This window comes from Enterococcus sp. AMC1251, from assembly GCF_058216535.1.
In genome coordinates this window covers 692,058-922,743 of sequence record NZ_CM177098.1, presented here as the reverse complement: position 1 = coordinate 922,743, position 230,686 = coordinate 692,058, and the positions used below count along the sequence as shown (strand labels likewise).

General features: G+C 34.6%; 219 protein-coding genes, 2 tRNA genes, 4 pseudogenes and 3 other annotated features (2 of these 228 only partly in view). Of the genes and pseudogenes, 37 read left to right on the top strand and 188 right to left on the bottom strand.

Annotated features, from left to right (window positions below):
• Positions 1–848: the 5' portion of an AI-2E family transporter gene (locus AC4BBR_RS04345; RefSeq protein WP_490461336.1), read on the bottom strand. 289 nt of this gene lie to the left of the window's left edge; 848 of the gene's 1,137 nt are visible here — the first part of the coding sequence; its start codon is at positions 846–848; its stop codon lies off the left edge, out of view.
• 238 nt (positions 849–1,086) lie between these two features.
• Here AC4BBR_RS04345 and AC4BBR_RS04340 point away from each other — a divergent pair, with 238 nt between their 5' ends.
• Complete coding sequence (locus AC4BBR_RS04340; protein WP_490461335.1) at positions 1,087–1,521, top strand: GNAT family N-acetyltransferase; 435 nt, start codon at positions 1,087–1,089, stop codon at positions 1,519–1,521.
• A gap of 165 nt (positions 1,522–1,686) precedes the next feature.
• On the opposite strand, the gene AC4BBR_RS04335 is transcribed toward AC4BBR_RS04340, so the two are convergent.
• The 5 genes from AC4BBR_RS04335 to recX all read right to left on the bottom strand — a co-directional run bounded on the left by AC4BBR_RS04335 (position 1,687) and on the right by recX (position 5,931).
• A complete protein-coding gene (locus tag AC4BBR_RS04335) occupies positions 1,687–2,316 on the bottom strand; it encodes a hypothetical protein (RefSeq protein WP_490461334.1) in 630 nt (209 codons plus the stop codon).
• A 336-nt stretch (positions 2,317–2,652) separates the two neighbouring features.
• A complete protein-coding gene (gene bph / locus AC4BBR_RS04330) occupies positions 2,653–3,186 on the bottom strand; it encodes a biofilm phosphatase Bph (protein ID WP_025872814.1) in 534 nt (177 codons plus the stop codon).
• Positions 3,187–3,327: 141 nt separating this feature from the next.
• Entirely contained in the window at positions 3,328–3,861 is a 534-nt protein-coding gene (locus tag AC4BBR_RS04325) for a helix-turn-helix domain-containing protein (protein WP_490461333.1), read from the bottom strand.
• Positions 3,862–3,974: 113 nt separating this feature from the next.
• Positions 3,975–5,141 (bottom strand): A/G-specific adenine glycosylase, encoded by a 1,167-nt coding sequence (mutY, locus tag AC4BBR_RS04320; RefSeq protein WP_490461332.1) that lies wholly within the window; start codon positions 5,139–5,141, stop codon positions 3,975–3,977.
• Positions 5,131–5,931 carry a recombination regulator RecX gene (gene recX / locus AC4BBR_RS04315; RefSeq protein WP_490461331.1) on the bottom strand — a complete coding sequence of 267 codons (801 nt, stop codon included), beginning with the start codon at positions 5,929–5,931 and terminating at the stop codon, positions 5,131–5,133. Before recX ends, mutY begins: the two co-directional genes overlap by 11 nt.
• A 137-nt stretch (positions 5,932–6,068) precedes the next feature.
• Here recX and rlmD point away from each other — a divergent pair, with 137 nt between their 5' ends.
• Complete coding sequence (gene rlmD / locus AC4BBR_RS04310; RefSeq protein ID WP_490461330.1) at positions 6,069–7,439, top strand: 23S rRNA (uracil(1939)-C(5))-methyltransferase RlmD; 1,371 nt, start codon at positions 6,069–6,071, stop codon at positions 7,437–7,439.
• A 147-nt stretch (positions 7,440–7,586) separates the two neighbouring features.
• Here the strand turns inward: rlmD and AC4BBR_RS04305 are convergent, their stop codons facing one another.
• The 6 genes from AC4BBR_RS04305 to rplK all read right to left on the bottom strand — a co-directional run bounded on the left by AC4BBR_RS04305 (position 7,587) and on the right by rplK (position 12,072).
• Positions 7,587–8,891, bottom strand: a complete 1,305-nt coding sequence (locus AC4BBR_RS04305; RefSeq protein ID WP_490461329.1) for an ISL3 family transposase — start codon at positions 8,889–8,891, stop codon at positions 7,587–7,589.
• 178 nt (positions 8,892–9,069) lie between these two features.
• A complete protein-coding gene (locus AC4BBR_RS04300) occupies positions 9,070–9,312 on the bottom strand; it encodes a GlsB/YeaQ/YmgE family stress response membrane protein (RefSeq protein ID WP_176271410.1) in 243 nt (80 codons plus the stop codon).
• Positions 9,313–9,608: 296 nt separating this feature from the next.
• Entirely contained in the window at positions 9,609–9,974 is a 366-nt protein-coding gene (gene rplL / locus AC4BBR_RS04295) for a 50S ribosomal protein L7/L12 (RefSeq protein WP_025872833.1), read from the bottom strand.
• A 57-nt stretch (positions 9,975–10,031) separates the two neighbouring features.
• Complete coding sequence (gene rplJ / locus AC4BBR_RS04290; protein WP_490461328.1) at positions 10,032–10,532, bottom strand: 50S ribosomal protein L10; 501 nt, start codon at positions 10,530–10,532, stop codon at positions 10,032–10,034.
• 139 nt (positions 10,533–10,671) lie between these two features.
• Positions 10,672–10,798 (bottom strand) — a sequence feature (ribosomal protein L10 leader region).
• 49 nt (positions 10,799–10,847) lie between these two features.
• Positions 10,848–11,537: a 50S ribosomal protein L1 gene (gene rplA / locus AC4BBR_RS04285; protein WP_490461327.1), complete on the bottom strand. Its 690-nt coding sequence runs from the start codon at positions 11,535–11,537 to the stop codon at positions 10,848–10,850.
• A gap of 112 nt (positions 11,538–11,649) precedes the next feature.
• The gene (gene rplK, locus AC4BBR_RS04280; RefSeq protein WP_069645399.1) at positions 11,650–12,072 is read right to left on the bottom strand and encodes a 50S ribosomal protein L11; all 423 of its coding nucleotides are present in this window, start codon (positions 12,070–12,072) and stop codon (positions 11,650–11,652) included.
• 299 nt (positions 12,073–12,371) lie between these two features.
• Here rplK and sdaAB point away from each other — a divergent pair, with 299 nt between their 5' ends.
• Positions 12,372–13,040 carry an L-serine ammonia-lyase, iron-sulfur-dependent subunit beta gene (gene sdaAB / locus AC4BBR_RS04275; RefSeq protein WP_490461326.1) on the top strand — a complete coding sequence of 223 codons (669 nt, stop codon included), beginning with the start codon at positions 12,372–12,374 and terminating at the stop codon, positions 13,038–13,040.
• A gap of 24 nt (positions 13,041–13,064) precedes the next feature.
• Positions 13,065–13,937, top strand: a complete 873-nt coding sequence (gene sdaAA / locus AC4BBR_RS04270; RefSeq protein WP_490461325.1) for an L-serine ammonia-lyase, iron-sulfur-dependent, subunit alpha — start codon at positions 13,065–13,067, stop codon at positions 13,935–13,937.
• A 171-nt stretch (positions 13,938–14,108) separates the two neighbouring features.
• Here the strand turns inward: sdaAA and AC4BBR_RS04265 are convergent, their stop codons facing one another.
• Genes AC4BBR_RS04265 through AC4BBR_RS04255 form a run of 3 tightly spaced genes read right to left on the bottom strand, consistent with a single transcriptional unit; the run spans position 14,109 to position 17,689 of the window.
• Positions 14,109–14,951, bottom strand: coding sequence for a M55 family metallopeptidase (locus tag AC4BBR_RS04265; protein ID WP_490461324.1), 843 nt, complete (start codon positions 14,949–14,951; stop codon positions 14,109–14,111).
• A gap of 14 nt (positions 14,952–14,965) precedes the next feature.
• Positions 14,966–16,051, bottom strand: a complete 1,086-nt coding sequence (locus AC4BBR_RS04260) for a M42 family metallopeptidase (RefSeq protein WP_490461323.1) — start codon at positions 16,049–16,051, stop codon at positions 14,966–14,968.
• A 12-nt stretch (positions 16,052–16,063) separates the two neighbouring features.
• The gene (locus AC4BBR_RS04255) at positions 16,064–17,689 is read right to left on the bottom strand and encodes a peptide ABC transporter substrate-binding protein (protein ID WP_490461322.1); all 1,626 of its coding nucleotides are present in this window, start codon (positions 17,687–17,689) and stop codon (positions 16,064–16,066) included.
• A gap of 88 nt (positions 17,690–17,777) precedes the next feature.
• Between AC4BBR_RS04255 and AC4BBR_RS04250 the strand changes: the two genes are divergently transcribed.
• Entirely contained in the window at positions 17,778–18,476 is a 699-nt protein-coding gene (locus tag AC4BBR_RS04250; protein WP_490461321.1) for a MurR/RpiR family transcriptional regulator, read from the top strand.
• Positions 18,477–18,731: 255 nt separating this feature from the next.
• Here AC4BBR_RS04250 and AC4BBR_RS04245 read toward each other — a convergent pair whose 3' ends face one another.
• The 4 genes from AC4BBR_RS04245 to rpmG form a co-directional block, all read right to left on the bottom strand.
• Positions 18,732–19,598, bottom strand: a complete 867-nt coding sequence (locus AC4BBR_RS04245; protein ID WP_490461320.1) for an alpha/beta fold hydrolase — start codon at positions 19,596–19,598, stop codon at positions 18,732–18,734.
• A gap of 88 nt (positions 19,599–19,686) precedes the next feature.
• Positions 19,687–20,232 (bottom strand): transcription termination/antitermination protein NusG, encoded by a 546-nt coding sequence (gene nusG / locus AC4BBR_RS04240; protein ID WP_490461319.1) that lies wholly within the window; start codon positions 20,230–20,232, stop codon positions 19,687–19,689.
• A gap of 173 nt (positions 20,233–20,405) precedes the next feature.
• Complete coding sequence (gene secE / locus AC4BBR_RS04235; RefSeq protein ID WP_086331853.1) at positions 20,406–20,576, bottom strand: preprotein translocase subunit SecE; 171 nt, start codon at positions 20,574–20,576, stop codon at positions 20,406–20,408.
• Positions 20,577–20,595: 19 nt separating this feature from the next.
• On the bottom strand, positions 20,596–20,748 hold the full coding sequence (gene rpmG, locus AC4BBR_RS04230; protein ID WP_010760564.1) for a 50S ribosomal protein L33: 153 nt from the start codon (positions 20,746–20,748) through the stop codon (positions 20,596–20,598).
• A gap of 1,110 nt (positions 20,749–21,858) precedes the next feature.
• Here rpmG and cbpA point away from each other — a divergent pair.
• A complete protein-coding gene (cbpA, locus tag AC4BBR_RS04225) occupies positions 21,859–22,503 on the top strand; it encodes a cyclic di-AMP binding protein CbpA (protein WP_490461318.1) in 645 nt (214 codons plus the stop codon).
• Positions 22,504–23,125: 622 nt separating this feature from the next.
• Here cbpA and murB read toward each other — a convergent pair.
• The 12 genes and pseudogenes from murB to AC4BBR_RS04165 all read right to left on the bottom strand — a co-directional run bounded on the left by murB (position 23,126) and on the right by AC4BBR_RS04165 (position 30,842).
• Entirely contained in the window at positions 23,126–24,028 is a 903-nt protein-coding gene (murB, locus tag AC4BBR_RS04220; RefSeq protein ID WP_490461317.1) for a UDP-N-acetylmuramate dehydrogenase, read from the bottom strand.
• 71 nt (positions 24,029–24,099) lie between these two features.
• Positions 24,100–25,014, bottom strand: coding sequence for a Gfo/Idh/MocA family protein (locus AC4BBR_RS04215; protein WP_490461316.1), 915 nt, complete (start codon positions 25,012–25,014; stop codon positions 24,100–24,102).
• Positions 25,015–25,250: 236 nt separating this feature from the next.
• Entirely contained in the window at positions 25,251–25,940 is a 690-nt protein-coding gene (locus AC4BBR_RS04210; protein WP_490461315.1) for a TipC family immunity protein, read from the bottom strand.
• A pseudogene (locus tag AC4BBR_RS04205) lies at positions 25,941–26,566 on the bottom strand (TipC family immunity protein).
• A 375-nt stretch (positions 26,567–26,941) separates the two neighbouring features.
• Positions 26,942–27,109, bottom strand: a complete 168-nt coding sequence (locus AC4BBR_RS04200) for a TipC family immunity protein (protein WP_490462070.1) — start codon at positions 27,107–27,109, stop codon at positions 26,942–26,944.
• Positions 27,110–27,117: 8 nt separating this feature from the next.
• Positions 27,118–27,519, bottom strand: a complete 402-nt coding sequence (locus AC4BBR_RS04195) for a TipC family immunity protein (protein ID WP_490461314.1) — start codon at positions 27,517–27,519, stop codon at positions 27,118–27,120.
• Between the two features lie 195 nt (positions 27,520–27,714).
• Complete coding sequence (locus AC4BBR_RS04190) at positions 27,715–28,194, bottom strand: PM0498 family protein (protein ID WP_490461313.1); 480 nt, start codon at positions 28,192–28,194, stop codon at positions 27,715–27,717.
• A 66-nt stretch (positions 28,195–28,260) separates the two neighbouring features.
• Positions 28,261–28,782, bottom strand: a complete 522-nt coding sequence (locus AC4BBR_RS04185; RefSeq protein ID WP_490461312.1) for a PM0498 family protein — start codon at positions 28,780–28,782, stop codon at positions 28,261–28,263.
• A 2-nt stretch (positions 28,783–28,784) separates the two neighbouring features.
• Positions 28,785–29,933, bottom strand: coding sequence for a hypothetical protein (locus tag AC4BBR_RS04180; protein WP_490461311.1), 1,149 nt, complete (start codon positions 29,931–29,933; stop codon positions 28,785–28,787).
• Between the two features lie 49 nt (positions 29,934–29,982).
• Positions 29,983–30,174, bottom strand: coding sequence for a hypothetical protein (locus tag AC4BBR_RS04175; protein WP_490461310.1), 192 nt, complete (start codon positions 30,172–30,174; stop codon positions 29,983–29,985).
• The gene (locus tag AC4BBR_RS04170; protein WP_490461309.1) at positions 30,152–30,517 is read right to left on the bottom strand and encodes a hypothetical protein; all 366 of its coding nucleotides are present in this window, start codon (positions 30,515–30,517) and stop codon (positions 30,152–30,154) included. The genes AC4BBR_RS04175 and AC4BBR_RS04170 overlap by 23 nt, the downstream gene beginning before the upstream one ends.
• A gap of 37 nt (positions 30,518–30,554) precedes the next feature.
• The gene (locus AC4BBR_RS04165) at positions 30,555–30,842 is read right to left on the bottom strand and encodes a TIGR04197 family type VII secretion effector (protein WP_071877479.1); all 288 of its coding nucleotides are present in this window, start codon (positions 30,840–30,842) and stop codon (positions 30,555–30,557) included.
• Positions 30,843–32,075: 1,233 nt separating this feature from the next.
• Here AC4BBR_RS04165 and AC4BBR_RS04160 point away from each other — a divergent pair.
• From AC4BBR_RS04160 to AC4BBR_RS04150, 3 genes are all read left to right on the top strand, one after another.
• The gene (locus tag AC4BBR_RS04160) at positions 32,076–32,369 is read left to right on the top strand and encodes a hypothetical protein (protein ID WP_490461308.1); all 294 of its coding nucleotides are present in this window, start codon (positions 32,076–32,078) and stop codon (positions 32,367–32,369) included.
• Between the two features lie 92 nt (positions 32,370–32,461).
• A complete protein-coding gene (locus AC4BBR_RS04155) occupies positions 32,462–33,220 on the top strand; it encodes an exodeoxyribonuclease III (protein WP_490461307.1) in 759 nt (252 codons plus the stop codon).
• Positions 33,221–33,334: 114 nt separating this feature from the next.
• Positions 33,335–33,868 carry a 3'-5' exonuclease gene (locus tag AC4BBR_RS04150; protein ID WP_490461306.1) on the top strand — a complete coding sequence of 178 codons (534 nt, stop codon included), beginning with the start codon at positions 33,335–33,337 and terminating at the stop codon, positions 33,866–33,868.
• A gap of 63 nt (positions 33,869–33,931) precedes the next feature.
• Here AC4BBR_RS04150 and AC4BBR_RS04145 read toward each other — a convergent pair whose 3' ends face one another.
• A complete protein-coding gene (locus AC4BBR_RS04145) occupies positions 33,932–35,620 on the bottom strand; it encodes an FAD-dependent oxidoreductase (protein ID WP_490461305.1) in 1,689 nt (562 codons plus the stop codon).
• 95 nt (positions 35,621–35,715) lie between these two features.
• On the bottom strand, positions 35,716–36,279 hold the full coding sequence (gene ahpC, locus AC4BBR_RS04140; RefSeq protein WP_490461304.1) for an alkyl hydroperoxide reductase subunit C: 564 nt from the start codon (positions 36,277–36,279) through the stop codon (positions 35,716–35,718).
• Positions 36,280–36,558: 279 nt separating this feature from the next.
• On the opposite strand from ahpC, the pseudogene AC4BBR_RS04135 reads away from it, so the two are divergent.
• Positions 36,559–37,246, top strand: a pseudogene (locus AC4BBR_RS04135) (aspartate/glutamate racemase family protein).
• Positions 37,247–37,337: 91 nt separating this feature from the next.
• On the opposite strand, the gene AC4BBR_RS04130 reads toward AC4BBR_RS04135, so the two are convergent.
• The 16 genes from AC4BBR_RS04130 to AC4BBR_RS04055 form a co-directional block, all read right to left on the bottom strand.
• The gene (locus tag AC4BBR_RS04130; RefSeq protein ID WP_490461303.1) at positions 37,338–37,481 is read right to left on the bottom strand and encodes a hypothetical protein; all 144 of its coding nucleotides are present in this window, start codon (positions 37,479–37,481) and stop codon (positions 37,338–37,340) included.
• Positions 37,471–37,731 carry a hypothetical protein gene (locus AC4BBR_RS04125; protein ID WP_490461302.1) on the bottom strand — a complete coding sequence of 87 codons (261 nt, stop codon included), beginning with the start codon at positions 37,729–37,731 and terminating at the stop codon, positions 37,471–37,473. The genes AC4BBR_RS04130 and AC4BBR_RS04125 overlap by 11 nt, the downstream gene beginning before the upstream one ends.
• A 180-nt stretch (positions 37,732–37,911) precedes the next feature.
• Complete coding sequence (locus tag AC4BBR_RS04120) at positions 37,912–38,592, bottom strand: O-methyltransferase (RefSeq protein WP_490461301.1); 681 nt, start codon at positions 38,590–38,592, stop codon at positions 37,912–37,914.
• A gap of 157 nt (positions 38,593–38,749) precedes the next feature.
• Positions 38,750–39,637, bottom strand: coding sequence for a phytoene/squalene synthase family protein (locus AC4BBR_RS04115; protein ID WP_490461300.1), 888 nt, complete (start codon positions 39,635–39,637; stop codon positions 38,750–38,752).
• The gene (locus tag AC4BBR_RS04110) at positions 39,618–41,114 is read right to left on the bottom strand and encodes a phytoene desaturase family protein (protein WP_490461299.1); all 1,497 of its coding nucleotides are present in this window, start codon (positions 41,112–41,114) and stop codon (positions 39,618–39,620) included. Before AC4BBR_RS04110 ends, AC4BBR_RS04115 begins: the two co-directional genes overlap by 20 nt.
• A 476-nt stretch (positions 41,115–41,590) precedes the next feature.
• On the bottom strand, positions 41,591–42,595 hold the full coding sequence (lplA, locus tag AC4BBR_RS04105) for a lipoate--protein ligase (protein ID WP_490461298.1): 1,005 nt from the start codon (positions 42,593–42,595) through the stop codon (positions 41,591–41,593).
• Positions 42,596–42,608: 13 nt separating this feature from the next.
• The gene (locus AC4BBR_RS04100; protein ID WP_490461297.1) at positions 42,609–43,349 is read right to left on the bottom strand and encodes an MBL fold metallo-hydrolase; all 741 of its coding nucleotides are present in this window, start codon (positions 43,347–43,349) and stop codon (positions 42,609–42,611) included.
• A gap of 172 nt (positions 43,350–43,521) precedes the next feature.
• Complete coding sequence (locus AC4BBR_RS04095) at positions 43,522–44,319, bottom strand: DUF975 family protein (RefSeq protein WP_490461296.1); 798 nt, start codon at positions 44,317–44,319, stop codon at positions 43,522–43,524.
• A 20-nt stretch (positions 44,320–44,339) separates the two neighbouring features.
• The gene (locus AC4BBR_RS04090) at positions 44,340–45,422 is read right to left on the bottom strand and encodes a M42 family metallopeptidase (protein WP_490461295.1); all 1,083 of its coding nucleotides are present in this window, start codon (positions 45,420–45,422) and stop codon (positions 44,340–44,342) included.
• A gap of 178 nt (positions 45,423–45,600) precedes the next feature.
• On the bottom strand, positions 45,601–46,872 hold the full coding sequence (gene dltD, locus AC4BBR_RS04085) for a D-alanyl-lipoteichoic acid biosynthesis protein DltD (RefSeq protein WP_490461294.1): 1,272 nt from the start codon (positions 46,870–46,872) through the stop codon (positions 45,601–45,603).
• Positions 46,872–47,108, bottom strand: coding sequence for a D-alanine--poly(phosphoribitol) ligase subunit DltC (dltC, locus tag AC4BBR_RS04080; RefSeq protein WP_490461293.1), 237 nt, complete (start codon positions 47,106–47,108; stop codon positions 46,872–46,874). The genes dltD and dltC overlap by 1 nt, the downstream gene beginning before the upstream one ends.
• 46 nt (positions 47,109–47,154) lie before the next feature.
• The gene (dltB, locus tag AC4BBR_RS04075; protein ID WP_490461292.1) at positions 47,155–48,360 is read right to left on the bottom strand and encodes a D-alanyl-lipoteichoic acid biosynthesis protein DltB; all 1,206 of its coding nucleotides are present in this window, start codon (positions 48,358–48,360) and stop codon (positions 47,155–47,157) included.
• Positions 48,357–49,874 carry a D-alanine--poly(phosphoribitol) ligase subunit DltA gene (gene dltA / locus AC4BBR_RS04070; protein WP_490461291.1) on the bottom strand — a complete coding sequence of 506 codons (1,518 nt, stop codon included), beginning with the start codon at positions 49,872–49,874 and terminating at the stop codon, positions 48,357–48,359. Before dltA ends, dltB begins: the two co-directional genes overlap by 4 nt.
• Before the next feature lie 14 nt (positions 49,875–49,888).
• On the bottom strand, positions 49,889–50,038 hold the full coding sequence (locus AC4BBR_RS04065) for a teichoic acid D-Ala incorporation-associated protein DltX (RefSeq protein WP_490461290.1): 150 nt from the start codon (positions 50,036–50,038) through the stop codon (positions 49,889–49,891).
• A gap of 252 nt (positions 50,039–50,290) precedes the next feature.
• Complete coding sequence (locus AC4BBR_RS04060) at positions 50,291–52,375, bottom strand: ABC transporter permease (RefSeq protein WP_490461289.1); 2,085 nt, start codon at positions 52,373–52,375, stop codon at positions 50,291–50,293.
• Positions 52,365–53,132, bottom strand: coding sequence for an ABC transporter ATP-binding protein (locus AC4BBR_RS04055; RefSeq protein ID WP_490461288.1), 768 nt, complete (start codon positions 53,130–53,132; stop codon positions 52,365–52,367). Before AC4BBR_RS04055 ends, AC4BBR_RS04060 begins: the two co-directional genes overlap by 11 nt.
• A 308-nt stretch (positions 53,133–53,440) precedes the next feature.
• Between AC4BBR_RS04055 and nrdD the strand changes: the two genes are divergently transcribed.
• From nrdD to AC4BBR_RS04040, 3 genes are all read left to right on the top strand, one after another.
• On the top strand, positions 53,441–55,633 hold the full coding sequence (gene nrdD / locus AC4BBR_RS04050; RefSeq protein ID WP_490461287.1) for an anaerobic ribonucleoside-triphosphate reductase: 2,193 nt from the start codon (positions 53,441–53,443) through the stop codon (positions 55,631–55,633).
• Positions 55,634–55,822: 189 nt separating this feature from the next.
• A complete protein-coding gene (nrdG, locus tag AC4BBR_RS04045; RefSeq protein ID WP_490461286.1) occupies positions 55,823–56,425 on the top strand; it encodes an anaerobic ribonucleoside-triphosphate reductase activating protein in 603 nt (200 codons plus the stop codon).
• A 162-nt stretch (positions 56,426–56,587) separates the two neighbouring features.
• Positions 56,588–57,376: an SDR family oxidoreductase gene (locus AC4BBR_RS04040; protein WP_490461285.1), complete on the top strand. Its 789-nt coding sequence runs from the start codon at positions 56,588–56,590 to the stop codon at positions 57,374–57,376.
• Positions 57,377–57,658: 282 nt separating this feature from the next.
• Here AC4BBR_RS04040 and AC4BBR_RS04035 read toward each other — a convergent pair whose 3' ends face one another.
• Complete coding sequence (locus AC4BBR_RS04035; protein WP_490461284.1) at positions 57,659–64,711, bottom strand: BspA family leucine-rich repeat surface protein; 7,053 nt, start codon at positions 64,709–64,711, stop codon at positions 57,659–57,661.
• 334 nt (positions 64,712–65,045) lie between these two features.
• Here AC4BBR_RS04035 and AC4BBR_RS04030 point away from each other — a divergent pair.
• Positions 65,046–66,307 (top strand): annotated as a pseudogene (locus AC4BBR_RS04030) (ISL3 family transposase).
• A 135-nt stretch (positions 66,308–66,442) separates the two neighbouring features.
• On the opposite strand, the gene glmS reads toward AC4BBR_RS04030, so the two are convergent.
• From glmS to map, 50 genes are all read right to left on the bottom strand, one after another.
• Entirely contained in the window at positions 66,443–68,254 is a 1,812-nt protein-coding gene (glmS, locus tag AC4BBR_RS04025) for a glutamine--fructose-6-phosphate transaminase (isomerizing) (RefSeq protein ID WP_490462069.1), read from the bottom strand.
• Between the two features lie 447 nt (positions 68,255–68,701).
• Positions 68,702–69,535 carry an energy-coupling factor transporter transmembrane component T family protein gene (locus AC4BBR_RS04020; protein WP_490461283.1) on the bottom strand — a complete coding sequence of 278 codons (834 nt, stop codon included), beginning with the start codon at positions 69,533–69,535 and terminating at the stop codon, positions 68,702–68,704.
• Entirely contained in the window at positions 69,532–71,241 is a 1,710-nt protein-coding gene (locus tag AC4BBR_RS04015) for an ABC transporter ATP-binding protein (protein WP_490461282.1), read from the bottom strand. The genes AC4BBR_RS04020 and AC4BBR_RS04015 overlap by 4 nt, the downstream gene beginning before the upstream one ends.
• Before the next feature lie 133 nt (positions 71,242–71,374).
• Entirely contained in the window at positions 71,375–71,926 is a 552-nt protein-coding gene (locus AC4BBR_RS04010; protein ID WP_490461281.1) for an ECF-type riboflavin transporter substrate-binding protein, read from the bottom strand.
• A gap of 11 nt (positions 71,927–71,937) precedes the next feature.
• Positions 71,938–72,795: an SAM hydrolase/SAM-dependent halogenase family protein gene (locus tag AC4BBR_RS04005; RefSeq protein ID WP_490461280.1), complete on the bottom strand. Its 858-nt coding sequence runs from the start codon at positions 72,793–72,795 to the stop codon at positions 71,938–71,940.
• A 227-nt stretch (positions 72,796–73,022) separates the two neighbouring features.
• Positions 73,023–74,378, bottom strand: coding sequence for a phosphoglucosamine mutase (glmM, locus tag AC4BBR_RS04000; protein ID WP_490461279.1), 1,356 nt, complete (start codon positions 74,376–74,378; stop codon positions 73,023–73,025).
• A 90-nt stretch (positions 74,379–74,468) separates the two neighbouring features.
• Positions 74,469–75,617 (bottom strand): CdaR family protein, encoded by a 1,149-nt coding sequence (locus AC4BBR_RS03995; RefSeq protein ID WP_490461278.1) that lies wholly within the window; start codon positions 75,615–75,617, stop codon positions 74,469–74,471.
• Complete coding sequence (gene cdaA / locus AC4BBR_RS03990) at positions 75,614–76,501, bottom strand: diadenylate cyclase CdaA (RefSeq protein WP_490461277.1); 888 nt, start codon at positions 76,499–76,501, stop codon at positions 75,614–75,616. The genes AC4BBR_RS03995 and cdaA overlap by 4 nt, the downstream gene beginning before the upstream one ends.
• 158 nt (positions 76,502–76,659) lie before the next feature.
• Positions 76,660–80,337, bottom strand: a complete 3,678-nt coding sequence (gene nifJ / locus AC4BBR_RS03985; protein WP_490461276.1) for a pyruvate:ferredoxin (flavodoxin) oxidoreductase — start codon at positions 80,335–80,337, stop codon at positions 76,660–76,662.
• A 212-nt stretch (positions 80,338–80,549) separates the two neighbouring features.
• Positions 80,550–81,557 carry a DUF3114 domain-containing protein gene (locus AC4BBR_RS03980; RefSeq protein WP_490461275.1) on the bottom strand — a complete coding sequence of 336 codons (1,008 nt, stop codon included), beginning with the start codon at positions 81,555–81,557 and terminating at the stop codon, positions 80,550–80,552.
• Positions 81,558–81,648: 91 nt separating this feature from the next.
• Positions 81,649–81,957: an antibiotic biosynthesis monooxygenase family protein gene (locus AC4BBR_RS03975; protein WP_490461274.1), complete on the bottom strand. Its 309-nt coding sequence runs from the start codon at positions 81,955–81,957 to the stop codon at positions 81,649–81,651.
• A 128-nt stretch (positions 81,958–82,085) separates the two neighbouring features.
• Positions 82,086–83,426, bottom strand: coding sequence for a type I glutamate--ammonia ligase (gene glnA / locus AC4BBR_RS03970; protein WP_490461273.1), 1,341 nt, complete (start codon positions 83,424–83,426; stop codon positions 82,086–82,088).
• Between the two features lie 42 nt (positions 83,427–83,468).
• Positions 83,469–83,852, bottom strand: a complete 384-nt coding sequence (locus tag AC4BBR_RS03965; protein ID WP_438756992.1) for a MerR family transcriptional regulator — start codon at positions 83,850–83,852, stop codon at positions 83,469–83,471.
• 991 nt (positions 83,853–84,843) lie between these two features.
• Positions 84,844–86,166 (bottom strand): DUF6056 family protein, encoded by a 1,323-nt coding sequence (locus AC4BBR_RS03960; protein ID WP_490461272.1) that lies wholly within the window; start codon positions 86,164–86,166, stop codon positions 84,844–84,846.
• Between the two features lie 152 nt (positions 86,167–86,318).
• Positions 86,319–87,551 carry a GTPase HflX gene (gene hflX / locus AC4BBR_RS03955; protein WP_490461271.1) on the bottom strand — a complete coding sequence of 411 codons (1,233 nt, stop codon included), beginning with the start codon at positions 87,549–87,551 and terminating at the stop codon, positions 86,319–86,321.
• Between the two features lie 12 nt (positions 87,552–87,563).
• The gene (gene miaA / locus AC4BBR_RS03950; RefSeq protein ID WP_490461270.1) at positions 87,564–88,475 is read right to left on the bottom strand and encodes a tRNA (adenosine(37)-N6)-dimethylallyltransferase MiaA; all 912 of its coding nucleotides are present in this window, start codon (positions 88,473–88,475) and stop codon (positions 87,564–87,566) included.
• Positions 88,476–88,480: 5 nt separating this feature from the next.
• Entirely contained in the window at positions 88,481–89,221 is a 741-nt protein-coding gene (locus AC4BBR_RS03945; RefSeq protein WP_490461269.1) for a glycerophosphodiester phosphodiesterase, read from the bottom strand.
• Between the two features lie 138 nt (positions 89,222–89,359).
• Entirely contained in the window at positions 89,360–90,334 is a 975-nt protein-coding gene (locus AC4BBR_RS03940; protein WP_490461268.1) for an NAD-dependent epimerase/dehydratase family protein, read from the bottom strand.
• Between the two features lie 139 nt (positions 90,335–90,473).
• Positions 90,474–91,010, bottom strand: a complete 537-nt coding sequence (locus AC4BBR_RS03935) for a hypothetical protein (protein ID WP_490461267.1) — start codon at positions 91,008–91,010, stop codon at positions 90,474–90,476.
• Positions 91,011–91,025: 15 nt separating this feature from the next.
• Positions 91,026–93,380: a C39 family peptidase gene (locus AC4BBR_RS03930; protein WP_490461266.1), complete on the bottom strand. Its 2,355-nt coding sequence runs from the start codon at positions 93,378–93,380 to the stop codon at positions 91,026–91,028.
• Positions 93,381–93,566: 186 nt separating this feature from the next.
• Positions 93,567–94,991 carry a lipopolysaccharide biosynthesis protein gene (locus tag AC4BBR_RS03925; protein ID WP_490461265.1) on the bottom strand — a complete coding sequence of 475 codons (1,425 nt, stop codon included), beginning with the start codon at positions 94,989–94,991 and terminating at the stop codon, positions 93,567–93,569.
• Between the two features lie 78 nt (positions 94,992–95,069).
• Positions 95,070–95,990 carry a WaaS/CpsH family glycosyltransferase gene (locus AC4BBR_RS03920; RefSeq protein ID WP_490461264.1) on the bottom strand — a complete coding sequence of 307 codons (921 nt, stop codon included), beginning with the start codon at positions 95,988–95,990 and terminating at the stop codon, positions 95,070–95,072.
• A gap of 23 nt (positions 95,991–96,013) precedes the next feature.
• Positions 96,014–96,838, bottom strand: coding sequence for a LicD family protein (locus AC4BBR_RS03915; RefSeq protein WP_490461263.1), 825 nt, complete (start codon positions 96,836–96,838; stop codon positions 96,014–96,016).
• Positions 96,835–98,208: an O-antigen ligase family protein gene (locus AC4BBR_RS03910; protein WP_490461262.1), complete on the bottom strand. Its 1,374-nt coding sequence runs from the start codon at positions 98,206–98,208 to the stop codon at positions 96,835–96,837. The genes AC4BBR_RS03915 and AC4BBR_RS03910 overlap by 4 nt, the downstream gene beginning before the upstream one ends.
• 28 nt (positions 98,209–98,236) lie before the next feature.
• Positions 98,237–99,220 carry a glycosyltransferase family 2 protein gene (locus tag AC4BBR_RS03905; RefSeq protein ID WP_490461261.1) on the bottom strand — a complete coding sequence of 328 codons (984 nt, stop codon included), beginning with the start codon at positions 99,218–99,220 and terminating at the stop codon, positions 98,237–98,239.
• A 7-nt stretch (positions 99,221–99,227) separates the two neighbouring features.
• A complete protein-coding gene (locus AC4BBR_RS03900) occupies positions 99,228–100,280 on the bottom strand; it encodes an NAD-dependent epimerase/dehydratase family protein (protein WP_490461260.1) in 1,053 nt (350 codons plus the stop codon).
• Between the two features lie 9 nt (positions 100,281–100,289).
• Entirely contained in the window at positions 100,290–100,994 is a 705-nt protein-coding gene (locus AC4BBR_RS03895; RefSeq protein ID WP_490461259.1) for an IspD/TarI family cytidylyltransferase, read from the bottom strand.
• A complete protein-coding gene (locus AC4BBR_RS03890) occupies positions 100,995–101,879 on the bottom strand; it encodes a LicD family protein (protein ID WP_490461258.1) in 885 nt (294 codons plus the stop codon). It lies immediately after the preceding gene.
• Positions 101,880–102,142: 263 nt separating this feature from the next.
• Positions 102,143–105,181: a GW dipeptide domain-containing protein gene (locus AC4BBR_RS03885; protein ID WP_490461257.1), complete on the bottom strand. Its 3,039-nt coding sequence runs from the start codon at positions 105,179–105,181 to the stop codon at positions 102,143–102,145.
• Positions 105,182–105,288: 107 nt separating this feature from the next.
• Positions 105,289–106,113 carry a glycosyltransferase gene (locus AC4BBR_RS03880; RefSeq protein ID WP_490461256.1) on the bottom strand — a complete coding sequence of 275 codons (825 nt, stop codon included), beginning with the start codon at positions 106,111–106,113 and terminating at the stop codon, positions 105,289–105,291.
• Positions 106,114–106,127: 14 nt separating this feature from the next.
• Entirely contained in the window at positions 106,128–107,522 is a 1,395-nt protein-coding gene (locus tag AC4BBR_RS03875; protein WP_490461255.1) for a sugar transferase, read from the bottom strand.
• Positions 107,523–107,689: 167 nt separating this feature from the next.
• Complete coding sequence (locus AC4BBR_RS03870) at positions 107,690–108,844, bottom strand: EpaQ family protein (RefSeq protein ID WP_490461254.1); 1,155 nt, start codon at positions 108,842–108,844, stop codon at positions 107,690–107,692.
• Positions 108,845–108,872: 28 nt separating this feature from the next.
• Entirely contained in the window at positions 108,873–110,846 is a 1,974-nt protein-coding gene (locus AC4BBR_RS03865; RefSeq protein ID WP_490461253.1) for a DUF7657 domain-containing protein, read from the bottom strand.
• A gap of 31 nt (positions 110,847–110,877) precedes the next feature.
• Positions 110,878–113,022, bottom strand: a complete 2,145-nt coding sequence (locus tag AC4BBR_RS03860; protein ID WP_490461252.1) for a glycosyltransferase family 2 protein — start codon at positions 113,020–113,022, stop codon at positions 110,878–110,880.
• 32 nt (positions 113,023–113,054) lie between these two features.
• Complete coding sequence (locus AC4BBR_RS03855) at positions 113,055–116,192, bottom strand: glycosyltransferase (RefSeq protein WP_490461251.1); 3,138 nt, start codon at positions 116,190–116,192, stop codon at positions 113,055–113,057.
• Positions 116,182–117,399: an ABC transporter ATP-binding protein gene (locus AC4BBR_RS03850; protein ID WP_490461250.1), complete on the bottom strand. Its 1,218-nt coding sequence runs from the start codon at positions 117,397–117,399 to the stop codon at positions 116,182–116,184. Before AC4BBR_RS03850 ends, AC4BBR_RS03855 begins: the two co-directional genes overlap by 11 nt.
• Before the next feature lie 18 nt (positions 117,400–117,417).
• Positions 117,418–118,212: an ABC transporter permease gene (locus tag AC4BBR_RS03845; RefSeq protein ID WP_490461249.1), complete on the bottom strand. Its 795-nt coding sequence runs from the start codon at positions 118,210–118,212 to the stop codon at positions 117,418–117,420.
• A gap of 151 nt (positions 118,213–118,363) precedes the next feature.
• Positions 118,364–118,708, bottom strand: a complete 345-nt coding sequence (locus tag AC4BBR_RS03840) for a hypothetical protein (protein ID WP_490461248.1) — start codon at positions 118,706–118,708, stop codon at positions 118,364–118,366.
• On the bottom strand, positions 118,708–119,049 hold the full coding sequence (locus AC4BBR_RS03835; RefSeq protein ID WP_490461247.1) for a DUF2304 domain-containing protein: 342 nt from the start codon (positions 119,047–119,049) through the stop codon (positions 118,708–118,710). The genes AC4BBR_RS03840 and AC4BBR_RS03835 overlap by 1 nt, the downstream gene beginning before the upstream one ends.
• Positions 119,049–119,777, bottom strand: a complete 729-nt coding sequence (locus AC4BBR_RS03830; protein ID WP_490461246.1) for a glycosyltransferase family 2 protein — start codon at positions 119,775–119,777, stop codon at positions 119,049–119,051. Before AC4BBR_RS03830 ends, AC4BBR_RS03835 begins: the two co-directional genes overlap by 1 nt.
• Positions 119,778–120,261: 484 nt before the next feature.
• Positions 120,262–121,104, bottom strand: coding sequence for a dTDP-4-dehydrorhamnose reductase (gene rfbD, locus AC4BBR_RS03825; protein WP_490461245.1), 843 nt, complete (start codon positions 121,102–121,104; stop codon positions 120,262–120,264).
• Positions 121,105–121,376: 272 nt separating this feature from the next.
• Positions 121,377–122,405, bottom strand: a complete 1,029-nt coding sequence (gene rfbB, locus AC4BBR_RS03820; RefSeq protein ID WP_490461244.1) for a dTDP-glucose 4,6-dehydratase — start codon at positions 122,403–122,405, stop codon at positions 121,377–121,379.
• 24 nt (positions 122,406–122,429) lie between these two features.
• Positions 122,430–123,002, bottom strand: coding sequence for a dTDP-4-dehydrorhamnose 3,5-epimerase (gene rfbC, locus AC4BBR_RS03815; RefSeq protein WP_490461243.1), 573 nt, complete (start codon positions 123,000–123,002; stop codon positions 122,430–122,432).
• Between the two features lie 13 nt (positions 123,003–123,015).
• Entirely contained in the window at positions 123,016–123,885 is an 870-nt protein-coding gene (rfbA, locus tag AC4BBR_RS03810; RefSeq protein ID WP_490461242.1) for a glucose-1-phosphate thymidylyltransferase RfbA, read from the bottom strand.
• 129 nt (positions 123,886–124,014) lie between these two features.
• Entirely contained in the window at positions 124,015–124,728 is a 714-nt protein-coding gene (locus AC4BBR_RS03805; protein ID WP_490461241.1) for a glycosyltransferase family 2 protein, read from the bottom strand.
• Positions 124,729–125,562 (bottom strand): glycosyltransferase, encoded by an 834-nt coding sequence (locus tag AC4BBR_RS03800; RefSeq protein ID WP_490461240.1) that lies wholly within the window; start codon positions 125,560–125,562, stop codon positions 124,729–124,731. It abuts the gene before it with no gap.
• On the bottom strand, positions 125,562–126,344 hold the full coding sequence (locus AC4BBR_RS03795; protein WP_490461239.1) for a glycosyltransferase family 2 protein: 783 nt from the start codon (positions 126,342–126,344) through the stop codon (positions 125,562–125,564). The genes AC4BBR_RS03800 and AC4BBR_RS03795 overlap by 1 nt, the downstream gene beginning before the upstream one ends.
• 207 nt (positions 126,345–126,551) lie before the next feature.
• On the bottom strand, positions 126,552–127,688 hold the full coding sequence (locus AC4BBR_RS03790; RefSeq protein WP_490461238.1) for a glycosyltransferase family 4 protein: 1,137 nt from the start codon (positions 127,686–127,688) through the stop codon (positions 126,552–126,554).
• Positions 127,689–127,819: 131 nt separating this feature from the next.
• Complete coding sequence (locus AC4BBR_RS03785; RefSeq protein WP_490461237.1) at positions 127,820–128,734, bottom strand: YihY/virulence factor BrkB family protein; 915 nt, start codon at positions 128,732–128,734, stop codon at positions 127,820–127,822.
• 20 nt (positions 128,735–128,754) lie between these two features.
• The gene (gene map, locus AC4BBR_RS03780; RefSeq protein WP_490461236.1) at positions 128,755–129,519 is read right to left on the bottom strand and encodes a type I methionyl aminopeptidase; all 765 of its coding nucleotides are present in this window, start codon (positions 129,517–129,519) and stop codon (positions 128,755–128,757) included.
• Between the two features lie 395 nt (positions 129,520–129,914).
• Between map and AC4BBR_RS03775 the strand changes: the two genes are divergently transcribed.
• Positions 129,915–130,358 (top strand): flavodoxin, encoded by a 444-nt coding sequence (locus tag AC4BBR_RS03775; protein ID WP_490461235.1) that lies wholly within the window; start codon positions 129,915–129,917, stop codon positions 130,356–130,358.
• A gap of 74 nt (positions 130,359–130,432) precedes the next feature.
• Here AC4BBR_RS03775 and AC4BBR_RS03770 read toward each other — a convergent pair whose 3' ends face one another.
• Entirely contained in the window at positions 130,433–131,005 is a 573-nt protein-coding gene (locus AC4BBR_RS03770; RefSeq protein ID WP_490461234.1) for a TetR/AcrR family transcriptional regulator, read from the bottom strand.
• Positions 131,006–131,259: 254 nt separating this feature from the next.
• On the opposite strand from AC4BBR_RS03770, the gene AC4BBR_RS03765 reads away from it, so the two are divergent.
• On the top strand, positions 131,260–132,498 hold the full coding sequence (locus AC4BBR_RS03765; protein ID WP_490461233.1) for an aminopeptidase: 1,239 nt from the start codon (positions 131,260–131,262) through the stop codon (positions 132,496–132,498).
• Positions 132,499–132,836: 338 nt separating this feature from the next.
• Here the strand turns inward: AC4BBR_RS03765 and AC4BBR_RS03760 are convergent.
• Both AC4BBR_RS03760 and AC4BBR_RS03755 read right to left on the bottom strand, forming a co-directional pair.
• Positions 132,837–134,025 (bottom strand): annotated as a pseudogene (locus AC4BBR_RS03760) (IS110 family RNA-guided transposase).
• Between the two features lie 267 nt (positions 134,026–134,292).
• A complete protein-coding gene (locus tag AC4BBR_RS03755) occupies positions 134,293–135,153 on the bottom strand; it encodes a hypothetical protein (RefSeq protein WP_490461232.1) in 861 nt (286 codons plus the stop codon).
• Positions 135,154–135,327: 174 nt separating this feature from the next.
• Here AC4BBR_RS03755 and AC4BBR_RS03750 point away from each other — a divergent pair, with 174 nt between their 5' ends.
• The gene (locus AC4BBR_RS03750; protein ID WP_490461231.1) at positions 135,328–135,498 is read left to right on the top strand and encodes a tyrosine-type recombinase/integrase; all 171 of its coding nucleotides are present in this window, start codon (positions 135,328–135,330) and stop codon (positions 135,496–135,498) included.
• Positions 135,499–135,601: 103 nt separating this feature from the next.
• Here the strand turns inward: AC4BBR_RS03750 and AC4BBR_RS03745 are convergent.
• Positions 135,602–135,675 (bottom strand) — tRNA-Arg (locus AC4BBR_RS03745).
• A gap of 98 nt (positions 135,676–135,773) precedes the next feature.
• The gene (locus AC4BBR_RS03740; protein WP_490461230.1) at positions 135,774–135,896 is read right to left on the bottom strand and encodes a hypothetical protein; all 123 of its coding nucleotides are present in this window, start codon (positions 135,894–135,896) and stop codon (positions 135,774–135,776) included.
• A gap of 179 nt (positions 135,897–136,075) precedes the next feature.
• Between AC4BBR_RS03740 and AC4BBR_RS03735 the strand changes: the two genes are divergently transcribed.
• A complete protein-coding gene (locus AC4BBR_RS03735; RefSeq protein ID WP_490461229.1) occupies positions 136,076–136,219 on the top strand; it encodes a hypothetical protein in 144 nt (47 codons plus the stop codon).
• Positions 136,220–136,311: 92 nt separating this feature from the next.
• Here AC4BBR_RS03735 and AC4BBR_RS03730 read toward each other — a convergent pair whose 3' ends face one another.
• The 14 genes from AC4BBR_RS03730 to sfsA form a co-directional block, all read right to left on the bottom strand.
• Positions 136,312–137,505 carry a GNAT family N-acetyltransferase gene (locus AC4BBR_RS03730; protein WP_490461228.1) on the bottom strand — a complete coding sequence of 398 codons (1,194 nt, stop codon included), beginning with the start codon at positions 137,503–137,505 and terminating at the stop codon, positions 136,312–136,314.
• A gap of 146 nt (positions 137,506–137,651) precedes the next feature.
• On the bottom strand, positions 137,652–138,065 hold the full coding sequence (locus AC4BBR_RS03725; protein ID WP_490462068.1) for a DUF3284 domain-containing protein: 414 nt from the start codon (positions 138,063–138,065) through the stop codon (positions 137,652–137,654).
• Positions 138,065–138,265 (bottom strand): DUF3188 domain-containing protein, encoded by a 201-nt coding sequence (locus AC4BBR_RS03720; RefSeq protein ID WP_490461227.1) that lies wholly within the window; start codon positions 138,263–138,265, stop codon positions 138,065–138,067. Before AC4BBR_RS03720 ends, AC4BBR_RS03725 begins: the two co-directional genes overlap by 1 nt.
• 21 nt (positions 138,266–138,286) lie before the next feature.
• Positions 138,287–138,505 (bottom strand): hypothetical protein, encoded by a 219-nt coding sequence (locus tag AC4BBR_RS03715; protein ID WP_490461226.1) that lies wholly within the window; start codon positions 138,503–138,505, stop codon positions 138,287–138,289.
• A gap of 76 nt (positions 138,506–138,581) precedes the next feature.
• Positions 138,582–140,036, bottom strand: a complete 1,455-nt coding sequence (locus AC4BBR_RS03710; protein ID WP_490461225.1) for a PTS sugar transporter subunit IIC — start codon at positions 140,034–140,036, stop codon at positions 138,582–138,584.
• Between the two features lie 313 nt (positions 140,037–140,349).
• Complete coding sequence (locus AC4BBR_RS03705) at positions 140,350–140,670, bottom strand: PTS sugar transporter subunit IIB (protein WP_490461224.1); 321 nt, start codon at positions 140,668–140,670, stop codon at positions 140,350–140,352.
• A 210-nt stretch (positions 140,671–140,880) separates the two neighbouring features.
• A complete protein-coding gene (locus AC4BBR_RS03700) occupies positions 140,881–142,278 on the bottom strand; it encodes a glycoside hydrolase family 1 protein (RefSeq protein WP_490461223.1) in 1,398 nt (465 codons plus the stop codon).
• Between the two features lie 124 nt (positions 142,279–142,402).
• A complete protein-coding gene (locus tag AC4BBR_RS03695) occupies positions 142,403–143,689 on the bottom strand; it encodes a PTS sugar transporter subunit IIC (RefSeq protein ID WP_490461222.1) in 1,287 nt (428 codons plus the stop codon).
• 116 nt (positions 143,690–143,805) lie between these two features.
• Positions 143,806–144,126 (bottom strand): PTS lactose/cellobiose transporter subunit IIA, encoded by a 321-nt coding sequence (locus AC4BBR_RS03690; protein WP_490461221.1) that lies wholly within the window; start codon positions 144,124–144,126, stop codon positions 143,806–143,808.
• Between the two features lie 30 nt (positions 144,127–144,156).
• Complete coding sequence (locus AC4BBR_RS03685; RefSeq protein ID WP_490461220.1) at positions 144,157–144,477, bottom strand: PTS sugar transporter subunit IIB; 321 nt, start codon at positions 144,475–144,477, stop codon at positions 144,157–144,159.
• Positions 144,478–144,625: 148 nt separating this feature from the next.
• Positions 144,626–147,340, bottom strand: coding sequence for a sigma-54-dependent transcriptional regulator (locus tag AC4BBR_RS03680; protein ID WP_490461219.1), 2,715 nt, complete (start codon positions 147,338–147,340; stop codon positions 144,626–144,628).
• 41 nt (positions 147,341–147,381) lie between these two features.
• Positions 147,382–148,662, bottom strand: a complete 1,281-nt coding sequence (locus tag AC4BBR_RS03675) for a DEAD/DEAH box helicase (RefSeq protein WP_490461218.1) — start codon at positions 148,660–148,662, stop codon at positions 147,382–147,384.
• 26 nt (positions 148,663–148,688) lie between these two features.
• Positions 148,689–149,690: a Gfo/Idh/MocA family protein gene (locus tag AC4BBR_RS03670; RefSeq protein ID WP_490461217.1), complete on the bottom strand. Its 1,002-nt coding sequence runs from the start codon at positions 149,688–149,690 to the stop codon at positions 148,689–148,691.
• Positions 149,691–149,698: 8 nt separating this feature from the next.
• Positions 149,699–150,436 carry a DNA/RNA nuclease SfsA gene (sfsA, locus tag AC4BBR_RS03665; protein ID WP_490462067.1) on the bottom strand — a complete coding sequence of 246 codons (738 nt, stop codon included), beginning with the start codon at positions 150,434–150,436 and terminating at the stop codon, positions 149,699–149,701.
• Between the two features lie 220 nt (positions 150,437–150,656).
• Here sfsA and AC4BBR_RS03660 point away from each other — a divergent pair, with 220 nt between their 5' ends.
• Positions 150,657–151,055 carry a DUF4828 domain-containing protein gene (locus tag AC4BBR_RS03660; protein WP_490461216.1) on the top strand — a complete coding sequence of 133 codons (399 nt, stop codon included), beginning with the start codon at positions 150,657–150,659 and terminating at the stop codon, positions 151,053–151,055.
• Between the two features lie 54 nt (positions 151,056–151,109).
• On the opposite strand, the gene hisE is transcribed toward AC4BBR_RS03660, so the two are convergent.
• From hisE to hisZ, 9 genes are read right to left on the bottom strand one after another with little or no spacing between them, the layout of a single operon-like run.
• Complete coding sequence (gene hisE / locus AC4BBR_RS03655; protein ID WP_490461215.1) at positions 151,110–151,421, bottom strand: phosphoribosyl-ATP diphosphatase; 312 nt, start codon at positions 151,419–151,421, stop codon at positions 151,110–151,112.
• 18 nt (positions 151,422–151,439) lie between these two features.
• Entirely contained in the window at positions 151,440–151,745 is a 306-nt protein-coding gene (gene hisI, locus AC4BBR_RS03650; RefSeq protein ID WP_490461214.1) for a phosphoribosyl-AMP cyclohydrolase, read from the bottom strand.
• Positions 151,742–152,497 (bottom strand): imidazole glycerol phosphate synthase subunit HisF, encoded by a 756-nt coding sequence (hisF, locus tag AC4BBR_RS03645; RefSeq protein WP_490461213.1) that lies wholly within the window; start codon positions 152,495–152,497, stop codon positions 151,742–151,744. The genes hisI and hisF overlap by 4 nt, the downstream gene beginning before the upstream one ends.
• Positions 152,487–153,212 (bottom strand): 1-(5-phosphoribosyl)-5-[(5-phosphoribosylamino)methylideneamino]imidazole-4-carboxamide isomerase, encoded by a 726-nt coding sequence (gene hisA / locus AC4BBR_RS03640; RefSeq protein ID WP_490461212.1) that lies wholly within the window; start codon positions 153,210–153,212, stop codon positions 152,487–152,489. The genes hisF and hisA overlap by 11 nt, the downstream gene beginning before the upstream one ends.
• Positions 153,190–153,816, bottom strand: a complete 627-nt coding sequence (hisH, locus tag AC4BBR_RS03635; RefSeq protein WP_490461211.1) for an imidazole glycerol phosphate synthase subunit HisH — start codon at positions 153,814–153,816, stop codon at positions 153,190–153,192. The genes hisA and hisH overlap by 23 nt, the downstream gene beginning before the upstream one ends.
• A complete protein-coding gene (hisB, locus tag AC4BBR_RS03630) occupies positions 153,817–154,401 on the bottom strand; it encodes an imidazoleglycerol-phosphate dehydratase HisB (protein ID WP_490461210.1) in 585 nt (194 codons plus the stop codon).
• Between the two features lie 33 nt (positions 154,402–154,434).
• Complete coding sequence (gene hisD, locus AC4BBR_RS03625; protein WP_490461209.1) at positions 154,435–155,715, bottom strand: histidinol dehydrogenase; 1,281 nt, start codon at positions 155,713–155,715, stop codon at positions 154,435–154,437.
• Positions 155,712–156,350, bottom strand: a complete 639-nt coding sequence (gene hisG, locus AC4BBR_RS03620) for an ATP phosphoribosyltransferase (protein ID WP_490461208.1) — start codon at positions 156,348–156,350, stop codon at positions 155,712–155,714. Before hisG ends, hisD begins: the two co-directional genes overlap by 4 nt.
• On the bottom strand, positions 156,347–157,537 hold the full coding sequence (gene hisZ, locus AC4BBR_RS03615; RefSeq protein WP_490461207.1) for an ATP phosphoribosyltransferase regulatory subunit: 1,191 nt from the start codon (positions 157,535–157,537) through the stop codon (positions 156,347–156,349). The genes hisG and hisZ overlap by 4 nt, the downstream gene beginning before the upstream one ends.
• A gap of 106 nt (positions 157,538–157,643) precedes the next feature.
• Positions 157,644–157,917 (bottom strand) — a binding site (T-box leader).
• A gap of 196 nt (positions 157,918–158,113) precedes the next feature.
• Between hisZ and AC4BBR_RS03610 the strand changes: the two genes are divergently transcribed.
• The 3 genes from AC4BBR_RS03610 to AC4BBR_RS03600 all read left to right on the top strand — a co-directional run bounded on the left by AC4BBR_RS03610 (position 158,114) and on the right by AC4BBR_RS03600 (position 159,395).
• Positions 158,114–158,287, top strand: coding sequence for an AraC family transcriptional regulator (locus AC4BBR_RS03610; RefSeq protein WP_490462066.1), 174 nt, complete (start codon positions 158,114–158,116; stop codon positions 158,285–158,287).
• A gap of 179 nt (positions 158,288–158,466) precedes the next feature.
• Entirely contained in the window at positions 158,467–158,811 is a 345-nt protein-coding gene (locus tag AC4BBR_RS03605) for a hypothetical protein (RefSeq protein ID WP_490461206.1), read from the top strand.
• Positions 158,766–159,395 (top strand): phosphotransferase, encoded by a 630-nt coding sequence (locus AC4BBR_RS03600; RefSeq protein WP_490461205.1) that lies wholly within the window; start codon positions 158,766–158,768, stop codon positions 159,393–159,395. The genes AC4BBR_RS03605 and AC4BBR_RS03600 overlap by 46 nt, the downstream gene beginning before the upstream one ends.
• A gap of 148 nt (positions 159,396–159,543) precedes the next feature.
• Here AC4BBR_RS03600 and AC4BBR_RS03595 read toward each other — a convergent pair whose 3' ends face one another.
• Positions 159,544–159,789 carry a GyrI-like domain-containing protein gene (locus AC4BBR_RS03595; protein ID WP_490461204.1) on the bottom strand — a complete coding sequence of 82 codons (246 nt, stop codon included), beginning with the start codon at positions 159,787–159,789 and terminating at the stop codon, positions 159,544–159,546.
• 253 nt (positions 159,790–160,042) lie between these two features.
• Positions 160,043–160,723, bottom strand: coding sequence for a DUF4947 domain-containing protein (locus tag AC4BBR_RS03590; RefSeq protein WP_490461203.1), 681 nt, complete (start codon positions 160,721–160,723; stop codon positions 160,043–160,045).
• A 294-nt stretch (positions 160,724–161,017) separates the two neighbouring features.
• On the opposite strand from AC4BBR_RS03590, the gene AC4BBR_RS03585 reads away from it, so the two are divergent.
• Positions 161,018–161,284 carry an NUDIX domain-containing protein gene (locus AC4BBR_RS03585; protein ID WP_490462065.1) on the top strand — a complete coding sequence of 89 codons (267 nt, stop codon included), beginning with the start codon at positions 161,018–161,020 and terminating at the stop codon, positions 161,282–161,284.
• Between the two features lie 72 nt (positions 161,285–161,356).
• Positions 161,357–162,103 carry a TraX family protein gene (locus tag AC4BBR_RS03580; protein WP_490461202.1) on the top strand — a complete coding sequence of 249 codons (747 nt, stop codon included), beginning with the start codon at positions 161,357–161,359 and terminating at the stop codon, positions 162,101–162,103.
• Between the two features lie 164 nt (positions 162,104–162,267).
• On the opposite strand, the gene AC4BBR_RS03575 is transcribed toward AC4BBR_RS03580, so the two are convergent.
• The 4 genes from AC4BBR_RS03575 to AC4BBR_RS03560 all read right to left on the bottom strand — a co-directional run bounded on the left by AC4BBR_RS03575 (position 162,268) and on the right by AC4BBR_RS03560 (position 165,357).
• On the bottom strand, positions 162,268–162,630 hold the full coding sequence (locus AC4BBR_RS03575; protein ID WP_490461201.1) for an MmcQ/YjbR family DNA-binding protein: 363 nt from the start codon (positions 162,628–162,630) through the stop codon (positions 162,268–162,270).
• Positions 162,627–163,019, bottom strand: a complete 393-nt coding sequence (locus AC4BBR_RS03570) for a VOC family protein (protein WP_490462064.1) — start codon at positions 163,017–163,019, stop codon at positions 162,627–162,629. The genes AC4BBR_RS03575 and AC4BBR_RS03570 overlap by 4 nt, the downstream gene beginning before the upstream one ends.
• A 316-nt stretch (positions 163,020–163,335) precedes the next feature.
• On the bottom strand, positions 163,336–164,841 hold the full coding sequence (gene glpK, locus AC4BBR_RS03565; RefSeq protein ID WP_490461200.1) for a glycerol kinase GlpK: 1,506 nt from the start codon (positions 164,839–164,841) through the stop codon (positions 163,336–163,338).
• A gap of 129 nt (positions 164,842–164,970) precedes the next feature.
• Entirely contained in the window at positions 164,971–165,357 is a 387-nt protein-coding gene (locus AC4BBR_RS03560; protein WP_490461199.1) for a hypothetical protein, read from the bottom strand.
• Between the two features lie 319 nt (positions 165,358–165,676).
• On the opposite strand from AC4BBR_RS03560, the gene efaR reads away from it, so the two are divergent.
• The 3 genes from efaR to AC4BBR_RS03545 all read left to right on the top strand — a co-directional run bounded on the left by efaR (position 165,677) and on the right by AC4BBR_RS03545 (position 170,100).
• Positions 165,677–166,324 (top strand): transcriptional regulator EfaR, encoded by a 648-nt coding sequence (gene efaR, locus AC4BBR_RS03555; RefSeq protein WP_490461198.1) that lies wholly within the window; start codon positions 165,677–165,679, stop codon positions 166,322–166,324.
• 66 nt (positions 166,325–166,390) lie between these two features.
• Entirely contained in the window at positions 166,391–167,908 is a 1,518-nt protein-coding gene (zwf, locus tag AC4BBR_RS03550; protein WP_490461197.1) for a glucose-6-phosphate dehydrogenase, read from the top strand.
• Between the two features lie 17 nt (positions 167,909–167,925).
• Complete coding sequence (locus AC4BBR_RS03545) at positions 167,926–170,100, top strand: GH25 family lysozyme (RefSeq protein WP_490461196.1); 2,175 nt, start codon at positions 167,926–167,928, stop codon at positions 170,098–170,100.
• Positions 170,101–170,274: 174 nt separating this feature from the next.
• On the opposite strand, the gene ileS is transcribed toward AC4BBR_RS03545, so the two are convergent.
• The 17 genes from ileS to AC4BBR_RS03460 form a co-directional block, all read right to left on the bottom strand.
• Complete coding sequence (gene ileS, locus AC4BBR_RS03540; protein WP_490461195.1) at positions 170,275–173,064, bottom strand: isoleucine--tRNA ligase; 2,790 nt, start codon at positions 173,062–173,064, stop codon at positions 170,275–170,277.
• Positions 173,065–173,321: 257 nt separating this feature from the next.
• Positions 173,322–173,546 (bottom strand) — a binding site (T-box leader).
• Positions 173,545–174,249, bottom strand: a complete 705-nt coding sequence (locus AC4BBR_RS03535; protein ID WP_490461194.1) for a DivIVA domain-containing protein — start codon at positions 174,247–174,249, stop codon at positions 173,545–173,547. (Overlaps the previous feature by 2 nt.)
• 19 nt (positions 174,250–174,268) lie before the next feature.
• Positions 174,269–175,051, bottom strand: coding sequence for a YlmH family RNA-binding protein (locus tag AC4BBR_RS03530; RefSeq protein WP_490461193.1), 783 nt, complete (start codon positions 175,049–175,051; stop codon positions 174,269–174,271).
• Positions 175,052–175,079: 28 nt separating this feature from the next.
• A complete protein-coding gene (locus AC4BBR_RS03525; protein ID WP_490461192.1) occupies positions 175,080–175,349 on the bottom strand; it encodes a YggT family protein in 270 nt (89 codons plus the stop codon).
• Positions 175,350–175,359: 10 nt separating this feature from the next.
• A complete protein-coding gene (locus tag AC4BBR_RS03520) occupies positions 175,360–175,959 on the bottom strand; it encodes a cell division protein SepF (RefSeq protein WP_490461191.1) in 600 nt (199 codons plus the stop codon).
• Between the two features lie 13 nt (positions 175,960–175,972).
• Complete coding sequence (locus AC4BBR_RS03515; protein ID WP_490461190.1) at positions 175,973–176,653, bottom strand: YggS family pyridoxal phosphate-dependent enzyme; 681 nt, start codon at positions 176,651–176,653, stop codon at positions 175,973–175,975.
• 12 nt (positions 176,654–176,665) lie between these two features.
• Positions 176,666–177,916 (bottom strand): cell division protein FtsZ, encoded by a 1,251-nt coding sequence (ftsZ, locus tag AC4BBR_RS03510; RefSeq protein ID WP_490461189.1) that lies wholly within the window; start codon positions 177,914–177,916, stop codon positions 176,666–176,668.
• 26 nt (positions 177,917–177,942) lie between these two features.
• Positions 177,943–179,265, bottom strand: coding sequence for a cell division protein FtsA (ftsA, locus tag AC4BBR_RS03505; protein WP_490461188.1), 1,323 nt, complete (start codon positions 179,263–179,265; stop codon positions 177,943–177,945).
• A 162-nt stretch (positions 179,266–179,427) separates the two neighbouring features.
• Positions 179,428–180,426 carry a cell division protein FtsQ/DivIB gene (locus AC4BBR_RS03500; RefSeq protein ID WP_490461187.1) on the bottom strand — a complete coding sequence of 333 codons (999 nt, stop codon included), beginning with the start codon at positions 180,424–180,426 and terminating at the stop codon, positions 179,428–179,430.
• A gap of 60 nt (positions 180,427–180,486) precedes the next feature.
• Positions 180,487–181,578 carry an undecaprenyldiphospho-muramoylpentapeptide beta-N-acetylglucosaminyltransferase gene (gene murG, locus AC4BBR_RS03495; RefSeq protein WP_490461186.1) on the bottom strand — a complete coding sequence of 364 codons (1,092 nt, stop codon included), beginning with the start codon at positions 181,576–181,578 and terminating at the stop codon, positions 180,487–180,489.
• 7 nt (positions 181,579–181,585) lie between these two features.
• Positions 181,586–182,956, bottom strand: coding sequence for a UDP-N-acetylmuramoyl-L-alanine--D-glutamate ligase (gene murD / locus AC4BBR_RS03490; RefSeq protein WP_490461185.1), 1,371 nt, complete (start codon positions 182,954–182,956; stop codon positions 181,586–181,588).
• Between the two features lie 149 nt (positions 182,957–183,105).
• Positions 183,106–184,071 carry a phospho-N-acetylmuramoyl-pentapeptide-transferase gene (mraY, locus tag AC4BBR_RS03485; protein ID WP_490461184.1) on the bottom strand — a complete coding sequence of 322 codons (966 nt, stop codon included), beginning with the start codon at positions 184,069–184,071 and terminating at the stop codon, positions 183,106–183,108.
• 58 nt (positions 184,072–184,129) lie between these two features.
• Positions 184,130–186,010, bottom strand: coding sequence for a peptidoglycan D,D-transpeptidase FtsI family protein (locus tag AC4BBR_RS03480; RefSeq protein WP_490461183.1), 1,881 nt, complete (start codon positions 186,008–186,010; stop codon positions 184,130–184,132).
• Between the two features lie 24 nt (positions 186,011–186,034).
• Positions 186,035–186,436: a cell division protein FtsL gene (gene ftsL / locus AC4BBR_RS03475; RefSeq protein WP_490461182.1), complete on the bottom strand. Its 402-nt coding sequence runs from the start codon at positions 186,434–186,436 to the stop codon at positions 186,035–186,037.
• 16 nt (positions 186,437–186,452) lie between these two features.
• A complete protein-coding gene (gene rsmH / locus AC4BBR_RS03470) occupies positions 186,453–187,412 on the bottom strand; it encodes a 16S rRNA (cytosine(1402)-N(4))-methyltransferase RsmH (RefSeq protein WP_490461181.1) in 960 nt (319 codons plus the stop codon).
• A 13-nt stretch (positions 187,413–187,425) separates the two neighbouring features.
• Positions 187,426–187,857, bottom strand: coding sequence for a division/cell wall cluster transcriptional repressor MraZ (gene mraZ, locus AC4BBR_RS03465; protein ID WP_490462063.1), 432 nt, complete (start codon positions 187,855–187,857; stop codon positions 187,426–187,428).
• Positions 187,858–188,133: 276 nt separating this feature from the next.
• Positions 188,134–188,505, bottom strand: a complete 372-nt coding sequence (locus tag AC4BBR_RS03460; protein ID WP_490461180.1) for a DUF3397 domain-containing protein — start codon at positions 188,503–188,505, stop codon at positions 188,134–188,136.
• A gap of 182 nt (positions 188,506–188,687) precedes the next feature.
• Here AC4BBR_RS03460 and AC4BBR_RS03455 point away from each other — a divergent pair, with 182 nt between their 5' ends.
• Positions 188,688–189,644 (top strand): magnesium transporter CorA family protein, encoded by a 957-nt coding sequence (locus AC4BBR_RS03455; protein ID WP_490461179.1) that lies wholly within the window; start codon positions 188,688–188,690, stop codon positions 189,642–189,644.
• Between the two features lie 71 nt (positions 189,645–189,715).
• Positions 189,716–189,829: a DUF4044 domain-containing protein gene (locus tag AC4BBR_RS03450; protein ID WP_071868151.1), complete on the top strand. Its 114-nt coding sequence runs from the start codon at positions 189,716–189,718 to the stop codon at positions 189,827–189,829.
• A gap of 132 nt (positions 189,830–189,961) precedes the next feature.
• On the opposite strand, the gene recN is transcribed toward AC4BBR_RS03450, so the two are convergent.
• Both recN and AC4BBR_RS03440 read right to left on the bottom strand, forming a co-directional pair.
• Positions 189,962–191,653: a DNA repair protein RecN gene (gene recN, locus AC4BBR_RS03445; protein ID WP_490461178.1), complete on the bottom strand. Its 1,692-nt coding sequence runs from the start codon at positions 191,651–191,653 to the stop codon at positions 189,962–189,964.
• Positions 191,654–191,670: 17 nt separating this feature from the next.
• Positions 191,671–192,120, bottom strand: coding sequence for an arginine repressor (locus AC4BBR_RS03440; protein WP_490461177.1), 450 nt, complete (start codon positions 192,118–192,120; stop codon positions 191,671–191,673).
• Between the two features lie 274 nt (positions 192,121–192,394).
• Between AC4BBR_RS03440 and AC4BBR_RS03435 the strand changes: the two genes are divergently transcribed.
• The 3 genes from AC4BBR_RS03435 (at position 192,395) to AC4BBR_RS03425 (ending at position 196,657) form a co-directional block, all read left to right on the top strand.
• Complete coding sequence (locus AC4BBR_RS03435) at positions 192,395–193,921, top strand: NAD-dependent epimerase/dehydratase family protein (RefSeq protein ID WP_490461176.1); 1,527 nt, start codon at positions 192,395–192,397, stop codon at positions 193,919–193,921.
• 765 nt (positions 193,922–194,686) lie between these two features.
• Entirely contained in the window at positions 194,687–195,196 is a 510-nt protein-coding gene (locus AC4BBR_RS03430) for a DUF6933 domain-containing protein (RefSeq protein WP_490461175.1), read from the top strand.
• 305 nt (positions 195,197–195,501) lie between these two features.
• Positions 195,502–196,657 (top strand): IS3 family transposase gene (locus AC4BBR_RS03425; RefSeq protein ID WP_490461174.1). Its coding sequence is split into 2 segments (ribosomal slippage): positions 195,502–195,758 and positions 195,757–196,657, totalling 1,158 coding nucleotides; the frame shifts between segments, so codons are not numbered across the junction.
• Positions 196,658–196,706: 49 nt separating this feature from the next.
• On the opposite strand, the gene AC4BBR_RS03420 is transcribed toward AC4BBR_RS03425, so the two are convergent.
• The 33 genes from AC4BBR_RS03420 to AC4BBR_RS03260 form a co-directional block, all read right to left on the bottom strand.
• Positions 196,707–197,342 (bottom strand): class I SAM-dependent methyltransferase, encoded by a 636-nt coding sequence (locus AC4BBR_RS03420; protein WP_490461173.1) that lies wholly within the window; start codon positions 197,340–197,342, stop codon positions 196,707–196,709.
• An 88-nt stretch (positions 197,343–197,430) separates the two neighbouring features.
• A complete protein-coding gene (locus AC4BBR_RS03415) occupies positions 197,431–197,724 on the bottom strand; it encodes a UDP binding domain-containing protein (protein ID WP_490461172.1) in 294 nt (97 codons plus the stop codon).
• A 47-nt stretch (positions 197,725–197,771) separates the two neighbouring features.
• Positions 197,772–198,149 (bottom strand): hypothetical protein, encoded by a 378-nt coding sequence (locus AC4BBR_RS03410; RefSeq protein WP_490461171.1) that lies wholly within the window; start codon positions 198,147–198,149, stop codon positions 197,772–197,774.
• 26 nt (positions 198,150–198,175) lie between these two features.
• Positions 198,176–198,682, bottom strand: coding sequence for an NAD(P)-binding domain-containing protein (locus AC4BBR_RS03405; protein WP_490461170.1), 507 nt, complete (start codon positions 198,680–198,682; stop codon positions 198,176–198,178).
• A 1-nt stretch (position 198,683) separates the two neighbouring features.
• A complete protein-coding gene (locus AC4BBR_RS03400; protein ID WP_490461169.1) occupies positions 198,684–198,938 on the bottom strand; it encodes a hypothetical protein in 255 nt (84 codons plus the stop codon).
• Between the two features lie 29 nt (positions 198,939–198,967).
• Positions 198,968–199,582: an NAD-dependent epimerase/dehydratase family protein gene (locus tag AC4BBR_RS03395; RefSeq protein WP_490462062.1), complete on the bottom strand. Its 615-nt coding sequence runs from the start codon at positions 199,580–199,582 to the stop codon at positions 198,968–198,970.
• 16 nt (positions 199,583–199,598) lie between these two features.
• A complete protein-coding gene (locus tag AC4BBR_RS03390; protein WP_490461168.1) occupies positions 199,599–200,870 on the bottom strand; it encodes an NAD-dependent epimerase/dehydratase family protein in 1,272 nt (423 codons plus the stop codon).
• The gene (locus AC4BBR_RS03385; RefSeq protein WP_490461167.1) at positions 200,840–201,175 is read right to left on the bottom strand and encodes a hypothetical protein; all 336 of its coding nucleotides are present in this window, start codon (positions 201,173–201,175) and stop codon (positions 200,840–200,842) included. The genes AC4BBR_RS03390 and AC4BBR_RS03385 overlap by 31 nt, the downstream gene beginning before the upstream one ends.
• 734 nt (positions 201,176–201,909) lie before the next feature.
• Positions 201,910–202,668 (bottom strand): hypothetical protein, encoded by a 759-nt coding sequence (locus tag AC4BBR_RS03380; RefSeq protein ID WP_490461166.1) that lies wholly within the window; start codon positions 202,666–202,668, stop codon positions 201,910–201,912.
• Positions 202,669–202,705: 37 nt separating this feature from the next.
• Positions 202,706–204,058, bottom strand: a complete 1,353-nt coding sequence (locus AC4BBR_RS03375) for a hypothetical protein (RefSeq protein WP_490461165.1) — start codon at positions 204,056–204,058, stop codon at positions 202,706–202,708.
• Positions 204,059–204,061: 3 nt separating this feature from the next.
• Positions 204,062–204,802, bottom strand: coding sequence for a DNA-methyltransferase (locus AC4BBR_RS03370; protein ID WP_207121153.1), 741 nt, complete (start codon positions 204,800–204,802; stop codon positions 204,062–204,064).
• A gap of 71 nt (positions 204,803–204,873) precedes the next feature.
• Positions 204,874–205,506: a hypothetical protein gene (locus AC4BBR_RS03365; protein WP_207121154.1), complete on the bottom strand. Its 633-nt coding sequence runs from the start codon at positions 205,504–205,506 to the stop codon at positions 204,874–204,876.
• A gap of 99 nt (positions 205,507–205,605) precedes the next feature.
• Positions 205,606–206,274 (bottom strand): DUF6998 domain-containing protein, encoded by a 669-nt coding sequence (locus tag AC4BBR_RS03360; RefSeq protein ID WP_490461164.1) that lies wholly within the window; start codon positions 206,272–206,274, stop codon positions 205,606–205,608.
• 21 nt (positions 206,275–206,295) lie between these two features.
• On the bottom strand, positions 206,296–206,913 hold the full coding sequence (locus AC4BBR_RS03355; protein ID WP_490461163.1) for a recombinase family protein: 618 nt from the start codon (positions 206,911–206,913) through the stop codon (positions 206,296–206,298).
• Positions 206,914–207,089: 176 nt separating this feature from the next.
• Positions 207,090–209,492 (bottom strand): AAA family ATPase, encoded by a 2,403-nt coding sequence (locus AC4BBR_RS03350; RefSeq protein ID WP_490461162.1) that lies wholly within the window; start codon positions 209,490–209,492, stop codon positions 207,090–207,092.
• Between the two features lie 169 nt (positions 209,493–209,661).
• Positions 209,662–209,958 (bottom strand): helix-turn-helix domain-containing protein, encoded by a 297-nt coding sequence (locus AC4BBR_RS03345; RefSeq protein WP_206849468.1) that lies wholly within the window; start codon positions 209,956–209,958, stop codon positions 209,662–209,664.
• Between the two features lie 307 nt (positions 209,959–210,265).
• Positions 210,266–210,412, bottom strand: coding sequence for a hypothetical protein (locus AC4BBR_RS03340; RefSeq protein ID WP_206849470.1), 147 nt, complete (start codon positions 210,410–210,412; stop codon positions 210,266–210,268).
• 16 nt (positions 210,413–210,428) lie between these two features.
• Positions 210,429–210,626 carry a hypothetical protein gene (locus AC4BBR_RS03335; RefSeq protein WP_206849472.1) on the bottom strand — a complete coding sequence of 66 codons (198 nt, stop codon included), beginning with the start codon at positions 210,624–210,626 and terminating at the stop codon, positions 210,429–210,431.
• A 167-nt stretch (positions 210,627–210,793) separates the two neighbouring features.
• Positions 210,794–210,928 (bottom strand): hypothetical protein, encoded by a 135-nt coding sequence (locus AC4BBR_RS03330; RefSeq protein WP_277989340.1) that lies wholly within the window; start codon positions 210,926–210,928, stop codon positions 210,794–210,796.
• 842 nt (positions 210,929–211,770) lie between these two features.
• Positions 211,771–212,148 carry a hypothetical protein gene (locus tag AC4BBR_RS03325; RefSeq protein WP_206849500.1) on the bottom strand — a complete coding sequence of 126 codons (378 nt, stop codon included), beginning with the start codon at positions 212,146–212,148 and terminating at the stop codon, positions 211,771–211,773.
• A gap of 2 nt (positions 212,149–212,150) precedes the next feature.
• Positions 212,151–213,449 carry a T7SS effector LXG polymorphic toxin gene (locus AC4BBR_RS03320; RefSeq protein ID WP_206849503.1) on the bottom strand — a complete coding sequence of 433 codons (1,299 nt, stop codon included), beginning with the start codon at positions 213,447–213,449 and terminating at the stop codon, positions 212,151–212,153.
• 1 nt (position 213,450) lies between these two features.
• The gene (locus AC4BBR_RS03315) at positions 213,451–213,786 is read right to left on the bottom strand and encodes a DUF3958 family protein (protein WP_206849504.1); all 336 of its coding nucleotides are present in this window, start codon (positions 213,784–213,786) and stop codon (positions 213,451–213,453) included.
• Complete coding sequence (locus AC4BBR_RS03310) at positions 213,786–214,082, bottom strand: TIGR04197 family type VII secretion effector (protein WP_206849505.1); 297 nt, start codon at positions 214,080–214,082, stop codon at positions 213,786–213,788. The genes AC4BBR_RS03315 and AC4BBR_RS03310 overlap by 1 nt, the downstream gene beginning before the upstream one ends.
• 304 nt (positions 214,083–214,386) lie before the next feature.
• The gene (locus AC4BBR_RS03305; RefSeq protein ID WP_490461161.1) at positions 214,387–217,332 is read right to left on the bottom strand and encodes a MucBP domain-containing protein; all 2,946 of its coding nucleotides are present in this window, start codon (positions 217,330–217,332) and stop codon (positions 214,387–214,389) included.
• A gap of 23 nt (positions 217,333–217,355) precedes the next feature.
• Entirely contained in the window at positions 217,356–217,682 is a 327-nt protein-coding gene (locus tag AC4BBR_RS03300; RefSeq protein ID WP_111247081.1) for a hypothetical protein, read from the bottom strand.
• Positions 217,683–217,692: 10 nt separating this feature from the next.
• Complete coding sequence (locus AC4BBR_RS03295) at positions 217,693–217,932, bottom strand: hypothetical protein (protein WP_111247080.1); 240 nt, start codon at positions 217,930–217,932, stop codon at positions 217,693–217,695.
• 240 nt (positions 217,933–218,172) lie between these two features.
• A complete protein-coding gene (locus AC4BBR_RS03290; protein WP_490461160.1) occupies positions 218,173–218,751 on the bottom strand; it encodes a recombinase family protein in 579 nt (192 codons plus the stop codon).
• A gap of 443 nt (positions 218,752–219,194) precedes the next feature.
• Positions 219,195–219,689, bottom strand: coding sequence for a hypothetical protein (locus AC4BBR_RS03285; RefSeq protein ID WP_490461159.1), 495 nt, complete (start codon positions 219,687–219,689; stop codon positions 219,195–219,197).
• A gap of 99 nt (positions 219,690–219,788) precedes the next feature.
• Positions 219,789–221,015, bottom strand: a complete 1,227-nt coding sequence (locus AC4BBR_RS03280; protein ID WP_490461158.1) for a tyrosine-type recombinase/integrase — start codon at positions 221,013–221,015, stop codon at positions 219,789–219,791.
• A 187-nt stretch (positions 221,016–221,202) separates the two neighbouring features.
• Positions 221,203–221,275: transfer RNA gene (locus AC4BBR_RS03275), tRNA-Lys, on the bottom strand.
• 110 nt (positions 221,276–221,385) lie between these two features.
• On the bottom strand, positions 221,386–221,517 hold the full coding sequence (locus AC4BBR_RS03270; protein WP_490461157.1) for a FeoB-associated Cys-rich membrane protein: 132 nt from the start codon (positions 221,515–221,517) through the stop codon (positions 221,386–221,388).
• A 3-nt stretch (positions 221,518–221,520) separates the two neighbouring features.
• Positions 221,521–223,674, bottom strand: a complete 2,154-nt coding sequence (gene feoB / locus AC4BBR_RS03265; protein WP_490461156.1) for a ferrous iron transport protein B — start codon at positions 223,672–223,674, stop codon at positions 221,521–221,523.
• Between the two features lie 3 nt (positions 223,675–223,677).
• Positions 223,678–224,145, bottom strand: a complete 468-nt coding sequence (locus AC4BBR_RS03260; RefSeq protein WP_490461155.1) for a FeoA family protein — start codon at positions 224,143–224,145, stop codon at positions 223,678–223,680.
• Between the two features lie 562 nt (positions 224,146–224,707).
• Between AC4BBR_RS03260 and nrdH the strand changes: the two genes are divergently transcribed.
• The 5 genes from nrdH (at position 224,708) to AC4BBR_RS03235 (ending at position 229,494) form a co-directional block, all read left to right on the top strand.
• Positions 224,708–224,932 (top strand): glutaredoxin-like protein NrdH, encoded by a 225-nt coding sequence (nrdH, locus tag AC4BBR_RS03255; protein ID WP_207121171.1) that lies wholly within the window; start codon positions 224,708–224,710, stop codon positions 224,930–224,932.
• On the top strand, positions 224,933–225,310 hold the full coding sequence (gene nrdI / locus AC4BBR_RS03250; RefSeq protein WP_490461154.1) for a class Ib ribonucleoside-diphosphate reductase assembly flavoprotein NrdI: 378 nt from the start codon (positions 224,933–224,935) through the stop codon (positions 225,308–225,310).
• A complete protein-coding gene (gene nrdE / locus AC4BBR_RS03245; protein WP_490461153.1) occupies positions 225,291–227,450 on the top strand; it encodes a class 1b ribonucleoside-diphosphate reductase subunit alpha in 2,160 nt (719 codons plus the stop codon). Before nrdI ends, nrdE begins: the two co-directional genes overlap by 20 nt.
• An 89-nt stretch (positions 227,451–227,539) precedes the next feature.
• Complete coding sequence (gene nrdF, locus AC4BBR_RS03240; RefSeq protein ID WP_490461152.1) at positions 227,540–228,502, top strand: class 1b ribonucleoside-diphosphate reductase subunit beta; 963 nt, start codon at positions 227,540–227,542, stop codon at positions 228,500–228,502.
• A 167-nt stretch (positions 228,503–228,669) separates the two neighbouring features.
• A complete protein-coding gene (locus tag AC4BBR_RS03235; RefSeq protein WP_490461151.1) occupies positions 228,670–229,494 on the top strand; it encodes a DUF92 domain-containing protein in 825 nt (274 codons plus the stop codon).
• Positions 229,495–229,560: 66 nt separating this feature from the next.
• Here the strand turns inward: AC4BBR_RS03235 and AC4BBR_RS03230 are convergent, their stop codons facing one another.
• Positions 229,561–230,268 (bottom strand): MgtC/SapB family protein, encoded by a 708-nt coding sequence (locus tag AC4BBR_RS03230; protein WP_490461150.1) that lies wholly within the window; start codon positions 230,266–230,268, stop codon positions 229,561–229,563.
• 178 nt (positions 230,269–230,446) lie between these two features.
• Positions 230,447–230,686 carry the 3' portion of a glucosamine-6-phosphate deaminase gene (nagB, locus tag AC4BBR_RS03225; protein ID WP_490461149.1) on the bottom strand. 462 nt of this gene lie beyond the right edge of the window, so 240 of the gene's 702 nt are visible here — the last part of the coding sequence; its start codon lies off the right edge, out of view; the stop codon is at positions 230,447–230,449.

The window sequence follows — 230,686 nt, the reverse complement described above, 5'->3', positions numbered from 1 at the left end:
ATTGGTTCATCAAAAACAGTTACAAAAACAGCAGGAGCAAGCCCTAGATAGGGTCCAAGATAAGGAATTAGATTAGCAAAACCGGCAATCACACCAAATAAAAAAGCATAGCGAACACCAATTAACGAGTAACCGATTGCCGTAAAGGTTCCAACAAATAAACACTCAATTGCTTGACCGCTTATATAGTTAGCCAACGTTTTATTGATTTTACTCAATAATTCAGAAATACTTTCTCTACGTTTTTCAGGCAAAAAGCGTTCGATTCCTGGAACTAAACGATCTCCATCTTTTAACATATAAAATAAAATAAATGGTGCTGTAAAAATAACAATTGTCGTCGAAGCAACAGTTGATACAACCGAGCCTAAGCTATTGGATAAGCCACTCAGAAACTGCTGAATAATCGTTCCATAAGAAATATCCAGTTTCTCTATATAACTTGTCAAATCAACGTCTTTAAACAAAGGCAATTCAGCCATTTTATAAACCCAATCTTCCACGCTACTAAAAACTGTCGGCATATTCGAAGCCAAACTAGCTAACTGAGAAGCTAACTTAGGAATAACACTGACTAGAATCAAAACAAGCGCTATTACTAGTATCAATAGAACAAGCAGAACTGCTAATGTTCGTTTCATTTTGGTTTTCATTAACAAATTTACGATTGGATTTAAAATATAGTACAAAAATCCTGCCACCAAAACTGGTGCAAACAAGGTCGAGAAGAATGTTCCGATTGGTGCAAATAGAAAATTGATCTTACTAGAGACAAAAATCAGTGTTGCAATAACCAGTAATTCCGCTGACCAAAAAAATAACTTTGACTGTCTTAATTTTTCAAACAAAGATGATCCCCCTTATCATTAAAAATTTCAATTTTTATTCTCTTCTTGAAAAAATAATTGCTTGTTAATAGATTTTAGCATATCCTCTCTTAAATAAGATAGCAATATTTCTTTGTGCTTATTTTAACTAAATTATTTTTTTTAAATTGAACGAAAAAACACTCTAGAAATTGAATCAAAGTTCAAATGATTTATTTTTTGATGTATAATAACAAAAAAAGGATTATAGAGGTGCTAAATGAAAATCGTCCACACAAAAGATACTATGAGTGATATTTACTTAGATGCGGTTAAAATTCGCCATCAAGTTTTCATGCTAGAACAAGGTGTTCCTAATGAGATTGAAATTGATAAATACGAGGCTGATTGTATTCATTTTGTTTTATATGGTGATAAGAACGATGCAATTGCGACTTGCCGTTTATTGCCACTTAAAGAAGGTTTAATAAAGTTACAGCGTATGGCCGTAAAAAAAGACTACAGAGGGAAAGATTATGGTCGATTGATCGTAGAGAGAGCTGAAAGAGTTGCAAAAGAACTAGGCTACGAAATAATCACTTTAGGTGCCCAAATTACGGCTCTTGGTTTTTATGAAAAAATGGGGTATATAAAAGAAGGCGAAATGTTCCTAGATGCAAATATTGAGCATTATCAAATGAATAAAAAATTCTAAGACTTCACCCAATCGAAAAAATTAAGTGAGACCGAGACAAAAGCTTATTTCCGATCATTTCAACTCTTAGAAATTGAAATGATCGGAACGGAAACAACTCCGTCCCAATCTCTTAATTATACAATTTGATAAAATGTTATTTCTCACTCGCTAAAATAAACTGTTTTAGTCTACTTCAACAACAGTTACTTTTACATCCAAATTCTTTAGTTTATTCTCTCTAGTTCTTACAGAAAGATTTTTAAAAGTAAATGATTTTAACTGTTTATCTTCAGCTTCACGTACTTTAATAAAGTCCTCTAAATAATAACCTTCAATATCATATGGTAAACTTGCAGCTAATTGATTATATAATCCTTCTACTTTCCATTTTTCACCTTTTTTAATCTTTAGCTCAAATTTTTCTTGGATAAATTCAGCATCTATTTTGACAGCTAAATTGATCGTTTGCTTTTTGCTACTATCCCTATCACTGAAAACGACAATATTTTCTAAAACAAATTCAGTTGTTTGTTCACTTAAAAGTTTTCTTCTTACAGCATAATCTTCCATAGTGATTACAGGATCAGAAAGTAAATTGTGGTCTTTAGTCATTTGATTGAAAACATCCTTGAAGTTCCATTGAGTGCGAGCTCCTGTTACTTTCACAACGACACTTTTAGTTGGGATTGCATTCTCCTGGTTTACTGCCGTTGTACTTAATACTCCGTACTCTTGTGCTGATCCATCTTGCGGAAATGCCAATACTAGTAAGCCTAAACTTAGTAACGCAACTCCAATGCTCTTTTTTTTCATCATTTCTCCTCCAATTTTTATATTTAGTTAAAAATAAGTATCTATATAAAATAAATACATTTTATATTATAAACTATGTAAAAATAGGAATCAACAACATTCATTACATTATGACCGTTCCTTATTATACCCACTCAACTTTTTAACATTTATATGCTTACCTATTGGTCTACAAATCAAGTCATTGATAATACAACAATTGAAGCAGATACCAACAAATTCTGTTTCATTGGGCGAAAAACTACGAAGATTACTTGAAGAAAAAACACGTCCGATTTTGACTTTTCATATCAAAATCGGACGTGTCTTCTTTTTTCACTTAACATCTTACATTGGCTATTTCTTTGACAGCTCTTGATAGCGCTTATACCAGATATCCACATAAGCTTCAGAGAAAGGACCTTTTTCATTATTAATCCAGTCTACTAGCGTTTTAACATTTTCTTTTAGAATGAAATCAATATCTTCCGGATAGTCCATAATCTTACTGTGAAATTCATATTCATCCACATCCAATAAACGTTTTTCACCATCAGGAAAAACTTTGATATCCAGATCGTAATCAATATACTTTAATGCTTCATCATCTAAAAGATACGGTGACGCCAAATTGCAGTAATATGAAACTCCCTTTTCTCTAATCATCGCTATTATGTTGAACCAGTATTTTTTATGAAAATAAACAATAGCTGGTTCTCGAGTAACCCAGCGACGACCGTCAGACTCTGTCACCAAAGTGTGATCGTTTACGCCGATTAAAGAATACTCGCTTGTTTTTAATACCATAGTATCACGCCATGTTCGATGCAAATGTCCATCGTGTTTGTAACTTTGAATTGTTACAAATTCACCTTCTTTTGGAATTGCCATAGTACCCCAACTTTCCCTAGTACGAAAAATCGTTGCTATTTAAACAGATTGTTTTTCGTTTGGGTGTTCATTACACCGATATCGTTATAATTATATCATAATTTTCAACTTTGCATACTAGAGAGTTTGGTTTTTAAAGAATCATTTCAGAAAAAACATGTAAAAAGTAACTGGTACAGCTATTGCAACTAGCAAGAGAATTCCTATTATTATAAGAAATACTTTATTTTCCAATAATTCAACCTTTCTAATTGGATCCAACTTATTTATTTCTTTATTAAAATATAATATACTAATAAAATTACTAAAAATAATTAACATTATCAAAAGATACGTAATCTCTGAATAAGTCTCATTTAAAAGTCTTGGCACAAACAACAATAATATCAATAGCCAATTTGTTAGCTGAGGACCCCAAAAAGACCATTTTTTTAAATATTCTAACTCAGATTTTTTTTTGATATCCTTAACAATTTCAGAGTCCTCCAACAATAAATCATCTAAAGATAAATCATATAACAGAGCCAATCGAACTAAACTTTCAATATCAGGAAAATTTTTCCCTGTTTCCCAATTAGAGATTGATTTAACTGAAACAAAAATTTTTTCTGCTACCTGTTCTTGAGTATATTTTTTTTCTAAACGCTTTTGCTTGATAATTACCTTAATTTCCATAAACATCCCTCCAAATAATTATTCTACTTATTTGAGCGTTTTAAACAAGTCAAACTTTTTCTTGTTAACTCTTTTTGGAGGTAGAAATATGTTTCTAGTTTAGATAAAAACCACTAACAACGCTCTTTTTCAAATAGCTCTACCATTTTTTGCTGTGGTTTTGGAAACACAAATTTAGAGAAATCTATTTGGTTAACCCAACGTTGATTATCATCCATTTCCATTACCCCTGCTTGGCGCCCATAAAAAACTAAAATATGCCATTTTAAATGACTAAAAACGTGAGTTACCTCTCCTAAAGAACGTTTTTGCCAAACAACTTGAGCATAATCTTCAAAAATTACTAGGTTTTCTTCTGCAACTATTAATGATTCTTCAAAATTAAGTGATACTTGTCGATCTTCGTTCGCCCAATTTTTTTGTAAATAGTCAAACCGTTCTTTTGTGACTTCAATTATTGGAAATAACCACATATTTGCTAATAACCCTTTTTCGCCACGCTGTTCTATTAGAAATTCTTGTTGTGTATTTTCAATAATTCCGCCAATGTAGTACACATCTTTTGGTTTTATTTTTTTTGACTTCACTGGATAATTAGTCATTGTATTATTTTTATAACTTAAGCAGTAGCTTTGGATTGGGCACTCTTCACACTTTGGCGATGTTGGAGTACAAATTGCCGAGCCCAGATCCATCATTGCTTGATTGAAATCTCCCGGGCGCTCTTGATCAATAATTTTATACATTGCTTCTTCAAAAACTTTGCGACTACTGGATTTTGCGATATCATCACTAATTTCAAAAAGACGACTTACAACACGCATAACATTGCCATCAATTGCAGGTTCTGGGATTTGAAACGCAATACTTCCGATCGCCCCTGCCGTATAAGGTCCGATTCCCTTTAACTGACGAATTTCTTCGATTGTTTCAGGCATCTGACCATTAAATTCTGTCATGATCTGTTGAGCAGCTACTTTTAAATTTCTTGCTCTGGAATAATAACCCAAGCCTTCCCAAGCTTTTAATAATCGATCATCTGGCGCTTCAGCTAAATCCTTGATCGTCGGAAACCATTCCATAAAACGATAATAATAATCGATCACTGTATCAACTCTGGTTTGCTGCAGCATAATTTCTGAGATCCAAATACGGTATGGATCTAGATTGACTCGCCAAGGTAAGTTTCGTTTTTCTTTTTCATACCAAGCAATAAATTCTTCTTGAAATGAGTAAACTTTTTCCGCACTCCAAGTCTCCCAATATTTTTCATTCTTCATTCTCTAATTCCTTTTCATCAAAATATTGCTGAATTAAATCTGAGTCAAAACGCTTCTGAAATAACCCTTGTTTGACTTTCATTAGGCGTTTGTAAGGATCTAATTTACGGTGTTTCTCCCATAATTTGTCGCCTTCCTTTCTGATCACATCTAATTCTTGCTCTTCATCTTTTTCAAACGATAACTCTTCTAAGGCCAAATCGATCACTTCACGATTAAACCCTTTTTGCATCAAATGCATTTGAACTTTTTGCAGTGCATCTTTAAAACTCTTTGTCCGGTAACGTCTCATGGCCTTTTCAGCCGTTGCTTTTGCTACTTCTACTTGTTCATCCATAGTATAAAAAGTTAACCCATGTTGAATGTCTTCCTCATTCAAGCCTTTTCGTTTTAGTTGTTGTCCGATCATTTTGGGTCCTTTATCACTTGTTCGCATCAAAGTACGGACATAACTTTCACTAAATAGTTTATCGTTCAAAAGGGTCATTTCTTCTAAGCGTATCACAATGCTTTTTCGATCTTCGGGTAAAATTTCCTTTTCTTTCAAGTAATCTAAAATTTCTTTTTTTGAACGTAACTGGTAGCTTAAATAATTTAAAGACATTTGCAATCCCACATCATAAGAACCAGCTTTTTTAATTTTTTCTATCATTTCATCTGATAATTCTTGTCCTTTTAACAAACGTTGTCGGACTAAAGTATCTTCAGATACCCGTAATTTTTCTCCTGAAGACAGCCAGATAAGATAAAACTGACCTTTGTCTTTTGTAATTTTCGTGATTGTTTCCATCTTTCTCCGCCTTTCTAGTGAGAACATATATTCTACTATAACATATATTTGGCAGAAGCTAAACTAAGCAAATTATGCTAAAATAGGAACTATCGATATATTTGATTAATCGATCTACGGATCAAAAGGATGGAATTATGACCACACAACTATTAAAAGAAGGACAAACGATTCCTTTAAAAATAAAACGTTTGGGTATCAACGGTGAAGGTATCGGCTATTATAAAAAGACAATCGTTTTCGTACCTGGTGCTTTGCCAAAAGAAGATGTCTCTGTAGAAATTACAAAAATAGCCCCTCGTTTTGTTGAAGGGCAATTGAAGAAAATCGTAAAATCAGCCCCTGAACGTGTTGTACCGCCTTGTCCCGTTTACGAAGCCTGCGGCGGCTGTCAGTTACAACATTTGGCTTATCCAGCGCAACTACTCTTTAAAAAAGATTTATTAAAACAGTCGCTTAATAAGTTCAGACCAAGAAATTATGAAAATTATCAGCTACCTAAAACAATCGGAATGAAAAATCCCTGGAATTATCGTAATAAAGCACAATTTCAATTACGGAAAATCGAGGGTGAAGTTGAAGCTGGACTTTATCAAGCGGATTCGCATCGTTTAGTTCCTATTGATGATTGCCTCGTTCAACAACCAGCTACAACGAAAGTAATGAATGCTTTGGTTGAGTTATTGAACAAATATCAATTACCCATTTATAATGAACGAAAAAACAGTGGCATCTTCCGAACATTAATGGTTCGTGTGGGAGTCAAAACTAATGAAGTTCAAGTTGTTTTTATTACGCAATCCGTAAAATTTCCACAGAAAAAAGCCTTGATCGAAGAAATCACCCAACAGCTTCCAGAAGTTGTTTCCATTATGCAAAATGTTCAAAGTAAAAGAACTTCGATTGTTATGGGTGAAGAGACGATTCACGTCTGGGGCAAAGAAAGTATCGAAGAGCAGATCAACGAAGTAACCTTTGATTTATCTCCTAGAGCCTTTTTCCAGCTAAACCCAGAACAAACAGAAGTTCTATACAATGAAGCATTGAAAGCTTTAGACCTACAGCAAAATGAAACAGTCGTTGATGCCTATTGTGGTGTTGGAACAATTGGTTTAAGTATCGCTAAACAAGCCAAAGAAGTTCGTGGAATGGATATTATTCCAGCAGCAATCGAAGATGCTAAGATGAATGCTAAGCGCTTAGGTGTGACGAATACCCATTATGAAATAGGAACAGCTGAAGAATTGCTTCCTAAATGGCTTCAGAGCGGTTTTAAACCCGACGCGATTATTGTTGACCCACCTAGAACCGGATTGGATCAAAAACTGCTGAAAGCTATTTTAAAGCAGCCACCGAAAAAAATGGTTTATATTTCTTGTAATGTATCGACACTTGCAAAAGATTTAGTTGATTTGGCAAAAGTCTTTGATGTGAACTATATGCAGTCGGTCGATATGTTTCCACAAACAGCACGTTGCGAGATTGTCGTCAAATTAACCAAAAGATAAATTGATAATTCTCGCTATAGAAAAAAAACGATACGGGTATTAAACTGACCCCCAAAAGCTAGACAAAAAGGCTCTTTGTCAACGAATGTTGGTGAAGAAAATCCAAAGAATTAACTCATTTATTATGAGTCTTAGAGGTCTTTTCCTCTAGGACTTTTTATTTGGTTGAAAAAGAACAGTGCCAAAGCATAAAGTAATTCTCAATTTTAAATTATAGAAGTTACGGAAGCCGTAGGCATTTCTCTTTAATACTTTGATATGGTTATTCAAGCATTCTAACGGTCCGTTGGAATAAGGCAAATCCAACGCATTTTTAATGCCCGTTTGAACTTTTTTAAAGGTAGTAATTGTTGTTTGATAATAAGCTGGAAGCTTAGAATAATCTTGTTCTAAAAGCACGTGAAATCTTGTGTAGTCTCTGGTCTGTATGGCGTAGAGAAAATCCTGATAACAGGTATAGCCAGCTTTCAATTCTTTATCATAGGCAAGTAACCGATCTACGAGTTCTGTTTCTGTTAAATAAGCACGAAAAGAAGGACGCCATTGGCATTTTTCAAAATTGAGTGTTGATTGATTCTTTTGGAGAAGTTTCCAATAGTTCTTCAAGTGACGATATTTTTTTGCCTCTTCCGTTCCCTGGTGAAGAAATGTATTCATTCGTTGAATGCGGTGTTTTAAGAATGTTCGCCCAATGTGTTGAACAATATGAAAGCGGTCAAGAACAATCTGAGCCAAAGGAAATAGTTTCTTAACTAAAGAAAAATAAGGCGCATACATATCGCAAACAATGTATTTTACACCTTTACGAACAGCCAAAGGAAATCGTGAGAAATAGCGTTCTAAAAAAGGGAGTTGCCGATTTTCAACGACATCAATTAACTGTTTTGTTTGCCCGTCCATTAGGATAAAGCTCATAGAAGCAGCGACTTGTTTCACAGAGTTGAATTCATCAAAACAAAGGACTTCCGGCAAGGTGAGCCGATTGATTTTTTTGGGTTCATAAAACTGTTTCAATACGCGATAAACAGAAGAAACAGAGACTTTCTTTTGACGGGCAATTTCACTCATAGACGTGGTTTTTCTTAAACGATCGGCAATAGAAAGCTTCACTTTCCTTGAGATCGAACAACACTTTTCAATCAGACTTGTTTCAGCGACAAAGGTTTTAGTACAAGAATGGCAGAAAAAACGGCGTTTCTTCAAGCGTAAATATGTTTGATACTCAGAGACATCATTCAGTAAAATCAGACAGGTTGTAAAGCTCCAGCGAATAATCGATCCGTCTTCATTGCCACCACAATGAGGACAAGAGTGGGCTAAATAATCCAATGTACCAGAAAATACTTGGCAGATCTGTCCTTTGATGCGTTCTTTGTTTAAAGAGTTTTCATTAAAAGTAATGTTTACGTCTAGAATATCTAAGGTATTTTTGATAAGATTTGTATAGGACATCTTGATTTCCTCCTTTTTGAATGGTTTTAGACGACTTAATTCTAAAGGATATCAGGGTGTCTTTTCTATTATTTTGCATTAAAAAAGATGCCGGTGATTTCTCACCAACATCAGAAAGTATAGAGCCGACAAAAAAGTCTAACTTTTGGGGGTCACTACATTTTCCTTATTAATTATTTTACTTTTTCCCTACAAAAAATGAAACAACTGCAACTAAAATCACAGCACCAATAATTGAAGGAAATAATGCCATACCTGCAACTTGCGGTCCCCAACTTCCTAGAAGTGATTGACCGATCGATGAACCTACAAGACCTGCAATAATGTTAAAGATCCAGCCCATTGATTTCCCTTTACTTGTGATTGCCCCAGCAATTGCTCCGATAACACCACCTACAATTAAAACCCATAACCAATGCATGATATAACCTCCTCCTAAAATATAATAGGTAAAAACGTTTTGCTTTGCAATATCTTTTACTTTTCAACATCAATTTGCCTTCTTTATTATGTTTTAATATCGCAACATAGAAAGCTAGCCTACAAAGCAAGATAAAATAAAAGTAATAATGATTACTCAATTATGCTAACAGATTATTTATTTTCTTGCGAAAGAAATGCATTCAAAAAATTCGATTAATATACTTTGTTGCCAATTTGAAAAACAAAAAAGCTAGAATCCAAATGGATTCTAGCTTAAAATTCAATCTTAAAAAATTATTTTACTGTTACTGAAGCGCCAACTTCTTCTAAAGCAGCTTTTAATGCTTCTGCTTCATCTTTAGAAACGCCTTCTTTAACTGGTGCAGGTGCGCCATCTACTACTGCTTTAGCTTCTTTCAAGCCAAGACCAGTTGCTTCACGTACTGCTTTGATAACTTTAACTTTTTGGTCTCCAGCTGCAGTTAATTCTACAGTGAATTCAGTTTGTTCTTCGCCAGCTGCTGCTGGTCCTGCTGCTGCTGCTACTGGAGCTGCTGCAGATACGTCAAATTTTTCTTCAATAGCTTTTACTAAATCGTTTAATTCTAAAATAGTTGCGCCTTCTAATTCTGCAACAATGTTTTCAATGTTCAATGCCATTATGGTTTCCTCCGTTTTAATAATTCATTATTTTTTTAGTTTATTACTAAGCTGCAATTATGCAACTTCTTCTTCTTTTTCTGCCACTGCTTTGACAGCGTAAGCCACTTGTCTGACTGGCGCTTGTAATACAGATAATAGCATAGAAAGTAGTCCATCGCGACTTGGAAGTTTTGCTAAAGATGTCATTTCTTCTACTGAAGATACTTTACCTTCAATAACGCCACCTTTAATTTCCAATGCTTTGGCAGTACTTGCAAATTCGTCGATGATTTTAGCAGGTGCTACTACATCGTCGTTACTGAAAGCAACTGCTGTAGGTCCTGTAAATACCTCGTCCAAACCTTCTAATCCAGCTTTTTTAGCTGCACGTGAAAGGATAGAATTTTTGATAACTTTCATTTCAATGTTTGCATCACGCAATTGTTTACGTAAGCTAGTCACTTCTTCTACAGTCAAACCACGGTAGTCAACAATGACTACAGAAGCTGCTGCTTCGAATTTTGCTGTTGCTTCTTCAACTAGGGTTTCTTTTTTAGCGATTGCTGCTTCACTCATTTATTTTCACCTCCTGATTATTGATGGAGAAGTTTGTATTGTTGTGATTAAAGTACAGGCTCGCTCCGCTCGTAATGATTCTACAGTCGCTTTGCTCCTCTAGTACTGTTCAACATCAATTTTTTTATAAAAAATTGTGTTTCACAGCAAAAAACTCCATGCCACCGTTGACATAGAGGGACGTAATTGTATGTATCAACAATTGTCCTCGGTAGGAAATTAAGACTTACGTCACCTACTGTCTTCGGTACAGTTAACTATTAACCTCAACTACCTTACCATGAGAAAGGTAGTTGAGTCAAGTATAAATTCTAATTAAAATGAAGCTTGGTCAACATGAATTCCAGGTCCAAATGTAGTTGTTACTGAAATGTTTTTAATATAATGACCTTTTGCAGCTGAAGGTTTAGCTTTCAACAATACATCGTTAATTGTATTAAAGTTTTCTAGTAATTTTTCATTATCAAATGAAACTTTACCGATTGGCACGTGGATGTTTCCAGCTTTGTCAACACGGTAAGTTACTTTACCAGCTTTTACTTCGTTAACAGCTTTTGTTACGTCCATTGTTACAGTACCAGTTTTAGGGTTAGGCATAAGACCTTTAGGACCTAAGACACGACCTAATTTACCAACTTCAGCCATCATATCTGGTGTTGCAACTACTACATCGAACCCAAACCAGCCTTGTTGAATTTTATTAACCATATCTGCATCGCCTACAAAGTCTGCTCCAGCAGCTTCAGCTTCTTTCGCTTTTTCGCCTTTAGCGAAAACTAAAACAGTTTGTGTTTTACCAGTTCCGTTTGGTAATACTACTGCACCACGGATTTGTTGGTCTGCTTTTTTAGGGTCTACATTTAAGCGGTAAGCAACTTCAACAGTTGCGTCGAATTTTGCAATATTTGTGTCTTTAGCCAAAGCGATTGCTTCTGCTACAGGGTAAACTTTTGTTGCTTCAACTTTTTTTAATGCATCTTGCATTTTTTTGCTTTTTTTAGCCATTTTGTTTCCTCCTTGATTGTGGTTATAACGGTCGAACCTCCCACGTAATTCATATCTTTGAATATGAAATAAACTGAGAAGCTACTTCTTTGGGGTTCTCTAGAATAATAACTTATCCTACAGTGATTCCCATGCTTCTTGCAGTTCCTTCAACCATGCGCATAGCCGCTTCAACGTCTGCTGCGTTTAGGTCTGCCATTTTAAGTTCAGCGATTTCTTTCACTTGATCTTTAGAAACATTCGCTACTTTATTTTTGTTAGGCTCACCAGAACCTTTTTCGATTTTTGCAGCTTTTTTAAGTAATACTGCAGCTGGTGGTGTTTTAGTAATAAATGTAAATGAACGATCTTCATATACAGAAATTACTACTGGAATGATTAAACCAGCTTGATCAGCTGTACGAGCGTTGAATTCTTTTGTGAATCCCATAATGTTGATACCCGCTTGACCTAGTGCTGGACCTACTGGCGGAGCTGGTGTTGCTTTACCTGCAGGAATTTGCAATTTAACTAATTTTTCTACTTTTTTTGCCACGAGACATACCTCCTTGGGTCCGTGATGTGGTTAATTGGAGATGAAGATTTCTCCTCCCACGTCATTCTTTGACGAATCAAAGAAATTTATGTGCAAAAAATGCACACTAAAATAGTATACTCTGTTTCTTATTAATTTTCAATAGTTTTCTATTTTTTCTTTATAGCTCTTAATGTAGAAATGAGAAAAAGATAAGTTTTTCTCGCATTTTTATTACAGTTCTAGTTTCTCCCCTTTAATTGTGATAAACTTTCGTTAGAAAAATCCTAATTATAAATACGAGAATAGGTGAATAGAGCATGGAAAATCTACGTTATAAAAGTGTTTTTGATATTATTGGCCCAGTTATGATCGGTCCAAGTAGTTCTCATACAGCTGGTGCAGCCCGTATTGGAAAAATCGTTCGGAGTATTTTTGGCGAACAACCAGATACAGTTGATATTTACTTATATGAGTCTTTCGCAAAAACATATCGTGGTCATGGAACTGATATTGCCTTAGTTGGCGGTTTATTAGATATGGAACCTGATGACGAACGTCTTGCTGATTCTTTAAAGATTGCACATGAACGAGAAATGGAAGTTTTGTTTGTTCCATTAAAAGAAAAAGCTGAACATCCAAATTCAGTCAAATTACTGGTTTCTAAAGGAGATCGAAAACTTTCTGTCACGGGAATATCGATCGGTGGCGGTAATATTCAAATTTCAGAATTAAACGGATTTAAGATCTCTCTAACAATGGGTACGCCAACATTTATCATCGTGCATCAAGACGTGCCAGGAATGATCGCTAAAGTTACTAATCTATTATCTGACTCAAATATCAATATTGGTACAATGACCGTCACTCGTGAATCAAAGGGTGAAAAAGCAATCATGATTATTGAAATTGACCATACTGATATTGGTGGCATCACAAAGAATTTGGTACAAATCCCTCATATTTACAGTGTAAATTATTTTGATTAATCTAAATTAAAGGAGCAAACTAGTATGTTTCTATCTATAGAAGAGTTAGTGAAAGAAGCGGTTGATTTCCCTTCAGTTGCTGAATTAATGATCGCAACTGAAGTAGAAAGTCACGGTCACAGCCGCGAACGAATCATCGAAACAATGGAACGTAATCTTGCCTTCATGAAGCGATCGATCGAAGAAGGAGTCGATGGTGTAACCTCTGTGACAGGAATTACTGGTGGTGATGCTACTCGGCTCGATGAATATATCCAAAATGGAAACTTTTTAAGTGGAGAAACGATTTTAACAGCAGTTAGAAATGCTGTCGCAGTCAATGAAGTCAATGCAAATATGGGCTTGATCTGTGCAACGCCGACTGCTGGAAGTGCAGGTGTTGTACCAGGTGTTTTAATGGCAGCTATTGAAAAATTACAGCTCACACATGAACAGCAATTAGATTTTCTTTTTACTGCCGGTGCTTTTGGACTAGTGATTGCCAACAACTCATCAATCAGTGGTGCTGAAGGTGGTTGTCAGGCAGAAGTCGGTTCCGCTAGCGCGATGGCTAGTGCGGCTTTAGTGTGTGCTGCTGGAGGCTCAGCTGATCAAGCCGCACAAGCGATTGCGATTACTTTAAAAAATATGATGGGCTTGATTTGTGATCCTGTAGCTGGTCTAGTGGAGGTTCCTTGCGTGAAACGTAATGCTTTAGGTTCTTCACAAGCGTTTATTTCAGCTGATATGGCTTTAGCCGGCATTCGTAGCGTAATTCCACCAGATGAGGTCGTAGCTGCGATGTATCAAGTAGGTCGTCAAATGCCTCAAATTTTTAAAGAAACGGCGGAGGGTGGTTTGGCAGTTACACCGACAGCTCAACGACTAACTCAAGAATTAGCCGACAACCAAAATTGAAAATTAGATCGAGACAAAAGCTTATTTCTGAAGCTTTCAAATCTCAGTGCTTTACCATTTAGAATTTGATGTGATCGAAACGAAGCATAATAGCTGCTTTTTTCTCGCCGTTTATTCAGGTTTAGAGCGTGAAATGAAACTGATTTTTAGTTTTTGATGTGCGCTCATTTTTTAATAAGTTGTTCCTCCAAGACCAACGATCCCAACAATCCCATTCATTATGTCTTTCATCGATTCTCCCAAAAATTCAATGGTTCTACCATCGACCCGTTTCATAGCTGGAAGCATTTCGATTCTATCAGCTTGAGCTGTAGTAACACATTGCATGCGAACAATAGCAGGTGTAACAATTGTATATTTTTTTATTTGATCAAAATCACTATTCAGCAAATTTTGCGTTTGCTGAATGATTTCTGTTCTAACTTTTTTTACAGGACAATTTTTGATTGCATAGCGTCCTAGAGACTGTTTGGTAGTGACAAAAGAAACCCATGGCATCATTCCTTCATCATGAAGTTGTTCTTTTAAGCCAGACTCTCCAATGACTAATCCCACAGGAACGCCGCATTCACTTGCATAAGCGGCATTGATCGTCGTTTCATTCATATAGTTGCCGTTTATTTTCAAATCATAAGCTACACGAGCACTATATCCATGATCCATATTCCCACGTAATTTTCCGATTCCAGCATGATAACCTAAAAGTAAAACCAAATCGTAACTCTCATCTAAACCACTCATCATATAGTCTTCTCTAGGAAAACCACTAACTAATGAAATTCGTTCATCCATTTCAGCGAGACGACTGAAGGATAAGTTTAATCCTCGGCTATGTGAGTCAGAAATGGTGATTTCTTCGATTTCTGACTCACAATCGCTTTTTTGAATACCTTCAATCAGCCAAGCAACATGTTGATGATATAATTCTCTAAAAAGCTGAGTATCTTCTTTTTCCATATCAAAAGTGGCGATTCCAGCCAAGCCTTCAATATCACAAGAAATATAAATTTTCATCTTACTCCTCCTTTTTATAACGGATACATCAATTTCTTTATTTTTTGATAGTCCAATGATTTTACAATTTTTACTACTAAATCTTTAGCATTTTGGTAATCTTGATAATCAACATAACCATGATGCGTGTGCGCATATCGGACTGGGATTCCTACGACAATAGTAGGTGCTCCTTTAACTTGATTAATAGCTTTCCCATTTGTTCCACCGCCGCTTCTGACAGAAACTTGAACTGGAATATTGTAATTTTTAGCAATTTCTAACGCATATTGTTGAAATTCAGGATTGGTGATCATCGATATGTCGAAATACCTGAGCATTGGTCCTTTTCCTAAAGCAGATTGAATCAAGTAATCTTGTACTGAAGTATCGTCTGCTGGGCAACCTTCAAACACAATAGCTAAGTCTGGATCCACTTGTTTAGCTGCAACAATTGCCCCTCTCATCCCAATCTCTTCTTGTACAGTCAATGTAGCAACGAGATCACAGTCAAGTTCTTCTTTATTCAGCTCATTCATCACATCGATCATGCAAGCACATCCGATGCGACAATCGAATGCTTTTCCCAAAAACTTGTTTGTCGTTTCATCATATTCACATTCTACTGCTGGAACAACCGGTGCCCCTATGTCAATTTGATAAATATCATCAATTTCATCTTCAGAAACCGCTCCTACATCAATCGATAAATCATCTATTGTTAACGCCGTATTACGTTCAGTATCTGTCATAAAATGAGGCGGTTTGCTTGTAACAGTCCCTGTGATATATTTGCCTTGACGATTTTTTACCCTAACTTTTTGTGCGGCAATATTACTTGGTATCCAGCCACCTACTGGCAAAAATTTCAGCAAACCATTTTTTTTTATTGCTTGAATAATAAATCCTACTTCATCGCTATGTGCATCAAATTGAATCAGAGGTCGTTTACCTGTATTTTCCTTCCTTTCCATATAAAGATTTTTCATACCATCTGCTCTTTGGTTTCCAAATTCTTTGGTGTATGTTTGAACAATCTTGACAACTTCATTTTCAAATCCCGATACGCCATTTGCATTGGAAAGTTGGCATATCAAATTTACGGCTTGATCTTTTTCCATTTTGCTTCTCACCTATTCTTTAATATAAACATTTTTATAATAGACAGAACCTAAAGGTCCCATCGTTAATTCCTTGACCTGATTATTGATCAGGTCAGCTTCTGACAATTGATAAAGAGAGACTAGTGGTACTTCTTCTGCAATCAATCGATCTGCTTGCTTCATTGCATCCCATCGTTTTTCGTAATCATTCGCATATTTTTTATTGGCATCTTTGAGCAATTGATCATATTCCTTATTTGACCATTTCCCAAAATTATTAGAAGTGTCTGTTTGTAGTAAATTCAAAAAGTCAATCGGATCAGCATAAACAGGTGTCCAGCCACCAAGAACAATATCAAAATCACCGCTGCGGCTTTTTTCTAAACGATTATTAAAAGGAACCGCTGAAACATTAACAGTTAGACCTTCAAGTGTCTTAGCAATCGTTCCTTGGATATACTCGCTGATTTTTTTTGCATTTTCTGAGTCTGAGCATAAAATCGTCACTTCAGCTTTGTTAATTCCTAAATCTTTTTTTGCTGCTCCCCAAAGTTCTTTGGCTTTTGCTTCGTCTGTTGGATTGATATCTCCCACTTCTTCCGCAAAATCTTTCTCAGTTTTTTGATTGACAAAACCTGTTGGAACAAAACCAAGAGCTTTTTTTGATCCATCATTTAATACATTTTTGGCTAGTTTTTCTGAGTCTAACGCTAAAGCAATAGCCTTTCTAGCGTCTAAATTAGCAAAAAGAGCTTTTTTTGTGTTTAGCTGAATATAATACGTGCCCGGTACTTCTCGAATTTTAAGAGCTTCGTTATCTTTTTCTTGAGCCACTATCTCACCTGTGATTTTTACTTCATCTAGTTGACTGTCATCAAAAAGATTTTTAGCAGTCGTAATTTCTTTGATTACTTGCACTTCAACCTTATCTAATTTAACTGCGTCTTTGTCCCAATACTCTTTATTTTTAACGTAGGACCAAGTATTGTTAGTGCCATCCCAACCTACCATTGTGAAAGGACCGTTATATAAGGTATTCGTTGCATTCGTCCCATAAGCTTTACCTGTTTTTTCTACAAATTTTTCATTTAGTGGAAAAAAAGCTGGCACTGCAAGTAATTGTTGGAAATAACTCATCGGATACTCTAGATTTACTTCTAAAGTCTGATCATCGGTAGCTTTGATTCCTAATTCATTTTTATCTTTTGTACCGTCTGCAATAGCTTTATAATTTTTGATTCCTTCAAAGTAATACGCTTGTGGAGAAGCTGTTGCTGGATCTACCGTTCGCTTCCATGAGTACTCGAAATCTTTGGCAATGATTGGTTCACCATTACTCCATTTTGCATCGTTTCGAAGAGCAAAGGTATATGTTAACCCGTCTGCTGATGGTTCTACTTTCTCCGTTGCTAGTGCTGGAACAGCCTCACCTTTTTCATCAAAAGAAAATAGACCTTCACCAATTTGACTCATTACACTACAAGCTGTATTATCCATTGCCAAAGAAACATCGGCTGTCGATAATTCTGAATCGATCCCCACACGAAACACTTGCTCTTTCTCTTTTGTTGCTGCGTTTTTTCCTCCTGAACATCCCGATAAAGTCAGAAATGCAGCTACTGTTAGCAATAACGTCTTATTTTTTCTGATTTTCATTTAAAAACACCTCATTTTTTTGATTTAACTCCACAAAAATTGTTTTTCTGCTAAAATTATTTATATTCATATCAAGGGAGGTTACACAATGAATCTAGATCACTTAAAAGAGATGTACCATTTAACCAAAACAGAGTTACAGATTCTTACTTATTTGGATGAACAATGCGGGAAAACTTGTGACTTAAATATTAGAAAAGCTGCTAAAGATTGTTTTACGTCTCCTACGTCAGTCGTCCGTTTAGCTAAAAAATTAAATTTATCTGGATACAGTGAATTAGTTTATAAGATCAAAGAATCACATTTACCAGCTCCTATTTTGAATGAAATTCTACCTTCCATCGCTGAAATCAATCAATTTTGTCAATTAATCGAAAAAAACAAAAAAAACTTAGTCATTGTTCTTGGAGAAGGATTTTCTTCACATATTTCTAATTACATTAGTGAAGTCTTGAATTTTCATTATATTCCAAACGTGACTACTGCGCATACGCAATTAATAAGAAATCGGAATAATCAGAATATTCTTTTTTTAATTGTTTCTCATTCCGGTGAAGAAGATTCATTGAAAAAAACAGTGGAACTTGCTAGAAAAGGAAATAATACAATTATTGCTTTTTTAGGTAATAAAAATACCTCGCTTGCTACCGCTGCTCACTTGGTATTTTCGACTGATTCATATAGTCCATTTTCAACAAATATTGCTCAACCACAGTTATTTTTTGGACGAACCCTTGTAACGTTTGAATCATTGATATCCGCATATATCAACGTCAAAAGAATTTAAATAATTTAAGTTATTATATCTGATAATCAAAGATTGTCTAGTCTAATAAAGCCAAATGGTACCTGTTCCAATTTTTTAGGAACAGGTACCATTTGATTTTTTCATTTAAAAAAACTCAAAGACAGATATTTTTAACCACCTATCTTAGGTTTCAAGGTGAGAAAACACCACTTCGGATTCTTTAGTCGTTTTTGCACTGTTTTTCATTTTAATGTTCTTAGTATTCTTCACTATCAATTGATTTGTTTTAATTGTTTATTTCCATAAAAAATCTGCAACAAGTTGGTCTACCTCTTCATTTTCGTGAAGCTGGCTATGTTGCGCAGTTTTTCCATAAAAGATTTTTTCTTGTACGTCATTGCCGTGTGTTTTAAACAATGAAACAACGCTTAGTGCATCTGCAACAGGAACGGCTTCATCACTTAAACTGCCATCTTCTACATCTCCTGCAATGATCATAACTTTCATATCTTTCGATACTTTTTCGATTCCGTTGACATAGTCAGCATACCGTTCACTTTGAACTGTAGGACCGTTATTGATAACATCATCAATCGTCTCTCCGTTAGATAACTCTACAAAATTATTAAATGGTGCTGCGATACCGACAAATTTATTGATCTTTGGAAGGTCTATATCATCACTAAATGTAGTTAAATAACGTAACGAGCTCGCTCCGCCCATTGAATGACCTACTAAATTGACTTGCATTATGCCATAATTATCTCGAATGTATGTCAAACAATTCTTGATCCACTCCGCTTGATTCCATTCATTGTTTTTATTATCTTCAAAAAGAACTTGAATGCTTGGATTAGTTTCTTTACCCATCAGTTTTCCTTTTGCTTGGATCGCGCCTTCAACGCTAACGGTCAAAACTAGTTCTTTTTTAGTATGATCTTCACCTTCCATTCGATTGATCATGCGGCCAAAAGAGTTATTACCACCACCATATCCATGAATAAACATCGTAGGGATAGATGATCTTTGGTTCATTTCATTGGTCGCAGAATTCCTATTGACTGGCTGATTTTCATTATCAAAGGTTTCCTTACTAGTACAACCCGCCAAAAATAATAAGACACAAATAGTTGCTAGCAAATACCACTTCTTTGTTTTCATTTTCTCACCTTTTCACGCATCATTATAGTAAGAAAAGAGCAGGACAAAACTATGGTTAGTTTTGCTCCACTCTCTCATATTCTATCTTCTATTGAATTGAATCTACTTGTTCAAAATCTAATTCTGTACTTGTTTCACGACCAAACATGTCGATATTTACTTTTAATTTTTGACGTTCTTCATCGACTTCTGTTACTTCACCTTCAAGACCAGAAAAAGCACCTTCAATAATACGAACTGTATCACCTAATGCAACATCCAAATCAGATTGACGTGCACTCATACCGATTGAACGCAAGATGTGATTAATTTCTTCTTGTAATAATGGCGCTGGTTTGCTTCCGGCACCATGTGAGCCGACAAACCCTGTAACACCTGGTGTATTACGAACTACATACCAAGAATCATCTGTCATCGTCATTTCCACTAACACATAGCCTGGGAATGTTTTATGAACGATTTCTTTTGATTTACCATTTTTTACTTCTGTCTCTGTTTCTTCTGGAACAACTACACGGAAAATGAAATCTCCCATACCCATACTTTGCGCACGTGATTCAATATTTGCTTTTACTTTATTTTCGTAACCTGAGTATGTATGCAATACATACCAATTCTTTTCAAATGATTCCATTTCTGTTTCGGCTCCTTTAGATTTATTAGTGGGTAGAACGATAAATTAAGAGTAGCAAGCAGATCCTTGATACTCATCTTCTTTTTTCATGTGAAAATAAAAAAACCTCAGTTCCCCGAAGTCTTTCCTCATCTGCTATTATAGCACTATTTTTAACGAAATACTAGTTTGAATTACTTAAGGATCCAACCAAAAACAGTTTGAATCGCTGTATCCATTACAAAGAATAACGCTGCAAAAATAATTGATGTTTCAATAACAACCAACGTGTCTTTGCGTAATTGTTTTTTTGATGGCCAGGTAACTTGCTTCATCTCATCTTTAACACTACGTAAAAATTTCATTTGAACTCCTCCTCTTATTCTATTTCGTCTCTTTATGTAACGTGTATTTTTGACAGTATTTACAGAATTTTTTAATTTCTAACCGTTCTCCACGTTTTCCTTCACTGACAGCTTTAGAATAGTTTCTGGAGCCACAATCTGAACAAGCAAGTGCTGATTTTTTTGTTGCCATTGTTCAACCTCCTCTATTCACAAATTTACTCAATAACATTATCATTTTTTTGGTAAAATGTCAATAACAACTCGATAAACGTATGTGTCGAGTTGTTGACGGTAAACACTACTTCATTAAATTTAGATTGAAAACAGAATAAAATAAAAGGCATTTCAAGCCGTTATTTTTTCAAAAATCACCTAGAAAACTTACGGTGTACTACTTATAGTATACTACAATTTTTCCATCAACCAAGGTACGGCTGTTTTGAATAGTATCAGTGATTATTCCAGTGATTTTTTCTTTATCCATGGGTTTCTCAGAATGGTAAGTTTATATTCTATGAAACCTTAAATCAAAAGGGAGTTGCTCAACTTTCTCATAGTTCAAATTGAAAATACAGATTATTCTTTCCCAACCCAATTTTGCAATCGCGTAGCCCAACGCCCATAGAACGTTTGAATTAGGAGACTCATTTCCTATGATGGAAACATCAGCAACAAAATACATGGAATTATCATTTTTTTTAAATTGTATTTGGGATATCAGAGCTTCCAAACTCATTGAGGGGATCTTTATCTAGTGAATAGTCAATAGATATACTATTTGTAGGATTATTTTGATTGCCCTTTTTAAGCATGATTCGATAAAGTTTCTATTATCTTTATTCGGCAAGTTGGATTGTCACGAGCAGAGTTTTTTACCCATAAAATTAAATATATACTCCTTTTAGATTTAATTATATCACTAACATTTCCGTAGTTAGCCCTCCCCATTTGCCAATAGATTCTATAGCATTATCCACCGTTTTTTAGATTACCAATCAGACGATTTTTTAGCTCCAGAAGTATATCAAGTAAAGCCGCATTTTTTTAATTAAATTTCTTTATTGCTTCTGCAAAAATATGTTTCTATATTTTGATCGATCATTCAAACAAAATAATCAGCAAAAAACATAGGATATATCTCTTATGGCTTCGTTTTAATTCATGTTATTTAATCATTACTTTTAATTTCTTAATATACAAATAAATTAAAACCTTCCACTATATCAAGAAACTATGGTTTTCTTTCAAATTATGTTATCATTAGTTTGCTATAAGAATTTAACCTACGGGGGGTCAAGACATGTTATTAAAATCCGTTGTTATTAAAAAGAAAAATCTTACAACAGTCAGTGAATCTTGCACTTTAGAAGAAGCTTTGAAAATTCTTGAAGATTCAGGTTATCGTTGTGTACCGATCTTAGATGAATCGGAAAAGATTTTTAGAGGAAACATCTATAAAATGCACATCTATCGTCACAAAGCAAACGGTGGTGACATGAGTTTACCAGTCACATATTTATTGAAGAACGCTACAAAATTTATTTTTGTGAACACTTCATTTTTCAAGGTTTTTTTTACAATCAAAGAATTACCTTATATCGCCGTATTAGATGAAAATAATTATTTTTACGGCATCTTAACACATAGTACGTTATTGAATATACTAGCACAATCTTGGAACATTCAACGTGGTAGTTATGTTTTGACAATTGCTACGACAGGTAAACAAGGGGATTTGGCTGCTATGACAAAAATCATTGCAAAACACAGTAGTATCGCCAGCTGTATTACATTGGATATTGGTGAGGATGAATTTATCCGCCGTACATTGATTACTTTACCTGCAGAAACAACAGAAGAAATTTGTGCTGTGATTGTTGAGAATTTAGAGCGCAAGAACCTTAAAGTTGTTGAGATTGAAGATTTACAAGCGAATACTGAATAAAAGTTAAAGATGAGCGTGGGACAAAACGAAAGATCAGTTTTGTTTCGCGCTCTAAATCCGAATAAACGGCGAGAAAAAAGCAGCGACTACGCTTCGCTCCGATCACATCAAATTCTAAGTGCTAAAGCACTAAGTTTTGAAGGCTTTGGAAATAAGCTGAAATTGCTGTGAAACACAGCGAGGTACGAGCTGATGTAGAATAGTACCTACTTGGTCACAAAAATTTGACAAGCACTTTTCGTGCATTCCCTCTTATTTCTCGGAGCTAAACGCTTTTGCCTTTTGCTTTATAGTAAATTTATCCAATATCGGTTCTTTCGCAATATTCAGGGAACAAAACAAACCCATATTCTATGACATTATATCTCCAGACAAGATCATAGACTGTTTTGATACTAAAACTCTAGACAACAAATCCCCAATCCAAATTGGCCCTACGAACTTAAAAGATATTTTAATTCTATAAAAAGTGAAACACACTTATATGCTCTGTAGCCTAATTTTGAAAAAACAAAAATCAGCAAGTACATATAACTAAAAAAATACCGAATAAACGGCTAGGACAGACGCAACTCATCCTATTTCTCAAGGTTGTTTCCGTCCCAATATCTTAATTTCTTTTTTAACGCTCTTCACCAATAATACGTACTTCTGTTTCCAAGACAACATCAAACTTTTCTTTAATCACTTGCTGAATATATGTAATCAATTCTACATAATCTGTCGCTGTCGCCTGATTAATATTTACGATAAAACCAGCATGTTTTTCAGAAATTTGAGCGCCTCCCCATTTCATTCCTTGTAATCCAGCATCTTGGATTAACTTTCCAGTAAAATATCCTTCTGGTCGTTTAAAGACACTGCCACAAGATGGATATTCTAACGGTTGCTTGGATTCCCTAAGTTCTGTTAATTCATCCATTTGACTTTTGATTATAGCATGTTCCCCTTTTTCTAGAGAAAATGTTGCTTCCAAAACAATACAATGCATGTCTTGAATCACACTATGACGATAAGAAAATGCCATCTCTTCATTTGTGAAGGTTCGGATTGTACCATCTTCCAGCAACACATCGACACTTGCAAAAACATCTTTGATTTCTCCACCGTAAGCTCCTGCATTCATGTAAACCGCTCCGCCGATACTTCCAGGAATACCACAAGCAAATTCAAACCCTGTCAGATCATGCTTTAAAGCAACATATGTTGTATCAATCAATTTCGCTCCTGCTTCAACGATAATCTGATCTTCTAAAACAGACATTTTTTTCATATGTTCCAACATAATCACCATTCCACGAATCCCGCCGTCTCGTACAATCAAGTTACTAGCATTGCCCAAAACAAGCCAAGGAATTTCATGACTTTTGCAGTATTTGACCAGAGCGGTTACTTCATCTTTTGATTTTGGAAAAGCTAAAACATCTACAGGACCACCTGTTTTAGTGAAGGTGAAATTCATCAATGGTTCATCAAAAAGTAACGTTATATCTTTTAGTTCATCTATCATTTCAATTTTATTCATCGAAAGTCGTTCCTCTCTTTCAAACATCCTACTTATTCTAGCATGCCAACGAGAAACTTTCTAGTCTGAGTCTATAAAATATGTTCTTGATGTTTTCGTAACATTTTTGCACACAGTTCATGACTCGTGAAGACTTTTTCTTGTTTTAAATGAGAAGCGTCATTTGTTTGAACGGCTTTGATAAATTCCTCTACCATTTGCTGAAAACCTCTCTTTTCTAGCGTCGTTACCCAATCATCGAAGTTTTTTTGTTGCGTTCCTAGCTGATTTTTGATTGTTAAGTCTGTTAGATTTTCTAAAATTAACGTTCCGTCTGAGCTTGTAAGTTGATAGGTTTCAGTGTTTGCACCAGCATAAAGATTCATTGAGGCGATTGCTGTTACAGTTTCTGTTTCTACATGAAGTATAGCTCTTTTTAATTGATTGTTCTCTTCGATAATTTTGGTTTGGACATGTCGAATCTCATCATCTAGTAGATAAACAAGCGTGTCAGCTACATGTAAAAATAAATCGTAAATCACAAAATTAGCTGTAGATTCTGAGGCGATTCGATTTTTTTGGATCAATAGCATATTTTTATTGTCAACTGTTTTTAGTTTTTCTACAAATGGTGCAAAACGGCGATTAAATCCGACCATCAAAAGGAGATTTCTTTCTGTTGCTAAAGTTTGGATTTCTTTGACTTCTGATAAGTTCTCGCTTAAAGGTTTATCCACGAAAACGTGAATGCCAGCTTTTAATAGTTGTTTTACTAATTGACCATGAACTTTAGTTGCTGCATGGACGAAACAAGCCGATATTCCAGCGTCAATCAACGCTTCTGTAGAAGCAACCATTTCGTTGAAGCCATATTTTTCACTGATTTCTTTTCGAGTTTGTTCATTTCTAGTAGATAAAATAAACGTTGCTTGGTCTCTTAGTTGAGAGTACACAGGTAGATATGCTTTTTGCGCGATATTTCCTAAGCCGATGATTCCAATTTTCATATGATTCCCTCACGATCAATAGTTGATATGAGTATTATACTATTGATTGTGAGGATTTGTCTGAAATTAAAGGACTTTCTAACAAAACCAAATTGAGATAGTGATTCTATTTCTGCACTCCCTTAGTTCCGATTAATAATTAAGTTTTTTATTCTCAATTCAGAAAATCCAGTTGCTTTTTGTTTTTGAATATTTTTAATTTTGGTGTAATACATCTCATCAAATACATTTTTGACTTACAAATACTCCAAACCCTGGTACCCGGTCCAAATGGTTATCAAGAGTATAAAACCACGATTATTTTTTCTTCGTCTATTTAATAACTGATCTTTTTCAATAGTAACTTCACCTATGTCTTTTACAGAAAAGCGGCTAGGATAGGTATTCGTCCAATCTTTGATTACTCTATCATATAAAATATCATAAGCTTTTTTCTTTAGTACACTCTTAGATATATTATATTCACTTAAATATTTCTTTATTTCACTATAATTTGTTATCGTATGATTTTCTTTTGTATTATCTAAAAAAGAAACTTTTTCTTTGATTACCTTATCATTAAAAAAATAAGTATACGTAAAATAAATAGAAACTTCGGGAGAAATTTTTTCGGTATATTCAATGTAGTATTTCTTTTTAGAAAACATAAAACTAATTGATAACGACTCGCCATTTCCCAGAAATTCTTCTTTATAACTCTCAATTATTGGACCTGCAACATTATTAGTATCTGCTGTTTTTCTGTCCCACCGTTCAATCTGTTTCATCTTTGGAAACCCTTTGGGATTTAAAACATAACCAAGATCATCATATTCTCCACTATAAATTTCATCAAATACATTTTTAATTTTCAAATACTCCAAACTCTTGTACCCGACCCAAATAGTTATCAGGAGTATGAAAACAATGATTAATCTTTTCTTCATCTACTTCAAAAACTCATCTTTTTCAATGTCAACTTCGCCTATATCTTTTACAGAAAAATGATTAGGATAAGTATTTATCCAATCTTTGATTACAGTGTGATATAAAACTTCATTAGATTTATCCTTTAAAAAATCTTTTGATATCTGGTATTTATCAAGGTATTTTTCTATTTCCCGAGGATTAGTTATTGTGTATGTATCTTTTGTCTCATCAAATATAACAACATTTTGTTTTAATAGTTTCTCTGAAATAGAGTAAGAGAAATCGATTCTGTATAAAAGCTCCGATGTTATGGTCTTCGCAAAACTAATTAATAATTTTTTTCAGAGAAATCAAACCCAAATATAAGCGACTCATTTTTTCCTAAAAAATTACTTTTATACCTTTCAATAACAGGTCCTACACTATTTTTTAAATCAGCATTTTTTCTATCCCGATGTTCGATTTGCTCCACATTGGGTAACCCCTTGCTCTCTGAAAAATTTAGTTCTTTCCATTCTGAATAATACATCTCATCAAAAACATTTTTAACTTGCATTGATTCTTTCAATTTTATTCCTCCTAAAATACAAACCATAATAATTACAGAACTTATAACAATTGTTGCTATCGTTTTCTTTTTCATTAAAATGCCCCTAATTCATTGGTCTTATTTTCAAGATTTTTAATAAATTGATATGCATCTGGTTGCTTTTGCTTTAATTCTTCCATTGTGTTTATATTCAAATCAGCTAGTATTTGTTGTTTTACATCTGCTAAATTTTCGTATTTCGAGAAGAATTCTGATTGAGAACTCTTTTTTCTTACTTCTGATTACTATTTATTACGCACCTGATCATAAGGTAATTTTCTTCTCATTACATAACCGATATCGCCATCACTATCTTTTTTTACATTCATAAGAAGCCACAGATTCATTAAAATTGAAGATATAGCTATCCTAACCATCATTATAAATCTGAAAAAAGTTCATCCTTAATAATTAATTCTCCTAAATTTTTTAAAAAAAACGCCTTTTATGAACTGAAAACCAATCTTTAAGAAGAATATCATCCATACCTTTCTTATAAAATTGTTCAAGTATGTCTTTATCGATATTATATTTATCTAAGTATTCTTTTACCTTATTTTTTTCACTAATCTTATTTTGTCCGTCTACAAAATATATACTTCTAACTAATTCACTTTCCCCACATAATATTGATTGTAGAATCTAATAGAAACAGACTCGGATAAGACATAACCAAAACTAATATTCAGTCTTTTTTCAGAAAAGAAAAAACTAAGAGACATATTTGTCATGTTAGTTGGCAATGACTTTTTATCATATTTTTCGCTAACAGGAAATTTCTCGTCAAAAACGACTGCTCTATTCCAACTCGCTATACCATCAACTTTACCTAACGAAACATTTCCTCTACCCAAAAAAGACGTATTAATTGCTCTACGTTCATCATAATAAATTTCATCATAAACATTTTTGATTGTTAAATATTGACTGATTCTAAAATACATAGGGACAATTATAAGAATACATAAAATTACAGTAAACACTAACCTGATTCTTCTTTGTTTCATCCTTCAATTTCCTTTACTTTACATAATTTTGATAATTATTTTGGCTTTCTTCAAGACTTCTAATGAAGTTATATGATGCTGGATAGTGTTCCTTTAAATAACTCATCGAAATAGAATTAAAAAAACAGCTAAAAAAATACGATAACTATAAAATTGTTTTTTGTACTCAATTCAAAGAATAGTCTCTCAACCGAACTAAGTTTCATTACTAATAAAGTACCCCACTGGTTCTTCATATGAATTGGGATCAGCTAGCCAAAATTCACCGTCTCTTTTTTGATGGAAGCGAACTGTTAAAATTTGATTATCATAGCTAAAAATGAATACGATACTTTTATCAGACAGGTTTTTAATCCTTTCTAATATGTTCTGCATCCATGATTTAGCGATATAAAACTGCTCAGCAGTAGTTAAATGTTGGTCAGGAAAAAAATCAATGATACGAATTTCAGTATTTGAAGCTTCATATCCAGTTTTATCTCCATAAATAGTTAATAAATTAGCAAAATTTTTCTCAGTCACATTTAAATCTTCTTCTTCGAGAATAAGACAGTCATATATATTCTGAATTCTAATATTGAAAAAATTCTGAATTCTAATATAATCTGTATGAATTGGTAACTTTTCTATTTTTTCTGATTCCTGTTGAATTTTTTTTAATTTACTATTTTGCATATCAGAAAACACTCCTTTATCTTTCAAACAAACTGCTAAAATAAATAAGCTCTCTCTGTTGCGATTCTAATTCACTTCTTTATTCTCAATTATATTAGGAGATAGTTCGTCACTCATTAAGACTCCTACAGGTTCTATAAACTGGTGAAGATCATCTCCAAAGAAAATCCCTTCATCTTTTCTTAATTGGTGAAAACGAACAGTTAAAATGTCATCGTTAAAATCAAATAAATAAACTAGTTCATTATTTGTCATTAGAGATAGTCTATTATTTAAACATTTTACATATAGTCGTCCAATTTTATACTGTTCACTTACAGTTAGCGGACTATCAAAAAAATCAATTATTCTCCGCTCATTGATACTTGCTTCATATCCTGTCTTATCTCCATATGAAAGTACTGCTTGGCTAAATTGTTCTTTAGATATAGCCGTTTCTCTATTTGAGAGTAACAAACAATCATACATTTTTTTAACTGTTATGTTAAAGAGTTCCTGCATTTCTTTAACAGATACACTAATTCTATCATCCTCACTAATACTATTCGTATGTTCAATTATTTTTTTCATTGCATCATTTTTTATCATTCTTATTCTCCTAAAATTTTTAATGCTTTCTCAATTGCTTTTTGTACTTTTGGATCTTTTAAAACTTTTTGTATCCTTTTGGGAGCAATTTCTTTAGTTTCAGGATCAATAAATTTTTTCAATTCCACATCATATCTCCATTTAGTGTTATTTGGTTCATGATAATGTACATTTCCGGGGCGTTTACCAGGAGCTTGATTTTCAACATCCACACGTTCAGTCGTTCCATTTTGCCACATCGTTTTACTAGTTACTTGAGTCCCATTGGCACCAAGTAGTGAGTCACCACCGCCAATAGCGCTAATTCCTATCCCTGTAATCGCCTGTGCTACACCCGCCGACACAGATTGAATCACCTCAGAAATGACCAATCCATCACTTCTGACAAGCACAGGAATCATTTGCCCTGTTGCCGCATCCATTCCATATGCCATGGCTAGACCATTCCCTAAATCTACAATCCCCTTAACAATAAATTTGGCTCCACCATAGAAGAATACCATTCCTACAACAGCTGTATAAACTTTTCCAATCGGACTGTTCAAGAAATTGTCTAACTCTCTTAACCGAAGCTCTGCCATCAATGCAATATACTCTAAGGTTGCCTCAGAATCAAGTTTACCATTTTTATACACTTCGTAAATAGGATTTCCAAATTCGTCCATCCGCATTTTCACTTCATACTTTGTATTCTTGAATTCTCGCTCTGTCCATCTTAGATTCACGTCTTTCATCCAAGATGTATCCTTCAAAGAAAATCCTTTGCCGTTCCAACTCCCAGGACCAATACTACCGTCACCGTTAACACCTAAAGCTTGCATCCCTTTTGAAAGCAAATTTCCTGTATCACTCAACCCATCAAAATAACTGGTAGACTCGTCACAAAATGCAAGGAATTTTTGAAGTTTTTCCTCTATTTTGGCTTTCTTCGCTTGATTACGTGTGATGCCTGCATCCATTATAGTGATTGCGGCTTGGAAAATCATGCCCATTAATTTATCTTTGTCGTCTGATAAATTTTGTTTGGCTTGAGTATAGCTGTCTTTTGACGATTGAAACCCTTGGATCAGTTTGTCAGCTTCATCGATTTGCTCTTGTAATTCTTCGGAATCTAAATCTTCACTACCACACTGAGAGATGTAGGCTTCCACATATTGTTCATTCGCTTGTACAACCGCCTCACTATGAAGAATCGCTGCTTTACATAGGGCTGGATAAACGCTTGAGAGATACGGATTTTATGGCATCCATTCCTTCTCCGCTCATTCCTACCGCTAACTGAATCCCTTGCGTTGCGGTTGAAACAGATTCCAATGCCTGACTATACATTTTAGCATATGATTTTATTTGTTCTGTTTGAGTTTGGACTTCACCAACCACCATTTTGACCACGGTCATCATCCTCCTCTCTGAGCACTTGTAATTCTGCTTCATACAAGGTTTCGGAATACTCTTCTAATTGTCGTTTTTCCTTGTTTACTCTTTCCTGACCTTCGTTCATTTCATCAAAAAATCGGCGTTCTTCTATACGAGCTTCTTCAACAATATCTTCAAAAAATGAAAATTCTTCTTGTCCATGAAAATAAGCTAATATCCGTTCATTTTGTATCCGTTCCCTCGTAGCTAGCTGTCCATATTCTTCCATTTTGCGTTCTAGTAATAGGCTAATCTGAACAGTTTCTTCTTGCTTTTCTTCGTTTTCAATTCGCTTCTTTCTAATGTCGTCCTCTTTCATATCATCCACTCCTTAAGTTAAACGCTTCAATCCCTCGCTATTTCATCAAACCTGTAAAGGGTCTATCAAATAACTGTTTCGTTTGGGAATCTGCTCGTTCAAACGCTGCCACAGCGCTGTGAATATTCGCTACATCACGATTTAACAGTTGTTGGATTGTTGTGGAAGAGGTTTTAAATTCTTCAAAAGTAGTAGTTGCTGTGGCATTTCCTGGCACCGTTGTCCCAGAAGAAAAGGTTACGGTTTGGGAGATCGTTAATTTATCGTTAGCTTGACCAATCTTGGTCGCCTGATTCTGTGCTTCTGCACCGTTAACATCAATCATTTTTTCATACTCCTTTGTATTTTTTAACCTAATATCCATTATATCTTAATAAAATATTGAAGTAAATGACATATTTATATCTATCTCTAACATTAATTTCTTTATCAAACAAAAAATTGCAAGTCTATAACTTCCAATTTGGAAAATAAAAATATTTTTCTGTTATTTTATATTATATATAAGGAAACGATTTTTCGTGTTATTTAATGGCGTTTAAGAGGAAAATTAGGTTGCGTGTTCGCATTCTTTTCGTATATACTTAGGAGGTAGAATAGAACAAAGAGAACAGCCCATCTGTAAACGAGCTGTTCAAATCAGAATATAAAATAAATTGGCACTTCATTAATTGGCGACAACCAAATAATCGAAGCCTTGTAAAGACAGAGCAAACTGCCCAAACAAGTTGCCAATAGTGCTAGCAACATGTACTAGCTTCTTTCTTGTACCTAAAGTTTACCTATTTTGCCATAGGTTTGTTAACTTTTGGGCTATTTTAGAAGAAGTGGTAGATGATTTTTAGAGACTATTGTTGACGATATTGGGAAATTTCCTGATATCGTTTTTTCTATTCTACAAATTCAAGTAAAGGAGGTTCACTTCAAATTAAAACAAATGATCAATTATAGATATAAGACAAGGAGACAACGTTCACTTCGTTCACCTTGTACTTTGCATCATCCACTCTGCCCTTTGGTCAGTCGTGGTGGTGCAAAGCAAAAAGGCACTTCATCACTTGGCGACAACCAACTGATGAAGGCTTGCATAGACAGAGCAAACTATCTATACAAGTTGCCAATTGCTAGCACAAAGTCCTAGCATTCTTTATTGTACCTAATTTTACTGGAATTTTCTAGTCTGTCTGGAAACTTTTTGTTAAAATCATGTACTTAATAAAGTCTGCATACTTTTTCTAGATCATTGATGGCGGTATTGGTAGTTTTAGGATGATAAAAAGTCGTTACGTTTTGAGCAACTGGACTAAAAAGGAATCAATGCACTTTTCGGATTGAGGCATTTTTAGGAAGTTGTTGCAAAAGTGCCTTTTTCTCACTGACTGCTCCAATAGCGTTTTTTGTTTTATCCCAAAAAGAAGGCGCTAGAAATTCTACCAGACTGACAATGAGCATCCACAAGTCATTTCTACCGCTAATTTAATAAGTTGCCTAAGTCAATGCGTACATTAAGAAGCGCTGAAGCACGAAATTCAGCGCTTTAAAAAAGGAGAGAACCCTTATGAAAAACGAGTTACATACCCTAAAAGCAATCCCCTATCAAGATATTACTGATTTACAAGAGTTACTAGATCATTTTGACTCTTGGCAAGAACCGCTTGCCGTATTAGATCATTTCTTTCAATTCCGAACGGGTCCGATCAACAAGAAAAAAGTCATCAAAGAATATTATGCTTGTGGTCATTTGTTCCACGCTTTTTTTACAGAATTTATCCGTTTGGTGGAAGCTGAACAAATCAAAACCGAAAAGTTAGCTCGTGAAAGAAAAGTAATGTCTCATCTTACCAAAAAGTAAATGAACAACTTTCCATACATTCAATACGCCTTATGTTAAACTAAGATAGAGTAAAACAATAAGTAGATTATGTTTAGATAGGAGTTATGAAAATGAAATGTATATCCTGGAATGTTAACGGCTTGCGTGCTGTTGTTAAAAAAAATTTTATGGACGTCTTCAACGAATTAGATGCAGATTTTTTCTGTCTGCAAGAAACCAAATTACAAGAAGGACAAATTGATTTAGACTTACCTGGTTATCACCAATACTGGAATTATGCTGAAAAAAAAGGTTATTCAGGTACAGCAATTTTTGCAAAAGAAGAAGCGACAAGCGTTCGATACGGCATGGGACTTGAAGAACACGATCAAGAAGGTCGCTTGATTACATTAGAGTACCCTAACTTCTTTATGATCACTTGTTATACACCAAATTCGCAAAATGAATTGAAACGTTTAGATTACCGGATGACTTGGGAAGATGCTTTTCGTAACTATTTAAATGAATTGAACAAAGAGAAACCAGTAATTCTTTGTGGTGATTTAAATGTTGCCCATCAAAATATTGATTTGAAAAACTGGAAAACAAATCAAAAGAATGCTGGATTTACACCGGAGGAACGTGAAAAGTTCACTGAATTATTGAACAGTGGTTTTATCGATACGTACCGCTACTTCTATCCTGACCAAGAAGGCGTTTATTCTTGGTGGAGCTATCGTTTTAATGCTCGGAAAAATAATGCTGGATGGAGAATTGATTATTTTGTTGTTTCTGCAGAATTAAAAAATGCGTTGAAAGATGCCAAAATCCATACAGATATTACCGGGAGCGATCATTGCCCAGTTGAGATTGATTTAACGATCGCTTAACGTAGAAAGCTTTCTTAATTTCTATATAATATTTTTAAATTAGACTTACTATTCATTTCGTATTTTGTTATACTACACGTATGAATTAATTTTGAACTGAAAGGAATAATCACTATGAATTTTTATTCCATAGACTTTGAAACGGCTAGCTATGCAAAACATAGCGCCTGTTCTGTTGCTTTAATAAAGGTAGAAAATAGTAAAATTGTTGATGAGTATTATTCCTTGATTAAACCAGATACTGATTTTTTCTGGAAAAACATCCAGATCCATGGTATCAAACCAGAAGATGTGGCAGATGCACCTACTTTTCCTGATGTTTGGCATCAAATCCAGTCTTGCTTTAAACCAAATAGTTTAGTCGTCGCTCATAATGCCCCATTTGACTGTGGTGTTTTAGCTGGTTGCTTGGATTATTATGGTATTGATCAGCCAAATTATCTTTCACTTTGTACAGTGAAAACAAGTCGCAAGCTATTTCCAGAGATGCCAAACCATAAATTAAATACAGTTTGTGAGAATCTGGATATCCAATTGAATAATCACCATGATGCTCTAGAAGATAGCCGAGCCTGTGCTGAAATTCTGTTGTATCAAGAAAAACATTTTGGCGTTGAGCCATTGAAAAAACTCGTTACGATTAAATAAGCAAAAAAATGAAAATAAAAGAGCCGAATCAAGAACAAAATCGTTCTGTTGATTCGGCTTTTTTTATTTTTCTAAAATCTCAATAATCTCGTCCATATTCTTCGAACCAAAAACAATCTCTTTATCATCAATGATCATCGCAGGGACACTCATAATTTTCTTTTCTGTTTTCAATTCTGGGAAAACACCGATGTCGATCATTTCGGCTTCAATATTGTGATTGATCGAAGCGATTCGTTGACACGCCGCTACAACATCTGGGCAATAATGACAAGTCAATGATACGAAAATTTGTACTTTTTTCTTCGGTAATTCTTTGATTTTATTAACAACTGGCTTCTCTATTGGCTGTCCAGTGCTTCCTACATTATAAACGGCTAACACGATTGAGTTGACTTCATGTCCACTTGGAATACCGCTAAATTTGATCCCTGTGTACTCCCCTTGGTCATTTAAGACAACAACACTTGGTAATTTATCAATCCCATATTTCGTTTCTACATCAGAATCAGTCCCTTTTTGAACGGTTTCCAACAAGATTTTATCACTTAATGAGGCAAATTCTGTTAAGAAAGAATTCAATTCAAGTGATTTTTCTTCACTGCTATCCATCACTTGTAATAAGGTTACATTTTTCGTTAATTTATCGAAAATACCACCTAATTGTTCTCTCATTGCATCTGGGAACCAGGCGTTATTTCCACTAGTTGTTTTAGTCGGTTTCTTCTCTGCTTTTGGTTGTGTTTCTTTATTTTCGGCATGTTGCTTCGCTAAGCGTTTTTCCATGCGTTCATTAACGATTGGCAAACCGGCTTTTGTTTTTTCTTCTGTGATATATTTTTGGGCATTGGTTGCAGCGATTGCGCCATCTGCAACAGCCGTCACGATTTGACGTAACTCTTTGATACGTAAGTCCCCCGCCGCATAAACCCCAGGTACGTTGGTTTCCATATTTTCATTTGTCGGTACATAGCCGCGATCTAATTCGACTTTTCCTTCAAAGATCTCAGTACTTGGTTTATTTCCAGCGAAGACAAACATGCCAAACGTACTGTCAGCTGGTGCCTCGTATGTTGTTTCTTCGCCTGTTTCATTATTAACAAAAACGGCTTTGCGAACAAAGTCATCTCCAGTGATTTCTTTGACTTCTGTATTGTAAACAATCTTGATGTCTGGATGTTGTTTAGCTGCTTCAGCAGTTAGTTTGGCACAGGTAAAATCAGGTTCACGAATAATCATTGTGACTGATTTTCCGTAACGAGTTAAATAAACTGCTTCTTCCGCCGCTGCATAACCGCCGCCAAGTACAAAAATATCTAATCCTTGGAAAAATTCACCATCGCAAGTCGAGCAATAGGCAATTCCACGTCCTGTAAATTCAACTTCACCTGGAAAACCTATTTTACGTGCTGAAGCACCAGTTGCAATGATTACCGCATAGGCTTGGTAGGTTTTAGTAGCTGATTTCACTGTTTTGATAGTTTGGCTTAAATCTACATCAATAATTTCATCTGTTGTAAATTCAACACCAAAATCCAACGCTTGTAAACGCATGTCTTCCATCAATTCTGGACCTGTTGTTGCTCGAATCGCTGGATAGTTCACGATTTCAGAAGTCGTCGTTACTTGTCCGCCAATCTTATCTTTTTCAATAATCAATGTGTCTAACATCGCACGACCTGCGTAAATTCCTGCTGATAATGCAGCAGAACCACCGCCGATTACGATCAAATCATAAATTTCTTGGCTCATCTGTGTTCTCCTTTTATAAAATTCATTATTTTAATCTTGAAATTTTAAGAAAGACTTCCTAAAAAAGGAAGTCTTACAGTTATCTATTTAATCGTTTAGATTTTACCAACTAAGTCTAAACTTGGCGCGATTGTTTCTTCACCTGGTTTCCAGTTTGCGGGACAAACTTTATCGCCATGTTCTGCTACAAATTGAGAAGCCTCTAATTTACGAACTAGCTCATCAGCATTACGGCCAATACCCATATCATTGATTTCGTATGATTTGATTTCGCCTTCTGGGCTAACGATAAATGTGCCACGGTATGCTTGACCTAAATCTTCATTTAAAACACCGAAGAAACGAGCAATTTTTCCATTTGGGTCAGCTAACATTGGGTATTTAATTTTACCAATTGTATCCGTCGCATCCGCCCATGCTTTATGCACAAAGTGGCTATCTTCAGATACAGAATAAACTTCACAATTCAGCTCTTTTAAGTGATCGTAGTGATCTTGCATGTCGCCAAGTTCTGTTGGACAAACAAATGAAAAATCAGCTGGGTAGAAGAAGAAAATACTCCATTTACCTAATATGTCTGCCGTTGATACTTTGATAAACTCTCCATCTTGGTAAGCGTCACATTCAAAGTCTAATAGTTTTGTGTTGATTAAATTCATTATTTATTCCTCCAATTTTTTAAATTCAAGATAATTTCCTACTTTACAATCGTATCAATTTAAAATTATTATGTCAATAGAATTATTATAGTTAAACCATTTTATTTTTGCCATTTTCGTCTTTTCTTTGAGAAAATAGCTCTTTCATTCTCAATACCATCAAATAGTTTCATTTAAACTACTTTTGACCATAACTACATAGTATAATAAATAAACTCTAAAGCACGCACCTTAATTATTTGGTATACTTAACAAAAAATGATCTTTGGGGGAAACAAAATGAAAACAATTGGGTTATTAGGCGGAATGAGTTGGGAAAGTTCTGCTGACTATTATAAACTGATCAACGAGACTATCAAATCTGAATTGGGTGGACTGCACTCTGCAAAATGTATTTTATTTAGTGTTGATTTTCAGGAAATTGAAACCTATCAATTTTCAAATCAATGGGTTAAAAGTGCAGAACTTTTAGCAGAAGCTTGTCTTTCTTTGGAAAAAGCAGGTGCAGATTATATCGTTATTTGTACAAATACCATGCATAAAGTTGCGGAAATAATCCAGCAAAAAATCACGATTCCGATTATTCATATTGCGAAAGTGACCGCAACTGAATTAAAACGAAACAATATAAAGCAGGTTGGTTTACTTGGTACAAAATTTACAATGGAAGAAGATTTTTATAAGAAAGTTATTGAAGATAATGGTATCGATGTGATTATTCCAGAACAAGTAGATCGCGAACGGATTAGTAAAATTATTTATGAAGAGCTATGTTTAGGAAAAACAACGACAATATCCAAACAGTTCTATTTAGATATTGTCGCTAAGTTAAGTCAACAAGGTGCTGAAGGAGTTATCTTAGGCTGTACAGAAATCGGTATGCTGATTAATCAAGAGGATACCCCCACTTTTTGATACTACTACAATCCACGCTACTCAATCGGCTTTACTGTCTTTAGAAAAATAAATTAGAAAATAAAACTTCACTCAGGAGATCAAAAATGATTCATCCTTGGTTTTGTCTTTATTGAAATTCTTTACATAAATCATGAGAGACTTTAAGCTGAGTGAATGGAACCCTTACACATTTCTTCATACGTCTTATATGGATCAAATCCTAAACGATTAGAAAGGCGAATGGCCTTTTGACCAGCAATAAAAACATTACGTTCAAAGATATAAAGCAGCATCTCATCTGCCAATGCCTTTAATTGTCCTTAACTGATCCGTTGAATACACAGAGAATTGATCAAAATCTCTGTTATGAGAATCAAACCAATGGATCAGTGCCTTGACATAGTCCCTTTTTTGTTTGAAAAATCCTGCGGGACAAATCAATTCTTGGCATTCTTCTACCTCAATGTCTCGGAGTTTTTCAATCGTTAAATAAGGTTTTAAATTTTTAAATGTTTCATTGGCATTTTTTTCAGTTGTTTGCTGAATCAAAATCATCGATACCCAATCAGATATACGATTTTCATCTTCCCACCAATACTAGAAACCAAAGTGCTCTACTATCTTGTTTAGTACTTGACGCTTTTCTCCATCTGACTTCATTTTTACTCACGCCTCTATCCTCACACAAAAAACTTAGATCAAAATAAGTACATCTTGACCCAAGTCGTATAGTTTTTATTCAGTTATTTCTTTGTCTTTTGTAATCATGATCACGCCATCACCAAGTGGCAATAACGTAGAAGTCAAATCTGGATGAGTCATGACTGTGTCTAAAAATTGGTTTAATTTTCTATGGATCGTACGTTGACTACGTGGAATTTCTTCGATAGGGTCTAAAATTGTACCTGCCTGAAAAACATCATCCACCATCAATACACCGCCAACACGTAATAAACGTAAACATTCAGGTAAAAATTCAATGTATTTTGATTTGGCGCTATCCATAAAAATAAAATCATACGGACCTGTTAATGTTGGCAAAACCTCTGCAGCTTGTCCTTCTAATAGCGTAACTTTATCAGTCAGACCTAAACGTTCATAGGTTGTTTTTGCTTTTCTAATCATCACATCAAAACGATCAATCGTAGTGACGTGACCATCTTCTCCAACGAATTGGGCCATCAGACTAGAAGAAAAACCAATTGCTGTCCCTATTTCTAAAATACTTTTGGGTTTGATTTGATCTAAGAAAAATTGTAGAAAGACAACTGTTTCATGAGGAATAATTGGCACTCCTGCCTCGTGCGCTTCTTCTTCAATCACACCTAATTCACCATGAATTTTTTTCTGTTTATTTCGCATAAAATCGACAAGTTCTTGTTTGATAACTGGTCGATGCATCATTTCGTTTCGCACGTTATTCATCCTTCCACATATCTATCATTTCTATTGTTCACTAAATAGTAATATAACAGAAATTCTTTTCAGATAATAGGCTTTCTTTACTGTTTTTCAATAAAAACAAGTATTTTCAACAGTTGTACACATGAGATAATCGCTAATTAGAACTGTCTTATTCACTTAAATTACTTCTCAATCGACTTTTCACCATTTGATAAAGTTCAAATTGTTGCGTTTTTTTCACAAAATTTCTTTTGTTGTAGCATTGATAATTATTTTGTCTGACCGCATCTAAAATTCCTTTGTAAAAATAAATGGATAACAGTAGCGCTTCTTGACAATCTTCATCTATACTAGGAAGCATCGTTAAGGATTTTGTATATAATTGTTCTGCTCTATTTGCCTCATATTCCCATAAATCGATAAAAGAATTATTAATTATCTCTTTTTCTAGCATCTCTAATGAAACGCTACATGTATCCATTACATTTTTAGGAAGATACACACGTTGATTTTTTAAGTCTTCTCCAATATCCCTTAATATGTTCGTGATCTGCATTGCTTTCCCTAATTGGATCGCTTGTTCCTTTATATTCTGCGCTTTATCTGACAGTATCGGAAGTAACATCAATCCAACAGAACCCGCAACATAATACGAATAATCTTCTAATTGAGCTTGTGTTTCAGGTTGCTGGAATCGCCAATCCATCTCTTGACCTAGCAACATATCGTAAAAAGACTGCTGATCCATTTGATAGGTCTCAAACACTGGAACTAACGCACGCCAAAAATAGCGATCTGGAATTTCACCAATCAAAAAATTATCTAACTCTTGCTTTAATCTGTTTAGACGATTGATATCATTGTGCACATCAATACTGTCATCCGCCTCACGACAAAAAGAGTAAATTGCAAAAATACTTAATGCTTTTTGCTTTGGAAGTTTAGAGAATGCTTTATAAAAACTTTTTGAATGCTTACGAATCGTTTGTTCACATAAAACAAAATCAGATGCGTACATCGAAAATAGTTCATTTAACTCATTTTTTCTTTGCATCATCTTTCAACAACTCCTCCGCTGCTAACTTGGCGCTTGTTAAAACAATAGGAACTCCCGCACCTGGATGTGTGCTACTACCACAAAAATATAGCTTATCCGCATAGTCAAATTTATTATGAGGACGATAGTAATTACTTTGTTTTAAAGTTGGTTTTAATCCAAAAGTTGCTCCATTATACGCATTAAAATTTTGTTTAAAATCTTCAGGTGTATAAATTGTTTCATAAACGATATGTTCTTCTATATCAGAAAAAATCGTTTCTTTTTTGACTAATTTGATAACGTTCTCGCGAAATTCTTTCGTTGTTGATGTGTCCCAAAGAACCCCTTGAGAAAGTTCTGGAACAGGAACTAAAATGTAGACTCCTTCATGCCCTTCAGGTGCAAGACTTTCATCGATTGACGACGGAACATACACATAAAAGGACGGATCTTCAGGTAAATTCCCTTCTTCAAAAATATCATTAATGTTTTTTTCAAAATCTTTCGCAAATCGAATTGTATGAAGTGATTCAACAGGATATTTTTTATCTAATCCTAAATAAAGGATAAAGCATGAACATGAATAGTCCATCTTATCAATTTTTTTATCTGTATATTTACCTCGCGTTTTCTCATCTGGCAGCAAAGATTTCATTGCATAAGGAAAATCAGCATTACAAACCACGTAATCGCTTGAAATAATTCCTTCTTCTAATCTGATTCCTTTTGCTTGTTTATTTTCTATGATAATTTCCTTCACATCAGTATTCAAATGGATAGTTCCACCAAGCTCTTCAAATGCTTTTGCCATTCCCGTAGCCAATGTGTACATGCCACCTTCAATAAACCAAATACCATAAATTAATTCAATCATAGGAATAATCGTATAAAGTGAAGGACCATTGTAAGGAGAAACCCCTATATACAGAGTTTGAAAAGCTAAAGCTTTACGTAGCCTTTCGTCTTTTACAAATTTTGAAATAGAGCTATATGCATCATTAAATGTATGTAATCTAAAACCATCAATTAACGATTTTGGATTATAAAAATCCCAAAAAGACCGAAAAGATTTCATAATAAACGCTTTTTTAGCAATTTGATAACGCTTATAAATACTGGCTAAATATTCTAGATATCCTTGCATATCATCTTCTGAAATCCCTTCTAAAAGAGTCGTCAAAGAAACTAGATCAGATGACATATTCAACGTTTCTTCATTCGGAAAGTTTAAAGATAACATCGGATCAACTTTTTTCATGGGTATATATTGTTCAGGATCTTTTCCACATTGTTCAAATACCTCACGATAGATATCAGGCATCATAACAATCGTTGGACCTACATCAAAAGTAAATCCTTTTTCTTTGATCTGATACATTTTACCGCCGACTTGCTTATTTTTCTCGTATAGATGAACGTCATAGCCTTCATGTTGCAAACGAATAGCAGCTGCTAAACCAGCCGTTCCAGCACCAATTACTATAATTTTTTTCACTATATTGCACCACCAACTTGTTTTTTTTAGTATATCCTTATCAAGCGATAAAGTAAATTATTTAGTTTTTTAAGAAAAAAACAAATGAGGCCGAGACAACAGCGTTTAGCTCCGAGAAATAAGAGAGAATGCACGAAAAGTGCTTTTCAAATTTTTGTGACCAAGTAGGTACTATTCTGCATCAGCTCGTACCTCGCTGTGTTTCACAGTAATTTCAGCTTATTTCCGAAGTCTTCAAAACTTTGTGCTTTAGCACTTAGAATTTGATGTGATCGAAGCGAAGCGTAGTCGCTGCTTTTTTCTCGTCGTTTATTCGGATTTAGAGTGTGGGACAAAACTGATCTTTCGTTTTGTCCCACACTCATAAAACCCGAATAATTAATGAGTAGAGTTGGCTCCTTTGTCCTTCAAACAAACTAAGTTCTGCTTGTTATGTTTATCTGCTAATAATTCTCATAGCAAGGACTTTTAACACTTTAATATAACAAGTTAACTAAGTCTTCTTTTTCAATATTGCCAAAGTATTTTTTTATGTCGATCATATCTACAGCTATTTCGATTGCAGTTTTTTCATATTTTGTACCTGTTAAAATTTCTTCAACATCTTTGATTTCACCTAATCCAAAAAAATCACCAAAGAGTTTGATTCCCTTGATTTCGCCCTCTTCCACATTCATTTGTGCATCAATAGAACCAATAGGGAAGCGCTGATGGCGTTCTAAGTTAAAGGCTGGTGATTTTCCATAGTTCCATTCCCAACTACGGTAATATTCGTCTGAGATTTTGTTGATTTTTTCCCAGTCTTTCTCTGTTAGTTCATACATCTTTACCTGATCTACTGCGTCTACACCGAAAATTTTCAATAAGATATCTTCACGAAATGCTTCTGTCGTCATCTCTTGTTTATCTGCGGGTAGAAATGGCTTGATATTCGTCACTCGAGAACGAACAGATTTGATACCTTTTGATTCAATTTTATCTTTGCGGACTTTCAATGTATTCACTACTTCATCAATATTACTATCAAACATCAACGTACCATGTGCGAACATTCTGCCTGCTGTCGCATACATCGCATTCCCAGAAAATTTCATTCCATCAATGACTAAATCATTTCGTCCTTTTAATTCCGCACCAGAAACACCTAATTCGTGTAGCGCTTGAATAATTGGTTGCGTTACTTTCGTAAAATCACGGAAAGAATTCCCATCATCTGGCATAATAAAACTAAAATTCAAATTTCCGTGATCATGGTACACAGCGCCGCCACCGCTCAATCGACGAACTACATGAATTCCCTGTTTATCTACATATTCTTTATTGATTTCTTCGATTGTATTTTGGTTGCGGCCAATTATAATTGAAGGATCGTTGATATAGAATAATAAAATTGGTTCATCTAATGGTTTTTCTTTTAATAAATATGTCTCAATCGCTAAATTGACTCTTGGGTCATTGTTTTCATTCGGTACAAAAATCATAATTCAACACTCCTTAAATTTCGATAACTAAATTTTTTTCTGCTAATTGGACTGACACCTGATTGCCCGAAGCTTTTTCAGCTTGCTGTTTCAATTCTTCTAAAGCACCATGTTGAGGTAAATGAGTCAGAATCAGTTGTTTGACACCGGCTGCTTTAGCAATCTCCCCTGATTCTTTTGAAGTAAAATGAGCATGATGCTTTTCATTACCTTCAAATAAATAGGTATCCGCCAAAAAGACATCGGCATCCTTTGCAAACTCAATAAAACTTTCTAAATAACCCGAATCTCCAGTATATACAAATAGTTTCCCTGTTTTTTCCTCAACAAAACGCATTGCATAACAAGGGACGGGATGTATTGTTTTCATAAATGTCACTAAGAAAGGTCCTAATTTTAATTCTTCTGCTTCAAAATAAGGAACTGCTTTTGAAACATGTGGCATATTCAATGATTCAAAATGACGAATGTCATCTGTATGTCCATAAATTGGTAAAATAGGTGTTGGATCCATCACTGGATACAGCTGACGATAGTACTGTAAAACACCGAGGTCTGCGATATGATCATAATGGTAATGAGATAAGATCACAGCATCCAACGCTAACGGATCAAGATGCTCTTGTAAATTGATTAATGTAGTGCTTCCAGCATCTAATAATAGCTTAAATCCATCTGATTCTAGTAGATAAGAGCTAGTCCCTTCTCCTTTATATGGGTAAGCACCTAAACAGCCTAAAACGGTTATTTTCAACTTCATTCCTCCTTGATTTTTCTTCACTTAATGGTAACATAAAACAGGAAAATAACGACAATTATTTGTACTTAAACGTTCTATTTTATCTCGCCAGTATTCATCGTCTGACCATCTAAATCAAAAAAACAGAACCTGTCTAATAAAAGACTGTTCTGCTTTTTCATTTAATTTATTCAATTATTTTGGGTGCTCCTTTTTCTTCGCGAGCCGTATCATAAAAGCTTGCCACTGCAACATTATGATACGGAATCACCCATAACAAACCGATTCCGAAAACTAAAGCACCGATAATAAACCAACCGATAAATGAGATTTGTAGAAGTAAGTATTGACCAAAACGACCTTTCATCAAGAACATTGCATATTTTAGAGCATCTCCTACTGATAATTCTGGATCATCCAGTTTTACCCAAATGGCAAACTGGAATACTCCACTAACAAAAACACCTACTAAAATCATTAAAAATCCAAAAATAAGTAATGATAACGCTAAAAAGATATCTCCGCCCATTTGAGTTTGAAATTTATCAACCGATACAGTATTAAACATCAATCCAAAGTACATCGTAACTCCGTATGATAAAAGTATTGGAAGTAGCACAATTAAATTCAGCACTAATTCAACAAAGTATTGAATGAGATTGATCAACAACATTGGAAGGTAAAACTTACCTTGAAAAATAGTTGTTAACATTCCTGATTGAACTTTTTTTCCTCTTAATACTTGTAGCGCACAATAATAAGTTCCATAGGTAATCGCAAAAAAGAGGAAGTTATTTAGTAAGAATGACATAAAATTGTTGCTAGCACTATCTTTCGGTAAATTAGCAATACCACCAATCACTGAGCCTATAATAAAGCGGATAAATACCGCTAAAAATGTAATCCAAGCCATTGTTCCCCATTGGTTTTTTAATGATATCCGTGCTTGTTCTCGATGCATTGCATTTGTAATTTGACTGTTCATTTGTCTAATCTCCTCTTTGTTTAATAGCTGCGAAGCTTCTCTACAGTTTCTTTGTCTAGTCGTTTAATAACTTCAGTAACTAATTTGACAGTATTTAAATAATCATCTTCATGGATCATTGATGTGTGCGAATGTAGATAACGAACTGGAACAGTGATCGCAAGTGAAGGTACCCCATTTCTCGTTAAATGCATTCTGCCAGCATCCGTTCCTCCACCCGTAATTACAGTATATTGGAAAGGAATATTATTTTCTTCTGCTACTTGGATTACAAAATCACGTAATTTTTTATGCGGAATCATTGAAGCGTCAAAAATTAGGATTTGCGGTCCTTTCCCTAATTCAGAATCAGCTTCTTTTGGGGTCATTCCTGGCGTATCACCAGCGGTTCCAGTATCTAATGCAAAGGCAATATCTGGATCAACTAAATGTGTACTTGTTTGAGCTCCGCGTAATCCAACTTCTTCTTGTACGTCACTACCGGCAAATAAAATATTGGGATGTCCTGCTGTCGCTAAATTTTCCAATACTTTTAAGGACACAGCCGTACCAATGCGATTGTCCCAAGCTTTAGCCAACATAAATTTAGTATTATTCATCCGCCGGTATTCAATATAGGGTGTGATCATATCTCCTGGTTTAATGCCCCATTCTGCGACTTCTTTATCATTAGATGCACCAATATCAACAAACATATCCGCTACATCATAAGGTTGTTTTCTAGCTTCTGCTGTTAAAACATGAGGAGGCTTTGAACCGATCACTCCATGAACCAAATCACCTTTCCCAGTTTTAATTTGCACTTGCTGAGCCAGCATGACTTGTCCCCACCAGCCGCCAAGTGTTTGGAATTTAATAAAACCTTTTTCTGTGATTTGCGTCACCATAAAACCGACTTCATCTAAGTGTCCAGAAAAGAAAACTTTTGGTCCTTCTTTATCTCCAACACGTTTGGCGATAATACTACCTAACCCATCATACATGATTTTATCTGCAAAAGGGGTTGCATATTTCTTAAATAGCTCTCTAACCTCCCCTTCATTTCCAGGTACTCCTCTAGCATTGGTTAACTCAATCAGCATTTCTTCTTCTCTTTTATCCAAAATATAAAACTCCCTTCTCTTTTTAGATGCTAGTTTATTATACTTTTTATATTCTTTTTTAACAAAAAAAAATATTATTTTCCGTGGCTACTATATTTTATTCTTTGAACGTAGTTTTTCTTCAAAAATGCAGGTAATTTTGAAATGAATTTTTATCTTGCCAGTGAAGTATAATTAGCTATTCTTTTATATCTTTCGGCTGTTTTTGCTGCCATTCTTTTAAATAAAAGGACGAATCCAACTTGTAGTTTGGTTCTGTAGTAGACTCTTTTTTTAGAAATGGTTGAATTCGCTGATCAGCGGCAAGCCAGCCTCGCCAACCAAGGTGAATGGTATCTGCCATAAAATATTGAGTATCACATTCTTTTGTAAAATCAGCAATATTATTGAATCCTTGGCTCGTTAATTGATAGTTGACTTTTCTCGAAAATTCTTGCAACATTTCTTGAGAAAGTCCCGTAAAATCCGACCAATACTTATTTACCGGTGGAATAATAAACAATACTTCAGCATTATCTTGAGCTAACTGACTCAGTACTAGCTGTAAATCAGAAAATTCGGGAGAGAAGCGATAATCCAATTTTGTCTGAGAATTTTCTAAACGATTTAATTTCTTTTTTAGACGTTTATCATAAAATGAATTTGAAATTTCAAAAGAATTATTATTAGTCGCCTTCTGACCGATTTCAGTGGCCAATTGATCTAGTTCATTAACGTTATAGTCATTAGGCAATCGTTGTTCAGCTTCTTTGATTGCTTTTTCTTTACTTACCATACCTATTTTGCCAAATAATTCATCTTCACGGGAAATCATATTGATTACCAAATCAATGTATTGTTTATCTGACGTACTCGGTAATTTTTCGGAAACGATACTTTTTAACACGCGAGTTAAACGCTTATCTTCTTTTACTTTTGAAAAATCCATTAAACGTTTAGCCAGATACCTATCTCCATCCGTTACTTTTTCTAAATCACTGATCCATTGATAAGTTTGCAACTCAGAATAATGGGCATTAAAATAATCCTTGGTTACACCCTCTTTCACAAACCACTGTGGCGAAATAATAAAGATAACTTTTTTATGAGATAGATTTTTCTCCATCGATTGCATCATCAAAGACTGAGTTAAAGACTGGGTACCTGGTGCTCCTAATAAAAAGGGACGGTAATCTCGATTATATTTATCTGCTAGAACAGAAGGATGAAACGAACTGATTCGGCTCAGCTCCGAAGAGCCAAAAAATGGAATGTATTTCTTTGAACCAATCGCTTTATTTTTGATTGCATTTCCCCTAAGCACATTGGTCGCCATAGATGTGGACGCCTTCTCTAATACATGTTTACTGTCCCAATCTACTTTAAAAGGTGCTAAGAAAAAAACAACTAGTAGAACCGCGGAAATCAAGATTGGTCCAAAGATTCCAAAGAGTTTTTTTTTCATACTCATTATTGTAAAACTTTCACTTGTTCGATAATTTTATTAGGAGTGTTCCATAAATTGCGGTCAAATTCTGAAACTGGTACTTGTACACCTAATTGTCCATCAATCTCAACTAACAACTGAACTGTTGCTAAAGAATCCATCAAGCCTTCTTCAAATAAATCAACATCTCTGTTTTCTTTTACTTCGCCTGTACCAGTAATTTCTTCTAACAAGTTTAAAACTGTTTCTTCTATATTCATGTGTAGTTCTCCTTTGTTCTACAGCTTTAAGCTGTAGGTCATTTTTTTATTTAAAGAATAATTTATCCAAAAATCCTGAGAAAATCAAGAAACTAACGCAAACAGCATTGAACGTTAAGAAAATCGCAAAAGCGTGTGTGAATTTATTCGAAGGAATATGCTCTTTATGTTTTTTCTTAAAACGCAGCCAAGCATCGGTCAAACATATCAACGTAGCATGATAAAATCCATATGCTAGATAATACCACGTCAGTCCGTGCCATGCCCCCATCAGTGAGAACAAAGCAAAATACCCAACATTTGAAGCTACGATTCTACTCTTAAATACTTTTTTCTTGATCAAGGTAAACATCAAACGCATATAAACATAATCACGGAACCAAAAGGATAGCGTCATATGCCAACGATTCCAAAATTCTTTGATATTCCAACTCAGAAAAGGCTTGTTAAAGTTACCTGGTGTATCATATCCCATCAAATAACTAGTTCCAACAGCAAACAAGCTATAGCCAGCAAAATCAAAAAATAGATACATACTATAAATATACATATAAGCGACTAACTCCCAAGATAAACCACCTGTTTTTAAAGCCATCTTAGTCGCAACTGGTAGCAGTACTTGTCCAAAATAATAGCCAATAATAAATTTATATAAAAAACCTAAGAAAAAATTATGAATTCCTTTCCCTAATAAATCAACATACTTTTCAGGTGATGGAGGGTTTTCCACATCTTTTTCAAAACGACGATAACGATCAATTGGTCCTGATGAAATCGTTGGAAAGAATAATAGAAATTCGATGTAACGGAAGATAGTATATTCTTTGATCATACCATCACGCGTTTCCATGATGATTTGCACAGCTTTGAAGGTCAAATAGGAAATACCTAAAAAGTATAGTAATGAAGTATGCCCTGAAACAAAAGGAGCTATTTTAACTAAAGTTAACGGTAAGATTGCTAAAAACACAGCTAGATAAAAGATTCTACTTGCATTTTTCTTTTGGCGATAATGAAAATAAAACCAAACCAAGATCGTCTGCCAGATGACATAGATGATTAGCGCTATACCTTGTTTCCAATATTCGCCGCTAAAACTTATCCATAAAAAAAACAGCGTAATTAGAACTTGATACCATGCCCAGCGTTTCCTTTTAATTAATAAGGTAAAAATCATTGGTAAAAGTGCGATCAGCAAGTAAACAAAATAAATCGGTTTCGCGTACGGAATCATGTTAGGAAAATCGATCACGTTGCATTCACCTCATTCATCAGTCCTTTACGGTCGATCTTTCCATTAGCTGTCAACGGCAGCTGTTCCAAATAAATGAATTTCTGAGGAATCATGTAATCCATTACCGACAAACTTAATTCTTCTTTGATGGCTTTTGTTAATTTAAATTCTTTTTCAAAATCATGAGAATTAGCAACCACAAAAGCAACTAATTGCTGAACCTTATGATTTTGGTATTTCGGTACGACTGCCGCTTGCTTCACATAAGAAACATCTGCTAAATGATGATCGATATCTTCGAGTTCAATGCGATAGCCATGAAGCTTAATCTGAAAATCGATCCGTCCATCATAGATCAACATGTCGTCTTTTAGCTTTCCCGCATCACCTGTATGATATGCCAGCTGACCTTTATATTCAAAAAAAGCAGTATTAGTTTTTTCTGGATTGTTTAGATAGCCTTTAGAAACACTGGGACCTGCGATCACGATTTCTCCAACTTCTTCTACCGGGACTTCTTGCCCATCATTCATGATGTAAACATTGGTATCATTTTTCACATGACCGATTGGTACGCGACTATGTTTGTTTAGTAGTTCTTGTGTAATCTCCACACCAGAAATAGCTACTGTTGTTTCTGTTGGTCCGTACGTATTAAATATGCGGGCTTTAGGAAAACGTTCCAATAACTTCTGCGCTGTTATTTTAGGTAACTCTTCCCCACAAAATAGAAAAATCTTCAAATGCTCAACATGTTCTCCGTCAAAGGTCGGTTCCATCAAACAAATATCCACAAATGACGGTGTCGATACCCAAACTTCTATTTCTAAGGACGGCAATACAGTAAACAATTGTTTAAAGTCATTGATGATTTCTTTTCGCATCGGCGTTAAAGAACCACCAGAAGTCAAGGCTGGATAGATATCCATCACTGATAAATCAAATGAATAGGGTGCTTGAGATAAAAAGCGCATGCCTTCAATGATCCCAAAATCTGCCAATGTCCAATTAACAAAGCTCAAAAGATTTGTATGACTGATTTGAACACCTTTAGGCACACCCGTTGTACCGGAGGTAAAAATAATATAATAGTTTTCTGATTCTACAACTGGTTCAAGTGGTCTGTCTAATATCCACGGTTTTGAACAAATATATTGCATTTTTTCTAGGGAAACGATCTCAGCAGTTGTTTCTAGCCCGGGCCATTCCTTGACAGAAAAAATCAATGCCGGATCCGCTACTTCTAAAATCATTTCAACTCTTTCTTTTGGTGTATGTGCATCGATCGGTATATAAGCATGCCCGGCTTTTGATGCACCTAAAAAACACACCAGCATTTCAAATTCTAATTCTCCATATATAACGATTGGACGAGTGCGCCCTATGTTTTTTTGCAAATATGCAGCCACTGCTTCTGAGTCTTTCTTCAACTCTCCATAGGTATATATTCGATTAGTTTCAATATAAACAGGTCGGTTTGGCTCCTTCATTGCCCAACGATCAATCGCTTCAATAATATTTAAAATCGCCATGAAGTCTCTCCTCCTTAAAACTCATTATAAATAAACGAGCCGCCATCAATATTTTTATAATGATATAAATAAATCAACATCAACAATATTCCAAAATAAAAAACGGTTTTACCAATGAATTTGCCCCAGTACTTTATACTAGGTGTATCAAAATATCGTTTCATCCTATTTTATGCCTCCAAATTTATACATACTCACTTTTTTCGTACTGCTATTGTAATCAAAAGAAATAAGAAAAGAAACTGAATTCACGAACAAAAACTTCTTTTTCGCTAACAGTTTTGTCACTTACACACAAAAAAAGGCGGAACAAAAAATAAACATCCTTGTTCCCCCTATTTATAGTAAAGAAAATACAATATAAAATTTTTTTCTGTTAAATATTATATATAATTCATTTTAAAAAAATTTAATTATTACCGATCTCTCCCATGGATAATTCGTGAATAAATCGCTGAAGTTAAGAAGTAATATGCTAAATAAATCAAAATCAACAGCCCGCAAGAAAGGTAGGCCAACCAATAACCAGAACTTGTGATATATTTGCTAAAAACATAAATCGCAAAGGTTGCGTGTAAAACACCGATAATCATCGGTGGGAAGAAAATAATGCTGTTTTGTTGATAGACAAGTTTAGTGATTTCTCTCTTAGGAATACCAATTTTCTTTAATAAATCATAGCTTTCTTTTTCTCGCTCAGCTTCAGAAAATTGCTGTAACATCAAAATACTGCCTGTGATGATCAAGGCTAAGATGCCCAAAAACATTGCTACATAAATAAATAATCCCATTACTCTTCTTTGGTATCTTAATTCCGTGAAACGACTAGTGTAGTTTAATTGGGAATATTCCTGTTCACCTTCTTCTGAAAACTCTTGTGAATTCTCTTTATCAGGTAATTGACTAGTTTTCGACGTATAGCCTTCCAGCTGATTATTAATCCATTGATACTTGTAATAAATAGATGAACCCCAATTTGGTTCTACAGATTCAGATAACTTATTAGCTAGAGATTCTTCCTGTGTTGTTTTAATATTAAACGCTCTAAGCGTATATGTGATGCCAGAATTGATTTCATTAAATTGTTCATCGGATACAACGATTGTAGGAAAACTGTATCTTAATAAAACTTGCCCTAAATAATCTGGTCGTACATCGGAAACATGAAGTTCTATTCCCTCTGGTAGATGAATAGTAGAATCATAATGAATAAAACCACCTAGAATATTTTGAACACTGTCTATAATGAAAATAGCCTGTTTATTTTTTAGATGGATATCTTTTAAATACGGGTTTATTTTTTGAAATTCTTGATAATTTGAAAGTGATAATATATTTATAGGATCTAGTGCATTTTCTTTTTCATCCTGTCCAATACTAAGACGAAATTGGCTACCCGTCAACTTATAATTCAATTTGACTAAAGAATCTATTGTTGTTTCAGGTGCTTTTTCAATTATTTGTTCTATTTCTTTAAAATTATCTTCAGCAACTATAAAATCAGTGGGGGCCATTGTATTCACTGAATTCATTCCTATCGTATAAATAGATGCAGCGCCACCGATCATCCCAAGTGCAATCGCAATAAAAATAGTCACGGAAGATAATGTATTTCCGCTTCTTTTTATATGTAGTTTTGCATTTCCTAAAGCTAACATATTCAAATTTCGATAATAATTAAATTTATTTTTCCCAAACAAAAATGCAATCAAGTACATTGTATATTTAAAAAATAGATACGTCCCCACCATACAAGTAACCATAATCACCACAGGGGCAATAAAAAAACCAGCCAAACCTAGTGAAGTGTGCTTCAAAACTAGCCCAAAGCGAATGACATTATAAGACAAAAAATAACCCGAAATAATAAGTACTACACCAAGAATACCTAAGCATCCCTTTAATAGAGGCAGTTTATTTGGAGTGTCTGTATTTTTTTGACTTGGTTTAAACAAGTTTGTTATCTGGTAACGATAAATCAGCCAACTACTTCGAAGAGAAACAACTAACAACATGAATCCAAATACTCCGCTTGTTTGAATCATCGATGGAATTGAAACAAAAAACAAACTCTCTACTTGCAAAAACATCGCTTTTGCAAGAATCATCGAAAATAACTTAGACAAAATAATACCTAGAAGAATCCCAGTAACTAAAGATACTAAACCTAAAAGAATAGTTTCCACAAAAAACAAATAGGATATCTGCCCTTTTCGCATTCCGATTAAATGATACAGACCAATTTCTTTACCTCGTTTTGATAGGAAGAAATGATTCGCCGAAAGCATAAATCCTAAAATCATGACTACAACAAGAAAACCGCCTAAATTCATAGTACCGTTGATATGAACCTCTTGTCCGACTCTATTAGCAAATGTCCTATTATAGGTAATCGCACTAAAACAATAGTAAACAACTACTGCAAAGGTCATACTGACAAAATAAACCAGATAATTGAGAAATTGACCTTTAAAATTTTTCCAAGACAAATTAAAAATCATTGGCACGACCACCTCCACCAATCGTTGCTTGCATATCGATCACTCGATTGAAAAATTCCTTTCGGGAACCTTGTCTGACGACTTCTGAAAAAATCACACCATCTTTAATAAATAAAATACGATTGCAGTAACTTGCAGTATAAGGATCATGAGTGACCATAATGATCGTCGCATCATCTTGTAAGTTCATATTTGTCATATATTGTAGTAACTCAGCTGCTGATTTAGAATCCAAAGATCCTGTCGGCTCATCTGCAAAAATTATTTTAGGTTTGGTAATCAATGCACGTGCTGCTGCTACTCGCTGTTTTTGTCCAACAGAAATAGCGTTTGGATAAGCGTTCAATAGTTGCTCTATCCCTAAAACGCTGACAACATGTGTCAAGCGCTCCTCCATTTCAACTAAAGATATTCGATCTACAGTCAAAGGTAGCAAAATATTATCTTTTACAGTCAACGTGTCCATTAAATTGAAATTTTGAAAGATGAAACCTAGCTTTTTGCGACGAAAATCACTGAGTTGATTATCCCGCATTTTTAAAATGTCTTGACCATCAATTCGAACGGTTCCTATAGTCGGTAAAGCAATTGTTGAGATAGTACTCAATAAAGTAGATTTTCCTGCACCACTTGGTCCCATAATTCCTACAAATTCACCTTGATCAACAGAAAAGGAAAGATTGTTCAATACTTGTACTTTATTATTTCGATAGCCATATGATTTACTTAAATGATTGACTTCTAAAATTTTTTTCATCGTTTTCGCTCCAGTTTATTCGTTATTCCTATTCTATCAATATTTAGCGCAACTGAACATCGTTTCCTCTTACAATTAAGTAAGAATGAAGTTTTTTTAGGAATCATTTATTTTTTTAACGAAAATGTTGTGACAATTTCCACAACCCTTTTAGGGAGTTGTTTTCACTATATTTTCATTCTCTATAAACACTATATGTAGTTACACAAACGTAAAAAAATTTAAATTTCACACTATATATAGTTGAAAGATTCATTGAATTGTTTTATGATAAGGAAGGAATAAATCTATGAGGAGATGGGTAGCAAATGATGGAGATTAAGCAAACTAATAATGAAGTAAGTTCTACTGATTCAGCCTTACGCACGATGAAAATCGTTAAAAGAGATGGACGATTGGTTGATTTTGATGATCGAAAAATTTATGATGCTTTGATCAAAGCTGAACAAAAAATTCGCGGTTCTTTGGATCCGCTTGCCCATGAACGTATTCAAGAAATTGTAGAAAGAATTGATCAGGAAATTTCAGATCGTTTTGCTGAAGATGTAAAAATTTATGAAATCCAAAATATCGTTGAACATATTTTACTAGCAAAAAACGAATACGAGCTAGCAGAAGAATATATTAATTATCGCACTCGCCGTGATTTTGAGCGTAGTAAAGCGACTGATATTAACTTTACAATCAGTAAGTTGATCAACAAAGATCAGTCTGTCGTGAATGAAAATGCCAATAAAGATAGCGACGTCTTCAATACACAACGAGATTTAACTGCTGGAATCGTTGGTAAATCGATTGGTCTTAAAATGCTGCCTCCTCATGTTGCAAATGCACATCAAAAAGGTGATATCCATTATCACGACTTAGATTATCACCCATATACACCAATGACAAACTGCTGTTTGATTGATTTTAAAGGTATGCTGAATAATGGATTTAAAATCGGAAATGCAGAAGTTGAAGCACCAAAATCGATTCAAACTGCGACTGCCCAAATTTCACAAATCATTGCAAACGTAGCTTCTAGTCAATACGGCGGATGTTCGGCAGACCGTGTAGATGAATTATTAGCGCCATTCGCTGAATTAAATTATCAAAAACATTTAGCTGATGCAACAGAATGGATCGAAGGCTCTGATCGTCAAGAAGCCTTCGCCAAAAGTAAAACAAAAAAAGACATTTACGATGCGATGCAAAGTTTAGAATATGAAATCAACACATTATTCACTTCAAATGGGCAGACGCCTTTCACTTCTTTGGGATTCGGTTTAGGTCTAAGCTGGTTTGAACGTGAAATTCAACGGGCAATTTTACAAATTCGGATCAATGGTTTAGGCAGCGAACACAGAACAGCTATTTTTCCTAAATTGATTTTCACTTTAAAACGTGGGGTAAATTTAAATGAAACAGATCCCAACTATGATGTAAAACAGCTGGCATTAGAATGTGCAACGAAACGGATGTATCCGGATGTTTTAAATTATGATAAGTTAGTTGATTTAACAGGTAGCTTTAAGGTACCTATGGGGTGCCGTTCTTTCCTACAAGGCTGGAAAGACGAACAGGGCGAAGAAATCAATGTAGGCCGTATGAATTTAGGCGTTGTTACCTTAAATCTTCCTAGAATCGCGATGGAAGCTCATGGTGATGTGGATAAATTCTGGACACTTTTAGGTGAACGTCTTGAAATAATGAAAGATGCATTGGTCTATCGTGTTGAACGCTGCAAAGAAGCAACACCCGCAAATGCTCCGATCCTCTACATGTATGGTGCGTTTGGAAAACGTTTATCTAGAAAAGAATCTGTGAATGAATTATTCAAAAATAAACGTGCGACTGTTTCACTAGGTTATATTGGCTTGTACGAAGTAGCTTCTGCTTTTTACGGTGGTGACTGGGAAATAAAACCTGAAGCGAAAGACTTTACGATTGAAATCTTAAAAGATTTAAAAGCGTATGCCGATGACTGGGGTAATGACTATGGTTATCACTTCAGTGTCTATTCAACACCTAGCGAAAGCTTGACCGATCGTTTTTGCCGTTTAGATACTGAAAAATTCGGTGTAGTCGAAAATATAACGGATAAAGACTATTATACAAATAGTTTCCACTATGATGTTCGTAAAAACCCCACTCCTTTTGAAAAATTAGATTTTGAAAAAGATTATCCACAATATTGCTCTGGCGGTTTTATCCACTATTGTGAATATCCTGTCTTACAACAAAATCCTAAAGCGTTAGAATCTGTTTGGGATTATGCTTATGATCGTGTAGGTTACCTAGGAACAAACACACCTATCGATCACTGTTATGAATGTGATTTTGAAGGTGATTTCACTCCAACAGAACGTGGCTTTGAATGCCCGCAGTGCGGCAATCACGATCCAAAATCCTGTGATGTTGTGAAACGAACTTGTGGTTACCTTGGTAATCCACAAGCTAGACCGATGGTTCATGGAAGACACAAAGAAATCTCTTCGCGAGTGAAACATATGAAATAAAAAGTGAAACGAAACGATTAACTCTCGAATGATAAGAGAAAAGAATTATAGTGACGCTTCTCGTCACGAATTGTTAGCTCTTATCATTGAGAGCTGGATTAGATAAAAATAGAACAAACCAATCACCATAAAACGATGTCCCCTGCATTCTTTTGCAGGCATCGTTTTTATTTGAAAGGATGACTAAAAATGAGAAATCCTAAGCCAAAAGAATGGTTAACAGAGGAACTTAGTCAAAATTATATCGCTGATTACAAAGCCTTTAACTTTGTAGATGGTGAAGGGGTCCGAAACAGTCTATACGTTAGTGGCTGTTTGTTTGCTTGTGAAGGGTGTTTTAATCAAGCAGTTCAAAATTTCCGCTATGGTAAACCATTTACAAAAGAATTGGAAGATCGAATCATTAAAGATTTATCTCATGATTATGTACAAGGATTAACCCTATTAGGCGGGGAACCTTTTTTAAATACAGATGTTTGTTTGACTGTTGTTGATCGAGTTCACAAAGAATTTGAACAAAAAAAAGATATCTGGTCTTGGTCTGGTTACACCTTTGAAGAATTGCTGCTGGAGTCTGACGACAAACTAGAATTATTAAATAAAGTAGATATTTTAGTTGATGGACGTTTTGAATTATCTAAAAAAAATTTGAGTCTTCAGTTCAGAGGTAGCAATAACCAAAGAATTATCGATGTAAAGAAATCTTTAGTTAGTGGACAAGCCGTTATTTGGGAAAAATGTCATGATGCCGAGCTAACTTATGAGCAAATAGACAAAGGAAAACTAATATAATTTATACACCAATGCAGCTGTGAGTTCTTTCCCATCGCTGTATTGTTTTTTTGAATGTTATTGCATATCGAATCGTTGGCTCATCTTTTCTAGGTATATTACAATAAAAAAGGAGGATTCGTTCTCAAATACACTAACTTAAGAAATAGGAGGAAAACTATTATGACAACTAATCAGTTATCATCTCAAAAAAAAGCAATCATCACGGGAGCTGCTTCAGGAATTGGTTATGCTACAGCCAAATTATTTATTGAAAAGGGCTTTATTGTTGGGTTGATTGATGCTGATAAAGATCGTTTAGAAACTATTTCTAAGGATTTTAAACAAAATGGCCATAAATGTTATTATAGAAGTGCGGATGTATCAGATGAAAGCAGACTAAAAAAAGCAATTGACGCACTCGTTGAAAATTTAGACGGTCTGGATGTCTTTTTCAATAATGCTGGCATTAATGGGACTTGGGCACCAATTGAATCCCTGTCAATTGATGAATGGGATCATACACTGAACACAAATCTACGCAGTACATTTTTATGTACGAAATTCGTGATTCCACACATGAAAAAAAATGGTGGTTCGATTGTCATAACAAGTTCCATCAACGGTACTAGAATATTTAATAATTTTGGTGCGTCTGCGTACAGCGCTTCAAAAGCAGGACAAGTAGCATTCACAAAAATGGCTGCGTTAGAATTAGCTCGTTACAATATTCGAGTAAATGCCATCTGTCCAGGAGCCATAGACACAGCCATTAATGAAAAAACAACCTACTCTGATGAGTTAAAAGAAGTTGAAATCAAAGTGAACTTTCCAGAAGGGGATCGTCCATTAAAACGTGAAACAGGAACCAGTGACCAAGTCGCTCAGTCTGTTTTATTTTTAGCGACGGATGTGTCTGCCAACATCTCTGGAACCGAACTTTATGTGGATGGAGCTGAGTCTTTGCTTTGATTTATATGTAACAGAGAGTCCGAGACAAAAGCGTTTATTTCCGAAGCCTTCAAAACTTAGTGCTTTAGCACTTAGAATTTGATGTGCTCGGAGCGAAGCGTAGTCGCTGTTTTTTTCTCGCCGTTTATTCGGATTTAGAGCGCGAAACAAAACTGATCTTTCGCTTTGTCCCACGCTCCTGTTTTGAACTAAAAATACTTGTTAAAAAAATCCGAAGATCTCTAACTTGAGTTTTCTATTTTTAGATTAGTAGTTATTTTACTTTCTTGTCAAAAATTAAGTTCAGTTTTTTGCACGTATATATTCTCCTGGGTAGCTTCCGTCATAATCATTTAAATCATAAAGTTCAGTTGGTTTTCCTTCATCACTTGGGCCATGCCAGTAACCTGTGTACGGTTCTTCTTGTTTTTTTGGAAGACCTAGATCCTGGGTATAACCAGAGTTAAACCTGAATACACTATCTGGTCCTAAGATTATTGTCTCTAACGCATTCATATTCCCAAACATATGATATGAGTAGTAAATATTTCTCATATTCCAACTTGATAAATCTAAGGTCTCTACTTTGGATAATCCGTTAAACATAAATTTGAAATTAGAAACTCTACTTGTATTCCAGTTCTTAAGATTGAATTTAGTCAACTGAGAACTATTGCTAAAAGTTCCTTCCATACTAGTTGTGTCGCTCACATCTACTTTCTCTAATCCTTCAATTTCTTCTAATTCTGATAAACCGGAGAATAAATAGTCTAAACTTCCAGAAGCTATGATAGGTTGAGTAAATTCAATTTTTTTGATTTTTTTCCCTTCCAATTTTGGTTCGATATTTGCCCTAATATTTAGCTTATTTGTAGAATTTAATTTTTTTCCATCTTTGAAAATCAGTGTTTGTGTGTCTTCTTTCCATTCCCACTGAATATTAGAAAACTTTGTGAATGTTTTTTCACGTTTATATTTTCCTGGAATAGTACCTTTATAATCATTTAAATCATAAAGTTCAGTTGGTTTTCCTTCATTACTTGGGCCATGCCAGTAACCTGTGTACGGTTCTTCTTGTTTTTTTGGAAGACCTAGATCCTGGGTATGACCAGAATTAAACCTGAATACACTATCTGGTCCTAAGATTACCTCTTCTAAAGCTTTCATATTCCCAAACATATGATATGAGTAGTAAATATTTCTCATATTCCAACTTGATAAATCTAAGGTCTCTACTTTGGATAATCCGTTAAACATAAATTTGAAATTAGAAACTCTACTTGTATTCCAGTTCTTAAGATTGAATTTAGTCAACTGAGAACTATTGCTAAAAGTTCCTTCCATACTAGTTGTGTCGCTCACATCTACTTTCTCTAATCCTTCAATTTCTTCTAGTTCAGATAAATCAGAAAATAAATAGTCTAAACTTCCAGAAGCTATGATAGGTTGAGTAAATTCAATTTTTTTGATTTTTTTCCCTTCCAATTTTGGTTCGATATTTGCCCTAATATTTAGCTTATTTGTAGAATTTAATTTTTTTCCATCTTTGAAAATCAGTGTTTGTGTGTCTTCTTTCCATTCCCACTGAATATTAGAAAACTTTGTGAATGTTTTTTCACGTTTATATTTTCCTGGAATAGTACCTTTATAATCATTTAAATCATAAAGTTCAGTTGGTTTTCCTTCATCACTTGGGCCATGCCAGTAACCTGTGTACGGTTCTTCTTGTTTTTTTGGAAGACCTAGATCCTGGGTATGACCAGAATTAAACCTGAATACACTATCTGGTCCTAAGATTACCTCTTCTAAAGCTTTCATATTCCCAAACATATGATATGAGTAGTAAATATTTCTCATATTCCAACTTGATAAATCTAAGGTCTCTACTTTGGATAATCCGTCAAAAATAAATTTGAAATTAGAAACTCTACTTGTATTCCAGTTCTTAAGATTGAATTTAGTCAACTGATGAGTATTGCTAAAAGTTCCTTCCATACTAGTTGTGTCGCTCACATCTACTTTCTCTAATCCTTCAATTTCTTCTAGTTCAGATAAATCAGAAAATAAATAGTCTAAACTTCCAGAAGCTATGATAGGTTGAGTAAATTCAATTTTTTTGATTTTTTTCCCTTCCAATTTTGGTTCGATATTTGCCCTAATATTTAGCTTATTTGTAGAATTTAATTTTTTTCCATCTTTGAAAATCAGTGTTTGTGTGTCTTCTTTCCATTCCCACTGAATATTAGAAAACTTTGTGAATGTTTTTTCACGTTTATATTTTCCTGGAATAGTACCTTTATAATCATTTAAATCATAAAGTTCAGTTGGTTTTCCTTCATCACTTGGGCCATGCCAGTAACCTGTGTACGGTTCTTCTTGTTTTTTTGGAAGACCTAGATCCTGGGTATGACCAGAATTAAACCTGAATACACTATCTGGTCCTAAGATTACCTCTTCTAAAGCTTTCATATTCCCAAACATATGATATGAGTAGTAAATATTTCTCATATTCCAACTTGATAAATCTAAGGTCTCTACTTTGGATAATCCATTAAACATAAATTTGAAATTAGAAACTCTACTTGTATTCCAGTTCTTGACATTAAATTTAGTCAGCTGAGAACTATTGCTAAAAGTTCCTTCCATACTAGTTGTGTCGCTCACATCTACTTTCTCTAATCCTTCAATTTCTTCTAATTCTGATAAACCGGAGAATAAATAGTCTAAACTTCCAGAAGCTATGATAGGTTGAGTAAATTCAATTTTTTTGATTTTTTTCCCTTCCAATTTTGGTTCGATATTTGCCCTAATGTTTAGCTTATTTGTAGAATTTAATTTTTTTCCATCTTTGAAAATCAGTGTTTGTGTGTCTTCTTTCCATTCCCACTGAATATTAGAAAACTTTGTGAATGTTTTTTCACGTTTATATTTTCCTGGAATAGTACCTTTATAATCATTTAAATCATAAAGTTCAGTTGGTTTTCCTTCATTACTTGGGCCATGCCAGTAACCTGTGTACGGTTCTTCTTGTTTTTTTGGAAGACCTAGATCCTGGGTATGACCAGAATTAAACCTGAATACACTATCTGGTCCTAAGATTACCTCTTCTAAAGCTTTCATATTCCCAAACATATGATATGAGTAGTAAATATTTCTCATATTCCAACTTGATAAATCTAAGGTCTCTACTTTGGATAATCCATTAAACATAAATTTGAAATTAGAAACTCTACTTGTATTCCAGTTCTTGACATTAAATTTAGTCAGCTGAGAACTATTGCTAAAAGTTCCTTCCATACTAGTTGTGTCGCTCACATCTACTTTCTCTAATCCTTCAATTTCTTCTAATTCTGATAAACCGGAGAATAAATAGTCTAAACTTCCAGAAGCTATGATAGGTTGAGTAAATTCAATTTTTTTGATTTTTTTCCCTTCCAATTTTGGTTCGATATTTGCCCTAATGTTTAGCTTATTTGTAGAATTTAATTTTTTTCCATCTTTGAAAATCAGTGTTTGTGTGTCTTCTTTCCATTCCCACTGAATATTAGAAAACTTTGTGAATGTTTTTTCACGTTTATATTTTCCTGGAATAGTACCTTTATAATCATTTAAATCATAAAGTTCAGTTGGTTTTCCTTCATTACTTGGGCCATGCCAGTAACCTGTGTACGGTTCTTCTTGTTTTTTTGGAAGACCTAGATCCTGGGTATGACCAGAATTAAACCTGAATACACTATCTGGTCCTAAGATTACCTCTTCTAAAGCTTTCATATTCCCAAACATATGATATGAGTAGTAAATATTTCTCATATTCCAACTTGATAAATCTAAGGTCTCTACTTTGGATAATCCATTAAACATAAATTTGAAATTAGAAACTCTACTTGTATTCCAGTTCTTGACATTAAATTTAGTCAGCTGAGAACTATTGCTAAAAGTTCCTTCCATACTAGTTGTGTCGCTCACATCTACTTTCTCTAATCCTTCAATTTCTTCTAGTTCAGATAAATCAGAAAATAAATAGTCTAAACTTCCAGAAGCTATGACAGGTTGAGTAAATACAATCTTTTTAATCTTCTTTCCCGATAAAGTACTCTCTATCTCTGTCTGTATTTTTTTGCTTGAACTAGTGGAAGGGAGAAAATTATTAGTTGAACTTGTTCCGCCTCGAAAAGTAATTGTTTGAGTTGCTCCATTCCATACCCAGAATACATTACCAAATTTTTTAGTCTCTTGTTCTCTTGTATAAGTTCCTGGTTTAGTTCCATCATAGTTATTGACAAACTCTGAACTTGATTCATAGACTACAGTTGGATTTTTTTCTCCATCTGGTCCTACCCAACGTCCTGTATAAGGATGTTCTTTTTTGTCTACAAGATCTATCCCTTTTCTATACTTCAATTTTGTTTTTGGCCCTAAAATTAGTTTATCTAACGATTTAGATTTAGAAAACATTCTCTCCATATTTGTATCTATTGGAGTCTCCCAGTTAGATAAATTCAACGTTTCAATCCCACTATATGAAAAAATACCCGTCAGATTTTTTACTTTTCTTATATTCCACTTGGATACATTTAAAGATTTAAGTTTGTCTGTTCCAGAAAACATGCTAACCATAACTTCTACAGAGGAAACATCTATTTTATTTAACCCTTCAATTTCTTTTAACTCAGATAAACTTGAAAACATTAGATTCATAGATTTTGAGGCTTTAATAGGTTGAGTAAACACAATTTTTTTGATTTTTTTCCCAGATAGATTTTTTTCTATTTTCCCTTCTATAGCGTCACTCCAAGAAGTTGTGTCAGGAAGTTTATTGTAAGTATCACTAGCTCCACCTTTAAAAATAACTGTTTGTGTTGCTTCTTCCCATTCCCAAGCAATATCACCAAATCTTTTAGTATTTTTTTCTCTCGTATATGTTCCTAGTTGTGTACCATCATAATCAGGTAAAAAATCCGAAGTAGATTTTATACTAGTAGGGTTGTTTTCACCATTTGGTCCTACCCAAAATCCTGTATATGGAAACTTTTTATTATCCGAAAGACCTGCTTCATCATTCTCACTTACTATTGTTTTCGCACCTAAAACAAGTGTGTCTAAAGATATCGAAGCTTCAAACGTTCCCTTCATCTGGATACCTTTTGTAGTATCCCAGTTAGATAAATCCAATGTCTGAACACCACTATGTGCAAAAGTTCCGTTTAGATTTGTTAGCTTTTTTATATTCCACTTGGCTACATCTATTTGAGTAACTTTTGGGGTATGTGCAAACATATTACTCATTGATGTAACATTTACTGTATTCCAGTTTGAAACGTCCATTTGATTAAGTTTAGGTGTTTTATAAAATACATACCCCATATCCGTAACCTCTGATACATCTAACTTGTCTAATCCTTCAATTTCCGTTAACTCTGATAGATTTGAAAAGAGATAACTCATATTGTTTGGTGCCTTAACGGATTGACTAAACTCAATTTTTTTGATTTCCATCCCAGAAAACTTACTTTCTATCTCTGTCTTTATTGTACTCTCTACATTCGTACTTGGAAAAGTTCCTTCAGTAAATGTCAATTTACGGGTTTTCTCATCAAAAGTCCACTGGCTCGTTCCAAATACTCCTTTTAGAACAGAAGGTTTACCAAATTTTACCTTTATCGTATCACCAGGTGCATCATTTACTTGTACAGCAAATTTAGGCTGTTCCCCTTTAACTATGATATTTGACGGACACGTGTCAAAATCAAAGAGTTCATTTAATCCCTTTTTGAAATAGCTATCTTTACCACTTCCTGGTTCTTTACTTAATGGTGGATAGCCTTTTATTCCTTCATTTGCCTCTTTTAACGTAACAATTTGTTTTCCATACTCTAAAATATTAAGGTTGTCTCTGTATTCTTCATTAACAGCATAAATAGAAATTCCTTCACTACTGTTCTCGTCTTTACGCCCTTCATCAAATCCGTATATTTTTCTATTTTCGATTAAATAATAGTGTTTTTCTGATGGTGTATTTTCTCCCTCTTTATATACAGGTAGTTTATATATCTTGGAATCTGCCTGATCGCCTGATTTCATAAGAATCTCTTTTTCTTCTGTAATCGTTTCTGTTGCCAATCCCAATTTCATTTTAGAATAAGCATCAAAATGGGCTGGTGTCGCACCAGGAAAATCTCTAGGATTCTTACTGCCATGCTCTCCTACTTTCCCCCAACAACCAGAAGACATCGTACTATGGTAACCAATTCCATGACCTTGAATAGAATTATTTGGCCCATACAAATCAGGCAAACCTAGTGAATGACCAAATTCGTGTGCAAATATACCAATTGTAGTAGGTGTCGCTTTTAGATACGTACTCCCAACAGTTCCACTTTCACCAGTTGTGTCAGCCTTTCGTTCTACATGTATGAGTTCTCCTGTAGCCATATACCCCTCTGAAAAAACTAACCCTTTTTTAGATGCTATAACTTCAGGACTTTTGTGCGCCCAAATAGATTTGTCCTTTGCTTTTGCATGCGTTATTTCAAATCCAGCAAAAACAAAGAGCACGTGAAGCTCATTACTTGTTATTTGACCATTATGATCTTTGTCATATACTGATAAATCAATATAGTCTTCCGCTTTTTGGAGTGCTTTCTCCATGTAAGAAGGATCAGGAAATTTAATTTGATAGTTTGTACTCGGATGTTCTTCCTCTAAAGATACTTTTACGATCCCTGTTTCCTCTTTAAACTGACTTGTTTGAGCAGGCAAAATATTGATTCTATCTTGTGTGGCCTCTTTATAATAGGTTTTTAGTGTTTTATCGTCTGGATTTTCTCCAAAAAATTTGTTCCGCCATTCAGGAATACTTACTGGTTCAGTATCCGATGCAAGTAACTTTCGATTGCTAAATTCAACCATAACAACTAAAATATTTTGATCTCTCTCAAGAGAACCTTGCTCTGATTTCATTCTGCTTTGGTGATCGTGTTCATTCGGTTGAATAGTTAAGGAATGGACATCCTTTTCTTTCAACGTTCCTTTCGGTTTTTGATCAATTTGATATTTTTTTCCAGTAGATTCTAAAGCTGTATCAGTTTCATTCTTTTTTGCGTAGTACCAATAGCTATCACTTTCTTGAATCAAAACTTCAGATGTTTGACTCGCAATAACATAGTGCAAAAACTCATTTCCTCTTAGCTCCCCTTTAAATGTTACACCATTTGGCTGTTCAAAGGATATCTCTCCAAGATTTGGATCAACCACACCAGCATGTACAGTCTTTGGAGTCCATCCTAATAATAATAAACAGACTGCGCCAATAAAATAGAAATACTGTAACTTCCAACTTCCTTTTCTTTTTTTCACCTTTTTTACCTCCCTTTATTAAGTAATAAAAATTATCAGAATTATATTACTTAGTATAATTATACCAAATTTTTTAATAGCTTTAAATAAACACCATAAGATTGATTAATATTTTTAAAAAGTAATTATTATTATATTTTATATATAATAATAATTACTTTTTAAATCCAAAAAATATTAATCAATAATATATATATTTTTTTTAAAACGGCTCTATACTTTCTGATGTTGGTGAGAAATCACCGGCATCTTTTTTAATGCAAAATAGTAGAAAAGACACCCTGATATCCTTTAGAATTAAGTCGTCTAAAACCATTCAAAAGGGGAAATCAAGATGTCCTATACAAATCTTATCAAAAATACATTAGATATTCTAGACGTAAACATTACTTTTAATGAAAACTCTTTAAACAAAGAACGCATCAAAAGACAGATCTGCCACGTATTTTCTGGTACATTGGATTATTTAGCCCACTCTTGTCCTCATTGTGGTGGCAATGAAGACGGATCGATTATTCGTTGGAGCTTTACAACCTGTCTGATTTTACTAAATGATGTCTCTGAGTATCAAACATATTTACGCTTGAAGAAACGCCGTTTTTTCTGCCATTCTTGTACTAAAACCTTTGTCGCTGAAACAAGTCTGATTGAAAAGTGTTGTTCGATCTCAAGGAAAGTGAAGCTTTCTATTGCCGATCGTTTAAGAAAAACCACGTCTATGAGTGAAATTGCCCGTCAAAAGAAAGTCTCTGTTTCTTCTGTCGGCTCACCTTGCCGGAAGTCCTTTGTTTTGATGAATTCAAATCAGTGAAACAAGTCGCTGCTTCTATGAGCTTTATCCTAATGGACGGGCAAACAAAACAGTTAATTGATGTCGTTGAAAATCGGCAACTCCCTTTTTTAGAACGCTATTTCTCACGATTTCCTTTGGCTGTTCGTAAAGGTGTAAAATACATTGTTTGCGATAGGTATGCGCCTTATTTTTCTTTAGTAAAGAAACTATTTCCCGAGGCTCAGATTGTTCTTGACCGCTTTCATATTGTTCAACACATTGGGCGAACATTCTTAAAACACCGTATTCAACGAATGAATACATTTCGTCACCAGGGAACGGAAGAGGCAAAAAAATATCGTCACTTGAAGAACTATTGGAAACTTCTCCAAAAGAATCAATCAACACTCAATTTTGAAAAATGCCAATGGCGTCCTTCTTTTCGTGCTTATTTAATAGAAACAGAACTCGTAGATCGGTTACTTGCCTATGATAAAGAATTAAAAGCTGGCTATACCTGTTATCAGGATTTTCTCTACGCCATACAAACCAGAGACTACACAAGATTTCACGTGCTTTTAGAACAAGATTATTCTAAGCTTCCAGCCTATTATCAAACGACAATTAATACCTTTAAAAAAGTTCAAACGAGCATTAAAAATGCGTTGGATTTACCTTATTCCAACGGACCGTTAGAGTGCTTGAATAATCATATAAAAGTATTGAAAAGAAATGCCTATGGCTTCCGTAACTTCTATAATTTTAAATTGAGAATTACTTTATGCTTTGGCACTGTTCTTTTTCAACCAAATAAAAAGTCCTAGAGGAAAAGACCTCTAAGACTTATAATAAATGAGTTAATTCTTTGGATTTTCTTCACCAACATTCGTTGACAAAGAGCCTAGAAAAAGAAGCCGAGATACTAACATTTAGTGTTAGATCTCGGCTTCTTTTTATTCTTATTCCACGGTAACACTTTTGGCTAAATTACGTGGTTTATCTACATCATATCCTCTTTGCAGTGTGGCAAAGTAAGCAATCAATTGAGTTGGGATAATGCTAACTAAAGGGGTTAGTAATGGATGCACATCCGGTATGATCAATTGATCCGTCTCTTTTGCTAATGACGCTAAGGCGATGACAAAATTATGAGCACCACGGCTTTCAACTTCTTTTAAATTCCCACGAGTATGTGCTGCTGTTTTTCGATCTGTAATTACACCAAAAACCGGTGTTCCTTCTTCGATCAATGCAATCGTGCCATGTTTTAACTCTCCAGCTGCAAAACCTTCCGCTTGAATATATGAAATTTCCTTTAACTTCAATGAAGCTTCCATCGATACATAGTAGTCCACACCACGTCCGATATAAAAAGCATTTCTCGTCGTTGATAAATAATCTTCCACTAACTGACTAATAACCATTTTTTCATCGATGATTGTTTCCATGACAGCTGCAATCACACTTAATTCATGAGCAATGTCGAAGTCTAAAGAGGACTGATTTTCTTTATTATCTCCCACAGCTTTGGCAAGAACCGCTAAGACAGCAATTTGCGCAGTATACGCTTTTGTTGAAGCCACAGCAATTTCTGGTCCAGCGTGAAGAAGTAATGTAAAGTCGGCTTCTCTAGATAAAGTAGATCCAGCTACATTTGTTAGTGTCAGTGATGGCAAACCAAGTTCATTAGTTTGTACCAATACCTGACGGCTATCAGCTGTTTCCCCACTTTGACTTAAGAAAATAAAAAACGGTTTTTCTGACAATAACGGCATATTATAGCCAAATTCGCTTGAAAGATGAACTTCAACTGGGATATTGGTCATTTTTTCGAGAAGCGCTTTGCCCACCCAGCCAGCATTATAACTAGTCCCACAAGCAATAATATAGATACGATCACTTGCAGTTATTTTTTCAATGATGTTTTTATCAATGACAGTGTCACCAATTGTGTTCGTATACTCCTGAATAATTCGGCGCATAACCGTTGGCTGGTCATCAATTTCTTTTAGCATATAATACGGATATGTCCCTTTTTCGATATCACTTAAATCTAATTGGGCTTCATAAGACTCTCGATAAACTTGATTGCCTTGTTCATCTTCGATTTCTATCTCATCCGCTTTAACAATCACCAATTCACCGTCAGCAATTTCAACGAAACGATTCGTTTCAGCAAGCATCGCCATCGCATCACTGCAAATCACATTAAAACGATCTCCCAATCCAATTAGTAATGGACTTTTATTTTTAGCAACATAAATGGTATCAGGATCGTTTTTGTCAATCAATGCAAATGCATACGAACCGTTGATTACCGTTAAAGCTTTTTTGAACGCTTCTTTTGTTGTCAATCCAGCTTCTGCAAAATACTCGATCAAATGAACTACGATTTCTGTATCAGTCTCACCTTCCAGTTGCTCATTTTGAAGAAATTCCTGTTTTATTTCTTCAAAATTTTCGATCACACCATTGTGTACCAAAATAAACTGGTGATTACTTGAGGTATGAGGATGAGCATTTCTTTCACTTGGTTTTCCATGTGTTGCCCAACGTGTATGCCCAATTCCCACTGTACCTTGAACTTCTGAGCTTAGTTTACGTTGTAGATCAGCGATTCTTCCTAACGATTTTACTAAATAATCTTCCTTGTTTTTCCCAGTTACAAAAATTCCCGCTGAATCATATCCTCTATATTCTAATTTTTCTAATCCTTGAATTAAAATATCCGTTGCATTCTCTTTGCCAATAATTCCTACGATTCCACACATACTAATCATTTCCTACTTTCTCGATTGTCTTAGGTCATCGTTCAAGAAAAAAGAAGTGGATCAATAAAAAATGAACCTTTAACCATTCTTAGTATCCGCACATTTCATTTTCTTGAATCTTCATCATAGGTTTCTATTCTGCATAGTTGGATTTTTGTTATAATTTCGCAATTATTTTTTCTTTCCAGCTTGTAGAGTACAGACCCTAGAGCTATCCGCCGAATCTTTCGATAAGCTCTTTCCTCGTCACCTGAATACTCAGGTCTGGCGCTATTCCTTTATTGGTCTAACTATCCTCCTTTTAAAAAAACTAAATAGAAACTGCATTAATAATACAATATACTAAATATAGATGTCAATATTTTTATGAAAAAATAAAATTGGTATAGTCAAAAAAGCGGTTAGGTCATCACTCTACGAGTCAGGTCCCAACCACTTCAAAAAGGATTAATTAAACGGATTATAAAATCTACCGCGATTGACTTTAAATAAGGCAAAACTTAAAACGGTCAATAAAATAGCAAAGCCAATAACAAGAAAATCAGAGGAATGAAAAGGTCGCTCAGCGTACCATGTTCTTTTCTTTTTTTCTCCAAAACGACGTAGCTCCATCGCTGTGCTGATCGTCTCAATTCGATCTAAGCTGGACAGAATCAAGGGAAAAACAATTTGAGCCGTTCCTTTCAACCGTTGTGTTAGTTTCCCTTTTTTAGACATTTCAAAACCACGTGCTTGCTGCGCTAAAGAAATATTGACAAAATCTTCTTGAATATCTGGAATATACCGAATAGCCAACGCTACAGCATAACTGATTTTATAGCTAATTCCGATTCGATTCAAACTAGATGCAAATTCACTTGGATTTGTCGTCAATAGAAAAATCAGCACCAACGGTATCGTACAAAAATATTTTAAAACTAAATTAAATTCATAAAATAATTGCTCTTGTGTTACTGTAAAACGGCCTACGCCTTCCCAAATAACAGTTCTAGATTGATATAAATCCACTCCATATTCTGGGGCAAATAAGTAAACTGCAATAATATTCAGTAACGAAAACACAAAAATAAATTTCACAACAAATGAAATCTGGTGCCATTTAATATTTGATAGCTTAAATAAAACCAATGAAAATACCGTCATACTAATCAAAAAACGGGTATCATACGTTGTCATACACGCAACAGATAACAGAATCAAAAAAATTAATTTAGCCGTTCCATTCAATTTATGAATCATTGTATTATCAGGAATATAGCCTAACATTTGATGTTCATTCATTTCAAACGCACCTCCTGATCATAAGTCATAAAGTTTTCTGTAAATAAAAATGGCTCTTCCATTCCTAAATGTTGTGCAAAAGTAAATAAGCTTGTTTCTTTCAATGAAGCACGTTCCACTAATTGAGAATCGGTTAATACTTTAACAGGTGATGTATCTGCGATAATTTTGCCATCATACAAAACAATTGCACGATCTGTATATTCCAACATAAGATGCATGTCATGAGTAATCATGGCAATCGTGACACCCAGTTCATTTAGCTTTTCTAAAAAGGTCATCATTTCAGTATAATGCTTGAAATCTTGACCTGCAGTTGGTTCATCTAATATGATCATTTCAGGTTCCAGTACTAAAATCGCTGCAATCGTGACTCTTTTCTTTTGTCCAAAACTAAGTGCTGAAATCGGCCAATGACGAAATGAGTGCAGACCACAGATTTTTAAAACAGCTTCAACACGCTCTTTGATTTCAGCTTCTGGCATCCCTTTTAAGGTCAAACCTAAAGCAACTTCTTCAAATATCATTTTCTTTGAAATCATTTGATTCGGATTTTGCATGACAAAACCAATCTTATCTGCTCGTTCTTTAATAGAAAACTGAGTAAAATCCTGTTCTAACCAACTCATTTTTCCTGATTGAGGCGTCACAAATCCACAGACAGCTTTACTTAAAGTGGATTTACCAGCGCCATTTTTTCCAACAATACTCAGCATTTCTCCACGATTAAATGTAACGGAAACATCGTTTAAAACAGGTCGTTCATTTCGATTATATTGGTACGTAATATTTTCCAGTTCCAATAATGGTTGTACTATTTTTTGTTCAACCGTTTGAGATTGTTTTTTCATCCATTTTTCCATTTGTTCTTTTAAGTTTGGCGCTTGGATCTTTTCAATATCAGCTAAATATTCAACAGTTTCCAAATCCACGCCAGCATACTTCATCGCTGTGATATACAGAGGTTCTCGAATGCCGTGTTCTGTTAATATATTTGTTTTTAGTAGTTCATCTGCAGGTAAATCAGCGACAATCCGCCCATCATTAAACACAATCACACGATCAACTGAACGATATAAAACATCTTCTAAGCGATGCTCAATAATCAAAATCGTTGTTTTCGTCTTTTGATGAATTTCTTCAATCAACCCGATTGTTTCCTTACCCGTTTTTGGGTCAAGATTAGCGAGTGGCTCATCAAATAACAAAATCGGTGCCTCATCGATCAAAACACCTGCCATCGATACTCGTTGTTTTTGCCCACCAGACAAGTCTTGTGGTCGATGCTGTAAGAAGTCATTTAACCCAACGATTTTAGTCCAATGAGCAACTTCCTCTTTCATCTTTTTTTGCGGTACTTCATCGTTTTCTAAAGCGAATGCCACATCTTCTCCCACTGTTAACCCAATAAACTGACCGTCTGTATCCTGTAACACTGTTCCAACGTCAAAAGATAAATCAAATAGACTTGTCTTTGTTAATTTTTTGTCGCCGATTGTGACATTTCCAGTTATTTCCCCTTCATAACTATACGGAATCAATCCATTGATACATTGGGCAAAAGTCGATTTACCGCTACCGCTTGGCCCTACGATCAAGACTTTTTCCCCTTCATAGATTGTTAAATCGATAGTATGTAATGTAGGTTCAGCCTGACTATGATATTGGAAAGTAAAATTGTCAAAAGTTATCCGTGGTTTTTTCATCAATGACGCTCCCTCATTCTATGTAAAAAAGGACAAGAAAAGGCTAATAAGCTTAAAAAATCAAGCTTGCTTTTTCTCGCCCTTAATTTTATTTCAGAAATTATATTTATGCTAATTTCATTTTACTACATAATCAGTCTTTTGTTAAACTACCTTTTTTAGTCCGCGTTGCAGCATAAGCTGCCATCAACAATGTGCCGATGATTCCTACTGCAATAATGTTTAATACAACAGCGATCACGCCTTGCGTATAAACTTTACTAGCTGGTTCGCTATAAATCAATACATCTAATGTTGGTGCAATCAACCCCCAAACTACGGCGTTTCCAATCACTTGATAACTATTAAAATAAATAATGTCTTTTTTATTGAATTCGCCGTGTATAAGATCGATCTTTCTCCCTGCTAAACCATAGACCATTCCTATAATACCAGAACAAATGATCCAACTCCACCAAGCACTGCCATATGTTGTAAAATCTTTTAGCGTATGACCAATCAGGCCGATCAAGCCACCTGCAACAGGTCCAAAAATAACAGAAATTAATGCTAAAAATGGATACGCTGTTTCTAAGTTTGTGTTAGGAAATCCTGTTGGAATCACCACAAAACGGCCTAAAATTACAAATACCGCTGATCCAATACCAATGGCTACAATTGTTTTTACTGAAAAATCTTTTTTCATATTCTCCACCCCTATTCAAAAATGATCTTTGGTGCTTTTCTTAGCTGGATCGTCCAATCTGTTCCTGTCCCAATATGGTACAGTTTAGAAAACGAGTCTTGATTGACTGCGACACCAATATTTACCAAAGAATTGACATATACTAATGGTTCACCAATATTCACATCTGCAAAAGATTTCGCAAATTTCATAATATTTTGGTACACTTTTTTCCCTTGATGATAGATTGTTACCTGTAACTGATCATCATGCGCAATATTCTCTTCTTTCATAAATGCTAATGGGATATTTGTCCACAACGAACCAAAACGAATATCTAAAACATCGATACTGCCTTCTAAAATATGTTCATCATGTTTGGCTTCAATCAACGGCAAAGCTTCAATAGAATCTATTGTAACGGCCTTCCCTAACTTCTCAAAAGAAATTTCTTCACTAGCTAAGCGTGCTCCATTATAGGCATAAATATCTCTGCCATGAAAGGTATGACTTTCTTCTGAGTGCGGTAATCGACTCGTTACTTCATCGATAGTACGAATCTCTTCAATTCCTTGATAATGAGAAATATGAGTTAACGATCCATTATCTGGCGTAATAATATAATGTCCGGAATTAGTTTTCGCTACGATACTGCGTCTTGTACTGCCTACACCTGGATCGACAACTGAAACAAAAACAGTTCCTTTGGGCCAGTATTTGACTGTTTGATACAGACGATACGACGCCGCCCAGATATCATAAGGAGGAATTTCATGGGTCAAATCGCCAATGACGATCTTATCACTTACCATATGAGCGACACCATACATCGCACTTACTGCCCCATCGCCAAGCCCAAAATCTGTTTGTAAAACTAAATAATTCCCCATCTGATTACTCCTCTCTGACTATTTCTATCCATTATTTTTTGCGAAAAAATAGGCAGAATACCGATTATATCCCTATCAATTCTCAAACATAGTACCTTTTTCTGTTTATTCTGTCAATAATAACCTCGAACAATTATCAAATCCTAGTAATGATTATTCGTTTTTTAAACTAGAAAAAATAACCTGTCACATGTTCCCATGCATACAGGTCATTCTAAATTTTTATGCTAGCCTATACCAATCTCAGCTTTCACGACATCTGCGATTTTATCTACATAGTAGTCCACTTTTTCTTGTGTCGGCGCTTCAGCCATCACACGTAACAAAGGCTCTGTCCCAGATGGACGAACTAAAATACGGCCATCGCCATTCATTTCTGCTTCCATTAATTCAACAACTTCTTTAATTGCAGGAATATCCATTGCACCATGTTTGTCCGTTACCCGAATATTCACTAATTTTTGTGGATAAACAGTCAATTCTGAAGCTAACTCAGATAATTTTTTCCCAGTTTGCTTCATGACATTTAACAATTGAATACCTGAAAGCATTCCATCACCAGTTGTATTATAATCCAAGAAAATCATATGTCCTGATTGTTCTCCACCGAAATTATAATCATTTTTACGCATTTCTTCAACAACATAACGGTCACCAACTTGCGTGATTACATCTTTCATGCCAGCCGCTTCCACTGCTTTTCTGAAACCTAAATTACTCATGACTGTTGTCACGATCGTATCTTTTTTCAAACGGTTCTTTTCAGCAAGGTATTTTGCGCAGATAAACATAATCTTATCTCCATCCACAATATTTCCCAGCTCATCGACCGCAATGATTCGATCTCCATCACCATCAAAAGCAAGACCCGCATCAGCGCCTTTTTCAACAACCATTTCAGCTAATTTCTCAGGATGAGTAGAGCCTACACCATCATTGATATTCAATCCATTAGGGCTTGTACCCATTGTATAGAAATCTGTTTCTAGATCTGCAAACAAACGGTTGACAGAAGTTGATGTTGCGCCATTTGCAGCATCGATACAAACAGTTAAACCAGATAAATCACCTGGAATTGTCTGCACTAAAAATTGAGAATATTTTAATAACCCTTCTGGAAATTCATCTAGCGTACCTAAGCCTTCCGCTGAAGGACGAGGTAAATTATCTTCTTCTGCATCTAATAAGGCTTCGATTTCAAGTTCTTGATCATCTACTAATTTAAACCCATCTGAACCAAAAAATTTAATGCCATTATCTTCAGCCGGATTGTGGGATGCTGAAATCATAACACCAGCTGATGCTTTTTGTAATCTTGTTAAGTAAGCAACTCCAGGCGTTGAAATAACCCCTAATTGAAATACTTCAATCCCAACAGATAACAGTCCTGAAATCAAGGCTTGTTCTAGTAATTGACCTGAAATACGCGTATCACGCCCGACTAATACTCTTGGACGGCGTGTGGAATCTTCATGCTGACTTAATACATATCCGCCAAAGCGACCTAATTTAAATGCTAATTCTGGCGTTAATTCCTTATTTGCAATTCCTCTAACACCGTCTGTTCCAAAATATTTACCCATCATAACTCTCCTTCTACTTACTAAGATAGCCTCAATTATTCTACTGAAGTACCACTCAAAAGAATAACCGATATTCTTAGGTCAATCTGCCTAATTTTCAGAAACTGAACTACTCCCATTTTTAATCTCATCTTCACCAGTACTTTCAGCACCCGACACCTTTGACGAGCTTGAAGTATTGGAAGAACTTGTTGTTTTTTCGCTAGATGGCAAAGGCAATGGTTGCGCTTGACTTGAATAGGATGTTGTTGAGCTTTGTCCACTAGTTTCAGAAAAACTTGTATTCATTCCTACAAAGACTGGATTAATCGTCACTTCCACTTCCTCAGGCGAAACAATATACTCTTCGTTTGTTGGAATCTTTATTTTTTGTTTGGTTGATGACTTTATATTACTCACATCAATAGGTAATTCTATTGTATCAATTGCATCTAAAACAGATTTTGTTCCTCTAATTTCTACTTTTTTCTCTGACAAATTAAATGTATAATAATCAACACCTGAAGGCGGTGAGCCAGTCGAATTAACTGTCAATCCAACTTCTTTTGAAGGCAATATTAGATCAACAACAACTTTTACCTGAGGTGCTGGATTTTCTATGCCTAATACTTGTCCTTTAGTATCAATTGCTTGAACATTAACCGTTTGTTTGATCGTATCAACGGATTGTTTAACATTCGATAAAGGGGCAATCACACGTGAGATTGCTTTAGCAGTCTCTTCACCAGTTGTGATTTCCACTGTTTTAGGGCTTAAAGTAATCTTCTCTACTTTGTAGCCTTCTGCCTCGATAGATTCAGGTAGTTGCGCTTCTACATCAAATGATTTGGTTACTTTTTTCTCCATTGTCACAGTGATCGTTTTAGGTTCAATTTCAGCTGTAACTGCTGTGCTCAATCCTTTGACTCTTAACTGAATTTCTGACGTTCCAAGTGGGGTCTCTGTCAAATCAGCCACTACTTGAAAGTTTCTAGTATCTTCATTCGATTCTAAATCCAATTGAATGCGATTGGCACTACTTAAATGAACGTTGACGGTATCTTCATAACCAGAAACAAAATATTTATCTTGGTCATACTCTAATTGAACAGGAATATTATACAACATTTCATCATAAACTTGGCTTACAACAGACATATTGCCCATATTTCCGGATGAGTTAGCATTAAAAAAGAGCAACAAGGCAAAAAGTAATGCCAATAATCCTGAGAACCAATTGCTTTGGTGGGGCTTTTTCATTTCTTTTTCGCCCCTTTCGATACACCTTCGATAAAGTGTTGCAAAAGATTTTTTTTATCTTTACTTTCTTCTTTTGGAACTAATTCTGCTCTTAGAATTTTCAGATACTCTTCCTGTGTTAATCTAGGAATCAAATCATTATTCAGTGTCAGACTGACATCACCTGTCTCTTCTGAGACAATGATCGTCACAGCATCACTAACTTCACTAATCCCTACCGCAGCTCTGTGGCGAGTCCCAAATTCTTTTGGAATCAAATTACTTTCCGATAAAGGCAGATAAGCACTTGCAGCAGCAATTTTTCCTTGTTTTACAATTACTGCGCCATCGTGTAATGGAGTATTGGGAATAAAAATATTGATCAGCAATTCGCCAGAAATATCAGCATCTAAATCAATACCCGTTTCAATGTACTCATCTAATCCTGTATTTCTTTCTATTGTAATCAACGCACCAATTTTCCGTTTAGACATATACTGAATGGCTTTGTCAAAAGCAAGGATCATTTTTTCATCTTCCTGTTGTTCAGATCTACCTGTACGGAAAAACGAACTTCTACCTAGATGCTCTAAACCTCGTCGGACTTCTGGTTGAAAGATTACAACCGCAGCAATAACGCCATACATAATGACTTGATTCATCAGCCAAGACAATGTATGTAATCCAATAATTTCACTCAATATACGAATCACAATAAAAACAGCGACTCCTTTTAATAACTGGACAGCTTTCGTCCCTCTGACTAGCATGATTAGTTTGTAAACAAGATACCACACCACCAAAATATCTATAACATTGATAATATAATCACGCGACAAGAAATCTGATGAGATCAATTGCCGCCAATATTCTAAATCAAATAATTGACTAAGTTGAAAAGACATCATAAACCTCACTTCTCTCTGAAGATTTCTTACATAAGTATACCATAATCTCATGCTTGATTACAGGATGAGTGTGAACGATAGAAAAATTTAAATAAAAAAGAATGAAAGAAGAAGTTTAGAATACCTGACTTCTTTCATTCTAAATCAAAATGTTTTTATTCTTCTATTTTCCCACGTTTTGCTGCACGTTCTGCTCGCCTAGCTGCTCTTCTAGCCTCGGCTTCTGGATCAACTACACGTTCTTTTTTTATCCGAGATGCCTTTTCTACGACTACTTCATCTGTTGTCTTTTCCAATTTTGCCCGAATTTTTTCTTCTTGACCTGTCATGCGGGCATAATTATAAAAGCGAGTTTTCGCATCTTCGACTGTTTTTTCAAAAAGTTTGCCAGCAAATTCAGGTTGTGTCGATTCTAATGAAGAAAAACGAACTTGTTTCCGCATAAATTCTTGCATCGCTTCAAAATTCGGTTTTTTGTAATCTAAAGTCATTGGATTTTTGCCTAACTCCCTTAATTCTGGATTGTAACGATACAATGACCAGTAACCAGAAGCAACTGCTTCTTTTGCTTCCTCTAAGGTTTTACTCATTCCTCCTGCCAAGCCGTGAGTAATGCAAGGTGTATAAGCGATGATAATCGATGGTCCAGGAAAACGTTCTGCTTCTTCGAACGCTTTGATCGTCTGCATTTGATTCGCTCCTGAAGCAATTTGTGCAACGTAGACATTGCCATAAGTCATCGCCATCATACCTAAATCTTTTTTAGAAACATATTTTCCACTCGCAGAAAATTTGGCAATCGCAGAAGCTGGTGTTGCTTTTGATGTTTGACCGCCGGTATTAGAGTATACTTCGTTGTCTAAAACCAACATATTCACATCAGCTCCACTAGCAAGAACATGATCGATCCCGCCATAACCTATATCATATGCCCAGCCGTCCCCACCAATCATCCATTGGCTATTTTTTACGAACAAATCATTGTCAGCATAAATCGCTTCTAATAATGGTTGATTATTTTTTTCATCAAGTAAAGCAGCTTTTAGTTTTGCGGCGCGTTGTTGCGTTCCTTCGCCTGTGTGCATGTACTTGATCCAGTCTTCCATCAGCAATTTTAATTCTGATGAAGCGATGTTCTTAGCTTCACTCATTTTCATCACTAAATGTTCGCGACGAGTTTGACTGGCTAAAAACATGCCATATCCAAATTCTGCATTATCTTCTAATAGTGAATTTGACCAAGCAGGTCCTTGTCCTTCGTCATTTATCGTATAAGGAGAGACAGGAGCTGCGCCCCCCCAAATAGAAGAACAGCCTGTAGCATTAGCAATCATCATTCGATCGCCAAACATTTGAGTTAACAGCTTCACATAAGGCGTTTCCCCACAGCCAGAACAAGCACCAGAGAATTCTAATAAAGGTTTGTTAAATTGAGTCCCTAAAACAGTATTAGGTTTTGCAGGATTCTCTTTTTGCTTCAACGTCATAGAGAATGCCCAGTTCATTGCTTGCTCTTTTTGTTCTTCATACGGTTTCATAGCTAAAGCTTTTCCTTTTGCAGGACAAACATCTACACAAAGACCGCAGCCAGTGCAATCTTCAACAGATACTTGAATACGATATTTCAAGCCATCGGCACCACGCATTTCTCGCACGATATAGCCTTCCGGTGCTTCTTCCATTTCTTCATTATCAGCTAAAAAAGGCCGAATCGCTGCATGAGGACAAACAAACGCACATTCGTTACACATCGTACAACGATCACTATTCCATTCTGGTACTTCTAAAGCGATACCGCGTTTTTCCACAGCGGTTGTACCAAGTGGCATCCGTCCATCTGTCATATCATTTTTGATAAACGCACTAACCGAAAGATCATTTCCTTCTTGACGGTTGATCGGTTCTACGATTTCATGAACATAATCAGTCACATTTGCTTTACGCTCTTTTGGTTCTATTTCAATTGCTTTCCAAGTAGCTGGGACTTCGACTTTGTGCAAAAGTTCAACCGTGCGTTCAATTGCCTGAATATTTTTCTCTACAACAGATAGTGATTTTCTGGAATAGCTTTTGATTGCTTCTTCTTTTAAGATTGGCAACACTTCATCAAATGGCATAATATCTGCTAACTTAAAAAAGGCTGTCTCCATCGCAGTATTGATCCGCCCACCTAGTCCTACTTCGCTAGCTAGCTTAACAGCATTGATTGTATAAAAATTAATGTCATTTTCAGCTAAATAGCGTTTTAATTTATTCGGTAAGAAGCGCTCTAATTGCTCATCACTCCATACTGTATTAAGTAAAAAGGTTCCGCCTTTTTTTAAGCCTTTAACTAAGTCATACGTATTCAAATAAGCCGCAGTGTGGCAGGCAACAAAATCTGCATGCTCAATTAAATACGTCGAACGAATCGGTGTCTCGCCAAACCGTAAATGAGAAACCGTCAGCCCACCAGATTTTTTTGAATCGTAATAAAAGAACCCCTGAGCGTATTTATCGGTATGATCCCCAATGATTTTAATGGCAGATTTATTTGCACCAACTGTACCATCTGAACCAAAACCCCAGAATTTTGCTTGATAGGTTTTAGAATTAGTTAGATCCAGCGCTTCCCCACAATCAAGAGAAGTGTATGTTACATCATCTACGATTCCAATCGTAAAACGAGATTTCGCCGCCTTTTTATCTTTTAATAACTCGTCATAAATAGCCACGATTTGGTTTGGCAACACGTCTTTTGATCCCAGACCATAGCGTCCGCCGATAATCATTGGGCGTAAATCAGATTCATACATCGCACTTTGAACATCTAAAAGTAAAGGTTCGCCACCTGCTCCTGGTTCTTTCGTACGATCCAGCACACCAACTGCTTTAACAGTCTTAGGCATCTTTTCTAAAAAGTTATTAATCGGGAACGGACGATACAAATGAATATTCAAAAAACCGACTTTTCTGCCTTGCTTTGTTAAATAATCGATTGTTTGCTCGATCGCTTGAGCTGCTGATCCCATAGAAACAATTACTTCTTCTGCATCTTCTGCTCCATAGTAAGTAACTAAATCATAATTCGTTCCTCTAAGCTCATTGATTTCATCCATATATTTTTTCACAACAGCTGGAATTTGTTCATAGTAGCCATTGATCGTTTCACGTTGCTGGAAATGGATATCAGGATTTTGATTCGTTCCACTAACAGAGGGATGATTTGGATTCATACTTCTGCTACGGAAGTTGTCTAATTTGTCTTGATCCAATAAGGGGGCTAATTCTTCATATTCCAATACTTCGATTTTTTGAATTTCATGACTTGTTCGAAACCCATCGAAAAAGTTGATAAATGGTATACTGGATTCAATTGAAGCTAAATGCGCAACCGCAGATAAATCCATGACTTCTTGTACACTGCTTTCGCATAACATAGCAAATCCTGTCTGACGAGCAGCCATAACATCCCCGTGATCGCCGAAAATATTCAACGCATTCGTTGTCACCGCGCGGCTAGCTACATGAAAGACCGATGGAAGCAATTCTCCAGCAATCTTGTACATGTTCGGTATCATCAATAATAACCCTTGTGAAGCAGTATATGTAGTTGTTAATGCTCCTGTCTTTAGCGATCCGTGGACCACACCTGCAGCTCCAGCTTCTGATTGCATTTCAACAATTTTAATAGGTTGTCCAAAAATATTTTTCTTTCCTTCAGCCGACCATTGATCGACAAGTTCCGCCATCGTTGAGCTTGGTGTAATTGGATAAATAGCGGCTAATTCAGTAAACGCATATGAGATGTATGCAGCGGCTGTATTTCCATCCATTGTCTTCATTTTTCGCATTATATAGTCATCATCCTTCTATCTAAAAGTAGAATAGTTGCACGCATATTCTTATCCATTATAACGGATGTACGCCAAATTTGAAACATTATGTGAAAACATTTCACAAACTTATTGTTTATTTAGGTTTCTTCTACTTGAATACATGAGAACTTTTGTGAAAAAAGTCTGTTGGCAAATAGAGCAAATTAACTTAACCAATCTTTTATTTTTTAGCGATCTTCTTTTTTATACCTAACTCCTTTTTCAGCTAGTCGTCTAACTAGCTGATAAAACCAATTATCTGTAGGAGAAATCCAATTTCGCTTGAGTTCATTTCGCTTATCTGTATCAAAATATTTAGGTGGATTTCCATCTAATTTATCGTGTGTATGATGTTGATCAACTCTCGGCCGCTCACCGTAATTGAAAGATTCACCATTCGCAATTGCGCGCTCTAAGTAGTTTCTTTCTTTGATTGGTTCTTTCCATTGACTTAAAAGTTGACCTTGTTCGTCTAAAATGAATTCGCTATGATAATCACCAGACAACATTTTCCGATAAAAGCCATGTTTTCTAATTTTCTTTACTAATCCTCTATTTGAAAGAGTTCTAGCTTTTTTATTACAATCATCGATCAGTATACCTGAACCGAAATGAGCACGATTATGATACTGTGGATCTGCATAAAACCACTCATCACCAAGAATCATTTTTATAGCGGTTTCATCATTTTTCAAATTATATTTCTTTTTATAGTTTTCCACATATTCAATGATACATTTATCTAGTTGATTTCTAAATTGATGAATTTTTGTTTCATTTGCGTATTTTTTCTTGAGAGCTACTTTTGTTAATTTTTTATCCACTTGCTTTATCATTAATCCATTAGGGTAGGCACGCTGTACAGCTTCTGAATAAAGTACAAAAAAATCTGCACCAGGTGGCATTTGATTACAAAATTTATATTCTGTTGGTGCAAACTGCAAATCACCTAACTCATCTAGATACCCTCCTAAATGATTGATAACAAGCATGACTTTTTCTTGGTCTGATAGCAAACTCTTTTCAAACATTTCTGTGTAGATTTGTGAACCAACTAAAAAGATTTCTTGATCTATTTTTTTCGTGAGTTCATGTATATTGTTTATGTAGACAATCAGAGCAGTTTTATCCCACCCTTGCTGTTGAAGTTTTTCTATTTTTCCAAGGGTAGTTGCAGAGACATTAAATTTTTGCATGTCTTTTCTCCTTAGTGTTTTTCGCACCTATTTAAACCAATAGAAAGAAATCCTAGTAATTAAGTTATATCAGGTTTCAGTACATTATTATTTATGAATAAACCTCATAGCTCTTTCTAATTTTTTCTAAGACAACAGAGAGTTTCGCTTCTTTATTTTTATATGCATCTCGATGTTCTTGTAAATGCTCTGGACGCTTCAGCCAATTTTGGAAGTCTTTTTTCTTCTGCCATTTAGATACCAACATAAATTCACAATTACCTTTTTCCTCAGAAAACCAACATTCACTTGATAAACAACCTGAATATTCTAACATTGAAGCAACATCTTTACTTGTTTTTATTTTAAAAGCTTCTATACCGTCTTTTTTTATAATAAACCTAACTGTTTGGACAATCATGATTTCTTCTCCTTTTCTAAGTTTAATTGATAACTATTCTCACTTATAATTATATCATACTTCAATTTTCTTGACTGAACAATACAAAAAAGGCGGATAAACCAGCTCCTGATTTACCCACCTGTTAATTAATATAACTCTAAATATTGTTCTCTTTCCCATTCAGAAACTGTTTGACGGAAAGCAGCCCACTCCATACGTTTCGCTTCAACAAAGTTTACATAGATATGCTCACCTAATGCATCAATCATTACATCATCTTTGCGTAATTCTTTGATTGCATTGTGTAGAGTTGAAGGCAGATCATGAATTTGTGCTTCTTTTCGTTCTTCTTCATTCATCACATAAATATTTCGGTCAACTGCTTGAGGTGGCGTAATTTCATTTCTGATTCCATCTAATCCCGCTTGTAAAAGAGCCGCCATTGTTAGATACGGATTAGCCGATGGATCAACTGAACGTAATTCCAAACGAGTTGATAAACCACGTGATTCAGGAACTCGTACCAAAGGCGAACGGTTGCGTCCACTCCAAGCAACATAAACTGGAGCCTCATATCCTGGTACTAAACGCTTATATGAATTAACCGTTGGATTACAAACAGCAGTATAAGCACGTGCATGTTTTAACAATCCACCGAGGAAGTGATACGCTGTTTGGCTTAGCTGCATTGGACCATTCTCATCGTAAAAAACATTTTCATTCTCTTTAAATAAAGACATATTGCAATGCATTCCTGAACCATTGATACCATATAATGGCTTTGGCATAAATGTTGCGTGCAATCCGTGTTTTCTAGCAATCGTCTTAACGACTAACTTAAACGTTTGGATATTATCACAAGCTTCGATCACATCTGCATATTTAAAGTCGATCTCATGTTGTCCAGGAGCCACTTCATGATGAGATGCTTCTACTTCAAAACCAAGGCTTTCTAGTTCAAGGACAATATCTCTACGACAGTTCTCACCAAGATCTGTTGGTGCAAAATCAAAATAACCGCCTCGATCATTTAAATCAGTTGTAATTTTACCATCTTCATCTAGTTTAAATAGGAAAAACTCAGGCTCAGGTCCAAGATTAAATGAAGTAAAGCCTAACGATTCCATATCAGCTAGCGCCCGTTTTAAGTTACCACGAGGGTCTCCTGCAAATGGCGTCCCATCTGGATTATAAATATCACAAATTAAACGAGCAACTTTCCCGTGTGCGCTCTCCCAAGGAAAAATCATCCATGTTGATACATCTGGATATAAATACATATCACTTTCTTCAATTCTCACAAAACCTTCAATAGAAGATCCATCAAACATCATTTTATTACTTAACACTTTATCTAATTGGCTCACTGGAACTTCCACATTTTTGATTGTTCCCATAATGTCTGTAAACATTAATCGCAAAAATCGAACATTTTCTTCATCTGCTATTCGTTTGATATCTTCTACTGTGTTTTGTTTCTCTGTCATTGTCTTTCTTCACGTCCTTCATTTTTTTGTACAGCTCCATTGTTACAATTTTGGCCCTCTAGATTGGAATGGATTTTGTTGAGTAAGCCCCCCTTGAGAAATAAGTTCATCATATAGAATCTTTCGAACATCTTCATCAGTTAGCGGTTTGTTTGATTCTTGCGCATGCATTTGTTCTTCCAACTTCATTTCATAAACGCGTTTGATCCCTGCCATATTTAGACCATCTGATAAATAATCTTTAATTTCTAGCAATACATCAATGTCATTCAGTGAATACATACGTCGGTTCCCGTCACTTCTTTCAGGATGAATCAAATCTTGTTCTTCATAATAACGGATTTGACGCGCTGATAAATCAGTCAGTTTCATAACCGTTCCGATTGGAAAAACTGACATAGATCTTCTCAGTTCCTTCTCTCTCATATCCACCCCCCTCTCTATTTTAAAAAGCACAGCAGGCTGTTCAACTCTAACAGAAAAGTAAGAAAATATGTTTATGACATTTTTTGTCACAGGCATATTTTATCTTTTTTAGAGGATCTAGCCTGCGTAGCTAGATATGTTAGGTATAGAATATCAATACTTTTTTCTGTTGTCAATGATTTATGTTAGGTTTTCTGACATAAAATAAATAACCAAGTAAAAAACAGTGTATATCTAATAACTCCCGCATGATTTATGAAAAAAATAAAAGGATATGAAACAAAAGGACAAATCACTTTTGTTTCATATCCTACAATTTAACTAAACGTTGAAATCAGAAGCAACCACTCCGTGTCGATCACATCAAATTCTAAGTGCTAAAGCACTTAGAATTTGATGGCTTCTGGAATACTATTCTACTTATGTTGATGTATAAAATTTCCCCAACTTTTCAGCTAATTCTTTTGGCGCATCTATATTCACTTCATAATTTGCATTATTCACGAAATTCAGCTTTGGCCTATCTGTATTTTTTTACTAAGCTTTCTGCTGTTTTTTTATTTGCGCTATCTTTTGCTCCACAAAAAACTAAAATATCACATAAGTTACTTTTTAGTTTTCCACTGAAATCTATATCAATCATAGACGTTGTTAACTGAATAAATTCTTGCTTTTGTATTGTGCCCCAATCAGCACCAATGTGTCAACTTATTTAAGATGATCTACCGCGTAGTTCAATGCAATAATTCCTTCCAAAGAAAGCCCACACAAGTTCACAAGCTCAGAACTAGCTTAGCAATACGCAGAAAATTCCTGATATAAATTCTGATACGTGAATTCTTTATTTTTAAGAAACAGAAATAACCCCAGACAGTTTGGCTTGATCGCCTCATTTATAAACGATATCGTCTAACCCCAACTTAATTGTGCGCTACATAGACCATGAATAAAAACATAAACTCATCAGAAAAATCCTCTTAACAATCTTAAATCACACCAAAAAGAGTACACAAACTAAATTTACCAGAGGTATAAAACAAGCAAAAAATAACAACTGTCTTTTTTCTATTTGACTTCTATTTAACAGAGCTTGTTGATAAAGCATAAATAAAATAATCAACAGAAAAATAGATGAACACATAAGTACCCTAGCACCAGAAGCATACATCGTCGGTGAAAACCACATTAATAGGGAAGAAAACAAGGCTGCGCTATAACTTAATCCTATGAATATCTTTTGTTTGGCGACTGATATGGACAAAGCGACAACTAAACCAAAAAACAATCCCCACAATACATAAGGTAACACGGCATTCAATAATGCCCCGTTTAAAATATTGCCGGATTTTAGCTGAGCGATCCCATCCCCTTCATTGATAAGTTGAAAATTGGTCACTCTATTTGGAAAGTTAGAAGTCAACAGAAACAGAAACACTGTATAGCTTGCGGTTACTTTAGCAAGTAATTTGGAAGAATCAATGACCATAGAAAGCACAAAAATAACAATAAATAAAAGCAATAATTTTGTCTGCCAGCCTTCAAATAACCACGAGCTTCCTCTTAACACTCTTGCCAATGGAGACAGCTTATTAAAATCTGGCATCCACATAGTAATTTCCTTTTGCATCCTAAGTTTATTCCCAGGAGCGAAAAACATAAAGAAGAATCCAGTGACAAAAAATGCCGTTGGAATATATAGAAAGTAGTTTTCTTTCCTTTTATTGAGTAACATCGTCCCATGATAAATAAAAACAACACCAATAATACAAGCAATTAACTGTTCATTTGAAAATGAAAAAATAAACGCAGGCAATAAATAGAGCCGAATTGATGTTTTCTTATTTCTAAAGAAATGATCTGCGTAGGGAATCAACGCGAACAAACCTAATGCTAACGGCCACAAATAGTTAACCGCTCCAGTAATCCAAAAAATAGAATCTTTCATAACCCAGATATTAATAAATCCAAATGATAAAAATGCTATTAGAAAATTCCTGCGACTAACAGTTCCTACAACTATCCTTACCAAAGAATAGCTATACAACAACCAGGCACAAGCACTAATTAAATGATGAACAAATAATGGAACTAAAAAGATCAGATATAGCATCGCTTCTGGAAATAGTCGCGCAGACCAATTATTGTAACGCCACTTTAGAAACCCAACAAAACTATACTCTTGAGAAATCTTCATAAACCAACCATCGTCTGAGCTCATATCCACATCGAAATTCGAAAAATATATAACTGCAAAAACCAACAAACCAATATAAAATAAATACTGTCCCTTTTTACTTTTCATAAAATTTTGCAAACTGAACTACCGCCTTCCCCTCTCATTTTTTATTTAGTATATCATTACATCAATCAAATAACTACACAAAATAAAGTGAAAAACTGAGTAAGAAAACCTATTCAAGGCTCTTCCACTCAGTCATATACGATATAATTATATTTTAAAATTATCTATTCATCTAACTCACGCATCCATTTAGCATGCTTTTTAGCGAACCCCTTAACATGATATACATTTTCAGCTTCTTCAAATACTTCTGATAAAAGTAAAGTATGGCGCTTCAATTCACTCAACTGCTGACCTTGATTTGAAGGAATATCTAACTCATATGGAACAAATAATTCCATCATCTTCTCTCTAACAATTTTTGTCAGCTCTTCTTTTCCTAACGTACTTTTAGCTGAAACCAATACGTTAGGAAATAACGTTGGTACAAAATCAACTTCATTAAGCTGATCACTTTTATTGTAAACTGTTATGATCGGAATCTGCTCTAAATCTAAATCGTTCAGCAATTCAACAACTGTTTGCTCATGCTGTAAACGATCTTCTGAACTCGCATCAACCACGTGTAATAATAGATCCATGCTTCGACTTTCTTCCAACGTTGATTGGAACGCCTCGATCAGCTGCGTAGGCAAATCTTGAATAAATCCTACAGTGTCTGTCAGCGTTACAATCATTCCATGTGGCAGTTGCCATTTTTTGGTTAAAGGATCCAACGTGGCAAATAATTGATCTTCTGAATAAGCGCCAGCCGTTGTCAATAAGTTTAAAATTGTCGATTTCCCAGCATTCGTATACCCAATCAAACCAATTTGAAATATATCTGATGATTGACGTTTCTGTCTGCTTCGTTCACGATGAGCCGAAACTTCTTTTAGTTCACGTTTAATTGCTATGATCTTATTTCGGATATGCCGACGATCTGATTCGAGTTTCGTTTCTCCTGGACCTCTTGTTCCAATTCCTCCACCTAAACGAGATAACTGTTTCCCCTGTCCGACTAATCGAGGCAGTAAATAATTCAACTGAGCCAACTCAACTTGTAGTTTCCCTTCTTTTGAACGGGCACGCATCGCAAAAATATCTAAAATTAATTGTACACGATCGATGACTTTGACATTAACAGCTTCAACAATTAGTTGATTTTGTCTAGGTGTTAATTCATGGTTAAAAATGACAATATCTGCTTCATACGCATCAACTAACTGAACTAATTCTTCTAGTTTCCCTTTACCAATCACAGTTTGCGAATCCACACGAGGACGTTTTTGAGTTAAAGAAAAAACGACTTCTCCTTGCGCTGTCACCGTTAAGTTTTTTAATTCTTTCATAGAACCTTCAAATCGAGTGTAATTTTTTTCTGTTTCAACACCCACTAAGATAACCTTTTCTGCCATGTTTTGTCCTTCCTAAGAATCCAGCCAATTCTCTATTTCAATTTCTAAATCAAAAATAGTATCAGGTGATTGTGCTAAATCCCACCAGCTGGCATTCATGCGATTTCTAAACCAGGTCAATTGCCTTTTCGCATATCTTCTAGAATTTTGTTTTACTTGTTCCGTTGCTTCTTCTAACGTTTCTTTACCTTGAAAATAAGGGAAAAACTCTTTATAACCGATCCCTTGAATTGATTGTTGCGTTTGATTTTTATACAGTAATTCCGCTTCTTTTAAAAGTCCTTGCGTCATCATTATATCAACACGACCATTGATTCGATCATAAAGTTCGGCTCGATCCGTTTCGAGTCCGACCAAGAAATAATCGTATATTTTTTTGGGACTTTCTTTAGGTGTTAAGATACTAAATCCTGTTTTATCAAATACTTCCAGTGCTCGAATTACTTTTTTACGGTTATTGAAATGGATGCTTTCTGCTGCTTGGCTATCTTTTTCTTGGAGTAGTACCCATAGGCGTTGATTTCCGTGTATTTCGGCAAATCGTTGGTACTTCTCACGTATTTCAGTTGATTCATCTTTCGCACCTAATTCAAAGTCATAAAGCAATGCTTGAACGTAAAGTCCTGTTCCCCCAACAACAATCGGTAACTTGCCTTTTGCTGTAATTAAATCGATTGCTTGGCGACCTTCCTTTTGAAAATCAGCAACAGAGTAAGTTTCAGATAATTCCCGACAATCGATTAAATGATGTAAAATACCTTCACGTTCTTCTTTAGTCACTTTTGCTGTTCCTATATCTAAATGTCTATAGACTTGCATTGAATCTCCACTAATGATTTCTCCATTGAGTTTTTTGGCTAGTTCAATACTTAAAGAGGTTTTTCCAACTGCTGTTGGGCCTACGATTACGAGTACTTTTTTCAATCTTTTCATCCTTCATCTTGTATCAATTTACGTATTTTTATTGCTAATTCTGGAAAATCCGTGTGAATTCCTGCCAAGTACTTGCTAAAGCATAATGTCATATTTTCTTTTTCGTTAACTGTCCATGGTCGAATCGCCTTTGGAAAATCGGCCAAATCGTCTATATGTTTGTGTACCCAATCAATATTAGGATGGATTCCTTCAATAAATTCTGCCTGAACTGCTCTTTGTTCATCTTTATCAGAAATTTTGAATATCGATGCTATGTTTTGTTTTGTTTCCATTTTCCAGATTTTTTCTAAACTCTTGAAATGAAAACTTGAATATATATAATCAAACGACCGTTCCTGAGACTTCATAAGTTGAACAATCCTCTGTTCGATCCCATCATAATGTATCTTGTCCGTTTTAATTTCAATATTTAACAGACCCTTAAAATTCTCTTTTTTTAATAGCATCAACACTTCTTCTAACGTAGGAATCTCTTGAACTATTGGATTTTTTTCAAACCAGCTACCGGCATCAAATTGTTTTAATTCTGCTAATGTTAGACTGTCAACTGTTCCGTGACCATTCGTGGTGCGATCAATCGTTTCATCGTGAATCACGATCAGATGATTATCTTTTGATAATTGAACGTCTAACTCGATTCCATCAGAACCAACACGAATAGCTTCTTTAAACGCAGACAAGGTATTCTCTGGATGAGTTCCTTTACTCCCGCGGTGGGCAATTATTTTCGTCACAATTCTCCCTCCAATCGAAATCATTGTATCATTCATGACAACGAGTATCAAACAATTATAAGGATTTTTATTCATTAAAAAACAGACGAGAATCGCTCATCTCGCCTGTTCCGAATAGTCTATTAGGTTAATAACGAACTAGTTTTCTAAGATCTCTTTGCCAATATTGTTGAGTTCATAAGAAACGTACTTTTCAAGCCCAGATTTGATAGTGTACTTTGGTTTATAGCCCACCGTTCTAACTTTCGTAATATCAGCAAGAGAATGCTTGATATCTCCTGATCGTTCGTCTTTGTAACGAACCGGTAAACTCACATTTAAAAGGCTATCTATAGTAGAAACTAATTCATTCAAGTCAATCGCTTCACCCGTCCCAATATTGTACACTTCTCCTAATGTATCTTTAGACGTTGCAATAAGATTTAGCGCTTGAATGACATCTTCAATAAAAACAAAATCTCTTGATTGTGTTCCATCACCAAATACGGTGAACGTAGATTTCTCTTTATTCAATAATTTCTTATAACGATCCATCATAATTGATATAACACCAGAATATGGTGATTCGGGATTTTGTTTTGGTCCATAAACATTAAAGAACCGTACTGCACTTGTCGGAATATTGTACAAATGGTAGTAATCAACTACATATTTTTCTGCAGCAAATTTATCAATTGCATATGGAGTTAACGGTCTTATAACAGATTCTTCTCGTTTGGGTAAGGTTGGTTCATCTCCGTAGACAGCTGCAGATGATGCAAACAATAATCGTTTTAAGCTTGCTTGGTTACATTTTACTAATTCTAATAATTGAAAAACACTATCAAAGTTTATCTGATGTGTCTCTAACGGACGTTCCACAGAATCAGCTACACTTGCAATCGCAGCCAAATGAAAAATATAGTCAAACTGCGTTTCTGTTAATACTTTTTCCATTAATTCACCGTCTGTCACGCTACCTTCAATAAAAGAAAGGTTCGCAGATGAATCTAGATTACTCTTACTTCCCATTGATAAATCATCAATGACTGTTACTTTATGGTCTTTACTGTAAAAATTCGCTAAAGTAGAACCGATAAATCCTGCCCCACCAGTGATTAATATATTATTCATTTATCAATAACTCCTAATTTTAGATAGAATAAAAAATAACTTTTAGATCTTATTTAGTTTATCATGTATACTCAAAGAGGTCTACTATAATTATAAAAACTAGTTGCCCCTTGAGAGCAACTAGTCAATCTTTGTTTAATCAATTATGTCGTTCATTTTCCTTTTCTTTTGCAACTTCTACAACTGATTTATTTTCTTTCTTAGCCTGTTTTACCAAGTCAACGATTTCGTTATTGTACATTTTATTGGGATCCATATTCGCCTCTCTTAATGCTTCACGAGCTTTTTCGATTTCAGCTTCGTCAATAATTTTGTCCGGTTGATCTTTAATATATTGAGAAATAGATTGGCCACTTTTCTTAATTTCCGCCTGCATTGCCTCGATTTCCTGATCCGTAAATAATGTGCTGTCAAACCCAGCCTGCTCGATATCTTCTCTGTATTTTTTCAATTCTTCCATACTGAGAGTCACGTCTTCGTAACTATAAGATACTTCCGTTTCGTTGGAATAATCTATCACTTTTGAGTTATCAAAATGAGCTGCCGTACTTTGAGAAGAACTTGTCCCTAAACCTTGATTTTTCTCACTTTCGTCATTATTCATTTTAACAAAAACAACAACACCTACTAATAAAATGATAAAACATAATAAAAACAAAAGTTTCTTATTTTTCATTACTTTTCCTCTATTCTATTTATCAATGGCAACAGCCATTTTATTCGGACTGTATGAAAGTGCAACGGTGCCTTCACTAACCCACATTTTCCCATAAATTGGATCTGTTACATGGAAGCTATTTCCATCAAATCCAGTTACTAACCAAACATGTAAATTGGCAACTTTCAATGAACCATAATAAGTGCCGTCAATAATAGGTGCGGCTAAATACGGATATGTTCCCCATACAACAATGGGATTTCCTTTCATCAATTCTTCCTTAAATCGATCTGTGCCAACGCCACTGATCTCTTTTGAGTTTGGCGCATACCTTTTAGCATAAGGTGTAAATGCTTTCGGATAGATCGTGTGGAAACCATATTTATCTGCTGGATCTCCATTGAATCCTTCATGCGGATTCCCCCAAGACGGCACTTTAGGAACGGCATTTGTCACCTGATGGACGTTTTGTCCACGAGTCGCACCTAAATATTCTAAGGCCATATATAAAGAAAATTCTTCACAGCCATTTTGATATCCCATGGTAATTTGATTATAGTACGGTACATTCATAAATGTTCTTTGCCCACTATTTGTTGCCGCCACAATGCTTTTACTTGCTGTAACATAGCCATAAGGCGTTTCTAATATCGGATAACCATTTTTATCTAAAACTCTTCGTTTTACATTAATCACTGTCCTAGCAGAGATATCATTACCTCGTTTTAATGCTCTATCTGTGTAATAATGTTTAGTTTTTAACTCAACTCTTTTCGGCGCATCCATATAATAATTCCCTATTCCAGTCGGAGCTTTTTTATAGTTATTCGAAATAGCAGGACCTTTAGACATCTTTTTAACTAAAATAATATCAAAAGCTTCCATCCTAAAACGATAACCAGAAGTACCACTGACACCAGCATTTTTATTCCAGCCTAGCCAACCAAAGTACTCTGCATGTGTTCGATAATAAACATCAAAATGTTTTGCTAATTCTCCAGTTAAACGAACCTCATACGCTTCAATTCGTTTTGACTTACCTGTTGTTCCACTTAACTGATTATTAGAGACATAGTTTTGCCAACCTTTATCCTGTACATGACTTCTATATTCGACTCCACCTGTAACAGGTGCATTTTCGACTTTTATCTTGAGCGCTTCAATCCTTTTACTTTGTCCCATTGTTCCATTCGTTTTTCCATTCTTACTAGGTGTTTGCCAACCTTTGTCTTGTACATGACTTTGATAAACAATGTCCGGTTGTTTGAACTGTACAAAATATCTTGTTTTAGCGCCTGGAACCACACTATCTTTTTTTACTAATTTAATTTCTACAGACTCCAGTTGATAACTAAATCCCGCTGTTCCAGCGTTTTGGCCATTACTTGCCCAATCTAACCAACCAAAATTTTTAGCATGTACACGATAATAGATATCAAAATGCTTAGCAAGCTCACCAGTTAAGCGAATACTTAATGCTTCCATTCGTTTTGATTGCTTTACAGTCCCGGTAATTGCATTATTAGCAACATAATTTTGCCAGCCAATATCTTGCACATGACTTCTATATTCGATGCCGCCAGTAACTGGTAAATTATTAACTGCTATTTTCATGGCTTCCATTCGTTTTGATTGTCCCGTTGTTCCGCTCGTTTGCCCATTTGTTTTCACGCCTTGCCAGCCGATATCCTGTACATGACTTTGATAATTTACATTTGGCTTTTTATATTGTACCGATGGTCGTTTTGTAGATCCTGGAGCTGCTTGTCCTTTTTCTTTTAATTGAATTTGAATCCCTTCAATTTGGTAAGAAAAAGCTGTAGTTCCAGCACTTTCTCCATTTACTGCCCAGTCTAGCCAACCAAAATTTTGAGCTTGAACTCGATAATAGATGTCATATTTAGCTTTTAAAGTATCTGTTAATTGGATTTGAATCGCTTCTAATCTTTTGCCAGCTACACCACTGATTTCATTAGCTGAGACATAGTTTTGCCACCCCACATCTGACACATGTGCGCGGTATTGAATACCACCTACATCAGACTCTATTCCTATTTTTAATGCTTCAATTCTATTATTCGGAAATGCGCTACTTTCACCATCTTCTTGACCTATTTGCCAACCTAGTTTTTCATTGTAGATTGAATAATTTAACTTGGGTTGTTTACTTTCAGGTTCTGTTGTTTCTGTTGTCATTTCAGCGCTTTCATTTTTGGTAATACTTTCAATTGCTTGGCTTGATTGTTCTTCAGATAATTCCGTACTTTGCTCACTTAGCTGACTTTCAACGGTATTCTCAGAGTTGCTTTGTTTTCCTTCTGACAATGCTGTAGATGGTACAAGTAAGAAGCTTGCCATCATGCCAACCAATAAATACCCTAATTTCATTTTCAATTCTCCCACCCCTTATAACTGAATGTTTTAATTGTATCAAAGTAATTTCTTTTTGTCCAAGAAACAATTCCTTACTATTTGAATTTTATTAAAAACAAAAAAATAGAACTTTAATCAAAAATCGGAATAATACCTTTTGATTAAAGTTCTAGTAAATTTTGCTTTTTTACTTTTTAATATCTAAGTTCCTTTTAGTAACCCTTGGAATTCTTTGAAACTTCTTGTTATTTTTTTATAATTAAACAAAAGATATAATAAATAACATACAGCGTAGACAGTTGTACTTATGAAGCTTCCTCCGAAAAATAAATTACTTAATATAAATAAAATTGTTAAAAGTGTTTCTAAAATCATAGACTTTTCAATATGGACATTCATTGATTTACATAAGAAAAATTCTGCAAAATTACAACGGAAAGCTAAACTTATCAAAATAAGTCCAACCGCCCAAGTCAAATTACCTAAACCAAAAATAATGATAATTGATAAAATCAATGATAAAGATAATGTTGTTACATTAACAAATAAAATTGTTTTTTCTTTTCGTAACGTTTTTAGATAGGTATTGATCAACAAGGACATTCTACCTTCATAAATGATGATCGGAAATAATATTCCCATAAATTTTAGACTTTCCGCATATTCAGGGAGCCACAACGAAAGCACATACTTAGCTGGAACATAAAATAATAGAATTGCGTACGTAATTGGTACAAACAAATCTCTTAATGTAACAAACAAAGCAGGCAACTTTTGTTGATTGGTTCTTCTTAACAAAGGAAACATGACAACACCAACAGCATTGACAAAGGTCAAAAACATATTAGAAATACTAAGAGTGAACGACAGCTTACCAAATGTTTCAATGGTCCATTTCTTTTCCACAAAGAAACGAATCGTTCCGATGATAAGCATGCTTGCTACACTACTGAGCATCAATTTGCTACCAATATTGATATTATCAACTATTTCAGGCACAAGTTTTTTTAAGCTCACTAATCTTAAACTTAGCATATCCCTAATTCGATACATTCCCCAAAGCGTCATAATCAATTTTGAAAGGATATCCATAACAATCAACCAGAAAAAATTACGTCCTCCTAAAAGGAAATAAACACCAATAAACATAATATACAGATAACGATCACTTCTTGATAATTGCGCATATTCTTTAATACGATTCGTAGATTGAAAAATATACAAAATGAAGGTTTTAGCTATCGTTACTAAAGAGACAACTGCCGTTAACAATAAAATCATCGTTTTATTCCCTGTAGGCAAGAAAAATAGTGCCCAAACAATAACAAGTGAAGAAATGAAACATTCAAAAATACCTAAATACCAAAACTGGGAGCCCAAATTTCTTTTATCAAGTTGTTCATATTCTTCTCCACCAATTTTTAAATAAATACCGTCAATCCAACCTAAATGAAAGAAACCAACGTAAGAAGAATAAAATACATACAGTTGCCAATAGCTGTACTCCGTAACGCCCAAAAGCTTTGGTACAAATAAGTTTAAAAGAATTGATATTCCCAAAGTAGCAAAATTAGCCGCAACGGTATAGTATAAATTTTTTATGACTGATTTAGCTTTTTCATTCATGGTAGGTTCCTCGTATTTCATTATTTATTTTAACATTTCTCAAGATCAAAACTAGCATTTAATAGGCAAATCTATAGACTATTTCTTAAAAAAATTGTTAAACCAACCTTCAAATTTATATTTCTCCATCACAGTTTCTGGAAGATTCACACTAGGTGTTTTCAAGAAATTTACAATGTCAATTTGATTACTCTCATTAAGTATAAATATATTTTCGGGCGTATAAAAATCCATATCTCGAACACTTGCATTATTTGTTATTAGTTTCTTTCCTAAAAACATAGCTTCAATTGGTCGTAGAGAAAGACCATATTGGTTATTTTGAACAATATCTAATATTGCGGTTGTATTGCCTTCATAATTAATCAATTCCTCATATGAAATAGCTTCTTTATACTCATAATCCAAACGAGAATTTTTAGATGAATTTACTACGTATATAAAAGGATTCAATTTCTCGCTAATAAAATACTGCTCTAGTTCTAATAACAAATTTAACCGATCTTTGTCAACACCAATAAAACAAATATCGGAGTGATACTTAGAATCACTTTTACGAACAATTAATTTGGAGTGATCAATGAATTGATTATTATGCTTTAATCCATATTTTTTACAATCATCTTTGTCGAATGACCACAATTCACAATTTAAATCAGAAAAAAAATGAACAGGCGTATCTTTAGACACTGGATTACTATACCAAACAACAATTCGAATTGATGGAAATTTTCGATTCATGTACTTAATTACAGGTCGCGAGAAAAAATGAGAGTTTAATAAAACAAAATCTATCTCTGACAACTTTCTCTTCCAATCTCCGTAAAAAAAAGAGGCAAGTTGCATATTCATTTTTTTATCTAAATAATTCATTACTTTAACACTCAAAGATCGCTTATCAAAATACTTTTCTACGTGTATGCCCAAGTCTTGTGCATCTTTAGAAAATAATACCGATTTTTCATCTAAAGTAATAATCATCATTCGACTATAATCCAATGGTCTTCGCCTCCTTGTTGAACTTATTTCCAATAAAATGTATAAGGATGATGGGTAACACGCTCTGATTCTGGTGGTAATTGCATATAATCATCATAACGTAACGTTAAAAACTTTTTGCGATCTTTGATGGCACGGACTGTTTTCCCGGCAAACTGCACATCTTCGTAGTGTTTAAACCATTCTATAGGAAAAATACCCCATTCTTCGTCAACGAATTCAATATAACCACATATAGATGCTTCAGCAATAGGATACTTGCTCATTTCTCCCATTAGTAATTTTTTCCAATGTTTATAATCACCTTGTTTCATCAACTTGCGATGCTTCGGATAATGTAAAATTCTCTTACCATATGCTTTCCATCTTGTCTTTGAAATTGCATATGAAGCATTTAACGTTCCTATCATATTATCAAAATACAAACGACATCTTTCACCAAACTCTTTTCTAACAGAGTCATCAGATGGAAAACCATCTATTGGAAAAATGTCTACAAAAACCCCTAATTCTGGATCTTCGCTATGATAAAATTGTGTTGTTTTCACGCAAGTTCTTTTATCGACTAGTTTTGCAAATGGATAGCGATATTTTTCTCTCGTCTCTAAACTCAATAATAAATAGGTTTCGTCATTTGCCAATAATTTTATTAAACGATCATAATTTGGACGCGTCAGCACAATATCTAAATCATCATCCCAAGGGATATAACCTTGATGTCTTTCCGCCCCTATCAAACTACCATAATAGATCGAATAATCAATATCATTTTTTCGACAAATTTCATCGATGTGTACGAGAATTTCTACACTAACTTCTTGAATTTCCTTAATACTTAACTCTTTCATATCTCTATTTCACTCGTTTCCTTCTCGTTTTTTGAATTCAACCTGCCAATATATAGAAAGAACATCATCGCGCCTAGTCTATTTACCAAAACGATGTCTGTGATTAGACATGCTGAGATTAAAATCGTCAATACGATCAAGCTTTGAAATAAATAATCTGTATAGTTACTTGTATTCATTTTAAATAGCGTAATTAATGTTTTGAACATATTATATAAAACGAAAATAATAAATGGAATTGTTCCTAAAAGACCCGTAGTTGCTAATAAGAAAAATACAAAATTATGCGGTGTTTGTTCTCTTTTAGAAATCCAAGTATTCGGTAAATGTTCCTGAGCATAAGGAAGTATGCCTTTTGGAGAAGTCCCAATTATCGGTTTACTCTCAAATATTTCAATAGCACTGTTCCAAAGTTTAAATCTACTATTTGAAATATCCGAATCTTCTCCCGTATCTGGACGATTTAAGGAAATATCATCTTCATTTTCATTTTTTATCACAATGACCTTACTTACAACTTCAGCAGAAACTATAGAGACTTTTTGCGTTACCTGCATCATCAAGAAAAGAGCAACTATTGCTATTGCTGAAAACCCAACTGAATAAGCTAACCTCTTTAAGATTGCAGTAGCTCTTTTAGTGTAATAAAAATAGAAAAATACCCAGATAATTGTAATCACCGTAATTTCTATAGTAGCTGTTCTTGAACCTGAAAGAACAACAAACAAAAATTGCAAGACCACACTGGTAATCAAAAAACCTTTATAAAGTTTGGCTTTTGCTTCTTTAAATAGATGTAAAGAAAAACAGATTGCAACTACTGAAATCGTTGCAGAGTAGTTTGGATCTACAAAAACACCGTACAAACGGTTTTCAACAAATCCCATACGAATACCATAATACAATTTATCTAATGGTGCGGTATATTTGAATTGAACAAAAAACATTCCTAAGGAAATAACAACTAAAACAAGCCATGTAACAACTAAGACTTTTTCAACTAACCTAAATAATTCTTTTTGATTTTTTTTTCCAATTTCATAAACAACAAAGAAAAAAAGGATTTCCCAAATTATCAACTTGAAATTTGATATTAATTCAGTTGGTGCATTAACAATCGATGACATAATCATCACCAACGTAAATAAAAGTAATAGTAAACTTGGTCTCTGACGTTTCTGAATCCAATCAATTCCGTTGCGAAGAAGTAATAATCCCCCCACCAATGAAATAATAGTAAAAACAAGACTATCAACTTTCGATGGAATAAGACTGTAAGTACTAATCATACGTAAAATTAACATAAACTCCCAAACAAGGATAAAAGGTATTTCCACCTTATCAAGTATTTCATTTGCTTTTTTCATCATTAACCCTGTCTCCTTAACTCAATAAAGTCTATTTGTTTATTTTTCTGACCATTCCATTTTCTAAACGTGATAGTAGTTTATAAAAATATGGATGTATTCTTAATGAAATCATTGATATTTTTCGTGGTTTAGTAAAATATTGATTTTTAAGTACAAATGTAAAATTTTTACGTAAAAATCGAATAATTTCTTTTTGCTTTTTCTTTTCTTCTATTCCTAGTTCACTACTGTTCATCATCTTATCCAAAACGGTAAAATAAGCCCAGCAAACTCGTGTATGTGCAACATTAACTAATTCTGGATATTTTTCTGAGACACGTGATTCATTCGCTTCCCACGCTTTAATCATGTCCAGATCTTTCATTGTAAAATGATTACTTGAAATGCTGTTTTCTCGGTGATAGTAATAGTATTTTTGACTTGTATCAATAACTACTTTCGATGTTTCTTCAAGTACATCTAAAATCACTGCAGCATCTTCTGTGATCATTCCAACTGGATAGCGAACATGCTCAAATATCTCTCTTTTATATAATTTATTTGTTGCACTTATGGTACTTAATTTTCCTTCAAATGTGATTTTAACTGCTCCAATCATATCCGTTACAAGATATTTTCGTTCTTTTACAACAGGTTCTTTTCCTGCATAAACATCTAAAAATCCAACAGTTGCTAAATCAGCATCTTCATTTTTCAGATTCGTATATAAAAGCTCATACATATCCTCTGCAATATAATCATCACTATCTACAAAACCAAGATAACGCCCTTTCGCAATTTCAATTCCTGCATTTCTTGCTGCACTTAATCCACCATTTTCTTGATGAATAACCATTACTCTCTTATCTCTATCTGCATAGGCATCACACATTTGCCCACTGTTATCTGGCGAACCATCATCAACTAGAATTAGTTCAAAATCTTGAAACGTCTGCCCTAAAATAGAATTCACACATCTATCTAAGTACTTTTCAACATTATATACTGGAACTATAATACTTATTTCAGGCACTACCTTTTCACTCCTCAGTTTTCATAATTCTGATGACTTGCTTCAAACCTTCATTTAAAGAATAAATAGGTTTCCAGCCTAAACTTTCTATCTTCTTGGTATCCAAAATTGCTTGAGTAGCTTTAGAATATCCAGCCGCTTCTTTTGAATCAGGGATTTCAAAAATGACTTTAGTGCCAGCGATTGTTGAAATCTTGGTAGCTAATTCTTTTAAGGTCAAGTCAAATTCACTATTTGCAATATTATATGCTTCTCCATTTTTACCATTAAACAATAGATACAATAAAGCATAGGCTGCATCCGCTACATAACAATAGGAATAATACTGTGTTCCTTCGCTTTTCAAAACAATATCTTCGTTATTTACTGCATTTTTAATAAACTGAGAAGAAGCTTTTGAATCCTCCGCTAGCATAGTCGGTCCAAAAATTCGACAAAGTCTTGGAATCACTACATCTATTCCGTATTGTTTTATATAAGCTTGGCACAGCGATTCACTTGCACGTTTGCCTTCAGGATAACCAGCTCTTAACGTATTACAATCAATATAGCCACAATAGCTCTCATCAAACTTTTCAGTATCTCCCCTATTTTCCCCATAGATTTCAACTGTAGAGAGGAATAAAACACGTTCAACTTGATTTTTGGCTGCATAATTAAGTACTTGTTCTGTCCCTTTAATGTTCGTCATTATAGTGTTGATTGGATCACTTACATAAGCTTTTGGGTGCGTATTACTTGCACCATGAATGATAAAATCATATTGAACATCACAAGGCAACGGATCTAAAATATCTCCTACCACCAAATGAAAATTACAATCATCCTTATATTTGATAAATCTTGATTCTAGTTTGTTTTGATTTCTTCCCATAGCATAAATAGAAATATTCAGGTTCTGTTTTTCATTTACTGCCATTAAACAATCTATCAAAAAAGTACCAATCATACCTGAAGCCCCAACGAATAATAATGACTTATTGTTCAATTTTCTCCAGTCTAACTGATTTTGTATAACTTTCTCTACATCTTTTTGATAATCAGGATTTTTTGCAAACATATTTTTCTCCTATTCTTCTTTCATTCGAAGATAGCCTTTAAATAATTGAAGATCATCTTGTGTTGTCAACTTGATATTTTTATCTGATCCCACAGCAAAATAAAGAGTCTCTCCAAGGTCAACCATCATCGTATTTGTGTATGATGACTCTGAAATACCAATTCCTTCTCTAAAAGCCTTCTCATAAGCCCAAACTAGCTTGTCAAATTGGTATGCTTGCGGTGTAGATACTCTTCGCAATGTTTCTCTATTAATATATTGTTTTGTTGTTTCTTCTGTTTCTTTCACAAAAATTTGTTCGTTATATGGCAAAGAAGTCACTGCGTTACCGAACTCTTTACATTTTACGATGACATCTGATAATACAATTTCATCCACTAACGGACGAATACCATCATGAATAACAACAGTATCCTCTTCTGTCGAATGTTGTTTAAGAAAATCAACCCCATTTCTAATAGATTCTTGTCCGCTATTGCCACCTTCAATAATCCACGCTAGTTTATCAATATGGTATTCTTTTGCGTAAGCATATAATGTATCTTCCCAACCTTTTTTGCAAACAACTAAAATTCTATCGATCATAGGATGTTTTTGAAAAGATTCCAGGGTATAAATAATAATCGGTTTATCTTCCACCATAATGAATTGTTTTGGGATATCTTGTCCCATTCTCTTGCCAACTCCGCCGGCAATAATCAGTGCTGTAATCATTTATTCTTCCTCCTTCAAACGTTCCACACAATAGTATGTTCCTTTGTATTGTTTATACGTATGTTCCGTGTCGATCAAGATAGCTTCATGATGTGACATGCGATCTTTTTCATCCGGTAACTCCATATAATTACCAAAGACTTGAGTCAAATAATTATCATACCCTACAGGTACAGGCATGTATGTATCTTCAAAAGGGAGGTAAACTGCCTTTTCAAAATCTTTTTTCTTATATATATTTCCCATGTATCTAGGACCTACACAAAGTTCAGTCACATATTCACAGGTATCAAAATCATATTTTGACATTTGCTTACTCGCAAACGACCAAATGATAAATCGACCTTTTTTTGTGGGAATCAGTTTCAACAATACTCTACTACCCAAAGCCATTAAGCCTCCATGCTTTTCCGGCACAACTTGTGAACAAAATAGTGCGTAAATAAGTGCCCAAGCTTTTTGAATTTTCTTTTGGATTGTTGAATTCGGAGCACCATCTAAAGGAAAAATATCAATGGGCAATCCATGTGGAATATCTAAATGTTCTTGATACGGTTTAATAAATGTTGTATCGTTTGCTCTAATCGTTGTAAAAGAATTATGATCAATAAATGTCTCCGACGGTCTTAGAATCGAATACTTTTCTAAATCAGCGTTTTTTGTCCATAAATCATAAAGCTTTTCATAATCTTTACGTGGCATAAAAAAATCCAAATCATCATCCCATGGTATAAATCCTTCATTTCTAACAGCTCCTATACAACCACCACCGCAAAAATAACAAAGCAACTGATATTTTTCACAAAAGCTAATGAAGTATTTAGCCATTTCCAAATTGATTTTTTGAATCTTTTTAATCTGCTCTGTACTTTCTATATCATTCATGGTTTAATACTAAGCTCCTCAAAACACTTAATTTTTTTCAAAAACACACCTTTTCTATTCTCTCATATCTGATAAAAACTTTCAATAACTTGCCTACTATCTTAATATAACTGTAAAGTAGTTCTGTTATTTTTTATCGACTTTTATATGTGCTTAGATACTTTGGATAAAAAAATAGAATAGAGGTTAAGACACCAGCACCTAGTCCAATTATTTCTCGGAGCTAGACACATTTCATCTCGACCTCTATTTCTCTTTATAATCTATCTCTTTTCGAAGGCTCGACTATCCATCCAGCCAATGGTTTTTCCATCTATACTAAATTGATAAGCTGTTATGCCTGTTGAGATTTTTCCCGTATTTATTACTTTGACTGCTTGATTAGCATATAATGAACCCATCCCTAAAAATTCACTTTCAGCACTTGTATTATTAGGATGTGTATACAGTCCATGCTTTTTCGCTTCCGCTTCTGGTCGTACATAAAGTGATAAGTTGGTCGATTCTACAATTACTGTATCTAAATCAGGCGTAAATGCTCGATGATCCATCCACATTGTTTGCCCATTTAATGTAAATTTTAGATACGTTGAGCGACTTGTTTTTGTTAATCCTGTGATTTTTACTTTTTGATCTGCAAACTGATTCCCCATTCCTAAGAATGTTATTCCCGGTCTCGTATTATTTACATCATCATATACTCCGTGCCCTTTTGAGATGTTTTCTGGGAGGATTTTTGCAGCATATCGATAATTTTTTTCTTCCAAAATCTTATCGTAACTTATGAATGCTCGACTATCCATCCAGCCGATGTTTTTTCCATCTATACTGAATTGGTAGGCCGTTACACCTGTTGAAATTTTGCCTATGTTGCTCACTTCAACTGCTTGATTAGCATATAATGAACCCCTTCCTAGAAATTCACTTTCAGTGCTTGTATTATTAGGATGTGTGTATAGTCCATGTTTTTTGGCTTCGGCTTCTGGGCGTACAAAGAATGATTGTTTCGTAGGTTCTACATTTACCGTATCTAATTCTGACTTAAATGCTCGATGATCCATCCACATTGTTTGTCCATTTAAGCTAAATTTCAAATAGGTTGAGCGACTCGTTTTTGTAGATCCTGTGATTTTCACCTTTTGATCCGCAAACTGATTCCCCATTCCTAAAAATGTTATTCCTGGTTTCGTGTTGTTTACATCAGTATACACTCCATGTCCTTTTGAAACATTCTCTGGAAGAACTACTGCAGTATACTGCGTATTTTTTTCTTCTAAAATTGGGTCATAACCGATAAATGCCCGACTATCCATCCAACCAATATTTTGTCCATTTATGCTGAATTGATAAGCTGTTATGCCTGTTGAAATTTTGCCTATGTTAGTCACCTCAACTGCTTTATCTGCATATAATGAGCCCATGCCCAACAACTCATTTTTGGTATTTGTATTGTTTGGATGTGTATATAGCCCATGTTTTTTAGCTTCAGCTTCTGGGCGTATATAAAGCGATAATTTTGTTGGTTCTACGCTGACAGTATCTAAATCAGGAGCAAACGCTCGACTATCCATCCACATCGTTTTTCCGTTCAATACAAATTTCAAATAGGTTGAACGACTTGTCTTTGTCGATCCTGTAATCCTTACTTTTTGATTAGCAAATTGATTCCCCATTCCTAAAAGTTTTATTCCAGGTTTCGTATTGTTTACACCATCATAAACCCCATGACTTTTAGATTTTTCTTCTGGAAGAATTGTTGCAGCATATTGATAGTTTTTTTCTTCCAAAATTTTATCATAACTAATAAATGCCCGACTATCCATCCAACCGATTATTTTTCCATTTATACTGAATTGATAAGCTGTTACTCCAGTTGATATTTTTCCAATGTTTATTACTTCAACAGCTTGATTAGCATACAAGGAACCTAGCCCCAACGCTTCATTTTCAGTACTTGTGTTATTTGGATGTGTATACAATCCGTGTTTTTTAGCTTCAGCTTCTGGACGTACATAGAGTGATAGATTTGTTGGTTCTACTCTGACAGCATCTAAATCAGGCTTAAATGCCCGTTTGTCCATCCACATTGTCTTTCCATTCAACGTAAATCTGAGATAAGTTGAACGATTCGTCCGAGCTAATCCTGTGATTCTTACTTTTTGATCAGCAAACTGATTACCCATCCCTAACAGATTAATTCCAGGTCCGGTATTATTTATACCATCATACACTCCATGCTTCTTAGACTCTGACGCTGGAAGAACTTTAGCAGCATATTGATAATTTTTTTCTTCTAGAATAGTGTCATAAACTTTCCCACTTGAAAAACGGCCAGTATAATCTTGACTTATATCAAATCTTCCAATACCAGAAGTTACACCTGGAAAGACCAATTCAGAAGACCATTGCCAAGCTGCCACCCCCCAGCTTCTATATAATTCATCATTTATCGTAGGATTATAAGGATAATTTGCAACCCAAATATTTCCTGGACCTAGCACAGAAGTATTTAAAATATTTGGAGTAAACCATGACCCCATTGAATAGTGAACGACATTGTAAAAACCTCTTGCATTCAATTGTCTGGCAAAAGCTAAAGAATTAGCTGTTATTCTCCCATTATTCATCTCTGGTTCTTCTGCGTCATTGACCATTATCGTATCTTTCGATAAACCCATCTCGATCGCTCGATCTGCAAAGTAGTTAGCTTCTGCAACAGCACCTTGCTCTGTAGTAAAGTGGCTATAGTGAAATACTGATACTTTAAGTCCCTGAGCTCGAGCATTTTGAGTCTGATTAAACCTTTCCGGATTTCTATAAGTAGTACCTTCAGTTAATTTTACGACTACGCCTGTAACACCATATCTTTTCAAAATAGAATAATCATTTTGACTTAGCGCGCCATTCCAAGATGAAACATCAACAAAACTTTTAGTAGGTCTACCAGGTTCATCAGCTGAAATCAGTGATCTTGCTGCTCGGCTATCTGTTCCAGATTTTGCATGAGCACCCATCGGTTTGTTCATTTCTTCCGTAATAATTTCTGATTCTTCATTATTCTCAGACTCAGATGAAGAAGCTTTTGTTGATTCTTCGCTTTGATTAGTTGAAGAAGAGGTATCTTGTTCAGAAGTTTCACTTGTCATTCGATTAGTCTCTGATTCTGAAGAAGTTGAATCTATTTGTTTTGTTTCAGTACTACTACCTGAATCCTCAACAGTAGAGGTAGTTACAGCATTTACTGTTTGTTCTGGAAACAGCAATATTGCGGAAAATAAAATACTTAAATATATTTTTTTCATTAATTTAACTCCTATTCTTTAATTTGTCATTTCAATTCTATGTTGATAACATGTTTATCCTAACTTAAGACTATGTAGTTTTTTATATTAAAATCTATAAGAAAATGCTATTTTCTAAGCATTTTCTTATAGATCATCCCACGCAATTTATTCGGCATGATACAAATAACCGTATGGACAATTGAAACAGATAAGAAATCATTTAAGCTTCCAAGACCTTCTTGATAGATCTTTTTTCTAGCATCAATTCCTGGGACAAGGTACTTTAATCCACCACGGCGATTGTACATGTCTAAACCTGTTCGAGCAAAAACTAAATATTCAGGTAAGTTTCTTCCCTGATACCCTTTTTTCAAAAGCCTCACCCACAAGTAGTAGTCCTCAAATCCCGGCAACGGCTTATAATTCCCAACCTCTATAACTTCCTCTTTTTTAAACATGATTGTCATATGATTAAAAGGATTTCTCCGTTTAGAATATACTCTAATGGCTTCATTACTTTCTGGCATACGCTTTTTTGCAAGTACATTATCAATAGTTCCTTCAAACTCAATAATATTTGAACCCAAGATAACCAGTTCTTTATCCTTTAAAAATTCTTGATATTGTACTTCTAAGCGATTTTCCGCCATAATATCATCTGTATCCATTCGAGCAATTAGCGAATTTCTACATTTTTCTACACCAATAGCCAAAGCGGTACCCAGTCCTCGATTCTCCTCTAGGGAAATTACTGTCAGTTGATCGCCTAGTTTTTCTTGATATTGCTGAACGAGTGTATATAACTCATCTGTTAATGGACCGTCTTCAACTAAAAGAATTTCTTCCGGTTGCGCCGTTTGATTGATCGTACTTTCCATAGCTTGAATAAAGTATTCTGGTTTCTCTTTAATATAGATGGACATTAACACACTAACAGCTATTTTTTGCATTATTTTCACTCGTTTCATTTAAATAAATCAATTTTATTTTCGTTTAAAAAAGAAAGATCCCTCTCACTTCGTTCGACCTCTTCTACGCCCTGTGACGACACCTTATCAAATAAAATTTTGATTGTTTGGAGTAAAATTTTCAAATCCAAAAGTAAAGAATAGTTTTTTATATATAATAAATCAAAATTCAACTTACTATTATAATCCGAAGCATATTTGCCATAAACTTGCGCATAGCCTGTGATTCCAGCTCTTACATTATGCCTTAAGTAATATTGAGGATTTTCACTGTTAAATTGATCAACGAAAAATGGTCGCTCAGGTCTAGGACCGACAATCGCCATATCTCCTCTTATAACGTTAATTAATTGTGGCAATTCATCTATTCTTAGTGCTCTCAAATATTTACCTACACCTGTGACCCGACTATCATTACTTGTAGATAATACCGGTCCAGATTTTGCTTCTGCTGTGGCAGACATTGTTCTAAATTTCAAAATAGGAAACTCTTTTTGATTTAACGTAATTCTCGTTTGCTTATAAATAATGGGCCCAGGAGAAGTTGCTTTAACAAGAATCGCTGCTATTATCATTAACGGTGATGTAATAACTAACAAAATAAACGAAAGAAGGATATCAAATAATCGTTTAATAAAATTGTCTTCACCTTTTATTCTAAAGTCAGAAACTTCGATGATACTTTCATCTTCAAAGTTCATCATATTCGGTTTCAACATGATTAAATTCTCAAAGCTGGTATTTAAGAAAAGTTTCTTTTCAGCTTTTGTAACAAGTTTATAAATTTTAAATTTTTCATTTTCATCGATGTGACTTGAGATATAAACAATGTCTATCTTATCCAATAGCTTCGTTAGATTTTCATAATAATGATCAACAATAACCGTTGTCACTTGATGTTTTTTATTCTTATGACTAATAAAGTTTTGAGCGGCTGAGACAACACTGTCTTCTGTACCCAGTATCACGACTTTTTTTATTGAGCTAACTTTCAAATATAAAAAATATACTAGGATTCTCCACAAACTCAATAATAAAATACTTACAATAAATGTATAAATCAGTACTGATCTTGGAAAAGTAAACCAGCGTCCAGCAAATGTTATCGTCATGATAAACAAAATTGTCAAAAATTCCCCAATGACGGTCACAAAAACAATGTCATTGATCGTTCGATTATAAAAAACATACGCACCCAACAATAAATTTAAAAAGATAAAAAACAGCGAGATGTAAACAGCAGAATTTTCATATGCGACAAAATTATATGAAGGAATGTTAAATCCAAATTTAATCCAAAATCCAACCAATACAGAAAAATTGAAGACCAAAACATCTACAATAATAATCGCAATTCGCTTTGCATTATTCCATTCATTTTTAGTTGACATGTTTAACTTCCTTCCTAAATGTATGAAGTTTTGATACATTCTTATTAAAACACTGATTTTAGTAAAAAACTTCAAGTTTCATGTTACCACATTGAGACTCAAAAAAAAAGCGACAATCTGGCAATCCAACCGTAAGCTCACCATTTATCAGATACGGAAATACCTCGTTATTTACGAGATATTTCCTCTGTTTTTTGTAATCCTATTCCTACAAAAGCATAAACAATAGGGATCCAATAATTTGCTAATAACGTATCTTCCATCGTAGATTGAACACAGATAGCTAAAAAGCCTAAAAATAAACTAATCTGGAAAAATGAAAGAGTCCTTTTTTTAATTATATTTGAGCTTAACAAGTATAAAAGCCCTCCAAAAAAGAAGATATAGCCAATAATTCCATAGTTTCCTAGAACATAAACATAGCTATTATGAGTACCTAAAGACTTCCAAGAAGCCGTAAAAGGTTCCATACCAATCAACATATTCTGAAGACTAGAAAACCATTTTTCAAAAAACTCAGCCCAAATTCTTTCTCTTCCTGTAAACAAATTAAGTGTCTCAGATTTAGAAAACGCATAGAATACGACAGGTCCTAAAATAAACATCAGACTGAAGCACGCTAGCAGTATATAATTATTCTGTAATATTTTTTTAGGTACTATATTATCAATGAAAATAAATAAAACAAGCGCTCCTAATGAAGCTTTTGACTGACAAACCCAAATAGCCATAAAACCTGCAATATAAATCGGAATAACAAGCAATTTAAAATAGCCTATATTGAAAGATTTTATTAAAATCGTCAGCATTATCACAGATAAAAGCAGAGTCATCCCAATTGTATTTGTATTGATCCAAATTGCTTCTAACTTGTTACTATTTTTCCAAATCGCATCTGCTGGGACTAGTTTAGGTAATTCAGTGTAAATCCTATACAAAGTCACACCTAAAGAAAGACCTGTTATTCCTCCTAATAAACCAAAATCCAGCTTCGTAAATTTAGTCTTTTTGAAACAAAGAAGGAACAACATAACTAAAGGAATCGATGCATTAATAAATCGATTACTATGTCTTGTAGAAGAAGTCATTGTGTAAAATATAAAAATACCAGCTGACAAAACGATCAGTACCCAGTCATTTTTAGTTAATTCTTTAATTTTTAGTAGCAAAACAAATGCGATTGCTGCTGCTAAAAGATATACGCTATTTTCATAGATAAAAGAAGTTGTTTTTGTCCCAATTCCGATTACCCACATCAAATATGAAGCTGCAATAGTAACCAGCAATACTAGACTACTTACTCTATTTAGGATTTTATCCATATTAACATCCTTTCAATAGACCTCTCAATTAGTAAATCACTTGATAAATATATGCACTATTCGTATCCGGCCCATATAGCTGTTTTAACTGGATTGTTTCTGTAGCAAGTTTATCAATATTTTCATAAGTAACCAAATACTTAATATTATATTTTTTCAGGTCTTCCAATCCTAATCTAACTTCAAAAGCATCTGCATTTAACAGTTCAAATTGTGGTTTATTATTACTAATTTCCACATAAATATGTGAGTATCGATTATATATATCTTCATGACTCCCAGTAGGATCAAGTGGTTTCCATGATTCTAAATTCGGCGTAAATGCGGTTCCGTTGAACGTATGGACACCTAACATTGGTAAGTAAGCATGCATCATACGTTCACCCGCCCACACCTGATTTGGATCTTTTTTCTCTATTTCCATTACTGTTTGCGCAATTTTCTTCTCATAAACTGCATTCACACCCCTCGCTACAGGATTAACGCCACTTCCTGTAAATAGAACGACGCCTAAAAGTAATAGTGAAAATAAGTATTTTCGTTTATTTAACAGAAGTAAAATAAGTATCCCTGCTAATAATAAAATCATGATAATGTTCACTTTGCTCAAATATAACCTTAAGTTTCCATTATATAAAGCAAAGAAATACAAACCTATATTAAAAATTATAATCGAAAGTTGAGAAAGCACAGACAATGTCTTATGTTCCCAAATATATTGAATAAACCAAATACTTAGTAAAATTGCTGAAAAGCTAAATGCCAGATATGCTCGTTCTTCAGGTACATAAGACCACAAACTCATTTTAGCAAAAAACATTGGAAAACGAACACTCATCCAAAGTAAGTTAAATAAGCTAAATATGAATAAAACAAACCCATAGATATTCTCTTTGATCTTCTTGTAAAACAACCACGGAGACACCAATAAAATGACAAAAAAGAAGTGATAAAAACTACTTAATTCTGAGTTATTCTCATAAACAACATCCCGAAACTGCATTTTCCAATTCGTTAAGAACAGAAAAATATCTTTTTTGGCAAACTCTCCACCAACAGATATTCTATTACCTGGGTAGATCGTGTGCATCACACCAATAAGCGAATCCCACGAAGTTATCAGAGAAACCGTAACGATCAATCCAGTAATAAAAACTGCTAAGCCAATAGAAACAGTATCAAACTTATCTAATTTCACTTTATGGCGAAGGTCAATGAAAAAAGCAATCAAAAACAACACGATCAAATAGCCGAACGGTACTTGAAGGGCTGGATATAACTCAAGTATAAAACCTGATGCACAAATACTCGCTAGTAACGAAAAAAATATCCGCCAACGTTTATTTTCATGATAATAAAAGTAATTATAGATGCCTACTAAAAAGCCAAAAGTAAAAAAGACTAAATCCCCAACTGGAGAAACAAACCACCATTGAATCGCTGCAGAAAAAGGAATCCAAACACTCGTTAGAAGCGCTAAATACTTATTCCTCTTTGTCAAAATCAATCCTATTTCAAAAGACAATAACATCAAACCAATTAATTTAAGACCCCAATACCAAGAGAGACCTCTTTCTTTTCCAAGAAGAACATAGCCCCAGGTAAACGGTTTAGCCAATGTCGCTAAATTTAGCGCTGGAGAATTATATCCTATAAACATGTCTTGACCATCGATTGTTATGACTTCATTATGATTTTTTAACCCTGTTTGAGTTTGAGAGAGACTGTAAGGCGTTTGAACCATCCATTCATCTGATCTGATCGGTCGGGGCTCACCAAAAATCACCCCTTGTTTATCTGCATCATCCGTATAATCAGAAACATAATCATCCCACATATTGATCGAACTACCATGTATTTTGAAGATCAAAAGTAAAATAAACACAAGTAAAGCAAGTAAAAACCGAGCTTTGATTAGTTTATCTATCACCTTGATAAGCTGATACTTTATCGTATTACTTTTCTTAATTTCTACTTGATTGATTTCCATTACTAACTCCATTTCATCGTCCTAAAAATTATTGATTTCATATCTAATCTCTATAAGAAAAATTAGGTATTTCTCTTGTAAGATTAGGGTTATAAAACGGATCATCGTCGATCAAGGTTGACCATTTTTGTTCCATCATTGCTTTTTCTTTTTCAAAACGTTTTTTCTTTTTCCCTTTATCATCATATCCTCTTGTTTGAGATTCAAAATGGTAAAGTTCTGCTTCATGAAGCCACACGTTATCTCGCCCTAGTTCTTTTACTTTTAAGCAAAGATCAACATCATTAAATGCCACTGTAAAATCTTCATCAAAACCAGAAACAGCTTCAAAATCTTGTTTTTTCATCAACAGACAAGCGGCCGTCACAGCTAAATAATCGACATTCAAGGCTAATTTCCCAAAATAACCTAAATCTCCATGCGGATAGCCATAATGTCCATGCCCTGCAATTCCACCTAATCCTAAAATTACACCTGCATGCTGGATCGTATTATTTGGATACAATAATTTTGCACCGACACAGCCGATTCGTTCTTGTTGAGCAAAAGATACCATTAATTTTAACCAATCAGCATTGATCACTTCAGTGTCATTATTTAAGAATAAGAGATACTCGCCTTTTGCATCTTTTGCCGCAATATTATTGATTTTAGAAAAATTAAATGGAATATCAATCACGACCACACGAAAACGAGCATCAAGTTGCTGCTTAAAGGAGTCATACAATTCTTTCATTTTTTCATCTGTACTGCCATTATCCGCGATAATGATTTCATAATTTTTATAGGTTGTTTTTTCAATGATCGAAGAAACACAGCGTTTAACATCTTTATAGCCATTTTTAGTTGGAATAATAATCGAAACTAACTCTTCTGATTCGATATCATAATACACATCATACAACCCATTTGCTCGACCATGAGTAGCATGCCCTTTGATTTTCCGACGGACTAAAGCATCTTGAACCGCTCTTAGGCCTGCTTCAAAGGCATATCCTTTTGACGATTGGTCAACAGCAGTTGATGTCGGCAACATACGCCAATGATATAGGACTTTAGGAATATGTTTAATACGTTCACTAGTTGTTTTTTCAGTAAATCGAAGGACTAAATCATAATCTTGAGACCCTTCGTAGCCTTTTCTAAAACCACCGATTTCTTCAAGAATTGTTCTGCGGTAAACACCTAGATGAGAAATATAGTTTGTTCCTAACAATAAATCAGGCGACCAATCGGGTTTAAATGATGGATCTGAACGATTAGCTTCCATATCGATTTTATCTTCATCACTATAAAGTAAATCCAATTCAGGATTTTCATTTAAGGCTTTGACAACTTCATAAAAGGCAATTCTCGACAGTTCATCGTCATTATCTAATAGTGCCACAAATTCTCCAGTTGCTAATGCTAATGCAGAATTTGTTGCCTCACTGATATGACCGTTTTCAGGTCTGAAAACAACTTTGATTCGTTCATCTGAATTGCTATAATCCGTTAAAAGTTCTTTTACTTTAGGATCTGTCGAGGCATCATCTGCCATACAAAGTTCCCAGTTTGAATAATCTTGGATCAAAATAGAATCAATACAACGACGCAGCCATTTTTCTTCTACATTATAAACAGGCATAGCAATCGAAATTTTAGGTTGATAGTTAAATGCGCTGATTTCAGCTTTGATTTGCTCAAAATCGAAGTGCTCATTTCTTTCCAACCAGTTTGGATAAGAAGACTGATTTCTGATTTTTTCAATTTTTACTCGCTGAATCGTACTTTTGAGCCCATTTCTTTTTAGGTAACTAATGCCTTTATGTACTTTTATCATCAATCTAGCCATCTTATCTTCGGTTCCAGGAATTAGAGGATATTTTTTCGCTAAATCGATCCATTCTGTTTTGCTTGACTCTCCGTTCTCTGAAACAAATTGGACTTCCAATTTAGTTTTCTTTTGGATGCCTTCTATTTTTATTTCAAATCCCGCTAAAACATCTGAATTTACCTCATAAATCTGGTTGACATCTTCTCTTAAAATACGCTTGATGTCAAAAGACATTACTTGCTCTTGATTGTTGATTGAAATAACGGGTGTGGACTTTGAATTAGTATTCAAAGCCCAGCCAGTTATCGTTAAGTTGTTGGTTTGTTTTTCTCGATAGATACTATCAATAATGATTTTTATCTCATCGTTCATACTTTGCGCTCCTTACAATTAAAGGTCTGATGTTACTGACGTTTTGGATTTTTATAGCGATCAACTAAATCTTGTTCAGACCATTTATCTGTTAACGCCTTGAAATTGCCTTTTTTATCAAGATTTTGAATTTTTTCTTCTGCTTTAAAGACCGCATAAGAACAATAGATAATTTTTTTATCTAGTTGTTTAGCAACTTTCAAGGATAAATCAACACCCATAACATCTTTACCTAGCTCTTCTGTAATCCCTGAAACCGCAAGATAATCTGCTTTTCTAAAAATCATAGATGTTTCAGAGGCAGCCTGAACATTTCTTGGTAAAGCGATACGGTAATAATACCCTAAGCTCTTTCCTGGCGTTCCCTGTTCTGGATAAATCAAGCGCTTTTTCTCTGTATCGATAGAAATACCGATATTCTCAATGCGGTAACGATGATCTACTACTCTGCCTGTTACGACACCAGCGGTTGGTTGTTGCGCCATGTTCATCATTTCAACAAGCCAATTACTTTTCGTTGGAACAAGACCAGCATCTAAAAGAACCGTGTATTCACCAGAGCTAGATTGAATCAATTCATCTCTTGTTTGACCGTCACTATAAACAATCTTATTACTAGATGATTTGATTTTTTCTTTCATTGCTTTTGGTAAAACGATATCGTAGTTTTCATAGATTGTTTTTTCAAGTAATTTTTTCAGATAATCATTAATATCTGCAGTATCATTAGTAAGTACAATCGATACTTTTGGTATTGTGTCATAAATATAATTGATTTTATATGAACCGTAAAACTCAGCAATTTCAACGTTCGCTTTGATGTTACGACGATCCATTGCGGCTTGTACCGCACGTTGCCCTGCTACATACGCATAGCCTTTACTTTCAGGATTCAACGCAGTAGATGATTCGATCGCACGCCAATGATACATCATGCCAGGAATATGAGCAATATTTTCTGCTTTCTCCGTCGCACGTAAAACGAAATCGTAATCTTGGGCACCGTTAAATTCTGTCTTTAAACCACCTGTTTTCTCCACTAAAGAACGTTTTACTACAACAAAATGCGTGATGTAATTATGGTTTAATATCAACTCAGAATTCCATTTAGATTTATAGAATGCATTGAACCGCTTGCCACTTTCAGTGACTTTATCTTCATCTGTATAGATAAAATCGATTGTTTGATCTTCATTTAAGGCTTTTACAACTTCATATAACGCTTGAGGTGCTAATTCATCATCATTATCCATAAATCCAATATAATCACCTGTTGCAATCGTTAACGCTGAGTTAGTTGCTTCTGAGATATGTCCATTTTTTTCGCGATAAATGACCTTGATTCGATCATCTGCATCCGCATACTTTTTAAGTAAAGGTTTAATATAGTCACTTGGCGAAGCATCATCCGCTAAACATAGCTCCCAATTTTCATAATATTGATTTTGAAGGGAAGACACACAAGCATCTAACCATTTTTCCTCCACATTATAAACAGGGACAGCCACAGAAATTTTAGGTTGGAATTCAAATGTTTTGATTTCTTCTAAGATAGCTGACGGGTCAACAGGAATTTCTTTTTGCTCTTGACGTTTAAAATACCATTTCATTGAACCCACAAGGCCACGTGTCTGCATAGAGCGTATAGCTCTTTGAACTTTATTACCAGGCTGAACCATATTAGGTTTTTCTAGGCGATATTGTAATTTACGTCCGTTATTCGTTGCAATATTCAATATATACGTTGGTTGATCTTCGGCATCGACTACTTCAATCACAAATCCATATTCTTGATCACCTTTTAGTTCAAACATATCAATAACATCTCTGCGGTATTCTTTTTCAACAGAATATTCAACAGTTGTTTCAGCGGATACTTTAAAATCAATGGGTAATTTGTCTTCTTTAGAATATGCCCAACCTCGGATCACAGTTTTTTTCTCCTCAACATGACGAACAATATCATCAATATTAAGCGAAATGAATGAATCAAATTTACTAATCGATACTTTTTTATACTTTGTCATTTGTTTTTCACTCACCATTATTCCTGTATTTTTTGACTGATTCGCCTGTAGCTCAATTGTATAGTCGATCAACCCGTGAATCATCTCAGAATAATTACCTTCGTATTTGTAGTCAACTGTGATTGTCATTGTTTTTCCAGCTATTTTTTTATCATTTACTTCCATAACTGGAACCTGATTGTCAGAGAAAAAATACTGTGTTTCTTTGCTATAAACAGCATTCGTCGCACTCGGTAGTATTGCCTTATCATCAACAATCAATTCTATATCTACTAACGCACCTGTCAAGCTCGGGAAAATTTTTAATAACTTAATAGTATCGGGTATGTCAATCGTAAATGTTTTATTTTCACCTGATACGTTATTAAGTTGAACATCAAATTCTTGTTGATCTTCCTCACCGCAATCATATAGAAAATGAATATTCTTTCTATAGCTTGAATTTTCTGGTATTGTGCGAATCGGATTTTCCACAGGTTGGGCAGAAAGCGCATAAAAATACTGATAGACTTCCCCGAATGGACGTGCTTTAAACGCCGCACGAATTTCCACTGGCAAGTCTTCATAGTTGGATTCAAGCTCATTATAACCAACTTCATTGATTGTAAAATCTTCTTTGGCAATAAATAAACCAACTTCTTTAAATAGTTTTTCAAACCCACTTTGAACGAAGAATGACTTGTGAGTCGCATCAAGCAATCCTGTTTCACGCCAATCTAATTTATTATTAAATAGATCGATCAAAACAGAATTATGTGCAATATTTGGGAAAGTGATCAAGATTTGACCTTCGTCACTTAAAAAAGGTTTCACTTTCATCAGCGCACTTTTAGGATTCATTAAATGCTCTAATACATCAGCAAAAATGATATAATCAAAGGTTTGATTTTCAAAATGTTTTGTCCAAGCTTCTTCATCGATATTTCCGTAAAATCCGTCATTAGAAAATTCGCTCACGTAATCATAAAGCTCTTTGTCCAGCTCAACGATCGCAACATAGCAATTCTTCTCTTCCATCAAATATTTTGTCATTCGACCATTACCTGGACCAAACTCTAATACTCGACTGTTTTCTTTAATTTGGGCAACGATTTTACCAACACTAGTACTCTCGTCAACTTCCATTTCAAAATCATATTTCATCTTTAATAGTATCCTTCCATTCATGATCTAAAATGACAATGCCTTCGCCTGCATAGCGACCGCTAATAAACATGTTCAGGTATTTCGTTTTATAAACCAAAGGTACTGTAGCGTGTTCTTCAAAGAACGCAATATCGAAATAATATTCTCCTGTTAAAAGAGACATCTTGCCATATTCCAGATAAAAGACATTTTCACCTTTTTTCCAGGGTATTTTGACCCCATCCAACAAGGTATTCAATCCGCACACATAGTTATTATCGACTGTCCGAATGGCTATACCACACACAGGTGACTTGATCGTATCATTTTTAACAGTATACTCCAATTTTACAATAACTTTTTCGTCTTGAGTAACAATTTCTAACGGCTCCAACGCGTGATTTAATAGCGTTGCTTTATCTATTTCTATGATATCTGGAACAGTTTCTTCATTTTGGATCGTTTTTTCACGGTCAACGGTTTTGATCGATTTTTTCTTCAAGAAGTTTTCGTAGTTTGTTGTTACGTCCATCGTGTCTCCATATTCAACAACTTCTCCATTTTTCAACCAAAATGTACGATCACAAAAACGGCGAATCGAGTTAACATCATGAGAGACAAAAAGAATTGTTTTCCCGGAATTTTTGATTTCAGTGAATTTTTCCATACATTTCAACTGAAATTCTAAATCGCCAACAGCCAAAGCTTCATCCACAATCAAAATATCAGGATCTACATTGATTGCTACAGCAAAAGCTAAACGAACAAACATCCCGCTAGAATATGTTTTTACAGGTTGATACAAATGATCGCCAATATCAGCAAACTTGATAACATCATCTACTCGTTCTTCCATCTCTTCCCTAGAAAAACCAAGCACCATTCCATTTAGAAAAATATTTTCATACCCTGAATATTCAGGGTTGAATCCAGAGCCTAACTCTAATAGTGCTGAAATTTTTCCATCAATCGTCATAGAACCAGAAGTTGGTGTCAAAACACCAGTAATTATTTTAAGGATTGTTGATTTACCAGATCCATTTTCTCCAACAAATCCGATCATTTCACCTTTTTTAATTTGCATCGTGACATCTTTTAATGCATAAAACAGATCATGATACGTTTTTTTCATTGGATTAAGTGCTTCTTTAAAACGATCAGATGGTTTTTTATACATGTTATATGTTTTTGTTATATTCTGTATATCGATTGCATATTCTGACATTGTTTAATCTCCTATACTTTATAATACATCTGAAAAATGTGGTTTCAAACGTCTAAAGACCGTAGATCCAATTAATAAAAGAACGATTGTACACCCCCAGAAGTACAGGCCATATTGCCAATGTTCCCAAAACCAAGCACCACCTGTAAACGAATCACGATACCCTTGAATAATGTAATATAGGGGATTCAATTTCAGAACTTTTTCGATCCATCCAGAAGGTTGCCATAAAATCGGAAGTGTCCACATAATTGTTTGCATTGCTACGTTGATAAATTGCATGATATCTGGTAAAAACGGTTGGGTAGAAGCTGTCAGCCACGTTACACCGGTCAAAAAAATAATCAGACAGAATAGGTAATAAATCAACTGTACCGCTTGTAATGTCGGATAAATACCACTCATAGAAGTAATACCAAAACCAATCACAATAAAAAATAGATGTGTATATAAGCTTGATAAAATTTTTGATGTAGGCAAAATCTGTACGTTAAAAACTACTTTTTTTACAAGATAGCTGTACTCTCTAAAAACGTTGGTTGCAGACAACAATGAGTCCGAGAAAAAGAACCATGGAATCAAGCCCGTAACGAGATAAACAATGAACGGAAATTCCTCGTTAGCTCCTTGAGGTCGTATTTGCGAAAAAACAAACCAATAGGTCAACACAGTAACTAAAGGCGTAATAAATGCCCAGACGATCCCCAGTGCAGAACCTGCATATTTTGATTTAAAATCGTTGAATGAAAACTGTACTAACAGTTTTCTATTTTCAAAAATATTTTTAAAAATGGATAGTGTTTCTCGTATCATTGACTTGTTTCCTTTCCTATTCCCATCGCTTTTATATTTTTACTAAAATAAGCTGTATAACATTACTAGTTTAAAGAATATGCGCACTTTTTTCAAGTTATGTAAGTATTTTCTTAAGATTTAAGCAATGATTATTGATTTTAAAGGCTTTTTATTTAGCAACTTGGATAATAACAATCCCTAAAATAATCACGCATGTTCCAATAACTGTACCCAGTGAAACCTGTTCTTGTAAAATAAGCTTAGAACCGATTAACACTGCAATATTTGTAAATGCAACACCCATAGGAACAATATAGGACACTTCAGATTTACTAATAATGACCATCCACAAAACAAAACTAAACATGTAGCACAAAAATCCTACAATTGTTGTAAAAGACATTGAAAAGGAAAAAACAGCATTTGTGATTTGAATTGAATTGGCTTGCGAACCTAACTTCACTAAAATCAAACCTGAAGTAGATAAAACGACATATAGTAAGAATAACAGCATTATTTTTTCTCCTTTTTATCTTTCATTATTGAAAGTTCTTGGATTAACAGTTTTATTTGATTTTGCTGTTTTGATAGCAAAGCGGAATTCTTAATTTCAATAAATAGCAAAACAAAGATTGCTGCGATCAATAAAAAATTAGAAGTTGTTTCGAATCCTAACAATTTACTTAACCATTCTGGTAGTTTAGGAAAAATAGCAAAAATAACCAAGCTCGCAGATATAAACAGCCATCTGACCGCATTTTTTAATAAGAAAATATTTTTATTAATTGAACGAATAATATAAACAAAAAAGAGCAAGGAAAAAATCAGCATTTCTATTCTTAAAATTGGACTCATCAATCTCTCTCCCTCATAAAACCTGAAACAATAATTGCAATGCTCACTTCAAACATGTACTTAACTGAGGTAAAGGCACGGATAGAGGACTTTCCGCCAGTTCGCTCCATCATATTAACAGAAACTTCCTTGATTCTGAATTTCTTTTTTAATAAATGTACCGTTGATTCTGGTTCAGGATAACTTGTCGGATATTTTTTTGAAAAATAGGCGATAATTTCTTTATTGCAAGCACGATAGCCCGAAGTTACATCATAAATTTTTTTACCTGACGATAGATAAATCAGAAAAGAAAGTATTTTGATTCCTACACGTCGCATAAAGGTTGTTTGAAAGGTAGCCTTTTGATTTGGTAAAAATCTTGAACCAATCACAAAATCAGCTTCTTTTTTTATTATCGGCCATATTACACTATCTAGACTATTAATGTCGTGTTGACCATCCCCATCAAACTGAATAGCAATATCGTAGTCATTTTCTTTTGCATATCTATATCCTGTTTGGACAGCTCCACCGATCCCCAAATTCATGATCAATTGAACCGCATTAATTTCATTTTTTTCTATAATCGATTGAGTGTTATCAGTTGAACCATCATTAATTACTATATAATCAATAATATAAGAGCAATTATGTTTCTTCTCTTTTTTAAAATTTTCAATAGACATTATTGTATTTAAAATATTTGCTTCTTCATTGTATGCAGGTATAATCAATAATATTTTCAATTCATTTTACTCCTTTTATAATTAGCCTCTATAATAATTTCCTAAAGTAAGTAATATCATTGTCAATAGAAAATACGTTGCTATAGATAAAACCCAAATATTCTGTGCTTATTCTGATTTTTCATTAACTCTTTTTTGCTCACTTAAGTTTGAAGATAACGGAGTTTCAAACTATTAACAAAATAAGTAATCCAATATAATACCTTCCTTATACACCTTCTACAGTTGCTAATCCAACAGGCGGTGCTCCATAAGAAAACCAGTTAAAAATAAACAATTCAGGGACTTTCTGATTGAATCTACTATCCCAGAAAACATCAACGTATTCACCGTTGAAACATTGTATACCATAAATTTCAATTGTTAGGTTGGATCTTTTTAAAGAAGTCTATTTGCTAGTGTAACTGTCGTATAATAATACTACCAAAGCAAGACAATCCATGCGGCTAAAATCACAACCTCAAAAGTGACTAGATCTGTTTGCCTATTTTTTTATACTGTTCAACATTTCTTCCAACGCTTCTTCCCAAGCAGGAATTTCAAATCCTAGCTCCTTAGTCTTAGTAAGATCCATTACAGAATACTTAGGGCGCGTCGCTTTTTGTGGGAATTTGCTTGAATCCACTGGTAGGACTTCCACATCTGTATTTTTCAAAATTTCTTTGGCAAACTGATACCAACTACAACTATTGTCATTCGACAAATGATAAATGCCATATGGAGCCTCTTTTTTTATAACAAAAACCATAAATTCAGCTAATGTCCTTGTCCAAGTCGGACGACCAAATTGATCATCAACGACCGTCAACTGATCGCGTGTCTCAGCCAATTTTTGCATCGTGAAAACAAAATTATGACCGTATTGGCCAAATACCCAAGAAGTACGAATAATGTAATATTTTCCCATGACCTCTTGAACGATTTGCTCACCTAATAATTTTGTGCGTCCATATTCGTTTTGAGGATTTGTTTGATCTTTAGTTTTATACATAGCTTCTTTTTTAGTCCCGTCAAATACATAATCTGTGCTGATATAAACCAAGGTGGCATCCACAGCTTTAGCAGCAATAGCTACATTACGAGTACCCTCTACATTGATTTTCTCATCTAATTCTTTGCCTTCATCTTCTGCTTTATCTACAGCGGTATAAGCTGCACAGTGATAAATCACTTCAGGCTTTAAATTCGTGATATAAGCCATTGTCTTCTTTGCATCTGTGATGTCTAATTCTTTTGAGTCAGTAGAAACATAGTCCAATTTTTGCTCGTCTAACAAATGACGTAGCTCTGTACCTAGTTGCCCATTACCGCCAGTTAAAAGTATCATTCTTATTTCCTCCTCGTAAATTTGAAAATGTAGCGGGCTCATTCAGTCTTAGTAGAAAAATTGGCCCGAATAGCAAGATAATAGAAAAAGAAGCTAAGACAGAGATTATTGTTAAAAAAAGAAGTGACTATTTTTTCTGCCTAGCCTTCGATTCGTATTTAGAGCGTGGAGCAAAACCATTTATTAGTTTTGTTCCACGCTCAACAACTCATTATTTTAATCATATTCGGTTAAAATTTGATGTAAGATATCTTCGAAATTAGGATATCGATTTATTGACCGTTTTTGGCATAATTGGCTTCTACTGCAGCTTTGTCTGCTTCCCACCATCCTGAATTTTCTGTATACCATTTAATAGTATCTGCTAAACCATCACGAAAATTAGTGAATTCTGGCGTCCATCCTAATTCTTCACGTAATTTTGAAGAATCGATCGCATAACGTAGATCGTGCCCAGGACGATCATTCACATGTTCATACGCATCTTTTGGTTGCCCCATTAATTCTAAAATCAATTCCATTACGGCTTTGTTATCTTCTTCCCCGTCTGCCCCGATTAAGTAAGTTTCACCAAGCTTACCTTTCATTAAAATCGTCCAAACAGCCGAAGAGTGGTCATTTGTATGAATCCAGTCGCGAACATTTTTACCAGCACCGTATAGTTTGGGCGTGATCCCACTTAATACATTAGTAATTTGGCGTGGAATAAATTTTTCAATATGTTGGTAAGGTCCATAATTATTGGAACAGTTAGAAATTGTTGCTTTTAGTCCAAACGAACGTCCCCAAGCTTTTACTAACAAGTCTGAACCTGCTTTTGTTGAAGAATACGGACTAGATGGATTATAAGGTGTTTCAGCAGTGAATTTTTCACCTTTGCCTTCACCATGTTCAGGTAGATCTTCACGCAATGGTAGATCCCCATAAACTTCATCTGTTGAAACATGATGATAACGTACGTCATGTTTACGGCATGCTTCAATTAAAGTATACGTACCGATAATATTTGTTTGCACAAACGGAAATGGATCGTTTAACGAATTATCGTTATGAGATTCTGCCGCGTAATGAACCACTGCATCCGTTTTTTGAACTAAACGATCAACTAATTCAGCATCAGCAATATCGCCGACGACTAATTCAACACGATCTGATGGTAGTCCTTCAAGATTTTTTTTATTTCCTGCATAGGTTAATTTATCTAATACCGTGACATGAACTTCTGGATGGTTGTTCACTACATAATGAACAAAATTTGATCCGATGAAGCCAGCTCCACCAGTAACAATGATGTTTTTCATCTTCAAGATCGCTCCTAAATTTTTTTAGATTTCACCATAAACAAAAGGATTTTCTGATTCGAATTCTTTTAATGTTGGGTGATTTTTATCTTTTTCAGACGTAATTGCTTTTTGAATATCAATCGGCCAATCAATTGCTAGATCTGGATCATCAAAAGCAATCCCGCCATCTGCAGGTGCATTATAGTAATTATCACACTTATACATAAAGTTAACATTTGGTGTCAGCGTTACAAAACCATGAGCATAGCCTTTAGGCACCAATAATTGACGATGGTTATGTTCTGATAAAATATACCCTTCCCACTGACCATAAGTTGGGCTGCCTTTACGGATATCGACGATTACATCTAAAACTGCACCTGTTACAACACGAATCAATTTTGTTTGAGCGGCTTCCCCTTTTTGAAAATGCAAGCCACGTAATACGCCCGCTTCGCTTGAAAGAGAATGATTGTCTTGTACAAAATCAAAATCCAATCCTTGTTCAGCAAATTTTTCTTTCGAATAGCTTTCAGTAAAAAAGCCGCGGTGATCGCCAAATACGTCCATCTCAATGATTTTCACATCTTGTAATTTTGTGTCAATAACTTTCATTGTCTATTCGCTCCTAGTCTGTTTCTGCCAATCTTAATAGATATTGCCCATAACCATTTTTCTTTAATGGCTGTGCTAGTTCAATGAGTTGTTCATTTGTGATATAGTCCATTCGATACGCAATTTCTTCCAAACAAGCTACTTTTAAATTTTGACGTTTCTCAATCGTTTCAATAAAAGTCGATGCTTCTAAAAGCGATTCATGGGTTCCAGTATCTAACCAGGCAAATCCGCGTCCCATCACTTCAACAGATAATTTATTTTTCTCTAAATAAACCCTATTTACATCTGTGATTTCTAGTTCTCCACGATCAGATGGCTTAATATTTTTAGCAATTTCGATGACTTCATTATCGTAGAAATACAGACCAGTAACAGCATAATTCGATTTTGGATTCTCAGGTTTTTCTTCGATTGAAAGAGCCTTCATCTGATTATCAAATTCAACCACACCAAACCGCTCAGGATCATTCACATGATAACCGAAAACAGTGGCTCCATTTTCTTTTGATGCTGCACGCTGGAGCATATTAGATAAACCACCGCCATAATAAATATTATCACCTAAAACTAAACATACGCTGTCATCGCCAATGAATTTTTCGCCAATAATAAATGCTTGCGCCAAACCATCAGGACTTTCTTGAACCGCGTACTCAATGTGAATACCTAAATCTTTTCCATCGCCGAATAAGCTTTCAAAACGAGGTGTATCATCAGGTGTCGAAATGATCAAAATTTCCTTGATACCCGCTAACATCAATGTTGACATTGGATAGTAGATCATTGGTTTGTCATAGACAGGCATTAATTGTTTTGATGTGGCTTTCGTTAATGGATAAAGTCTGGTTCCACTTCCTCCAGCTAAGATAATCCCTTTCATGAAAAAAACTCCTTATACTAATTTATTTTATTGTTATTTACTAACATTACTACCTGTTATTATTGCATTATTAGCTATGATTGTCATTCATTTTAAGAATATTTTACAAAACTGTAAAGTAGCTGTTTTCTACGAACCAAAAAATATTCTTTTGAACAGTACATAACTAATTGCACACCGCCATTTCAATTGTTGAAAAAGACTAGCTTTCGTATTGATTTCACTCGCATTATTGCTATGTCTACGATACAATGTCAGCTTTTGTCGAACCAGTGCACTTCTATTTCTATACGCCGCAATCAAACCAATCCACATATCATGCATAGGAACTTTAGCCGGAATTGGCAATATTCTCGACTTAAGTCTGCTACGAAAAGCCATGCCAGCACCGATATATTTATTTTTTACAATATTATGAAGAAAACCCAATTTCACGTTTCGATACTCAAAATACGAGGGCTCGATCACTTCCAAATGTTCATTCACGATCACTAAGTCGCTGATCACTAAATCTATTTTAGGATGCGCTTGAAAAAAATCTAACGTCGTTTGGACTTTTCCAGACAGCCAAACATCATCTTGATCTGCCAAAAAAATAAATTCACCCTGACTTTGATTGATCGCAAATTCAAAATTAGCAATCACGCCTTTGCCCGGTCCTTTAAAGAATTTTATCCGCTGATCTTGTGCTGTATATCGCTTGATGATAGTTAAGGTTGAATCTTTGGACCCATCATCTGATATAATCAGCTCATCACAAGGGTCCATCTGGGGTAAAATACTTTCAAGCTGTTCTTCTAAATACTTTTCTCCATTATATGTGGCAATACAAACTGAGATCATCTATTTTCCTTTCATTAATAACCGATACTCTAAAAACGTACGCCGCCAAATTTTACGGTTTTTGACCCTTAAAAATTGCTTGATCGTTCTTAAAAGTAAACGTCTTCTATGATTGTAAAATTTATCTTGATCATACTTCTTATAAAATAACGTTTCTCCGCTAATAATTGATTCATATCGTTTACTGTTGATCGTTCGATAGTCTAGCACAGATAAGTCATGTACCAAATGATGATCTAAAACATTGATTTTTTTATCTAGTTGATGAATCTTCCAAAAAAGCCAATGATCTAAAAAATCCAAAGGGAAATCCAAGTTAAATAGACCAATATCGTTTATTGTTTTCAAAGGAAGCACTGTTCCAGAATTAATACTCATCAACCTTTCTGAATAAATGCCAGCTTTTGGCAATTCAGATTGACCTCCAACATATTTATCAGAAAAAACTGGAGATATTTGTCGTCCATGAGAACTGACAATAGGTACGTATGCGCCAATTTCTTTATCTAGGTGCAACTCTAGAAGCGTTTCAAGGTACGCCTCATCAAGCAAAGTGTCTTGATCCAACAGCAACATTAAGTCGCCTTGAATATCTATAAAATATTGACCTCCAGCATTATACGCTTTAGCCAATCCTGGATTCGTCTCATCATGAACATAACAAACATTTTCCAGTTGAAACAATTCATCAGTCTGTTTCTTTCGACTGTTATCATAAATAAATAGATAAATTGTATTTTTTTCCATTATCATTCTTTTTACGTAAGCATAACTGGGTGTTGTTGAGAGTTCAGTCTGATATAAAACGAGTGTAATAACCAACCTATTCTCCACTAGAAAAACCTCCAGCCCCATTTATTGAAAAATTTAATCATTGACTGTAAAAATATTTTAAATAATTTCTGATTTTTGTGTGCGCCTTTTTCATATAAATGAATCACCGTTTCAAAAGGGGAGTACAAAATTTTATAGCCTGCTTTTCCTAAACTCAAACAAAGATCATTATCTTCAAAATACATGAAGTATCGCTCATCAAAACCACCGATTTGTTTAAACTTATCGATATCAATCACCATAAAACAGCCTGACCCCATTTTAATATAGGTTGTTCGGTCATCTGGTAAATCACGACATTCATAATAACTTAAGCGCTTATCAAATAAGTTTTTAATCGATTGAAACGGAACAAATCGCAGCATATAATCGAATACATCTAGCTTTTGACGCACTAAATATTGCGTTGTTCCATCTGAGTTTAATACCTTAGGGCAAACAGCGGCCAACTGTTCGTCTTCCTTTATCCGTCGAATCATTTTATCCAACGCCTCTTTTGTAATCAAAACATCTGGATTAAAGATGACAGCATAACGCGTATCAACAGTCTTCAGAACCTGATTATGCCCATGACCAAAACCTCTATTTTCTTCAGATTTGTGCAAGAAAATAAATGAACCATAACGTTCAAGTTGATCTATGTAATGTTGCTCGGAAGCATTGTCAAATATATGTATATCATAATTTGATTCTAGACCTAATTCAATTTTTAAATTATCCAGCACATCAAAAATATGACGGCTATTGTGAGTAACAATGGAAATCGTTATTCTATCATTCATATTTTTGCACCTCATTTAAAATAAGATCAATCTGGTAGAAGCTTTTGCTTATATAAGAAATGTCAACTGTCACCTATTCACTCATTATTTTACTGAATTCTAGGAGAGCGGAGCAAAACTTGTTGAGTTTTGTCCCGCTCTCTCATTTTACTCAATCAATAAATTATAACACAGCAGAAAAGTCCCGCAAAGATTCTCTTGAATTATTTACTTTTTTTTAGAATGTTTACCTAATTTTTTTTCTAATTGCTGGTGACGAAATTCACGGTTTCCAAACATGCGTAAAATATACATCAACGGTTGATGATTTTCACCGACTAATCCGATCATTTCAATAAACAACTCTAATCCAATCGCACTAAAAACAATCAGCAGAATCGATGCCACATTACTAGCGTAGCTAAACAGCAACGCAACAAATGAAAAGACCAAAGCTAATCCGTAAATCGTCATCACAGCACCTTTGTGAGTGAACCCAAGTGAAAGCAAACGATGATGTAAATGCATTTTGTCAGCAGAAGAAATCGGTCGCTTATTCATCAATCGACGAATAATCGCATACACAGTATCAGTAATCGGAACACCTAAGATAATCATCGGGGTGATTACCGTAATAAACGTGGCATTCTTCAATCCTTGTAATGACATAACAGCGATCATAAAACCCAAAAACAAGGCCCCAGTATCTCCTAAGAAAATCTTAGCTGGATAAAAGTTATATGGAAAAAATCCTGCGATACTAGCGACCAAAACAAAGATCACAATTGGAATAAAGACAGTTTTCGCATGAAGGAAAAAATACCCAATTACACCGATCGTCGTTAAACTAATAATTGAAACCCCGGAAGCTAATCCATCCAAACCATCGATCAAATTGACCGCATTTGTAATAGCCAATATCCAAAACAAAGTCAACGGTAAACTAAACCAACGTAAATCAATATGGCCGAAAAACGGTAACGTCACAACATCGATTCGAATTTCTGCTACAAAATAAATGACTAATGCAGCAAGTAAAATACCTAGCGTTTTTTTCTTTGGCGACAATTCATAAATATCATCGAGCAATCCTGTTGCAACAACAATTCCTGCCCCAAATATAATCGGCCATATGTAGTCCAATGGTATAATTGATTGGAACATAACCAGACACGAAAAAGCAAAGACAAAATAAATACTCAATCCGCCAGCCGTAGGCATGTTTTTTGTATTTACTCTTCTTTCACCTGGCGCATCATAAGCGCCTATTCTAAACGCCAATAATTTAACGATCGGCGTTGTAATCAATGATAAAATAAACGTCAGAAATAGACGGATAACAATTTCATAAATAAACATCGACATGATGAACCTACTTTCTTAATGTACATCGTATATTATACCGAATCATTCCACATTTACAAGTTGGAACAAGTGTTTTCACCATTTAAAAAGTCAAAATACTTACTTGTCTATTTGAATCCATAGCATTCGGTCTACTTCTTGAATTTTTCTTTTATTTTATCTACCAGGCGATTGATCAAACCATAACGGTGCTGAATCTTTTCATTCGACATATATTCTTTAACAACCGCATTGATAATCCCGCCTAAAATAATGATTGTTGCAGCTAAATTCAACCATAGCATCAATATAATGAAACTTCCTATGATTTGATAACTAGAGATTTTTGAACTGAAATACTTAATATACAATCCAAAAGCTTGTGATAATAGCATCCAACCCACTGTTGCAAACACTGCACCTGGCATGATTGAACGGAACGTCAATTTCGCATTAGGAACAACACGATAGATCAAACACATAATAATGAGTAAGACCAATGTCGTGATCGGCCATTTCAAGGTTTGAAAGGTATCAATAAAGTCAGTTGAAAAGTGGAAAATTGGCTGTAGCAAATCTAAAATCGATTTACCTAACCCTAAAACACCAACAACACCGACAATTGCAGTCATAAACAACAAAATCACAAGCAAAGACATAATACGAACAATAATGAAATTTTTGCGTGGCTCGACGCCAAACGCTTTGTTCATAGCTGTTTGTAGTGCATTGATACTTTGACTAGCACTCCATAAAGCAGCTAATGCAGAAATCGACAGCAAGCCACCAGATCGTTGAGTCAACAAGGATTGGATCGCTGGTTTCAAGTCGTCAAAAATTGCTTTAGGAATCGCTTCAGCTATGTATGGCAATACTTCGTCTGGATCGATATGTAAGTACGGCAAAAGATTTCCCACCGCAATTAATAAAGGAAAGAGGGACAATAGTAAATAGTAAGCCACCACGACTGACGTATTTCCAATATCTGAATCAATCATACGGCGTTGTGTTGTATCAATGAAACGCATTAATTTTTCATTGTTTTTTACTTTGTCCACCAATTTCATAAAATTCTCCTCTAATTGAGTTAGTATGTTCCTTCTTCTCCCTGAGAAGTTAAAATTTTCGGCCCGTCTTTTGTAATAGCCAATGTATGTTCAAATTGACAACTAATACCCCCATCTAAAGTATAAGCGGTCCAACCATTTGGATCCATTTTCATACGCCAAGTTCCTGTGTTAACCATAGGTTCGATCGTAATGACCATTCCTTCTTTTAAGCGTAACCCTTTGCCTGGTTCGCCATAATGAGGAATAACTGGGCTTTCATGGATCGTTGGACCAATGCCGTGTCCTACAAAATCTCTTACGACAGATAAGTTTTCACTTTCAACATATGTTTGAATAGCATGTCCGATGTCTCCAATACGATTCCCAACTTGCGCTTGCTCGATTCCTAGATACAATGCTTTTTTCGTCACTGTCATTAAATGGTCTAATTCTGGCGTTGATTTGCCTACCACATAAGCCCAGCAAGAATCTGATACAGCACCTTTTAAATCAATGCACATGTCTACTTTGATTAAATCACCATCTTTTAATGGTTTTTTCCGAGGAAACCCATGGCAAATTTCATCATTGATACTGCAACATGTTGCATATTTATAGTCTTCAAACCCAATTTGAGCGGCAATTCCGCCGTGGCTTTCGATAAAGTCTCTTACGAATACTTCAATATCCCAGCTCGTAACACCTGGCTTGATAAAAGAACGTAAATGACGATGAACATCTGCCAGTAATTCCCCAGATTCATCCATCATTTCAATTTCTCTTGGTGATTTTAGTGTAATCATTTAATATCGTCCTCCTAAAATTTAAAAGCTGAAAGAGCTTGGTCAACCTTGATAGGAAAATAGGAAAAAATAAATGTGGTGCTCTTTACCACAATTATTTTTTATCTTTTTCCCGAAACCTTCAATCCTTAGAGCTTTAGTTCTTAGGAATTGATGAGATCGAAGCAAAGCGTAATGACTAGCCCGTGGAGCTAGATAATCTTTATATAAGAGTATTTTATCATATTTTATGAAAATTTCACTGAAAAATAGTTGTTAAAAATAATTCTCATTCCTTTTTCACTCTCTTACCTCTTGAAAACACTGCTATAGAAGCAACTTCTCAATTTTGTAATTTACACAATCTTCATTTTTCTGATATAATCAAGGTTGTATTATTTGAAGGAGGAAATAGAATGACCCTAGCTAAAATCGTTTACGCAAGCATGACTGGAAATACAGAAGAAATTGCGGATATCGTTGCTGAAGCTTTTGAAAATTTAAATATTGAAGTTGAAATCAATGAGTGTACGCAAGTTGATCCCGAAGATTTTGAAGATGCGGATATATGCGTTTTAGCAACATATACGTATGGTGATGGTGAACTACCCGATGAAATAGTGGATTTTTATGAAGAATTACAAGAAATCAATCTTTCTGGAAAGATTTATGGTGTCTGTGGCTCCGGTGATACTTTTTACGATGAATTTTGTAAATCAGTAGATGACTTTGATGCTGTTTTCACAAAAATCGGTGCTACTAAGGGAGCGGATAGCGTAAAAGTTGATCTCGCTGCTGAAGAAGAAGATATTCAAACTCTTGAAGCCTTTGCTAAAAAATTAGCAGAAACTGCAAAATAATTATTGGAATCAACAAACGGAGACAGGAGAAAAACTCGTTGCGTTTTTTTCCTGTCTCCTATCTTTAGTTAATTTTAATTATCAATATCAATCGGCGTATCCCGCTCTAATATCTGGTCAATCGCATCTCTCATCAAACGTTCAATTTGTTGATCATTTGGATGAATGATGCCAGAAGTCATCAATGCTGCAATTCCAGTAGCGACAATCCATGTCCCAATATGAAGAGAATCGATTTCTGTATCACTTAATTTCTCATAATCAGGATCTTTCTTAACTGCATCTGAAAAGTGACTATATGAGAATTCCTGCATTCTTTTTCCGCCACCATATTCTTCTAAATAGAGCGCACGATATAATTTACTTTCGTTTTTAGCAAAGTGAATATAATTTAAAGCCATATCCACAATCTTATTATCAGTATGCGGCACAGGAAATACTTCTTTTGCCAAATATTGATGAATCTTTTCAAATAATTCTTCTTTTAAATCTTCCATATTTTTGAATTCTAAGTAAATAGGTTGTGTCGAGCATTTCATTTTGGTTGCAATGTTTCGTGCGGTGAATTTCGAAAAGCCCTCAGTGGCCACTACTTCGTATGCAGCATTTAAAATCTGATCTTTAGTAATTGTTTTTTTTCTTGCCATAATCTTTCAATCCCCTCTACCTATCCTCTATAACGCTTCCATATAAATACCACAGTTATTGTAACACGATTTATCTATTCTGCAAAATACTAGTCCTTCGATTTATATTATTTTATTTATTCGATTACACAGGGCTTTCAAGAGTTTTTCCCTACAATTAAATAAGAAACTAGCACTACTAGATTGTTTGAGTTCGCACTCTGTACATGTTATGATATTGTCGGTTACACGAATGAAAACTAGGAGGTTATTCTATGACATTACCAAATTTTAATGAAACTTTAAAAAAATACGCTCGATTAATTGTTGAGACTGGTGTTAATGTTCAAAAAGGACAAAGCATCGTTTTACAAATTAGTGTCGATCAAGCACCATTAGCTCGGCTAATTACAGAAGAAGCTTATAACTTAGGTGCAGGTGAAGTAATTATTCAATGGACGGATGATGTCATTCAACGCGAATTTTTACTCCATGCAGATGAAAAATATTTAGAAACTATTCCTCAATATAAAATAGATCAAACAGATGACTGGGTCAATAAAGGTGCTAGCCGAATTAGTGTTGTCTCAGCTAATCCTGATGCACTTACTGGCGTTGATACTGACCGAGTCGCTACCTTTCAGTCAGCTACTGGTAAAGCTTTAGTCAACTTAAGAAAAGCAACACAAGCAAATAAAGTCAGCTGGACTGTTGTAGCCGCTGCAGGAAAAGAATGGGCAGCTAAAGTTTTCCCAGACTTAAAAAATAGTGAACAGCAAGTTGATTCTCTTTGGGATGAAATTTTTAAAACAACTCGTGTTTACGAAGCAGACCCAATTACTGCGTGGAAAGTTCATGACAATAAATTAGCCACAAAAGCCGAAGAATTGAATAAAGAACAATTTAAAGCATTGCACTACACAGCACCAGGTACAGACTTAGTAATTGGCTTGCCGAAAAATCATTTATGGGAAGGTGCGGGCAGCGATAATGTTCGTGGTGAAAAATTCATGGCTAATATGCCGACAGAAGAAGTTTTCACTGCTCCAGATAGCCGTCATGTTGATGGCATTGTTTCTAGTACTAAACCATTAAGTTATGCTGGAACAACGATTTCTGGCATGAAATTTACATTTAAAGACGGTAAAGTCATTGATTTTTCTGCCGAACAAGGTGAAGAAGTATTGGCTAAGTTACTTGAAACAGACGAAGGCGCACGTCATTTAGGCGAAGTAGCTTTAGTTCCAGATCCATCACCAATTTCTCAATCAGGAATCATTTTCTACAATACTTTATTTGACGAAAATGCTTCAAATCATTTAGCTTTTGGTTCAGCATATGCATTTAACCTACAAGGTGGAACAGAGATGAGCGAGGAAGAATTAAAAGAGGCGGGTCTAAACCGAAGTCATACTCATGTAGATTTCATGGTTGGTTCAGACAAAATGGATATTGATGGCATTAAAGAAGATGGCACACATGTTCCGATTTTCCGTAATGGTGATTGGGCATAATATAAAAAAAGAGGCCGAGACAAAAGCGTTTAGCTTATTTCCGAAGCCTTCAAAACTTAGTGCTTTAGCACTTAGAATTGGATGTGATCAGAGCGAAGCGTAGTCGCTGCTTTTTTCTCGCCGTTTATTCGGATTTAGAGCGTGGGACAAAACTAAAGATCAGTTTTGTCCCACGCTCATTCCTACGATTAGTCAAGTAGAAAGTAAAGAAAGAATGAAAGGTCTTTTAATCGTTTGTAAACAAAGAGAGTATTTTAGAATAAAGTCCACAATAAATACCCCTGATGATTATGTCTTTTTTCAATCAGGGTGTTATAATCAACTCATAAGGCATTGCCTTATTGGCCCTTAGAGGCCGTGTACGCATAGTCGTACTTTGTCTCGTTCTCAACCATAGAATAGAGGCACTTTAGTAGTTTGTTCATACAAGCTATGGTCGCAACCTTATCCTTTTTGGGTATAGGTTGCGTTTTTAACTTGTAATAGTAATCGACAATGTGATTCGAAGCGGCGGATTGTTGGCGGATCATATTTTTTACGGAAAAATACAGAATTTTCCGAGCTTTAGGATTTCCTCGTTTATTCATATGATCTTGGGCAAGGTATTTACCCGATTGATACCTACGGGTATCAATTCCCACAAAGGCATTCACTTTCTTATGATTTTCAAATCGGCGAATATCGCCAATTTCACCAATCATTAAAGCGGCAAATACTTCACCAATGTCTGGAACACGTTGGTAAAGTTCGAACTCAGATAATGGTTTGGTTTGTTCAATAAGCTGCTTAGGCAAGGTTTCCTTTGATTGAATAAGCTCTTTTAACTGGTGGGAACCTTTTGTACTTGAATACTTGTTTTCGTGGCTGCTGGATAGGAATTAGAAGCCAATAAAAGGAGCTGTTGTTTTTTTTCTAAAGCTTTTTTATCGGAGATTTTTTTATCTGTCCTCTTTTTCAACCTATTTTTTACCTGTGTCTGGCTCAATCCAGCTAGATAGTCTGGATGAGGAAATCGTTCAATAATGTTTAGAGATAATTTTGATACCCGACTAGAACTCTGGAAAACTAAGCTGAAGAGCCGTGTGTAAGTACATTCTTAGTCTCTTGATTTCAGCTTCTAACTCTTGATAAAAGCGGGCTAAATCATGAGATTCTTCATAAATGGTTGACTGATGTCTCTTGATTTTCCGTTCATATTGCCAGTGAGTTTGCGCAAGACGATAGGCATCTTGTTTATCTGTTTTAAGCACATGCAGACCACTGTCTAGCTTTTTTTGCCTCTAAAGGATTCAATAGGCAATAAGCTAAGTGGTTATTTTGGCAAAAAGTTTCGATTACTTTTGAGTAAACGCCAGTTGATTCAAACACAATACTTGGTGTTTCAGGCAGGGGCCGGATTTCTTGAAGTAACGCATTAAACCCTGATTTTGTATGAAGAATCTCTCCCTCGGAAAGGCAAAGATCATCCAAATAAAGCACTTTATAGCTTTTTCCCATAGAAACATCTAACGCAAGTACATAAGCCATATTTTCATCTTCTTTCTTTTTGTTGAAAAGTTCTTCACTGTTTCATTTCGTTTCTAATTTCCTAAACACAAGCTCGAAGCCCCAACATACTTAAACCAGATTTTAAAATGACAGTGAAGGAGACCGTTTTTTCGTAGGGACTCGAAGTCCATGAGCGTGTGGTCGATCTTCCTTTCACCCCTTACTATAAACTTAAAAATAAGAAAATAGAGGATAAACTCATCCGTCGATGAGTTTACCCTCTAATCTTAGTATGTTTTTTTATTGTTAATAAGGGAAATAGAATTCAGCAGTATAACCGATTGTTGTAAGCCCTCTTCTAATAACATATGTTTGACAAGCGATTGCTTTGCGGTTGTAATCTTTTAACTCTCTTTCAACATAAGCCCTAATTGATTTTTCATCTTTGAATAATTTCAAAGAGTTACTTAACATTGATTTTGGCACACCTACTGATTTATAGTTAATCTCACCAGCAAATGTTTTATTATCTCTATATGACATTTTTCCTAATTTGTTGATTGTTGTGTAGTTTTTCTTAGGAACTAGTTTTACTTCTATTGCTTCTAGACGATAAGAATATTTCGATGTTCCAGAAGGAATGCCACCTTTTTCCCAACCCATCCAGCCAAACTCTTGGGCATGGACACGATAAAACACATCATAAACTTGAGCTAACTGACCAGTCAATTTGATTTGAATCGCTTCTAAACGTTTCTTTTGACCTGAAGTTCCCGATACTTGACCATCACTCTTCCAACCTTGCCAGCCAATATCTTGAACATGTGTACGGTATTGGATACCTCCACTGTATGGTGAATTTTGAATCTTTAATTGGATTGCTTCTAAGCGTTTTTTCTTACCTGAAGTTCCTGATACTTGTGCATTATTCTTCCAACCTTGCCAACCAACATCTTGTACGTGTGTGCGATAAGTAACTGATGCACTTGCAGCACGTTCGTTTTGAGCAAATGTTTCTGCGGATTCCGACTCTTCACTTTGCAGAACATCCGCACTTTGCACTTCTCCATAAGGTACTGCAGTAATTTCTTCTTCTGCATTTGCTTGTGCTGTTCCACCTACAAAAAACAGTGTTAAACCTAACAATAATAAACTAACTTTTTTCATTTTCTCACTATCCTTTCTTTGTAACATCATAATTATATAATATAAGCTAGTTACATTACAATAGTCATTTAAAAAAATATTTTTCAATTTTTGCAATTTTTTTTATTTCCAGTGAGATAATTTTCTTTTGAGGAATAAAAAAAAGACCGCAAAACAAAGGTTTTTCGGCTTTTTATGTTCCCGACTAACTTGACTTTGCACGGGCTAAGGCATACATACGCATCCGTTTTACTATGTAAGCAAATCAACATTCTCACGGTATCTAAATTGCTAGGACATCGAGATACAACGACAACTCAAGAAACTTACGCTCATATAGTAAAGAGTTGGAAGACCAAGACCTAGAAAAGATTAGCGATATTATGAAATACTTGTAAGGCATTTGGCACAAAATTGGCACTAATAAATTAAAACACCTGTCAATACAACGTTTGACAGGTGTTTTTTACGTTCCCGACTGGAATCGAACCAGCGACCTATCGCTTAGGAGGCGATTGCTCTATCCTACTGAGCTACGAGAACATTCTTTTATTTATTTTAAAAGTCTTTTCAATCAGTGTCAATGAAAATAAAAAGAAAGCAACTCAGATGTAACTATCCGGATCACTTTCTCGATTTTTTTATTTTTTAATGTCTTTTTTACCTTTTAAGATTTTCACTAAATAAAGACCGCCTATGACAACAGCTAATGTTTTACCGATCTTACCATTTCTTGTAACTTTTTCTTCTTTTGTTTTACTCATATTCTCCACTACCTTTCATTTTTTAGACTTTTATTTGATTCCTTATCTTATATTATAGGAACTTTTAGCTAGTTTCGCTAATCTTTTGCTTGTAATCAAAATAATCGTAAAGTCTTTCTAAGAATGTTAAGGTTTACCTATACCATTTGTGGTAACTAAAAAATGTGGAGGGAATTTAGATGACTGACAAGACAAAAGAAAAGATTTTTGCTGAGCGTCAAGACAACTATAAGCAAGAAAAAGAAGAGATTTTTAAAGAAGCTTTGGAAGAAAAACATGAATACACCTCAGAAGAAGCAGAAGAAGAAGAAAATAACGCATAAATTTAAATACTGTTGGGACAAAAGCAGATCCGTTTATTCGGTTTTAAAGGGTGAGGTAAAAGTATTTTTTACTTTTGTCTCACCCTCGCTTTTTAAAAATAATCTGCTAATATGGGTATACCTTTTACTAATCGTTTATCTAATGACTGGAGTAGAGACTCGTTTCCTTTAATTTTTCCGTAGAAATTTAATTCAGTCGCTGTTCTGTACCCCATAAAGAGTTGAGTCAGTGTTTGAATCGTACTTACGATGAATTCCTCTTCCCTCAACGTATCAGGGAACAAGTCAAGTTTTCTTATAGTACTCTGACCATTGTCAGCTATTGATAATGCCCAGACCCCCTCATTCCAAGGACCATATTCATCTGAAACTTGAAAATAGTAGTCCTCTTTATGTCCTGATTTAAAAGGATATTTAGCTAAAAAACGTTCTAAACTTACGATTCTCCCCATCATAAAAGGGGTAACATTCATTTCTACTAAAGGAGAAGACATTAAATAACTTAGGTTTTTGATACCACAACCTGTTTTTAAATGAAATTCTCGAGATGAGCCATTATGAGAACCGATAAAACGAGCCATCGATTGAAACGCCTGAATATTTAGATAGCCCCATTCTTTAATAACAAAACGTTCCTCACTCGATTGATAAATCAAATATCCTTGAGTATTTCCTTGTTCATCTTCATAAAGGGCAAATTGGTTTCCTTGATCTAGGCCAAATGCATAATCAAACCACCAAGATTCCCGAATCACTGCCCCTCTCTGATTATCTGGTAAACTAGCATAAATCTGCTGGCAAGTGTTTTTTGCGTCTTCATAGCTTACACGTTTCATCACACCAGAACTCACTTTTACGTTTGGCCAATCAGCTGCTTTGATGGTATAACTCATTTGTTCAAATAATTGCTCAAAACCATATTTTCTATAAAAAGGATACGAAAACGGCGCTAAGTATGCTAGTTCAACCTTATTCTCAGCTAATTCTACTAACAACTGTTTCATAATCGCTGAAATACCACCCTGTCCGCGGTATTCAGGATAAGACGAAACACAACCGATCCCAGCCATTTGATAGTTTATTCCGTGAAATGCTACTGTAAACGGCGTAGCGATCACTTGACTCGTTAGGATATCATTTGAAAAATAGCCATAATTCCACGAATGTTTAACCATTTTTTTAAAACGTGCTTTGCGTTTCTCAGTGGTTTCTGCATTGAACGCATAGGCTGCTAATTCGAACATTTCTTCTATTTGGTCTTCATTCATTCTTTTAACTTCACTCATTAAATTTCCCCCTCATCACAGTTAAGAATAACGTAAAGAGGAAGTAATTTAAATAGATTTGGTGTTTTTGTGATTTAAATGTTGCTATATTTTTGAATTATTTGAAAAAGATAGAATCACATAAAAAGAGAGCGTCTCGATATCTCTCAATAGGATTCCTCTATCATTTGTAACATTTTTCTAAATTGGCGTTTTTTAAAGTACATCAAAATCGTGCCTAGTACTGCGTCATTCATTTTTTGTAAAAAACCAAAGGATTCCATTTTTTCTGTATAGTGAATCTCACAAGATTTCTCATCAATCGGTACAATTTCATAACTTACCGAAAAATTATTTTTAGTCGTTGACGTTTGGAAATGATACGATGAATTGTCGACAATTTTTTCGACTTTGATTTTTGCTCGGCTATTCTTAGAAAATGATTTTACATATTCAAAATTATTCAATTGCTTTTTTGTTAAACTTTTCCCAGTGTGTTTGCGAATATCAAAAAGAACAGAATCAATTACTTTTCCATAAAAGTAAGGCGCTGGAATATTCATTTTTTTGGTAATTTCCATCATTTTTTCACCTCATTATTTTGCTTTTTTACTTTAGTTTCTTCAATTTCCCTTCCCTTGAAAAAGAAATAGCCGCCAACAACCACTAAGAAAATTCCTGTTGCCATGCTCAACAAATCATAGCTCATTGAAGCTGGGTTTACTGCATATAAAATTATTATGAAACCGATACTGCACATAAACAAGCCGTTTCTAATCATCTTTCATCATCCATTCTATTTTTAAACTACTGCCGCTTGGAAGTACAAGACACTGCCCCAAGATTGTGCTTTGATTATTTCTTTTGCTTTTTTAGCAGCTTCTTCTTTGTCTCCCGTTACATCAAATACTAATTTTATTCCTTTTTTTTCTTTAAATGTATACGTAAAATCATCCGCATCATAGTTTTCTAATAACTTTTTGATTTCTTCTTGTTGCATTGCACTCGCTATTGTAATCATTTTAACCTCTCCTTGGTAATAGAGCTGCTGCTTTCACTCCATTTAAAGTGAAAGCAACATACTATTTAGTTTTGTTTTATTCGAAATCTGTTGGTTCCATTCTATTCGCTGCAATAACAAACGGTGTCCATATAAGGAATGTTACAACCATACATACAATTGTGACAATTGGTGCTCTCCAGTCTGCTCCTGTTGCTAAGAATGATAACAAAATTGGAGGAACAACCCATGTTACTTGTTGTGAAACTGGTGCTACTAATCCGAAATACGTTGCTAGCCAACCAATTGTTGTTGCTACAACTGGTGCTATTAAGAATGGTACAAACATGATTGCGTTTAACACGATTGGTAAACCAAACATAATTGGTTCGTTAATATTGAAAATACCAGGCCCTAATGATAATTTACCAACAGTTAGGTAATCTGCACGTTTTGAAAATAGTAAAATCGCGATGATCAAGACGATCGTACCACCTGAACCACCAAACCATGCAAAAGCATCAAATGAACCACGAACCCACATATACGCTTTTCCATCATCAATGGCTTTCAAGACAGCTGGCGTACCAGTCAACCCTTTATACCCTTTTTGGAAAATATCGATATTGATCAATTGCGCTTGTCCCCAAATACCTTCTAAAACTGGAGCCAATACATTAGGACCATGAATACCGAAGAACCAGAAAATTTGAACGAAGATCGTTACGATCAAGACAGCTCCCAACCCTTGAGATAAGCCCAAGAATGGTTCAGCAATATATTTTTGAACAAGATCGATGATCAATTGTCCATTCGTTAATTTACCTACTACAAAGTTAATAATTGCAATAACATATAATGCGATCGTTGCAGGTAAAATCGCAGCGAACGCTTTTGATACTGCTGGCGGAACTGAATCAGGCATTTTAATCGTGATATTTGCCAACATTAATTTACAGAAAATGATAACAGAAATTGCACCCATAATCATGACCGTGAAGTAAGCGTTACCATTCAAATGATCTAATTTTAACCAACCCCAGCCGCCAGCAGTCAATCCTTCTGCTGTTGCTGACCAACCAGAATCTGCAGTGCCAGCGTTGATGGTGTTCATCAATTGTTTAGGAACAGCTGCTTCTAACGTATTAGAATACGCAAAAGCGACTCCTTGAATCAAGGTTGCTAACCCAACAATACCACCTGCTAAATCATTTACTTTGTATGCTCTTGCTAAATTATATCCCCAAGAAAAAGCAAAAATCAAACCAGCAATTGCCAAAGTCCCGTTCCAAACAAACTCGTTGATCCCAATAATAACATTAATAACTGCAAATATCCCTTTGTCTGCAACAAGGTTCGCTGCATAGTCAGAGAAAAATTGCTGTGGTAAATCACGAATGATCGCGTTGATCATTACTGCAATCGACCCTGCCATCGTTGCTGGCATTGTCCCGATAAAGGCATCACGTAGCGCAACTAGGTGTTTCTGCGCACCAATTTTCCCTGCTACAGGTAGAATGTATTTCTCCATCCAGGCTGTTAATCCATCCATTTTTTGTTCCTCCTATAAATAATATTTATTCAAAGAGTAATTAAACTCCTTAAAACAAAGTAGTTGTTAAAGTCCCGTTCAAAAAACTTTAACCTCTATTTTCTTCCGTTCAAAAAATAAAATAACACAGTTTATTCATTGTCCATACGATGATATAAATTAATGAGCCTAGACTCACATTCTTCTGTACTAGTGATTTTTTGATCATCTATTTCAAAACCGCTAAAAAAACGCTTTCAAACCATCGGTTTATCATCACATAATACTTGATCAGTCGCATAATCGCTTCTAACATTTACAACTCGTTCACTTTTTAGTTATCCATTAAAGCAATTGCTTGATCTAAAACTTTTTCACCATTCATCATCCCATAATCTGACATATTGATTACGTCAAACGGAATTCCTTTGGGTGCTAATTTTTGTTCAAATTGAGTTTTCATAAATCGAACTTGCGGACCTAAAAGTAATACGTTTACATCTTTTGCTTCTAAGTTGTTATCTGCATCTGATGCTGATACTGCGAAGATCTCTGCTTCCATTCCACGATCTTCTGCTGCTTTTTGCATTTTTGTTACTAATAAACTTGTACTCATTCCTGCTGAACAAACTAGCATAATTGTTTTTTTAGCCATTTTTGCCACTCCCCTTAAATTTGTTGTATTTACACTTTTATATAAAGCAAGAAGCGTGCCAAAAAAAGCATAGACCAAATCTAGTAATAACAAGATTTTGGTCTATACAGATTGTGTACACACTACTATTTTTCTTATCACACACTGTTTTTGTGTGCGCTTTCTTCATTGCTACAAAGCCATTTCTATTAATTTGAAAATTCATTATATTTAGTTGAAACCATTATTCTCTGATAACTCTTTGAACCAATAGCCGCTTTTCTTGATCGTTCTTTTTGCTTCTTGATCCAAATCAACCGCAATAAATCCATAACGATTTTTATAAGCGTTCAACCACGACCAATTATCCATGCAAGTCCACATATGATAGCCTTGGACCTGACTTCCTTCTTGGATTGCCTGATGCACCCATTTCAAGTGATCCGTTACAAATTCGATTCGGTAGTCATCTTCGATCATCCCCTCAGCATTTACAAAGCGTTCTTCACCTTCTACACCCATACCGTTTTCAGAAATATAGCAGCGGATATTGCCATAGTTTTCTTTCAAATTCATTAATGTGTCATAAATGCCTTTTTCATAGATTTCCCACCCACGATACGGGTTCATTTTTTTCCCTGGCATATCGTATACATCATAAAAATCTTCTGGCAGTATACTGTTTCCAGCTATTTCTATAGGCGTTTCTTTAGCTTTAACTCTGCGAGGTTGGTAATAATTTACTCCTAAAAGATCGATCGTATTTTCTGCAATCGTTGCTAGATCTTCAGGCGTTGTTTCTGGCATCAACTCTTGTTCTTTAACCCACGCTACTATATCTTGCGGAAAGTGACCTTTTACAGCAGGATCTAAAAATGAACGATTAAACAACCCGTCGACTAAATGAGCAGCTTTAACATCCTCTTCGTTTTGAGGATCTCTCGGATAGCTCGGCGTCAAATTAAGTACGATCCCGATTTCTCCTGTTAAATTCATAGCATGATACACTTCAATGGCTTTAGCACTAGCTAAGGCCTCATGATAAGCAACTTGAACACCATGTTTTAAGTTTACTTCTTCTGGATAATGCCAGCCGTATAAGTAACCACCTTCAACGGGTACGATGGGTTCATTGTGTGTAAACCATTTTTTTACGCGGTCTCCAAATAATTCAAAACAAGTTTTCGCATAAAAAACATATTGATCAACAACTTCCCGATTCAGCCATCCGCCTTCTTCTTGCAGTATCATTGGCATATCAAAGTGATACAAATTCATAAAAGGTTCGATATCTTGATCCAACAAGCTATTGATTACATCATTATAGAAATCGACTGCTTTGGGATTCACTTCTCTAGTTTTTGGATCAGGAATCAATCGGCTCCACTGAATAGATGTCCGAAAAGAATTATGCCCTGTTGCTTTCATTAATTGAATGTCTTCATGGTATTTTTTATAAAATTGAGATGTTTTTTCTGGACCGATTTTATTAAAAAATTTTTCAGGCTTTTCTTCGTACCAAAAATCCCATATGTTTTGTGCTTTTCCATCACCTTCAAAAATACCTTCTGTTTGTGGTCCGCTAGCAGCTGAACCCCACCAAAAACCGTCTGGGAACTGATAATTCATCATCGCCATCTCCTAAAATGATTTTATTTGAAAATAGATAAAATCTCCCAGAAATTGAGACAAAACAACAACTTTGTTCGTCCCACTCTCTCATAAGGAGATTTTATCTATTTATTCATTACGCTTAAATTTTTTCTTCTTGCATTTGAGCCTCTGCTTCTTGTTTTAAGAATTGATCCGTTGCTACTTTAACGAACGGGATATAGATTAATACAGAGATCACTAAGTTTACTGCAGCTAACACTCCTCCTGCGATACTCTTCGTTGCCAAGAATCCACCAATAATCGGCGGTGTTACCCATGGCGGCATAAATGTCGCAGCTGGAACAAGACCTGTTGACGTTGCGATGTATGCTGTTGTTACAAGAACCATTGGTGTAATGATAAACGGAATAAACATAATCGGATTCAATACGATCGGTAATCCAAACATTACTGGCTCATTAATATTAAAAATACCTGGTGCTAAACTTAAGTTCGTGATCACTTTAAATGGTTTGTTTTTACGTCCTACTATGAAAATAGCAATCAACAACCCTAAAGTAGCACCTGTTCCACCTAAGTTTACAAATGAATCAAAGAAAGGTTTATTCACGATATAAGGAATTTTTTCCCCTGCTTCTAACGCTTTAATATTAGCATCAATCGCTGGCACATTAATTGTTTGCATTAATGGATCGACCATATTTGCTCCATGTAAACCAAAGAACCATAAGAAAGGTGTAATAAACGCTAACAATAATGCAGATGGATAGCTATTAGCTAATCCCATAAATGGTTTTTGAACTGCTTCGTAGAAAGATACTACGATATTTTCAACACCAAATCCTAATAAAATTGATGTAATCAAACTAAAAATACTAATTGTAATCATTGCAGGTAATAATGCTGCGAATGATTTAGCAACTGCTGGTGGTACACCGTCCGGCATTTTGATGACTAATTTATCGTTTCCAACTAATCGTTGGAAAATTTCTCCTGAAATAAGTGCAATAACTAAAGCAATAAATAATCCGGTAGCGTCTGTTCCGCTTAGTCCGCCAACTGCAAAGAATGAAGCAACAGATACAGTTCCTGCAGCAATCCCATCTTTACCATAAGATTTCACTAAATTATACGCTACTAAAAATGCAACTAATATAGAAAAAATTGCGAATGTTCCATTCCAGATATTTCCACCGAAGCTCTTCCAAATCGGTGCATCATTGGCGATCATTGGAAATAATCTATCCATTAATTTTGAAAATCCAGGTATCGGTAAATTGTTGATGAGTACCGCTAGTGCGCCTAGAATCATTAGTGGCATCGTAACGACAAATGCATCACGAATTGCCACTAAGTGGCGTTGAGCCGCAATTACTGAGGCTTTTGGCATAAAATGTTTTTCCATCCATTGAACAAATCCGTCCATTTTTTGTAAATCCCCCTAAACAAAATTTATCTAAAAAGCATTTAATTTAAGCTTTTCAAATCTGTTATTATTACCGTTTCGATTTCTAACCGGTTCTTTTCCCATTTTTATTTCTCTTATTCATTATCTATGCGACGATGCAAGTCAATGATCTCTTTTGCTAAATCAGTAAAAGCAATTGATGTCATTAAGTGATCTTGACTATGAACGGTCAATAAAGTCACTTGAATATGATTCCCTTGTGCTTCTTGTGTTAACATTCCTGTTTGAGAATGGTGTGCTTGGACTAGAGATTCCTCTGCATCAGCGATTTTTTGATCTGCTAATTCGAAGTCTCCTTTTTTCGCTGCAGCAATCGCTTCCATTGCATCGCTTTTAGCGTTTCCCCCATACATGATTAATCCCATAATTGCTTCTAAATTTTGTTGCTCTTCCATAGTTTAAAACTCCATTCATTTTTATTTTGATTATTGTTCCATTAAAGCAATTGCTTGATCTAAAACTTTTTCACCATTCATCATCCCATAATCTGACATATTGATTACGTCAAACGGAATTCCTTTGGGTGCTAATTTTTGTTCAAATTGAGTTTTCATAAATCGAACTTGCGGACCTAAAAGTAATACGTTTACATCTTTTGCTTCTAAGTTGTTATCTGCATCTGATGCTGATACTGCGAAGATCTCTGCTTCCATTCCACGATCTTCTGCTGCTTTTTGCATTTTTGTTACTAATAAACTTGTACTCATTCCTGCTGAACAAACTAGCATAATTGTTTTTTTAGCCATTTTTGCCACTCCCCTTAAATTTGTTGTATTTACACTTTTATATAAAGCAAGAAGCGTGCCAAAAAAAATACAGACCAAACCTAGATATAGTAAGGTTTTGGTCTATACATTTATTTTACACACTATTATTCTCACACCTACACACTAATCAATTTTGTTTATATTTTGCAATTACTTCAATTCTATTTTCCAAAAAAAGTTGGGTTAGGTGCGCGATATCTGACTCGCTGAAAACTACACGATAGGCTTTTTCGATCACCATTAAATTCGTTCTGATGACATCTGTTTCTAGACGGTTTTTTTTCATAAATTCTGTAAGATTTTCAAATTCTTTTGATTTCTCACCTTTTAAAATGGCATCTACTAAAAATGCTAAATGGATCACAATCCCTGCATCAACACCTGGTTCTACAATGATATGCATATCTGCTTGAATTTGGTGGACTATTTTTTGTAATATCACAATCAATTTTTGTAGTGAATCAACTGCGGTGATCGTTCCGCCTAATGATTTCACGATTTTCTCCGTTGGAACTTCATCGCCCGCAATTCGTTTTAGGACATTTAGTTTCTCATCATCAAAGATATCGTAAGCAGAAAAGAATGGAATATTTTGATATTCCACATCAACAGTACCAGCTATGGCTTTTATTTCATATTCTTCCATTAGACCATCAATGTGCTTCTTAAATGCTTCTCGTTCTAAAAACTGCATTTGGATGACTTCTACTTTGCTTTCATCAATTACTGGTAAAATTCGTTGGTATAATTTTGCTGCAACGCCTTCGCCAGTAAAGCACGTCACAACCACTGCTTTTTTTACATCTTCTCGGTTTTGTGGACTCGTACGAAACTGTTCTCGAATAATACTTTCAAAAGACATTTGGATATTTTGATAAATATCTTCTAAGCTTCGTCCCACACTTGCCATCCGAATCGCTTCTAGCACAATCATGGTACTGGTCATGGTGATAGCTTTGGTTCGAATACCCGTCTCTTCAAAAATCAGATTGCCAAAAGAATTTAATGAACCCATATCCGTTAAAAGCAACATTCCATTCACAAGTTTTTCACGATGACTCAAAACAAAGCTTTTTAGCTGTTCGTACATGGTTTGAACTTCCATCGTAAGTGGCATGTTCATTGCAACTCCCGTTTCTGTACCAAGTAATTCTTGCGCTGTTTTTAGCATACTTGAAGCAGTGGAGTCGCCGTGCATCAAAACAACTACACCAACATTATTGGCATGAACTTTTTCAACATTACCAACATTGATCGATAAAAACATACTGATAAATCCAATTTCATCAAATGGAATTTCGATATTGTTTTCTTCTTCTATAATAGAAGATAAATCCATCGCTACTTGGAATTCTTTTTTCATTTTTTTACGGACATTATTTAAGTTAGGATGAACAATAACATGTCCTTCTTTCACTCGATCTATCGTACTTTGCAGATGTAAGGCAAAGGCAAAGCGAGCTTTTTCGTTATAGGTACGCTCTAATCTTTTTTCTGCAATGTCATATAATTGATCTGTCAACTTCCAAATTGGTTCTGGTAGTAGTTCTTTATGCACAGGATTTTGTGTCAATTCATCTACATAGGTTTGAAAATAAGCATCCATATCACTTGAGATCAGCTGTTCTAAATCAACATTTTCTAATTCATTTGCTGATAAAGTCGCAACTTTTTCTTCGATTTCATTATAAACTTGCATATCACGAGCTGGATCTTGCGACCAAACGACTTCATTCGTTCCTGGCTCAAAACTCAAATAATTACTTTTACTATCTACAAAACGATCTAAACGATCTGAAACTTCTTTGATTTTTAATAAGCCTTTTTGTACTTGTAGGGGGAGATCTCGTTTTTGAATGACTAAACTAGACTCATCATGCGTGCGATAATGCAGAAAAGATTTAGCACAAACAAGTTTCAAATCCCGTTTTACTTGCCCGATATTCCCTTCAGCATCATACAGCATAAAAGCAAGAAGCGCTTCTCTTTTTATGTCGATTCGTTGGTTCAAACGATTTGCTTCTTGTTTGATAAATAATGAAATAATGTCATAACGTTCGTCGAGTGAGCGGGCATCTAATGACGGTAGCGTAATCGCCATTGGAATTCTACGATTAAATGTTGTCAAAAAACTCGCAGATGATTCTGTCGTTGCACCAATGATTTGAACGGATGCTTCATGGGTTTGGCCACTTTCACCAAGTGGACGATAGATTCCTTTATCAATAAATGTAAACAGCATTTCTTGCCCTTCTGGCGGTAAGCGATGAATTTCATCAAGAAAAAGAATACCCCCGTCAGCTTTCGTCATTAAACCTGGGCTATCATCATTCGCACCAGTAAATGCTCCCTTTTTGACTCCAAAAATATGGCCAAAAAGCAACTGCGGATTTTGAGCGTAATCTGCACAGTTAAATGAAACAAAGGGAGCATCCACTGCCAATGTTTTAGAATCAACCGCAAAATGATACATACATTCAGCAAATAGTGATTTCCCTGTTCCAGTCTCACCGAAAATAATTGTATGTAAGCCGCGTGGCGGATATAAAATCGCCGCTTTTGCTTGCTGTATGCTAATCTTTAATGAATCATGAGCTCCTACTAAATTATCAAACGTTACTTCGCTGGAGCTATCTACGTGCACTTTGTCTTCTTCTGTTACAGCCGAATAGACAACAGGGCGACCATCACTTTTAATGATTTTGTGTTCTTTAAACAATTCACTTAAATAGCGACTGGCATTGCTTCGATCGATCGCCAGTTCACTTGCGACATCTGCCGCCGTCATGCCTTGTTTTTTCAAATTTAAAACCGCTAAAATCTCATCTTTTCTAGATTTCATGGATAGCCTCCTTAAATCATGACGTTCTAACTTTTCATCTATTATTCAGACGTAGACGGCTTCCGTCTAGCCCCTTTATTTTTATTATTTTTCGGACGATTTTTAGACTTTGCTACCTTTTTGATTGATAATTGTTGGGTCATTTTTTCTTTTTTAGCCGTTGTACTTGAAGGAAACGTTTTTTCTTCCGTCGAACTTTTCTCTTTTCTAGTCAGGTGTATTGCACCATCGTAAAGAAAAATTTCTTTGGACGGATAATCGATTTTTTTCATCAATCGTTGATAATCTCTTTTGGTTGCATCATTTACAAATGTAATGACAGAACCTGTAGCTCCCATCCGTCCAACACGCCCAGCTCGATGAATATAGCTTTCTTCTGACAAAGGAACTTCCGCATTCACAACAAATGGAATCGCCTCAAAATCTAATCCTCTAGCAGCGATATCCGTCGTCAAAAGCATCACTGCTTGTTTATTGGAGAATTGATCGATCGCTAATTTACGCAATGTTTTGTTCTGATCTGAGGCAAGACCTGCGACTGCCAATCCTTCATAAATCAATTTTTCTTCTACCGAACCTAAATCAGCCACTTGATTGAAGAATACCATCGCCCGAAAATCTGGCGTATAAGCTAAGCTTCTTAAATGGTCACTTTTCTTTCTAGGAGACAAAGTCATAAAATAATGCTTCACTACGCCTCCAGACTGATCTTCATTTGTTACGTCGATGATCGTCAACTGATTCGCTAATTTTTGAGCTTCTTCCGCCACTCGATCTGCTGTTGCAGAATAAAAAACTAATTGAAACTCAGTTGGCGCACTTGTTAGAATTTGTTTCGTTAAATTTAATTCTTTATCATGGAATAGTTGGTCTACTTCATCCATGACAACGGTCTGAAGTAAATGGCTTTTGATTTTCTTTGTTTTGATCAATTCTAATATACGTCCTGGTGTGCCTACTAAAATTTCTGGTTTCTTTTTTAGTTTTTCAATTTGACGGCCGACATTTGCTCCACCTATCAGACTTTGTGTTTTTAATTGAAGTAATGCTGCCCAATCACGTACAACTTGGCTGATTTGTACAGCAAGCTCTTGTGAAGGTGCCAAAATTAATAACTGACTGCCTTGATCTTTTTCTATATTTAAAAGCAGGGGTAAAATGTAAGCCAAAGTTTTTCCTGAACCTGTTGGGGAAATCCCTAAAACATTCTCTTTTTCTTTTAAAGGCTGGAAACTTTTTTGTTGGATCATTGATGGCTCGCTAAAACCAGAAGCTTGCCAATGTTCTTGCCAAGCTTCTGGTAAATGTTTGATAAATGTCATAATAGTCCTCTCTTTATTAAAACTGTTTATTCTTTATCCGCATCAAAAATGATGCCGGCACTCTTTCTTAAAGCTGTTACTACTTTATTCACATTACGTGATAATTCCACCCATTCTTCGTAACGTACACCCATTGTTGGATCGTTAGGATTTTCAAGTACATCTGCAAAATCATTGGCTTCTTCAATCATCGGGTTTTCTTCTGTTGTTAAAGAAATGATATCACGTTCTTGATGATTTCGGTCATAAAATTCTGCTTTAGAAATAGCATTAACACTATCTAAAATCAATGTTCCGCCATCAAAATAAATTTCAGAATCTAAGAAAGAATCTACGTTTTTTCCTGTCTGTAATGTCACATCAAACAAGTCATATCTTAAAATAGCCGTACCGATTCCGTCCACATCTGTCGGGATTTTTCTGGCAAAATAATGACTTTCATTCGGCATACCAAACCAACCGACAGCAGCATAAACTAAATAAACACCGAGATCCGCCATAGCACCTCCAGAAAAATGAGGTGAAAAGATATTTGGCTCTTGTCCATCAAGTACTTGGTCATAGCGTGAAGAATATTTCATATAAGTAAAGTTTGCACCGGTAATTTGATTTTTTAAAGGCAATAAATCACGAATTTTCTTGAAGCTCTTCTCATGGATATTGCGGGCTGCTTCAAAAAAGAAGACTTTTTGCTGATTCGCTAAGTTAATGATTTCTACCATTTCTGCCGGCGTTGAGAAGGCTGGTTTTTCAACAATAATATTTTTTCCAGCCAAAATTCCTTGTTTGGCTTGTTCAAAATGAAGAGAATTAGGTGAAGCGATATAAACCGTGTCCATATGCGCAATACCGAAAAATGTGTTTAAATCCGTTGCATATTCAACCTCACCATATTCTTCACCAAATTTTTGAGCTGTTTCTAATTTACGTGAATAAACCGCTGTTAAATCATAGCGATTTGTTTCCAATGCTGCTTTGACAAATTGATGACTAATCCAGTTTGTGCCAATAATACCTAAGTGAATCATGTTTACCCTCACCTTTCTGAATTTGGATCTTCAAACGTTGTTGTGACATCAAACGGTACCTGATGCTCTATTGCTATTGTATCAGGAGTGACACTACAATTGTAAGCAATGACACTTAATCCTTGTTTTTTCCCTGATAAAATCATTTGCGCTAAAGTTGGTTGCATATTACTGTGGATTGTCGCTATTTCAACATTTTCAAACTGTATCACAAATAACACGTAACTTTGATATCCTTCTTTTATCGCTTCGATCAATTCTGTCACGTGTTTCAAACCACGCAACGTTGGTGCATCAGGAAATGCGCCTATTGCATGATTTTCTAAGGTCATTCCTTTTACTTCAACAAATGCTTGATTACCAGTATCTGTCTCTATCAATAGATCAAATTGAGACTGCGCAAAACGCTTTTCTCTTTTCACTGAAACTATCGCGCCTCTCAACCCCGGCAAAGTGATTGTACCATTCTGGATCGCTTGAGCAGCCAATGTATTTGGAATTTGACTGTCAATATTAAACCAATCGGCCTTTTTTTTGACGGCAATTAGATCATAGTCTGTTTTTCTTTTTGGCGAAGGCTGAAACGACAATGCAACCTCAACTTCTGGTTGAAATAGTTCTTTGCAGCGACCAGTATTCTTCACGTGAACCGTTACCATTTCGCCGGTTTCCTGTAAACGACACCTTGCAATAAAACGATTTGGTCTATCAATAAAATACGCTAAATGCACGTTCGGATATGTAATCATTTTAACACCCTTTCTTCAAAACAATACCATATTTTTAATGAAAAAGCACCGTCAAACTTTTCAAATAGCACTTAATATATTTGAATAGAAATTGAAAAAAGCAATCTCCTCAGGTTTAAAAATAGCTGGACTTCATTAAATTTTTTCATAGGAATAGATTTTCGAATAGTTTGTTTTTTAATTTCGTGCTATGATTGTTTTAGAGGAGAATGATAGTATGAAAAAGCATTGGTCATTATTTTTAGGTGCATCACTTGTTACAGGTATTGCTGGTTCGTTGTTTTTGAGAAAGAAGCAGGGGAAACAACCATCCCATTCAGATATTCCTAATTTGTATAAAAGTTATTTAGGTAGTTGGTGGTTTATTAATAAAATAAAAGCTACACAACATACATTAACGATCGAAGATGATCTGCAGATCACTATTGACGGTAAAAAATTAAGTTACATGTTAGTGGAGTTGACCAAAAAACGATTAGTCGCCCAAGATGAATATGGCTATCATTTGATCGTTCAATGTTTGAATGACAGACCTGCATCACTCTATGATGAAGCAGATGATGCTACTTATGTTTTGGAAGCAACTGATTCTTTGGACAGTCCTAAAGAAACATAAAAGAAGCGATCCCCGTAATTGTTTTATACGGGATGCTTCTTTTTTTCAATTGTTTTATAGTTCATCGATTTGTTTGCGTTCTTTGGTTTTACTTAATTTTCCTTCTCGTTTTTTTAGTTCAGTTTTGATATCCTCCAAAGAAACTCCTTTTTCAACCAACAAAACCAACATATGATAAATTAGGTCAGATGTTTCAGAAATTAGTTCTACTTGATCATTTTTAGCTGCAATGATGACTTCTGTTGCCTCTTCTCCAACTTTTTTTAAAATTTTGTCTATCCCTTGTTTGAATAGATAATTCGTGTAAGAACCTTCTTTGGGATTTTCTTTACGGGCGAGTATTTCTTCATAGAGTGTTTCGATCATTCTTTTCCCTCCGTTATTCTAGCTAATTACGTTGAAAAAACAGCTATGTTCGCCAGTATGACAAGCATGTCCTGTTTGTTCAACGGTAATCAGTAAGGTATCTTTATCGCAATCAGTAACGATACTTTTTACATGTTGCGTATGACCACTCGTTGCCCCCTTATTCCACAATTGTTGGCGGGAACGTGAATAAAACCAAGTGGTTCCTGTTTCAAGCGTTTTTTTATAACTTTCTTCATTCATATAAGCGAGCATCAAGACTTCATTTGTTTTTGCTTCTACGATAATTGCTGGTAATAAGCCTTTGGTAAAATCTGGTTTCATCGCCGTACCTCCATTCCTTTGAATGCTAATGCTTCTTTCACAGCAGGGATGTTTACTTCACCATAATGAAAAATACTTGCAGCTAAAGCGGCACTAACTTTTGTTTGCTCAAATACTGCCACAATATCTGCAGCATTGCCACATCCGCCTGACGCAATCACAGGAACATTTACAGCAGAACTGACGGCTTGATTTAGCGAAATATCATAGCCTTTTTTGGTTCCATCTGCATTCATGCTTGTCAGTAAAATCTCACCCGCACCCAGTGCTACAGCTTTTTTAGCCCAATCTATCACATCTAATCCAGTATCTTCACGTCCACCTTTAACAAAAACATGCCAAGAATCGCCTGTTCGTTTCGCATCAATTGCGACGACAATACATTGTGAGCCAAATTTTTCAGCACCTTCTCTGATTAATTCTGGTTGTTGGATGGCTGCTGAATTAAGCGAAATTTTATCCGCACCAGCTTGCAGCATTTTTTTCATATCAGAAACACTACGGATACCACCGCCAATAGTTAAAGGAATAAATACTTCTGCGGCCGTCCGTTCAACTACTTCAATCATCGTCTCTCGGTTATCACTAGTAGCCGTAATATCTAAGAAAACCAGCTCATCGGCTCCTTGTTCATTATAAGCCCGTGCGATGGCTACTGGATCGCCAACGTCTTGTAAATCAACGAAATTAACACCTTTAACCACTCGTCCATCTGTTACATCTAAACAAGGAATAATGCGCTTAGTCAGCATTTTTCTCCACCTCCAACATATCTGCTAAGTTGATGGCACCGTTATAAAATGCTTTTCCGACGATGGCACCATACAATCCTAATTCGGCTAGTTTCACTAAGTCGCCTTTGCTGCTGACACCGCCTGACGCAATAATCCGCACATCTGGTACAACATTCGATAGCTTCACGTAATCTTCAAACGTTGGTCCTGTTAAGGTTCCATCTTTGGCAATATCTGTGTAGATGATTGTTTTGACACCAATCGTTGCCATCTTTTTAGCCATTTGTAAATAGTCTGTTTCACTAACATCTAGCCAACCGCTAATAGCGACTTTTCCATTTTTAGCATCGATACCGACCGCAATTTTATCCCCATATTTCAAAACGGCTTCTTTCACTAATCCCGGATCTCTCAATGCTGCTGAACCGATAATAATTCGGTCAATTCCAAGTGCTATATAAGCATCTATTTGTTCCAACGTACGGATGCCTCCACCAACTTGGATTCTTAAGCCCGTCGTTTGTTTTATTTGCTCGACCAAAGAAGCATTAGAGGCTTTTCCAACCAAGGCACCATCTAAATCAACAACATGTATCATCTGAATACCTGCTGCTTTAAATTCTTTTGCTTGTGCTACTGGATTAGGATTGACGATCGTTTTTTGCAGAAAATCACCTTGAACTAAGCGAACAGCTTTTCCTTCTCTAATGTCAATTGCGGGTAAAACGTGCATGCTCCACAACCTCCTTAAATCCTCTTAAAATCGTAAGACCTGCCTCACTACTTTTTTCTGGATGAAATTGCGTTCCGTAAATATTTCCCTTTGAGATCATCGCGGGTACTTTAATTGAATATTGTACCAATGCATCGATCACATCAGGTTCGCAATCCACGTAATAGGAGTGAACAAAATAGACATACTCTCCTTCTACTTCTTTGGTTAATAATGTTTCTTTCGTCACAACTAGTTTATTCCATCCCATATGTGGAACGGGTAATTCAGGATCATCTGGCAATTTTTCGCAAATTCCTTCGATCACCCCTAAACCTTCTGTAAATCCATTTTCCATACTACCCTCTAAAAGCAACTGCATCCCTAAACAGACCCCTAAAATTGGTGTACCTTTTTGTGCCACTTCTTGGATCACGCTGACTAATCCACGTTGCTTTAATTCCGCCATTGCTAATGAAAATGAACCTACACCCGGTAGAATCAATCCATCTGCAGCTCGAATTTCATTAGGATCAGCAGAAATTTTATTTGCTAAACCAACGCAATCTAACGCCTTTTGAACATTGCGGGTATTTCCAGTATCGTAATCAATGATAATAATCATTTACAAAATTCCCTTCGTGGAGTTAATTCCTTGAATAGCCGGATTTTCAGTCATTGCCTCTCTTAGCGCTCGACCTGTCGCTTTAAATAGTGCTTCTATTTTATGATGGGTATTTTTCCCATGCAAAATGCTTAAATGGAGATTCATTTGAGCGTTAAAAGCAAGTGCTTGAAAAAATTCTTCTGTTAACTCTGTGTCAAAATCTCCAAGTTTAGGATTATCGAATGCTGCATCAAACACCAGATAAGATCGCCCGCTTAAATCTAAAGAAGCCATCCCCAAAGACTCATCCATCGGTACAAAACTTGTCCCATAGCGATTGATTCCTGATTTATCCCCTAAGGCTTCCCGAATACATTGCCCTAAAACAATCCCAACATCTTCTACCGTATGATGACTATCCACTTCTAAATCACCATCTACTTTTACTTCTAAAGAAATACGACTGTGACGGGCAAATAAAATCAACATATGATCAAAAAATCCAACACCCGTTTGAATACTGACAGGTTCTTGACGATCTAAATCAAGTGTCAACTCAATTTTCGTTTCTGCAGTGTCTCTTTTTAACGTTGCTGTTCTCATTCCTTTTCCCCCAGTATAAAATCTATTTTATAATCAGTCAAAACGACATTCAACTGCTCTAGCATGTGCTTCTAAGCCTTCTTTTCTTGCTAAAAGTGCAATCTTATCTTTGGCTTGTGCTAAAGCTTCTTTTGTATAATAGGTGACTTGGCTATACTTCACAAAATCATACACACCTAAAGGCGAATAAAATTTTGCCGTACCGCTTGTCGGCAAGACATGATTCGTTCCTGAAAAATAATCTCCCACCGGTTCTGATGCGTACTCTCCCAAAAAAATGGATCCAGCATTCTTGATTTCATGTAGATAACTGATCGGATCAGCTAATTGTACTTCTAAATGTTCTGGCGCAATCTCATTCATGATGATAAACATTGCTTCCACTGTAGAGGTAAGAATGATCAATCCTTGATTTTTAATTGCTTTTTCAGCGATTTCTTTGCGTGGTAATGTCTGTAACTGTTGATAAATTTCTTTTTCGACTTGTTTTGCAAGTTGGACTGAATTCGTTACTAATATTGCTCTGGCAAGCGTATCATGTTCCGCTTGAGACAGCAAATCAGCCGCAATATAGGTAGGATTTGCTGTCTCATCGGCCAAAATACAAATTTCAGAAGGCCCTGCGATCATATCAATTCCCACTGCACCAAATACTTGTTTTTTAGCAGTTGCTACATAAATATTGCCCGGTCCTACAATTTTATCCACTTTAGGTACAGTTTCAGTTCCATATGCAAGAGCCGCAATTCCCTGCGCCCCGCCAATTTGAAAAATTTTATCTACTCCTGCAATTTTTGCTGCTGCTAAAATCACATCTGAGATTCCATCAACTGAAGGGGGCGTAATCATGATGATTTCTTTCACACCAGCAATTTTTGCAGGTAAAACATTCATCAATACAGAGGACGGATAGGCAGCCGTTCCACCTGGCACATAAACGCCTACCTGAGCCAAGGGCAACACTAACTGTCCACGTAAAACGCCTGATTTTTCTGTATCCATAAAATCATGTTGCTTTTGTTTGTCATGGTAACTTACAATATTGTCTTTGGCCGCTTCTAAGACTGCAATCACTTCTTTTTCTACTCGCTGAAATCCTAACTCAATTGTTTCCTTCGAGATAGATAGATCCTTTAGTTCAACTTGATCGAATTTTTTAGTGTATGTCCTCAGCGCTTGATCGCCGTTTTCAATCACTTGTTGAATGATCTGACGAACCTGTTCTTCCACTTGCTGATTGTTCTTTTGAGTCAGTCGAACCTCATTATTTAAAGTTGTTAAAATTTCTGACGTTTCCCCTGATAGCCATTTCATGTTTCTCCTCCTTCAATCACTGATTCTAGTTCGTCAAATAATTGAAAAATTGCTTGACGCTTACGTTTTAGCATCACTTTGTTTACGATCACCCTAGCCGAAATTGAACAGATATCTTCAAATATTTCTAAGCCATTCTCTTTCAAGGTCGTTCCAGTCTCTACGATATCAACAATTGCATCGGCCAAACCTAAAACTGGTGCAATTTCCACTGATCCTTCAATCTTAATGATTTCAACATCTTCTCCCTTTTTACGAAAATGTTCTGACGCAACGCTTGGATACTTTGTTGCAATTCGTTTTCTTTTATAATCATCTGGTTGATAATTTTTTGTGGAGGCAACCGAAAACTTGCACACACCAATCTTTAGATCCAACATTTCATAATAGCCAAGTGAATGCTCAATTAGTACATCTTTCCCTACGATCCCCAAATCAGCAACGCCATGTCGCACATAGGTCGTCACGTCGGCAGCTTTCACTAAAAGAAACGTAAAACGATGATCAGGACTAGTAAAAATTAATTTTCGTTGCTTATCCTGCATAAATGAAGTATCAATTCCTGCTTGTTTAAATAGTGATAATGTTTGTTTTTCTAAACGCCCCTTTGTTAAGGCAATCGTTAAATGTGTCAATCTCTCTCACCTACTTTTATTACATGTATTTTATCCTGAGTTACTTCAATAATCTGGTGATATTGCCATTTTTCTCCATAGTTTAACGCTTCTTCCAATGTTTCAAATAAGGATAACTGATAACTAGGATTCTCTTTTACTAGCGCTTCTATTTTTGCTAACTGCGTTAAAGAACCATGAACTAAGGTCGTTGGCTGATCTAAAAAAGCGAGATCATTGATTTGATATTGCAAAGCAACTAAAGTATCTAAATTAATTCCGAGTCCAACAGCTGGGATCATTGGATGTCCGAATTGTTCTGCTAAATGGTCATAACGCCCACCTCGTAGAAAAATATCAGGCACTAAATCAGCATAACCGCTAAATAATATACCAGTATAATAATCCATCCGAGCAACTAATCCTAAATCAATAGTTAATGAAATTTTTTGGTGATAGCTTTTAATGATATTTATTAAGCTCTCTATTTCATCAAAGATCTTCATGATTGGTGATTCTTCTGGTAAAAGCCTTTTGGCAAGGGGAAACACATCTGTAGCTTCACCAAATAATCTTGGAATTGCGCAAATAAATGCATCTAATTCACTTGGATATCTCGACACAAATTGTTTAAGATCAGTTATACTTTTATTATTGAAATAAAACTGAAGTTCTACTTTTGCTGCATCGTTTAACTCAAGTGACAATACAATCAAACGAAAAATTTGTGCGTGCCCTAATTCAAAATGAAAATTGGGGATATTCAGCTCTTCTAAAATTTCAACAGCGCAAGTGATACATTCTACTTCTGCTTTTAGAGAAGAATAGCCAATCAATTCGATTCCTACTTGCGTCAATTCATTTTTTTCTCCTAACATGTCATCATTTGAGCGAAATACTTTCCCACTATAAGATAATTTAAGTGGTGATTGAATACCTGTCGATGCAATCACACGACCAATCGGCATTGTCATATCAGGTCGCAAAACAAGTAAACGCCCTTGCTTGTCAAAAAAACGATAAAATTCATGTTCATTTTTTTCCTCACGGCAAAACACATCTTCGAACTCAATTACTGGCGTATCGATTCGTTGATAACCTCTTGTATTTACAATATCATTAATCTGTTTTTCTAACTGATAAGCACCATTGGCTTCTCGGAATAATTTATCTTTCGTTCCAGATGGTAAATTTCGATTCCATTTCATTAAGTTCCCTCCTCTGATATAGGTAACAATATTCGCTGATTTTATCTTTCTCCCTGTAGGCTAATTTGTGTCGCTAGACCAAAAAAAAGCCCCTTGGCAAATAAGCCAAGAGGACGAGAAATTTTTCACGTGGTCCCACCTCAGATTTGTTTTTACTTCACAGTAAAAACCTCTGTTAGTTAGATAAACTAAGGAGCGATAACGGACTCTCCGATTTTTCCTACTGATTTAGAAAACGAAAGAACTTTCATTAAGCTAAACTTTGTATTTCAGAAAAACAACTCACAGGCGTGTTCGATGATGGCTTGTTATTTCCTTACAGCAACCGGAAACTCTCTAAAACGAATCCATTCATCTACTATTCTATTCATCGTCATTTCATCTTTTTCTCATATATTTTTAAATAATTTATCACGAAACACCAATATAGTCAATAACTTTTTTTGAATTTTATATTTGGCACTAGAGGAAATCTTTTTCTCGTTAAAATCATGTATATTCTAATTATTCATGAAAAAGGAGCCCGATTATGCCACCCGAACTATTGACTTTGTTATTAAATGATATTGAAAAAAACTGAATACCTCAATTACAGCTGAATCTTTAGCCGATCAAGTAGGTTATTCAGTTTACTATTTTTATCGTCAATTTTCCGCTACTGTAGGAATGTCCTTAGCCTCTTATATCTTAAATCGCAGATTAAAAAAAGCGCTCAATGACATTGCATCTGGAAAAAAGCGATCGACGTAGCCTTTTCCTATGGCTTTGACACTTACGCAGGTTTTTATAAAGCCTTTGTGAAAGAGTATGGCTGTTCTCCTAAAACATATTTAGCGATTTACAAAAATGAACTTAATGAATCAAAACAGAAGGAGATTGTGTTTATGAATTTAGATAAACGAGAAATAAGAAATGTGTTAAAAAATTAGATGATCGACCCGAACACACCTGTTGAAAGAAGTTCAACTATTAACGGAATTCAACAAACAAAAATGATTTGGAAAATAGGGGCAAATAATTATTTGCATCACACAACGGAGCGAAGAGGTGAATTAAAAAATATTGCCATTGCTGAGGCTTTAGCTAGACAAGGTTTAGCATCTTCTTTGCCTATTCCTACGATCGATGGGCAACAATTCATCGAAAAAGAAGCCTTATTAATCTTAAAAGAAGGAATCAAAGGTGAGCCACTTACGATTCAAACTATTTTCGAAAAAAAATATATGCATTGGTATATGGTACAGCAATTGCTCAACTGCATAATACTTTCATAGAATTAGAAGAACAAATTTTATGTGACCTTTCTGACTTATTTAAAATAGTTGAACAATGGGCACTGCCTGATGTAGAAAATCAAACAAAACAATGGTCACTAGATATTCCTACACCATTTTTCACAGATTATCTTATTGCATTCGGCGAACTTTACTCTGAGCTCCCCGTACAAATGATTCACCGTGATCCGAACTTTGGAGATATCTTATTTCTGGAAAATAAGGTGAACGGATTCATTGATTTTGACTTAGTGGAGAAAAATATTCGTTTATTTGATCCTTATTATTGCGCAACGAGTATATTAAGCCAATTGTCCCCAGATCATTACAACGATTGGTTGCCACTTCTTACATTGATATTGAAGGGCTATGATAAAAAAACTCCTTTGACAAAATCTGAAAAATCCGCCGTTTTTTATGTTATTTGCAGTATTCAAATGATTGGCGTGGCGTATTTTGGTGATAGAGATAACGACGACCTTACGTATAAAAAACTCGCTAAAGCGAATCGAGAAATGCTAGAGTTTATTGTCCAAAAACAAAAAGAAATTGAAGCGATGTTTGATGAAAATGTATCTAATTGATGCTGAGATGAAGAAACGCATAACTTGAATTAAGAATGCGTAGCTTCATCTTAAACTTTTAACTTTCTAATCAATTGGCACACAAAACTCGCAATAACCCGACTCTACTTTTTTTACGCTATATCTTTCTAAAACAGGACATTTGAAATCAATCACAAATGAATTTTTTTAAATCAGATCGCATAAATTCCGTCCAAAATTCTTGAACTGCTTCTCTGGTATACTTTACTTTAAAAATTGCGTATTTACCATTTTCAAGTATAATTTCCTCCATACTTTCTATAATTTTTGGGTCTATCGGTACAGTCTCACAAACATCATATTTACATTTTTCCTTTGGTATATTTGGGTTACTCCAAGCAACTCCATAGATAACCATCTCTTTGACAAACATATTTTCTACGTTTAATCTCTATTTTACGGTCGTCATCATTTTCATTGTTTATTTCTCTTTTATTTTTGAATGGCTATGGATCAATGTCGTTCTCAAAAATAGACTAACTCCTTCTAAAATGCTTTTCAAGATTTTTTTTAATTAATATTTACAAGCAAAAAGCGAATTATGAAACTAAAAAAACATTTTTGATAGAACCGTTTGTCTACAAAAAAGAAGCCTAGACAAAAGCGTCCAGCTCCCTCAAATTACTTTAAATAGTGTCTATTTTCCCTGTAAACTCAATGTAGTCTGTCATAGGTGTGATAAACTTAATTTTATTTTCTGACAAGTAAACATTTGGTTTATTTTGATCTTCGTAAATCAGCAATTCTATCTCCATGCTTATTGCTGCCGCTAAAGACAGATCAGCTGTAGCAAACATAAAAGCTTTTGCTTGATCCTCAGTTAATTTACCTAAATCAAATTGTGCTTTGATTAATTGCCATTCGTTCTCCTCAAGTCTTTCTTTAATCGCCTCTACATCCGTAATTATCTGACTTGGTTCGCCTAGTTTACTGATTACTTGTTCTTTATTATATTGCGAATAATCCGGAACAACCGCAGAAATATTCCCCTCTCCAGACGATTCGTAACTTACTTCTTCATCTTTCTCTTCTGGATTAGGTACAAAGAGCTGCTCATTTTCCTCAGTTTCATTTACTTCCTTTTTCGTGCTGCTCTCAATTGTGCTAGAAGAAGCAGATGATTCCTTTGATTTATTTTTCTTTTTGCTACTAGAAATCTCTGTTTCTTTTATTCTATTTTCAACTTTCGCACTAGACACATTTGTCTCTTTTGACGAAATATCCGATTTTGAGCCTGCTCCGCCTTTTACGGCACATCCACTCATTAATAGCACAAATAACCCATAAATTAATATTGTCTTTTTCATTTTTTTCTCCTTTTATATAATTAACCAACTAAGAAAGCTTACCATAACTTTAGATTAAAGGAAATAGACTACTGATACGAAGTTATTCTACAACAAATTAATCAACATATTATAATTAAAAATTATATTGAAGGAGATCTTTTTAGATGGAATATATAGATATTTATACTTCAAAAAACTAAAAACGGAAAAAATCCTTCCACGTGATACACCATTGCTTTATAAAGACTATCGTTTTGTCATTTCAGTACTACTTTTTAATAATTCTGGTGAGCTACTTATTCAAAAACGACAATCGACAAAAAACTTTGGGCAAACTGGTGGGACTATACTGCGGGTGGAGCTGTCATTCAAGAGGAAGAATTATATCAAGCAGCTGAACGTGAACTGCAAGAAGAAACCGGAGAAGAAGAATATTTAACTATGATTGAGCAAGATGAATTTATTCCCTATATTTACGCAAAATCGATTTATGATTTTTCATCGCAGTCAAGACGAATATTTTCATTAAAAGATCTGCTTACTTTCTGCTCTCATTTTTGTAAGCTCTTTGTTCGTTGATTCCCACGACAAAAAAAGGTTGTTTTTTTATACTAAATAAAGTTAAAAATAACACTTATTTAGGAGAATGAAATGAACGGAAATCAATTAAAACTTATTATGATGAACTTGATGCTATTAGATCATCTTGTCCCACTTTTACCACCACAAGTTGCAACTCCCATCCATATGTTGACCCGCTGTGTTGGCGTATTTTTTGCCTTTCTGGCTGTTGAAGGTTTCCACTATACAAAAAACCTAAAAAACTATCTGCTTCGTCTTTACGGTTGGGCAGCTATTATGTTTGCAGGGAATACCTTAATCAACACATTGATCATTAAAAAACCTATATACCAAGCTTATAATAATATTTTTCTAACATTAGCTATTGGGGTAACTATTTTATCACTAATCGATTTTGCGAAAAGAAGAAAAGAACTTTTCTTTAAAATATCTTTAACAGTCCTAGTATTTTTTTTGACACTGATAATTTTTATAGGGTTGATTCCTGCAGAGGGAGGATTTGTTGTTATTCCATTTATGTTACTTAGTTATTTCTTCAGAGACAATGCTAAAAAGAGAGATATTTCCTATCTTATCTTTGCCATCCCTTTACTAATAATGCCTATTATGGGTTTACCTGACTATTCTTTTGAGATGATAAAAATGCAACTTGAAGCAAATCCCGAATGCTTATTTATCACTGTGATTCCTTTTATCCATCTATATAATGGTAAAAAAGGAACTAACAACCCTTTTTTCAAATATTTATTTTATGTATTTTATCCTTTGCACATATGGATAATTACGTTGGTTAATTTTTATCTAAACCAAGGATAATTCCCTCTAAAATAGACAAGAACAGAAATATTTATTCAGATTTAGGTTAGAACCGAAGTATCTAACTCCGAGCATTACTTCTGATTTATCGTTTATTCGGATTCTTTAAGGCTGGGATGTAGCTAAAAGAGAGATATCCCAACCTAAACTTTTTTCGTCTAAAATTAGATATACTTTGTTTGTATTTTTTTCGGCAACTTTCTTAGGACCAACTCATAGGATTTTCTTAAAAAAACAACGAGTTGTTCCTCCGTAAATGATGAATTTTCCAATAGAAAAGAGTTCCAGTGCGTTTTATTGGCATAATATCCTGGGAGCACTTCTGAATATTGCTCTCGCAACAATTCATTTTCTTCAGGATCACCTTTTACCGTCATCACCCAGTCACCTGCTTTATTTGTTCCAAGCATGCAGAAACACTTTTTCTCTATCCCGAAATAATCACAATCCCAATCTTCCCGATAATCAACCGTTGCACCTGGCCATTTTTTTGCTTCATCTTTTAAATACTTGATTTTGCCTTTCATTCGTTTCCCCTCTTCTGATCGTTACAAAATAAACTTAACAAATTTCCATCTGGATCTTTAATGATTGCATAATATTGACCCCAAGAAGCTTGCCAAGGCTCTCGAAAAATTTCATAACCAAAACTTTTCATTTTTTCGCATAGCTGATCGATGACTGTAGGACTATCACATAGAAAGGCTAGTTCAATTTTATCGCCTTCATTTTTTGGAGGATAACCATAGATTTCTTCAACCATTTTTTTAGTGTTTAGTGAAATGCGCATTCCTTCATTATTCAGCTCTAAGTACTCAGCATTTTTTTCTCCTACAACTTTAAATCCTAATCGTTCGTAAAATAAAGTTGCTTGTTCCATCGACTCAACAATGATTCCCACCATATCCAATTTCATCATAATTACCTCCATTCTTTTTATCGAATCATAATCAACCATTCAGCTCTATTAATTTTTTTCGAACGATTGGTCAAAAAACAAAAACATACCATCTGATACTATCGTATACCAAAATAAATCGTCTCCTAATTTGAATAAGAATAAAAAAACACGCATTTGAACGTCAAAACCGCTTTTTAAACCATCTGACGCAATGTTTAATGAATGCAAACGTAAATCAGAGCAAATTCTTGGTCATCTGTTGTATAAACTTGCCAAATTTTAGGTCGATACCTCCTTAGTCCTCTCTCTTGTTTGCATTACTTACAGAGATTTATTCTGTACTTTTAAAAGCCATCGTTGCTTGCACGGCTTTTTTCCAGCCATTATAATGTTCATCTCTCTTTTTATCGCTGATTTCAGATTCAAAGCGCTTTCCATGATTTATAAATGTTTTAATCTCATTTAAGTCTTTCCAAAAACCAACAGCTAAACCAGCTAGATAAGCCACACCCAAAGCGGTTGTCTCAGAAAAATCGGCTGCCTCAACTGGCTTGTTGATGATATCCGCTTGAAATTGCATCAACAGATCATTTTTAGACGCGCCACCATCTGCTCTTAACAATTTGATATCGATCTTAGAATCATTTTCCATCGTTTTAATCACATCTGCGGTTTGGTAGGCAATCGATTCTAGTGTTGCACGAATTAAGTGTTCTTTTGTCGTTCCTCTTGTTAGACCAAAAATAGCGCCTCTAGATTCTTGATCCCAATACGGTGCGCCAAGACCGGTAAAAGCTGGTACAACATAGACACCATCTGAATCAGTGACTTGATTTGCTAAAACTTCTGACTCCTCTGTTTTTTCAATTAATTTTAGACCATCACGTAACCACTGAACCGCTGATCCTGCGACAAAAATACTGCCTTCTAAAGCATAGTTGACTTTACCATCTATGCCATAACCGATCGTTGTCAATAAGCCTTTTTCAGATAAAATAGCTTGTTCTCCTGTATTCATCACAATAAATGCACCTGTACCATACGTATTTTTGACCATCCCTTTCTCGAAAGCAGCCTGTCCAAAAAGAGCCGCTTGCTGATCCCCTGCCATTGCCGCAATCGGAATATTCTCTCCATAAAAATGATAATCTTCAGTAAAACCATAAACCTCTGCATTTGAGCACACTTCCGGCAGCATTATTCGAGGAATAGCCAAAACATCTAAAATTTCCTGATCCCAATCCAATGAATGGATATTGAACAACATCGTACGACTAGCATTGGTGTAGTCTGTCTTATGAACATTACCACCTGTCAGTTTCCATAATAACCATGTGTCGATCGTACCAAACAATAATTGGCCCGATTGGGCTTTTTCTTTAGCAGCCACGACATGTTCTAACAACCACTTTATCTTAGTTGCAGAAAAATAAGAGTCAATGATCAGCCCGGTTCGTTTTTGGATAAACTCTTGATAGCCGTTTTCTTTCAATTCATCTGCAAGTTCATTTGTTTGCTTCGATTGCCAAACAATCGCACGATGAATCGGTTCGCCCGTATGTTTATCCCACACAATAGTTGTTTCACGTTGATTTGTAATACCAATCGCCTTAATCTGAACAGGCTTTAACTTAGACTCGATCAACACATCTGCGATGACAGACTGAACAGAAGTCCAAATTTCGTTTGCATCGTGTTCAACCCAGCCAGGATTAGGAAAATACTGAGTAAATTCTTTCTGTGCCTTAGCAACTTCTTGCCCTTCATGATTAAAAATAATAGCTCTTGAACTCGTTGTTCCTTGATCTATAGATAAAATATATTGTTTTTGTTTCACGATTTGTCCGCTCCTCGAAAATGATACTTTTATGATAAAACAAAGTACTACTATAAGTCCTGTTCTATCACAAATAAAAATGTCTTATGACTCTATCAGTCCAAACAAGCTTTTAATAAGTCTATGCTTCTATTTTTTCGCATTGTATCTTAACTCTGACAAATACAAATTCGTCGTCTTTGAATAAATCACTTTATATAAAAAGATAATTCTAAAAAGTAGTGGATAAAATGTCACAGGATCAAAATCAAAAACCAGAATAATCCCGTTAATAATGGTAAGCACTAGTAAAACCTTGCTTAGATGATACCCCCAAATATTTCCTCTAATTAATAATATACCTACACCGATAGAAAAGAATCCACTAAACAAACTGATCCACAATAATACACCTAAAACAGCATAAATATCCCTAACACCTAACTCCATACTTAATTTCAATAGAGTAAATAAGCTAATTAATGGAATCACAATAAAAAAACAACCCAAACCTTTCCACATTCCTGGTATCTTCATTCTAAAACTCCTTTATTTTTTCGTTACTTTATTAGTTTAAAGATTCTCTCTGGAATAAGCAATAATTATTTTTTCATACTATTCACAAATTCTAATTTTATTTTAACAATTCATTTTTCGTTAAAAAAAATTGATCTTTTTCCCACATGATTTTTAGTTCATATATAACAGAAAACGTTATCAATCAAAGGTTTGTATCTGATTTTCATAGTCAGAAATTAAAACACATATTTTTTTGAGATTAATATATTATTAAATGGTCAAAAAAACGATTTTCTGATAAACTTATGTTGACGGCTTCTTTGAAAGGATGAAATATATGACCCCGAATCGTGAAGACTACCTAAAATTAATTTTTGAATTAGGTGGCGATGAAAATAAAATCAATAATAAACAAATCGTTTCTGGCTTAGATGTTTCAGCTGCTTCTGTCAGTGAGATGATTTCAAAGTTAGTAAAAGAAAAATTGGTTGAGCATTCGCCTTATCAAGGCGTTCAACTAACAGAACTAGGGCTAAAAAAGGCAAGTACACTCATTCGCAAGCATCGATTATGGGAAGTATTTTTAGTTGAACACTTGAACTACTCATGGAATGAAGTTCATGATGAAGCAGAAGTATTAGAACATGTTACCTCTCAAACATTAGCAAATCGATTGTCTGACTACTTGAATCAACCAAATTTTTGTCCACATGGCGGTGTTATCCCAGGAGACGATCAGCCTGTACATGAAGAAAAGCGGCAAACTTTAATAGACTACCCCGTTAAAACTAAGGTTCGTATCGCTCGTGTATTAGATGAAAAAGAACTGCTAGACTATCTAGTCTCGATCGATCTGAAAATCCACGAAGAATATACGATTGATGACATTGCAGCTTATGAAGGTCCTATCATTATCAGTAATGGAAACAAAAAATTAGCAGTCAGCTATAAAGCAGCAAGTACGATTTTTGTTGATAAATTATAAGAAAGTAAGTGGCAAGTTCAGAAGTCCTTTCTGTCCTAGCCTCCATTAAGAAAGCGGGGAAATAAAATGAACGAAAAAATCGCTCTATTTACTATATTTGGCGGCACTGGTGATTTGGCAAAGAGAAAACTTTATCCTTCTTTATTCCGTTTATATCGTAAAGGAAATTTAGCGGAACACTTCGCTGTGATCGGTACGGCAAGAAGAGAATGGTCTGACGATCACTACCGTGAGATCGTTCGTGACACAATCAAAGACTTGAATCCGACACCGGAAGAAGCTGAATCTTTTTCAAGCCACTTCTATTATCAATCTCATGACGTCAACGATTCAGACCATTATGATACTTTAAAGAAACTATCTGACACTTTAAATGATCAATACAAATTAGGTGGCAACCATATTTATTACCTAGCAATGGCGCCACAATTTTTCGGTACGATCGTACAACATTTAAAATCACAAGAAATTTTAACGAAAGATGGCTTTGATCGTTTAGTTATTGAAAAACCATTTGGTTCTGATTACGACTCAGCCTATCAATTAAATGAAGAAATTCGTGCCGTTTTTCCTGAGAAAGATATTTTTAGAATCGATCACTATTTAGGAAAAGAAATGATCCAAAATATATCTGCGATTCGTTTTGCTAATAACATTTTTGAATCTCAATGGAATAACCGTTATATCGATAATGTTCAGATTACTTTTGCAGAAAGTCTTGGTGTCGAAGATCGTGGTGGGTATTATGAACATAGTGGCGCATTGAAAGATATGGTGCAAAATCACATCTTACAAGTTGTAGCATTACTGGCGATGGAACCACCCGTTGCTTTTTCAGAAGCTGAAATTCGTGCAGAAAAAGTCAAAGCTTTACAAGCTATCCGTCTTTATTCAGAAAAAGAAGCATTGGAAAATTTTGTACGTGGTCAATATGGTCATGGAAAACTAGAAAATCAAGAATTTATTGGTTACCGCGAAGAAGCAAATGTCGAGAAGCACTCTCAAACAGAAACATTTGTTGCAGGAAAATTTCTGATCGATAATTTCCGCTGGTCAGGTGTTCCATTTTACATCCGTACTGGAAAACGTCTAACTGAAAAAGGTACACGTATCAATATCGTCTTCAAACAAGTACCTGTTAATGTCTTCAAAGATGATATCGATAAATGTGGAGAAAAAATAGATTTACCGCCAAATGTTTTGACCATTTACATTCAACCAACTGAAGGTTTTTCAATGACACTAAATGGGAAAGAAATTGGCCCAGGATTTTCAACAACCCCTGTAAAATTAGATTACCGCCATAGTGCAGAGACAACAGGAAATAGTCCAGAAGCCTATGAAAAATTATTACTAGATAGTTTAAATGGTGATGGTACAAACTTCTCTCACTGGGATGAAGTGGCTCAATCTTGGCGCATTGTTGATATTATTCGTCATGCTTGGGATCAGACCTCTGTAGACTTCCCTAATTATGCCGCTGGCTCAATGGGGCCTGATGCAGCATTTGATTTACTCGCACAAGATAATTTCACGTGGGATTGGCAGCCAGATATTTGGTATCGTGAACGTGGAAAACTTTAAAAATATGGAGGAAATAAATGAAAAAAATAAAATTTAATGTAGCAGTTTCATGTACATTACTGGCTTTCTCACTTGGAATGAGCATACTTGCTTACGCTGATGATTCTTCTTCTGTTTCAGACAGTTCTTCACGTACTGAAAACTTTACGACAAACACAACTGAGACAAGTTCTGATATCCTTGATTCAACGAATTACTCTGATCAGATGACTTTTGAGTCAACTGAAACGGAATCAGAACCAAGTGTTGAGCCTGATGAACAAGTGTATTTTGATGACTATTATCTTCCGTCTGAACGTTCAGATTTAAATCCTGTCACTCGAAGTAACAATCGTTTGCGTAACTCAATGGATAATGTTCATGCCGGTGAAGCCAACAGACCAAAATCTCATTTTATTGATATATCGTCTCATAATAGTTCCATTTCAGTTGCGAATTTCAAAAAAATGAAAACATATGGGATTAATGGCGTTGTTGTCAAGCTTACTGAAGGGACTTATTATACGAATCCTTACGCTCAAGAACAGATCAATAACGCCACTGCTGCTGGTCTAAACGTTTCTGCTTATCATTATGCCCACTATACAACTAGTAACAGTGCTGCTAATGAAGCCTCATACTTTGTCTCATCAGCTAATCGTTTCAAGTTACCAAAATCTACTATTATGGTAATCGATATTGAAGAAGGAAAAATGCTAAATTCTTCTTTGACACCAAATACTACAACTTTTGTTAACACATTAAAATCTAAAGGTTTCTCTAACCCTATGTATTATATGAATAGATCTTATGCAACAAGTGGACATTTTTCTGTAAGTAAATTTGGTGCTAAAAATATGTGGGTTGCGCAGTATCCTTATGCCCCAACGGCCTCCATGAAATGGAATAATGAATTCTCTGCTTGGCAATGGTCTTCTCAATATTATATTCCTGGAATTGCTCATCCTTTTGATATTTCCATGGATTATAGCGGTTATCTTGAAAACGGCGCTCAAGGTAGATGGCTTAGTGATAATCAGTACGTAACGATTACTAAAAAGAATTACTCGGTATGGTCAAACTTTAATTTCACTTCCAAAACCACCACTACAACGAATATTTACAATCAAACATTCAAAGTAAATGGTAAATATAAACATATGAATGGCGAGACCTACTATTCACTTTATGATAACAACGGCAAATGGAAGGGATACTTAAATGCCTCAGCTACAACTAAGGCTCCTGGCCCTCAAGGAATTTGGATAAAAGAAAACAAGTATGTCACTCTTACTAAAAAAGGACAAACACTTTGGGGAGATATCAATAAATTCTCTAGTAAAAAGGGCAATACGACTGACCTTTATCAGCAAACCTTTCTAGTCAAAGGTAAATATAAACATATGAATGGCGCTGTTTATTACTCTCTCTATGATAGCAAAGGCGCATGGAAAGGCTACCTAAATTCCGCTGGTGCTACTGTAGCTCCTGGTCCTCAAGGGGCTTGGATAAAAGAAAACAAGTATGTCACTCTTACTAAAAAGGGACAAACACTTTGGGGAGATATCGACAAATTTTCTAGTAAAAAAGGGAATACGACTGACCTTTATCAGCAAACCTTTCTAGTCAAAGGTAAATATAAACATATGAATGGCGCTGTTTATTACTCTCTCTATGATAGCAAAGGCGCATGGAAAGGCTACCTAAATTCTGCTGGTGCTACTGTAGCTCCTGGTCCTCAAGGGGCTTGGATAAAAGAAAACAAGTATGTCACTCTTACTAAAAAGGGACAAACACTTTGGGGAGATATCGACAAATTTTCTAGTAAAAAAGGGAATACGACTGACCTTTATCAGCAAACCTTTCTAGTCAAAGGTAAATACCATCATGCTTCAGGTCCTGTTTATTACTCTCTCTATGATAACAAAGGCGCATGGAAGGGCTACCTAAATTCTGCTGGTGCTACTGTAGCTCCTGGTTCTCAAGGCGCTTGGATAAAAATGGATAAGCAGATAACCATCGAAAAAAAAGGGTATACCATTTGGGCTGATATTGATACCTTCTCTAGAAAAAAAGGCAATACAACCGACCTTCACAAAAGAAATTATCACGCTCAAGGAAAATACAATCATTCCTCAGGAGAAATATATTATTCAATATATGATGAAAAAAGAACTTGGATAGGGTATTTAAACTCAAATGCTACTAAATAGCTTTTATAATTTGCAATGAAATCTTTGAAACTTAAATAGATGACAAAAAACGGCGAGAAAAAAGCAGTTCCTTCGGAGCTAAATGCTTTTTTCTCGCCGTTTATTCGTATTTAGAGTGCGAAACAAAACTGATCTTTAGTTTTTTTCCACGCTCTTTCACTGCCATCACTATTCTTATTCTTCAAATCCTTCAACAACAGCTTCAGGATAATTTTCTTCAACGATTGTGGCACAACGTCCGCATAAAAGCGGTAATTTTTCATCTTCACCAACGTCTGTACGTACTGCACGACAACGCTCACACGTTTCACCCGCTGCTTTTTCCACAAGAATTGACATATCATCGAATTTTTCAACATTTTCAGGAACTTCTGCTTGTAAAACTGCTACCTCAAGATCAGAAACAATCAATAATTGAGCGATATCTGCATCCACAGCTGTCAACAATTCGTGGATTTGCTCATTAGGGTAAACTGTTACTTTCGCTTCTAACGATTTACCGATTAATTTAGAATTACGCGCTTCTTCTAATGCTTTTAAGACATTATCTCTAAAGTTCATGAAAGCCGCCCATGTGTCTAATAACTCTTGTTGGTTAGCAAACTCTTCATATCCTGGGAACTCTGACAACTGAACATAGTCTTCATCTTCTTTTAGGAAGCTCCAGATTTCTTCAGAAGTATGCGGAATAATTGGTGTTAACAATTTTGTTAATGCAACAGCTGTTTGATAGAACACTGTTTGCATACAACGACGTTGATAATTATCTGCCGCTTCGATGTAGACAACATCTTTAGCAAAATCTAAATAGAATGAAGATAGATCGACCGTTAAGAAGTTCATCACTGAACGGTAGATTTGCATGAAATTGTATTTGTCATACCCTTTTTCACGAATTTCTTGAATGACTTGATTTAATCGGACAATCATATATTTATCCACAGAACGTAACTCTTCATAAGCAACTGTATGTTCTTTAGGTTCAAAATCACTTGTATTGGCTAATAAGAAACGCATTGTATTACGGATTTTACGGTAAACTTCGGACACTTGATTTAAGATATCCATTGAAACACGTACATCTGCCTCATAATCCACACTACTTACCCACAAGCGTAAAATATCTGCACCCATTTGTTTGATCACTTTATCAGGTAAAATTGTATTCCCCAATGATTTACTCATCTTACGGCCTTCGCCATCCAATGTAAAACCTTGAGATAAAACAGCTTTATACGGCGCTACACCATTGATGGCTACACTTGTTGTAATACTCGAATTAAACCAGCCACGGTATTGATCAGAGCCCTCTAGATACATATCAGCTGGGAAAGTCAGTTCTGGACGTTGACGCAATACTGCCTCATGAGAAGAACCAGAATCAAACCATACATCCATGATGTCATTTTCTTTCGTAAATTCACCATTTGGCGAATCAGGATGTGTAAACCCATCTGGTAACAATTCTTTCGCTTCACGCTTGAACCAGACATTTGATCCATGCTCAGCAAATAAATTTGCTACATGTTCGATTGTTTCAGGTGTAATAATTGGTTCACCGTTTTCAGCGTAGAAAATTGGTAACGGTACGCCCCACGCACGTTGACGAGAAATTACCCAGTCACCACGGTCACGAATCATATTGTAAAGACGCGTTTTGCCCCAGGGAAGAATCCAGTCAACTTTTTCTACTTCATCTAAAATGTTTTGACGAAACTTATCGATTGATGCAAACCATTGTGGTGTTGCACGATAAATGACAGGTTTCTTTGTGCGCCAGTCATGGGGATAACTATGTGTAAAGAAATCCAATTTTAATAATGCATCTTTTTCATCAAGTAAAGCGGTAATCATTGGATTGGCTTTATCATAGAAGACACCTTCAAATCCAGGCGCTTCATCCGTAAACACACCACGATTATCTACAGGTGAAAGAACATCTAAATTATATTTTCTACCGACAATATAGTCATCTTCACCATGTCCCGGAGCTGTATGAACTAACCCAGTACCAGCATCTAATGTTACATGATCGCCTAGCATAACTAATGATGTACGATCATAAAATGGATGTTGCGCTGTCATATATTCCATATCTTTACCGGAAATCGTATCAAGAACTTCAACGTCATCCCAGCCAATTGCTTCTTTAACTGTGTCCAAAAGATCTTTGGCGACAACGTATTTTTTACCATATGCTTTGACAACAACATATTGATAAGTAGGATTTACCGAAATTCCTAAATTCGCTGGAAGAGTCCAAGGCGTTGTTGTCCAGATAACAAATGATGTATCTGTGTCTAAAATCCCTTTGCCATCAACCACTTTAAACGCCACATAAATAGATGCCGACTTAACGTCTTTATATTCGATTTCAGCTTCTGCTAGTGAAGACTCGCTAGATGGAGACCAATAAATTGGTTTTAACCCTTTGTAAATATAGCCTTTTTCAGCCATTTTTCCAAATACACGAATTTCAGCTGCTTCATACGTTGGATCCAGTGTAACATAAGGATGTTCCCAATCTCCAGCAACACCTAAACGTTTGAAATCTGCACGTTGGGTATCTACTTGAGAACGGGCATATTCTTCACATTTTTCACGATATTCAGCTAAGGTCATTTCTTTTCTTTTGATGCCTTTATTTGTCAGTACTTGTTCGATCGGCAATCCATGTGTATCCCAACCTGGAACATAAGGTGAGCGAAATCCAGACATAGATTTTGAGCGGATAATGATATCTTTACTGATTTTATTTAATGAATGACCTAAATGAATATTTCCGTTTGCATATGGTGGTCCATCATGAAGAACAAAAGTTGGTTTACCTTCGTTTAATTGTTGACGTTTTTCATAAATTTTTTGATCTTCCCACTCTTTTTGCCATTCTACTTCACGATTTGGTAAATTTCCACGCATTGGAAAAGCTGTTTTTCCTAATTGTAATGTTTCTTTCATTTTCATTTTTATTTCCTCGCTTTCGTTTGTAAGTATTAATTGATAGATTTAAAAACATATAAACCCACCTCTTATTTTATTTTGATCAAGCATTTTGGTGATTCGCTAGCGTAGCGACTTCTCTCACTTTATTCGCCAAGTATTGTTCATCATCCATTCTGGCAGAGCCCGTCGTGGTCCTTCAATGCTTAGAACTTTAGCTCTTTGAAATTGATGAGATCGAAACGAAGTGGAGTGATTTACAACAAAAAAGTACTTTCATCCCAAGGGACGAAAGTACTCGTGTTACCACCCAAATTTGAAATAATCAATCAACTCAATTATTTCCTCTGTTAATTGTTAACGAAATTACTCGTCAAGTTTTACTTTATTCAAACTTGAAGTAAAATAGAGGATCTTTTCAATACCAGGGTCTGTCAATCTTTCACTATCATTGACTCGCTAAAAGAATGGTTATTGACTTTTCTGTTCTATTTCTATACGAAACTATTTAGGATCTTTATTTAATAAATCAAGCATTGCTTTTGGATCAATTGCAGCTTTCTCAAGAGTTGATTCCTCAACTGCCACAACTGGCTCTGTATCAACTTCATCACTTTTATCAAGTTCTTGCGCTAATACTTCTTTAATAACCGTATGTGAATCACTTACATAACTTGAAAATGGTTTTAATAGTTCATTCCACTCTTCACTCTTCACTTGTTCTAATTGTGCTTCTAACATCAAGCTTAAACGTTGATGGAAGACACGTGTTTTCTTCTTCAAATCATCCGTTTCAGCAGCTAATTGACGCGCTCGATCTGTTGCGTCTGTTAAAATTTCTTTCGCTTTTTCTTCAGCAGACGTAATAAGATTGCTTGAACGTTTCTCAGCAGAAGAAATCATTTCGTTGGCTGTATTCTCAGCAGAAGTAACAATTACTTCTGATTCCTTATTTGCACTTGTTTTAACTTTATCAGCTGTATCTTGAGCTACGATAATTGATTGATTCAACGCATCTTTTAATTCATTGAAATACTGTAATTTTTCTTCTGCATGTTTTAATGATTTTTCAAGTTCACGATTTTTTTGAAGAGCGTCTTCATAGTCTTTCGTTACTTGATCTAAGAAATCATCGACATCGTCTTGGTTGTATCCTCTCATTTTTGTAGAGAAGTTTTTATTTTGAATATCTAATGGAGTTAATGCCATATTCCTTCACCTCTTTGGATTATTTTCGTAGAACTCCCAGTAACAAACGAAACTTATCTTTTTTCGTCTTTCCTTCTAACTCTTGAATTTGGATTCGACCATAACCTCTAATAGACACAATATCCAACAAATCTACTAAAAAATCTGGTCTCGTATTCTCCGTCCAATTCACTTTTACTTTTCCAGATTCGATCAATTGTTTTGATCTCTGTCTAGATATATTATATACGGTAGAAATCAAATTATCCAGACGTAACGAACTTATAGTTGTCCGTTCATGTATCCAGTCGTCTTTGGGAAGAATCATTTCCGTATAATTTCTTTTTTCTAATCTTACAGAAATCTTTCCAATTTTTTCTACCTGAGTCACAACAAAATCTGCTATTTCTTTCGCAACAAACACTTGCCATCTATCATTGTCGGAAATAATATCGCCAAAAAATTCTCGTTTGATCCCAGTATTCAACAAGGTACCCAGTACCTTTCCATGCGACAACGTAGAAAATTTTACAGGATAAACAATTTCTAGTAATTCTACTTCAAAATCTTCTTCTTTTACCTTGTAGTAATCAGGAAAAATCAGGCAGCGTCTTCGTTCAGCTTGTTCATAACCACCGTAAAATTGAAACTCAAGCTCACTATTTTGACGAATTAAGGTCTCTAAAATATACGCCTGTCTCGGATCTAAGAAATCTGATAAGTAAGGAGCATACTGACTTTCTACTTGCTCTAACCAATCACCAACAGAATCAACAAAAGGATGCTCATCTTTTCGAAAATGTTGATACACATTTGCGTTCATAGACAAATCATCCTTTCTTTTATATTTATTACATGATTGATAGTAAAATTCGTCCTAGTCCATTCGCTACTAAATTCAATACAATGATTGCAATCATCACATTAAAACCAACCATACCTATGCTCAAATTTAGTCGATCAAATAAACTTAAGTAAGGTTCCGAAATTCTTGAAATCAAACGACCAAACATAGAATCATATGCTCCTGGAAACCAAGATAACAATGCATATATGATTAAAACACCTGAATAGATTCGAACACCTGTGTATAATAGAAATATAAATAAACCGATACTCATTACCTCCTAACTAAAAATCAAACATTTGTTTCTTAGCTAACGATTGTGCGGTAGCACTATCAATTTCTATATTAGATGGTGTACAAAGAAAAATTTCATCGCCTACACGTTGAATGTCTCCATCTAACGCATAAACTGTTCCTGTAAGAAAGTCCACAATTCTTCTTGCTTGATTTTCTTCCACTAAATGAAAATTAATCAACACAGCATCACTTGCAATAATATGTTTAGCAATATTCATTGCCTCAGAATAAACTCGTGGCTCAATTATTGTAATTTTACCTGGTTTAGCTGAATTACGTGTATCTTGCGAACGTTTAGAATTTGAGTTATTAGAACTACGCATGGAGACAACCTTTTGCTCATTAAATGCTGTATCCTGATGACTTTCTTTCTTATCTTGATGCGTTTCTGTTGAACGATAACGAGCAGATGGTTTTTCGGTCAAAGGCTCAGTTGCAGTTGCTCTTTGCACCTGTGCTTGTCGAACCGTCTGTCTTGGCTGTTCATTAACTGCCTTTTGCTCCTCGTATTCTTCATAATTATCATATTCATCTTCACCAGATAATCCAAAAAAGTTCGATAACGCATTTTTACTGAAAATTGACATAGATTCCCCTCCTTTACGCACCTCTGAATATTGCTGTTCCGATTCGTACAAAAGTTGCTCCCTCTTCAATAGCGATTGGAAAATCATTACTCATTCCCATGCTAAGCTCTGCACATGGTGCATATGACAGATGCTGATTATTTATTGCAGTTTGCAGTTTTTTTAACTTAGAAAACACGTCGTGGAGAACTTGTTCGGAAGCATCTAACGGTGCCATAGTCATTAAGCCTACGACTTTTATTCTATCAAATGCCACTAATTGATTAATAAACTCAATTACTTCATCTGATTTAAATCCGTGTTTGCTTTCCTCGCCAGTAACATTCACCTCAACGAAACAGGAAATTTGCTTTTCTGAACGCTTCTGAATTTCCTCAGCTAACTTTAAACTGTCCAAAGCGTGAAAATAATCTATCTCATTTATTATTGATTTTACCTTTCTACGCTGTAAATTACCAATCAAATGCCACTTAATAGATGAAAAATTTTTCAATGCCATTTTTTTATCCAGTAATTTATCGACTCGGTTCTCAGCCATATTCTCAATACCAAGTTCAGCAAGCTCCTTGGCAAGGTCTTTTTCCACTGATTTAGTCACAGCAATCATCGTTACATCATTGGATGGTCGCACTGCTCTTTGACATGCTAGCTGAATTTCTTGATTTATTTTTTCTAAATTATCAACTAGCCTCATTAAAAGTCGCTCCTATCTTTTTCTGCGGAAAAATGGCGGTGTATTTAATTCATCGTCATTATTTTGTGATGGTTCTTCACGATGAAATGTTTCAAAATCTTTTTTCTCAACATTTTCAAATGTCGTATCTTCCACTTTTGGTCGCACGTTCTGCTCGCGACGGATATCCCAATCACCAAAAGCACTTGTTTCTTCTTGTGGTTGGGGTTGTGATGGTTTAGATTGCTCCATGTCCAAGACAGGTGCTTGCTGTACTGTTTGGATTTGAGTAGGTCTGTTTTGACGTTGAGGTTTACGATCTTTTTTTGAAGGATCGATTCCTGTCGCAATAACAGTGACACGAATTTCGTCACCTAAATCTTCATTAATAGACGTACCTAAAATGATATTCACATCACCTGTTGCAGCACTGGTTACAATATCAGAAGCATCTTGCGCTTCAAATAATGTCATGTCTAAGCCTCCGGTGATATTTAACAATACTTGTTCAGCTCCGTCAATTGATGTTTCTAGTAATGGAGAAGAAATAGCTTTTTTAGTCGCTTCAATTACACGGTCTTCACCGCTAGCAACACCAATTCCCATTAAAGCAGTTCCTTGGTTTTCCATAACCGTCTTCACATCAGCAAAATCCAAGTTAACATATCCTGGTGCTGTAATCAAATCTGAAATACCTTGTACCCCTTGACGTAAAACATTATCTGCTTCACGAAATGCTTCAAGCATTGGCGTTTTTTTATCAACAACTTCTAATAGACGGTTGTTTGAAATAATCAATAATGTATCAACGTTTTCTTTTAAAAGAGCAATCCCTTCAGCTGCGTAGCGTCCTCGTTTTGGTCCTTCAAAGCTAAATGGTCTTGTAACAACACCAACTGTTAAAGCGCCTAATTCTTTTGCGATTTTAGCAACTACAGGAGCAGCACCTGTTCCTGTTCCACCACCCATACCAGCAGTGATGAAGATCATATCAGCCCCTTGTAAGGCATCTGATAGTACTTGTTCACTTTCTTCTGCTGATTTCTGGCCAACTTCGGGCTGAGATCCAGCACCTAAACCACGTGTATACTTAGGTCCAAGTTGGATCACTGTTTCTGCTTTTGAGTTTTTAAGGGCTTGTACATCTGTATTAGCAGCGATAAATTCAACGCCTTTGACGTTTTCATCGATCATGCGGTTAACAGCGTTACCGCCGCCGCCGCCTACACCGATAACTTTGATGACAGCGCCATTGTTAATGTTATTATCTAAAGAAAATTCCATAGTATCGTTTCCTCCTGTTTTAATTGTTAGTCAAAAATGTTTGAGAAAAAGTCTTTGATCTTACCTGTAACTTTTTCACCAGATTCATGAATTTCAGAATCGCTATAATCTTCTTGAGGTGTATCTGTATAATTATCATACTGCACTTCTTGTTGAATTGTGATTGGTTGCGATGATTTGATCTTTTCACCTGGAATCGCACCTTTAGCAATATGATAAATGTCATTCAGTTGCGCAGAGTATTCTACAATGCTGATTACATTTGTAAATACTGGATTACGTAATCCCATATGATTAGGTACGTATAATTTCACGCTTGCATCAAAAATTTCCTGTGCTAAGTCAACTACACCGGGCAGACTTGCGCCGCCGCCAGTTAAAATTACTCCACCTGGAAGTTCCAAAGCATCGATCTCGTCCAGCACTTCTTTGGATTTTTTAAATATTTGTTCTACTCTGGCTTCAATTACTTCAGAAAGGTAACGTTCATCCACTTTTACAGGTTCAGACTTACCAATCACATCAACTGGAAATTCTTCACTGACTGATGTTCTTTCAGGATACGCATCGCCATAATTGATTTTCAAAGCCTCAGCGTTATTGAAAGATGTATTCAATACAATAGAAACATCTTTAGTGACAAATTCGCCACCTTCTTGATTCACATGAGTAAATTTCAATTGCTTATCATGCATTACAGAAGTTGTTGTTTGTCCACCGCCCATATCGATAACGATGGTTCCAAAATCTTTTTCACCATCTGAAAGAACTGTTTCAGTTAACGCTAAGGGCATAATCACTAATTCATTGACTGTTAAGCCTGCTTTTTCTACGCATTTTCTCGTATTGTGAATAATTGTTTTCGGTCCTGTAAAGACCACACCGAACATTTCTAAACGAACGCCAATCATTCCTCTAGGGTCTTTAATCCCTTCAAATCCATCTACTGTAAATTCTTGAGGTAAGATTGCTACGATTTGACGTTCAGGAGGAGTTGAACGAACCAGGGCTGCAGATGCTACATTTCTTACATCTTCATCAGTGATTTCTTTTGACTCACTACTTACAGCGATCATTCCTTGGCAATTTTCCACTTCAAGTAAGTTTGCTGGTAACCCCACATTCACACTTTTAATTTGAATTCCCGCTTTTTCTTCTGCTTGTCTTACTGCTCTTTGAATCGCATTAACTGTTTTATCTATATCGACAATGATCCCTCGATTTAATCCATCAGATTTTGCGTTTCCTACGCCAATGATATTCATTTGACCTTCGATAAACTCAGCAACTACAACTTTTACTGATGTTGTACCGATATCAAGGCCTACATACATTCCTGTCTTTGCCATGAATGGGGTTCCTCCTCCTATTAATTCCAATATGTAAGCGGGCAAAAAACACCCGTTTAAATATATATTTTTTTATGAATACTCACTTCTTTCAATTTTACCATAAACATAGGCTTTTTAGAAAGTAGATTCTACTAATTTATTCTTTTATTTTTCTTATCTTTATTCTAAGGGCTGTGAAGATTCTTCTACACTTTCTTCCGTCTCCACATTATTAAAAGGATATGAGAAAATTCCGACTTCCATATCGATGATTCCTGGTTTTTCCATTTGGCTTGCTACCTTGTCATAATACGCCATTTTCTCGTCTAATTGGGAGATATTTACGATTACTTCATTGGCATCTTTCATATGGAGATTGATCAATTCTTTGTTTGCTTTAGAGGGAGCATAACGAATTTCTGAGATATTTTGTTTCAATTCCTCAGAAAGTTTGTTATAAGAATTCATTAAATTTCTAATGGTCGACTGATCCTTAAAGTTTTGAAAAACAGGCATGCCACTCTCAGGTGCGCTCATTTCTTCTGGTAAAATTTTCCCGTTTTCTAAAATAGGATGGAATACATTACCTGCAGATTCTAAAGCAACTACTTTATATTCCTCAATGTTTATATTAAATGAATTGATTCCGCTTAATGAGATTGATGCTTTTTTTACACGTGGTAGTTGACGCTCAATTTTTTCTTCATAAATTTCTCTATCGCCAAATTGCTCCCATAAACTCTTGCCCTTCTCTAATTTTGATTGAGCAATTACTTTCTGACTATCAACAGATTCGCTTCCTGTTACTTCGATATTACCTAACTTACTAAGTGGAGAAACAAAATAAAGTACAATCAAAATTGCAATCAAAAAGATTGAAACAATCAACGTCAATCTACGAAACAATCGTTTATTTCGTACTTTTTTTATTTTTGGTAAGCGGTCTGCAAAAGATTCGTAAGTTTTCTTTTGTTTTTCTTCTGGTTGAGATTCATCTGTAATAAGAAATTCGTCTGTTTCAGTTTCTTTGTCTTCAACTGAGTCTTCTTCGTATTCTTTTTCATCCGGAACTACAGAAGGACTCCATACCGGCTTATCGCCTTGCGTTTTTAGATATTCTAAATTTTCTTTTTGCCATGGGGTCAGATCTTGCTCATCTATTTGTTCAGAAGCATCCAATTGTTGCTCTTCTTGATTTCCTGAGCCATCTTTCTTCTTACTAATCTTCTACACCTCCTATCAAATTATTTCTTTTACCACCTTGTAAAGTCGTTCACCTGCATCAGGAATACCTTCTTTTTTAGAAGCCTCAGCCATTGATTGACGACGGGATTCATCTAACAAAATTCCATCAATTTCTGTTACTAGATTAAAACCAGTAAGCTCTTTATCAGTGATCATTTCAACAGCTCCAGATTTGACTAAACTTCGAGCATTCTTCGTCTGATGATCATTTGTAACGTATGGACTTGGTATTAAAATCGCCGGTAAAGCTAATGCTGTAAATTCTGCGATAGAGGTTGCTCCAGCTCGACCAACCATTAGATCTGCCGCAGCTAAAACTTCTGCCATTTTATCAATATAAGGCTGAATGCTTATGTTTGTCAATTTCTTTTCGGAAAGATTTAATGTTTCTTGTAATTCTTTGTAATATCGCTCACCAGATGCATAAAGAACTTGATACTCTCGTTGCTCAAATAGAGGAAATGCCTCAATAAATGCTTGATTTATTTTCAAAGCACCGCGACTTCCGCCGAAAATCACTACGGTTTTCTTGTAAGGGTCTAATCCATATTCTTTTAAAACATCTGTTTTTTTGATCATCACGACTTCTTGTGCTCGAGGATTTCCCGTCAAGACTACCTTGTCTTTAGGAAAATATTCAGCAACATCTGGAAAACAAATAGCTACTTTTGTCGCATATTTACTTAAGAACTTGTTTGTCATTCCAGGTATACTATTTTGTTCGTGTATAATCGTTGGAATCTTCAACTGCTTTGCAGCATAAACGACCGATCCTGATACGTAACCACCTGTTCCAATGACAACATCAGGTTGAAACTCTTTAATAATTTTTTTTGCTTTTCCAATACTATTTAGAAAAAGATAAACTGTTTTAACATTTTGAGGACTAAGCGAACGACGAAAGCCTTGAATTTTGATCGTCTTAAATGGAATGTTATATTTCGGAACAATTTTACTTTCTAACCCTATTTGCGTTCCCACATACATGAACTCAGTATCCGGATCTATTTGTTTTACATAGTTAACGAAGGCTAAAGCAGGATAAATGTGTCCACCAGTTCCGCCGCCAGTTATTAATATTTTCATTATTATCTCACTTTTCTATGTCTTTTAGCTGGTACATCGTTTGAATAAATGCCTCTCCACGTAGTTCAAAATTAGGATATTGATCCCAACTTGCGCAAGCAGGCGATAATAGAATAGTATCATTTTTTTTGGAAAAATCATAGGCTTCACGTACAGCAGTTTGAACATTTTCTGTTAAACGTATTGTTTCAACTCCCGCATTGACTGCCGCTTTGTACAATTTATCTTTTGTTTCGCCAAAAAGAATGATTGCTTTAACTCCTTTTAGCGCTGGAATTAATTCATCAAAACTATTCCCTCGATCTAGACCACCAGCTAATAAAATTAGTCTGGAATGATCAAAACCGCTTAAAGCCATCTCAGTAGCTAATATATTCGTTGCTTTTGAATCATTATAAAATTTTCGTCCTGCTACTTCTCCTATATATTGCGTACGGTGAGGCACTCCAGTAAAAACCATCAATGTTTTTCTGATTATATCAGTTGGCGTGTCTTTCAATTTAGCAACAGAAATTGCGGCTAAAGCATTTTCAATATTATGACTGCCTGGTACACCTAATTCGTTTACTGACATGACATATTCATCTTTATAATAGATTTTCCCATCTATAAGATAAGCCCCTGCAACTTTTTCTTTAGTTGAAAATGGAATGATTGTAGCTTTTGTTGTTTTACTTAATTCTCGTAATTCTTGCTGATTCCAATTTAAAACAAGAAAATCACTTTCCAGCATGTTTTCCTGGATTGCCCACTTAGCTTTTACATATTCTTCTCTTGATCCATGGTAATCCAAATGCGCTTCGTAAATGTTTGTGATCACAGCAATTTTCGGACGAAATGTTTGAATTCCCATCAATTGAAAACTTGATAATTCCATAACGATATCATCAGCTGCGCTAGAGCTTTCAGCTACTTCACTCGCTGGATAACCAATATTCCCCGCTAAACGAGCAGTCCCTTTTTTTCGCTTAGCATTCAAAAGCAAACCAATCATTGTGGTTGTAGTTGTTTTTCCATTTGTTCCAGTAATTCCAATAATCGGACAATCAGCGATTTGATAAGCTAATTCAACCTCAGTAAGGATAGGCAAATTCATGTTTAAAGCCTTCTCTACTAGAGGGTTCGTATAGGGAATACCTGGATTTTTTACAATCAAAGAAAAATCTTCGTCTAAAAGTTCAATCGGATGCCCACCTGTAACAACACGAATACCCAAGGTTAATAAATCTTGGGCTTCTACGTTTTGATCAAATTGTTTAAAATCATTAACAGTCACTAATGCACCTAATTCATGCAACAACTTTGCAGCACTAACACCACTTTTAGCAAGTCCAAGAACAAGGACTTTTTTATTTTCATACTTAGTAATTTTTTTCATTATAATTTCCCCTTATCTTAGACATGCTGAAAGAAGCTAGGAACTCAGCAGAAAGTTTGATATGGAACGCTTTTTGTCCGATTTCAAAATCATCTACTTCGCTAAATGTTGCTTCTTGAAGCTAGCCATACGTCTGCCTCTCACTCTTTCTAAAAAATAATCCACAATGTGATTGCAGAACAGACAACTCCAGTCAACCAGAAAACAATATCAATCTTCCATTCAGACCAACCACACATTTCAAAATGATGATGGATCGGTGACATTTTAAAAATTCGCTTACCGAATAATTTGAATGAAGTCACTTGCAAAATAACACTAGCCGTTTCGCAAACATAGACTAGTCCAATTAACAATAATGTCCACTCTTGATGCAAGATAATTGAAATAGCTGCTAACAAACCACCTAGGGCAAGCGAGCCCACATCTCCCATAAAGATTTTAGCTGGTTTCCTATTGTATGGGAAAAACCCTAATAGACCACCAATTACACTCAAACAAATGATAACAACATCAAATTGCTGCTGTTTCCAAGCAATGATTGCATATGTACCAAACGAAATCGTACCTAATCCTGCAACCAAACCATCGATACCGTCAGTCAAATTCACCGCATTAGAAAATCCAACCAACCAAAAAATGACAAATATACCATAAAAAACACCTAAAGATCCTGTACTAACACCAAAAAAATCAAGTGTATCAGGCAAACCTTCCGAACGGTAAACAAAATAAAATACTAACCCACCAATGATTTGACCAATCAATTTTTGACGAGAATTTAATCCCATATTTCTTTTTTTAAATACTTTGATAAAATCATCTAAAAACCCTAACAACCCGTAAAGGACCAAGATGAATAAAATAATCAATAAAGACGGAGTGAGTTCTTGTTTCCATAATCCCACTAATAATGAAGTAATAAAACTCGCTACTAGAAAAACCATCCCACCCATAGTTGGTGTCCCAGTTTTTACGTTGTGCCAAGTCGGACCATCTTCACGCGTTGTTTGTCCTTGTTTTTTCATTTGGAAGTAACCGATAAATATCGGCATTACCGCCACCGTTATAGCAAAACTACATACTATAGGAATAAAAATTTGTGTCCACTCCATGATATCTCTCCTAATTATTCAACTCGTATTGATTTACTTTCCCATTTATTTCTAATCACTATTTAGCAGATTCTACCTCTACACTTGAATCGCTGTCCATTGAATCCATAACCACTTTCATCAATGGGTTGGCGATTCTAGCAAGCGCTTCTTTCGTATACGTCTGAGGTTTTTTCATTGTAAGATACAAAATATATTCTGGATTGTCTGCTGGTACCATTTCTACAACAGAGTATGTGTAATCCGTTAACCCTTCCATATAGCCATTTTCTCCAGTGATCTGAGCTGTTCCTGTTTTAGCTGCAACGTGATAGCCCGGTACCTTGTAAATATCATAAGCAATACCATAATCAGGATTTTCTACTGTGTCGACCATATATGTCCGAATATCGCTTGCCGCTTGCGGTGTTATTACCGGTTTGCCTACTTGTTCTGTTTGTGTTACTTTTTCTTCACCAGTACTATTATCCACAATTTTACTAATATATTGGGGTTTCAGCATTGAACCGTCATTGGCAATCGCTGTGTAAGCTTGCATCATTTGAAAATTTGTTACAGAAATTGCTTGTCCAAATGACGACATCGCCAAATCGACCCAATTATCTCCCGGAAGTTCTCCAGCAGATTCTCCTGCTAAACCTGAATTTGTTGATTTTCCAAAACCAAATTTTTCTAAATAACTTTTCCAAACTTGCCCCGTAGGATCCATTGCTTGTTCTAAAGTAAGCATGCCAACATTACTAGACCAAGAGATTGCTTGACGGAATGTTAATGGCCCCACTCCACCGAAATCGTGATCATTTACTGTTCGATCGTCTAACTTGTAACCACCAGCAGGATAATTAAACGTTGTATCGGGACTGAATTTCCCTTCTTGTATTGCCGCCGCTGCTGTAAAAAGCTTCATCGTGGAGCCTGGCTCAAATTTATCTTCTACTAATATATTACGCCAAACAGTGTCTTTCCCCAATCCTTCTTTTGTTTCAGGATTATACGATGGACGTTGTGACATAGCTAATATTTCACCTGTTTTTGCTTTCATTAACATCGCCGTCATGTCTTCTGGCTTATATTCTTCGACAACTGGATCTAATAAAGATTCCAATTGACTTTGTATCCGACTATCTATTGTTGTATAAATATCTTTACCGTCAATAGCTTTCTTTTCATTCGCAACTGTCCCTGGTAAAGGATTTCCGTAAACATCTTTTTCATAGTCAATCTTCCCATCTTGACCTTCTAAAATATCATTATAAGATTCTTCTAAACCCATTTTTCCGACCAAACCTTTTGAATCGTCCTCTGCATCAGCAGAGTCAGTATATCCGATAAAGTGAGAAGCGAAAGCACCGTTTGGATAGATTCTAGCTGGATGACCTTCAAAGTATAGTCCTGCAACTTTATTTTTCTTTAGATCATCTTCGATCTTTTGTCTGGTCTCCAAAGTAATGTTCTTTCCTTTAGTTCCAAATTCTACTTGAAATTTTACAGTACCGTCTTCATTCACACCGCTATTCAAAAATTTTAAAGCTTCATCTTTAGTCAGTTCTGTATTTCTATTTAAAATTTCTGCTAACGTTTGAAAATCTTTTTTCTGCGCATATAGTTTTTTGTTTTCTTCACCTAGGTAGGTTTCTGACAAAATAGCATACACGGAATAAGACGTAGCATCTTCTGCAATTACTTCTCCATTACGATCTAAAATTGCGCCTCTTTTGGCTTTAACAACTTTACTGCCTTGATACAAATCCGCTGTTTTTTCTGGCAACGAAACCCCTGCGACTTTTCCTACTGCAACAATATACGTTAATCTAAAGGCAAATAAAAAGAACAATCCAATACTCGTAGCAAATAAAATAATGCCTACTTTTTTACGATTGTTCATTGGATTTAAGTTCTTCTTTTTGACAAAATTCTTTATTTTATTTTTTTTGCTCATCTATTTCACTTTCCTTATATTTCCTTATTTTACTTTTTTAATATTTTCAATATTATCAGAAAGGCCTTTTTTCTTTGCAACTTCCTTGATTCGATCTGCTTTTGATAATTCATTTTTTTGTTGTTCCAATTTTAAAGCAGCTTCTTCTTTCGCTTGAATTGTTGCTTGAGTCTCAGTGATTTGATTTGTCATTTGTGTAATAGATGTACGCACTTGAATGGTGAGAATTGCTATTCCAATAATCGCTACTAACAATAAAGAGCCGATTGCCTTTTCTAAAAGTGAGATATTTCTCAACTTCCTTTTCGGAGATTGGGGTATGTCAGTATTTCTTTGAACTTTAGGTTCATTATCTGGACCAATGACTGGTTCATCTATTACTGGAATATCATATTGAAATTCTTCCATTTTTTTCAACTCAGCCATGTCGTTACCCCTTTCTTTATAAGATTAATTTAACTTTTTCGGCAATTCTTAATTTAGCACTGCGCGAGCGATTATTCTCAGCCAATTCAGTCTCACCTGGTAAAATCGGCTTTCTTGTAATTACCTTTAATTCTGGTTGAAATTCTTCTGGAACTACAGGTAGTCCAGGTGGTAAATCTTGCATCGTACTATATTCTTTAAACATGCTTTTCACAATTCGGTCTTCTAAAGAGTGAAAAGTGATCACACTGATTCGACCGTTTTTGCTTAATAGAGCAATTGCTTGCTCTAAAGACTCTTCTACAACGCCAAGTTCATCGTTCACTGCAATTCGAATCGCTTGAAAAATTCGTTTTGCTGGATGTCCGCCTTTACGTCTAGCAGGCGCTGGAATTGCAGATTTGATAATTTCTACTAATTCGCCAGTTGTTTTGATTGGTGCTTTTTCGCGCACTCGTTCGATCTCTCTAGCAACTTGTTTAGAAAACTTTTCCTCCCCATAACGGAAGAAAATTTTCACTAATTCATGATAGCTGTACCCATTAACTACATCATAAGCAGATAATGCTGCTTCTTGATCCATCCGCATATCAAGCGGTGCATCTTGATGATAACTAAACCCACGTTCAGCTTCGTCCAGTTGAGGAGAAGAAACACCTAAATCGTATAAAATACCATCGACATGATAAATCTCTTGATTCGCTAATTCTTGTTTTAAATGTCGAAAGTTCGACTTGATAAAGGTTACCATACCTCGATCAACATATTTTTTTAATCGTTGTGCTGCAAAATCCAATGCCTTTTGATCTTGGTCGAACGCATATAAATGACCTTGTTCGCTAAGTTTTGATAGTAAGTACTCACTATGACCTGCACCACCTAATGTGCAATCAACATAAATACCATCGTCTTTCACGTGCAAGCCGTCAACTGTCTCTTTAAGTAAAACAGTATAGTGTTGAAAATCCTCTGCCATAATGCTCCTCTTTCTAAAAACCAAAATCAATCATTGTTTCTGCAATTTCATCAAAATTTTCTTCAGCTTCAGAAGAAAATTCTTGCCAGCGGGCTTCATCCCAAATCTCAATCCGATTTGAAACACCGATGATCACACAAGCTTTTTCCAAGCTACCATGTGTTCTAAGCGCAGCAGGAATATTGATCCTACCTTGTTTATCAATTTCACATTCTGTAGCAGCCGAGTAAAAAAAGCGGACAAATGTGCGGGCATCCTTCTTAGCTAGAGGCATTTCTTTCAATTTTCCCTCTAATTGTTCCCATTCGGACATTGGATAACCAAATAAACAGCCATCCATTCCTCTAGTCACTACAAACTTCTCTCCTAATTGGTCTCGAAATTTAGCAGGTACGATGAGTCGGCCTTTGGCATCTATATTATGTTGAAATTCCCCCATAAACATAGCCAATTGTCCCCACTTTTCCACTTGATAGAAACAGTCTACCACATCCCACCACTTTCTACCACCCAAAACAGTAAATCTTCCCTCTTTTAATAGTTATTTAAAAAGTTTGTAATATTCCAATTCTACAGATAGAATTTCAAAAAAAGCGGTATCAATGTCTATGTAATTGATTTTCAAAACATTTTTACTCTTTGTTTCTATGTTGAATTTCTCATGAAAATATTACAACTCAAAATGGTGGTGAGTTGTGGGAGATACACTACTATTTCAACTTCATGAAAAATAATGAACGATATTCAATAAAATAAGAACTCCATATAAGATTAAACTTAAAAGAAATACCAATCGCCAAAACATTTTGAAATATCGACCATATAAGATCTCGCCATAATAATATGCTTGAAAAACGGCTACGCAAATACCTAGTAATAAAACAGAGATGACCATGTAAGGTATGATCGATTGTCCATAACTATCTTTTGACAATTCGTTTAGTCCTATGAATAAAAATGGAATTGACATATCCGGTGCTTTCACTTTAAAACGCTCTGTCAACGAGAAGGTTGAGATAATAAAATTACACGCAAATAAGACAATTACAGGAAAAACATACCAAAAAAGCATAATGACTGAAAACGACACCATTTCCTAACAATTCCTTTCGTAACACACTTTAATAACTATACTTTATTTTCTTTACACACATGTTTCATTTCGTTTAAAAGTTCGTGCTTAAATAATACCAAATAAGAAGAGCTTTCTTTCCCAAATCAGCCCAACTCTATTATAATAGAACTAAGCAATTTTATAAAAAAAGAGGTGGCATTTTGATTAATTATTTAACAATAGAAAATAATCATCTAATTCCTTCCCAAACTGCTACAGATGAAGCAATCTGGCTTTCTGTAGAGAAACCCACGGAAGAAGAGATTAACCAATTAGTCACAACATATAAACTCCCTAAAGATTATATCACAGGTGTACTCGATGATAACGAAAATTCTCGCTTTGAAGGTCTACACCAAAATACTTTAGAGGAACCAGCGTTGTTGTTGCTTCAATATCCGCATGCAACAATCAGTCCTAGCGGTTATACACAACTGGATACATTCCCTTTTGCTATTATCTTAACGACAGACGCCAAAGTGATAACTGTTATCAATAATTCAGCTGATTTTTTAAAACAAACGTTTCCCCATCCAATCCCTGATAGTGACTTGCCAATTCAAGAAAGTCTGATTCTATACTTGTCATGGCAAATATCAACTTGTTATAATCGCTTTCTAAAAGAATTGATTACGCAGACAAATAAACTTGAAGGTGAATTAAAAGTTTCAACTGAAAATAGTCAACTTTATCAAATGATGGACATCCAAAAAAGCCTAGTCTATTTTGAATCCGCTATAAATTCTAATTTGGAAGTTTTAAATAAACTATACAATGCCAGAATTTTTACAGATCCCAGAGCGCATTTACCACGACTTCACGATATTCTAGTGGAAACAAAACAAGCGGCAACAACAACGAAAATCCAACTAAAACTTGTGGATAAAGTTAGTGATACGTTCTCAGCAATTGTTTCAAATAATTTGAATAACGTCATGAAGATTTTGACTTCTTTAACGATCGTCCTGACGATCCCTACGATCATTGGCGGGATCTTCGGCATGAATGTGAAATTACCGTTCGCCAATCGAGGAGATGCTTTTTTTTGGATCTTCATCGCCACAACCGCAACATGTATTTTTGTGATTCGCCGACTAAAAAAACGAAACCTTTTGTAAAATTTCTAGTTGCTGATTTCGATAAAACAATGTAAAATAGAGGAAGTAAAGAATAAGGATGTGTATAATCAATGAACGATAAAAAGACAAGTACGTTTTCTAAAGTCACTAAAGTCGTTGTTTGGTTGATGCTAATTGCCATTGCCGGCTCAACAATTTTGACTGCCATAATGAGTTTACGATAATCAACTGAATAAACAATAAATGGGAAGAAGGAGCGATGTCCAACATCGTTTTTCTTCCCATTTTTTCGGAAATATTTAAACAAAAAACTCTTTACAACACTCGATTTCTGACGAGCTTTTCATTTCGATTCATTAACTTTTTCGTTCTTTTCCGGCCATATTCAACAATTCTTTTGCATGTTCTGTTGTCAGCTTAGTTATCTCACTTCCTGAAAGCATGCGAGCAATTTCCGCTACTCGTTCAGTTTTTTTCAGCTTTCTAACCTTTGTTTCTGTTCGCTCACCAATAATTTCTTTTTCGATAAAATATTGATAATCTGCAACAGCTGCCACTTGAGGAAGATGAGTGATACACAGTACTTGTGAGTTTTCAGATATCTGGTAGATTTTATCAGCAATTGCTTGCGCTACACGGCCGCTAACACCTGTATCGACTTCGTCAAAAACAATACTTGTAATTCCTTGAGATTTAGAAAAAATTGTTTTTAATGCTAACATCACTCGGGACAGCTCGCCACCAGAAGCAACTCTTACTAAAGGTTTTAAAGGCTCTCCTGGATTAGTGGTAATATAAAACTCCACTTGATCTAGCCCTTCTTCCATGAATTGCGCCTCTGATAATTCTGTAAAACGGATATCAAATACTGTTCGTTCCATGTATAATTCTTTTAATTCTTTTAAAATATTTATTTCTAGTTTTTTTGCGATTTTTTTTCTACTATCCCGCAATTTTAAGCCATTTTCAATCACTTGATTTCTCTTTTCGACCAGTAATGTTTCTAACTCTCCAGTTCGACCTTCTAAAAAATCAGCATCTGCCAGCTCTTGGGTGATTTCCTGATAATAAGCAAGAATAGATTCAATCGATTCTCCATACTTTCTTTTCATCTGACGGATCAGTTCAAGTCTAGTCTCTACTTCATTCAATCGATTTTCATCTAATTCTAAACTATCAATATGCCGAGACAAGTCGCCGCTAGCTTCTTGTAAAAGATAATAGCTATTTTGGACTACTTCTAATATTGCTTTGTATTCTGGATCAAGCATTTCGATCGATAACAATTCATTCATTGCATAGCCAATCTTATCCAAACTGCTATCACCATCTCCATTGACCGCTTCATAGCTTGCAGCTAAAGCATCTGCGATTTTTTGAAAGTTCCCCAGCTTATTTCGTTCTTCAATCAATTGTTCTTCTTCACCTAAAACAAGTTCAGCCGCAGCTATTTCATCACTTTGAAACTGTAACATATCCATGCGCTGAGCAAATTCTTTTTCGTTCTTCTGTCTGTTTCTGACTTTTTTTTCGATCATCCGGTATTCTGAGTAAATTCCTTCGTATTGCTCTTTTATCTTGAATAATTCTTTACCGCCAAAATCATCCAGCATCCCCAAATGTTTTTCACTTTGCATCAATTCTTGGTGTTCATTTTGACCATGGATATCAACTAAAAATTCTCCTATTTTGCGTAAATTTGCGATATTGACGATTCGACCGTTGACACGGCAAACATTCTTACCAGATGTTGAAATATCTCGCTGAATCACGATCGACTCTTCATCTGTTTCAATTCCCAATTCTTCTAAAAGAGTTACTAATTCTTGATTTTTCGGCATTGTAAACAAGCCTTCCAATGTGCATTTAGAAGCGCCTTGGCGAATATAATCACTTGATCCTCGACCACCAGTCAACAATCCCATTGCATCAATGATAATTGATTTACCAGCGCCTGTTTCTCCTGTTAAAACGGTCATTCCCATTTGAAATTCTAATTGCAATGAAGATATGATCGCAAAATTCTTTACAGAAAGCTCTTGCAACATGTTTATTCACCTCGATTTTATAAATATCGGAAAAATTCATTTTTTAAAAATTCAGCATCTTTTTCAGTTCGCGCAATAATCAGTACACCATCATCATCATTGAGTGTAGCAAAAACAATTTCTTTATAGTGCTTTTCAATTAAATTAGATGCTGCTGCAGCGTTCCCTGGTATAGTACGCAAAATAACGTGCTTTTCCATTTGATCAACTGAAACAAATGCATCTTTCATTAATTTTTCTAGTTTTACGGAAGTATCTTCCTTGGTTTCTGCTGGAATACTATAACGATAACCACCATCTATGGACGGTACTTTGATCAATTTCATTTCTTTGATATCACGAGAAATCGTAGCTTGAGTCACCTCTATACCTTTCTCTTCTAGATAAGTGACAAAATCTTCTTGTTTTTGAATATTTTTATCAGCTAATAAACGAGTAATCAGACGATGCCGATCTTTTTTTCTCATAATAACAAACTCCTTTTCTCGATTCATTTCCATTTCATCATAGCGTATTTTTATTCATTTTAAAAGCGTAAAATCTAAGAACTAGCCTCATCTTTCCCTTACTAATAAAATATATTTATCGAAACTAAGAGATATTCGTTTATTTTTCTTCCTATATTTTATTCTCAACTTTCTAAAAAGATACTTAAGTAGTATAAAAAAGTCCAGGAAGCTATTGACAAACCAACGGAGAAAACGCTACCATTAACTGTATTAAAGAAAGGAAGAGAGTTTTATGATAAAAAAAAGAGTGTTTGTTACTGGTACAACAGGTACAATGGGTGGAGAAACAATGAAACAGCTTCTAAATCGATCTGATCGTTTTCAAGTTGTTACACTGGCGCGCGACTCAGAAAAAAATCGAACGTTTATGCAACAATATAGCAATAATCAAAACCTAGAGATCCACTGGGGGGATCTAGTAAACTACAAAGATGTACTTAAATGCGTCTCTGGTTGTGATTTTGTTGTTCATTGTGCAGCCTTTGTCTCCCCTTCAGCGGATCGTTATCCTGCAGAAGCGATGAAAATCAATTACGGCGGAACTTTAAATCTAATCCAAGCTATTTTGGCACAACCAAACAAAGATGACATCAAGTTGATCAATATTGGAACAGTAGCAGAAACTGGTGATAGGACGGCTCCTATTCATTGGGGTCGTGTTGGAGATCCTTTAAAACCAAGCGTTCACGATTATTATGCCGTTTCAAAAATCGCTGCTGAACGAGCAGTCATCGAGTCTGGAATTAAACATTGGGTCTCTCTACGTCAAACAGGTATTATGTCAATCAAAGAGTTCAGTTTAAACGAAGGAATCGCCTTTCATCAACCTTTGAATAATGTTCTTGAATGGGTTACAGACCATGACTCTGGAATGCTTTGTGCCAATGCTTGTGAATCATGGGTGGATCCTGATTTTTGGGGTCATATCTACAATATTGGCGGTGGTGAAGACTGTCGTAATACAAATTATGAGTTAATGTCGGCTATGATGAAAGAAATCGGCGTTGAACAATTCAAAGAAGTTTGTGAACCTAATTGGTATGCTACACACAATTTCCATGGTCAATGGTATTTGGATTCAGATAAATTAAATGACTTCTTACATTTTCGCTCTCAAACGACAAAAGACTTTGTTCGATATTACGGTAAAGTGATGCGTGAACAAGCAGCTCAGCAATCAACTGAAAATGATCTAACAATAATAAGCAAACAAATTGCAGCGAGAATAAAACAAAGTAATGAGAAAGTTGCTTTAACTGACACGGGAACTTTACATTGGCTTATTCATAATCAGGATGAACATGTGAACCCTTTCTTCATCTCAAAAGAACGATGGGCTAAAATTCCTGGCTGGGATCGTTTTATACTGTATCGTCCAGAAGGTGATCCAATTTTACTGGATCATGGTTACGATGAAGTAAAACCTGAAGCCGAGCTTTCTCTCAATGATTTGCAGCAAGCAGCTCGATTTAGAGGCGGTGTTTGCCTTTCAGAAACAATGACAACAGGAGATTGGACAACTAAATTGGCCTTTACATGCCACTGCGGGCATCATTTCTCTGCTAGTCCACGTTTAATTTTAGAAGGAGGTCATTGGTGTGATGAGTGCGAGAGAACAAGTTGGAACTACCATGAATTAGCAAAAAACAGTCCATTTTTTGCTCAAGTTTGGTATCCGCTACACGCTAAAGACGAATTCTCTTATGTGTACAAAAAGCATGTCAAAGATACTGACGTAGCAACCATCTCCAATCTGTAAACAAAAAAATCTCTAGACTACGACAACTAGTCGTTACTAGAGATTTTTTGGCTGTATACTTTTTGATGCTTTCTCACCAACGTTAAAAATGTATAGAGCCTTATTCTTTATCCGTTTCTTCAATTGCATTGTTTACGGCTTGTACATTTCTTACTTCCGTAGCCAAACAACTTTTAGTCTGCTGAAATGAAGCTATTACTTTTTTTAGTTTATCTGCTGCAGGACTCAATACTATTTTTTGATTCAAAATCTATATTGCTATTTATACTTAAACTATCCGTTGTAAACTTTAATACTTCATTTCTATCTGTACTAACTGTATCCCCCAACTTTATAAACTTTATTATCAATATATAATGACTATTTACAATAATTAGTATACTATAAACAAACTAGAGAATGCGTTTGCAAAAAAATTTAATTAGTCAAAAATCGGCTTAGTGTCATAATCGTTGATTAAGAGGTAATTAAATTATATATCATCAGGCTTTTAACTCTGTTTAGACAGCAATTACCGCAGTTATAAGTAATACGTCAATGGAGTTATCTGGGATATTTTCAAAAGTTCCTAATGAGAACAGTAATTTATTTTATTAAGTAATCTATTTTCTATATTCATCTTTTTCCCTATTTATTATTCTTTTACATTTTATACAAAGTACATCCAGCCACTTTAAAATATTTTATGAAAGAAATATTAACCCTAATTTACTAAATTAATTTATGTTATAATTCATATATTATACAATCTAAAGGAGCTAACATATGATTATTGTACCTACTAAGAAAGCATTACCGTTGTTCAGTGAGTTCCCAATATCTACCAACACTTCAACTAGTGAACGTTCTTTCTTTTCATGGCATGCCAATTATTTTAATATTGACCGAAAAAAAATATTAGTATTAGTAAATGATTTATCTTTCTCTCCAATTGTGTTAGCAGATATCAATGCTAAAAACAAACAATACCTAGATAAATATATTAAAACAGGTATTGAACATGTTTTTAACTACAGTACTGACAAATCGTATCAGATAAAAAAATATTTTTTAAAAGCTGGTAGAGCAGAAATTTCTTATACTTATAACCGTTCTGTCATGAGTATTAATAATAATATGATTCAACTTTTGAAGTATTATCCTGAAGATATCGATTTACATACAAAATTACAACTTTCTGTAATGGAATTTTTAGCCAAAACACCCTACCGTAGTATGACTCCTGAATATTCTTTTAGCATTGATGTTGTGAAAAGAGAGCTAGATAAACTATAGATTTTATAGTTTATTGCTCTCTTTCGTTTTGTAAATTATTACTATGCATTCATTTTTATTCTAACTGTTTTATACTAAAAAAGTTTAAATCATTGGATCTAAGTCAATATCTTGGACACATTTTTGGAGACTTTTTTCGAAAAATGTCACTTCATGAGTGTGCATCGTTTCCCATAACCCTCAAGCCCAAACCGTTTGACCGATATAGGAAGCGACGGCATACGTGCATGTATGCTAATAAAGTAGACAGCTTTTTTGCTATACTATTAATAAACTAGACACTATTTAAGAAAGGTCTTTTAGTTATGATAGACAAACGTAAAACAACGCGAAAGTTTGACGAGGAATTTAAAAAATCAATTGTAAAACTTTATGAAAGCGGAAAATCACAAAACGCATTCGCTAACGAATATGGCATTGCCCTATCTTCTGCCGCTCGATGGGTGAAACAATATTCTGAAGTTAAAATCGATGACGATACGATCCTCACAGCTCGTCAGATTAAACAACTTCAGAAAAGAAATCTCCAATTGGAAGAAGAAAATTTAATCCTAAAAAAGCGATTGTCATATTCACGCCACACTCGACAATCGATTAAACGCAATTCGTATTCTACGACATGTGCACTCTGTTGTCACTCTCTGCAGGGTTCTTAAAGTCTATCGCTCGACTTACTACAAACGTTTTTCTGGAAAAACAGCTCCTAAAATAGCAGAGAATCAACAATTAAGAACGATCATTTTAGAAATCTATACGACTTCTAAAAAACGAGTAGGTCCTGCAAAAGGAAGACGTATGCTTCTACGTGACTATGGCATTTCTATTAGTATTGGTCGAGTCTATCGTTTAATGAGTCCCATGAATTTACCTAAAATGTCTACAGTGAAACCTGCCTTTAAACCGACCAAAAGTCAGGTTTCTTTGAAGCGTCCGAATCACTTAAAACAAGCGTTTAATCCTCCAGCACCAAATCAAGTATGGACTAGCGACTTTTCTTATATTCCTGTTGGAAAAAAATCGTTTGTTTACCTTTGTGTGATTCTAGATCTGTTTTCCAGAAAAGTCATTGCTTGGACTGTCAGCCAAAAGATAGATACTACTTTGGCTATCACGACAATAGAAAAAGCCATTCAAACTAGATTGCCTAAAGCTCCAATACTTTTTCACACAGATCAAGGTTTCCAATATACTTCTCTTGAATTCAGAAAATATTTAGAAACTCATTCGATTGTTCAGTCATTATCGAAACCTGGTTATCCTTGGGACAATGCTGTCCCAGAAGCTTTTTTCAAATATATGAAAAAAGACGAACTCAACAGAAGAACTTTTTCTTCTCTTCAAGAAGTACAACTAGCTTGCTTTGAGTACATTGAGGGGTTCTATAATTCTCAGCGTCCTCATGGAACCTTAGATATGCTTACACCAAACGAATTGGAGGATAAATACTTTGATTCTCACTAAGTATCTGCTCTTTTTGTGTCTACTTTATTGACATTTATCCAATAAATAATTAACCATCTACTGTTCTCCTTTTTTGTTTTTCTAGTTTTCGTTCAAGCTTTTTTGATAAACCTTTTTTATTTTTTACTTTCATTTTTTGTTTTTGCTTCCGTTTTTGAGCAGTAAAAACATAATACCCATCTATCTCAACAACTGAAACCCCACCAAATACCGAAGTTAGCTTATTTTTATACCAGTCTTTTCGCTTTGTTACCATAACTAATTTTCCATTCGGTGCTAGTTTTTCATAACTTTGATAAATGAATTTTTTCGGTACAGAAAAATCCACATGATACGGCGGATTAGATAGTATCCAGTCAAATTGATTTTGTGTGACATTGTCTAAACCATCACTTTTTAAAATACGTATTCTTTCTTTATTATTTATCACAGCATTTTGTTTAGCCAAAGCAACTGCTTTTTCCGAAATATCGACCATTGTGACATTATCTTCTTTTACCGTTTCGGTTGCAAAAATCCCCACAAATCCGTACCCACAGCCTAAATCTAAAACAGAATGTCCTTCTTGTAATTGTACTTGCGTTAACATTGCTAATGTTCCCTGATCAATTCCAGAAGGAGAAAAAACCTCGAAATCCACATCAAATTTCAATGTTTTTGTTTTTGATACTACATATTCAATCATTTTTTACACTCCATTTCTACAAAATAGTATCTTGATGATACCTTTTTTTTTATGTCTTTAAAAGAGCTATTATAAAATAATTATTATTTCACATTTTCCAATAAGTAAATGCAGTATCACGGTTTGCTTTTGCTTCATCTATTGCACCTTCTATATCAATAAGTACACCCGTCTTTTTTAGAATTGAATCCAGCTTGTGCTCCACTAAAGAGATGTACTCTTTATGAGCAACCGCCAAAACAACAACATCATAATGTTCTTTACTTATAATTTGACTGCTGATTTCCAATTTGTGTTTTTCTTTAACATTTTTTTGTAATAATAAATAGTCACAAACGCTAACTCTATGACCTGCTAACTTCAATTTTTCAATTAAAATCAAACTATTGCTGTTTCGAATGTCATTCTTATCTCTTTTGTAACTACATCCTAGGACAAGAATTTTTTTTCTTCATTTGAAAGTCTTTGAATTACTTGGCTAATATAATTGGGAATACTTTCTTTAATTCTTCTGGATTCTTCAACTAGTGTTAAATCAAGTTTTTGTTCTTTAGCCAAATGACTCAAATAATACGGATCAACACTGATACAATGTCCGCCAAATAGTCCAGGAACAACTGCATTGAAATTCCATTTGATAGCAGCTGCCTCAATCACCTTATGAGTATCTATTGACAATTGCTTAAACAAAACTGATACTTGATTTATCAAAGCAATCAGCAAATCTCGTTGCGTATTTTCAAATATTTTTGCTGCTTCAGCAATTTCAATTGAATCTGCACAATAGATATTTTCACTACCGATCACCTGGCTATAGACTTCTTTAACTCGTTCTAAACTATCAGGTGTTTGAGCTGCAATGATTTTTTTGTGGTTTCTAATTTATGCTCCCAATCCCCAATATTGACTCGTTCTGGAGAATATCCTACAAAAAAGTCCAAACGAGCTTTTAAACTTGAGTGTTTTTCCAATATGGGTACACAAATTTCTTCAGTAGCTCCTGGATAAACAGTAGATTCATACACAACAATATCTCCTTGTCTTAATGTATCTGAAATTGCTTTTGAGGCATCAATTAGGTATGAAAAATCAGGCTTATTTTCATCATCTACAGGTGTTGGCACTGTAACAATATAGAAATTAACATCAGTAAGATTTTTGGGATTGACAGAAAAATTGATTGCTTCAAATTTGTTTTGTTTTTGATACTCTGCTATTTTTTGATGATCAATATCTAATCCCCAAGTTGAAAAATGATTTGAAAATTTCTCTGCCACTTCGATTCCTACATATCCTAAACCAATAACAGCAATCTTGACTTGTTTCATTGTTTTTGTCATACTATCCCTCCCTCTCATTATTCTTTAGTACCTCTATTAACCCTTGATATAAAGAAATGCTTGGTTCAAAATCTATTAATTCTTTTGCTTTACTAGGATCTCCAACAGAATGTTGTATCTCAGTCAAATATTCCTTTTCATAGCTGATTTTGGCTTTTTTTCCAGTTGTTTTTTCAATAATATGAACCAATTCTTCTAATGTTGTTCTTTTCCCTGAGCAGATATTTGACACTGCATGATCAACTGTAGCATCCATCGCTAAAATAGTAGCTTGAACAATATCTTCTACATGAATGAAATCACGTGTCTTTTTTTATCTCCGAATAGTTGAATCTTTTTTTCTTCATTAATTCTTTTAGCAAAACAAGGAATTACCGCCGAATAAAGACTAGTTGGGTTTTGTCCTGCACCAAATACATTGAAGTATCTTAATGAAATGATTGGTAACTGAATATCTTGATCGTACAATTGTGCATACTGTTCTGAAACTGATTTTCCTACCCCATAACCATTCACTGGGAATAGCTGTTGTTCCTCAGAATTTGCTTGCTTTTGCAGTTCACCATACACTGCACAGGATGATGCTTGAACAATTTTTATTTGAGCAATTTCGTTCATTAAAACTAAGCTACCTTCAACAATGACACTATTTGACTCAATTACATTATTTTTTGCTTCTGTTGCTGAAGGGTTTGCTGCTAAGTGAAACACATTATCAATTGTTTTTCTAATCTTTTCAGAATCTCTAATATCGCCTTCAACGATGTTTATTTCATCGATTATTTCATTTAAATTAGAGCGACTTCCCGTTGAAAAATTGTCATAAATTGTGACCTGGTCATTTCTTTTCACTAATTTTTGTGCAAGTCTTGATCCTATAAAACCAGCCCCACCTGTAATTAAATAGTGAACTATTTTATTCCTTCTTTCTATCTGTATAAATATAGTGAGTCAATCCAGTTATTAATCCAGTTTCAAAATTTTCGCCAAACAAAGTTGTAATTTTTTTATTTGAAAACAAACGATTTAGAATTTCTACTTTTTCACTTCGTTCAAAATATTCAAACGGAAAATAATGAATTGAGCTTTTTGACTCTGTCAAAATTTTTATCGTTTTAGCTAGTGTATTCAAACTAACCGCTTGGCTGGAAGAAATATTGAAGATCCCCTGTCCCTCTGCATCTGGGCAGTTCAATAATGCATCAATCATACTAAGTACATCGTTAATATACGTGTAAGTTCTTAAATGTTCGCCAGTTCCAGCTACTTCAATTTCATCGTTTGATAAACACCTACGAATAAATTTTGCTATAACAAAGGCTTGGCGTTGTCGTGGTCCATACACATTACAAAACCGCAATATCGTATGATTAATATCTCCTCGATTTTTCAATATATACTTCTCGCCCGCTCTTTTAGAGTATGCATACACTGATTTTGGTTTTGGTTGATCAAATTCGTTAAAAAAATAATCTGGTTTTCCTTCACCATAAATTTCAGAAGACGAGGCAAAAAAGGAGCGCCTTACTTTTTGTTTTTCAGATATATCTAAAACATTTTTTGTTCCTTCCTCATTTACTTTTTTGACTCTTTCAGGATCTTTAAGACAAGCGACCACACCTACCATGGCAGCAAAGTGAAATACTATATCTTGGTTTACTAGCGCATCCGTTAACCTTAATTTATCTAAAATGTCTCCTTGAATAAACCTTATCTTTTTGCTCAAAGAGAAATTGGGCGCTACAAGATCATAGAGCGTAACCTGATAGCCTTGGTCTGCCATTCGTTTATCAAAGTGGCAAAGGTACAATTCCGCAATAATTTTTGATAAAAGATTTCCAGTTGGAATTCCATGTGTTTCGTCATACTGGCATAGAGTAGTGAATTTATCTAAGTGATTAGCGAATCCGGTATACTTTACTTTCTTTGCTTTATCTTTTCCATTTATCATCCATGGGATGCTATGAGTGTATAAAGTATGATAGAAACTTGAAAGGTCAAGATTTAATTTCTTAACACCACTATATAAAAGAGACTGTCTAATCTCATGAGTCGCATTATAATCAAATTTTAACTGGTTAAAAAACTTCGAAGTTGATAATTTATTTTTTGAGAAAGAGTCTATGAATATAGATTTATTATCACAGATAAAATAATTTAGAGCCATATAACTATAAAGATTTGGCATTTTATATGTCTTCTGGAGCTTTGACTTTTTGGTATACTGAAATAAATTGGTTCAGTTGCTATATTCTCTTTTGGTTTAGTCAGTTTAAAATATTTTTTCAAATTATTATTCTCAAGATATTCTGCAAAATTCTCCATATCAAAAACCTTAAAATAGAAGGAATTTGTCCAACCGTAATTATTTTCTAAATCAATAGTCTCTGTAAGTATGGCCTCATTTTTAATTGCTATGTCATAGTAACCAAATCTTACTAAAAAAACTGGGTCAAACATCATATCATAAAGTTTTTTATATTCATCTTTCAAAATCATCACTCCTTTAGTGCTATTTTCTACTATTATGTCATTTATGAGTAACAAAAATAATCTGTATGAAGGTTTCCATCATGGAAAAATAATGATGATTAAATATTTTCTTTAGGAACAAATCAAATAACAGTAGTTAAGTTGGCAAGCAATTATCAACTTTTAGTAAGTAGGCATTTTTAGGCATCAACATTTTTAGAAAACAAAAAAAGAGAACGCATATTCCATCTTCGAAACGTCCAAAGACGCCGACAGAATATCATTCTCGTGGGTTTGGCACCCAATGGGTCGTAAGGGGCTCGAACCCATGACCCGCTGATTAAGAGATATTTTCACACTTGATAAAACATTGATTTAACAACATTTATTCTATTTTTTCGTGCACCAAAAATATGTTTTCATGCACCAAGAGAGGATGTGTGCTCCAAATCTGCTCCAAGATTTTTTTATTCCTTCAAACTAATATCAGCATGTTATCAGCTTTAATTTAATACCAACTTTTCGCTTTTTTGTCAACTTTATTATACATGCTCCAAATCTGCTCCATCTCTTTGCTTCATTGGATTTATTGCTACCTATTTTAACTATATTTAATCATAAAATTTGTATTAATAGATATTGTTACATTGATTCAAAGTATGAATATTCTAAAAAAACTATCTAAAAAAAGTTGTCCATAGGGGGTAACATTTTAAAAGTATTATTTTCTATTAATTATATAAGCAATAAAATTATTAGTTGCTAGGAGCAATTGACCAAGTAATAGTATGTCCATCTGTGTAGTTAGTTGTCCATGTACCAAATGTAACAATACCATTATTTATCGAGTACGGAATATTATGCTGTCCAACAAGTAAAGTGTCTTCTGTTACTGTGTAGTTTACATCAGTATCTGGTCTATAAGTACCTAATAATTCCAGATGGGCAATATTATCATCTTTAAAAGTTACACCATTAAACCCATCATGAACCAAACTTTGAGGAGCTTTATTTTCGCTCATTGCTTTATTTACATCAATCCCATCATATAAGGAAGGGGTTATATTATATTTTTTCCCAATCAATTGCATTTTTACTGTATTAATATAATTTATTTTTTGAGACTCTTCTTCTTTCAGCTTTTGTTCTGCCTCTGCTTTTTCTATTTGTTCCTTTTTATTTCTTTGCTCAGCTTCGGCTTTCTCTTTTGCTTCTTGCTCTTCCCGTTCTTCTTTTGCCTTTTTCTCTGCTTCTACTTTTTCCTCTTCTTCTTGCTTTTCTTTAGCCTTTAGTTCAGTTTCTGCTTTTTCCCTTGCTATTTGTTCTTGTTTTACTTTTTGTTCAGCTTCTACTTTATCTTCATAATTTTTTACAGCCACAATTAAAACTAAAGAAACTAAAATCACCAAAATTGAACTTATAATATTTTTCTTAGTTCTAAATGCTGATTTGACTAAAAAAACAAACAAACATACCAACGATATCAGACAAATCCCTATCAAAACAGTAATCATTATACTTTCCTCCAATTGTTTCTATTATTGTTCAAATTCAATGCTTTTTAAGTTTTTCAATTTTATTTTTTGTAACACCAAATTTTTTCATAAATTCAATTTCGTCGAAATTTTTTCCTTTTGATTTTACTTTATACTCTACCTCAATATACTCTTTAATATTTCTGCCTACATTTTGACGATTGGTTCCAAATTGTTCAGCTACTTCTTCATCATTTAAACCATTTACTTGTTTAAATTTTAAATATTTTTTTCCTTTATTTATTCGTTCTTTTTTAGAGTCTTTTACAATTATTTTTAATGGAGTTGGTTTATTATCTGAAAGCAGTCTATTTCTTGTTCCACTTGATAAGGTATCCATGTAGAGCAATTCTAGCCCATATTTTTCTGCTGTTGTTGGTGTTATTCCTAACTCTTGGACTAACTTCCGAGGACTTGGAAACTTTTTATTTTGTTTGAGAAACTCTCTTGAACAATGTGAACCTTTGATGACATGCATTTCTATATTATGGACTAAAGATAATTTATCACTCCAAATATCTTTAACCACATTTGTTGAATTTTCTACGTTTGCTATATACATTAGAATAAATGTATATGTATAATAATTAACTATATTTTCGACCTTGGTAACTGATGGTTGACCTTCCATACTTAGCTCTCTATAATACCTTTCTAGTCTTTTTAAATCTGATAACAACATTTTTTGGTAAATAAATATTTCTATTTTATTTTTTGAATTGTACATATTCCTATATTTCCACATTTGCACATAATTTTCTTGCCTAGCCTTACGTTGTTTTCTTATGATGTCATTTGTATTTTTCGATAGCCCATTTATTAATTTCCATCCCTTATACAAAAAATATCGTTCTGTTATTTCTAATGATGTATATATCGAATATTTTTCAAACAGAAAATTTACATACTGCTGAACACCATCCAAAATATATACTATTTTATTTTCTGCATTATCAATATGCTCACTATATCGACTATCCATCTTTTTAATTTCGTTTAACAATTTATTAAACTCTTTTTCAGGAATACAATTGAATTCCTCTTTATTTAATTTAACTAGAGTTACAATTTCTTTGCATAACTCCTTATCGTTATATGGTAATTCAGATACGGCATACATTCCCAACTTATTGAACAATTCTTCATCATCGTAATATTCAATTTCTAAAAATTCATAATACAGTACTCTTTGTTCACTTAAAAACAAATTGATTATTTTTACTTCATCACTTGACAACTTTCTGTTCTTCCCTACCTTATATAAGGCTTTAACAGTTGCTGTTAACTTTTTATCTAAATCAAATTTATATTTTTTTTCTATTTCAAAAACAGCATCAACTTCTGGCTCACTTTTTAACTCACCACACATTAACTATACCTCCAAATCGAAAAGAAACACTGTTCTAGGTACTTTTTCTTTTATTCTTTCTAATCTTTGTTGGCTTTTAGTGGCATATTCTTCATCAATCTCACAAGCTACAAAATCTCTACGAGTATCCCAACATGCTATGGGTATAGAGCCACTACCGCTAGTTGTGTCTAATATCACATCATCAATTTCAGTTAACTTAATAATTATATTTTCTATTAACCTCACAGGCTTTGCCGTTGGGTGGTCAATCTCTTTTACATTAAAAAGACTTATCTCCTTGGCTGTTTCCCAGATTTCATTTGTATAGTACTCTGAAAAGTCTTCTGGATAAATTCTATCAGACTTTTCAGTATTATAGTTATTATAGGCAATCAGTAGAAATTCGTATTTTCTATAAAGTTCTAAATCTCCTCTAGGGTTAGTTTTTCCCCACTCAAATGTGTCTATAACAGTAAAATCATGTGCTTCATCTTTATATCTTTTTATATATGGTTTTATTTTTCTATCAATATTTTCCTTTGTGTTAAAAATTAACAACATGCCATCTTCTTTTATTTTTGGTAATGTTTGACCTAACCATTCTGTAAAATCAAAACCCACATCCCACTTTTCTCCATCTATCGCTATATTATAAGGAGGGTCTGTTAATAATACATCTATTGAATTATCCGGAACATTTTGCAATAACTCTTGATAGGAACAATGGTGTATTTCATTTAGTAAACTCTTTTCTATTTCCATTTTGAACCTTCCTCTGATAAAAGCTTTGTTAACTCGCTATGTTTTCCTAACTCTATACATTCAAGCCACAATTAATTAATTACTTGCTCTAAAGGATAACTTGTTAAATCACTTTGCTCTGATGAAATTCCTTCACGTGCAATCATTAATGTTCCATCATATTTATAATATATATAATAGTATACATCTCTATAAGTACCATCAACAGTTGGTTTGTTAACTACGATTTTTGTTTTAAGTTTTATATCAACAATCTCATTTTTTCTAAAATCGAGAACTCTATATGTTTGTTCTTTATCCTCAATAGTAATTTCATAATCCAACTCATTCCCAAAGATATCGTGAAATTTATTTTCAGAAAATCCTTCTCTTGGTTGGTTTTCTACACCAGTAGAACTGCCTTCGTACCAAGTTTTTCCATTAAGCAACTCTTTTGTAATTTTAGGATATTTAGCTTCAACTGAGTTTTCTGTAGTATCAGATTTTATGGTTTCTTTTGATTCTTGACTTAGGGAACTTGACAATGAGAATTCTTCTGTTATTTGAGAAGTATTTTTGGTAATCGAATCATTACCAGAATCTTTAAACCATCCTCTTAAAATAATAACTGAAAGTAAAATTATAATTATAGCCAATAAGACTATAATACAAATCTGTATCTTTGATACGGGCTTTTTGTTTTGGTTTCCTCTAGTTTGATTCATATTTTAATTCTCTTTTCTAATATTTTATTTTCTAAACCTTTTTAAATTTATTACACTTACTTGTTTTCTATACTTTTCTTTCTTTTTCCAACAAACCTATTAGCTTAACTGCTTTATTATATCCCATCCTAGTACTCTAGTATTTTTCATGTTGCTATTTGAGTTATTAATATCCACACCTATTTCTTTGGCTATTTTTCTCAAAACTGGCTTTACTGGATTTACTTCCAATTCATTAACAGACACCTGTATTTTCCCATTTTCAAAGCGTTGAATCCTATAATTTTTATAATTTACAGAATTTAAAATAGTTAGCTTACTGATGTGTGTTCTCTTTTTATTCATTACTTTACTCATTGAAATTGATTTAGTGTTTCCGTCCGAAGAATTTATCATCAATTTTTCAGCTTCTTGTTTCAATTCATCGTATAAAATTTTTACACTTGTTTCTTCAACATTTACATAAACTAAAACTACTCTGTCCACTTCAATGAAGGTATTTTTATTAAATCTAAATTGATGATTTCCTTCCTCTCGAGTAGTTGTTTTCACACTTATTTTTTCACCATCTTCTGAAACAACATCATAACCTTTTTGATTTGTTGCTTCGGCCATTAAACCATTAGTCATAATAGCAACATAAAGTTCCCCAATCCGACCAGTGATAAATCTTAATTCACCTCTATTTGTTCCCCAATTCTTTTCTTGTTCTAGCCAATTTAATAAGTTGCTTAATGAATTTATCATGTCTTTTTGACTAATCCCCACTAATTTAAGACCCCTTTATAATTAAGATTTTTCTCTCATTTTTATTTTTTTAACAGTATTCCTACTTATACCTAATTCTTCCGCTATCCGTAGCATTGGTTGATTATTCTCTAAGCGTTTTATTACTTCAAAATATGTATTTTTATCTTTTTTATTTTTTGTATCAGACCTATAACGAGGTAAAGTTCCTTTATACTTTCCTTCTAACTTCGCCCTTTTTATCCCTTCTGCTTGTCTCCTTAGCATATCTTTCCGTTCTTGCTCTGCTTTATATCTCGTTACGACATTAATAACATCCCATACCATTTTTAATACCCCTTCGGTTGGTACCTCTGTTAGCCCTAACATATCTAATAAGTCTAAGGGAACAACAATAGCTCCCTTTAAACTTAATTCTGCAGAAATACGTTCTTGGTCTACTTGATTTCTTGCTAAACGGTCTAATGCTACGACATAGATAAAATCACCTTCTCGAACATACTTTAGTAATTCTTTTAGACCATCCCTTCCATCCAAACTTTTACCACTAACTGCATCATCTTCAAAATATTTTTCTATGTTATACTTTTCTAGAACTTGCTTTTGATTTTTTATACTTAAATCATCACTACTCACTCTCATATATGCTATTCTACCCATCATCACTCCCTCCTGTATTCTCTATTTTAAACTGACCACTTAACTTGACCATTAACTTGCTGTATTTAAATACCGTTATTTCAATTGCAATATTTGTTTAGCTAAGCCCCCCCCTAGTTGACCATTTTAATCAACACATACTATAACTTTAAATTTGCAAATACGTATTTTTTTCATCATTTAAAAATATCATCTATCCATGACTGTATACTTTCTTCTATTTGTTCTCTGGTATTCTTAACTTCTTGTTTCTTGTTACTCTTAACTTCTAGTTGGAATAATACGTGTTGAGGGTTAAGCAAATATAAAAAACAGATAATATCTTTTGCGGTTCTACTTTTTTCATCCATTGTTAAATAATTAAACCAATTTATCTCTGTATTTCCCTGAATATTTTCTTTAAAATGGCTTTCTGAATTTAGTACTAACCGATACATCGATGCTTCAAAATACGTTCTTTTATCTTCTGGAATAATACTTAAGATACTCTCATCACAACTAACGTCTGATATACCTTTTCGATATGAGAACGTTGCAAACCCCTCCAGAACTCGCCTCATAGTATTGCCAACTGAAGTAGAATCTTCTTGGCTAGAACTAGTTGCAAATGAGTATACTTGCTTGATAGCTTGATTATACTCATTGTTATTTGGTTCGAATGTGATTAAATTTGCCACTTCATTAATCTCATACATAGAAACTTTTGCATGCACACCATTTGATTTACACTTCTTACTTATTTCTTCAAAACAATTTCTCAAATCAAACATGACACTTGTATCATGTGTCATGACTAAACATTTTGTATCACAGTTTTGCAAAAGAATTTTTTGCATCTTCAGTTTGATTAAAGACATAATTCCTATTCTATTCCCAAAATCAAAACTAGATATAGGGTCATCAATTACTAATAACTGTGGTAAGGAATAAATTGATTTATGTTCAGTTCCATCAGCAAGTTCAGTGAAAAAATAACTTAGAGCTATAGCATTTCTTTCACCAGATGAAACTCTATTTGGACTAACCACTTGATTGTTAACCTTCAAATGGTATAGACCGTCAGCCTCTACTTCTAAAAACAATCTATCTTTACTATAAAAAATATATCTCAATGAATTATTTATTTCTTCCATAGCTATCTTTGTACTTTTTAGTTCCAATTGTAATTCAAATAACTTTGTTTCTAGTTTTTCAAGTTCTGAATTTAGTCCATCAAGTATTTCCATTTCATCTTTTTGAGATTTAAGTCTTGATTCGAATTGATTGTAATCATCCATAATTTCATATTTTGCAATTTGTCTATTTAGTTCTAGTAGCTCATCTTTAAAATCATTTCTCGAACCAAAAGCCAAGTTATACGTAACTCTCTTAGATTCCATCAGGTTTAATTCTTTATTTAAAGACTCGTAACACTTACTTAATTCTATTTCACAACCATATTCAATTAGATTGTACGGATTCTCTAGTTTATTATCAATTTTTTCATTATGTTTTTTTATGACTGAATTCAATTCTGAAATAGCCACGAAAATTGAATTGTACTGCTTTTCATCAATAACTTTAAACTGATTATAGTTTTCTACATCTATAGGAGTAATCCAATATTTTTCTATTTTTTTTATAAAATCATCATATTCTTTATTTACAATTTTCTTTATTTGTTCTAAAGTATTTTCACGATAACTTTTCTTGATTGGTTGTAAACATTTTTCACACATTTCAATATTATCATCACTTAAATAATCTTTTATAGTAGATAACTCAGCCATTTTGGATTCAAACACTGAAAGTATTGACTCTTCTCGTTCAGTTAATCTTGGCTTTTCAATTGTTTGTAGCAGTAACTCTTTAATATTTTCTTCTAATAAAATATCAGGTTCGGAAATATTAGAAATTTTTTCAGAGATAATATTTGTTGCATTTGAAGTATTCTGATAGGTTTCTAACTTTGCTGTCAGTTCATTTTCAAGTTCAGTTATATTATTTTTTGAGTCCTTAATCTTTGAAAATTTTTCTACATCTTCAACCCTAACACTAGAATTTGCTTTATTCCCTTTTATTTCGCAATCTATATTTGCCCATCTTTTTTTTAGGATTCTAACACAATTATTTTGATAGAACAAAGGTGACTTAGGATTTTGAGGCATGTTAACCTCTTCAACAATCACATCTTGTTTTTCCTTTTCTTTAGTTAATTTTTTTATTTCTTGCTTAACTTCTTTAATTTTTTCATCTACGTAAACTTGGTCTCCTATAAGGACAATGGTATCTAATCCTTCTTCTCTTACTTTAACCTTTTTTTCTATATAGTCTTCATCGAAAATAAACACATTTGATTCTTTACTATTTTTGAAGTTATCTAATACTCCACCATCATGATTGAAAATATCAATTTTAACATCTGTTGTTTGTTCCTTAATTTTTCTAAAACCACGAGCAATGGTACTTTTACCGCTTCCATTCCTACCATATAGTAATGCGACTCTACTCGTTTTATCAGGGAAAACTTCAAATTGCTTTCCCTCACTATAATGTTCAGATTGAATTATGAATCCTTTTACTTCAGATATTATACTCATTTTTCTACCACCTTTTAATGACTTTTATAGTTATTATATCTTAGAAGTATTACATAGTGAAAGAATAAACAATATTTAATTACTCAAAGACAATTACTGTTCATATGGTTCATACTCATCGCAAAAAACTCTAATTCAATAAAATGTTGGAATTGGTTAACATCTTCAATCACAGATTATTTTTATAACTTGAAAATTTCCGATTAACTGTTCTTTCCGATACACCTAAAATTTCAGCGATTTGTTTTTGTGTTAAAATCCCACTTAACCATTTTCCATAAGATTTTTTTAGCGTTTCATTATCAATTTTAGAAGGCCTCCCCATTTTTTTAATCGATTGCTGCATTCCTTTTTTTATTTTATTCCTCCTAATCCATTCTTCTTCATTGATAGAATCATACCCTCCTCCCTTACTTTTAACTAAATAAATTGGATTATGAGGTATTATTTTTGCTACACCATCCATATCATCACCTCCATTATCTTATTGTCTGTTTCAACAATGTTTTTGTTTCAATAGAAAGATAAGACAAAAAGAATAATTTTAGATTACCACATAGTTATATAATGTCATCTCTTCATTTTAATTGTTGGTGACATTTCCGCTTTTAAGTTTTAAAATGTTCCGCTTTTCGATAAAATTTCATCTGTTTTTTGATTATTATCTGAAATGTCATCTCTGATATCATCTCACCATAAACCGACATATAGATAATAATTGACCAAAAGAAAAAGACACATCCTTATGACGTGTCAAATTATATTACTATGTATTATTTTAAATTTTTCAAAATCTTTTTGAATATTGATACCATAAATTTATTTATACCTCTCTCCTCGAATTTACCCGATAAATAATCTTGTTGCTCCATTTTAATTATTAACTCGTACATTAATTGTCTGTCTTTTTTGTTTAACATTCATCTCCCTCCTAATTCAATTATTACTTCTACAATAGTATAACAACCTTGCTTCTCCACAATTATCTTTTAACAATTCTTTTAGTAATTCTGCCAAAAATTCATTATAAAGTCCTTGTTCAATTTTTCTAAATTCTTCTCCATAATCAACTTTGTTTATAAATTTTTGTACCTCGTGTTTTATTTTTGCATCTATTTTTATTTCATATAGCACATTATCCCCTCCCTATAATTTAATTACTTGTTTCAACCTCGACTTTGTTTCATTAATATAATTGTCCATGTGGGGTAACATGTTTACTGTTTTTAAGTGCACAACTATTGACACTAATTCCATAAAAAAAAAGCCCATTAATTGGACTCCTTGATTTGCTATGTACTTTATCTTAAATATTTTTCAACCATATTTTTTATGTACTGTATAGCCTCCCGATATCCTCTTGAATCTTTATCCGTCTCCGTTTCAACTACATCAATACATATCCTTAACATTTCTTCTTCCTTTGCTGTCATCATCCTTTCACCTCATATTTTTATTTTTTATCTATATTAAGATTACCATGTTATTAGTAATCATGTTGTATTTCTTTATCATGATTCACCTATTAATATTCTATATCAGCTTTAAACTTTCCCCTGTATATACAAAGACTCCCTTCAATTATTTTTCTTCTTTTTATTCAAAATGAGTTTCTTTTTTGTTTAAATTTAACTGTAAGTTTTCTTCTTAAATCAATTATACAATCATTTTTATCTCTTGTCATAAAAGTTTTATCATCTTTGATTGTTATTTAATCATGAATAAAATTACCTTGATTTTATACGGATATTTTGGATTAAAATTTTCTAATATTATTCATTTTAACACTTTTTGAAAAAATAAAAATCAATATTTGTCGTTATCTAGCTAGTAATGCTTTATGTAAAAAAATTTTATTGTATACCGTTAAAGTCTTTTTCATGTTATTTAATTTTCAGGAATTATTATATATGTAATTTGAGATAAGTAAGATATTTTGTTTCCAAACATTTGATATCTAAATCACTATTAAAAGCCACCAGATTAGTTTTAAGAAGTTTTAATTTGGAATGAGTAACCAAATATATCTCATCACTAACTCGTCCTAGATAGGCTCTCACGGTCTTTCCTATTGTGAATACAAAAAAGAGAAAACAATCACTAAAATTGTCCCTCTCAACTAATATATTATAATTTTATAAGTTATCAAATTATTCAGTGCATTGTTCACGTAAGATAAAATTTTACTAATTGTTGCTTGCTCTTTTTTTAAACTTGTAGTGTTAATATTTATTTCCTAATCATAAAACCATTATTATTATTCGAACAGATAACTTAATCAATTCATTTCTTTAATTTCTACACTTTCTGATAACACCCATCCATTCAATCCATAAGAAGAATATAATACTTGATAGGTCATGTGCTCTTTCCTTATTTCCTCTTCCAACTCTTCTAATGAATTATACCTCATTGGCCATACATTTTTTTTCCCTTGAATCAATAATTCTTTATTCTCTATAAAAAATTTATCTAAAACTCTTTCTTCTAGGTCTAAGATAATACTATAGGGCATTTCATCATAAAATTTGTAGCATAGAAAGTTATGGAATATAATTTGTTTTTCTTTCTCATCATCAGATATATTCATAACTATATCCTTACTTTCAAAATTTACAAAATAGCTTTTTATTTCATAGTCATGTACCATATTCATTTCTACCATTCTCCTTTTTGTCTAGGTATTTTTTTATTCCAATCCCACTTATGTCTATGAGGGAATTCATGTGTTCCATCGTCAGGGTGATTGTAGTCTATATCTTCAATCGGTAGACCATCTGGTCCATAGTATCTTCTTTGTTTTACTGAACCGTCATCATTTAATAAGTCAGCGGATGAGTTTGGTTCGCCCTCTTTATCCAGATTTCTTTTCTCTGAATCAAAGACTTTATGTTTCTTAGCAGGTTTTCCTTCTTCACAACTTTTATCTAGTTCAGCAGTCTCATCAATCGCATTGATGGTGGGTACATTATTTATTTTGTCCAAAACAGATTGTCCAATTTTAATAGTTCCTGCACCTTTTCTAATTATATCAATACCTTTACCTATTTTACCAATGTTTCCTAATATTCCTCCAAAAGCGGGTGATAATGGCATTTCATTTCTCATTACTTTTACTTCTTCAACTCTATATTGGTCTTTTCCTAAATAATTTTTGCATTTTTCTAGTTGATTATAGAGATTAGGATGAGCATTTGGTGATACAATTTTGCCATTTTTCATCAGGTACCACGTTTTTTTAGTTCCTAAGGTACTACAAATAATAGTATAACCATTTAAACTTGCAATTGTTTGTTTCATTTCTCGGTTCTTCACTTCTTGTTTCATTTTTTCTCGTTGCTGCCATCGTGCATTAATAGGGCTTGCCCATGTCATGTTTAACCGACCAATGTCAAAAGTTCCTGAAGCTGAATTCCATGCTTTACAATCCTTAACTTGTGCTAAACCATTATTAAATTCTTGCTGACAAGCTTCATATTCCGCAAAAATACTGGCTGAACGGGCATTATACGCATGGAATTTTTCCAATTGTTCTCTCTTTTTTGAGATTACATCACAGGCATTCATATATCGATGTTCTAAATCTGGTCGCATAGTTTTAGCCACATGCATTTGTCTTTCTAATTCTCGTTTTAATTGTTCAAACCGCTGAATTTGGCTTTGAATTTGGTCTTCGTCTGTATCAATGCTACTAACCATTCCTTGGTACTCGCTTAACAATCGTTTATGTGCACTTTCAAGTGCCTCTCCAGTTAAAATGGCAGAACGACAAAGTGGTGTATACACAGTACCAAAGTAACTTTTTGCTGAATCATAAGCTTTACCAGAAAGTGGTGCAGATAAAAATTGTGAAATACTGCTTTGCAATGAGGAAATTGCTTGATTCGCTTGATTATTCATACGAGAAGCTTCATTTCCTTGTTGCTGTATCTCTCCTACATAAAATTTTAACCCCATCCTACTGCTCCTTTTCTTTCACTTGCTCTTTTCTTTGTTGAATGTACAATTCTTCTTTATCAATCAGTTGTCTTCTAATATTTTTCAGTTCATCTTCTTGTTCTTCCAATTGCCGTTGTGCTTTTTTGGCTAAAGAGAAACTATCTTCTCCTCTGCTTTTAAAATACTGACGTTCTTCTGGAGGACTTGTTTCTACTATTTCTGAGTAAAGACGTTGTTCCTCTTGTTGTAGAGAGAAAAATTCTTCTTGTTGTTGTTCAACAGAACGAATTTCTTGTCTTATTGAATCTTGTTCATCTTGAACTTGACGGATTTTTGTTTGATAGTCTATCACCATTACTTAAACCAACTTCCTAAAGAATTAGATTGAAATTGTTGGGAAGCTTGTTGGTCTATAGTAGCAAAGTCTTTTGCGACTGAATGAATAGCGTTACCTGCCGACACAATGCTTGTAGATAGTTGTTTTAATCCTTTTCCGTAATTAATTGTGGACGTTTTTGCTACTTCGTTTCCAGCAACATTTGTTCTTGATGCCACACTCGTAGAGGCATTGATACTATTTAATGCACTAGCCGATTTGCTGAAAGAAGCGGATACACTGCCTGCAACAGTTGTACTACTTTTAACACCCATTCTTTAACTCCTCCTTAGTTGTATATATGTAACTTATTATCTTATTCAATATCTAATTATAACAAATTTTCTATTTTTATGTTCTCTTTTTTTTCAATATCCGAATATTATTGTTTCTTATTTAGAATAGCTATCTATTATCCAATTAGACGTTATATAACTTGAGGTTACTATTCTAGAACCATTTTAATAAAGTTAAATTTGAAATCTTTATAGTTATTTTAAAAGCTTAGCAGAGGCTTTTAAGTTTGCTCTAAAAAAAAGATAATAAGCATTTACACTCATTACCTCTAGTTTTTTGTTATTAATTTAGATTGTTAATTGCTTGTTGCAAAGCTAGTACAGCATTATCAATATCCGACTGATTAGCATCAGGACTATCATAGACAAATTTGGCATCAGCTAATTTAATCATTAGCACCGACCATGAATGTACACTGTAATTTGATTCTTCTAGCGTTAATGCTAGATTGTAGGCTTCTAAAAGAAGATTTTTATTTACTGATGGAATTTTTTCTTGCTCCTCAGCTTCTTCTTTGGCTCCAGTATCTGCAATTTCCTCAACAACTCGTTCCGCTACTTGACTAGTTTTTTCTGTTAGTTCTACTACTTCTGTTCTTTCTTGTGTTACTTCCCCAGTAGTTTCAGTTGTTACTTCTGCCTCAGATGTTGCATCTTCAGTCTCACTTGTTGCTTTTGGTAATTCTTCTGGGGTTTCTGTATTTTCTTTAATATTAAATTTTAATTTTTTTTGTGTATCTTGTGTCTCTACACTACGACTTGATTTTGTCGTGGGTTTATTGTAATTTTTTGCTCCCAAAAATACTGAACCCATTGTATATTTTCCACTACCATTTTCTTGTAAATGAATACCCACAGAACCTTCGTTAAGTCCATCAAGCAATAGATTGGCATTATGTCCACTAGAGTTAATCCATGCATTAACTACAATGCTTGCACCGTTTTGGGCTAACCATTCTAAACTGCTAGGGTTATTATACATTCCAATATTCTCGCAAAATACTACATTTTCATAGCCATAATCATAAGGTGCATCTGCTCCATCATCTCCATTTGGACGTGTATGTTCGTATAAATCAAAGATTTCTTGGGAACGAACATCAGCTCCTTGTTGTAGTGCTGATTGATTACCCAATGAGATTAATCCATTATTGTTACGGTGTTGATTGATTAATGCCAATGCTTCTGATGCAATTTTTGATTCTACTTCACTTACGTCTTCTGTTGGTGGTGTTACCACATCTTTTTTGTAAACAAATGTTACTGTTTTATCTGCATCTGCTGTTACTGTTTGGCTAGTTGCTCCTTGTAAAGTATATCCACTAAATGTTTTAGCATTTGCTGTAAACATTTTGTTTTCTTCTACAGAAACTGGCGTTTCTGTTTCCAAAATATTTCCTTCTGTGTCTTTATGTTCTACCGTTACCATAAATTTGGTTACTTCTGGTACTTTTTCTTCTAAATTATTAAATGCTGTTTGTAAATTTGTGTTTGCTTGATTTACTTGTTCCTGTGTTGCATTTTCATTATTTAAAATAGAATTTGCATTGTTTAATGCTGTTTCAAAATTACTAAAGCTTTCATTAGTGAAATTACCCTTTTCAGTATTTCCAACTGAATTAATTAATTGTTCTAATTCCGATTTGTCTACTACAACAGGAGATTCATCTTTTTTGTAAACAAAAGTAATTGTTTCTGCCCTATTAACTGTTATTGTTTGGGTATTCTCTCCTTGCAATATATAACCACTAATAGTTTTTGCCGCTGCAGTAAAACTTTTTCCAGATTCAATTTCAATCGAACTCTCAGAACTTAAAAGATTTCCTTCTTCGTCTCTATATTCCACGGTAATTGGATATTTAATAATTGGTTCTTCATTTCTACTATATTTAAATGTGATTGTTTTATCACCAGTTACCGTTATTGACAGAGTATTATCACCAATTAAAGCATAGTCAGCTATATCTTTTGCTTGTGCAGTAAATACTTGTCCTTTCTCTATTTCATGGATTTCAGAGGATGAAATTTCATTTCCATCTTCATCTTCGTATTTTACCGTAATTTTAAATTTCTCTACTGGACTTTCATTCTTTCGATATTTAAAAGTAATAGTTTCCGATTTTTCCACGGTTATTGATTGAGACACCTCACTAACTAAAGAATAACCTTCTATGTTTTTTGCAGTAGCTGTATATTCTTGACCTTTTTCAATTTTCAAAGTATCTGAATCTGAAATTTCTTGATTGTTTTCATCAACGTATTTCACTGTGATTTCAAATTTTTCTAAAGGATTAGGTTTTTCATTTTTTTGATAAGTGAAAGTAATTACTTTATCGCTATCAACTTTAATCGTTTGAGTAGGTTGCCCAGTTAATGTATAACCATCAAACTCTTTTGCTTTAGCTGTATAAGACTCACCTTGTTTGATTTTAATATCTGCTTCTTTTTCTAAAATATTTCCTTCGTTATCTTTATGGATAACCAATACTGTATATTCTTTTGCTTCTGGTGTAATTGGCTTTTCAGGATTTGTTGGTTTCTCTGGTTTAGTTGGATTTACTGGTTTACTTGGATTTGTTGGTTTATTGATATTTTCTTGACAATTATTATTTCCACTATTTGATTGGCTTGAATTACTATTCTGGTGATTTCCACTCTGATTACTTTGAGTACTAGCATTACCCGGTGAATTATGATTCGAGTCAGCATTTGTCTGACTATTTACCACATTGCCATTAACATCCGATTGGACTGGATTTTTTTGAGTATCCGAATCTTGATTTGCGAATGGTTTGCTACTATCTACTTTATCTGTATCATTTAACACTTTATCAGCAACTATATTTCCATCTTTATCTTTTACAGTGATATGATTTCCATCAAAATAGATGATTCTTCCAATTTCTAAATTGTATTGTTCACCTGAATTTAAATTGATATTGTTAATTTCTGCTAAAGTTTCAACTTTGATATTAGTTACTTGAGAAATTGCCCATAAAGTATCCCCATTTTTAAGTGTATAGGATGTTGCTCCACTTTCTATTTGGATTGATTCTGGGTTATTAGCTGTCCAATTATCTGCATAAACATTGGCTTGAATCGACATTCCACTAATTAATAATGTGGAAAATAACATGCCTTTGATAACCCAATTTTTCTTGGATTTAACTATACGACAACGGTATTTTTCCTCTGTTAATGCTTTTTCTAATTTTTTTTCTTTTGTCATTTTTAAAATTCTCCTCTTTTAAATTATGATAGTTTCTCATTTTCATTGGCTAATTCTGCTTTTAAATTACCTGCAATTCGATTTAAAAGCATTGAACTTAATAAATAGTACATACTAGTTAATACCACACATACGATAAATGCTTTTTTGTTTTTATCCTCAAAATACGTTCCCAAAAAAGATTTGATACACAGGATTACAAACAAAAATATGATAAGATAAAATCCACCATATAATAAGACACAAGGTAACATACTAGCCACTAAAAAATAGGTTGTAATACTGTTTGTTTCTTTTCTTTTTGCCCATAACCGTAATTCTTCAATTTCTTCTAAATTTAATTCTTCCATATTTTACTCCTTACTTAAATTTGTCTTTTAATATCCCATTTACAGATTTTATATGATAAACATCTTTACTAACTTTCTTTCCATCTGATTCCCATCCCAAAGTTTGAGCTAAAAAGCCGTCATTTCCATTAATTTCAGTATCCAAACTATATTCCTCTCTTTCTCCAAATCGATTAATTATCACTATACGCCCTTCTTCCATAGCTAATCTGCTCTCATTAATAGCTTGTGCAAATCCTTTAATATCCATAGCTAATGCCTATCTCCCTTGCCTTTTTTATGCGGTAAGAAAAGAACGATATGGACATGACAAAAAAACCGATTCATCTGGATTTGGAAATCCATTTAAATCAGCTTTATTCTATGTATAAATTTTTTTAAATATGTAAGGTAAATATCGTTCTTTTTTTACCTGTTTACTGGTTTTTTTGCGCTTTTCATCTAACCTCTATAATTTTAACATGATGTTCATTTTTTTTAAAGTCTTAAATCAAAATCTAGTTAATAAATCGTTTCTTTTTCTCACATTGTAGATAGTTTTAAGACATACATCACAATGATAAGATATTTCCTCTAGTGTATAATTCTCACTCAGGTACATGTCTATTATCTTCTGTTCAATTTCATCATCGATTCTCCTTTTTCCTAAAATCACACCATTCTTTTTGGCTTGCTGTAATGCTGATTTTGTCCGTAATGATACGTTTTCACTTTCCATTTCTGCAAATGTCGCCAAAATATTAAATACTAACCTACCCATTGCAGTGCTAGTATCAATATTTTCATGGATAATCTTAAGATTAATATTTCTCTCTCGCAAATCTGCCTCTAAGTTGATAAGTTGACGTACTGACCTACTTAATCTATCTATACGGTAGATTAGAAAGGTATCTCCAGTTTCCAATTTACTTATAGCTTTAGTCAGTTCCTCTCTATCTGTTTTTCTCCCTGATACTTGTTCAGTATAGATTTCATCTGGTCTAAAAGGTCTAAATGCTTCCAGTTGTACCTCTATTCCTAAATCTTGTTTGTTAGTGCTAGTCCGCCCATATGCTATGGTTTTTACCATCAATAATCATCTCCTATATTCTTATTTATCATCTCCATTCTATAATTATTCATTTCAATATACTTATTATTTCAGTATTTACTCTTAATTGATACTGTAAGTTTTGGTTTAATCTTTTTGTTTTTTTCTTTAAATGATTCTTAACTTAAATTAAGTTTAACATCAAAATTATGATGCTGTCCTCGAAGTGTTATCATCTTTCACAATTTCTTCTTTTAATTTGTATTCAACCTATATAATATCTGGCTAAATTTATTTTCATAACCTTTTAAAATATTCTTATTTAATTACTCTACTGCCAATATATTAACACCTTCCCATCCGCTATAAAGCACGTTTTAAGCATGGCTAAATATTCTTTCGTATAATTTATACTGTTACCTTAAAACAGTCCAGAGAGGCTCTTGTAGCTCATTAGACATAGCTATCAATAATCATTGATTTTACTTATTTGATTGTTGTCCATCCCCCGTTACATTTAGTTCCTCTTTGACTTTCTCTTTTTCGATTTTCTCGAATAATTTTTCTAAATTAGCATTTGCTTTATTCAGATTATTTATACCTTTTTCAAATTCTTTAACTATTTTTTTGCCTTCTGCAGATAGCCCTTTCAAATCTCCAAACTCCAATTTTTGAACATCACCAATAAATTTATTCGTTAGTTTACTAACAAATTCTAGATTATTTTGTGAAGCAACATAGACTAACTTATTCTCACTGTTTTTTATAACTTTTATGTTTTCAACTTTTCCACTCTTGATTCTTGTTGTTAAACCCACAACTACTCCGTTTCTTCTCTTACCGTTTTTATCAATCAGTTCTTTACTTAATTCCTTATCTGACATTAATTCTACCCATAATCCCTCAGTAGTTAATCCGCTTTCATTCCTTGCTAATAGATTGTGCATTTTCTCCAAAACCTTTGCTGTTGTACTCATTTTTAATCATCCTTTCGTTTACTGATGTGATGATAGCTTCAGATTATTTGTTTGTCAAATCTTCTTTTAAAAATTGGACAAAAAAAATAAAGATAACCATTATTCGGTATCCTTATCTTTTGCAATACTTTTTCTTAAATTTTCAAAGGCGTTGGCACTTGCTTTATCGTCTTTAGGTACATAATAAATGTAATATCGACGTGTAAAATCTGCACTACTATGACCTAATCTTTTACTTATTCTTTCTGTTGCTAAAGTAATACCCTCTGTTGCATCAATACTTTGAAATAAGAAACTAGCCGAATAGTGGCGGATATCATGAAATTTAAAATTTCCATACCCTTCTGGGTACTCTATACTATGCCTCCCTAAAAACCTCCTCCATTTTTTGTAGATTGAACTGTTTCTGTATGGTTTTCCTTGGCTATCTGCTTTTAAAATATAATTATGTGCTTTATCAGTTCTGTTTTCAATTAATTTACTTTGGTTATTTTTAAACCGTTTTAATTCATCTGCCATTGAATTAGATATAGATACCACATGACCTTTAGACTTTTTAGTTGTCCCTAATTCTTTATTTTCGTACAAATTTTGGTTTATTATTATTTCATTTTTTTCAAAATTAACATGTTTCCATTCTAATGCTGTTAGCTCACCTTGACGACTCCCAAGTTCTAAAGCTAAATGCACTAATACAGTTAATTCTTCTTTGTTCTCATTATCTAACGCCTCAAAAATTTTACCCCACATTGGCTCCCAAGTAGATTGAGGTGGTAATTCTTTTGCAATAAAATGTCTTGTCGGTTTTTCTAATTTTTTCATCTGATTTTCCTGTATGTATTCGTTTTGTTTACACCATGCAAAAAAAGAACTTAATGCAGAAAAATATTGATTTTTAGTTGACCAACTAACTGGAAACTCTATTGAATCTTTCCCATCTCTTCTAACTTCATAGGCGTAATCATTTAAATAGCTATTTAAATCTGTATGTTTTATTTCTGACACGTAAGCATTTTCTAATTTCTCATCATTGATATAGTAATTAAGATACTTTTTGTATTCATTAAGAGTTTTAGGTTTATTATGATTTAACCGTTCATTATACCACTTATCCAGTAAATCCCCAAATGTTCCTAAAATTATTACATTTTTTTCGATTGCTTCATATTTACCTTTTTCTCTTTCTAGTTCCTCTTTAGTTCTTTTCTCTATCCATATATGACTTCTTTGGTCTTTTCTAGGTAGATTCCTTTTTTTCGGGTCTCTATATGATATTTTTGCTCTCCACAAACCATTTTTTAATACTGCTTTAGACATACTTGCCATTTTTAATCCCCTCCTTTTGAACCCATGTTACCATCATTTTCTTAATCATTAAATAGGTTTATTATCAGGTTTTCAAAATCTCAAGCTCCAAATCTGCTCCAAAACGCAAAAAAAGATACCACGCACACTCTTTTCGAAACGTCCGAAAACGCCAAGAATGCACTGGTATCAAGGGTTTGGCACCCAATGGGTCGTAAGGGGCTCGAACCCATGACCCGCTGATTAAGAGTCAGCTGCTCTACCAACTGAGCTAACGACCCAAATAATTAATACTTAAACATTGTAGCACTTGAAAATTGTTTATTCAAGAGGAAACATCAGACACAACGAAATAAATTACAATCGTTTCCTATCATTGTATCTGACTTTTTTACTCTTCTTGTTCTTTTTTTACAGGACATGTCGTGTGACAGTCATCACAGCTCTTCCCTTTCTTGATTCGAGAATAGACAATATATCCAGCTGTGCCGAAAATCAATACTGCTAAAATAAACGTCGTCATGTTTTACCCTCTTCCTAACGTTGCCATTGTGATAACTGGTTCTTTTTTTACTTTTGACTTCCTGCCTAAAAAATAGCCTATAATAATTACTAAAAGTGATGCAACAATTGTACCTATACCAATTTGACCATTCTCAAACACAACATGTCCAATTTGATAGACAATAAAACTTACTACATAGGCCAAACCGCATTGATAACTAATCGCACCCCAAGTCCATTTCCAATCACCCATTTCTCTGCGAATCGCACCAATCGCTGCAAAACACGGAGCGCATAACAAATTAAACACCAAAAATGAATACGCGGCAACTGGTGTGAATGCTCCTTGCAACGCAGACCAAACTTCTACACCATCTTCAGATACTTCACCTATATGTCCAAATAAAATACCAAATGTACCAATCACATTTTCTTTTGCAACTAAACCAGTTATCGTAGCAACCGCACCTTGCCAAGTTCCCCAACCAAGAGGAGCAAATACTGGCGCAATCACTTTTCCTAAGTTTGCCAAAATACTTTGGTCTGCATCTGCTTCTTGTAGTGTAAATGAATAGGTAGAAGTAAACCAAATAATGATACTCATCACGAAAATAATTGTTCCCGCTTTTTTAACAAAAGATTTACTGCGATCATAAGCATGACGGAGAACACCACGTAGTTGAGGCATATGATAAGCTGGTAATTCCATAATAAACGGTGCTGGATCTCCTGAAAATGAGCGAGTTTTCTTCAATGCAATGCCTGATAACACAATGGCTACAATCCCAATAAAATAAGCCGATGGTGATACCCAACTACTTTTTGGAAAAAAAGCCCCTGCAATTAATGCGATGATCGGCAACTTCGCTGAACAAGGCATAAATGTTGTGACCATGATTGTCATCTTGCGATCCTTTTCGTTTTCTATTGTACGACTTGCCATAACACCAGGTACACCACAACCTGTCGCAATTAACATTGGAATAAACGATTTTCCTGACAACCCAAATTTTCTAAACAAACGATCCATTACAAAAGCAATTCTCGACATATAGCCACAATCTTCCAAGAATCCCAAACATAAGAATAAAACCGCTAACTGAGGTAAAAATCCTAAAACTGCGCCAACTCCAGCAACAATCCCGTCTAAAATCAAGCTTTGCATCCATGGAGCCACATGCCAACTAACTAATAATCCTTCTATGGTTGTCGGTACAATATCTCCAAATAATTCATCATTAATCCAATCGGTCCCCATAGTTCCTACAGTTTGAATCGCTAAATAGTAAACAAACCACATAACCAAAGCAAATATTGGTAAAGCCAACCAGCGATTAGTGACAATTTGATCGATTTTATCACTTGTACTGAATGTGATTTCATTTTTTTCAATCGAACAAAGAGCTGTTAAACGAGTAATAAACTCGTATCGTTCGTTAATGACGATTGCTTCACTATCATCACCAAAAACTTGTTCAGTAATTTTAATAATTTCTTCTATTTCTTTTTTTTGTAAGGCGCTCAATTCTAGTTTCCCAAGGACTTCAGCATCTCTTTCAAACAGTTTGATACTATACCAACGGGTTTGTTTCTCTAATATGCTATCGCCTAAAACATCTATAATTTCGCTTAATGCTGCTTCTAGACGGTTATCATAGGTTGGATAATTAAAGTCTGTTGGAAAAACTTCAATAGCTTTCACTGCTTTTTTTACCAACTCATCAAGTCCACGATTTTTTAAGGCACTAATGCCTAAGACATCAACACCTAAACCATAGGAAAGTTTTTCAATATTGATCTTCTTTCCAGTTTTATCCAGAATATCCATCATATTCAGCCCGACAACTACAGGAATCCCTATCTCCATTAATTGAGTGGTTAAATATAAATTTCGTTCTAAGTTTGTAGCATCAACGATGTTGACAATGACATCTGGACCGCCATTCAGTAAATAATCTCTGGCAACCACTTCTTCAGGTGTGTAAGGAGAAAGAGAATAAATACCTGGTAAATCCTGAATCGTTACCTGCTTATTTTTCTTTAACTTACCTTCTTTTCGTTCCACAGTTACACCTGGCCAGTTACCTACATATTGATTTGCGCCTGTCAAGGCATTAAATACTGTTGTCTTTCCACTATTTGGATTACCCGTCAGAGCAATATGTTGTTCATTCATTTCTTACCCCTCTTTCTGTACCAAGATTAATTGTGCTTCGTTTTTTCTTAACGTTAGTTCATACCCGCGAAGATTGATTTCGATCGGATCTCCTAAAGGCGCCATTTTTCTAACAAGAATATCCACATCTTTTGTCAATCCCATATCCATCAGTCTTCTTTTAATAGCTCCCTGTCCGTGAACCCCAATCACTCGAGCCTTTTCACCTACAGTTAATTGATCTAGAGATAACCAATCTTTTTCTTCGATACTTTTTTCTACTATTATAATTTGTTTCAATATAGATAGATTGATCGCAATTCGGCTATTGTGTAATAAAATAATGCCGTTCTCATTTGAATAATTCACCAACACAACTTTCCCACCTGGCACAAGACCAAGATTATTCAAATGCTTCTTCGCAAAACCTTCTGCCTGGATTTCTTCAATTGTATAAACTTTGTTCACCTTTGCTCGTGCCAATGTTAACATTGTGTAACCCTCCTTATTTTAAAAGCTGAACGAGCTCGTTTATCACTGTCAGAAAAATAGGAAAAATTGACTGTGGCGTTTCTTTGGCACTTTCAATTTTTATTTTTTTTCCGAAGTGCTAGCTCGTGACGCTAGATATACTCAGAAACTCCACACGATTTGTGAAAAAGTTTCATCTTCATTTCCAATGATATTGATAATCGTTCTCATCAAGTATACCTTTTTGTGATACTTAAATCAATCTTCTTTCCACCTATAGTAAGAAAACATTTCCCCGTTCTATCGGTCATCAAATATTAGTGTGTCTTACTTAAATAGACCACTACATATTGTGTTCACTGCTTAAGAAATTCCAATTCAAAATTTAATAATTTTCTTTTCTAAACACAAAAATAACCATATTAGTCGCTCCAATCTAGAGAATACGCGTTTTCATATTTCTTTCAAAAACACAAAACATGGGATTAAATAGAAAATCAACCACAATATATAGTGCCTAAGTGTTGACTTTTTCCCTGAGAGATTTATACTAGTGAGGTAAACTAATTTAGGGGGAATTAAAATGAACGTAAAAATCTTTTCTAAAAATAATTGTATCCAATGTAAAATGGCAAAACGCTTTTTGAGCGAGAACAATATAGCATTTGAAGAAGTAAATATTGATATCCAACCAGATGCAATCGACTGGTTAAAAGAACAAGGATTCCAAAGTGTTCCGGTTATCACTTCTGATGCTGCGACAGTTGTAGGATTTCGTCCTGATCAACTAAAACAATTGGCTAGCTAGATGAAAATTGTTTATTTTACAGTCACCGGACAAACCAGACGCTTCATTAAAAAATTGGATTTAGCAGCTTACGAAATTGAGCCTGCGAATCCTTTTTTTGAGATAAATGAGCCTTTTGTCTTAGTCGTTCCCACTTATGATCAAGAAATCACTGAAGTAGTGAACGATTTTCTCGATTATAAGAACAATCAAGAACACATGCTAGGCGTTGCTGGTGGCGGCAACCTCAATTTCGCAGAGTTATTTGTATATACGGCAAAAGACATAGCACGTGATTACAACGTTCCGATGCTTTTTGCTTTTGAATTTAGCGGCACGAACGAAGACGTAGAATCCTTTAAGAAAGTAGTGAATAAACTTGAATCTAAAAGAAATTAAAGATGTTAGCTATTTTAAGTTGAATAATGAGATTAATCGTCCTGTTGATGGGCAAATTCCTTTACATAAGGATAAAGAAGCTTTGAAAGCTTTCTTCAAAGAAAATGTTCTACCTAATACTAGAACCTTCAATACTATAGAAGAAAAAATCAATTACTTGATCGACAATGATTATTTAGAAACAGCATTTATCGAAAAATATTCTATGGTCTTCATTGAAAAATTATATACATTTCTTGATGAGCAACAGTTTGAATTCAAATCATTTATGGCAGCTTACAAGTTTTATTCACAATATGCGCTTAAAAACAATGCAGGAACTGAATACTTAGAAAGCTATGAAGATCGTGTTGCTTTTAATGCACTATATTTTGCTGATGGCAATGAAGACTTGGCTTTAGTTTTAGCCGATGAAATGATCCACCAACGTTACCAACCTGCTACACCTTCTTTCTTGAATGCAGGACGTAAACGTCGTGGTGAACTTGTTTCTTGTTTCTTGATCCAAGTAACAGATGACATGAATAGTATCGGTCGTTCGATCAACTCCGCTTTACAATTATCACGTATTGGTGGCGGTGTGGGTATCACATTAGCAAACTTACGTGAAGCAGGAGCACCCATCAAAGGATACGAAGGAGCTGCCAGTGGCGTGGTTCCTGTTATGAAATTGTTCGAAGATAGCTTTAGTTATTCGAATCAATTAGGCCAACGTCAAGGTGCCGGAGTTGTTTATCTAAACGTCTTTCACCCAGATATTGAAATGTTCCTATCAACGAAAAAAGAAAATGCGGACGAAAAAGTTCGTGTAAAAACTCTTTCTTTAGGCGTTGTAGTTCCTGATAAGTTTTATGAGTTAGCTCGTAATAATGAAGACATGTATCTATTCAGCCCTTACAGTGTTGAACGTGAATATGGGGTTCCTTTCTCTTACGTTGATATTACAAAAGAATATGATAATTTAGTTGCCAATCCAAAAATTCGTAAACGTAAAATCAAAGCACGTGATCTAGAAAATGAAATTTCTAAATTACAACAAGAATCTGGCTATCCATATATTATCAACATTGATACAGCGAACAGAAGCAATCCAGCTTATGGTAAGATCATCATGAGTAATCTATGTTCAGAAATCTTACAAGTTCAAACACCTTCTGTTTTAAATGGCAAACAAGAATATGAAACACTTGGTACAGATATCAGCTGTAACTTAGGTTCAACAAACATTGTCAACTTGATGGACAGTCCTGACTTTGGCAAATCTGTTCGTGCAATGACACGTGCCTTAACTTTTGTAACCGATGCATCTGATATCGATGTCGTTCCTTCTATTCAAAACGGAAACAAATTAAGCCATACAATCGGACTTGGTGCGATGGGTCTGCATACGTTCTTTGCAAAAAATCATATGGAGTATGGATCTAAAGATTCACTAGATTTCACCAATGTCTACTTTACTTTATTGAATTACTGGACTTTAGTAGAAAGTAATAACATTGCCAAACAGTACAATGAAACATTCCATAACTTTGAAAAATCTGATTATGCTAATGGTTCATATTTTGATAAATATATCGAAGGAGATTTCACTCCTCAATCAGATAAAGTCAAAGAAATTTTTAAAGATATTTTTGTTCCAAGTTCTGAGGACTGGGCAAACTTACGTGATGCTGTGAAAAAAGATGGTCTATATCACCAAAATCGTTTAGCAGTTGCTCCAAATGGTTCTATTTCTTATATAAATGATACAAGCGCTAGTATTCACCCAATCACTCGTATGATCGAAGAGCGTCAAGAAAAGAAAATCGGTAAAATATACTACCCTGCTCCTCACTTGGCAAATGACACGATTCCATATTACACATCTGCTTATGACATGGATATGCGTAAAGTCATCGATGTTTATGCAACAGCACAACAACATGTGGATCAAGGAATGAGTTTGACATTGTTTATGCGTTCTGAAATTCCAGAAGGATTATATGAATGGAAAGATTCACCAAAACAAACAACGCGTGATCTGAATATTTTACGTCACTATGCTTTCCATAAAGGGGTTAAATCGATTTATTACGTACGAACATTTACGGATGATGCTGAAGAGATCGGTAGTAATCAATGTGAAAGCTGTGTGATCTAGAACAGCGAAACAAACTCAAGGCGCCCTCTAGGTCGCCTTGTTCTATAATTTACTGTATTTTATTGTATTGGTAATGAGGAGGAGAATACATGGCAACATATTATGAAGCAATTAACTGGAACGCCATCGAAGATGTGATTGATAAATCAACTTGGGAAAAATTAACGGAACAATTTTGGTTAGATACTCGTATTCCTTTATCTAACGATCTAGATGACTGGAGAACTCTTTCAGACCTCGAAAGAACAACAGTAGGTTATGTTTTTGGTGGACTGACACTACTAGATACTGTTCAGTCTGAAAGTGGTATCGAGCAGCTAAGAAATGACGTCCGCACACCGCATGAAGAAGCTGTTTTAAACAATATTCAATTTATGGAATCCGTTCATGCTAAAAGTTATTCATCAATCTTTAGTACATTAAACACTAAAAAAGAAATCGATGATATCTTCGAATGGACTAATACTAATGTTTATTTACAAAAAAAAGCAGAAAAAATTAATGAAATTTATAAAAATGGTACACCTCTAGAAAAGAAAGTTGCTAGTGTATTTTTAGAAACGTTTTTATTTTATTCTGGTTTTTATACACCTCTTTACTATTTAGGAAATAACAAACTAGCAAACGTTGCTGAAATCATCAAACTCATCATTCGCGATGAATCTGTTCATGGGACTTACATTGGGTACAAATTCCAATTAGGGTTCAATGAATTATCTGAAGCAGAACAAAACGAAATGAAAGATTGGATGTATAATCTTCTTTATGAGCTGTATGAAAATGAAGAACGTTATACAGAAGAATTATATGACGATTTAGGTTGGACAGAAGAAGTGAAGACTTTCCTACGTTACAACGCCAATAAAGCGTTAATGAATCTTGGAATGGATCCATTATTTGCTGACACAGCGAATGATGTCAATCCAATTGTTATGAACGGTATTTCTACGGGTACAAGCAATCACGATTTCTTCTCACAGGTTGGTAATGGTTACTTATTAGGTACTGTTGAGGCAATGAAAGATGATGATTATTTGATTGGTATAGAATAATTTCAAAAAATAAGCTAAGATAAAACTTGCGTAGTTTTATCTTAGGCTTATTTATTTATTTCCTTAACTTGTAATAGACAGTCGCATTCTTATTTTAACCAAGATTTTATGATATACTTATTCAGTTAATATACTTTTATTGAACCACTTATTTAACGAGGTGCATTATGACTATTTTATTTTATAAATTACTTCTAGGATTCATCACAGGAAATCTAGTTGGTATGTTTTCTTATATCACCCGTTTACTTACAAAATCTGGTGCTATTGCTGTAATCTTTGTTGCTACAATTGTTTGCGGCTTTGGATTATTCCCTACTTGGGGATTGTTTATTTTATTTTTCGTAAGTTCGGGATGTATACATTGGGCAAAAAAAACTATAAAAGTAACTAAAACCGAAGCTATTATTGAAAAGGGGCATACAAGAGATGCTTGGCAAGTACTTGCTAATAGTCTTCCAGCAATTATTTCTTTGGTTCTTTTTTATTATACAGAAAACCAGTTATTCTTGATTGGTTATGTTAGTGGCGTCGCGGGCGCAACAGCAGATACTTGGAGTTCAGAGATAGGTATTTTAAGCAAGAATTTACCTCGTTCTATTGTGTCATTTGAAAAGATTGAACCAGGACTGTCCGGTGGTGTTTCTGTGCTCGGAAGTATTGCTTCTTTTTTGGGCAGTTTTCTGATTTCGTTTGCTTTCTGGCTAGTTTATAGCTGGTATCTTAACTCTCAAATTTCAACTAATTTATTCATTCTTGTCCCTTTTATTTGCGGTGTTATTACTTCTCTTGTAGATAGTCTACTAGGTGCAACACTTCAAGCAAAATACCGCTGTGCCAAGTGTGGACAGATAACTGAGCAAAAACAGCATCATCTAAAACAAACAAAACAAATCAGCGGGATCTCATGGCTAACAAATGATTGGGTCAATTTTTTTAGCGGCAGTTTGACTGTCTTATTAAGTTGGACCATCCTTTTTTATCTACAATAATCAATATAGAAACACCTATCAGATACACTTGAAAATCTATATTTTACTTATGTTTATAAAAATAACTTAAATACTGACTAATCGTAATTTTGTTATATTTTTATAAATCGATAACTCTTCTATAACTTCAGCATATGTCATTCCTTTTGGCAAATCAATCGTATAGATATTCGTGTAAATTTGCGTATCATCAACTAATACTACATTAAAGTTTACATCTTCGATTTCGATTTTGTGCTCTTCAAAATATTGATTGATAAATTCTTTCGTTTCCTGTTTGTGTATGTAGCGAATTTCTAATTTTTTTGTTGTCGGTATATGAATTATCTTTCTTACTACTGTCAGCGCAATAAAAACACCAATAAAACTAGTAATAGCAATTGCATAATACCCCATACCGATTGCAATCCCTAATCCTGCGACTGCCCATAATGAAGCAGCTGTGGTCAAACCTGTTACGGATTGTTTCGTTACAATAATCGTTCCTGCACCTAAAAAACCAACCCCACTGACTACTTGGGCAATCAATCGAGCCTGATCTGAACGGATCACTCCTTTTAATTCAGGATAATTGATTGCATCTTGCAAAGCGTTCGCAGCAATTTCAACTTGAATCAGTGCAATGATTGTAGCACCCATGCAAACTAGAATATGGGTACGCATACCAGCCGGTCGATTTTTATATTGCCGTTCAAATCCAATCACTCCGCCAATCAGTATTGCTAAACATAATCGTATAATAATCTCTGGGATTGTTAAATCTACATCCATCATACTCATTCCTCCTACTGCTCTTTGATTTCATTATAGCACTATTTCAAATACGTTCAATTTAAAAAAATGTGAAACAAAAGTAAAAATCACCTTTGTTTCACACTATAAAGACAAATAAATAGCTGAATCAAAAACAGTCACTTTGGAAATAAGCTTCTGTCGCGTCATCCTCTTATTCTTATAATTTACTAGCTGCATCCTCATCAATGATGACAACAACATCTGAGTGATTTTGTAAAACACTTGCTGGTAGATCAACAGAAATTGGTCCATCAATCATACCTTTAATCGCATCTGCTTTCGCCTCACCATAAGCCATTAAAATCATTTTTTTCCCTTTCATGATTGAACCGATTCCCATTGAAACAGCTCTTGTTGGTACATCTTCTACTTTTTCAAAGTTTCGTTTGTTCGCATT

Excerpts from the sequence above, each read along its gene's own strand:
- AC4BBR_RS03440 (WP_490461177.1), bottom strand. The coding sequence starts at position 192,120 with ATGAGAAAAAAAGATCGGCATCGTCTGATTACTCGTTTATTAGCTGAT.
- AC4BBR_RS03340 (WP_206849470.1), bottom strand. The coding sequence starts at position 210,412 with ATGTTAAACAAAAAAGACAGACAATTAATGTACGAGTTAATAATTAAA.
- AC4BBR_RS04115 (WP_490461300.1), bottom strand. The coding sequence starts at position 39,637 with ATGATGCAAAGAAAAAATGAGTTAAATGAACTATTTTCGATGTACGCA.
- AC4BBR_RS03460 (WP_490461180.1), bottom strand. The coding sequence starts at position 188,505 with ATGGTGTCGTTTTCAGTCATTATGCTTTTTTGGTATGTTTTTCCTGTA.
- AC4BBR_RS04190 (WP_490461313.1), bottom strand. The coding sequence starts at position 28,194 with ATGCAAAATAGTAAATTAAAAAAAATTCAACAGGAATCAGAAAAAATA.
- AC4BBR_RS03390 (WP_490461168.1), bottom strand. The coding sequence starts at position 200,870 with ATGCCAAATCTTTATAGTTATATGGCTCTAAATTATTTTATCTGTGAT.
- AC4BBR_RS04055 (WP_490461288.1), bottom strand. The coding sequence starts at position 53,132 with ATGAAAAAAATTTTAGAAGTCAATCATTTAAGTAAATCATATGGCTAT.
- hisF (WP_490461213.1), bottom strand. The coding sequence starts at position 152,497 with ATGCTGACTAAGCGCATTATTCCTTGTTTAGATGTAACAGATGGACGA.
- AC4BBR_RS03975 (WP_490461274.1), bottom strand. The coding sequence starts at position 81,957 with ATGATTGTCCAAACAGTTAGGTTTATTATAAAAAAAGACGGTATAGAA.
- AC4BBR_RS03965 (WP_438756992.1), bottom strand. The coding sequence starts at position 83,852 with ATGAGAGAGAAGGAACTGAGAAGATCTATGTCAGTTTTTCCAATCGGA.
- hisE (WP_490461215.1), bottom strand. The coding sequence starts at position 151,421 with ATGATCGAAACACTCTATGAAGAAATACTCGCCCGTAAAGAAAATCCC.
- AC4BBR_RS03595 (WP_490461204.1), bottom strand. The coding sequence starts at position 159,789 with ATGTTTGTCAAAGAGATGGTTATCTATGGAGTTGCTTGGAGTAACCCA.
- dltA (WP_490461291.1), bottom strand. The coding sequence starts at position 49,874 with ATGGCGATTTTAAATATTATTGAAGCGATTGATCGTTGGGCAATGAAG.
- AC4BBR_RS03740 (WP_490461230.1), bottom strand. The coding sequence starts at position 135,896 with ATGAGTAAAACAAAAGAAGAAAAAGTTACAAGAAATGGTAAGATCGGT.
- AC4BBR_RS04210 (WP_490461315.1), bottom strand. The coding sequence starts at position 25,940 with ATGAAGAAAAGATTAATCATTGTTTTCATACTCCTGATAACTATTTGG.
- AC4BBR_RS04325 (WP_490461333.1), bottom strand. The coding sequence starts at position 3,861 with ATGGAAATTAAGGTAATTATCAAGCAAAAGCGTTTAGAAAAAAAATAT.
- ileS (WP_490461195.1), bottom strand. The coding sequence starts at position 173,064 with ATGAAAATGAAAGAAACATTACAATTAGGAAAAACAGCTTTTCCAATG.
- AC4BBR_RS03480 (WP_490461183.1), bottom strand. The coding sequence starts at position 186,010 with ATGAGCAAAAAAAATAAAATAAAGAATTTTGTCAAAAAGAAGAACTTA.
- AC4BBR_RS03890 (WP_490461258.1), bottom strand. The coding sequence starts at position 101,879 with ATGAATGATATAGAAAGTACAGAGCAGATTAAAAAGATTCAAAAAATC.
- AC4BBR_RS04015 (WP_490461282.1), bottom strand. The coding sequence starts at position 71,241 with ATGAAAAAACCACGGATAACTTTTGACAATTTTACTTTCCAATATCAT.
- AC4BBR_RS03280 (WP_490461158.1), bottom strand. The coding sequence starts at position 221,015 with ATGGCAAGTATGTCTAAAGCAGTATTAAAAAATGGTTTGTGGAGAGCA.
- nrdH (WP_207121171.1), top strand. The coding sequence starts at position 224,708 with ATGAACGTAAAAATCTTTTCTAAAAATAATTGTATCCAATGTAAAATG.
- murD (WP_490461185.1), bottom strand. The coding sequence starts at position 182,956 with ATGAAAAAAATTACTAAGTATGAAAATAAAAAAGTCCTTGTTCTTGGA.
- AC4BBR_RS03400 (WP_490461169.1), bottom strand. The coding sequence starts at position 198,938 with ATGGATGCTACAGTTGATCATGCAGTGTCAAATATCTGCTCAGGGAAA.
- AC4BBR_RS03770 (WP_490461234.1), bottom strand. The coding sequence starts at position 131,005 with ATGGCAAGAAAAAAAACAATTACTAAAGATCAGATTTTAAATGCTGCA.
- AC4BBR_RS04215 (WP_490461316.1), bottom strand. The coding sequence starts at position 25,014 with ATGAAAATTGGAATCATCGGCTTAGGAAATATCGCGCAAAAAGCATAT.
- AC4BBR_RS04010 (WP_490461281.1), bottom strand. The coding sequence starts at position 71,926 with ATGAAAAAAGATTTTTCAGTAAAAACAATTGTAGCCATTGGTATTGGA.
- AC4BBR_RS03310 (WP_206849505.1), bottom strand. The coding sequence starts at position 214,082 with ATGGGTGTTAAAAGTAGTACAACTGTTGCAGGCAGTGTATCCGCTTCT.
- AC4BBR_RS03765 (WP_490461233.1), top strand. The coding sequence starts at position 131,260 with ATGACATTACCAAATTTTAATGAAACTTTAAAAAAATACGCTCGATTA.
- AC4BBR_RS03560 (WP_490461199.1), bottom strand. The coding sequence starts at position 165,357 with ATGAAGATACCAGGAATGTGGAAAGGTTTGGGTTGTTTTTTTATTGTG.
- AC4BBR_RS03910 (WP_490461262.1), bottom strand. The coding sequence starts at position 98,208 with ATGATGAAAAAAGCAAATGAAATACTTGATAAGGTGGAAATACCTTTT.
- AC4BBR_RS03405 (WP_490461170.1), bottom strand. The coding sequence starts at position 198,682 with ATGACAAAAACAATGAAACAAGTCAAGATTGCTGTTATTGGTTTAGGA.
- AC4BBR_RS03375 (WP_490461165.1), bottom strand. The coding sequence starts at position 204,058 with ATGTGTGGTGAGTTAAAAAGTGAGCCAGAAGTTGATGCTGTTTTTGAA.
- AC4BBR_RS03940 (WP_490461268.1), bottom strand. The coding sequence starts at position 90,334 with ATGAATAATATATTAATCACTGGTGGGGCAGGATTTATCGGTTCTACT.
- AC4BBR_RS03895 (WP_490461259.1), bottom strand. The coding sequence starts at position 100,994 with ATGATTACAGCACTGATTATTGCCGGCGGAGTTGGCAAGAGAATGGGA.
- hflX (WP_490461271.1), bottom strand. The coding sequence starts at position 87,551 with ATGGCAGAAAAGGTTATCTTAGTGGGTGTTGAAACAGAAAAAAATTAC.
- AC4BBR_RS03930 (WP_490461266.1), bottom strand. The coding sequence starts at position 93,380 with ATGAAATTAGGGTATTTATTGGTTGGCATGATGGCAAGCTTCTTACTT.
- AC4BBR_RS03355 (WP_490461163.1), bottom strand. The coding sequence starts at position 206,913 with ATGGGTAGAATAGCATATATGAGAGTGAGTAGTGATGATTTAAGTATA.
- AC4BBR_RS03845 (WP_490461249.1), bottom strand. The coding sequence starts at position 118,212 with ATGATACGAGAAACACTATCCATTTTTAAAAATATTTTTGAAAATAGA.
- AC4BBR_RS03710 (WP_490461225.1), bottom strand. The coding sequence starts at position 140,036 with ATGGATGGATTAACAGCCTGGATGGAGAAATACATTCTACCTGTAGCA.
- AC4BBR_RS03700 (WP_490461223.1), bottom strand. The coding sequence starts at position 142,278 with ATGAATTATCAGTTCCCAGACGGTTTTTGGTGGGGTTCAGCTGCTAGC.
- AC4BBR_RS03515 (WP_490461190.1), bottom strand. The coding sequence starts at position 176,653 with ATGAGGCTAGTTGATAATTTAGAAAAAATAAATCAAGAAATTCAGCTA.
- AC4BBR_RS04020 (WP_490461283.1), bottom strand. The coding sequence starts at position 69,535 with ATGAATGAACATCAAATGTTAGGCTATATTCCTGATAATACAATGATT.
- AC4BBR_RS04150 (WP_490461306.1), top strand. The coding sequence starts at position 33,335 with ATGAATTTTTATTCCATAGACTTTGAAACGGCTAGCTATGCAAAACAT.
- recN (WP_490461178.1), bottom strand. The coding sequence starts at position 191,653 with ATGTTGCAAGAGCTTTCTGTAAAGAATTTTGCGATCATATCTTCATTG.
- AC4BBR_RS04040 (WP_490461285.1), top strand. The coding sequence starts at position 56,588 with ATGACAACTAATCAGTTATCATCTCAAAAAAAAGCAATCATCACGGGA.
- AC4BBR_RS03450 (WP_071868151.1), top strand. The coding sequence starts at position 189,716 with ATGAACGATAAAAAGACAAGTACGTTTTCTAAAGTCACTAAAGTCGTT.
- glmM (WP_490461279.1), bottom strand. The coding sequence starts at position 74,378 with ATGGGTAAATATTTTGGAACAGACGGTGTTAGAGGAATTGCAAATAAG.
- hisI (WP_490461214.1), bottom strand. The coding sequence starts at position 151,745 with ATGAAACCAGATTTTACCAAAGGCTTATTACCAGCAATTATCGTAGAA.
- AC4BBR_RS03730 (WP_490461228.1), bottom strand. The coding sequence starts at position 137,505 with ATGAGTGAAGTTAAAAGAATGAATGAAGACCAAATAGAAGAAATGTTC.
- AC4BBR_RS03855 (WP_490461251.1), bottom strand. The coding sequence starts at position 116,192 with ATGAAATATGATTTTGAAATGGAAGTTGACGAGAGTACTAGTGTTGGT.
- AC4BBR_RS04255 (WP_490461322.1), bottom strand. The coding sequence starts at position 17,689 with ATGAAAATCAGAAAAAATAAGACGTTATTGCTAACAGTAGCTGCATTT.
- hisZ (WP_490461207.1), bottom strand. The coding sequence starts at position 157,537 with ATGAAATGGAATCGAAATTTACCATCTGGAACGAAAGATAAATTATTC.
- AC4BBR_RS04125 (WP_490461302.1), bottom strand. The coding sequence starts at position 37,731 with ATGATTTTGATTCAGCAAACAACTGAAAAAAATGCCAATGAAACATTT.
- rplJ (WP_490461328.1), bottom strand. The coding sequence starts at position 10,532 with ATGAGTGAAGCAGCAATCGCTAAAAAAGAAACCCTAGTTGAAGAAGCA.
- map (WP_490461236.1), bottom strand. The coding sequence starts at position 129,519 with ATGATTACACTAAAATCACCAAGAGAAATTGAAATGATGGATGAATCT.
- murG (WP_490461186.1), bottom strand. The coding sequence starts at position 181,578 with ATGAAAATATTAATAACTGGCGGCGGAACTGGTGGACACATTTATCCT.
- AC4BBR_RS04155 (WP_490461307.1), top strand. The coding sequence starts at position 32,462 with ATGAAATGTATATCCTGGAATGTTAACGGCTTGCGTGCTGTTGTTAAA.
- AC4BBR_RS03300 (WP_111247081.1), bottom strand. The coding sequence starts at position 217,682 with ATGGAAGAATTAAATTTAGAAGAAATTGAAGAATTACGGTTATGGGCA.
- mraZ (WP_490462063.1), bottom strand. The coding sequence starts at position 187,857 with ATGTTTATGGGGGAATTTCAACATAATATAGATGCCAAAGGCCGACTC.
- recX (WP_490461331.1), bottom strand. The coding sequence starts at position 5,931 with ATGGAAACAATCACGAAAATTACAAAAGACAAAGGTCAGTTTTATCTT.
- AC4BBR_RS04245 (WP_490461320.1), bottom strand. The coding sequence starts at position 19,598 with ATGAAAACAAAGAAGTGGTATTTGCTAGCAACTATTTGTGTCTTATTA.
- AC4BBR_RS03365 (WP_207121154.1), bottom strand. The coding sequence starts at position 205,506 with ATGAATCAAACTAGAGGAAACCAAAACAAAAAGCCCGTATCAAAGATA.
- AC4BBR_RS03850 (WP_490461250.1), bottom strand. The coding sequence starts at position 117,399 with ATGTCAGAATATGCAATCGATATACAGAATATAACAAAAACATATAAC.
- AC4BBR_RS03295 (WP_111247080.1), bottom strand. The coding sequence starts at position 217,932 with ATGGATATTAAAGGATTTGCACAAGCTATTAATGAGAGCAGATTAGCT.
- zwf (WP_490461197.1), top strand. The coding sequence starts at position 166,391 with ATGAACGAAAAAATCGCTCTATTTACTATATTTGGCGGCACTGGTGAT.
- nusG (WP_490461319.1), bottom strand. The coding sequence starts at position 20,232 with ATGGAATCATTTGAAAAGAATTGGTATGTATTGCATACATACTCAGGT.
- hisH (WP_490461211.1), bottom strand. The coding sequence starts at position 153,816 with ATGATTATTATCATTGATTACGATACTGGAAATACCCGCAATGTTCAA.
- AC4BBR_RS03420 (WP_490461173.1), bottom strand. The coding sequence starts at position 197,342 with ATGATTGAATATGTAGTATCAAAAACAAAAACATTGAAATTTGATGTG.
- AC4BBR_RS03435 (WP_490461176.1), top strand. The coding sequence starts at position 192,395 with ATGATAAAAAAAAGAGTGTTTGTTACTGGTACAACAGGTACAATGGGT.
- AC4BBR_RS03690 (WP_490461221.1), bottom strand. The coding sequence starts at position 144,126 with ATGGAAGAGCAACAAAATTTAGAAGCAATTATGGGATTAATCATGTAT.
- AC4BBR_RS04165 (WP_071877479.1), bottom strand. The coding sequence starts at position 30,842 with ATGATTGATGTTAACGGTGCAGAAGCACAGAATCAGGCGACCAAGATT.
- AC4BBR_RS03805 (WP_490461241.1), bottom strand. The coding sequence starts at position 124,728 with ATGATCTCAGTTTGTATTGCCACATATAATGGAGAAAAGTATTTAGAA.
- AC4BBR_RS04260 (WP_490461323.1), bottom strand. The coding sequence starts at position 16,051 with ATGGAAAAAGATCAAGCCGTAAATTTGATATGCCAACTTTCCAATGCA.
- AC4BBR_RS03870 (WP_490461254.1), bottom strand. The coding sequence starts at position 108,844 with ATGGATAAAATCCTAAATAGAGTAAGTAGTCTAGTATTGCTGGTTACT.
- AC4BBR_RS03235 (WP_490461151.1), top strand. The coding sequence starts at position 228,670 with ATGACTATTTTATTTTATAAATTACTTCTAGGATTCATCACAGGAAAT.
- AC4BBR_RS03605 (WP_490461206.1), top strand. The coding sequence starts at position 158,467 with ATGATCGACCCGAACACACCTGTTGAAAGAAGTTCAACTATTAACGGA.
- ftsZ (WP_490461189.1), bottom strand. The coding sequence starts at position 177,916 with ATGGAATTTTCTTTAGATAATAACATTAACAATGGCGCTGTCATCAAA.
- AC4BBR_RS03230 (WP_490461150.1), bottom strand. The coding sequence starts at position 230,268 with ATGATGGATGTAGATTTAACAATCCCAGAGATTATTATACGATTATGT.
- AC4BBR_RS03685 (WP_490461220.1), bottom strand. The coding sequence starts at position 144,477 with ATGGCTAAAAAAACAATTATGCTAGTTTGTTCAGCAGGAATGAGTACA.
- nrdI (WP_490461154.1), top strand. The coding sequence starts at position 224,933 with ATGAAAATTGTTTATTTTACAGTCACCGGACAAACCAGACGCTTCATT.
- hisB (WP_490461210.1), bottom strand. The coding sequence starts at position 154,401 with ATGAGAACAGCAACGTTAAAAAGAGACACTGCAGAAACGAAAATTGAG.
- AC4BBR_RS04060 (WP_490461289.1), bottom strand. The coding sequence starts at position 52,375 with ATGATTTTTAATTTGTCTTGGAAAAATTTTAAAGGTCAATTTCTCAAT.
- dltD (WP_490461294.1), bottom strand. The coding sequence starts at position 46,872 with ATGAGTATGAAAAAAAAACTCTTTGGAATCTTTGGACCAATCTTGATT.
- AC4BBR_RS03430 (WP_490461175.1), top strand. The coding sequence starts at position 194,687 with ATGATTATTGTACCTACTAAGAAAGCATTACCGTTGTTCAGTGAGTTC.
- AC4BBR_RS03260 (WP_490461155.1), bottom strand. The coding sequence starts at position 224,145 with ATGTTAACATTGGCACGAGCAAAGGTGAACAAAGTTTATACAATTGAA.
- AC4BBR_RS03785 (WP_490461237.1), bottom strand. The coding sequence starts at position 128,734 with ATGAAATTGGTGGACAAAGTAAAAAACAATGAAAAATTAATGCGTTTC.
- AC4BBR_RS03330 (WP_277989340.1), bottom strand. The coding sequence starts at position 210,928 with ATGATGACAGCAAAGGAAGAAGAAATGTTAAGGATATGTATTGATGTA.
- rplL (WP_025872833.1), bottom strand. The coding sequence starts at position 9,974 with ATGGCATTGAACATTGAAAACATTGTTGCAGAATTAGAAGGCGCAACT.
- ahpC (WP_490461304.1), bottom strand. The coding sequence starts at position 36,279 with ATGAATTTAATCAACACAAAACTATTAGACTTTGAATGTGACGCTTAC.
- AC4BBR_RS03285 (WP_490461159.1), bottom strand. The coding sequence starts at position 219,689 with ATGAGTACAACAGCAAAGGTTTTGGAGAAAATGCACAATCTATTAGCA.
- rfbD (WP_490461245.1), bottom strand. The coding sequence starts at position 121,104 with ATGATACTTTTAACTGGCGGTAATGGGCAACTAGGTACAGAGCTACGT.
- AC4BBR_RS04340 (WP_490461335.1), top strand. The coding sequence starts at position 1,087 with ATGAAAATCGTCCACACAAAAGATACTATGAGTGATATTTACTTAGAT.
- murB (WP_490461317.1), bottom strand. The coding sequence starts at position 24,028 with ATGAATAAAATTGAAATGATAGATGAACTAAAAGATATAACGTTACTT.
- rfbB (WP_490461244.1), bottom strand. The coding sequence starts at position 122,405 with ATGAAAAACATCATTGTTACTGGTGGAGCTGGCTTCATCGGATCAAAT.
- AC4BBR_RS03305 (WP_490461161.1), bottom strand. The coding sequence starts at position 217,332 with ATGACAAAAGAAAAAAAATTAGAAAAAGCATTAACAGAGGAAAAATAC.
- AC4BBR_RS04195 (WP_490461314.1), bottom strand. The coding sequence starts at position 27,519 with ATGAAACAAAGAAGAATCAGGTTAGTGTTTACTGTAATTTTATGTATT.
- glmS (WP_490462069.1), bottom strand. The coding sequence starts at position 68,254 with ATGTGTGGAATCGTAGGAATTATTGGCAAAGAGAATGCAACGGATATT.
- AC4BBR_RS04300 (WP_176271410.1), bottom strand. The coding sequence starts at position 9,312 with ATGCATTGGTTATGGGTTTTAATTGTAGGTGGTGTTATCGGAGCAATT.
- nrdG (WP_490461286.1), top strand. The coding sequence starts at position 55,823 with ATGAGAAATCCTAAGCCAAAAGAATGGTTAACAGAGGAACTTAGTCAA.
- ftsL (WP_490461182.1), bottom strand. The coding sequence starts at position 186,436 with ATGGCTGAGTTGAAAAAAATGGAAGAATTTCAATATGATATTCCAGTA.
- rpmG (WP_010760564.1), bottom strand. The coding sequence starts at position 20,748 with ATGGCAACAAAAAAATCAGCACTTGCTTGTTCAGATTGTGGCTCCAGA.
- AC4BBR_RS03790 (WP_490461238.1), bottom strand. The coding sequence starts at position 127,688 with ATGTCGATGTTTATTTATGAAATTGTTATCCGTCTATTTCTGACGTTT.
- AC4BBR_RS03900 (WP_490461260.1), bottom strand. The coding sequence starts at position 100,280 with ATGTTTGCAAAAAATCCTGATTATCAAAAAGATGTAGAGAAAGTTATA.
- AC4BBR_RS03590 (WP_490461203.1), bottom strand. The coding sequence starts at position 160,723 with ATGAAAAAGACAATATTAATTTATGGGTTATTTGTGCTATTAATGAGT.
- hisD (WP_490461209.1), bottom strand. The coding sequence starts at position 155,715 with ATGAAATGGCTATCAGGGGAAACGTCAGAAATTTTAACAACTTTAAAT.
- AC4BBR_RS04265 (WP_490461324.1), bottom strand. The coding sequence starts at position 14,951 with ATGAAAATTTATATTTCTTGTGATATTGAAGGCTTGGCTGGAATCGCC.
- glnA (WP_490461273.1), bottom strand. The coding sequence starts at position 83,426 with ATGACAGAGAAACAAAACACAGTAGAAGATATCAAACGAATAGCAGAT.
- AC4BBR_RS04145 (WP_490461305.1), bottom strand. The coding sequence starts at position 35,620 with ATGAGCCAAGAAATTTATGATTTGATCGTAATCGGCGGTGGTTCTGCT.
- AC4BBR_RS03520 (WP_490461191.1), bottom strand. The coding sequence starts at position 175,959 with ATGTCAATTTTCAGTAAAAATGCGTTATCGAACTTTTTTGGATTATCT.
- AC4BBR_RS04185 (WP_490461312.1), bottom strand. The coding sequence starts at position 28,782 with ATGATAAAAAATGATGCAATGAAAAAAATAATTGAACATACGAATAGT.
- rplA (WP_490461327.1), bottom strand. The coding sequence starts at position 11,537 with ATGGCTAAAAAAAGCAAAAAAATGCAAGATGCATTAAAAAAAGTTGAA.
- AC4BBR_RS03370 (WP_207121153.1), bottom strand. The coding sequence starts at position 204,802 with ATGGAAATAGAAAAGAGTTTACTAAATGAAATACACCATTGTTCCTAT.
- AC4BBR_RS04305 (WP_490461329.1), bottom strand. The coding sequence starts at position 8,891 with ATGTCCTATACAAATCTTATCAAAAATACCTTAGATATTCTAGACGTA.
- AC4BBR_RS03380 (WP_490461166.1), bottom strand. The coding sequence starts at position 202,668 with ATGATTACTGTTTTGATAGGGATTTGTCTGATATCGTTGGTATGTTTG.
- AC4BBR_RS03795 (WP_490461239.1), bottom strand. The coding sequence starts at position 126,344 with ATGAATGATAGAATAACGATTTCCATTGTTACTCACAATAGCCGTCAT.
- AC4BBR_RS03325 (WP_206849500.1), bottom strand. The coding sequence starts at position 212,148 with ATGAATATGGTACATGACTATGAAATAAAAAGCTATTTTGTAAATTTT.
- AC4BBR_RS03315 (WP_206849504.1), bottom strand. The coding sequence starts at position 213,786 with ATGGTGATAGACTATCAAACAAAAATCCGTCAAGTTCAAGATGAACAA.
- AC4BBR_RS03775 (WP_490461235.1), top strand. The coding sequence starts at position 129,915 with ATGACCCTAGCTAAAATCGTTTACGCAAGCATGACTGGAAATACAGAA.
- rsmH (WP_490461181.1), bottom strand. The coding sequence starts at position 187,412 with ATGGCAGAGGATTTTCAACACTATACTGTTTTACTTAAAGAGACAGTT.
- AC4BBR_RS03725 (WP_490462068.1), bottom strand. The coding sequence starts at position 138,065 with ATGGAAATTACCAAAAAAATGAATATTCCAGCGCCTTACTTTTATGGA.
- AC4BBR_RS03840 (WP_490461248.1), bottom strand. The coding sequence starts at position 118,708 with ATGCTGTTATTCTTACTATATGTCGTTTTATCTACTTCAGGTTTGATT.
- AC4BBR_RS04335 (WP_490461334.1), bottom strand. The coding sequence starts at position 2,316 with ATGAAAAAAAAGAGCATTGGAGTTGCGTTACTAAGTTTAGGCTTACTA.
- AC4BBR_RS04250 (WP_490461321.1), top strand. The coding sequence starts at position 17,778 with ATGAATCTAGATCACTTAAAAGAGATGTACCATTTAACCAAAACAGAG.
- AC4BBR_RS03525 (WP_490461192.1), bottom strand. The coding sequence starts at position 175,349 with ATGAGTATCGGTTTATTTATATTTCTATTATACACAGGTGTTCGAATC.
- lplA (WP_490461298.1), bottom strand. The coding sequence starts at position 42,595 with ATGATTTTTGTACCGAATGAAAACAATGACCCAAGAGTCAATTTAGCG.
- nifJ (WP_490461276.1), bottom strand. The coding sequence starts at position 80,337 with ATGCGAAAAATGAAGACAATGGATGGAAATACAGCCGCTGCATACATC.
- AC4BBR_RS03675 (WP_490461218.1), bottom strand. The coding sequence starts at position 148,662 with ATGACATTTATCAAACATTTACCAGAAGCTTGGCAAGAACATTGGCAA.
- AC4BBR_RS03880 (WP_490461256.1), bottom strand. The coding sequence starts at position 106,113 with ATGCAAAAAATAGCTGTTAGTGTGTTAATGTCCATCTATATTAAAGAG.
- AC4BBR_RS04095 (WP_490461296.1), bottom strand. The coding sequence starts at position 44,319 with ATGAACAGTCAAATTACAAATGCAATGCATCGAGAACAAGCACGGATA.
- AC4BBR_RS03570 (WP_490462064.1), bottom strand. The coding sequence starts at position 163,019 with ATGAAATTGGATATGGTGGGAATCATTGTTGAGTCGATGGAACAAGCA.
- AC4BBR_RS03670 (WP_490461217.1), bottom strand. The coding sequence starts at position 149,690 with ATGATTCACTTAGGTATTATTGGCACAAACTGGATTAGTCATCAATTT.
- AC4BBR_RS03345 (WP_206849468.1), bottom strand. The coding sequence starts at position 209,958 with ATGGATGGTGTAGCAAAAATAATACCTCATAATCCAATTTATTTAGTT.
- AC4BBR_RS03575 (WP_490461201.1), bottom strand. The coding sequence starts at position 162,630 with ATGAAAGGCAAAATCAAGTATTTAAAAGATGAAGCAAAAAAATGGCCA.
- AC4BBR_RS03680 (WP_490461219.1), bottom strand. The coding sequence starts at position 147,340 with ATGAAATCTAGAAAAGATGAGATTTTAGCGGTTTTAAATTTGAAAAAA.
- AC4BBR_RS03835 (WP_490461247.1), bottom strand. The coding sequence starts at position 119,049 with ATGAGTCCAATTTTAAGAATAGAAATGCTGATTTTTTCCTTGCTCTTT.
- ftsA (WP_490461188.1), bottom strand. The coding sequence starts at position 179,265 with ATGGCAAAGACAGGAATGTATGTAGGCCTTGATATCGGTACAACATCA.
- AC4BBR_RS03535 (WP_490461194.1), bottom strand. The coding sequence starts at position 174,249 with ATGGCATTAACTCCATTAGATATTCAAAATAAAAACTTCTCTACAAAA.
- AC4BBR_RS03735 (WP_490461229.1), top strand. The coding sequence starts at position 136,076 with ATGACTGACAAGACAAAAGAAAAGATTTTTGCTGAGCGTCAAGACAAC.
- rfbC (WP_490461243.1), bottom strand. The coding sequence starts at position 123,002 with ATGAAAGTTATTGACACAAAATTACAAGATGTGAAAATCATTGAGATG.
- rfbA (WP_490461242.1), bottom strand. The coding sequence starts at position 123,885 with ATGAAAGGGATTATCTTAGCTGGAGGAAGTGGAACCAGACTTTATCCA.
- AC4BBR_RS03290 (WP_490461160.1), bottom strand. The coding sequence starts at position 218,751 with ATGGTAAAAACCATAGCATATGGGCGGACTAGCACTAACAAACAAGAT.
- AC4BBR_RS03885 (WP_490461257.1), bottom strand. The coding sequence starts at position 105,181 with ATGAAAAAAATATATTTAAGTATTTTATTTTCCGCAATATTGCTGTTT.
- AC4BBR_RS03660 (WP_490461216.1), top strand. The coding sequence starts at position 150,657 with ATGAAAAAGCATTGGTCATTATTTTTAGGTGCATCACTTGTTACAGGT.
- feoB (WP_490461156.1), bottom strand. The coding sequence starts at position 223,674 with ATGAATGAACAACATATTGCTCTGACGGGTAATCCAAATAGTGGAAAG.
- mraY (WP_490461184.1), bottom strand. The coding sequence starts at position 184,071 with ATGGAGTGGACACAAATTTTTATTCCTATAGTATGTAGTTTTGCTATA.
- AC4BBR_RS03715 (WP_490461226.1), bottom strand. The coding sequence starts at position 138,505 with ATGATTACAATAGCGAGTGCAATGCAACAAGAAGAAATCAAAAAGTTA.
- AC4BBR_RS03755 (WP_490461232.1), bottom strand. The coding sequence starts at position 135,153 with ATGAAAAAAGTTAGTTTATTATTGTTAGGTTTAACACTGTTTTTTGTA.
- AC4BBR_RS03935 (WP_490461267.1), bottom strand. The coding sequence starts at position 91,010 with ATGAAAAATAAGAAACTTTTGTTTTTATTATGTTTTATCATTTTATTA.
- AC4BBR_RS03695 (WP_490461222.1), bottom strand. The coding sequence starts at position 143,689 with ATGGACGGATTTGTTCAATGGATGGAAAAACATTTTATGCCAAAAGCC.
- AC4BBR_RS03270 (WP_490461157.1), bottom strand. The coding sequence starts at position 221,517 with ATGACGACGTTTATTTTAGCAGTATTGATTTTCGGCACAGCTGGATAT.
- AC4BBR_RS03720 (WP_490461227.1), bottom strand. The coding sequence starts at position 138,265 with ATGATTAGAAACGGCTTGTTTATGTGCAGTATCGGTTTCATAATAATT.
- nrdF (WP_490461152.1), top strand. The coding sequence starts at position 227,540 with ATGGCAACATATTATGAAGCAATTAACTGGAACGCCATCGAAGATGTG.
- AC4BBR_RS03580 (WP_490461202.1), top strand. The coding sequence starts at position 161,357 with ATGAACGGAAATCAATTAAAACTTATTATGATGAACTTGATGCTATTA.
- sdaAB (WP_490461326.1), top strand. The coding sequence starts at position 12,372 with ATGGAAAATCTACGTTATAAAAGTGTTTTTGATATTATTGGCCCAGTT.
- efaR (WP_490461198.1), top strand. The coding sequence starts at position 165,677 with ATGACCCCGAATCGTGAAGACTACCTAAAATTAATTTTTGAATTAGGT.
- AC4BBR_RS03350 (WP_490461162.1), bottom strand. The coding sequence starts at position 209,492 with ATGAGTATAATATCTGAAGTAAAAGGATTCATAATTCAATCTGAACAT.
- hisA (WP_490461212.1), bottom strand. The coding sequence starts at position 153,212 with ATGCACGTTTTACCCGCAATTGACATTAGAGAAGGAAAAGCTGTTCGC.
- AC4BBR_RS03995 (WP_490461278.1), bottom strand. The coding sequence starts at position 75,617 with ATGAAAAAGCCCCACCAAAGCAATTGGTTCTCAGGATTATTGGCATTA.
- AC4BBR_RS03925 (WP_490461265.1), bottom strand. The coding sequence starts at position 94,991 with ATGAATGAAAAAGCTAAATCAGTCATAAAAAATTTATACTATACCGTT.
- cdaA (WP_490461277.1), bottom strand. The coding sequence starts at position 76,501 with ATGTCTTTTCAACTTAGTCAATTATTTGATTTAGAATATTGGCGGCAA.
- AC4BBR_RS04005 (WP_490461280.1), bottom strand. The coding sequence starts at position 72,795 with ATGGGGAATTATTTAGTTTTACAAACAGATTTTGGGCTTGGCGATGGG.
- AC4BBR_RS03530 (WP_490461193.1), bottom strand. The coding sequence starts at position 175,051 with ATGAACGCAAATGTGTATCAACATTTTCGAAAAGATGAGCATCCTTTT.
- AC4BBR_RS03865 (WP_490461253.1), bottom strand. The coding sequence starts at position 110,846 with ATGGAGTTAGTAATGGAAATCAATCAAGTAGAAATTAAGAAAAGTAAT.
- mutY (WP_490461332.1), bottom strand. The coding sequence starts at position 5,141 with ATGAAGAATGAAAAATATTGGGAGACTTGGAGTGCGGAAAAAGTTTAC.
- AC4BBR_RS03980 (WP_490461275.1), bottom strand. The coding sequence starts at position 81,557 with ATGCAAAAATTTAATGTCTCTGCAACTACCCTTGGAAAAATAGAAAAA.
- AC4BBR_RS04160 (WP_490461308.1), top strand. The coding sequence starts at position 32,076 with ATGAAAAACGAGTTACATACCCTAAAAGCAATCCCCTATCAAGATATT.
- AC4BBR_RS03750 (WP_490461231.1), top strand. The coding sequence starts at position 135,328 with ATGTTCCCGACTAACTTGACTTTGCACGGGCTAAGGCATACATACGCA.
- AC4BBR_RS03860 (WP_490461252.1), bottom strand. The coding sequence starts at position 113,022 with ATGAACGATGAGATAAAAATCATTATTGATAGTATCTATCGAGAAAAA.
- sdaAA (WP_490461325.1), top strand. The coding sequence starts at position 13,065 with ATGTTTCTATCTATAGAAGAGTTAGTGAAAGAAGCGGTTGATTTCCCT.
- AC4BBR_RS03915 (WP_490461263.1), bottom strand. The coding sequence starts at position 96,838 with ATGAAAGAGTTAAGTATTAAGGAAATTCAAGAAGTTAGTGTAGAAATT.
- AC4BBR_RS03875 (WP_490461255.1), bottom strand. The coding sequence starts at position 107,522 with ATGTCAACTAAAAATGAATGGAATAATGCAAAGCGAATTGCGATTATT.
- cbpA (WP_490461318.1), top strand. The coding sequence starts at position 21,859 with ATGTTATTAAAATCCGTTGTTATTAAAAAGAAAAATCTTACAACAGTC.
- AC4BBR_RS03545 (WP_490461196.1), top strand. The coding sequence starts at position 167,926 with ATGAAAAAAATAAAATTTAATGTAGCAGTTTCATGTACATTACTGGCT.
- secE (WP_086331853.1), bottom strand. The coding sequence starts at position 20,576 with ATGAAATTTTTACGTAGTGTTAAAGATGAGATGAAGCAAGTTACCTGG.
- dltC (WP_490461293.1), bottom strand. The coding sequence starts at position 47,108 with ATGAATATAGAAGAAACAGTTTTAAACTTGTTAGAAGAAATTACTGGT.
- AC4BBR_RS04170 (WP_490461309.1), bottom strand. The coding sequence starts at position 30,517 with ATGAAAGAGGACGACATTAGAAAGAAGCGAATTGAAAACGAAGAAAAG.
- rlmD (WP_490461330.1), top strand. The coding sequence starts at position 6,069 with ATGACCACACAACTATTAAAAGAAGGACAAACGATTCCTTTAAAAATA.
- bph (WP_025872814.1), bottom strand. The coding sequence starts at position 3,186 with ATGGCAATTCCAAAAGAAGGTGAATTTGTAACAATTCAAAGTTACAAA.
- AC4BBR_RS03320 (WP_206849503.1), bottom strand. The coding sequence starts at position 213,449 with ATGGGGTTAAAATTTTATGTAGGAGAGATACAGCAACAAGGAAATGAA.
- nrdD (WP_490461287.1), top strand. The coding sequence starts at position 53,441 with ATGATGGAGATTAAGCAAACTAATAATGAAGTAAGTTCTACTGATTCA.
- AC4BBR_RS04065 (WP_490461290.1), bottom strand. The coding sequence starts at position 50,038 with ATGAAACGATATTTTGATACACCTAGTATAAAGTACTGGGGCAAATTC.
- AC4BBR_RS03705 (WP_490461224.1), bottom strand. The coding sequence starts at position 140,670 with ATGGCTAAAAAAACAATTATGCTAGTTTGTTCAGCAGGAATGAGTACA.